The organism is Devosia rhodophyticola (assembly GCF_028816475.1).
Lineage (GTDB): Bacteria > Pseudomonadota > Alphaproteobacteria > Rhizobiales > Devosiaceae > Devosia > Devosia rhodophyticola.
Map to the genome: position 1 here is coordinate 2,841,818 of NZ_CP118247.1, position 225,663 is coordinate 3,067,480.

General features: G+C 56.5%; 226 protein-coding genes, 6 tRNA genes, 4 pseudogenes and 1 riboswitch (2 of these 237 only partly in view). Of the genes and pseudogenes, 136 read left to right on the plus strand and 100 right to left on the minus strand.

The window, feature by feature from the left end; genetic code table 11:
- The 5 genes from PSQ90_RS13920 to PSQ90_RS13940 all read left to right on the plus strand — a co-directional run.
- Positions 1 to 717 carry the 3' end of an acetolactate synthase 3 large subunit gene (locus PSQ90_RS13920; protein ID WP_282210887.1) on the plus strand. It extends 1,065 nt beyond the left edge of the window, so the window shows 717 of its 1,782 coding nt (coding positions 1,066-1,782); its start codon lies beyond the left edge, outside the window; it ends in the stop codon at positions 715 to 717.
- A 21-nt stretch (positions 718 to 738) separates the two neighbouring features.
- Positions 739 to 1,293: an acetolactate synthase small subunit gene (gene ilvN / locus PSQ90_RS13925; RefSeq protein ID WP_282210888.1), complete on the plus strand. Its 555-nt coding sequence runs from the start codon at positions 739 to 741 to the stop codon at positions 1,291 to 1,293.
- Positions 1,294 to 1,387: 94 nt separating this feature from the next.
- Entirely contained in the window at positions 1,388 to 2,140 is a 753-nt protein-coding gene (locus PSQ90_RS13930) for a pyridoxine 5'-phosphate synthase (RefSeq protein ID WP_282210889.1), read from the plus strand.
- 293 nt (positions 2,141 to 2,433) lie between these two features.
- Complete coding sequence (locus PSQ90_RS13935) at positions 2,434 to 3,042, plus strand: NADPH-dependent FMN reductase (RefSeq protein WP_282210890.1); 609 nt, start codon at positions 2,434 to 2,436, stop codon at positions 3,040 to 3,042.
- A gap of 172 nt (positions 3,043 to 3,214) precedes the next feature.
- Entirely contained in the window at positions 3,215 to 5,146 is a 1,932-nt protein-coding gene (locus PSQ90_RS13940; protein WP_282210891.1) for a potassium transporter Kup, read from the plus strand.
- Between the two features lie 6 nt (positions 5,147 to 5,152).
- On the opposite strand, the gene PSQ90_RS13945 is transcribed toward PSQ90_RS13940, so the two are convergent.
- Both PSQ90_RS13945 and PSQ90_RS13950 read right to left on the minus strand, forming a co-directional pair.
- A complete protein-coding gene (locus PSQ90_RS13945; protein ID WP_282210892.1) occupies positions 5,153 to 5,587 on the minus strand; it encodes a hypothetical protein in 435 nt (144 codons plus the stop codon).
- Positions 5,588 to 5,713: 126 nt separating this feature from the next.
- The gene (locus PSQ90_RS13950; RefSeq protein WP_282210893.1) at positions 5,714 to 6,859 is read right to left on the minus strand and encodes an NADH:flavin oxidoreductase/NADH oxidase; all 1,146 of its coding nucleotides are present in this window, start codon (positions 6,857 to 6,859) and stop codon (positions 5,714 to 5,716) included.
- 225 nt (positions 6,860 to 7,084) lie between these two features.
- Here PSQ90_RS13950 and PSQ90_RS13955 point away from each other — a divergent pair, with 225 nt between their 5' ends.
- From PSQ90_RS13955 to PSQ90_RS14000, 10 genes are all read left to right on the plus strand, one after another.
- The gene (locus tag PSQ90_RS13955) at positions 7,085 to 7,720 is read left to right on the plus strand and encodes a TetR/AcrR family transcriptional regulator (RefSeq protein WP_282210894.1); all 636 of its coding nucleotides are present in this window, start codon (positions 7,085 to 7,087) and stop codon (positions 7,718 to 7,720) included.
- Positions 7,721 to 7,734: 14 nt separating this feature from the next.
- A complete protein-coding gene (ilvC, locus tag PSQ90_RS13960) occupies positions 7,735 to 8,754 on the plus strand; it encodes a ketol-acid reductoisomerase (protein WP_282210895.1) in 1,020 nt (339 codons plus the stop codon).
- 93 nt (positions 8,755 to 8,847) lie between these two features.
- Positions 8,848 to 9,342, plus strand: a complete 495-nt coding sequence (locus tag PSQ90_RS13965) for a heme-degrading domain-containing protein (RefSeq protein ID WP_282210896.1) — start codon at positions 8,848 to 8,850, stop codon at positions 9,340 to 9,342.
- Positions 9,343 to 9,366: 24 nt separating this feature from the next.
- Positions 9,367 to 10,257 carry a PhzF family phenazine biosynthesis protein gene (locus PSQ90_RS13970; protein ID WP_282210897.1) on the plus strand — a complete coding sequence of 297 codons (891 nt, stop codon included), beginning with the start codon at positions 9,367 to 9,369 and terminating at the stop codon, positions 10,255 to 10,257.
- Positions 10,258 to 10,314: 57 nt separating this feature from the next.
- On the plus strand, positions 10,315 to 10,743 hold the full coding sequence (locus PSQ90_RS13975) for a hypothetical protein (RefSeq protein ID WP_282210898.1): 429 nt from the start codon (positions 10,315 to 10,317) through the stop codon (positions 10,741 to 10,743).
- A gap of 315 nt (positions 10,744 to 11,058) precedes the next feature.
- Positions 11,059 to 12,615, plus strand: coding sequence for a 2-isopropylmalate synthase (locus PSQ90_RS13980; protein WP_282210899.1), 1,557 nt, complete (start codon positions 11,059 to 11,061; stop codon positions 12,613 to 12,615).
- A 157-nt stretch (positions 12,616 to 12,772) separates the two neighbouring features.
- A tRNA-Lys gene (locus PSQ90_RS13985) sits at positions 12,773 to 12,848 on the plus strand.
- 205 nt (positions 12,849 to 13,053) lie between these two features.
- Positions 13,054 to 13,746 carry a TerC family protein gene (locus PSQ90_RS13990; protein ID WP_282210900.1) on the plus strand — a complete coding sequence of 231 codons (693 nt, stop codon included), beginning with the start codon at positions 13,054 to 13,056 and terminating at the stop codon, positions 13,744 to 13,746.
- Between the two features lie 109 nt (positions 13,747 to 13,855).
- Positions 13,856 to 15,028, plus strand: a complete 1,173-nt coding sequence (locus PSQ90_RS13995; protein ID WP_282210901.1) for a lipid II:glycine glycyltransferase FemX — start codon at positions 13,856 to 13,858, stop codon at positions 15,026 to 15,028.
- Position 15,029: 1 nt separating this feature from the next.
- Complete coding sequence (locus tag PSQ90_RS14000) at positions 15,030 to 16,358, plus strand: lipopolysaccharide biosynthesis protein (protein WP_282210902.1); 1,329 nt, start codon at positions 15,030 to 15,032, stop codon at positions 16,356 to 16,358.
- Between the two features lie 53 nt (positions 16,359 to 16,411).
- Here PSQ90_RS14000 and PSQ90_RS14005 read toward each other — a convergent pair whose 3' ends face one another.
- Positions 16,412 to 17,029: a GNAT family N-acetyltransferase gene (locus PSQ90_RS14005; RefSeq protein ID WP_282210903.1), complete on the minus strand. Its 618-nt coding sequence runs from the start codon at positions 17,027 to 17,029 to the stop codon at positions 16,412 to 16,414.
- Between the two features lie 188 nt (positions 17,030 to 17,217).
- On the opposite strand from PSQ90_RS14005, the gene acs reads away from it, so the two are divergent.
- The 5 genes from acs to PSQ90_RS14030 all read left to right on the plus strand — a co-directional run bounded on the left by acs (position 17,218) and on the right by PSQ90_RS14030 (position 22,660).
- Positions 17,218 to 19,167, plus strand: coding sequence for an acetate--CoA ligase (gene acs, locus PSQ90_RS14010; protein WP_282210904.1), 1,950 nt, complete (start codon positions 17,218 to 17,220; stop codon positions 19,165 to 19,167).
- Between the two features lie 79 nt (positions 19,168 to 19,246).
- Positions 19,247 to 20,341, plus strand: a complete 1,095-nt coding sequence (locus PSQ90_RS14015; protein ID WP_282210905.1) for a glycoside hydrolase family 3 N-terminal domain-containing protein — start codon at positions 19,247 to 19,249, stop codon at positions 20,339 to 20,341.
- A 213-nt stretch (positions 20,342 to 20,554) separates the two neighbouring features.
- Complete coding sequence (locus PSQ90_RS14020) at positions 20,555 to 21,364, plus strand: UDP-2,3-diacylglucosamine diphosphatase (RefSeq protein WP_282210906.1); 810 nt, start codon at positions 20,555 to 20,557, stop codon at positions 21,362 to 21,364.
- A gap of 115 nt (positions 21,365 to 21,479) precedes the next feature.
- Positions 21,480 to 21,836: an MFS transporter gene (locus tag PSQ90_RS14025; RefSeq protein WP_282210907.1), complete on the plus strand. Its 357-nt coding sequence runs from the start codon at positions 21,480 to 21,482 to the stop codon at positions 21,834 to 21,836.
- Between the two features lie 14 nt (positions 21,837 to 21,850).
- Positions 21,851 to 22,660 carry an MFS transporter gene (locus PSQ90_RS14030; RefSeq protein WP_282210908.1) on the plus strand — a complete coding sequence of 270 codons (810 nt, stop codon included), beginning with the start codon at positions 21,851 to 21,853 and terminating at the stop codon, positions 22,658 to 22,660.
- Positions 22,661 to 22,732: 72 nt separating this feature from the next.
- On the opposite strand, the gene PSQ90_RS14035 is transcribed toward PSQ90_RS14030, so the two are convergent.
- On the minus strand, positions 22,733 to 28,216 hold the full coding sequence (locus PSQ90_RS14035; protein ID WP_282210909.1) for an apolipoprotein A-IV repeat region-like domain-containing protein: 5,484 nt from the start codon (positions 28,214 to 28,216) through the stop codon (positions 22,733 to 22,735).
- A 332-nt stretch (positions 28,217 to 28,548) separates the two neighbouring features.
- Here PSQ90_RS14035 and PSQ90_RS14040 point away from each other — a divergent pair, with 332 nt between their 5' ends.
- The 10 genes from PSQ90_RS14040 to PSQ90_RS14085 all read left to right on the plus strand — a co-directional run bounded on the left by PSQ90_RS14040 (position 28,549) and on the right by PSQ90_RS14085 (position 38,609).
- Positions 28,549 to 28,968, plus strand: a complete 420-nt coding sequence (locus PSQ90_RS14040) for an Hpt domain-containing protein (RefSeq protein WP_282210910.1) — start codon at positions 28,549 to 28,551, stop codon at positions 28,966 to 28,968.
- A 203-nt stretch (positions 28,969 to 29,171) separates the two neighbouring features.
- Complete coding sequence (locus tag PSQ90_RS14045) at positions 29,172 to 30,773, plus strand: peptide chain release factor 3 (protein ID WP_282210911.1); 1,602 nt, start codon at positions 29,172 to 29,174, stop codon at positions 30,771 to 30,773.
- The gene (locus tag PSQ90_RS14050; protein WP_282210912.1) at positions 30,770 to 31,948 is read left to right on the plus strand and encodes a class I SAM-dependent methyltransferase; all 1,179 of its coding nucleotides are present in this window, start codon (positions 30,770 to 30,772) and stop codon (positions 31,946 to 31,948) included. Before PSQ90_RS14045 ends, PSQ90_RS14050 begins: the two co-directional genes overlap by 4 nt.
- A 63-nt stretch (positions 31,949 to 32,011) precedes the next feature.
- Positions 32,012 to 32,332: a 2Fe-2S iron-sulfur cluster-binding protein gene (locus tag PSQ90_RS14055; protein WP_282210913.1), complete on the plus strand. Its 321-nt coding sequence runs from the start codon at positions 32,012 to 32,014 to the stop codon at positions 32,330 to 32,332.
- A 204-nt stretch (positions 32,333 to 32,536) separates the two neighbouring features.
- Entirely contained in the window at positions 32,537 to 33,928 is a 1,392-nt protein-coding gene (gene cysG, locus PSQ90_RS14060; RefSeq protein WP_282210914.1) for a siroheme synthase CysG, read from the plus strand.
- Entirely contained in the window at positions 33,928 to 34,251 is a 324-nt protein-coding gene (locus PSQ90_RS14065; protein WP_282210915.1) for a DUF2849 domain-containing protein, read from the plus strand. The genes cysG and PSQ90_RS14065 overlap by 1 nt, the downstream gene beginning before the upstream one ends.
- Complete coding sequence (locus PSQ90_RS14070) at positions 34,238 to 35,896, plus strand: nitrite/sulfite reductase (protein WP_282210916.1); 1,659 nt, start codon at positions 34,238 to 34,240, stop codon at positions 35,894 to 35,896. The genes PSQ90_RS14065 and PSQ90_RS14070 overlap by 14 nt, the downstream gene beginning before the upstream one ends.
- Complete coding sequence (locus tag PSQ90_RS14075) at positions 35,883 to 37,157, plus strand: phosphoadenylyl-sulfate reductase (RefSeq protein WP_282210917.1); 1,275 nt, start codon at positions 35,883 to 35,885, stop codon at positions 37,155 to 37,157. The genes PSQ90_RS14070 and PSQ90_RS14075 overlap by 14 nt, the downstream gene beginning before the upstream one ends.
- Before the next feature lie 86 nt (positions 37,158 to 37,243).
- Complete coding sequence (locus PSQ90_RS14080; RefSeq protein WP_282210918.1) at positions 37,244 to 38,272, plus strand: NAD(P)/FAD-dependent oxidoreductase; 1,029 nt, start codon at positions 37,244 to 37,246, stop codon at positions 38,270 to 38,272.
- Positions 38,273 to 38,288: 16 nt separating this feature from the next.
- A complete protein-coding gene (locus PSQ90_RS14085; RefSeq protein ID WP_282210919.1) occupies positions 38,289 to 38,609 on the plus strand; it encodes a 2Fe-2S iron-sulfur cluster-binding protein in 321 nt (106 codons plus the stop codon).
- A 33-nt stretch (positions 38,610 to 38,642) separates the two neighbouring features.
- Here PSQ90_RS14085 and PSQ90_RS14090 read toward each other — a convergent pair whose 3' ends face one another.
- Together PSQ90_RS14090 and PSQ90_RS14095 are read right to left on the minus strand one after the other, a co-directional pair.
- Positions 38,643 to 39,071 (minus strand): SRPBCC family protein, encoded by a 429-nt coding sequence (locus PSQ90_RS14090; protein ID WP_282210920.1) that lies wholly within the window; start codon positions 39,069 to 39,071, stop codon positions 38,643 to 38,645.
- A complete protein-coding gene (locus PSQ90_RS14095) occupies positions 39,068 to 39,430 on the minus strand; it encodes an ArsR/SmtB family transcription factor (RefSeq protein WP_282210921.1) in 363 nt (120 codons plus the stop codon). The genes PSQ90_RS14090 and PSQ90_RS14095 overlap by 4 nt, the downstream gene beginning before the upstream one ends.
- 124 nt (positions 39,431 to 39,554) lie before the next feature.
- On the opposite strand from PSQ90_RS14095, the gene PSQ90_RS14100 reads away from it, so the two are divergent.
- Positions 39,555 to 39,974, plus strand: a complete 420-nt coding sequence (locus PSQ90_RS14100; RefSeq protein ID WP_282210922.1) for an SRPBCC domain-containing protein — start codon at positions 39,555 to 39,557, stop codon at positions 39,972 to 39,974.
- Here PSQ90_RS14100 and PSQ90_RS14105 read toward each other — a convergent pair.
- The 4 genes from PSQ90_RS14105 to PSQ90_RS14120 form a co-directional block, all read right to left on the minus strand.
- Positions 39,943 to 40,962 (minus strand): YcjF family protein, encoded by a 1,020-nt coding sequence (locus tag PSQ90_RS14105; RefSeq protein ID WP_282210923.1) that lies wholly within the window; start codon positions 40,960 to 40,962, stop codon positions 39,943 to 39,945. The genes PSQ90_RS14100 and PSQ90_RS14105 overlap by 32 nt on opposite strands.
- Positions 40,959 to 42,410 carry a YcjX family GTP-binding protein gene (locus tag PSQ90_RS14110; protein WP_282210924.1) on the minus strand — a complete coding sequence of 484 codons (1,452 nt, stop codon included), beginning with the start codon at positions 42,408 to 42,410 and terminating at the stop codon, positions 40,959 to 40,961. The genes PSQ90_RS14105 and PSQ90_RS14110 overlap by 4 nt, the downstream gene beginning before the upstream one ends.
- Positions 42,411 to 42,532: 122 nt before the next feature.
- Positions 42,533 to 43,444, minus strand: coding sequence for a homoserine O-succinyltransferase (locus PSQ90_RS14115; protein ID WP_282210925.1), 912 nt, complete (start codon positions 43,442 to 43,444; stop codon positions 42,533 to 42,535).
- Positions 43,445 to 43,497: 53 nt separating this feature from the next.
- On the minus strand, positions 43,498 to 44,364 hold the full coding sequence (locus tag PSQ90_RS14120) for an ATPase (protein ID WP_282210926.1): 867 nt from the start codon (positions 44,362 to 44,364) through the stop codon (positions 43,498 to 43,500).
- Between the two features lie 240 nt (positions 44,365 to 44,604).
- Here PSQ90_RS14120 and PSQ90_RS14125 point away from each other — a divergent pair, with 240 nt between their 5' ends.
- Genes PSQ90_RS14125 through PSQ90_RS14135 form a run of 3 tightly spaced genes read left to right on the plus strand, consistent with a single transcriptional unit; the run spans position 44,605 to position 49,917 of the window.
- On the plus strand, positions 44,605 to 46,359 hold the full coding sequence (locus PSQ90_RS14125; RefSeq protein ID WP_282210927.1) for a flagellar hook protein FlgE: 1,755 nt from the start codon (positions 44,605 to 44,607) through the stop codon (positions 46,357 to 46,359).
- Positions 46,360 to 46,418: 59 nt separating this feature from the next.
- A complete protein-coding gene (flgK, locus tag PSQ90_RS14130) occupies positions 46,419 to 48,281 on the plus strand; it encodes a flagellar hook-associated protein FlgK (protein WP_282210928.1) in 1,863 nt (620 codons plus the stop codon).
- Positions 48,268 to 49,917: a flagellin gene (locus PSQ90_RS14135; RefSeq protein ID WP_282210929.1), complete on the plus strand. Its 1,650-nt coding sequence runs from the start codon at positions 48,268 to 48,270 to the stop codon at positions 49,915 to 49,917. The genes flgK and PSQ90_RS14135 overlap by 14 nt, the downstream gene beginning before the upstream one ends.
- A 74-nt stretch (positions 49,918 to 49,991) precedes the next feature.
- Here the strand turns inward: PSQ90_RS14135 and flaF are convergent, their stop codons facing one another.
- The 7 genes from flaF to PSQ90_RS14170 all read right to left on the minus strand — a co-directional run bounded on the left by flaF (position 49,992) and on the right by PSQ90_RS14170 (position 54,828).
- Entirely contained in the window at positions 49,992 to 50,357 is a 366-nt protein-coding gene (gene flaF, locus PSQ90_RS14140) for a flagellar biosynthesis regulator FlaF (RefSeq protein ID WP_282210930.1), read from the minus strand.
- Positions 50,311 to 50,733 carry a flagellar biosynthesis repressor FlbT gene (flbT, locus tag PSQ90_RS14145; RefSeq protein ID WP_282210931.1) on the minus strand — a complete coding sequence of 141 codons (423 nt, stop codon included), beginning with the start codon at positions 50,731 to 50,733 and terminating at the stop codon, positions 50,311 to 50,313. The genes flaF and flbT overlap by 47 nt, the downstream gene beginning before the upstream one ends.
- A 111-nt stretch (positions 50,734 to 50,844) precedes the next feature.
- The gene (locus PSQ90_RS14150; RefSeq protein ID WP_282210932.1) at positions 50,845 to 52,308 is read right to left on the minus strand and encodes a flagellin N-terminal helical domain-containing protein; all 1,464 of its coding nucleotides are present in this window, start codon (positions 52,306 to 52,308) and stop codon (positions 50,845 to 50,847) included.
- Between the two features lie 173 nt (positions 52,309 to 52,481).
- Positions 52,482 to 52,775, minus strand: coding sequence for a hypothetical protein (locus PSQ90_RS14155; protein WP_282210933.1), 294 nt, complete (start codon positions 52,773 to 52,775; stop codon positions 52,482 to 52,484).
- A 135-nt stretch (positions 52,776 to 52,910) separates the two neighbouring features.
- A complete protein-coding gene (locus tag PSQ90_RS14160; protein WP_282210934.1) occupies positions 52,911 to 53,378 on the minus strand; it encodes a hypothetical protein in 468 nt (155 codons plus the stop codon).
- Complete coding sequence (locus tag PSQ90_RS14165) at positions 53,375 to 53,704, minus strand: rod-binding protein (RefSeq protein WP_282210935.1); 330 nt, start codon at positions 53,702 to 53,704, stop codon at positions 53,375 to 53,377. Before PSQ90_RS14165 ends, PSQ90_RS14160 begins: the two co-directional genes overlap by 4 nt.
- Positions 53,704 to 54,828 carry a flagellar basal body P-ring protein FlgI gene (locus tag PSQ90_RS14170; RefSeq protein ID WP_407648129.1) on the minus strand — a complete coding sequence of 375 codons (1,125 nt, stop codon included), beginning with the start codon at positions 54,826 to 54,828 and terminating at the stop codon, positions 53,704 to 53,706. The genes PSQ90_RS14165 and PSQ90_RS14170 overlap by 1 nt, the downstream gene beginning before the upstream one ends.
- Positions 54,829 to 55,086: 258 nt before the next feature.
- Here PSQ90_RS14170 and PSQ90_RS14175 point away from each other — a divergent pair, with 258 nt between their 5' ends.
- Together PSQ90_RS14175 and dksA are read left to right on the plus strand one after the other, a co-directional pair.
- Positions 55,087 to 55,509, plus strand: a complete 423-nt coding sequence (locus PSQ90_RS14175; protein WP_282210936.1) for a flagellar assembly protein FliX — start codon at positions 55,087 to 55,089, stop codon at positions 55,507 to 55,509.
- 153 nt (positions 55,510 to 55,662) lie between these two features.
- Positions 55,663 to 56,082 carry an RNA polymerase-binding protein DksA gene (dksA, locus tag PSQ90_RS14180; protein WP_282210937.1) on the plus strand — a complete coding sequence of 140 codons (420 nt, stop codon included), beginning with the start codon at positions 55,663 to 55,665 and terminating at the stop codon, positions 56,080 to 56,082.
- Positions 56,083 to 56,148: 66 nt separating this feature from the next.
- Here the strand turns inward: dksA and PSQ90_RS14185 are convergent, their stop codons facing one another.
- The 7 genes and pseudogenes from PSQ90_RS14185 to flgF all read right to left on the minus strand — a co-directional run bounded on the left by PSQ90_RS14185 (position 56,149) and on the right by flgF (position 63,047).
- On the minus strand, positions 56,149 to 57,735 hold the full coding sequence (locus PSQ90_RS14185; protein WP_282210938.1) for an ABC-F family ATP-binding cassette domain-containing protein: 1,587 nt from the start codon (positions 57,733 to 57,735) through the stop codon (positions 56,149 to 56,151).
- A 135-nt stretch (positions 57,736 to 57,870) separates the two neighbouring features.
- Positions 57,871 to 59,359 (minus strand): annotated as a pseudogene (locus PSQ90_RS14190) (carboxypeptidase M32).
- A gap of 63 nt (positions 59,360 to 59,422) precedes the next feature.
- Entirely contained in the window at positions 59,423 to 59,596 is a 174-nt protein-coding gene (locus PSQ90_RS14195) for a hypothetical protein (RefSeq protein ID WP_282210939.1), read from the minus strand.
- Between the two features lie 193 nt (positions 59,597 to 59,789).
- A complete protein-coding gene (gene flgH / locus PSQ90_RS14200) occupies positions 59,790 to 60,524 on the minus strand; it encodes a flagellar basal body L-ring protein FlgH (protein WP_282210940.1) in 735 nt (244 codons plus the stop codon).
- A gap of 22 nt (positions 60,525 to 60,546) precedes the next feature.
- Positions 60,547 to 61,494, minus strand: a complete 948-nt coding sequence (gene flgA / locus PSQ90_RS14205; RefSeq protein ID WP_282210941.1) for a flagellar basal body P-ring formation chaperone FlgA — start codon at positions 61,492 to 61,494, stop codon at positions 60,547 to 60,549.
- A 14-nt stretch (positions 61,495 to 61,508) separates the two neighbouring features.
- Positions 61,509 to 62,294 carry a flagellar basal-body rod protein FlgG gene (flgG, locus tag PSQ90_RS14210; RefSeq protein ID WP_282210942.1) on the minus strand — a complete coding sequence of 262 codons (786 nt, stop codon included), beginning with the start codon at positions 62,292 to 62,294 and terminating at the stop codon, positions 61,509 to 61,511.
- Between the two features lie 15 nt (positions 62,295 to 62,309).
- Entirely contained in the window at positions 62,310 to 63,047 is a 738-nt protein-coding gene (gene flgF / locus PSQ90_RS14215) for a flagellar basal-body rod protein FlgF (RefSeq protein WP_282213075.1), read from the minus strand.
- Between the two features lie 291 nt (positions 63,048 to 63,338).
- On the opposite strand from flgF, the gene PSQ90_RS14220 reads away from it, so the two are divergent.
- The 5 genes and pseudogenes from PSQ90_RS14220 (at position 63,339) to PSQ90_RS14240 (ending at position 69,981) form a co-directional block, all read left to right on the plus strand.
- The gene (locus PSQ90_RS14220; protein ID WP_282210943.1) at positions 63,339 to 63,824 is read left to right on the plus strand and encodes a flagellar basal body-associated FliL family protein; all 486 of its coding nucleotides are present in this window, start codon (positions 63,339 to 63,341) and stop codon (positions 63,822 to 63,824) included.
- A pseudogene (gene fliM / locus PSQ90_RS14225) lies at positions 63,825 to 65,007 on the plus strand (flagellar motor switch protein FliM).
- On the plus strand, positions 65,004 to 65,456 hold the full coding sequence (locus PSQ90_RS14230) for a DUF6468 domain-containing protein (RefSeq protein ID WP_282210944.1): 453 nt from the start codon (positions 65,004 to 65,006) through the stop codon (positions 65,454 to 65,456). The pseudogene fliM and the gene PSQ90_RS14230 overlap by 4 nt, the downstream one beginning before the upstream one ends.
- 88 nt (positions 65,457 to 65,544) lie before the next feature.
- On the plus strand, positions 65,545 to 66,471 hold the full coding sequence (locus tag PSQ90_RS14235; RefSeq protein ID WP_282210945.1) for a MotE family protein: 927 nt from the start codon (positions 65,545 to 65,547) through the stop codon (positions 66,469 to 66,471).
- Between the two features lie 135 nt (positions 66,472 to 66,606).
- Positions 66,607 to 69,981, plus strand: a complete 3,375-nt coding sequence (locus PSQ90_RS14240) for a tetratricopeptide repeat protein (protein WP_282210946.1) — start codon at positions 66,607 to 66,609, stop codon at positions 69,979 to 69,981.
- Here PSQ90_RS14240 and fliP read toward each other — a convergent pair.
- Both fliP and PSQ90_RS14250 read right to left on the minus strand, forming a co-directional pair.
- On the minus strand, positions 69,978 to 70,676 hold the full coding sequence (fliP, locus tag PSQ90_RS14245) for a flagellar type III secretion system pore protein FliP (protein ID WP_282213076.1): 699 nt from the start codon (positions 70,674 to 70,676) through the stop codon (positions 69,978 to 69,980). The two genes, PSQ90_RS14240 and fliP, sit on opposite strands and share 4 nt — an antisense overlap.
- A gap of 46 nt (positions 70,677 to 70,722) precedes the next feature.
- Positions 70,723 to 71,433, minus strand: coding sequence for a flagellar biosynthetic protein FliO (locus tag PSQ90_RS14250; RefSeq protein ID WP_282210947.1), 711 nt, complete (start codon positions 71,431 to 71,433; stop codon positions 70,723 to 70,725).
- Positions 71,434 to 71,608: 175 nt separating this feature from the next.
- On the opposite strand from PSQ90_RS14250, the gene flgB reads away from it, so the two are divergent.
- The 7 genes from flgB to cckA all read left to right on the plus strand — a co-directional run bounded on the left by flgB (position 71,609) and on the right by cckA (position 77,604).
- The gene (flgB, locus tag PSQ90_RS14255) at positions 71,609 to 72,013 is read left to right on the plus strand and encodes a flagellar basal body rod protein FlgB (protein WP_282210948.1); all 405 of its coding nucleotides are present in this window, start codon (positions 71,609 to 71,611) and stop codon (positions 72,011 to 72,013) included.
- Between the two features lie 18 nt (positions 72,014 to 72,031).
- The gene (gene flgC / locus PSQ90_RS14260; RefSeq protein ID WP_282210949.1) at positions 72,032 to 72,445 is read left to right on the plus strand and encodes a flagellar basal body rod protein FlgC; all 414 of its coding nucleotides are present in this window, start codon (positions 72,032 to 72,034) and stop codon (positions 72,443 to 72,445) included.
- A 19-nt stretch (positions 72,446 to 72,464) separates the two neighbouring features.
- A complete protein-coding gene (fliE, locus tag PSQ90_RS14265; RefSeq protein WP_282210950.1) occupies positions 72,465 to 72,788 on the plus strand; it encodes a flagellar hook-basal body complex protein FliE in 324 nt (107 codons plus the stop codon).
- A gap of 18 nt (positions 72,789 to 72,806) precedes the next feature.
- A complete protein-coding gene (gene fliQ, locus PSQ90_RS14270; RefSeq protein ID WP_282210951.1) occupies positions 72,807 to 73,073 on the plus strand; it encodes a flagellar biosynthesis protein FliQ in 267 nt (88 codons plus the stop codon).
- 1 nt (position 73,074) lies between these two features.
- Positions 73,075 to 73,842, plus strand: coding sequence for a flagellar biosynthetic protein FliR (fliR, locus tag PSQ90_RS14275; RefSeq protein WP_282210952.1), 768 nt, complete (start codon positions 73,075 to 73,077; stop codon positions 73,840 to 73,842).
- A 3-nt stretch (positions 73,843 to 73,845) separates the two neighbouring features.
- Positions 73,846 to 74,940, plus strand: a complete 1,095-nt coding sequence (flhB, locus tag PSQ90_RS14280; protein WP_282210953.1) for a flagellar biosynthesis protein FlhB — start codon at positions 73,846 to 73,848, stop codon at positions 74,938 to 74,940.
- 93 nt (positions 74,941 to 75,033) lie between these two features.
- Positions 75,034 to 77,604, plus strand: a complete 2,571-nt coding sequence (gene cckA, locus PSQ90_RS14285) for a cell cycle histidine kinase CckA (protein ID WP_282210954.1) — start codon at positions 75,034 to 75,036, stop codon at positions 77,602 to 77,604.
- A gap of 37 nt (positions 77,605 to 77,641) precedes the next feature.
- On the opposite strand, the gene PSQ90_RS14290 is transcribed toward cckA, so the two are convergent.
- On the minus strand, positions 77,642 to 78,661 hold the full coding sequence (locus PSQ90_RS14290) for an aldo/keto reductase (protein ID WP_282210955.1): 1,020 nt from the start codon (positions 78,659 to 78,661) through the stop codon (positions 77,642 to 77,644).
- Between the two features lie 160 nt (positions 78,662 to 78,821).
- Positions 78,822 to 79,817, minus strand: coding sequence for an AraD1 family protein (araD1, locus tag PSQ90_RS14295; RefSeq protein ID WP_282210956.1), 996 nt, complete (start codon positions 79,815 to 79,817; stop codon positions 78,822 to 78,824).
- A 160-nt stretch (positions 79,818 to 79,977) separates the two neighbouring features.
- On the opposite strand from araD1, the gene ribB reads away from it, so the two are divergent.
- The 3 genes from ribB (at position 79,978) to alaS (ending at position 85,126) form a co-directional block, all read left to right on the plus strand.
- Complete coding sequence (gene ribB / locus PSQ90_RS14300) at positions 79,978 to 81,108, plus strand: 3,4-dihydroxy-2-butanone-4-phosphate synthase (protein WP_282210957.1); 1,131 nt, start codon at positions 79,978 to 79,980, stop codon at positions 81,106 to 81,108.
- Between the two features lie 123 nt (positions 81,109 to 81,231).
- A complete protein-coding gene (gene recA / locus PSQ90_RS14305) occupies positions 81,232 to 82,302 on the plus strand; it encodes a recombinase RecA (protein ID WP_282210958.1) in 1,071 nt (356 codons plus the stop codon).
- A 181-nt stretch (positions 82,303 to 82,483) separates the two neighbouring features.
- The gene (gene alaS, locus PSQ90_RS14310) at positions 82,484 to 85,126 is read left to right on the plus strand and encodes an alanine--tRNA ligase (RefSeq protein ID WP_282210959.1); all 2,643 of its coding nucleotides are present in this window, start codon (positions 82,484 to 82,486) and stop codon (positions 85,124 to 85,126) included.
- A gap of 35 nt (positions 85,127 to 85,161) precedes the next feature.
- Here the strand turns inward: alaS and PSQ90_RS14315 are convergent, their stop codons facing one another.
- On the minus strand, positions 85,162 to 86,046 hold the full coding sequence (locus PSQ90_RS14315) for a DMT family transporter (RefSeq protein WP_282210960.1): 885 nt from the start codon (positions 86,044 to 86,046) through the stop codon (positions 85,162 to 85,164).
- 159 nt (positions 86,047 to 86,205) lie between these two features.
- Here PSQ90_RS14315 and PSQ90_RS14320 point away from each other — a divergent pair, with 159 nt between their 5' ends.
- Positions 86,206 to 86,589 (plus strand): hypothetical protein, encoded by a 384-nt coding sequence (locus PSQ90_RS14320; protein WP_282210961.1) that lies wholly within the window; start codon positions 86,206 to 86,208, stop codon positions 86,587 to 86,589.
- Positions 86,590 to 86,788: 199 nt separating this feature from the next.
- Here PSQ90_RS14320 and PSQ90_RS14325 read toward each other — a convergent pair whose 3' ends face one another.
- The 4 genes from PSQ90_RS14325 to PSQ90_RS14340 all read right to left on the minus strand — a co-directional run bounded on the left by PSQ90_RS14325 (position 86,789) and on the right by PSQ90_RS14340 (position 90,328).
- Entirely contained in the window at positions 86,789 to 87,898 is a 1,110-nt protein-coding gene (locus PSQ90_RS14325) for an outer membrane protein transport protein (RefSeq protein ID WP_282210962.1), read from the minus strand.
- Between the two features lie 276 nt (positions 87,899 to 88,174).
- Complete coding sequence (locus PSQ90_RS14330) at positions 88,175 to 89,386, minus strand: NADP-dependent isocitrate dehydrogenase (protein ID WP_282210963.1); 1,212 nt, start codon at positions 89,384 to 89,386, stop codon at positions 88,175 to 88,177.
- A gap of 166 nt (positions 89,387 to 89,552) precedes the next feature.
- Positions 89,553 to 89,885: a TfoX/Sxy family protein gene (locus PSQ90_RS14335; protein WP_282210964.1), complete on the minus strand. Its 333-nt coding sequence runs from the start codon at positions 89,883 to 89,885 to the stop codon at positions 89,553 to 89,555.
- Complete coding sequence (locus PSQ90_RS14340) at positions 89,882 to 90,328, minus strand: GFA family protein (RefSeq protein WP_282210965.1); 447 nt, start codon at positions 90,326 to 90,328, stop codon at positions 89,882 to 89,884. The genes PSQ90_RS14335 and PSQ90_RS14340 overlap by 4 nt, the downstream gene beginning before the upstream one ends.
- A gap of 90 nt (positions 90,329 to 90,418) precedes the next feature.
- On the opposite strand from PSQ90_RS14340, the gene PSQ90_RS14345 reads away from it, so the two are divergent.
- The 5 genes from PSQ90_RS14345 (at position 90,419) to rpsD (ending at position 94,687) form a co-directional block, all read left to right on the plus strand.
- Positions 90,419 to 91,012, plus strand: a complete 594-nt coding sequence (locus PSQ90_RS14345) for a GNAT family N-acetyltransferase (protein ID WP_282210966.1) — start codon at positions 90,419 to 90,421, stop codon at positions 91,010 to 91,012.
- A gap of 106 nt (positions 91,013 to 91,118) precedes the next feature.
- A complete protein-coding gene (locus tag PSQ90_RS14350) occupies positions 91,119 to 91,715 on the plus strand; it encodes a GNAT family N-acetyltransferase (protein ID WP_282210967.1) in 597 nt (198 codons plus the stop codon).
- Positions 91,716 to 91,783: 68 nt separating this feature from the next.
- Positions 91,784 to 92,578 carry an RNA methyltransferase gene (locus PSQ90_RS14355; RefSeq protein ID WP_282210968.1) on the plus strand — a complete coding sequence of 265 codons (795 nt, stop codon included), beginning with the start codon at positions 91,784 to 91,786 and terminating at the stop codon, positions 92,576 to 92,578.
- A gap of 70 nt (positions 92,579 to 92,648) precedes the next feature.
- A complete protein-coding gene (locus PSQ90_RS14360) occupies positions 92,649 to 93,890 on the plus strand; it encodes an MFS transporter (protein WP_282210969.1) in 1,242 nt (413 codons plus the stop codon).
- 179 nt (positions 93,891 to 94,069) lie between these two features.
- Positions 94,070 to 94,687, plus strand: a complete 618-nt coding sequence (gene rpsD, locus PSQ90_RS14365) for a 30S ribosomal protein S4 (protein ID WP_282210970.1) — start codon at positions 94,070 to 94,072, stop codon at positions 94,685 to 94,687.
- 88 nt (positions 94,688 to 94,775) lie between these two features.
- On the opposite strand, the gene sbmA is transcribed toward rpsD, so the two are convergent.
- The gene (sbmA, locus tag PSQ90_RS14370) at positions 94,776 to 96,065 is read right to left on the minus strand and encodes a peptide antibiotic transporter SbmA (RefSeq protein WP_282210971.1); all 1,290 of its coding nucleotides are present in this window, start codon (positions 96,063 to 96,065) and stop codon (positions 94,776 to 94,778) included.
- Between the two features lie 190 nt (positions 96,066 to 96,255).
- Between sbmA and ttcA the strand changes: the two genes are divergently transcribed.
- On the plus strand, positions 96,256 to 97,107 hold the full coding sequence (gene ttcA / locus PSQ90_RS14375; protein ID WP_407648222.1) for a tRNA 2-thiocytidine(32) synthetase TtcA: 852 nt from the start codon (positions 96,256 to 96,258) through the stop codon (positions 97,105 to 97,107).
- The gene (locus PSQ90_RS14380; protein WP_282213077.1) at positions 97,107 to 97,925 is read left to right on the plus strand and encodes an inositol monophosphatase family protein; all 819 of its coding nucleotides are present in this window, start codon (positions 97,107 to 97,109) and stop codon (positions 97,923 to 97,925) included. The genes ttcA and PSQ90_RS14380 overlap by 1 nt, the downstream gene beginning before the upstream one ends.
- A 39-nt stretch (positions 97,926 to 97,964) precedes the next feature.
- Here PSQ90_RS14380 and PSQ90_RS14385 read toward each other — a convergent pair whose 3' ends face one another.
- Together PSQ90_RS14385 and PSQ90_RS14390 are read right to left on the minus strand one after the other, a co-directional pair.
- Positions 97,965 to 99,215, minus strand: coding sequence for a multidrug effflux MFS transporter (locus PSQ90_RS14385; RefSeq protein WP_282210973.1), 1,251 nt, complete (start codon positions 99,213 to 99,215; stop codon positions 97,965 to 97,967).
- A 123-nt stretch (positions 99,216 to 99,338) separates the two neighbouring features.
- The gene (locus tag PSQ90_RS14390; RefSeq protein ID WP_282210974.1) at positions 99,339 to 100,556 is read right to left on the minus strand and encodes an MFS transporter; all 1,218 of its coding nucleotides are present in this window, start codon (positions 100,554 to 100,556) and stop codon (positions 99,339 to 99,341) included.
- Positions 100,557 to 100,694: 138 nt separating this feature from the next.
- On the opposite strand from PSQ90_RS14390, the gene PSQ90_RS14395 reads away from it, so the two are divergent.
- Entirely contained in the window at positions 100,695 to 100,982 is a 288-nt protein-coding gene (locus PSQ90_RS14395; RefSeq protein ID WP_282210975.1) for a Dabb family protein, read from the plus strand.
- Positions 100,983 to 101,033: 51 nt separating this feature from the next.
- Here PSQ90_RS14395 and grxD read toward each other — a convergent pair whose 3' ends face one another.
- The 11 genes from grxD to purC all read right to left on the minus strand — a co-directional run bounded on the left by grxD (position 101,034) and on the right by purC (position 109,535).
- The gene (grxD, locus tag PSQ90_RS14400; RefSeq protein ID WP_282210976.1) at positions 101,034 to 101,369 is read right to left on the minus strand and encodes a Grx4 family monothiol glutaredoxin; all 336 of its coding nucleotides are present in this window, start codon (positions 101,367 to 101,369) and stop codon (positions 101,034 to 101,036) included.
- A gap of 112 nt (positions 101,370 to 101,481) precedes the next feature.
- Positions 101,482 to 102,117 (minus strand): HAD family hydrolase, encoded by a 636-nt coding sequence (locus PSQ90_RS14405; RefSeq protein ID WP_282210977.1) that lies wholly within the window; start codon positions 102,115 to 102,117, stop codon positions 101,482 to 101,484.
- Entirely contained in the window at positions 102,114 to 102,440 is a 327-nt protein-coding gene (locus PSQ90_RS14410; RefSeq protein WP_282210978.1) for a DUF6665 family protein, read from the minus strand. The genes PSQ90_RS14405 and PSQ90_RS14410 overlap by 4 nt, the downstream gene beginning before the upstream one ends.
- A 2-nt stretch (positions 102,441 to 102,442) precedes the next feature.
- Complete coding sequence (locus tag PSQ90_RS14415; RefSeq protein ID WP_282210979.1) at positions 102,443 to 102,676, minus strand: BolA family protein; 234 nt, start codon at positions 102,674 to 102,676, stop codon at positions 102,443 to 102,445.
- An 84-nt stretch (positions 102,677 to 102,760) separates the two neighbouring features.
- Positions 102,761 to 103,354, minus strand: coding sequence for a hypothetical protein (locus PSQ90_RS14420; protein ID WP_282210980.1), 594 nt, complete (start codon positions 103,352 to 103,354; stop codon positions 102,761 to 102,763).
- Positions 103,355 to 103,481: 127 nt separating this feature from the next.
- Complete coding sequence (gene purL, locus PSQ90_RS14425) at positions 103,482 to 105,713, minus strand: phosphoribosylformylglycinamidine synthase subunit PurL (protein ID WP_282210981.1); 2,232 nt, start codon at positions 105,711 to 105,713, stop codon at positions 103,482 to 103,484.
- Positions 105,714 to 105,773: 60 nt separating this feature from the next.
- Positions 105,774 to 106,412 (minus strand): Pr6Pr family membrane protein, encoded by a 639-nt coding sequence (locus PSQ90_RS14430; RefSeq protein WP_282210982.1) that lies wholly within the window; start codon positions 106,410 to 106,412, stop codon positions 105,774 to 105,776.
- Position 106,413: 1 nt separating this feature from the next.
- A complete protein-coding gene (gene purQ / locus PSQ90_RS14435) occupies positions 106,414 to 107,082 on the minus strand; it encodes a phosphoribosylformylglycinamidine synthase subunit PurQ (RefSeq protein ID WP_282210983.1) in 669 nt (222 codons plus the stop codon).
- Positions 107,083 to 107,160: 78 nt separating this feature from the next.
- Entirely contained in the window at positions 107,161 to 108,246 is a 1,086-nt protein-coding gene (locus tag PSQ90_RS14440) for an acyltransferase family protein (RefSeq protein WP_282210984.1), read from the minus strand.
- A gap of 263 nt (positions 108,247 to 108,509) precedes the next feature.
- Complete coding sequence (gene purS / locus PSQ90_RS14445) at positions 108,510 to 108,752, minus strand: phosphoribosylformylglycinamidine synthase subunit PurS (protein ID WP_282210985.1); 243 nt, start codon at positions 108,750 to 108,752, stop codon at positions 108,510 to 108,512.
- Between the two features lie 18 nt (positions 108,753 to 108,770).
- Entirely contained in the window at positions 108,771 to 109,535 is a 765-nt protein-coding gene (purC, locus tag PSQ90_RS14450; RefSeq protein WP_282210986.1) for a phosphoribosylaminoimidazolesuccinocarboxamide synthase, read from the minus strand.
- A gap of 197 nt (positions 109,536 to 109,732) precedes the next feature.
- On the opposite strand from purC, the gene PSQ90_RS14455 reads away from it, so the two are divergent.
- Positions 109,733 to 110,056, plus strand: coding sequence for a DUF1476 domain-containing protein (locus tag PSQ90_RS14455; protein WP_282210987.1), 324 nt, complete (start codon positions 109,733 to 109,735; stop codon positions 110,054 to 110,056).
- Between the two features lie 65 nt (positions 110,057 to 110,121).
- Here PSQ90_RS14455 and PSQ90_RS14460 read toward each other — a convergent pair whose 3' ends face one another.
- From PSQ90_RS14460 to rpe, 6 genes are all read right to left on the minus strand, one after another.
- Complete coding sequence (locus PSQ90_RS14460) at positions 110,122 to 110,409, minus strand: DUF1344 domain-containing protein (RefSeq protein WP_282210988.1); 288 nt, start codon at positions 110,407 to 110,409, stop codon at positions 110,122 to 110,124.
- A 239-nt stretch (positions 110,410 to 110,648) separates the two neighbouring features.
- Positions 110,649 to 111,059 (minus strand): RBBP9/YdeN family alpha/beta hydrolase, encoded by a 411-nt coding sequence (locus tag PSQ90_RS14465; protein WP_282210989.1) that lies wholly within the window; start codon positions 111,057 to 111,059, stop codon positions 110,649 to 110,651.
- Positions 111,060 to 111,077: 18 nt separating this feature from the next.
- Positions 111,078 to 112,061, minus strand: a complete 984-nt coding sequence (locus tag PSQ90_RS14470; protein WP_282210990.1) for a hypothetical protein — start codon at positions 112,059 to 112,061, stop codon at positions 111,078 to 111,080.
- Positions 112,062 to 112,114: 53 nt separating this feature from the next.
- Positions 112,115 to 112,669: an RBBP9/YdeN family alpha/beta hydrolase gene (locus PSQ90_RS14475; RefSeq protein WP_282210991.1), complete on the minus strand. Its 555-nt coding sequence runs from the start codon at positions 112,667 to 112,669 to the stop codon at positions 112,115 to 112,117.
- Positions 112,666 to 114,003, minus strand: coding sequence for an adenylosuccinate lyase (gene purB / locus PSQ90_RS14480; protein ID WP_282210992.1), 1,338 nt, complete (start codon positions 114,001 to 114,003; stop codon positions 112,666 to 112,668). Before purB ends, PSQ90_RS14475 begins: the two co-directional genes overlap by 4 nt.
- 30 nt (positions 114,004 to 114,033) lie before the next feature.
- Positions 114,034 to 114,711, minus strand: a complete 678-nt coding sequence (rpe, locus tag PSQ90_RS14485) for a ribulose-phosphate 3-epimerase (protein ID WP_282210993.1) — start codon at positions 114,709 to 114,711, stop codon at positions 114,034 to 114,036.
- A 185-nt stretch (positions 114,712 to 114,896) separates the two neighbouring features.
- Here rpe and PSQ90_RS14490 point away from each other — a divergent pair, with 185 nt between their 5' ends.
- Positions 114,897 to 115,631: a cytochrome c biogenesis CcdA family protein gene (locus PSQ90_RS14490; protein WP_282210994.1), complete on the plus strand. Its 735-nt coding sequence runs from the start codon at positions 114,897 to 114,899 to the stop codon at positions 115,629 to 115,631.
- A 131-nt stretch (positions 115,632 to 115,762) separates the two neighbouring features.
- The gene (locus PSQ90_RS14495; RefSeq protein WP_282210995.1) at positions 115,763 to 116,998 is read left to right on the plus strand and encodes a GNAT family N-acetyltransferase; all 1,236 of its coding nucleotides are present in this window, start codon (positions 115,763 to 115,765) and stop codon (positions 116,996 to 116,998) included.
- Here the strand turns inward: PSQ90_RS14495 and radC are convergent.
- Together radC and map are read right to left on the minus strand one after the other, a co-directional pair.
- Complete coding sequence (radC, locus tag PSQ90_RS14500) at positions 116,995 to 117,720, minus strand: RadC family protein (protein WP_282210996.1); 726 nt, start codon at positions 117,718 to 117,720, stop codon at positions 116,995 to 116,997. The genes PSQ90_RS14495 and radC overlap by 4 nt on opposite strands.
- A 2-nt stretch (positions 117,721 to 117,722) precedes the next feature.
- Positions 117,723 to 118,553 (minus strand): type I methionyl aminopeptidase, encoded by an 831-nt coding sequence (map, locus tag PSQ90_RS14505; protein ID WP_282210997.1) that lies wholly within the window; start codon positions 118,551 to 118,553, stop codon positions 117,723 to 117,725.
- 150 nt (positions 118,554 to 118,703) lie between these two features.
- Between map and PSQ90_RS14510 the strand changes: the two genes are divergently transcribed.
- The 5 genes from PSQ90_RS14510 to PSQ90_RS14530 all read left to right on the plus strand — a co-directional run bounded on the left by PSQ90_RS14510 (position 118,704) and on the right by PSQ90_RS14530 (position 120,911).
- On the plus strand, positions 118,704 to 119,468 hold the full coding sequence (locus tag PSQ90_RS14510; protein ID WP_282210998.1) for a competence/damage-inducible protein A: 765 nt from the start codon (positions 118,704 to 118,706) through the stop codon (positions 119,466 to 119,468).
- 89 nt (positions 119,469 to 119,557) lie between these two features.
- Positions 119,558 to 120,076 (plus strand): xanthine phosphoribosyltransferase, encoded by a 519-nt coding sequence (gpt, locus tag PSQ90_RS14515; RefSeq protein ID WP_282210999.1) that lies wholly within the window; start codon positions 119,558 to 119,560, stop codon positions 120,074 to 120,076.
- Positions 120,077 to 120,145: 69 nt separating this feature from the next.
- A tRNA-Leu gene (locus PSQ90_RS14520) sits at positions 120,146 to 120,231 on the plus strand.
- A gap of 15 nt (positions 120,232 to 120,246) precedes the next feature.
- The gene (locus tag PSQ90_RS14525; RefSeq protein ID WP_282211000.1) at positions 120,247 to 120,624 is read left to right on the plus strand and encodes a RidA family protein; all 378 of its coding nucleotides are present in this window, start codon (positions 120,247 to 120,249) and stop codon (positions 120,622 to 120,624) included.
- Between the two features lie 2 nt (positions 120,625 to 120,626).
- A complete protein-coding gene (locus PSQ90_RS14530; protein ID WP_282211001.1) occupies positions 120,627 to 120,911 on the plus strand; it encodes an ASCH domain-containing protein in 285 nt (94 codons plus the stop codon).
- Positions 120,912 to 120,913: 2 nt separating this feature from the next.
- Here the strand turns inward: PSQ90_RS14530 and PSQ90_RS14535 are convergent, their stop codons facing one another.
- Positions 120,914 to 121,585 (minus strand): pseudouridine synthase, encoded by a 672-nt coding sequence (locus PSQ90_RS14535; protein ID WP_282213078.1) that lies wholly within the window; start codon positions 121,583 to 121,585, stop codon positions 120,914 to 120,916.
- Positions 121,586 to 121,699: 114 nt separating this feature from the next.
- Here PSQ90_RS14535 and PSQ90_RS14540 point away from each other — a divergent pair, with 114 nt between their 5' ends.
- Together PSQ90_RS14540 and PSQ90_RS14545 are read left to right on the plus strand one after the other, a co-directional pair.
- On the plus strand, positions 121,700 to 122,692 hold the full coding sequence (locus PSQ90_RS14540) for a hypothetical protein (protein WP_282211002.1): 993 nt from the start codon (positions 121,700 to 121,702) through the stop codon (positions 122,690 to 122,692).
- A gap of 61 nt (positions 122,693 to 122,753) precedes the next feature.
- Positions 122,754 to 122,936, plus strand: a complete 183-nt coding sequence (locus tag PSQ90_RS14545) for a CsbD family protein (RefSeq protein ID WP_282211003.1) — start codon at positions 122,754 to 122,756, stop codon at positions 122,934 to 122,936.
- Positions 122,937 to 122,991: 55 nt separating this feature from the next.
- Here the strand turns inward: PSQ90_RS14545 and PSQ90_RS14550 are convergent, their stop codons facing one another.
- The 3 genes from PSQ90_RS14550 to PSQ90_RS14560 all read right to left on the minus strand — a co-directional run bounded on the left by PSQ90_RS14550 (position 122,992) and on the right by PSQ90_RS14560 (position 124,675).
- Entirely contained in the window at positions 122,992 to 123,255 is a 264-nt protein-coding gene (locus tag PSQ90_RS14550; RefSeq protein WP_282211004.1) for a hypothetical protein, read from the minus strand.
- A gap of 108 nt (positions 123,256 to 123,363) precedes the next feature.
- Positions 123,364 to 123,936: a gluconokinase gene (locus tag PSQ90_RS14555; protein ID WP_282211005.1), complete on the minus strand. Its 573-nt coding sequence runs from the start codon at positions 123,934 to 123,936 to the stop codon at positions 123,364 to 123,366.
- Entirely contained in the window at positions 123,905 to 124,675 is a 771-nt protein-coding gene (locus PSQ90_RS14560) for a glucose 1-dehydrogenase (RefSeq protein WP_282211006.1), read from the minus strand. The genes PSQ90_RS14555 and PSQ90_RS14560 overlap by 32 nt, the downstream gene beginning before the upstream one ends.
- A gap of 193 nt (positions 124,676 to 124,868) precedes the next feature.
- Here PSQ90_RS14560 and gndA point away from each other — a divergent pair, with 193 nt between their 5' ends.
- Positions 124,869 to 126,287 carry an NADP-dependent phosphogluconate dehydrogenase gene (gndA, locus tag PSQ90_RS14565; RefSeq protein WP_282211007.1) on the plus strand — a complete coding sequence of 473 codons (1,419 nt, stop codon included), beginning with the start codon at positions 124,869 to 124,871 and terminating at the stop codon, positions 126,285 to 126,287.
- A gap of 55 nt (positions 126,288 to 126,342) precedes the next feature.
- On the opposite strand, the gene PSQ90_RS14570 is transcribed toward gndA, so the two are convergent.
- The 4 genes from PSQ90_RS14570 to PSQ90_RS14585 all read right to left on the minus strand — a co-directional run bounded on the left by PSQ90_RS14570 (position 126,343) and on the right by PSQ90_RS14585 (position 129,689).
- The gene (locus PSQ90_RS14570) at positions 126,343 to 126,825 is read right to left on the minus strand and encodes a GNAT family N-acetyltransferase (RefSeq protein WP_282211008.1); all 483 of its coding nucleotides are present in this window, start codon (positions 126,823 to 126,825) and stop codon (positions 126,343 to 126,345) included.
- Positions 126,803 to 128,128 carry a TCR/Tet family MFS transporter gene (locus tag PSQ90_RS14575; protein WP_282211009.1) on the minus strand — a complete coding sequence of 442 codons (1,326 nt, stop codon included), beginning with the start codon at positions 128,126 to 128,128 and terminating at the stop codon, positions 126,803 to 126,805. Before PSQ90_RS14575 ends, PSQ90_RS14570 begins: the two co-directional genes overlap by 23 nt.
- Positions 128,129 to 128,234: 106 nt before the next feature.
- A complete protein-coding gene (locus tag PSQ90_RS14580) occupies positions 128,235 to 129,434 on the minus strand; it encodes an FAD-dependent monooxygenase (protein ID WP_328517550.1) in 1,200 nt (399 codons plus the stop codon).
- A 9-nt stretch (positions 129,435 to 129,443) separates the two neighbouring features.
- A complete protein-coding gene (locus PSQ90_RS14585; RefSeq protein WP_282211010.1) occupies positions 129,444 to 129,689 on the minus strand; it encodes a zinc-finger domain-containing protein in 246 nt (81 codons plus the stop codon).
- A gap of 141 nt (positions 129,690 to 129,830) precedes the next feature.
- On the opposite strand from PSQ90_RS14585, the gene PSQ90_RS14590 reads away from it, so the two are divergent.
- From PSQ90_RS14590 to PSQ90_RS14600, 3 genes are all read left to right on the plus strand, one after another.
- Positions 129,831 to 130,601, plus strand: coding sequence for an alpha/beta fold hydrolase (locus PSQ90_RS14590; protein WP_282211011.1), 771 nt, complete (start codon positions 129,831 to 129,833; stop codon positions 130,599 to 130,601).
- 79 nt (positions 130,602 to 130,680) lie between these two features.
- Positions 130,681 to 131,538 carry a serine O-acetyltransferase gene (gene cysE / locus PSQ90_RS14595; RefSeq protein WP_282211012.1) on the plus strand — a complete coding sequence of 286 codons (858 nt, stop codon included), beginning with the start codon at positions 130,681 to 130,683 and terminating at the stop codon, positions 131,536 to 131,538.
- 172 nt (positions 131,539 to 131,710) lie between these two features.
- Positions 131,711 to 131,929: a DUF3126 family protein gene (locus PSQ90_RS14600; RefSeq protein ID WP_282211013.1), complete on the plus strand. Its 219-nt coding sequence runs from the start codon at positions 131,711 to 131,713 to the stop codon at positions 131,927 to 131,929.
- A gap of 22 nt (positions 131,930 to 131,951) precedes the next feature.
- Here the strand turns inward: PSQ90_RS14600 and PSQ90_RS14605 are convergent, their stop codons facing one another.
- A complete protein-coding gene (locus PSQ90_RS14605; protein WP_282211014.1) occupies positions 131,952 to 132,629 on the minus strand; it encodes a hypothetical protein in 678 nt (225 codons plus the stop codon).
- Between the two features lie 117 nt (positions 132,630 to 132,746).
- On the opposite strand from PSQ90_RS14605, the gene PSQ90_RS14610 reads away from it, so the two are divergent.
- The gene (locus PSQ90_RS14610) at positions 132,747 to 133,067 is read left to right on the plus strand and encodes a DUF6949 family protein (protein WP_282211015.1); all 321 of its coding nucleotides are present in this window, start codon (positions 132,747 to 132,749) and stop codon (positions 133,065 to 133,067) included.
- 112 nt (positions 133,068 to 133,179) lie between these two features.
- On the opposite strand, the gene PSQ90_RS14615 is transcribed toward PSQ90_RS14610, so the two are convergent.
- The 4 genes from PSQ90_RS14615 to PSQ90_RS14630 all read right to left on the minus strand — a co-directional run bounded on the left by PSQ90_RS14615 (position 133,180) and on the right by PSQ90_RS14630 (position 135,767).
- Positions 133,180 to 133,806 (minus strand): transglutaminase-like cysteine peptidase, encoded by a 627-nt coding sequence (locus tag PSQ90_RS14615; RefSeq protein ID WP_282211016.1) that lies wholly within the window; start codon positions 133,804 to 133,806, stop codon positions 133,180 to 133,182.
- Between the two features lie 127 nt (positions 133,807 to 133,933).
- Complete coding sequence (locus PSQ90_RS14620; protein WP_282211017.1) at positions 133,934 to 134,341, minus strand: VanZ family protein; 408 nt, start codon at positions 134,339 to 134,341, stop codon at positions 133,934 to 133,936.
- A gap of 9 nt (positions 134,342 to 134,350) precedes the next feature.
- Positions 134,351 to 134,983 (minus strand): PilZ domain-containing protein, encoded by a 633-nt coding sequence (locus tag PSQ90_RS14625; RefSeq protein ID WP_282211018.1) that lies wholly within the window; start codon positions 134,981 to 134,983, stop codon positions 134,351 to 134,353.
- Positions 134,984 to 135,113: 130 nt separating this feature from the next.
- Positions 135,114 to 135,767 carry a PAS domain-containing protein gene (locus tag PSQ90_RS14630; protein WP_282211019.1) on the minus strand — a complete coding sequence of 218 codons (654 nt, stop codon included), beginning with the start codon at positions 135,765 to 135,767 and terminating at the stop codon, positions 135,114 to 135,116.
- Positions 135,768 to 135,946: 179 nt separating this feature from the next.
- On the opposite strand from PSQ90_RS14630, the gene PSQ90_RS14635 reads away from it, so the two are divergent.
- Positions 135,947 to 136,693: a rhomboid family intramembrane serine protease gene (locus PSQ90_RS14635; protein ID WP_282211020.1), complete on the plus strand. Its 747-nt coding sequence runs from the start codon at positions 135,947 to 135,949 to the stop codon at positions 136,691 to 136,693.
- On the opposite strand, the gene hisI is transcribed toward PSQ90_RS14635, so the two are convergent.
- Positions 136,687 to 137,133 carry a phosphoribosyl-AMP cyclohydrolase gene (hisI, locus tag PSQ90_RS14640; RefSeq protein ID WP_282213080.1) on the minus strand — a complete coding sequence of 149 codons (447 nt, stop codon included), beginning with the start codon at positions 137,131 to 137,133 and terminating at the stop codon, positions 136,687 to 136,689. The two genes, PSQ90_RS14635 and hisI, sit on opposite strands and share 7 nt — an antisense overlap.
- Before the next feature lie 98 nt (positions 137,134 to 137,231).
- Positions 137,232 to 137,855, minus strand: a complete 624-nt coding sequence (gene folE, locus PSQ90_RS14645; protein WP_282211021.1) for a GTP cyclohydrolase I FolE — start codon at positions 137,853 to 137,855, stop codon at positions 137,232 to 137,234.
- Positions 137,856 to 138,004: 149 nt separating this feature from the next.
- Between folE and PSQ90_RS14650 the strand changes: the two genes are divergently transcribed.
- The 7 genes and pseudogenes from PSQ90_RS14650 (at position 138,005) to arfB (ending at position 141,557) form a co-directional block, all read left to right on the plus strand.
- Complete coding sequence (locus tag PSQ90_RS14650) at positions 138,005 to 138,457, plus strand: iron-sulfur cluster assembly scaffold protein (protein WP_282211022.1); 453 nt, start codon at positions 138,005 to 138,007, stop codon at positions 138,455 to 138,457.
- Positions 138,457 to 138,582 (plus strand): annotated as a pseudogene (locus PSQ90_RS17160) (hypothetical protein); the annotation flags it as partial. The gene PSQ90_RS14650 and the pseudogene PSQ90_RS17160, both read left to right, overlap by 1 nt.
- A complete protein-coding gene (locus PSQ90_RS17165) occupies positions 138,570 to 138,767 on the plus strand; it encodes a hypothetical protein (RefSeq protein WP_407648227.1) in 198 nt (65 codons plus the stop codon). The pseudogene PSQ90_RS17160 and the gene PSQ90_RS17165, both read left to right, overlap by 13 nt.
- 94 nt (positions 138,768 to 138,861) lie before the next feature.
- Positions 138,862 to 138,996: a hypothetical protein gene (locus PSQ90_RS17055; RefSeq protein ID WP_328517507.1), complete on the plus strand. Its 135-nt coding sequence runs from the start codon at positions 138,862 to 138,864 to the stop codon at positions 138,994 to 138,996.
- Complete coding sequence (gene thrS / locus PSQ90_RS14660) at positions 138,971 to 140,917, plus strand: threonine--tRNA ligase (RefSeq protein WP_328517508.1); 1,947 nt, start codon at positions 138,971 to 138,973, stop codon at positions 140,915 to 140,917. The genes PSQ90_RS17055 and thrS overlap by 26 nt, the downstream gene beginning before the upstream one ends.
- Positions 140,892 to 141,116, plus strand: a complete 225-nt coding sequence (locus PSQ90_RS14665; protein WP_282211023.1) for a hypothetical protein — start codon at positions 140,892 to 140,894, stop codon at positions 141,114 to 141,116. Before thrS ends, PSQ90_RS14665 begins: the two co-directional genes overlap by 26 nt.
- Before the next feature lie 9 nt (positions 141,117 to 141,125).
- Entirely contained in the window at positions 141,126 to 141,557 is a 432-nt protein-coding gene (gene arfB, locus PSQ90_RS14670; protein WP_282211024.1) for an alternative ribosome rescue aminoacyl-tRNA hydrolase ArfB, read from the plus strand.
- A 34-nt stretch (positions 141,558 to 141,591) separates the two neighbouring features.
- On the opposite strand, the gene PSQ90_RS14675 is transcribed toward arfB, so the two are convergent.
- Complete coding sequence (locus PSQ90_RS14675; protein ID WP_282211025.1) at positions 141,592 to 143,382, minus strand: hypothetical protein; 1,791 nt, start codon at positions 143,380 to 143,382, stop codon at positions 141,592 to 141,594.
- Between the two features lie 108 nt (positions 143,383 to 143,490).
- Positions 143,491 to 144,501 carry a hypothetical protein gene (locus PSQ90_RS14680; RefSeq protein ID WP_282211026.1) on the minus strand — a complete coding sequence of 337 codons (1,011 nt, stop codon included), beginning with the start codon at positions 144,499 to 144,501 and terminating at the stop codon, positions 143,491 to 143,493.
- 224 nt (positions 144,502 to 144,725) lie between these two features.
- Here PSQ90_RS14680 and PSQ90_RS14685 point away from each other — a divergent pair, with 224 nt between their 5' ends.
- The 5 genes from PSQ90_RS14685 to PSQ90_RS14705 all read left to right on the plus strand — a co-directional run bounded on the left by PSQ90_RS14685 (position 144,726) and on the right by PSQ90_RS14705 (position 147,499).
- Positions 144,726 to 145,304: a nitroreductase family protein gene (locus tag PSQ90_RS14685; RefSeq protein ID WP_282211027.1), complete on the plus strand. Its 579-nt coding sequence runs from the start codon at positions 144,726 to 144,728 to the stop codon at positions 145,302 to 145,304.
- Between the two features lie 64 nt (positions 145,305 to 145,368).
- Entirely contained in the window at positions 145,369 to 145,686 is a 318-nt protein-coding gene (locus PSQ90_RS14690) for a transglycosylase SLT domain-containing protein (RefSeq protein ID WP_282211028.1), read from the plus strand.
- 79 nt (positions 145,687 to 145,765) lie between these two features.
- Positions 145,766 to 146,191: a hypothetical protein gene (locus PSQ90_RS14695; protein WP_282211029.1), complete on the plus strand. Its 426-nt coding sequence runs from the start codon at positions 145,766 to 145,768 to the stop codon at positions 146,189 to 146,191.
- Positions 146,192 to 146,297: 106 nt separating this feature from the next.
- Positions 146,298 to 147,200 carry a DUF2336 domain-containing protein gene (locus PSQ90_RS14700; protein ID WP_282211030.1) on the plus strand — a complete coding sequence of 301 codons (903 nt, stop codon included), beginning with the start codon at positions 146,298 to 146,300 and terminating at the stop codon, positions 147,198 to 147,200.
- Positions 147,179 to 147,499: a hypothetical protein gene (locus PSQ90_RS14705; protein ID WP_282211031.1), complete on the plus strand. Its 321-nt coding sequence runs from the start codon at positions 147,179 to 147,181 to the stop codon at positions 147,497 to 147,499. Before PSQ90_RS14700 ends, PSQ90_RS14705 begins: the two co-directional genes overlap by 22 nt.
- Here PSQ90_RS14705 and PSQ90_RS14710 read toward each other — a convergent pair.
- From PSQ90_RS14710 to PSQ90_RS14730, 5 genes are all read right to left on the minus strand, one after another.
- On the minus strand, positions 147,496 to 148,272 hold the full coding sequence (locus PSQ90_RS14710; RefSeq protein WP_282211032.1) for an NAD kinase: 777 nt from the start codon (positions 148,270 to 148,272) through the stop codon (positions 147,496 to 147,498). The two genes, PSQ90_RS14705 and PSQ90_RS14710, sit on opposite strands and share 4 nt — an antisense overlap.
- A 155-nt stretch (positions 148,273 to 148,427) precedes the next feature.
- A tRNA-Glu gene (locus PSQ90_RS14715) sits at positions 148,428 to 148,502 on the minus strand.
- A gap of 46 nt (positions 148,503 to 148,548) precedes the next feature.
- Positions 148,549 to 148,623, minus strand: a tRNA-Glu gene (locus PSQ90_RS14720).
- A 73-nt stretch (positions 148,624 to 148,696) separates the two neighbouring features.
- Positions 148,697 to 149,161 (minus strand): YcbK family protein, encoded by a 465-nt coding sequence (locus PSQ90_RS14725; protein WP_282211033.1) that lies wholly within the window; start codon positions 149,159 to 149,161, stop codon positions 148,697 to 148,699.
- Between the two features lie 136 nt (positions 149,162 to 149,297).
- The gene (locus PSQ90_RS14730; RefSeq protein WP_282211034.1) at positions 149,298 to 149,714 is read right to left on the minus strand and encodes a VOC family protein; all 417 of its coding nucleotides are present in this window, start codon (positions 149,712 to 149,714) and stop codon (positions 149,298 to 149,300) included.
- A 207-nt stretch (positions 149,715 to 149,921) separates the two neighbouring features.
- Here PSQ90_RS14730 and PSQ90_RS14735 point away from each other — a divergent pair, with 207 nt between their 5' ends.
- Both PSQ90_RS14735 and PSQ90_RS14740 read left to right on the plus strand, forming a co-directional pair.
- Entirely contained in the window at positions 149,922 to 150,545 is a 624-nt protein-coding gene (locus PSQ90_RS14735; RefSeq protein WP_282211035.1) for a cold-shock protein, read from the plus strand.
- 143 nt (positions 150,546 to 150,688) lie between these two features.
- Positions 150,689 to 151,069, plus strand: coding sequence for a DUF192 domain-containing protein (locus PSQ90_RS14740; protein WP_282211036.1), 381 nt, complete (start codon positions 150,689 to 150,691; stop codon positions 151,067 to 151,069).
- A 9-nt stretch (positions 151,070 to 151,078) separates the two neighbouring features.
- Here the strand turns inward: PSQ90_RS14740 and trhA are convergent, their stop codons facing one another.
- The 4 genes from trhA to PSQ90_RS14760 form a co-directional block, all read right to left on the minus strand.
- Complete coding sequence (gene trhA / locus PSQ90_RS14745; protein WP_282211037.1) at positions 151,079 to 151,771, minus strand: PAQR family membrane homeostasis protein TrhA; 693 nt, start codon at positions 151,769 to 151,771, stop codon at positions 151,079 to 151,081.
- Positions 151,772 to 152,096: 325 nt separating this feature from the next.
- Positions 152,097 to 155,231 (minus strand): efflux RND transporter permease subunit, encoded by a 3,135-nt coding sequence (locus PSQ90_RS14750; protein ID WP_282211038.1) that lies wholly within the window; start codon positions 155,229 to 155,231, stop codon positions 152,097 to 152,099.
- Between the two features lie 3 nt (positions 155,232 to 155,234).
- Entirely contained in the window at positions 155,235 to 156,476 is a 1,242-nt protein-coding gene (locus tag PSQ90_RS14755; RefSeq protein WP_282211039.1) for an efflux RND transporter periplasmic adaptor subunit, read from the minus strand.
- A gap of 53 nt (positions 156,477 to 156,529) precedes the next feature.
- Positions 156,530 to 156,985: a GbsR/MarR family transcriptional regulator gene (locus tag PSQ90_RS14760; protein ID WP_282211040.1), complete on the minus strand. Its 456-nt coding sequence runs from the start codon at positions 156,983 to 156,985 to the stop codon at positions 156,530 to 156,532.
- Between the two features lie 331 nt (positions 156,986 to 157,316).
- Between PSQ90_RS14760 and PSQ90_RS14765 the strand changes: the two genes are divergently transcribed.
- On the plus strand, positions 157,317 to 157,964 hold the full coding sequence (locus tag PSQ90_RS14765; protein ID WP_328517509.1) for a pyridoxamine 5'-phosphate oxidase family protein: 648 nt from the start codon (positions 157,317 to 157,319) through the stop codon (positions 157,962 to 157,964).
- A 21-nt stretch (positions 157,965 to 157,985) separates the two neighbouring features.
- Here the strand turns inward: PSQ90_RS14765 and PSQ90_RS14770 are convergent, their stop codons facing one another.
- The 7 genes from PSQ90_RS14770 to PSQ90_RS14800 all read right to left on the minus strand — a co-directional run bounded on the left by PSQ90_RS14770 (position 157,986) and on the right by PSQ90_RS14800 (position 165,357).
- Entirely contained in the window at positions 157,986 to 158,705 is a 720-nt protein-coding gene (locus PSQ90_RS14770; RefSeq protein WP_282211041.1) for an AprI/Inh family metalloprotease inhibitor, read from the minus strand.
- Positions 158,706 to 158,775: 70 nt separating this feature from the next.
- Entirely contained in the window at positions 158,776 to 159,549 is a 774-nt protein-coding gene (locus tag PSQ90_RS14775) for a hypothetical protein (RefSeq protein WP_282211042.1), read from the minus strand.
- Between the two features lie 30 nt (positions 159,550 to 159,579).
- On the minus strand, positions 159,580 to 160,086 hold the full coding sequence (locus tag PSQ90_RS14780; protein ID WP_282211043.1) for a hypothetical protein: 507 nt from the start codon (positions 160,084 to 160,086) through the stop codon (positions 159,580 to 159,582).
- 143 nt (positions 160,087 to 160,229) lie between these two features.
- Positions 160,230 to 161,312: a CsgG/HfaB family protein gene (locus PSQ90_RS14785; protein WP_282211044.1), complete on the minus strand. Its 1,083-nt coding sequence runs from the start codon at positions 161,310 to 161,312 to the stop codon at positions 160,230 to 160,232.
- Between the two features lie 75 nt (positions 161,313 to 161,387).
- On the minus strand, positions 161,388 to 161,825 hold the full coding sequence (locus PSQ90_RS14790) for a curli assembly protein CsgF (protein WP_282213081.1): 438 nt from the start codon (positions 161,823 to 161,825) through the stop codon (positions 161,388 to 161,390).
- Positions 161,826 to 162,203: 378 nt separating this feature from the next.
- Positions 162,204 to 163,895 carry a curlin repeat-containing protein gene (locus PSQ90_RS14795; protein ID WP_282211045.1) on the minus strand — a complete coding sequence of 564 codons (1,692 nt, stop codon included), beginning with the start codon at positions 163,893 to 163,895 and terminating at the stop codon, positions 162,204 to 162,206.
- A gap of 220 nt (positions 163,896 to 164,115) precedes the next feature.
- On the minus strand, positions 164,116 to 165,357 hold the full coding sequence (locus tag PSQ90_RS14800; protein WP_282211046.1) for a hypothetical protein: 1,242 nt from the start codon (positions 165,355 to 165,357) through the stop codon (positions 164,116 to 164,118).
- A gap of 744 nt (positions 165,358 to 166,101) precedes the next feature.
- Between PSQ90_RS14800 and PSQ90_RS14805 the strand changes: the two genes are divergently transcribed.
- The 4 genes from PSQ90_RS14805 (at position 166,102) to PSQ90_RS14820 (ending at position 168,386) form a co-directional block, all read left to right on the plus strand.
- Positions 166,102 to 166,515 carry an MbcA/ParS/Xre antitoxin family protein gene (locus tag PSQ90_RS14805; RefSeq protein ID WP_282211047.1) on the plus strand — a complete coding sequence of 138 codons (414 nt, stop codon included), beginning with the start codon at positions 166,102 to 166,104 and terminating at the stop codon, positions 166,513 to 166,515.
- Complete coding sequence (locus PSQ90_RS14810; protein ID WP_282211048.1) at positions 166,509 to 167,219, plus strand: RES family NAD+ phosphorylase; 711 nt, start codon at positions 166,509 to 166,511, stop codon at positions 167,217 to 167,219. Before PSQ90_RS14805 ends, PSQ90_RS14810 begins: the two co-directional genes overlap by 7 nt.
- Before the next feature lie 352 nt (positions 167,220 to 167,571).
- Entirely contained in the window at positions 167,572 to 168,165 is a 594-nt protein-coding gene (locus PSQ90_RS14815; RefSeq protein WP_282211049.1) for a hypothetical protein, read from the plus strand.
- The gene (locus PSQ90_RS14820) at positions 168,162 to 168,386 is read left to right on the plus strand and encodes a P-loop NTPase family protein (RefSeq protein WP_282211050.1); all 225 of its coding nucleotides are present in this window, start codon (positions 168,162 to 168,164) and stop codon (positions 168,384 to 168,386) included. Before PSQ90_RS14815 ends, PSQ90_RS14820 begins: the two co-directional genes overlap by 4 nt.
- Before the next feature lie 31 nt (positions 168,387 to 168,417).
- On the opposite strand, the gene PSQ90_RS14825 is transcribed toward PSQ90_RS14820, so the two are convergent.
- A complete protein-coding gene (locus PSQ90_RS14825; protein WP_282211051.1) occupies positions 168,418 to 169,281 on the minus strand; it encodes a helix-turn-helix domain-containing protein in 864 nt (287 codons plus the stop codon).
- A 199-nt stretch (positions 169,282 to 169,480) separates the two neighbouring features.
- On the opposite strand from PSQ90_RS14825, the gene PSQ90_RS14830 reads away from it, so the two are divergent.
- The 16 genes and pseudogenes from PSQ90_RS14830 (at position 169,481) to PSQ90_RS14905 (ending at position 187,199) form a co-directional block, all read left to right on the plus strand.
- Entirely contained in the window at positions 169,481 to 170,326 is an 846-nt protein-coding gene (locus tag PSQ90_RS14830; protein ID WP_282211052.1) for a phytanoyl-CoA dioxygenase family protein, read from the plus strand.
- 108 nt (positions 170,327 to 170,434) lie between these two features.
- Positions 170,435 to 172,194, plus strand: a pseudogene (locus PSQ90_RS14835) (alpha-galactosidase); the annotation flags it as partial.
- A gap of 36 nt (positions 172,195 to 172,230) precedes the next feature.
- Positions 172,231 to 172,533: a GH36 C-terminal domain-containing protein gene (locus tag PSQ90_RS14840; protein ID WP_282213082.1), complete on the plus strand. Its 303-nt coding sequence runs from the start codon at positions 172,231 to 172,233 to the stop codon at positions 172,531 to 172,533.
- A gap of 250 nt (positions 172,534 to 172,783) precedes the next feature.
- Positions 172,784 to 174,694 (plus strand): ABC transporter substrate-binding protein, encoded by a 1,911-nt coding sequence (locus tag PSQ90_RS14845; protein WP_282211053.1) that lies wholly within the window; start codon positions 172,784 to 172,786, stop codon positions 174,692 to 174,694.
- A 126-nt stretch (positions 174,695 to 174,820) separates the two neighbouring features.
- Positions 174,821 to 175,444 carry an ABC transporter permease gene (locus PSQ90_RS14850; RefSeq protein WP_282211054.1) on the plus strand — a complete coding sequence of 208 codons (624 nt, stop codon included), beginning with the start codon at positions 174,821 to 174,823 and terminating at the stop codon, positions 175,442 to 175,444.
- Positions 175,414 to 175,803, plus strand: a complete 390-nt coding sequence (locus tag PSQ90_RS14855) for an ABC transporter permease (protein ID WP_282211055.1) — start codon at positions 175,414 to 175,416, stop codon at positions 175,801 to 175,803. The genes PSQ90_RS14850 and PSQ90_RS14855 overlap by 31 nt, the downstream gene beginning before the upstream one ends.
- A complete protein-coding gene (locus PSQ90_RS14860) occupies positions 175,796 to 176,941 on the plus strand; it encodes an ABC transporter permease (protein ID WP_282211056.1) in 1,146 nt (381 codons plus the stop codon). Before PSQ90_RS14855 ends, PSQ90_RS14860 begins: the two co-directional genes overlap by 8 nt.
- An 8-nt stretch (positions 176,942 to 176,949) precedes the next feature.
- Positions 176,950 to 177,981 carry an ABC transporter ATP-binding protein gene (locus tag PSQ90_RS14865; protein WP_282211057.1) on the plus strand — a complete coding sequence of 344 codons (1,032 nt, stop codon included), beginning with the start codon at positions 176,950 to 176,952 and terminating at the stop codon, positions 177,979 to 177,981.
- Positions 177,982 to 177,989: 8 nt separating this feature from the next.
- Entirely contained in the window at positions 177,990 to 179,039 is a 1,050-nt protein-coding gene (locus tag PSQ90_RS14870) for an ABC transporter ATP-binding protein (protein ID WP_282211058.1), read from the plus strand.
- 10 nt (positions 179,040 to 179,049) lie between these two features.
- The gene (locus PSQ90_RS14875) at positions 179,050 to 181,059 is read left to right on the plus strand and encodes an alpha-galactosidase (protein WP_282211059.1); all 2,010 of its coding nucleotides are present in this window, start codon (positions 179,050 to 179,052) and stop codon (positions 181,057 to 181,059) included.
- A 168-nt stretch (positions 181,060 to 181,227) separates the two neighbouring features.
- Positions 181,228 to 182,400: a galactonate dehydratase gene (gene dgoD, locus PSQ90_RS14880; protein ID WP_282211060.1), complete on the plus strand. Its 1,173-nt coding sequence runs from the start codon at positions 181,228 to 181,230 to the stop codon at positions 182,398 to 182,400.
- Between the two features lie 65 nt (positions 182,401 to 182,465).
- Positions 182,466 to 183,257, plus strand: coding sequence for a FadR/GntR family transcriptional regulator (locus PSQ90_RS14885; protein ID WP_282211061.1), 792 nt, complete (start codon positions 182,466 to 182,468; stop codon positions 183,255 to 183,257).
- A 117-nt stretch (positions 183,258 to 183,374) separates the two neighbouring features.
- On the plus strand, positions 183,375 to 184,238 hold the full coding sequence (locus PSQ90_RS14890) for an aldose 1-epimerase (protein WP_282211062.1): 864 nt from the start codon (positions 183,375 to 183,377) through the stop codon (positions 184,236 to 184,238).
- Between the two features lie 57 nt (positions 184,239 to 184,295).
- Entirely contained in the window at positions 184,296 to 185,063 is a 768-nt protein-coding gene (locus PSQ90_RS14895; protein WP_282211063.1) for an SDR family NAD(P)-dependent oxidoreductase, read from the plus strand.
- 431 nt (positions 185,064 to 185,494) lie between these two features.
- Positions 185,495 to 186,334 (plus strand): phytanoyl-CoA dioxygenase family protein, encoded by an 840-nt coding sequence (locus PSQ90_RS14900; RefSeq protein ID WP_282211064.1) that lies wholly within the window; start codon positions 185,495 to 185,497, stop codon positions 186,332 to 186,334.
- Positions 186,335 to 186,350: 16 nt separating this feature from the next.
- Positions 186,351 to 187,199 (plus strand): helix-turn-helix domain-containing protein, encoded by an 849-nt coding sequence (locus tag PSQ90_RS14905; RefSeq protein WP_282211065.1) that lies wholly within the window; start codon positions 186,351 to 186,353, stop codon positions 187,197 to 187,199.
- A 294-nt stretch (positions 187,200 to 187,493) separates the two neighbouring features.
- Here PSQ90_RS14905 and PSQ90_RS14910 read toward each other — a convergent pair whose 3' ends face one another.
- Positions 187,494 to 187,880: a nuclear transport factor 2 family protein gene (locus PSQ90_RS14910; RefSeq protein WP_282211066.1), complete on the minus strand. Its 387-nt coding sequence runs from the start codon at positions 187,878 to 187,880 to the stop codon at positions 187,494 to 187,496.
- Positions 187,881 to 188,200: 320 nt separating this feature from the next.
- Positions 188,201 to 188,566 (minus strand): hypothetical protein, encoded by a 366-nt coding sequence (locus PSQ90_RS14915; RefSeq protein ID WP_282211067.1) that lies wholly within the window; start codon positions 188,564 to 188,566, stop codon positions 188,201 to 188,203.
- 463 nt (positions 188,567 to 189,029) lie between these two features.
- Between PSQ90_RS14915 and PSQ90_RS14920 the strand changes: the two genes are divergently transcribed.
- The 11 genes from PSQ90_RS14920 (at position 189,030) to PSQ90_RS14970 (ending at position 197,842) form a co-directional block, all read left to right on the plus strand.
- On the plus strand, positions 189,030 to 190,301 hold the full coding sequence (locus PSQ90_RS14920; protein ID WP_282211068.1) for a tyrosine-type recombinase/integrase: 1,272 nt from the start codon (positions 189,030 to 189,032) through the stop codon (positions 190,299 to 190,301).
- The gene (locus tag PSQ90_RS14925; protein ID WP_282211069.1) at positions 190,298 to 190,918 is read left to right on the plus strand and encodes a hypothetical protein; all 621 of its coding nucleotides are present in this window, start codon (positions 190,298 to 190,300) and stop codon (positions 190,916 to 190,918) included. Before PSQ90_RS14920 ends, PSQ90_RS14925 begins: the two co-directional genes overlap by 4 nt.
- A gap of 75 nt (positions 190,919 to 190,993) precedes the next feature.
- The gene (locus PSQ90_RS14930) at positions 190,994 to 191,242 is read left to right on the plus strand and encodes a helix-turn-helix transcriptional regulator (protein WP_282211070.1); all 249 of its coding nucleotides are present in this window, start codon (positions 190,994 to 190,996) and stop codon (positions 191,240 to 191,242) included.
- Positions 191,242 to 191,862, plus strand: a complete 621-nt coding sequence (locus tag PSQ90_RS14935) for a hypothetical protein (RefSeq protein ID WP_282211071.1) — start codon at positions 191,242 to 191,244, stop codon at positions 191,860 to 191,862. Before PSQ90_RS14930 ends, PSQ90_RS14935 begins: the two co-directional genes overlap by 1 nt.
- Before the next feature lie 4 nt (positions 191,863 to 191,866).
- On the plus strand, positions 191,867 to 192,193 hold the full coding sequence (locus tag PSQ90_RS14940; RefSeq protein ID WP_282211072.1) for a hypothetical protein: 327 nt from the start codon (positions 191,867 to 191,869) through the stop codon (positions 192,191 to 192,193).
- The gene (locus tag PSQ90_RS14945; protein ID WP_282211073.1) at positions 192,186 to 192,485 is read left to right on the plus strand and encodes a phage tail assembly protein; all 300 of its coding nucleotides are present in this window, start codon (positions 192,186 to 192,188) and stop codon (positions 192,483 to 192,485) included. Before PSQ90_RS14940 ends, PSQ90_RS14945 begins: the two co-directional genes overlap by 8 nt.
- Positions 192,485 to 194,548 (plus strand): phage tail tape measure protein, encoded by a 2,064-nt coding sequence (locus PSQ90_RS14950; protein ID WP_282211074.1) that lies wholly within the window; start codon positions 192,485 to 192,487, stop codon positions 194,546 to 194,548. The genes PSQ90_RS14945 and PSQ90_RS14950 overlap by 1 nt, the downstream gene beginning before the upstream one ends.
- On the plus strand, positions 194,530 to 194,838 hold the full coding sequence (locus PSQ90_RS14955; protein ID WP_282211075.1) for a hypothetical protein: 309 nt from the start codon (positions 194,530 to 194,532) through the stop codon (positions 194,836 to 194,838). The genes PSQ90_RS14950 and PSQ90_RS14955 overlap by 19 nt, the downstream gene beginning before the upstream one ends.
- Before the next feature lie 31 nt (positions 194,839 to 194,869).
- Complete coding sequence (locus PSQ90_RS14960) at positions 194,870 to 196,180, plus strand: S49 family peptidase (protein ID WP_282211076.1); 1,311 nt, start codon at positions 194,870 to 194,872, stop codon at positions 196,178 to 196,180.
- 13 nt (positions 196,181 to 196,193) lie between these two features.
- Complete coding sequence (locus PSQ90_RS14965) at positions 196,194 to 197,132, plus strand: helix-turn-helix domain-containing protein (protein WP_282211077.1); 939 nt, start codon at positions 196,194 to 196,196, stop codon at positions 197,130 to 197,132.
- On the plus strand, positions 197,129 to 197,842 hold the full coding sequence (locus PSQ90_RS14970; protein WP_282211078.1) for a hypothetical protein: 714 nt from the start codon (positions 197,129 to 197,131) through the stop codon (positions 197,840 to 197,842). Before PSQ90_RS14965 ends, PSQ90_RS14970 begins: the two co-directional genes overlap by 4 nt.
- Positions 197,843 to 198,588: 746 nt before the next feature.
- Here PSQ90_RS14970 and PSQ90_RS14975 read toward each other — a convergent pair.
- The 4 genes from PSQ90_RS14975 to PSQ90_RS14990 all read right to left on the minus strand — a co-directional run bounded on the left by PSQ90_RS14975 (position 198,589) and on the right by PSQ90_RS14990 (position 207,738).
- Positions 198,589 to 200,520, minus strand: a complete 1,932-nt coding sequence (locus tag PSQ90_RS14975; protein WP_282211079.1) for a hypothetical protein — start codon at positions 200,518 to 200,520, stop codon at positions 198,589 to 198,591.
- Positions 200,521 to 200,629: 109 nt separating this feature from the next.
- Positions 200,630 to 205,132 carry an esterase/lipase family protein gene (locus PSQ90_RS14980; RefSeq protein ID WP_282211080.1) on the minus strand — a complete coding sequence of 1,501 codons (4,503 nt, stop codon included), beginning with the start codon at positions 205,130 to 205,132 and terminating at the stop codon, positions 200,630 to 200,632.
- Positions 205,133 to 205,757: 625 nt separating this feature from the next.
- On the minus strand, positions 205,758 to 206,660 hold the full coding sequence (locus tag PSQ90_RS14985) for a bifunctional methylenetetrahydrofolate dehydrogenase/methenyltetrahydrofolate cyclohydrolase (RefSeq protein ID WP_282211081.1): 903 nt from the start codon (positions 206,658 to 206,660) through the stop codon (positions 205,758 to 205,760).
- 16 nt (positions 206,661 to 206,676) lie between these two features.
- Positions 206,677 to 206,756: riboswitch (ZMP/ZTP riboswitch) on the minus strand.
- Between the two features lie 727 nt (positions 206,757 to 207,483).
- Positions 207,484 to 207,738, minus strand: a complete 255-nt coding sequence (locus tag PSQ90_RS14990) for a sunset domain-containing protein (protein WP_407648130.1) — start codon at positions 207,736 to 207,738, stop codon at positions 207,484 to 207,486.
- Positions 207,739 to 208,565: 827 nt separating this feature from the next.
- On the opposite strand from PSQ90_RS14990, the gene PSQ90_RS14995 reads away from it, so the two are divergent.
- The 3 genes from PSQ90_RS14995 (at position 208,566) to PSQ90_RS15005 (ending at position 210,813) form a co-directional block, all read left to right on the plus strand.
- Positions 208,566 to 209,261: a hypothetical protein gene (locus PSQ90_RS14995; RefSeq protein ID WP_282211082.1), complete on the plus strand. Its 696-nt coding sequence runs from the start codon at positions 208,566 to 208,568 to the stop codon at positions 209,259 to 209,261.
- A 38-nt stretch (positions 209,262 to 209,299) separates the two neighbouring features.
- Entirely contained in the window at positions 209,300 to 209,779 is a 480-nt protein-coding gene (locus PSQ90_RS15000; protein WP_282211083.1) for a hypothetical protein, read from the plus strand.
- An 824-nt stretch (positions 209,780 to 210,603) separates the two neighbouring features.
- Positions 210,604 to 210,813 carry a hypothetical protein gene (locus PSQ90_RS15005; RefSeq protein WP_282211084.1) on the plus strand — a complete coding sequence of 70 codons (210 nt, stop codon included), beginning with the start codon at positions 210,604 to 210,606 and terminating at the stop codon, positions 210,811 to 210,813.
- A gap of 87 nt (positions 210,814 to 210,900) precedes the next feature.
- On the opposite strand, the gene PSQ90_RS15010 is transcribed toward PSQ90_RS15005, so the two are convergent.
- Positions 210,901 to 211,785 (minus strand): DUF3800 domain-containing protein, encoded by an 885-nt coding sequence (locus tag PSQ90_RS15010; protein WP_282211085.1) that lies wholly within the window; start codon positions 211,783 to 211,785, stop codon positions 210,901 to 210,903.
- A gap of 128 nt (positions 211,786 to 211,913) precedes the next feature.
- A tRNA-Arg gene (locus PSQ90_RS15015) sits at positions 211,914 to 211,990 on the minus strand.
- Between the two features lie 462 nt (positions 211,991 to 212,452).
- Here PSQ90_RS15015 and PSQ90_RS15020 point away from each other — a divergent pair.
- The 9 genes from PSQ90_RS15020 to PSQ90_RS15060 all read left to right on the plus strand — a co-directional run bounded on the left by PSQ90_RS15020 (position 212,453) and on the right by PSQ90_RS15060 (position 221,986).
- Positions 212,453 to 213,688: an ABC transporter substrate-binding protein gene (locus tag PSQ90_RS15020; RefSeq protein WP_407648131.1), complete on the plus strand. Its 1,236-nt coding sequence runs from the start codon at positions 212,453 to 212,455 to the stop codon at positions 213,686 to 213,688.
- 89 nt (positions 213,689 to 213,777) lie between these two features.
- Positions 213,778 to 214,719, plus strand: a complete 942-nt coding sequence (locus tag PSQ90_RS15025; protein ID WP_407648132.1) for a carbohydrate ABC transporter permease — start codon at positions 213,778 to 213,780, stop codon at positions 214,717 to 214,719.
- A gap of 20 nt (positions 214,720 to 214,739) precedes the next feature.
- Positions 214,740 to 215,627, plus strand: a complete 888-nt coding sequence (locus PSQ90_RS15030; RefSeq protein ID WP_282211086.1) for a carbohydrate ABC transporter permease — start codon at positions 214,740 to 214,742, stop codon at positions 215,625 to 215,627.
- A gap of 4 nt (positions 215,628 to 215,631) precedes the next feature.
- Positions 215,632 to 216,726, plus strand: coding sequence for an ABC transporter ATP-binding protein (locus PSQ90_RS15035; RefSeq protein WP_282211087.1), 1,095 nt, complete (start codon positions 215,632 to 215,634; stop codon positions 216,724 to 216,726).
- A 177-nt stretch (positions 216,727 to 216,903) separates the two neighbouring features.
- Positions 216,904 to 217,650, plus strand: coding sequence for a sugar phosphate isomerase/epimerase family protein (locus tag PSQ90_RS15040; RefSeq protein WP_282211088.1), 747 nt, complete (start codon positions 216,904 to 216,906; stop codon positions 217,648 to 217,650).
- A 22-nt stretch (positions 217,651 to 217,672) separates the two neighbouring features.
- A complete protein-coding gene (locus PSQ90_RS15045; RefSeq protein ID WP_282211089.1) occupies positions 217,673 to 218,449 on the plus strand; it encodes a sugar phosphate isomerase/epimerase family protein in 777 nt (258 codons plus the stop codon).
- Positions 218,450 to 218,451: 2 nt separating this feature from the next.
- A complete protein-coding gene (locus tag PSQ90_RS15050) occupies positions 218,452 to 219,594 on the plus strand; it encodes a Gfo/Idh/MocA family protein (RefSeq protein ID WP_282211090.1) in 1,143 nt (380 codons plus the stop codon).
- 173 nt (positions 219,595 to 219,767) lie between these two features.
- Positions 219,768 to 220,823: a sugar phosphate isomerase/epimerase family protein gene (locus PSQ90_RS15055; protein ID WP_282211091.1), complete on the plus strand. Its 1,056-nt coding sequence runs from the start codon at positions 219,768 to 219,770 to the stop codon at positions 220,821 to 220,823.
- 11 nt (positions 220,824 to 220,834) lie between these two features.
- Complete coding sequence (locus PSQ90_RS15060; RefSeq protein ID WP_282211092.1) at positions 220,835 to 221,986, plus strand: Gfo/Idh/MocA family protein; 1,152 nt, start codon at positions 220,835 to 220,837, stop codon at positions 221,984 to 221,986.
- A 106-nt stretch (positions 221,987 to 222,092) separates the two neighbouring features.
- Here the strand turns inward: PSQ90_RS15060 and PSQ90_RS15065 are convergent, their stop codons facing one another.
- Together PSQ90_RS15065 and PSQ90_RS15070 are read right to left on the minus strand one after the other, a co-directional pair.
- Positions 222,093 to 222,398 (minus strand): ETC complex I subunit, encoded by a 306-nt coding sequence (locus tag PSQ90_RS15065; RefSeq protein WP_282211093.1) that lies wholly within the window; start codon positions 222,396 to 222,398, stop codon positions 222,093 to 222,095.
- Positions 222,399 to 222,470: 72 nt separating this feature from the next.
- Positions 222,471 to 222,547, minus strand: a tRNA-Pro gene (locus PSQ90_RS15070).
- Positions 222,548 to 222,652: 105 nt separating this feature from the next.
- On the opposite strand from PSQ90_RS15070, the gene PSQ90_RS15075 reads away from it, so the two are divergent.
- Positions 222,653 to 223,390, plus strand: coding sequence for a phosphatase PAP2 family protein (locus PSQ90_RS15075; RefSeq protein WP_282211094.1), 738 nt, complete (start codon positions 222,653 to 222,655; stop codon positions 223,388 to 223,390).
- Here PSQ90_RS15075 and metC read toward each other — a convergent pair.
- Positions 223,372 to 224,553: a cystathionine beta-lyase gene (metC, locus tag PSQ90_RS15080; RefSeq protein WP_282211095.1), complete on the minus strand. Its 1,182-nt coding sequence runs from the start codon at positions 224,551 to 224,553 to the stop codon at positions 223,372 to 223,374. The two genes, PSQ90_RS15075 and metC, sit on opposite strands and share 19 nt — an antisense overlap.
- 227 nt (positions 224,554 to 224,780) lie before the next feature.
- Here metC and PSQ90_RS15085 point away from each other — a divergent pair, with 227 nt between their 5' ends.
- Positions 224,781 to 225,663, plus strand: partial view of an amino acid ABC transporter substrate-binding protein gene (locus PSQ90_RS15085; RefSeq protein WP_282211096.1) — the 5' portion only. The gene runs 134 nt beyond the window's last position; the window shows 883 of its 1,017 coding nt (coding positions 1-883); it begins with the start codon at positions 224,781 to 224,783; its stop codon lies off the right edge, out of view.

Below are 225,663 nucleotides of genomic sequence, written 5' to 3' on the forward strand. Positions count from 1 at the left end.
ATCGCGCCATGGTGGAAGCAGATTGAAAAGTGGCGCGGCGTCAATTCGCTGGGTTTCAAGAATTCGGAAACAGTGATCAAGCCGCAGCACGCGATTGCACGGCTTTATGAAGCCACCAGAGATCGTGATGTCTATATCACGACCGAAGTGGGCCAGCACCAGATGTGGGCGGCGCAACATTTTCATTTTGAAAAACCCAATCGCTGGATGACTTCGGGTGGCTTGGGGACCATGGGTTATGGCCTGCCGGCGTCAGTCGGCGTGCAGGTCGCCCACCCCGACGCGCTGGTCATCGACATTGCCGGGGAAGCTAGCGTTCAGATGACGATGCAGGAAATGTCGACAGCGGTGCAATATGGCCTGCCAGTCAAGATTTTCATTTTGAACAATGAGCGCATGGGCATGGTGCGCCAATGGCAGGACCTGTTGCATGGTTCGCGCTACGCTCATTCATATTCGCAGTCGCTGCCCGATTTCGTCAAACTGGCCGAGGCCTACGGCGGCAAGGGCATTCGATGTTCCGATCCAGCCAAGCTGGACGCAGCCATTGCTGAAATGATCGATTACGACGGCCCGGTGTTGTTCGATTGCCTTGTTGAAAAGGATGAGAACTGCCTGCCGATGATTCCGTCTGGCAAGCCGCACAATGAGATGATTTTGCCTGACACCGCCAACATTGGCTCGATCATTGACGAAAAGGGGCGGGCGCTGGTTTAGGCCAGGCTTGAGGACACGATCATGAATGCAAATTTGATGCCGACCGGATCGGCCTATTTTCTGACCAAGGAAACCCAGGAAACCGAAAAGCACACTCTTTCGGTGCTGGTGGACAATGAACCAGGTATTCTCGCTCGCGTGGTGGGACTGTTTTCCGCACGCGGCTATAATATTGACAGTTTGACCGTCAGCGAGACCGAACACGACAAGCGACTTAGTCGCATCACTGTTGTGGTGGTGGCGACACCGAAAACGCTGGTGCAGATCAAACTGCAACTGGAACGCCTGGTGCCGGTGCACAGGGTGCATGATCTGACTGCTGAAGGCACGGCGCTGGAGCGGGAACTGGCGCTGATCAAGGTTGCTGGTACCGGCGAAAACCGGGCGGAAACTTTGCGGCTGGCGGATGCATTCCGGGCGCAAATTGTTGATGCGACGGTCGAGAGCTTTGTGTTTGAGGTTACCGGCAAGCCCTCAAAAATCGACAGCTTCATTGCCCTGATGGCGCCGTTGGGGCTGGTGGAAGTGGTGCGGACCGGGCTTGCAGCCATTTCGCGTGGCCAAGAGGGCATGTAGGTCGACTTGACGCTTTCTGGACGGGCGGGATAGCACGCGCTAGCCGTCCGTTACCTTGTTCAAGAGCGGCTTTGCTGCCGCTGGAGCTTTTGCCATGACCCTATTATCCGTCAATCTCAATGCGGTGGCTCAATTGCGCAATCGCCGCGATTTGCCCTGGCCCAGCGTTGTGGGCTTGGCGCGTATCGTGCTGGATGCGGGGGCGTCGGGGGTGACCATCCATCCACGTCCGGACGAGCGTCACATCCGGCGCCATGATGTGCATGATCTGGCAGACCTTCTGGCGCAGGAATATCCGGCGGCGGAATATAATATCGAGGGCTATCCCAGTGACGATTTTCTGTCGCTGATCGAAGAGGTTAATCCGCATCAGGTCACGCTGGTGCCCGATGATCCGAGCCAAGCAACGTCGGACCACGGTTGGGATTTTCGCGGCAAGGGAAATTTTTTGACGTCGGTGGTGCAAAAACTGAAGCAACCGGGGCGACGGATTTCGCTGTTTTGCGACCCTGATGCTGGCGCGACGGGGATCGAACTGGCCAAGGCGACCGGGGCGGATCGGGTGGAACTCTATACCGGGCCCTATGGCGGCTGTTTTGACGATGCCGCGCGGGCGGGGCAAGAACTGGCGGCGTTGGCCGATACCACAGGAGCGGCCAAGGCGGCGGGGATGGGGGTCAACGCGGGCCACGATCTGACACTGGCCAATTTGCCAGCCTTCCAGGAAGCCGTTTTGGGGGTCGACGAGGTTTCAATCGGTCACGGGATAACCGCCGATGCGCTGATCGTGGGATTCGCCGAGGCGGTCCGCCAATACCGCGCTGTGCTCGCGGACGGCGCTGACTAGGCAAGCCGACTGATCAGTGTTGTCGAACAGTTTGTTTGCGATTGCGCAAATCTGCGATTGAGCGCCAGCTCTGACAGCCAAATAGACCAAAAACACTTAATTTATAAATACTTACATTTTTGTGCCCTAGGGTCGGCGCTGTGGCCGGGCGACGGCTATGTGCCTCCTTGTGCGCGTTTAGGACGGGCACATATATAGCCCCAGTTACGATTTGTTCCTGCGTTTGGCACGGAAGATCGTGCGGGAATATCTCAAGGAGTTTTGCTCCTGAGATTGCCAATCTGGAGAGCGAAATGTCCAAGCCAAAAATAGCCATCATCATCTCATCGACCCGCGGCACGCGGTTTGCCGACAAGCCAGCGCAATGGATCCTGGAAATAGCCCAGCAACGCCCGGAACTGGACGTCGAGCTGGTTGATCTCAAAGACTTTGATCTGCCGTTCTTCAACGAAGCCGCGTCCAATTTGTGGATGCCATCGTCGGACCCACGCGCTGTTGCCTGGCAGAACAAGATCGGCGAATATGACGGCTATATCTTTGTAGTCGCTGAATATAATCGCTCGATCACCGGCGCGTTAAAGAACGCACTGGATCAGGCCTACAAGGAATGGAATCGCAAGCCAGTGGCCATTGTTGGCTACGGTGCCTTGGGTGCCGCGCGGGCGGCTGAACATTTGCGCACGATCGCCATTGAACTGCAGATGGTGCCGGTGCGCTCGGCGGTCCATATCGCGGGCGGCGATTTCATGACTGTGCACCCCATGGGCAAGAACGAGCCGATCTCCGCCATCGCCGACCATCTAGTTGGTGGCGCGCGCGACATGCTTGACCAGTTGACCTGGTGGGTCAACGCAACCAAATCGGCGCGAGAAGAAGACCAGGTCGCTGAAGCCGCCGAATAGGGCGCCGTCAGACCTTCAAAGCACTATTCGATGCCATGCAAACTGATTTGGCCGCTCCCTCGGGGGCGGTCACTTTAATTCCGGGTCGAACCAATCTCGGCCTAGGGTGTTGTATGCAGATCGTGTCGGGTGTAGAACCCGCGCGCCTTTGACCAAAAAGAGCGCAAGGTTTATGACGCAGACCAGTGCGACCGACGAACCAGTCGGCATCGACGCAAGCGAATCATCCAGCCACAAAACCGATAATTTTCCCGTGTTGCTCCTTGGCGCACTCGGCGTGGTTTTCGGCGATATCGGCACCAGCCCGCTTTACGCGTTTCGTGAGGCGCTGCACGCGACTACGGGTGGGGTGGAACACAGATTGCCGCTGGCATCGGACGTGCTGGGGTTGCTGTCGCTGATATTCTGGGCGTTGGCCATCGTGGTTTCGACCAAATATGTTGGCTTCGTGCTGCGGGCTGACAATAATGGCGAGGGGGGCACGCTGTCGCTGATGAGTCTGGCGCGACGGGCGCTAACAGGCAGTCCTGCGTGGGTGCTCTATGTGGGCGTAGTGGGCGCCGCACTATTTTTCGGCGATGCCATCATTACCCCGGCAATCTCGGTGTTGTCGGCCGTCGAAGGTCTTGAAGTTGTCGAGCCGCGCCTGACCCTTTGGGTGGTGCCTTTGACCGTTGTGATCCTGATTGTTCTGTTCATGGTGCAGCGTTTTGGTACCGGCAAGGTGGCGGCGGTTTTCGGCCCGATCACGGCGATCTGGTTTCTGGTGCTGGGCCTATCGGGCATCGTGCATATATTTGAAGCCCCGGAGGTGCTTTGGGCGCTTAATCCATGGCATGGGTTGAGCTTTATTTTTAGCCATCTCAGCATTTCGCTTCTGGTGCTTGGCGCGGTCTTTTTGGCGGTGACCGGCGCTGAGGCACTTTATGTTGATCTGGGGCATTTTGGGCGCCGCCCGATCATTTTTGCCTGGCTGGTGTTCGTGTTTCCGTGCCTGTTGCTGAATTATTTTGGGCAGGGTGCCTTTGTTTTGCGCAATTTCAGGGCGGCAGAAAACCCGTTCTTTCTGATGCAGCCGGAGTGGGCCCAGCTACCGGTGGTGATTCTGGCGACTATGGCCACGGTGATTGCCAGTCAGGCTGTGATTTCGGGCGCCTATTCGCTGGCGCGGCAGGGGATCAACCTCAATTTGTTGCCGCGTTTGCATGTACTGCACACCTCGGAAACCCAGAGCGGGCAGATCTATATGCCGCAGGTTAATTCGATGCTGCTGGTTTCGGTGCTGCTATTGGTGCTGGGGTTCCGCAGTTCGAGCGCGCTGTCGGCGGCCTATGGTATCGCGGTGACCGGTGAAATGGTCGTGACCAGCGTGTTGCTGTTTATCGTGATGTGGAAAATCTGGGGCTGGCGCGTTGGCGCCGCGCTTGCCGTGGTGACGCCGTTGATATTGATTGATGTTGGCTTTTTCGTCGCCAATTCGGCAAAATTTGCCCAAGGTGGTTGGGTGCCGGCGTTGGTCGCGTGCATGCTGATCACGGTTATGGTCACGTGGATGGGCGGTCGGCGACGGCTGGCTGAAAAGACCCGCAGGGATGAAGTGCCTTTGCAGTTTCTTGTCGATAATCTCTCGCGCAAGCAACCCACCATTGTGCCCGGAACGGCGGTATTTTTGACCAGCGACATTGAAGGGGCGCCAACCGCTCTCTTGCATAGCCTCAAGCACTATAAGGTCCTGCACGAGCAGAATGTCATTCTGACCGTTCGAACCTCGGCTTCACCGATCGTGGCGGACGACGAGAAGGTCACGATCGAGACCTATAATGAATTGTTCAGCCGGGTGATCGTGACGTTTGGCTTTGTGGAAAGCCCCAATATTCCCAAGGCGTTGGCGCTGGGGCGGAAACTGGGTTGGAAATTTGACATCATGTCGACGTCATTTTTCCTGTCGCGTCGTTCGCTCAAGCCGGGCCAGAAAAATGGCATCATTCGCTATTGGCAGGACAAGCTGTTTACCGCGCTGGCCAAGAATGCCAGTGACGCGACCGAATATTTCCATATTCCCACCGGACGCGTGGTGGAAATCGGCACGCAATTGCTGCTGTAGCGGCAGTTATTTGGGAACGTCGGGGCAGAGATAGGGAGTGCTGGCGGCGGTAAAATGCTGTTCCTGCACCTCACGGCCAAGATCGAGTTTCAGTACCAGCTCGCTGCTACTGAGGGCGGCGATGTCGGCGTTGATGGTGACCCCGTCTTCGTCCCAGCTGATGGCGGTTTTTGAGACCTGTTGCCAGATCGACAAGCGATAGGTTTCCCAGCAACTGTCACTCACCAGCGTGCCGTCGGCCAGAAATATCTGCATGGTGCCAGGCTGGCCATCGTCGGTATCGGTGCGTACCCAGACGCGGTTGAGCAACAGGTTGTCGGTGGCAGCGTCGTCAGCGATGTCCATTTTTTCGCCAGAGTCGCGGGCAACGGCGGGCACTGGCGCACAAATGCCAACACCCCAAACACTCATCAAAGCTAATACTGCGGCCTTGGTATCCATGCGCGCCTCTCCTCTTGCATCATCGATTTGGCGATGCCCTAGTGCAGTTACAAGAGTGCGCTGCACATTGCGGTGTTTTTAGGATAAAGCCGTGGCAGTTTCACGGCTTTATCGGCTTTTTCTCAACTAGAGAGTCGCAAAGCCCCGCTGGTGCAAAACCTTGTCGCGGTCACGAATGCGACCGGCAGCCTGCACCGGCCAAAGCGAATAATCCTTGTCCTCGGGCTGAAGTTCCAACTGGGCATGCACCGCCCAGTTCGGATTTTCGAGTGCGCCGCGTGCCAAAGCAACCAGATCGGCTTCGCCGCTGGCAATGACGGCTTCTGCATCCTTGGGATCGCGGATCAAGCCGACGGCGGTGGTGGCGATGTCGGCACCGTCGCGGACCGCCTTGGCAAAGGCGACCTGATAGTGTGGCTCGGGCTTGATCTTGCCTTCAGCAAAGCCGCCGCTCGAGCAATCAATCATGTCGACACCACGGGCTTTGAGTTCCCTGGCAAAAACCACACTATCCTCGACCTGCCAGCCGCCTGCGGCGTCGGCATTGTCGCTGACCGAAATGCGCACGAACAGTGGCTTGCGGGCAGGCCAGACCGCGCGGACAGATTCGACAACTTCGAGGGGCAGGCGCATGCGGTTTTCGCGGCTTCCGCCATAGTTGTCTGTTCGCTTGTTGGCCAGCGGAGACAGGAACTGATTGAGCAAATATCCATGGGCGGCATGGACTTCGACAACATCAAAACCGGCCTCGTCGGCGCGCCTTGCGGCATCGGTGAATGCTGCGATGATGTTTCTTATCCCGGCGTCATCAAGCGCCGTTGGCGTTGTGAAGCTGCTGTTTTCAGCGTGAATGAGGGCGCTCGGCGCGACCGGAGTCCAACTTTGAAATCCGTGGCTGGATTTTTCGTCTTCGGTTTCGTCGAAGCCGTGGCGCCAGCCGATTGGGGTTGAGGCCTTGCGGCCGGCGTGCGCCAACTGGATGCCAGCGGCTGCGTTCTGGGTGTGCAGAAAATCGACAATGCGCTTGAGAGGGGCGATGTGTTCGTCTTTCCAGATACCCATATCGCCATAGGAAATCCGTCCTTCAGGGGTTACGCCACTGGCTTCAACGATCACCAGACCAAAGCCGCCCATGCCGAACCGCGCCAGATTGGCAAAGTGCCAATCGTTGGCCGACCCATCGACCGAAGAATATTGACACATGGGGGCAACCACAGTGCGATTGCGCAGGGTCAGGTCACGCAGGGTTAGGGGCGAAAACAGTTTGGACATTGTGGACTCATCTTGACTGGAAGCAATTGATGCAACTTGGGTTCTTTCCGCTTCATCGGCAAGTGCCGATATAAGGAAAATTTTCTGTTCTGTGGTCATTTGGCGCATCTGGTCGCCTGATTGTCGGTCGTTGTGGCTGAGCAACAGGGTTGAAAGTTCGCTCAGTTGGCCCTTGCGCCGAACCGTACGGTACGGTACGGCTATCGGGACGTGAGGAGACCGCCCGTGGCGCTGGCCATCAAGATCGACGAAGAGAGCTTCACCCCCCGACAGCAGGCAGTGCTGACGGCGGCGCTTGATTTGTTGGTAGAAAATGGCGATGGGCTAACCATGACGGCGGTGGCGCGGCGTGCGTCGTGCTCCAAGGAAACGCTCTACAAATGGTTCGGTGATCGCGACGGGCTGTTGACCGCGACTGTGCAATGGCAGGCGGCCAAGGTTCGGATGCCGCAGGTCAACCGGACCGGGTTGAATTTGAGTTCGTTGCGCGAAAGCGTCGAGCAGTTCGCGCGGGACCTGCTTTCGGTTCTGATCGGGGAAATCTCGGTGACGCTCAATCGGACTGCTGTGACCCACGCGGCGCAGGAAAAAGACAGTCTGGGCACGATTGTGCTCGAAAATGGCCCTCTGACCATTCGGCGGCGGCTCAAGCCCATTCTGGAAGCCGGGCGCGATGCGCGTCTGTTGCGCTTTGCGAGCAGCGAGGAAGCCTATCGGACCTTTTTCGGGCTGGTGGTGCGTGATGTTCAAATTCGTTTGCTGCTTGGCGACAAAACGCTAAAGCAAACCAATATCGAGGCGGATGCCAAGCAGGCAACCGACCATTTCTTTGCCCTTTACGGGTATTCGGCAACGCAATAACAGGGAAAATTCCAATGCGCGTTTATTATGATCGTGACGCTGATCTGAACATCATCAAGTCGAAGAAAGTGGCCATCGTCGGCTACGGTTCGCAGGGCCATGCCCATGTGTTGAACCTGCGTGACTCGGGCGTTACCGATGTGGTGGTAGCGCTGCGTCCCGGTTCCCCTTCGGCCAAGAAGGCCGAGGGCGAGGGGCTCAAGGTGATGAGCGTTGCCGACGCTTCCAAGTGGGCCGACGTCATCATGATGCTGACGCCCGACGAATTGCAGGCCGATATCTACAAGGAGCATATCGAGCCCAATATCCGTGATGGCGCGGCGCTGGCATTTGCCCATGGTCTGAACGTGCATTTCAACCTTATCGAGCCAAAGGCTTCGGTCGATGTGATCATGATCGCGCCAAAGGGCCCGGGCCACACCGTGCGCGGCGAATATCAGAAGGGTGGTGGCGTCCCTTGCCTGATTGCTGTGCATCAGGACCCATCGGGCAATGCCCATGATATAGCGCTGGCTTATGCGTCGGGCGTAGGTGGCGGCCGGTCAGGCGTCATCGAAACCAATTTTCGTGAAGAGTGCGAAACCGATCTGTTCGGCGAGCAGGCTGTACTTTGCGGCGGACTGGTCGAATTGATCCGCGCGGGTTTTGAAACGCTGGTTGAAGCTGGTTATGCGCCGGAGATGGCCTATTTCGAGTGCCTGCACGAAGTGAAGCTGATCGTTGACCTGATCTATCAGGGTGGCATCGCCAACATGAACTATTCGATCTCCAACACCGCTGAGTGGGGCGAATATGTTACTGGTCCACGTATCATCACGTCCGAGACCAAGGCGGAAATGAAGCGCGTGTTGCACGACATTCAGTCGGGCAAGTTCACTGCCGAATGGATGCAGGAAATCAAGGCAGGCGGCGCCCGCTTCAAGGCGACCCGTCGTCTGGCTGACGAACATGGTATTGAAGAAGTTGGCACCAAGCTGCGCGACATGATGCCCTGGATCAAGGCCGGCGCACTGGTGGACAAGGAAAAGAACTAGTCCTTTCGCCACGCTTATTCGATTGAAAGGGGCCTCGGCCCCTTTCTTTTTGCCCGATTGGCGGTAACACAATAACAAAAGGGAAATGGTTGCATGAGCAAAGCTGACGATATCGCCGGGATCATTGCGCAGGAGCAGGCGCTGGAATTCACTAATTTTGACGAGCATGTCGCGTTCGAACTAGGCGGATTGCTGTATCGCCGGGCGGTGGATGACAACCTCAGTTTTGTCATGGATGTGCGCACTTGGGATCGGCAGATGTTTTTTGCGGCGATGCCAGGGACAAGCGCTGATAATTCGGAATGGGTACGCCGCAAGATCAACTCTGTGCGGCGCTACCACAGGGCCAGCTATCGGCTTTTTCTGGAAAGAGATGAGGTTGGGCTCTTGCCGCCAATTTCGGGTGCGGATCCAGCCGATTTCGTCGCGGCGGGTGGTGGTTTTCCAATCCGGGTCAAAGGCGCGGGTATCATTGGTAGCGTGACGATTTCGGGTTTGCCTAGCCGAGGAGACCATAATGTGGTGGTTGCGGCGCTTTGCCAATTGCTGGGCAAGGACGCTGCCGAGCATCGTCTGGCGCCGGAATAGGCCGGGCAAGCAAGGGAGGTGGCGATGGCGTTGGATTATTTGTTGCTCGATGTGTTCACCCGGGAGAGATTGCAGGGCAATCCGCTGGCCGTGGTGCTGCATGCCGATGGCCTGCGCGACAAGCAGATGCAGGCAGTCGCTCAGGAATTCAATTTGAGCGAAACGGTGTTTCTGCAAAAGCCTGCGGTTGAGCGTAACAGTGCAGCGGTCCGGATTTTTACGCCCAGTCAGGAATTGCCATTTGCCGGGCATCCCACAATTGGCGCGGCCGTTGTGCTGGGGCTGGCAAACAAGGCGAACGCGGTGCGGATCGAGGAAAAGATCGGCTTGATCACGGCACTATTTGAACGCGTCGACAAGCAGAGCGGAGAGGCGCGTTTCACCCTGCCGCGATTGCCCGAACAGGTTGCTCCAGCAGCGGACCGCTTTGCCATCGCGCTGGCGCTGGGGATCGATGCCGACGAGGTCGGGTGTGGACCGTTTAAGCCCGCGGTCTATTCGGCTGGTAACATATTTCATCTGGTGCCAGTGCGTGACGCAGGCGTTCTGGCGCGGATCGAACGCAATTACGGGGTATGGGGGCAGGCATTTCCGCATGGGCGGCAGTCGGTTTATGTGTTCACCCAGACCCCAGATGAGCCCAATACCGACCTTGCGGCGCGCATGTTTTCCCCGGGCATGGGCATGTCGGAGGATCCGGGTACTGGTTCGGCCGCCGCTGCCCTGATCGGCCTGTTGGCGGCCCACGAAACCACGGCCGATGGACAAGTCGATCTGATGCTGCGTCAGGGACAGGAAATGGGGCGGTTGTGTCGAATAGAAATCCAGATGCGCAAGAAGAATGATGTCCTTGACCATGGCGCTATCGGTGGCCATGCCATTATCGTTGGAGAAGGGCGGCTGATGCTGGATTGACGTAGTTACTCTCAGGGGCGGGTGCTATATTTGATGCACGGCGCAATGGGGGCATAAATGGACGTTCTGATTCACTTGGTAATCTGGGTGCATATTATCGCGTTTGTTGCCGGAGGTTCAAATTCGGTGGCCGGACCGATTATTGGGGCGCGTCTGCATGGCGCTTCGCCCGAACAGCGGGCGGCCTATTTTGGCGTCCTTACTCAAATGGCCAGTGTGGGCAAAATTGCGATGGTCACGCTACTGGTAACCGGCCCGCTGGCGCTTTGGTTGAAATTTGGCGGGCTTGGTGGCGTCGGCATCTGGTTCTGGGTGAAGATGGCCTTGATCGTGGTCATGCTGGTCAGCATCGGAATGGGCGATGCCAGCGAGAAAAAAGCACAGGCGGGGGATCACGCAGCCGAGTCGCGTGCTGCCATGGCGCACAAGGTAACGGCTGTGGCGTTTGCAGGGGTAATTCTGGCCGCTGTGCTGGCGTTCAACTAAATCAATAGACGAAATTGGGCAGCTTGGTCTTGCGCTTAGATCAAAAGCCGCGCATTATTGGGGGGTAACTGGATTTTCGTCATGCAGCGCAACCGCGCCATAGCCATTGCCGTTGAACAGCGCCGGGTCGCTCAGACCCGTTGGGTCGCTGCTGCAATGTTGCTGCTCCCAGCTCTATTTCTACTTCTTATCAGCCCCTGGTAACCGACAGCTCGGCAAGCGAGCGGGTGGTCAGGGGATAACGTTTTCAAGCCGTACACAGCAATGTCCGGCCTGCAGAGCTTATGTCTCGCGGCCGTTTGATAGGAAAATACCATGACGACCACCGACACCAACAAAGACCGCGTTTTCATTTTTGACACCACATTGCGCGATGGCGAACAATCGCCCGGCGCAACGATGACGCTTGAAGAAAAACTGCAGGTGGCCGAAGCGCTCGACGAAATGGGCGTCGATATCATTGAAGCCGGTTTCCCGATTGCCTCGAATGGCGACTTCGAGGCGGTGGTGGCCGTGGCTAAGCAGGTCAAGAATGCCACGGTGGCGGGACTGGCGCGCGCCATTACCGCCGATATCGACCGGGCAGGGGAAGCGGTGCGGTATGCCCAAAAGGGCCGCATCCATACATTTGTTTCGACCTCACCAATCCATCTTGCCCACCAGATGAAAAAGACCGAGGACGAGGTCATCGAGATTATCGCCCGGACGGTGGCGCAGGCGCGCAACCTGATTGATGATGTTGAATGGTCGGCAATGGACGCCACCCGCACGCCGATTGAATTTTTGATGCGATGCGTGGAAACCGCCATCAAGGCGGGCGCGACAACGATCAACCTGCCCGATACTGTGGGGTATGCTGTTCCCGAAGAGCATTTTGCGATGTTCAAGACGATCATCGAAAAGGTGCCGGGCGCCGACAAGGCGATATTCTCGGTGCATTGCCACAATGACCTTGGGTTGGCCGTTGCCAATTCTCTCGCCGGTGTTGCGGGCGGCGCGCGTCAAATTGAATGCACGATCAACGGATTGGGCGAGCGGGCCGGCAATGCAGCGCTTGAAGAAGTGGTGATGGCGCTGCGAACCCGTGGTGACGCTATGCCGTACCATACCCAGATCGAAAGCCAGCACCTGGCGCGCGCGAGCCGAATTGTTTCGGCGGCTGCGAATTTCCCGGTGCAGTACAACAAGGCGATTGTGGGCAAGAATGCTTTTGCGCATGAAAGCGGCATTCATCAGGACGGCATGCTCAAGAATGCGGAAACCTATGAGATCATGACACCGGAGAGCGTTGGCATCAAAGCCACGACCCTGGTCATGGGCAAACATTCGGGGCGAGCCGCCTTCAAGGACAAGCTCAAGGAGTTGGGCTACGAATTGGGTGACAACGCGTTCCAGGAGGCGTTTGTGCGCTTCAAGGACCTGGCTGACCGCAAAAAGCACGTTTACGACGCCGATATCGTGGCGTTGGTCGATGATGAAGTGGGATCGGTTGGAGACCGTATTCGCCTGATCGCCATGGAAGTGGTTTCAAAAACCGGCGGCGTGCATCGCTGCGATATGACCCTTTCGATTGACGGCGAGGAAAATTCGGTAACCTTTGAAGGTACCGGTTCGGTTGATGCCATTTTCAACGCCATCAAGCAGGCCGTGGGGCAAGCGCCGCATCTGGTACTCTATGCCGTTGACGGAGTTACCGGGGGCACAGATGCGCAGGCTGGCGCGCACGTTCGTCTTGAACTCAATGGCCGAATTGCCTCGGGAAATGCTGCCGAACCCGACACGCTGGTGGCCTCGGCTCGTGCCTATCTCAATGCTTACAATCGCTTGCTGATCGAGCGCGGCGCGGCGGCGCAGGGCGCCATGGCTGGCTGATTTCGAGGGGTTGCCCACGCATTGCTGATGGCGTTGAGCGGGCACCTCTGAATGAAGTTTGTCTGTTAGTTTGCGCTAATGACAGGAAAATATGAGTGGGCGCTGGACAGGGAAGAATCCCTTTGCTAGAGAGCAGCCACTTTGGAAGCTCCGGCAGGGGCGAGTAGCTCAGCTGGTAGAGCAGACGACTCTTAATCGTCGGGTCCACGGTTCGAATCCGTGCTCGCCCACCAAAGTGCCTCCCAAAAGCAATGGTGTTCAGAATTATTCGCTGGCGCGGGCGTTTTTCTGGCCGGGATTGGCAAATCGCACTTGAAGATGGCACCAATCGTCCACAAATGCTTTTTATTATCAGTGATATCGTCTGCTTGAACTTCCGCAATGGCGTTTGGGGCGATATATCGCCTTGACCACTTTTTGCAGTTTGGGAGACGCAGCATGCCGTTCGGTCTTGAGTGGAGCTTTATCACTGCGTTTTTCCAGGTGATCATGATCGATCTGGTTCTGGCAGGCGATAATGCTGTGGTTATCGGTCTGGCGGCGGCGGGTTTGCCCAAGGACATGCGGGCCAAAGCCATTCTGATAGGCATCGCGGCTGCCACCATCATGCGCATTGGCTTTGCTCTGATCGCCACTCAATTGCTGGCCATCACCGGCCTATTGCTGGCCGGTGGTTTGTTGCTGCTCTGGGTTTGCTGGAAAATGTACCAGGAACTGCAGGTTGATCACGCCGGTGAACAGGCAGCGCTTGAAGCCATGGCTGACCAGGATCTGAATGCTGATGGCACAATTGCCGGCGGATCGCGTCGGAAAACGCTGCGTCAGGCGGTAACCCAGATCATTATTGCCGATGTATCAATGTCACTCGACAATGTGCTGGCTGTGGCCGGGGCAGCGCAAAAACACCCAGAGGTGTTGGTGTTTGGCTTGCTGTTGTCGGTGGCCCTGATGGGCGCCGCATCGGCCTTCATCGCCGGGCTCCTGAACCGGTTCCGCTGGATCGCGTGGTTGGGTCTGGCGATCATCCTCTATGTGGCGCTCAGGATGATGTACGAGGGGGCAGATCAGCTATTGGGATATACTCTTCCGCACATTCCCTTAGTCTATGGGGGACCCCACGTAGCCGAATAGGCTTTGGTAACCAAATGCCCAATTTTGTTGAAATTTGCGCGTCAAAATAGGGATTTACTCATTTTGCGGCAGTAACGTTCACCAGCAACCAAGCAAGCTGGAACTGCCAATGTCTATCGCCGCTGATCTTTCAAATGTCGACATTGTCGATCCCTCAGGCCGGGCGTTGGCCGAGACGGGCTTGCGGCTGGATGTATCGACGGTTTCGGGGGCAGAGTGGGACAGGACCATCGCCACATTCGATGAGGTCTGTCAGGAGCAGCTTTATACATTTGCGGTCACGCGGTGGCCAAACGTGGCACAGGAGCCGATGCTGTTCTCGCTTGATGGCGAGGTCGTTGGGGGCAGCCTGACCATGATTCAGAAATTGCCACTCGGCATTGGCAACATCGCGGTTTCCAAGTGGGGGCCGATGCTTAAGCAAGTCGATCACCCACGAGCTAACGAAATTTACCGCGCCATGATTGCGATTTTAATGCGCGACTATGCGCAGGAGCGCGGCATGATGCTGTCGATCCTGCCACGCGCGTCGTTGACCCCGGTCAATGCCCGCTACGAATATCTGATGAAGCAGGGGTTCAAGCGCGGTTCGTCGCTGCTGTTTCCTGATCGCTATATCGTCAATCTGCGTCAGGATGACGTGGCGCTGCGCAAAAGTTTTGCGCAGAAATGGCGCTATCACCTCAACAAGGCGCAAAAGGCCAGTCTGAGCTTTGAGCATGGCGATGCCGCGCGATTCAGCGAGTTTCATGATCTTTATCAGGCGATGAGTGACCGGAAGCAATTTCCCGATCATTCCGCCTATGACACTGTTGAATCGCTGATGGCACTGGAAGAGGCGCTGCGGCCCGAGCTGTTCTTTGTCCGGCACGAGGGTGAACTGGTTGCCGGTGCGCTAATCTTCAAGTCTGGCGATCGGGCCGTTTATCTTTATGGTGCCACCAATGATCGGGCGCTACCGCTGCGCGCCGGTTATTTCCTGCACTGGGAAATCATTCGCTGGCTGCGCGATAATACGCGGGCGAGTTGGTACGATCTGGGGGGCACTGACGGCTTTCAGGGGCTGCACCAGTTCAAAAAAGGCATGGTGGGAGACGCCGGGGTTATCGAGCCGGTGCCCCCTGTTGCCAATTATGCTGCCAACAAGTGGAGTTATCTGCTGGGGACAGGGGCATTTGCGGCGCGTGACGCGGTTCATGATGCACGCCGCAGGTTTGATGCCATGCGCTCAAACAAGGCACGACCGACACAGTCGCGCACGTCTGATAGCGAAGGCAACTGAAATGGGTTTGCATAGGCGGCTGGCCTCTCAGTCCACGGTCATATTTGCTGTTCGGATCTTTGGTGCGGCACTGGTGTTTCTGGTGCAGGCCCTATTGGCGCGCTATTGGGGTGCCGAGGTTCTGGGCGAGTATTTGTTGATCGTTGCTACGGTCAATCTGGTTGCAGTTGCCATGCCGCTCGGTTTTCACACTGTGGGCACCTATTTTTCGGCCGAGTATCGTGCTCGGGGCGACCGGCGGCGTTTGAAGATATTTCTGTTCAACGCCTATGGTCACGTGTTGGGCGCCATGGCCGTCCTGCTGATATTTGGCCATTATGTTCTCGATTGGGTGGGGGCTGGTAATACGACGCTGGCGGCGCACTTTGTTCCTGCGAGTTTGTTAGCGTTCGGAACGGCGACGATTTTCGTCAATGGGGCGGCGCTTGTGGGTCTAAAACGCCCCTATGCCGGCTTTTTTGCCGATACAATGTTCCGTCCGCTCACCCTGATCGCGGCGTTCTTGATCGGCGCGACCTTTTTTGCGACGCCCGATGAGGGCTTTTCGGCAATGTTGTGGGTCGTAAGCGTCGGCTATTGCTGCGTCGCGCTGGTTCACTTCGGTTTTGTCATGTTCACGCTGCCACGGGTTGGCGATACGGCGGAGCCGGGGCCAAGCCATCGCCCGCGCTGGTGGCGCTTTGCCATGCCCTGGGTTTTGGTATCGTTGGCGACGGACTTCTTTTTCGATATTGATCTATTGCTGCTCTCGAGCCATTTGAGCCGCGAAGAGTTGGCGGTGTTTGGCGTCTGTACGCGAATATTTTCGCTGGTGTCGTTTGGCGTAGCCGCCGTTTATGCGGTTACCTTGCCCGACATCTTTGAAAGCGAGGCGAACGCTGATCGCTCCGGGTTCAATCGCAAACTGGGTGACGCCAATCTGGTCGCCTCAGGGCTGGCGGTTTTGTTGCTGGTCCTTACAGCCATCGGCGGCCCGTTGGCGCTGACTATATTTGGTCCAACTTTTGTCAACGGAAGCCTGCCATTGGTGGTCTTGTGTCTGGCGCTGGTGGTGAGGTCGGCCATGGGTCCGGCGTCGCTCGTTTTGTCCATTCACGACCGGCCCTATGCCAGCCTGCCAGCCATTGTCCTGGCTCTGGGGTCGCTATTGCTCGGCAACTACCTGTTGGTGCCGCCGTTCGGACTGATGGGCGCGGCGGTTGCGGCGCTGATTTCCATCACGCTCTGGTCGGTTGCCCTTTGGGCTGTGGCGCTCAAGACTGCGCATATCGACGTCTCGATAATGCAATGGTTCCGTCGCGGCGAAGTTGTGGCCAAGCCAGCCGAATAATCACGGTTCAGAAATCGATTCATCGTTTGGCCGCAAGTGGCTGAGTGATGAGTCTATTTTCGGGCGAGCCAGCGTTTTACCGTACGGCTCAGCGCCCGGCGTGGACCGCCCCGGACACCGTGATCATACCCGGGAACGGCCTTGGTCAACCGGTGCTCATAGAGCAGATAATCTTCGCCAAAAATGTGCTGTTCAAGTGTGGCTGTCAGGGTGAAGCCCTGCCGCTCCATGATGGCGCGGGCAGGGGCATTTCCTGCCATGGTGTAGGTCGAAACCTTGTGGAAGCATCCATTGTCCCAGTGCTCGATGAAGCGACGCACGCTTCGGATGGCAATCGAGCTTTTGCGAAACTCGGGAAAGACACAGCTCCAATAAAGCCACAGCGTGCCCAGATCCGGTCCGCTGATCATAAAACCGGCAACTTCGTCGCCGCTGAGCAGCAGCATGACATGATACGGGTCGGCCTCGATGAGCGCCGCCAGATGGTTTCTTGACATGCGCGCGGTTTCGAACGCTTTGAACTCGTCGTTATAATAGGGCATGTCGGCAATGATTTCGCCGAGACGCCTATGAACCATATCAATGTCGGTAAAACTGGCGGCGCGATAGGTCGGGGCGTCGGGCTTGGATCCAGCCTCGGTGTCAGTCGCAGGCATCGCTATGCGGTTCATGACAATCTCCGGCCTCGGTGAGGAGGCAGTCTAACAGCAGCTGGGCCCATGCCGAAGCAGACTCGGCTCAAGGGGTTAATTGCGATTGCACGCTGATATCGGGAGGTCTGCGTGGATTTTGTGGTTTTCCTTGCCCAGACCTTCCGGTCTGACTAATCTCGCGCCAAAACAATACTTCGGAGGGATTAATGAGTGACCAACTAGTTTTCGAACCCAGCGAGGCTGCCGTTGCGTGCACCTATGCGACCAAGGCGCAATATGAGGCCATGTATGCGCGCTCCGTCAATGAGCCCGACGCATTCTGGGCCGAGCAGGCCAAGCGGATCGACTGGATCAAGCCCTTCACCAAAGTGAAAAACACCAGCTTTGCCTATCCGGACGTTTCAATTAAGTGGTTCGAAGATGGCGTGCTTAATATTGCTGCCAACTGCATCGACCGGCACCTGGCGACGCGGGGTGATCAAACCGCGATCATCTGGGAGGGTGATAATCCGGGCAACCAGGAGATCATCACCTACAACCAACTTCACGAGAAGGTTTGCCGTTTTGCCAATGTGCTCAAAGCCAACGGCGTAAAGAAGGGTGATCGCGTAACCATTTATATGCCGATGATTCCGGCCGCCAGCTATGCGATGCTGGCCTGCGCGCGGATCGGGGCGGTGCATTCGGTGGTGTTTGGCGGCTTTTCGCCGGATGCATTGGGTGGGCGAATCAACGATTGCCAATCGCGTGTGGTGATTACCGCTGATGAGGGACGCCGCGGCGGCAAATGCGTGCCGCTCAAGGCTAATGTCGATCAAGCGCTGAAAAATGGTGCCCAGGCCGATACGGTACTGGTGGTCAAGAACACCGGCAATAGTGTGGAAATGGAGGCCGGACGGGACGTCTGGTACCATGATGCCGCCGCGGGCGTTGATGCTGATTGTCCGCCTGAACCGATGAATGCGGAAGATCCTCTGTTTGTTCTTTATACGTCAGGCTCGACCGGCAAGCCCAAGGGCGTGCTGCACACAACGGGCGGCTATCTGGTGTGGGCATCGTTGACCCATCAATACGCCTTCGACTATCAGGATGGCGAGGTTTACTGGTGTACGGCTGACGTTGGATGGGTCACAGGCCACACCTATATCGTTTATGGCCCGCTGGCCAATGGCGCCACAACGGTGATGTTTGAGGGCATCCCCAGCTTTCCCGATTGCGGGCGGTTCTGGGAGGTGGTCGACAAGCACAAGGTCAATATTTTCTATACTGCACCGACCGCCATTCGCGCCCTGATGGGAGCGGGATCACAGTGGGTGGACAAGGCAGACCTTTCCTCGCTGCGGCTGATCGGCTCTGTCGGCGAGCCGATCAATCCCGAGGCCTGGTTGTGGTACAACAAGCATGTTGGCCGCGAGCGCTGTACGGTGATTGATACATGGTGGCAAACGGAAACCGGTGGCATTCTGATTTCGCCGTTGCCAGGGGCCGTTGCCGCCAAGCCAGGCTCGGCCACGCTGCCGTTTTTTGGCATTCAACCGGTGGTGCTTTCGCCCGAAGGGGTGGAGCAGACCGAGACCAAGGCTGAAGGGGTTTTGGCGATCAAGGACAGTTGGCCGGGGCAGGCGCGCACCATCTGGGGCGATCATGAGCGGTTTGTTTCGACCTATTTTGAGACCTACAAGGGGCTGTATTTTACAGGTGACGGCTGTCGGCGTGATGCGGACGGTTACTACTGGATTACCGGGCGCGTTGACGACGTGCTCAATATTTCTGGCCACCGGCTGGGGACCGCCGAAATTGAAAGTGCGCTTGTGGGGCACCCGAAGGTTTCGGAGGCCGCCGTTGTCGGCTATCCGCACGACATCAAGGGGCAGGGCATTTATTGCTATGTCACGCTAATGGAAGGCGAGAGCTATGACGATACGCTCAAGACCGAGTTGCGCAACTGGGTCCGTAAGGAAATTGGCCCGATCGCCACGCCCGACCTGATCCAGTGGGCGCCGGGCCTGCCAAAGACTCGCTCGGGCAAGATCATGCGCCGCATCTTGCGCAAGGTTGCGGAAAATGAATTCGGCAGCCTTGGCGACACGTCGACATTGGCGGATCCCGCTGTTGTGGAGAATCTGATAGAAAACCGGCAGAATCGACCTGCCTGATGGCTGATCGCGGCGGAGACTTGTTTTCCGCCGCAATTGCCAAGCAGTTTCAGGGCGCTGAGTTCAACAGGATTTTGCCGTGCTACTTGCCCTGAGACCCGCCCTGGCCGCCCTGGTCGCCAGCCTGATGATGATTGCGCCCGGATTTGCCGCCTCGCTTGACGAAATGGCAGGGCAAATGATCGTGATTGGCTTTCAGGGCGATAGCGCCAATGACAAGTCGATCAAGGCGCTGACCGCCGAACTGGCTGCCGGAGACATCGGCGGGGTCATGTTTCTCAAGACCAATGTGTCGAGCCTTGCGGCGGTCAAGGCCATGAATGCCGCGTTTCGCGACGCCAGCCCAGCGCTGCCGCCTTTCATCACGCTGGATCAGGAGGGCGGTGCTGTTGAGCGGCTGACCAAGGACGTCGGCTTCACCGAAATCGCCAATGCACGCACGATCGCGCGAAAAATGTCGCCCGAACAGGCCGAAGCAGTCTACGCCAAGATGGCCAAAGCCATTGCCGATCTGGGTTTTACCGTCAATTTCGGCCCAGTGGCGGACCTTGATATCAACCCCAACAATCAAATCATTGCCAAGTTCGGTCGAGCGTTCAGCGCTGATCCGGCCGTGGTAGCCCAATATGACGCGGCCTTTATCGCAGCGCACGAACAGGCCGGTATTTTGACGGCGCTGAAGCATTTTCCGGGGCATGGATCGTCGACCGCCGATAGTCACGAAGGCTTTGTCGATATTACCAAGACGTGGTCGAAAACTGAGCTGGAACCCTATCGTGCGCTATTTTCCCAAGGCTATACGGGTATGGTGATGGTGGGGCACCTGTTTCATGCGGATTATTCAGATGCTGGCGCCAAGACGCCATCTTCGCTTTCGAGCCAGTGGATCACGGGCGTGTTGCGCGGCGATCTGGGGTTTGATGGTGTTGCGATCAGCGACGATCTGGAAATGGGCGCCATCCGCAAGCACTTCAATCTCAAGCAGACGGTGACCGGCGCGGTGCGCGCGGGACTTGATGTGCTGCTGTTCTCCAATACAGCCAACTATCACGCGGGGCTCGGCGACGAGGTGCGGGCCATTCTGGTTTCGGAGGCCAAGGCAGATCCCGAATTTGCAGCGCGGATTGAGCAAAGCTACAATCGGATCGTGGCGCTAAAGGCCCATATCCGGTGACCGATCTGGCGAATCAAAATGTTGTTTTATTGCCCAAATGCGTGATTTCTTGATTCAGTGTGCCGCGATAAAGCATTGAAATATAATAAGTTTGTGAACCATCGGTGCGCATGTGAACGCAGATTGTTTCCACTTGGCCATTGGGCGGTTAAAGTGGCACCCCTTCGCGCAGTGTATTTGCGCAGATCAGGATGAAATGAGGCGCCAGGCTCAATGAATGAACCCCGAGAGACCCGACACGTTCGAGCCTTGTTTATATCGGACGTGCATTTGGGGATGAAGCCCATTCGGGTTGGGCAGTTGATCGATTTCCTGCGCGCCCATGAGGCTGATACGATTTATCTGGTCGGCGATATTGTGGACGGCTGGCGGCTGGCAAAAACCTGGCATTGGCCCAGCGAATATAATGTGTTGGTGCAAATCCTGCTCGACAAGGCCAATGCGGGCACGCGCGTCATCTATCTGCCTGGCAATCACGATGAGTTTTTGCGCGAATATCTTGGCACCTATTTTGGCGAGATCGAGTTTGTGGATCGTACCGTCCACACAACGGCGCAGGGCAAGACTTATCTGGTCATTCACGGCGATCAGTTCGATGTGGTGGTGATGAATGCCAAGTGGCTCGCCCATGTAGGGGACTGGGCCTATAATCTGGCGCTCCGGGTCAATATCGCTATCAACTGGGTACGGCGTCGGTTGGGCCTGCAATATTGGTCGCTGTCGTCGTGGGCCAAGCAAAAGGTCAAGAATGCCGTCAGCGTGATCGGCCGTTTTGAAGAGGCGCTGGTTTATGAAGCCAAGCAGTCGGGCGTCGATGGGGTCATTTGCGGCCATATCCACTTTGCTGACATGCACGATCGGCTTGGCATCCATTACATCAACACCGGCGATTGGGTGGAAAGCTGCACCGCGATTGCCGAGACGGAAGATGGCAGTTTTGAACTGATCAAATGGACTGAAATGGCTGCGGGTGAGCCACGCAAATTTCGGTTGCGTCGTCAGGACCGGTCTGCCGCCTCCTGAGGACTGCCGGTATCAGGCAAAAACTATTTGGCTTTCGTTGCCCCTAACGACTTGATCTTGGGCTGATTGCGGGCATGGTGGCGCCGGGCGCGTCCTTGCCCGGAGTTTCAAATTCATGGCCAAGAACATAGTGCAGCGGCTGTCGCCGGAGCTGCGCGCATCGATTTTTCATTCCACCGTGTTCATGTCGATGGGCGTGGCCTCAGTCTATCTGGCGATCTGGCTGACCGAGAAGGGTCTTAATACCGATCAGATCGGCATCATCAACGCTTTTCCCGTTCTGATTTTGCTGCTGCTCAACCAGTTGATCGGTCGGTTGGCGGACCGGGCCAGCGACTGGCGGACGGTCATTGCGATTCTGGCAATATTTGGTGGCATGGTGCCCATCGGCCTGTTCTTTGTCGATGAGTTCTGGGGAATTTTGCTGTTCTGGGGATTTTGCGCCATGTCGGCGGGTTCAATCCCCCAGTAGTCGACGCCGCGACAGTGCGAATGACCCAGCGCAATGGCAGCGATTTTGGTTTTATTCGCGCCTGGGGTACTGTCGGCTTTACCGCGGCAACGATTGTCGCCGGGCTGGTGATTGCCGCTTTTGGGCCCAAGGCATTTTTGCCGTTGTTCCTGGGTATGTCGATGTTGCGGGCATTGGCAGCGTTGCAGTTGCCGCGTTTTCGCGCACCGGCACAGCAATTGACGCTTGCCGCAGTCAAGCCGGGGGCAGCCAATGTTCGCGAACTGCTGAAACCGTGGTTTCTGCTGCCTCTGATCGGTTTTGCACTGGTCAACTCCACCCATTCCATCCTTGGCGGGTTTGCCGCACTCGTCTGGCATCAAAACGGGGTGTCCGAGCAATTGCTGGGCCCCCTGATTGCCACGGCGGCGGCGGCGGAGGCTGTCATCATGTTTGTCTGGCGCCGGATTGGCGGCAACATTTCAGCGCGCCACATGATTCTGATTGCGGCGGTGGCGACGGTGGTGCGCTGGACGGCGATGGCGTTCAATCCACCGGTCGCGGTGTTATTCGGCCTGCAGATGCTGCATGCCTTCACTTTCGGTGTCGGCTATTTTGGCGTGGTGCATTTTATCGCCAACTGGACCAGCGAAGACATTGCTGCCGAAGCGCAGGGTGGGGCCGTAATGCTACAGCAGGCGGCGTCCGTGATGGCGCTGGTTGGCTTTGGCTGGCTGCTGGGTCAGGTGGGTGTGACGGCATTTCTGGCGCCTGCGGCACTGGGCGCGGTTGGTGTGCTGCTGCTGATCCTGTCGCTCAAGATGCAGCCGCCCAAGGCGCATTGAAACTGCATTGCAGGCAAACAAAAGCGGCCCCATGGCTTTCCATGGGGCCGCTTATTTATTCATCAGGATCAATCAGCTGAGGCGCCCACTTGCGTGGGCCAGGGTGGTGTAGACCTTGCCGCGATCCGAAAGCAGGTGGGCACGGGTTTCGGTTGCCCCATTCGGGCCGGCAACAGCGCGTTTCAACAACTGCTCGAATTCGCCCATGTAGGCCTGGGCGGTGCGGGCGAATTCAGGGTCGCGCTGCATTTTCTTGCGCACTTCGTCGTAGGTGCCCTGACCAGACAGCGTATAAATCCGGCGCGAGAACACGTTGGATTCGCCGGCCTGATAGCGAGCCCAGGCTTCTGAAAGGGCCGCATCGTCGATGGCGCGGGCGATTTCCTCAGTCAGGCCCGATAGGCTTGCCTGCTGGGCGCCGGCCTGTTTGGCCGTGGCGTTGCGCAATACATCACGCAGCCAACCGCCGCCTTCCTGCTGAGCAGGGGCTTCGGTGGTCGCGGTGTCGCCGTCCTGATTTTTTAGAGCGGCGCGAGAGGGTTCAACGGGCTCGCGACGCGTTGGTTCTGGAGCCGGGGTCGCGGGGCGTGGTTCGCTGGTGCGGCGGACCTCGGCACGAACGGGTTCTGGACGTGGCGCTGGTTCCGGTGGCGCAATCGGTGCAGCCGGACGAGCGGGGGTGCGACGATCATTGATGTCGCTGGTCGCTGGCTGCGAGCGTACGATGGCGTTGAGTTCAGACAGCGCTTCGATCTGCTCGGCCACAACGCGCCGCATGGCGGCTGCACTGGCCCGCGTTTCCTCAGGCAGCTCGGAAACGCCACGGGCCAGTTCGGAGCGAGTGGCTTCGAGTTCGGTGCCCACTTCGCGCGCGGTCTGGCGCATTGCCCCTGCCGTTTCGTTAAAGCGGGCAGTGGCGTCGTCGATGGCCTTCTGCATTTCGGCCAGCATGGTCTCCTGGGCGACACGAAGGGCATCATTGGCGCGGCGCCCTTCTGCATCGGCACTTTCGCGGAAGCCGCCCATGCGTGAGGTGACATCGCTGCTGGTCTGTTCCAGCGCCTTGCGAAGCGAGCCAGTGTGATCGGCAACGGCCTTTTGGACCAGATCGGTGCTTTCCTCGATGGTGCCGGCCAGAGCGCCCTTGCTTGTGTCGAGTACCTTGGACACACCGTCGGTTGTGTGCGACAGCACTTCGCTGAAGCGCTCGCTCGTGGCGGTGAGTGTCTCGTTGACCCGCTCGCCATTGGCGGTAAGGGCCTCGTTGACCTGCAAGGTGTTCTCGGCCAAGGCGTTGGCCACAACATTGCTGGTCTGGTGCATAGCGGAGGAAGCAGAATCGCTGGCCCGTAACAGGGCGTTATCGACCTGCGAACTGGTAGAGGTGAGCGCGTTGTTGACCTTTTCGGTCGTAACATAAAGCGCGTCGTTGACCTTGTCCGTCGTGCTGTTGAGCGTGTCGTTGACGCGATCTGCCGTTGTTGACAGCGATTCCCGAACACGCTCGGTTGTCGTGGTCAGCGAAACATTGACGGTTTCGGTGGTTGTGGTCAGGGCCTCGGTCATCGTGAGCGAGGTGGCGGTCAACGTTTCATCCATAGCGCGGCGGGCGTCGATCATGCGGCGCTCGGTTTCGTTGACTGTATCGGCGATGGATTGGGCGAACATGCGCATCCGGCCTTCGATATCGTCGGCACGTGAGGCAAAGCTCGTTGCCAGGAGGTCCATGGCACCGCGACGTTCCTCGAGGTTTTCCAGTGCAAAGCTGCCGGTCGTGGTCAGTGCATTGGCGGCCTCGCCAATGCTGTTGCTCTCGGCGTCGAGCTTGCCAAGGATGCCGGAGAATTCGCCGACCATGGACTGGATGGTAGCCTGCAGGGCGCCAACATGCTGGCTGACCATCTGACCCGCTTCCTCGGTCTGGCCGACGGCCTGACGGACGGTACTCGAATAGTTGGCCGTCTGCTGGGCAACGCTGGATTCGAGCTGGGAAAGGTTGGTGGTCGATGCTTCGAGCACCCGCTGCAACAAGGTGTTGCTGTCGTTGAGTTTGCTCAGGGCATTGTTGACGTCGTCAAGAATGCGCGAGGTAGAAACAGCCATGATCGCTTCGGCTTCCCTGGCATTTTCGCCAAGTGCTTCGCGGAGGACATTGCCATGGCTGAGTAGGGCAACCTGCAACTGGTCGGATTTTTCGCTGACCAGTGATGCGAAGGCGCTGGTCTGCTCGTCGACGGCTGAATTGATCTCGGACATGCGACGGGCAATGCCCTGAGCCGTGTTGACAGCCTTTACCGAAACCAGATCGTCAATATTGGTGGCAGCAAGCTGGATCTGTTCAAGAGCGCCGCGCACCGCGACATCCATGCGGTTTGCGGTTTCAGTCACATCAGCGGTGATTGTACTGGTGGCGGTAACCAGGCGGGTGGCGATGGTTTCCTCGATGCGGTCAGCACCGGATTCCAGATCGGTCATCGACTGAGTGATCGCCGTGTTGATTGTCGCGTTGAGTGCCGTCAGGCGATCTGCGGTAATGTCGGCGCGGGCGGTGATGGCCTCAGGCAGGGTGCCCAGGCGTTGATCGACCATGTCGGTAATGGCCTGGCGCGCCGAGTTGACGCCGGTTTCGATGAGGTCGGCAGCCTGACGGGTGCTTTCGCTGACAGTGGTGGACGCGGCATCAATCCTGCCTGTCAGGCCGTTTTCGGCGTCAACGATGCGCACAATGGCGTCATCAATGCCATGACCCAGCGTGTCGTTGAACTCGGTGACCTTGGAGCCGATGAGCTGGGACATGGTGTCGACGCGCTCGGCCATGGTGTCGGTAACGCCGCGCAGCGATGTCTCGATCTTGTCGCGGGCGGTATTGCCCTGATTTTCTATGGTCGTTGCCAGTTCCGCCGTGCGCTGGCCGATGGACTCGGAAATCTCGCTAGTGCGTTCGCCCAGCATTTCGGACATTTGCTGGGTACGGGTATTTAGGGCTTCGGACAGCTGTGTGGTCCGCGTCCCTACGACGCCAGCCAACTGCTGGGTGCGGGTGTCTAGCGCCTCGGACAATTCGGTTCCGCTGGTGTTGATCGCACCAGACAGTTGCGCTGTGCGCTCGGCAACGGTTTGCGCGAAGGCATCGGAATGGCTGTCCAGAGCGCCGGTGAGGCCCTGGGAACGGTCGTCAATCTGGATCGCCAGATTTTGAGCCCGATCATCGATCTGGGCTGCCATGCGCTCGGCGCGCTCGTCAAGCTTGGCAGTCATATAGTGAGTGCGCTGGTCGACGCGGTCGGTGAAGCTCTGGGTCCGCTCGTCGATCTGATCAGTCAAACGCGTGGTGCGTTCGTCCAGCTGCTCGGCAAGTTTGCCGGTGCGATCATCAAGCTGGCTGGCGAGATTGGTCGTGCGGTCATCCAGCGTTGCCGCAAGATTGTCGCTACGCTCGTCGATCTGGGTGCTCAGTTCGGTCGTGCGAGAGGCGAGGGTATCGGCCAGGCGCTGCGTGCGACCGGCAATGGCCTGATCAAAGGCCTGCGTGCCGCCAACAAGAGTTTGTCCCAGTTCCTGGGAGCGAATGCGAATGGCTTCGTTGAGATCGCGGCTGCGGCTGTCGAGTGTTTCTTCCAGTTCGCTGGCATGGTTTTGGAAGGAAGAACTGATCTCCTTGGTCCGCCCACCAAGCATGCCATCAAGCTGCTGCGTGCGGCCATCCAGTGCCTCGGCGATGATATCCGTATGCCCGGAAAGGCTATCGACTATTTCTCGGGTGCGACTGCCGATGGTTTCGGTGATCAGCTGGGTCCGTTCGCCGAGCGCCGCATTCATTTCCTCGGTGCGCTGGGCAACGGCCTCGCTAAAACGGCCAGACTGCTCATCAAGTGCCATTTCGAGCACATTGGCTCGGGCGGCAAAGTTTGAGCTGTGGCGGCTCAAAGCCTCGACCAGACGGTCACCCTTGTCACCCAATACGCCATCAAGGCTGTGCAGGCGTGAATCAAGAATGTCGGAAATTTCGTTGAGGCGGCCATCAAACAGCGACAGTGATTCAGAGCCAGCGGCCACGATGGTGCCGTGAGCGCGTTCGGAGGTGTCATCGAGCGCACCACTGATTTCGATCAGAGCTGACTGCAGGCGACTGTCCATGGCGTTGAGTTGGATCGCAACGCTCTCGTCAAGCTGATGCGTCAGGGCGTTCAGCATGGTTTCGGCTTCGCGCGAGCGGCTGGAGAGATCGTTGTTGATCTGGGCGCCGATCATGTCGAGAGCGCCCGTAACCTCGTGACCGCGCTCGCGCAATTGATCGAGCAACGACGTGCCGCCATTGGTGAGCAGATGCGAAATCTCGCTGGTGCGCTCTTCAAAAGCGCTAGTAAGCGCATTGGTACGCTGCTCAAGCGCGCCCGACAAAGCGCCGGATCGATCTTCGAGCATACCCGACAGTGCGTTGGTGCGATCTTCGAGCGTGCCCGATATGGTTGCGGCGCGGCTGTCGAGCGCTTCTGTCAGGGCCGACATGCGACTGTCTATGGTCGAGGCAATTTCGTTCTTGCGCGTTTCGAAATCGCGGGCAATTGCGCCGGTGTGATCTTCAAAGCTGCTCGACAGGCGGGCAGCGCTATTGTCGAGCGCACCAAGGAATTCGCCGGTGCGATTATCAACCAACGCGATGAAGTTCTCGCTGCGATCACCGAAAGCGGTGCTCAAGGTATTGCCTGCGGTTTCGAGCGCTTTGGTCAGATTGCCGCCGCTATCCACGATGGAGCCAGCAATGCGCTGGGAGATCATGTCCAGATCAAACACCAGGCCAGTGTGGCTCTCGGTGATGGCTTCGCGGACGCGGTCGGTATTGGTCAATACGCTTTCGCGCTGGCTGGCCAGTTCCGAAATCAGCGAGCGCATGCGCGACTCGTTGTCGGAGTAAGTCCGTTCGAGCGCCGTAACCTCGTTGTGAATCATCACTTCGAGCTCGCCGGCACGCGAAAGGGCGCGTTCCAGCCCGTCGCCCAGCGCGTTGACTTCACGGCGGACGGCCTGACCGACCGAGGCGACCTTGTCGGCAGCAGCGACTTCGGGTTCGGCGAGCCGAATGGCCGCCTGGGTGATTGAGGAGGCGGCATTGCGCAAGTCCTGCGCGCGCCGGAACAGGGTAGCAAGGCTGAAAAATCCGAGGACCGGCAGGAACATGATGGCCAAAAAGCCGATGAAATCCAACGTGCCTATGAAGCTTGAAACGTCAATGGCACCAAAACGCAAATAGCCAGCGACGCCGGTTACTACGACCCATGCCACCGAAATGCCGAAGGCAACCCAGGTTGGCCTCGCCGACGAAGTGCCGTGAAGGTTCTGCATAAGCCGCGATGCGGGAAAGCGGTCGTCGTTGGCGACCGATCCTGCCTGCGCGGCGATCTTGTCAGCGGCGCGGGAGCGTTCGGATCGGGAACTATCGCTCTTGGGTTCAGCGTCTGCCGGGGCAGTGAACACTGAGTCCTTGAGGGCATCCTCTACGGCTGAAAAAGCCAGCGCTGCGGGATCATTTGCGGATTGGGTCGGGTTCTTAGCCATACTCTATACAACTCTCGCGTCGGCTTTGTTGCGACAATGCGGCATGCGCGAGTTGTATGACACGCGCCCTGTTTCCAGGATGCCTGCCAAATGAGTACAATTGGATGCAAAATACCCCAATGCCCCATCAACCCACGCCGCCGCGCGCTGGTTAGCCCTCATTAATACATTCAATTTGATCCAAACCGAACAATTTCTTACCCAAAGGTTAATTTTTTAGTGAGGAACTCGAAGAGTCAAACCGCAAACAAAGGCGAACTTGTGACTTAATCACCTGTTCATCCCGGCAAAATAAGGTTGTTGGTGCAGATATTGCCTCGATGGAGGCGAGCATGCCCGGCAACAAGGTTTTTGGCCCCATGAAACATGGTTCGGCAGCAGTTGAGGTTTTGGTTCCGGCGCTTGACGAAGAGCGCGGTGGGCCGATTGATCGTGTGCATCTGGCCAAGCAGTGCCTAGGCGACGCAAATCTCGAGATCGAGATTTTGCGTATGTTCGATCTGACGATCCAGACCTATATGGACCGGTTACGTCAGGCCGAAGACCCCGAGGAAATAGCTAAAGTTCTGCATACGCTCAAGGGGGCCGCAGCCGGCGTTGGAGCGGTGGCAATTGCAACGCTTGCCCGCCAAGGCGAGCAGGAGATGCAGGCCGGTCGGAACGTAGAATCTGAGGCCATCGCGGATATCGGCATGGCCGTTGAAGAAGTGCGCGCCTATATCACCCAACAGGTTGGCCTCGACGACGAATAGCCAATGATCGCGCATGATGAATTGCGCCTGCCAGTAGCGTGGGGCGGTCGGCAATTGTTGATGCCAGAATGTGTCCGCAAGTTTGACGCCTGCGCGGGCTTGGGCCTATAGAGCGGCCAACGGCATTTTCAGCCCATTGATGTAAAGTTGTCAGCGTGCCCTATATAAAGTGGCTGGCAAGCGGCAAGGCGTTTCGATTTTCCATGAGCATGACTGATCTGTCTCCAGAGCAAGACCGTGTGGCGGTAGCGCCATTCCAGACACGGCGCACCTTTGCCATCATCTCGCATCCCGATGCGGGCAAGACGACGCTAACCGAACGTTTGCTGGCGGCTGCCGGAGCTATTCAGGCCGCGGGAGCAGTGCGGGGCAAGGCCGGGGCGCGGTCGACGCGTTCTGACTGGATGGAAATCGAGCAAAAGCGCGGCATTTCCATCACCTCGTCTGTGATGACTTTTGAGTTGAACGGGCTAACGCTCAATCTGCTCGACACTCCCGGCCACTCAGATTTTTCCGAAGACACCTATCGCACGCTGACGGCCGTTGATGCGGCAATCATGGTGATCGACGCGGCCAAGGGCATTGAAGCGCAGACGCTCAAATTGTTCGAGGTTTGCCGGCTGCGCGACATTCCTATCATTACCTTTATCAACAAGGTGGACCGCGAGGGGCTGGGCCCGCTTGATCTGATGGATGAAATTGCGGGCAAGCTGGCGCTCGATCTGACGCCGATACTATGGCCCATCGGGCAGGGCGTTGATTTCCACGGCTATATCGACTTGCTCGAAAAACGCGTTCTCAATCCGGCAGGCAAACCGATTGCCGAATATGAGGAGATTGAGGATCTGCTCGATAATGATGCGCTGGTGGATGACCCGGTCTTCATGACCGCGCTTGAATCGCTTGAGCTGGCGCGTTCGGCGCTACCACCATTTGATTTGGCTACCTTCCATGCCGGCCATTTGAGCCCGGTATTGTTTGGTTCGGCGCTCAAGGGCATTGGGGTGGCTGAATTGTTGCGCACGCTGGGCGAGTGGGGGCCTGAACCGCGCCCGCAACCGGCCATTCCATTGCCGATCCAGCCGGCGGATAAGAAGGTGTCGGGCTTTGTCTTCAAGGTCCAGGCCAATATGGACGCCAATCATCGTGACCGCATTGCCTTTGTGCGGCTGTGCTCGGGCACCTTTACCCGTGGCATGCGGCTCAAGAATGTACGGTCGGGCAAAGACATGGCGGTTTCCAATCCGATGTTCTTTTTCGGCAATGATCGCGAACTGGCTGAGGAAGCTGTGGCCGGAGATATTGTGGGCATTCCTAACCACGGCACGCTTAGCGTTGGTGATACGCTGACCGAGGGGGCGACGATCAATGTGACCGGCATTCCCAATTTCGCGCCCGAAATCATCCGCCGCGTCCGGCTGATGGACGCGATGAAGACCAAGCAGATGGCCAAGGCGCTCAATGATCTGGCCGAAGAAGGCGTTGCCCAGGTTTTCCGGCGGATCATGGGATCGGACTGGATCGTGGGTGTCGTTGGCCCGCTGCAGCTGGAAGTGCTCGGATCGCGCATCGCCAAGGAATATGGTGTGCCGATAGATTTTGAGAGCATGAATTATGAGGTGGCTCGCTGGGTCGAAAGCGATGATCCTGAGGAGTTGAAGCGCTTCATTGCGGCGCAGAAAAACAACATCGCCGAGGATCGTACGGGTTCGCCCGTGTTTCTGGCGCAAAATGCCTGGTGGGCGGACCGTGCCAAGCAGGATTTCCCCAAACTGCGCTTCATGGCGACCAAGGAACGGCATTGACCGCCGCCCCACAGATCGAGGCCTTTCTGAACGATGTGAAAACAGCGTTCAATGAGGGCAATTTGGTGCGTCTCAAGCTCATGGGCTATCACGGGCCGGAAGAGGCGCTGAAGTCGGTTGAGATCAAGAAGATCGTGGTCAAGCGCCTGGACAAGCTCAGTTTTACCTATCGTTACAAGACCCGTGACATCATCAAGAACCATATTCTGCCCGAGGCCATTGGTCTGCTCAGGGCCGATCTTGGCGATGCGTTTCGCACGGCACTCCTTGAGACAACAGAGTTCGATCTTAGCTTTGAACGCCAGGGCGACAAAGTGCGCACCAAACGCCACAAGGCGAGCCGCCCGGTCCCCTCAGCCAGCCATGACCGGGCCAAGAACCGGCTGATTGCACCAGAGGGCAAGAGCTATCTGCACGCACTCAAGATCACGGACGCGCAAGGTAATGTCCTGAAGGCGGCGCAGGATAAATATCGTCAAATCAATAAGATGGTTGAGATTTTTGCGCCTTTGATTCAAGCAATTCCGGCCGATCGGTTGCATAAAATTGTCGATATGGGATCGGGCAAGGGTTATCTGACCTTTGCGCTTTTTGACTATCTGACCAACACCGCCAAGGCAGATGTCGAAATCGTCGGCGTCGAGTTCCGCGATGAGCTGGTGACGCTTTGCAACGGCATTGCAGGCGATGCCGGTTTTGCCAAACTGCGGTTCGAGCAGGGTGCCATTGAGCAGTTCGATAGCAGCGATGCCTCGGTGGTCATTGCCTTGCATGCCTGCGATACAGCCACCGACGACGCCATTCACAAGGGCATTGTGGCGGGGGCCGAGTTGATTGCCGTGGCGCCTTGCTGCCACAAGCAGATTCGCCGCCAGATCGAGGCGGGGAAGGCTCGCAATGACCTCGATTTTCTGTTGTCGCATGGCGTATTCATGGAGCGTCAGGCGGAGATGGTCACCGACGGATTGCGCTCGCTGATCCTTGAAGCGGCCGGGTACAAGACCAAGGTTTTTGAGTTTATCTCAGACGCGCACACGCCCAAGAATGTTCTGATCGTTGCTCAGAAAACCCACATTGCGGCTTCGGAACGCACCGCGATCCTTAACCGAATAGAGGCGACCAAGGCCTATTTCGGCATCGGCTACCATCATCTTGAACGGCTACAAAGCCTCTAGAACTTGCAGCGTTTCGGCGCTGCGGCTATATCCCCAAAATATTCTCACCCAAGAACTGGCCCCATGACCAAAATTACCTTTATCGAAGCCGACGGCACGCGCCATGAGACCGATGCGGAGGCTGGAGCCACCGTCATGGAGACGGCGATCATGAACGCGGTGCCGGGGATCGTTGCCGAATGTGGCGGCGCCTGCACCTGCGCGACCTGCCATGTCTATGTCGACAAGGAATGGGAAGAAACCGTGGGTGGTCCCTCGGCTATGGAAGAGGACATGCTCGATTTTGCCTTTGAAGTAAAACCGTCCAGTCGCCTCAGCTGCCAGATCAAGGTCAAGGATGAACTTGACGGTCTGGTGGTGCATGTGCCGGGTCGTCAGGGCTGATTTTCGCCTTTGTCGTCAAATTGGGGCTGCGCAGAATTTTCTCCTGCTGACCATGCAGCAGATTATTTTGGCGGCATTTCCCCCATGCGTCGCGAGCTGTTCTAAGGGGAAGACGCGGCGGGAAATATAAAAGCGATTGCTGCGCAAAGCCTTGTGAAAGCAGGGGTTTCAGGCCTATTTTTGGTCTCCACAAGAGAGGCCAAAATGAGTCAACTCAACACATTTCCGTTGAGCTTCAAGGTTCAAGGACAGCGCATTGTCATCGTTGGTGGTGGCGAGGAAGCGCTGAACAAGGCGCGGCTGGTAACCAAGACCAGCGCGCAGACCGTGATTGTCTCTACCCAGATCACAGCCGATTTTTCGGGACTGGATGTCACTTTGATCGAACGCCCGTTTCGCGAGAGCGATCTGGATGGGGCTGCGCTGGTTTTTGTTGCCGACCACGGGCCGGACGGGTCGGCGGCCAAATGCGCGGCACGGGCGCGCCGGATTGCCCTCAATGTGGTCGACGTGCCGGGCGAATGCGATTTCTATACCCCCTCAATCATTGATCGAGCGCCGCTGACCGTTGCCATCTCGACTGAAGGTGATGCGCCGGTGCTGGCGCGTCTGGTGCGCGCACGGATCGAAGCAATGATGTCGCCGCGTCTGGGGGCGATTGCAGCGCTGGCAGGCCGGATGCGGCAGCGGGTGGAGGCACTGATCGGGGACGGTGGGGCGCGGCGGCGCTACTATGAAGACCTAGTGCAGTCGGCCGAGATTGATCTGGCGATTTCCACCGACAACGGCAATATCGCAGCCGAAGCCCTGTTGAGTCGGCATCTTGAAAAAGAGCGGGTCGGATCGGTGGCGCTCATCGGGGCGGGGCCGGGCTCCGAGGATCTATTGACGTTACGCGCGCAGCGCCTGCTGCAGGAAGCCGACGTCATTGTGCATGATCAGTTGGTGCCGGGTGCCGTTGTGCAGATGGGGCGGCGCGATGCCGAGCAGATTTCGGTCGGTAAGGCCAAGGGCCACCATTCATTTTCACAGGCGCAGATCAATACGCTGCTCGTTCGGTTGGCCGGGCAAGGCAAGCGGGTGGCGCGACTAAAGTCCGGTGACCCCATGGTGTTTGGGCGGGCTGGCGAGGAAATCGCGGCACTTCGGCAGGCCGGGGTCGCCTATTCCATCGTTCCCGGTGTCAGCGCAGCGCTGGCTGCGGCTGCCGATACAGCGACGCCGGTGACCCTGCGCAAGGTTTCAAGCGGGTTTGTTATGGCGACCGCGCATGGCGCTGAGGATGCGGATCTCAATCATTGGGCCGCGCTGGCAGCGGCCGGGATCACGCTGGCTCTTTATATGGGTAAATCGATTGCGGACACGGTTGCCAGCCGGTTGATCGGGCAGGGCGCATCGGCACAGTTGCCAGTGGGCATTGTGGTCAATGCAGGCCGGCCCGATCGCACATTTTATCGCGGCACGCTAGGCCAACTGGCCGGTGGTGCAGTGCCGTTTTCGGCGGGGCCGGCGATCATTCTGGTAGGCGAAGCGGTGGCTGCGGGCGATTGGGCCGACGCTGCCGATGTTGCGGCTGAACACATCAAGGTGGCATAATGGAAATTCTTGCAGGGAACGAGTTGACCTCGGGTGGCGTGGTTTATCTCGATCCAACGGGACGATGGGTGCAGGACATGCAGGCCGCCTGGCGCTTTGGCAAGGATGATGGCGTGTCCCGCGACAAAGCCATTGCCGATAGCAACGCTACAACGCGAATTGTGAGTGTGGAGGTTGTGGCAGTCAGCGATGTCGACGGCCTTCTGATCCCATTGCGGATGCGCGAGCGGATCCGAGCCAAGGGGCCGACCACCCGCAATATCCTGAACGGCGCGGTTTTCGACCGTCAGCATTTGAATGAGGACGGTCATGTATCGATATGACGAGTTTGACGCCGCATTTGTTCGGGCGCGTACCGGTCAGTTTGCCAATCAGGTTGAACGGCGGCTCAAGGGTGAAATCAGCGAGGAGCAGTTTCGCCCGCTTCGGCTGATGAACGGGCTCTATTTGCAATTGCACGCCTATATGCTGCGTATTGCGGTGCCTTATGGGACGCTGCGGTCTCAGCAGATGCGCAAGCTTGCCCATGTCGCGCGTACTCATGACCGGGGCTATGGCCATTTCACCACCCGGCAGAACATTCAGTTCAACTGGCCGCGTCTCAAGGATGTGCCGGTTATTCTGTCCGAGTTGGCCTCGGTTGAAATGCATGCCATCCAGACGTCGGGCAACTGCATTCGCAATGTAACGACGGACCAGTTTGCCGGCGCTGCCCACGACGAAATCATCGACCCGCGTCCGGTTGGCGAAATCATTCGTCAGTGGTCGAGCCTGCATCCCGAATTTTCCTATTTGCCGCGCAAATTCAAGATTGCGCTTAACGGGGCGCCGCATGATCGTGCCGCCATTCGCTTTCACGACATTGGCCTGCAAGCGACAACCAACGGTGACGGCGATATTGGCTGGGAGGTTTGGGTTGGCGGCGGGCTGGGCCGGACGCCGATGGTGGCCAAGTTGATCAATTCCTTCGTGCCTCACGAGCATTTGTTGGCCTATCTGGAGTCGATCGTTCGCGTCTACAATCGCTATGGTCGCCGGGACAACAAGTTCAAGGCGCGGATCAAGATCCTGGTGCATGAGGAGGGTCTGGAAACCATCAAGGGGCAGGTTGAAGCCGAATTTGCAGAAATGCGCGGCGGCCAACTGACCTTGCCGCAAGAAGAACTGGACCGGATCAGCGCCTATTTCGCGCCGCCTGCGTTTTCAGCGCTGCCGGATACGCCTGTCGACATTGCGCGGGAGGACATCCTCGATCCCGTCTATGCGCGCTGGCTGCGGCACAATCTTAATCGCCACGTTCAGCCCGGCTATACCTCGCTGACCATTTCGCTAAAGCCGGTTGGTGGCTCACCCGGCGATGCGACTGCTGAGCAGATGGAGGCGGTTGCGGACCTGGCTGAACGGTATTCGTTCGACGAATTGCGGGTTACCCACGAACAAAATCTGGTGCTGCCGCATGTGGCAATCAGGGATTTGCGCGCCGTTTACGATGGGCTGGTCGCGGTGAAGCTGGCTGAAGGCAATGCCGGACTGATCACCGACATCATCTGCTGCCCCGGCATGGATTTTTGCTCGCTGGCGACGGCGCGCTCAATCCCGATTGCTCAGGCGATCTCTCAAAAATTTGCCGCTCCCGAACGGCAGAAAGACATTGGCGATCTCAAGATCAAGATCTCCGGCTGCATCAATGCCTGCGGTCATCATCATGTTGGCCATATCGGGGTTTTAGGCGTCGAGAAAAAGGGCGAGGAACTTTATCAAATTACCCTCGGGGGAGATGCGACCGAGAATGCGTCCGTCGGCAAGATCCTTGGACCCGGCTTTGACGCCGATGGTGTGCCGGGGGCGATTGAAACGCTGGTGGAGACCTATCTGGCCAGGCGTGAAAACGCTCAAGAAAATTTCATCGCCGCCTATCGCCGATTGGGCGAAGCACCGTTCAAGGAGGCGCTTTATGGCAATGGCTAGCACCCTTCATTCCGACCGGCAGCCGGACAAGCTGCGTTCGCTTGGCATTGTCGCTCTCAACGGCATGTTTGACGAAATGGACGCCGTTGGCGTGATGCGCCAGGCGGTTGCCGAAATCCTGCCCGGCGATGTGGCGATTGTTTCCTCGTTTGGCGCGGATTCTGTGGTGCTGCTGCATATTGCGGCGCAGGTTGATCCAAGCCTGCCGATCTATTTTCTGGAAACCGGCAAACATTTTCCCGAGACCCTGGCCTATGTCGAACAGCTCAAAAAGCAGCTCGGCCTGATCAATGTTACTGCCATTCATCCCGCTCCCCACGATCTGGCCCGATTTGATCCCGATGGCGATCTTTGGGAAACCGACCCTGACAGCTGCTGCCATATTCGCAAGACCGAACCGCTCGAGCCGATTACCGAACAGTTCGGTGGCTGGGTCACCGGGCGCAAGCGGTTCCAGACCAAGGAACGGGGCGTTTTGCCGCATTTTGAATTGACCAGCGATGATCGCATCAAGATAAATCCACTGGCCTATTTTAATGACGCCGATGTTGCCGCCTACAAGGCCGAGCACGACCTGCCGGAACACCCGCTTTATTCGCATGGCTACAAGTCGATAGGGTGCGCGCCCTGCACGTCTGTGGTTGCTGAAGGTGAAGATCCGCGCGCTGGGCGCTGGCGGGGTCTGAACAAAAAGGAGTGCGGCATTCATTATGACTTCAGCGGCGCCATCGCCTCGCCGATGAATGCGGCAGACAAGTACAGCTTGTTCAAGGACGGTACTTTCGTTGCCGATCCCTTCCGCGTCTGGGACGAAACCATGGTTGCGGGTGAGGCGCGATATGCTCATGTGCCGCTGCCGGTTTTTCTGGAGAACCGCGAGGCGTTTCTGGCCAATCCGCATCCGCTCGGCCTTTTGGTGTCGCCGGGAGATCGGGTTGAGGACGCCGAAGCCGATCTTGGCCGATTTGTCTCGATTGCCATCAAGTTTCCGGCCTTTACCGATGGCCGGGGTTATTCAACTGCGCGGTTGCTGACTGAACGTTACCAGTATGCTAACGAATTGCGCGCGGTGGGTGACATATTGCAGGACCAGATTCCGCTAATGCGACGCTGCGGTATCAACGCGTTTGTGATAACCCACAAGCCAACACGCGAAGCTCTGATCGAAAATCGTTTGCCAGAGGTCAACATTTTCTATCAACCGGTGGGGACCAGCGAAGTGCCTGTAGGCACGCGCCCCTACTTGCGCCGGGCCAGCTGATCGCGGCAACTTACGCATTCCCGCAGACGTGGGGGTGACCCCGACGAAACGAGGGCTTTTAACCCTCCAATTGGACTTGAGACCTGATGAACGGAACTGAAATCGTCACCGATGTTGTTGTAATCGGCGCTGGCCCCTGCGGGCTGTTTGCAGCCTTTGAATTGGGACTGCTGGATCTCAAATGCCAGTTCATCGACATTCTTGATCGTCCTGGCGGGCAGTGCGCCGAGCTTTATCCAGAAAAGCCGATCTACGACATTCCCGGTTTTCCGGTCGTTACCGGGCAGGAACTCACCGAAAACCTGATGACGCAAATCTCCCCGTTTGCGCCGGAATTCCATTTCAATCGCATGGTCGATTCGATTGAAAAGCAGGAAGACGGCTCGTTCCGTCTGGTCACCGATGCCAATGAGGTATTTTTGGCCAAGGTGGTGGTGATTGCTGCGGGCGGCGGTTCGTTCCAACCCAAGCGGCCACCGGTAGCAGACATTGAAGCGTTTGAAAACAAATCAGTTTTCTATTCGGTCCGCAAGATGGACGATTTCCGTGGTCAGGACGTAGTAATCGTCGGCGGTGGTGATTCGGCGCTGGACTGGACCTTGAACCTCCAGCCAATTGCGCGCTCGCTGACGCTGGTACACCGTCGGGCCGTGTTCAAGGCAGCGCCTGCTTCGGTCAACAAGATGCAGGAGTTGGTGGGCGAGGGCAAAATTAATTTCCTCACTGGCCAGATTGCCAAGCTGGACGGCGAGAATGGCCAGCTCAACCATGTGCATCTGACTACCGACGCGGGTGATCTGTCTGTTCCTGCGACGCGTTTGCTGCCGTTTTTCGGACTGACAATGAAGCTGGGGCCGGTCGCTGACTGGGGGCTGGAGCTCAATGACAATCTGATTTCGGTCGATACTGAAAAGTTTGAAACCTCGATCCCCGGCATTTTTGCCATTGGCGATATCAATACCTATCCCGGCAAGCTCAAGCTGATCCTTTCGGGGTTCCACGAAGCCGCACTAATGGCGCAGCGCGCCAAGAAGATCGTTTCGCCTGATGAGCGCGTGATTTTCCAATACACCACCTCTTCGACCAAGCTGCAAAAGAAGCTTGGCGTCGCCTAGCGGTGGAGGACCGGCGATGAAAATCCATGTTACCGATCAGGCGGGTGCCGAGCACGAGCTTGAAGGGCTAGACGGTTGGCGGGTGATGGAAGTCATCCGCGACTGGGGCCTTAATATCAAGGCGGAGTGTGGCGGCGCCGCCGCATGCGCGACGTGTCATGTTTATGTTGATCAGCAGTGGCTGGACAAACTGGCTGACCCCAGCGATGACGAGGAAGACCTGCTTTATTCAACGCTGGACAAAAAACCGAACTCGCGGCTTTCGTGCCAGATATTGCTGAGCGATGCGCTGGACGGTCTCAAGGTCACTCTGGCGCCCAGCGCGGCGCAAAGCTGAGGGCTTGCCGCCCAACGGGTGGCAAGTGGGTCGTTATGCGGCGAGCAATGCCTCGAGCTTGTCGATGCAGCCGCCCCAACCCTCCAGATGCATGTCGCGGATTGCGGTATCAGCAAAGCGGGAATGGTTGAGGACCAGTTCGGTCCCCTCGGGATGGGGCCGGAAGTCCAAGGTTACCAGCGTTGGATCGCCCGGCACCATACTGACGCTCCAGGTGTAAACAAGTTGTTCGGGCGGCGTGATGCTTTGAAATACCCCCGAAATCCAGGTGATCGAGCCATCGGGTTGCCTGTTGGCAATGCGGTAGGCGCCACCAGGTCGCAGGTCAATTTCGGCCTCTGGACAGGTGACGGGACCGGGGCCCCACCATTTGACCAAAATCTCGGGATCGGTCCAGGCTTTAAAAACGCTTTCGCGTGGGGCGCGGATGACGCGTGTCATGGATAAGGCAGTGGGCGTCATGTTTTCTCCGGCGGCTGGGCGTTTTCGGTTTCAACAAATTGGGCGAAGTTTTCGAGCTTGTCGTCCCAGAAGGCCTTGTAGGTATCAAGCCATTGATCGGCACTGGCGAGCGCGCCGGTATTGAGCGCGCAAATATGCACGCGCCCCTGCACAGAGCGATCAACCATGCCAGCGTTTTCGAGCACCAGAAGGTGCTTTGAGATGGCTGCCAGCGACATTTCAAACGGCGCGGCAAGGTCAGTAACCTTGGCCGCCCCCTGCGCCAGACGGGCAACGAGGGCGCGGCGCGTGCGGTTGGCCAAGGCCTGAAAGATGATGTCTAACCTGTCATCGGCAAGGGGCAGGGCGGCGGCGTTCAAGGTCATTCTCCATAATTCAACCATTCGGTTGACAATAGGCAGTCCAAATGGCATACCATTCTTAATTCAACCGATTGGTTGAGTAATAACCTGCCATTCCCGGCAAGTCAAACAGGAGATCCAAATGAGCATCCACCAAGACGTCAAAATTCCCGGCCGGCCTGATGCCGTCTATGGCATTTTGACCACTTCTGCCAAATTTTCCGAGATGACCGGCGGCAGCGGTGCTGAGATCGATGCCAAGGAAGGCGGGGCATTCTCAATGTTTGGCGGCGACATACGCGGCCGCAATGTCGAATTGGTTCCAGGCAAGCGCGTCGTGCAGGCATGGCGTTCAAACGCCTGGCCGGAAGGGGTCTATTCGATCATCAGCTTCGTGCTGCAACAGGACGGTCAGGGTACAAATCTGGCATTTTCTCAGTCGGGATATCCCGATGGGGCCAAGGAAATGCTGGAAGGGGGTGGGCGCAAATGTATTGGCAGCCGATGTCGGCGATGCTCTCCGCCAAGGCCTAACCGGCCGGGTCGGCTTTTTCCGGATTGAGATTAGTGAGTTCGGGTAGAAAATCCCGGACTACCGGTTGGGACAGGGCATTGAAGGGCAAGGGGCGGACAACGCGGATGGCTGCGATGCCGACGCGGACGGTCATCAGACCATTGACGACCCCCTCGCCAAGCCGAGCAGACAGTTTGGCCGCCAGACCTTGTCCTACCAATTGTTCAACGATGCCATCGGTCAGCACCAGGCCACCCGTAACGGCCAGATGGGCCAGTATGGCCCCCGTTAGCCGCCAAAAGCCAAAGAATCCGGGCTTGGCGCCATAGAGGGCAGCGATGGCACCTGCCAGACGAATGCTCTCATAAATCACGAAGGCAATATCGACCAATGCGCGCGGTGATACCGCCGTTACAAGGGCAACGCGCCGCGCCGAGGCGGCGGTCAGTGCCCGGGCCTTACGGTCAAGTGGTGTCATCAGGCCGCGTTCGGCCAGATCAATCAGCTCGCTGCCGTCAAACAAATGTTTGGCGTGGTCATCGACACTCTTGTGGGCTGCGGCGAGATCGGCGCGGTGCGCGTAGATGCCTTCGAGACGGGATAGCACCTGGTGGGCCTGATGCTGATTGTTGTTTGCCAGCGCCAACACAGCGGTTCGTCGCAAGCCATCCAATACCCTGAGGCGGCGCAGGGCGAGAATTTCGCGCAGGATCAGGAAGAACACCGCCGTAACAAAAAGCGCCAGCGCGACCACGCCAGCCCAGCCCAGCCATTCATAGCGCGCGAAAAGGTCGCGGATCAGTCGATCTACCATCAGGCTCAAGCCCAATGACACCAAGATGGTGCCGGTCGTCCAGGCGAGGCGCCCCAGCCAACCCATTGATTTGATGGCGGGGGTTGTCGCACCGTCGTCCGGTGGCGGGTCGAAACTGGTTTGGTCGATGCTCACGTCATCGGGCAGGAAGGCGCGCGGCGCTCTGGTGGTTCGGCTCTGCGTGTCATCAGTCGCGGTTGGGCGGGCAACGGGACGTTTCATGCCAATTTGTCCCCGATGAGAAAATCCAGGGCTCGGTCAAAGCGGATATGAGGCAACACCATATCGCCACCCGCATTGCGGTCGAGTTTTTGCGGCGGCACGAAGCGCAGGAAATTCAATGAAACAGGAGTGCTATCTTCAAACAATGAGTCCGGGTGCTCGGGTAAGTCGCCGGGAAACAAGGCAATTTCGGTGTTGCCGTCATAGCTGGTGCCGTCGAGGACCTCGCCCGGCATCGGTGTGCCGACTATTGTGGGCAGAACCTCGCCGGCCTCGAGGAGGCTGCCTTCGCGGGTGGCGCGGATACCTGCCAGAGCAAGGGAGCGGGTTTCGGCCCCGGCAAAGCGGGCGCGGCGACTGGCATTGGCGACAAGGCGGTTGAGGATGGCTTCAAGTCGGTCGTGACTAGTATGGTGCACATGATCGGCCTTGGTGGCTGCAAAAAGGATGCGGTCGATGCGGCGCGATACCAGCCGGGTCAGCGAATTGCTGTCGCCTTGCCGGAAGCAGGACAGGACGGCGGTCAACGCCGTTTCGAGGTCGGCAACTGCGGCGGGTCCTGAATTGAGCGCGCGCAAGGTGTCAACCAGGACGACCTGACGGTCCAGACGGGCGAAATGATCCTTGAAGAAGGGGCGCACGACCTGGGCCTTGTAGGCCTCATACCGGCCCTCGAGCATGGCATATAGGCTCGTCGAACGAACCGGCTGGGTGGCAGGGGGAAGCGGGGCAAAGGTCAAGGCCGGCGATCCCTCGAGATCGCCGGGCAGCAAGAAACGGCCCGGCGGTAGCGTTGACATGGCATTGTCTTCCCGGCTCTGTCGCAAATAGCGGGTGAAACTTGCGGCCAGCTTTTCGGCATCAGTGTCAGTGCCCGGCTTCTGCGGATCAATTGAAGCCAGTATTTCCAGAAAGGGTGTGGCTTCGCGGCTGGACGCAGTGCGGTTGGCACGCTCCAGCGCCTCGCGGCTCCATTCGGCAAAACTCAGGCTCAATAACGGCAGATCGAGCAGCCACTCGCCCGGGTAATCGACGATATCAAGATTGAGCGTTGCCGGACCGCGCCATCCGGCGAGCCAGTTAGCCGACTGATATTTGAGCACGAGCCGCAACTGGGAAATGCGGCGTGTACTCTCGGGCCAGGTTGGGGTTTGGCCCGTCAACGCCGCCAGATGCTGCTCATAGGCAAAGCGGGGAATGGTAGCGTCGGGATATTCGGCCAGTTGGGCACCGATAAACCGTCCGTCGGCCATGGGCGAAAAGCCAGGCAGGCGGCCGCCGGTCAGCAGATTATGGATCAGGGCAGTGATAAAAATGGTTTTGCCGGCGCGGCTGAGCCCGGTAACGCCAAGACGCAGGGTCGGCGTGAAAGTGCCGGTGGCGGCATCGGCCAGATTGGCCAAGGCAATGCCAAGCTCGTCAACGATGGTGGTTGGCGCTTGTGCCAAGCTTTAAACCCTCTGTGCCTCTTTCAAACGTAGGGGACCGGCGCACTAATGCAAGGGGCGTGCGTCTGACAGATTGATTCTGATGGTGGCGGCAAGCCCCTCGCAAGACTACAGGATTTTGGCTATCGCCCGATTTCGTCAAGCTCAAACGGGGTAGTCTGGTAGATTTCGTTGATCCAGTTCTGGAACAGCAGATGGGCGTGACTGCGCCAGCGGTTTTCCGGCTCGATGTTGGTGTCGCCGTCGGGGAACAGGTTTTCGGGCGGCGGTGTTTCAAGTCCGGCCTTGATATCGCGCTGATATTCGTCGGCGAGCGAACGATTGTCATACTCAAGATGATTAAGCATATGCACCGCCCGGTGCTTTGGATCGTCGAGCATGCAAATGCCAATGTCCTCATTGTCGATGAGGACTTCGAGATCAGGGCCGAGACTTTTGCGATCAATGTCATTGAAGCGCGACACTGGAATCATCGGGCTATCGGAGAAGCCGCGCAGGAAGGGCGAGGGACCGCCGACGAGATGATGGCGAAAAACGCCAAAGGCCTTTTTGGGCATGCGATAGCGATTAACGCCATGAAAATGGTGCAAGGCCGCCTGAGCGCCCCAGCAGATGAACATGGTGTGGTTCACATGGGTCTGGGTCCAGTTCATGATATCGATCATTTCGGACCAGTATTTGACCTGATCGAACGGGATGTGTGCGATCGGGGCGCCGGTCACAATAAATCCATCGAACTTGCGCGACCGCACCTCTTCCCATGTCTGGTAGAAGCTCTTCAAATAGTCTTCGGACGTGTTTTTGGACTGGTGGTCGGAGACGCGCACCAAAGACAATTCGATCTGCAGGGGCGTGGAGGCAATCAGGCGCGCGAATTGAGTTTCGGTGCGCTCCTTGTTGGGCATCAGGTTTAGCAGGCCAATCTGGAGCGGGCGGATGTCCTGACGCGCGGCGCGCGAGGAATCCATGACATTGACGCCCTCTTTTTCAAGCGTCTTGCGGGCAGGTAGATCGTCGGGAATGCGTATGGGCATGATGATATCCCTAAGGGCAAATGGTAGCGATGCAGCGCAGGCTGGCCTTGCGGCTATCGCATTCGGGCCGCTATTGCACTCGCCATCAGGTCCTTGAACTCCCTGCCATTGCGGACCATTGCAAGGTCCGAGGCTTCCACGGCGTATCCGAACTTGTCGGCCAGCGCCTGATAGCGCGGCAGACGATCATGCAACAATGCTTCAAAACCCCAGGCGGCAAAACCGGCAGGGTCAACTGCATAATCGTCAGTGATACTATTCAGATGTTTGTATTCGGTCCATTTGCGCACCAGAAATTCAGGCGTGTAGTACATGGGCTTGGGGTTCTGCCTGAACCGTTCGATCAGTTGGGTGGCGTCCTTTTCGGTGCCACGAATGTAGAGCAGTGCGGTTGAATTGGCCAAGGTCTGGATCACCGGGTCGTCCGGGTCATTGGGATCGACCACCTCGATCAGCGATCCGCCGGTGTCGGCGATGAATTCATCATAGCCATATAGGGTTTTGGCGCGCTCGATGAAGCGCGGCACGTCTTGTAGCGCAAAAATCTCGGCTATGCGGTGCTGTTCCTGACGCCGCTGATATTCAGCCAAAGGTAGGCCGCCCTCGGCCGGATTGCCGGGCGTGCCCAGATAGGTCGACAGGGGGTCGAGATTGGCGAATGTGATGTTTGAAGAAATATAGATCGAATCCGAGCGCAGTAATTGCGCCAGAAACGGCACCTTCATGGCCTCGGCCTTGAAATTGTCGACGATGAACTCGCCCATATGCCGGGTGCCGATGCGATAATCGACCGAATAATGGAACCAGCGGCTGGTGCGCAGCATGGCACTCAGGCGAGTTTTGCCAACGCCTGCCATGCCGAAAACGGTGACCGCGCGAGACCGCGCATTGAGAAATTCATCGGCATTTTTGAACAGCATAGCGTCTCACACCCAGCCCCACGGCACGTGCTGTTGCGTTTAGAACAGTTGGCGCACCCACACAAGCGGGCGGCAAAATCTGCCGGTGGGACGGACTCTCTTGCCGGGTATTGGGCACCGCTAGTCCTCATTTGTAGATTTTCTTCAATGGATTCAAGGCGTGGAGCAGTTGGCACTGTGCTTGCATCGTTCGGCACAAGAGTGCGTCGCGGGGGCGCGATAAGGCATATGGAGTTTTAAATGGGTATCTATGGGGCTCTTTCCAGCGCGGTGACCGGTCTTCGGGCGCAGTCACACGCATTGGAGAATATTTCTGGCAATATCGCCAATTCGCAAACCACCGCCTACAAGCGGCTTGAAACCGACTTTGTCGATCTTATCCCCGATGCGCCCTTGGCGCAGCAGGTTCCCGGCGCTGTATTGGCGAAATCGCGCAGCACCAACGATGTTCAGGGTGACATTCAGACGGTTTCCACCGAGACATTTATTGCGTTGAACAATAACGGCTTTTTCGTGGTCGAGCCTTCCGTGGGCCAGTCGGATGGCAATCCGGTATTTGCCGGAACCAACTTTTATACCCGGCGCGGTGATTTTCAGATCGACAAGGATGGTCTGCTGGTCAACGGGGCCGGCTATTATCTCAAGGGGCTGCCGATCGACACCAAGACTGGTAACGTTTCGGGTTCGGTTCCAGAGGTCATCAAACTCTCTAACGCCTTCCTGCCGGCCCAGCAGACCGAGCGGATCAACTATCAGGCCAACCTGCCGCAACTGCCAAAGAACGCTGCCTATAATCCGGCGATCCCAAATAGCGAGCTGATGAAGACGAGCAGTTTCTCGGGCGCTCCGGCAACGGCAAGCGGGGCTGCCGCAACTACGGCTACGACTGCCGCCAGTCTAATGGCCGCAGGTACCTCCATCACGCTTGATGCGGGCGGTACGCCGGTCGTCTTCGATTTTTATGATAGTGCGGGCGGCCCCTATACGGGGACCAACCAAGGGATCGACATCGGGGCCGGCAAAAAGATCAATGTTGCCCTGAGCGAGATGCAATCAGCGTTCAGGGCGAATGCCGGACCGGATGCATCTACGGCAACGTTCGGGCTGAGCGGTGGCCAGGTCGCGGTTACCCTTGGGGACAACAAGACGGCAACGCTGACGGTTTCGGCCGATACCACTGGTCTGGCGCTTCCTGCCGCTTCGACGCCTGTTGCGCCGCTTCCCGCCTCAACCCGCGTCAGCTCTGTGACGGCGGACCAGGCCTCGAAATTCGAAGACAGTTCGGTTGCCGGTGGCGCCATTACGATTTACGCCGCCAATGGCTCGCCAGCCAATGTGCAAATGCGCTGGGCAAAGGTAGACAGTACCGCTGCTGGTGGGGCGGAAACCTGGAACCTCTATTACATGAGCAATAGCGGCGCCGCGGGCAGCCAGGCGATGTGGACCAATGTTGGCAAGGATTACACCTTTGGCGCCGACGGTTCGCTTCTGCCGCCGGGCATCGACTCGGTGACGCTGAATAATCTCACGGTCAACGGTGTCAATGTGGGTAATGTTGAATTGCACCATGATACCAATGGCATATCTCAGTTTGCCGACGTCAACGGCACTGCTACCGTTTCGACGCTCAATCAGAATGGCTACGCGGCGGGTGAGTTTGTTTCGGTGGCCATTGACGACAGCGGACGGGTCGTTGCGACCTATTCCAACAACCAGCGCGTTGACATGGCGCAGGTGGTAACGGCCCAGTTCAATGGCATCAATTCGCTCAAGCGCATGGATGGCGGGGTGTTTGCCACGACATCTGAATCTGGTGAAGCCATCCTTGATTTGAGCGGTAGCGGCATTATCGGCAGTTCGCTCGAGGCGTCCAATACAGATATCTCGGATGAGTTTACCAAACTCATCGTTACACAGCAGGCTTACTCGGCGGGCACCAAGATCGTGACCACCGCCAATGACATGCTGCAGGCTGCCCTGAACATGATCCGGTAGCAAGAAAGTTTGGCAGCTCGGCGGTTGCGCCGGGCCTGCCAGTTTGAGGAGTTGGAGTAATGGGTTTAACAACTTCGCTGGGCCATGCGCTTTCTGGATTGAATGTCACCCAGAGCTCGATCAGCCTGCTCAGCAAGAATGTCGCTAATGCGGGCACGCCCGGATATCATCGGCAGTCGCTCAATGTCGTTGATTACGATACGGGCGGGGCAAGCTATGTGCGCGACGCCGGTACCGTCAGGGCGTTCAACAGCAGCCTGCAGACCTATTACACGAGGCAGGTCTCGGACACCTCGACCTCGGGCGTGCAAGCGGGATATCTCGACCAACTACAAACCTATCTCGGCAAACCCGGCTCGGCCGGGTCGCTCGATACGATTTTTGGCGACCTGCAGAATGCAATGCAGTCGCTCGCGACCAGCCCTGACGACTTTACCGCCCGCGCCCAGATGCTGGACAAGGCACAGAACATGGTGGCGACACTCAACCAGCTCTCGGGCGCTGTTCAGGACATGCGGCAGCAGACCGAAGGGCAGATGGCCACAGACGTGGGCCAGCTCAACAGCATGTTGAAGTCGCTTGCCGAGGTAAATTCTCGCGTGTTGAACGCGGGCACGGCAGAAGATGCACGCGCCTCGCTGTTGGATCAGCGTGATCGGCTGGTGTCGTCCATTGCCGAAATGGTGGACGTGCAAGTCGATTACCGCAGTGATGGATCGGTCGCGTTGATGACCCGCTCCGGAGTGGGGTTGCTCGACGGGGGCGTTTCAACCTTCAATTTCGAGAGCGCTGGTAATCTGGCCGCGACCTCGCAGTATGATCGCGATGCTTCGCAATCCAAAGTTGGCGCGCTGACCCTGACGACGCCGTCGGGTTTGACCATCAATCTAGTTGGTACTGGTGTAATTCAGGGCGGCGAACTGGGTGGGTTGCTGACTTTGCGCGATCAGACGCTGGTCACGGCGCAAGATCAACTTGACGAAATCGCTTCGGGTCTGGCGCTGGCTTTTTCGACAGTTCAAACACCTGGGACAGCAGCAGCTGCTGGTGCGGCGACCGGGTTCGATCTTGATCTTACAGGCCTTCAGAAGGGCAACGATCTGGTCTTTTCCTATCATCAGGGCAGCACCGACATTCCGGTCCGACTGGTGAATTCGACCCAGCCAACGGACTATCTCGACGCGAGCGGACAGCGCGTTATCGGGGTCGATCTGAGTAATCCTGCCAATGCGGCAGCGCTTTTGAACAGCAAACTGCCGGGGCTGGCGATCAGCAGTAGTGGCCCGAACAATTTGCGCATCATGGATGACGGCGCGGCCAATACCACCGACGTCAATTATGCCGTTGTGCGACGGACATCATCGGGATTGCAGGGCGACGGCTCGGCTATCTCGCTTTTTGTCGATCAGGGCAATACGGCCTTTACAAACAATCTTGATGGCAACTCGCCGCAAAAACTTGGCTTTGCGTCAAGGATTGCCATTAATCCAGCTGTGCTGCTCGACAATACCCTGTTGGTGAAATCAACCACCGGCACCGCCTCGGGCGACGATACGCGGCCCAAGTTCCTGCTGAACCAACTCAACAATATGCAGTTTGTTTCGGGCGGCGATCCCAAACTGAATGCTGGCAAATTTCAACTTACCGGCAATTTGTCGCAGATTGTTGGGCAAGTCATTAATTACCAGGGCAGCACAATCTCAACGGCGATTGCCCAGCGGGACAATCGTCAGTTGGCGCTCGATACCGTAGTTCAGCAAATGGACAGCGAGTATGGGGTCAATCTGGACGAGGAAATGGCCCGGCTGACACAATTGCAGAACGCATACGCTGCCAATGCCCGCATCGTTTCGGTGGTGCAGGAATTGCTCGATTCTTCTGCTTCAGTCGGTCTAGGGGGTGAACTAAATGATCGTCAATAAATCCATGTACCCCCTGCAAACCGGGTTTTCTGCCATCTCCAGGATGCAGGACGCGCTGGGCACTTTGCAAAAGCAACTCGGGTCGGGCCAAAAAGCCTCGAACCTGTCCGAAATGGGACGGGATCTGCCGATGTCGCTGAGTGTGCGGGCGCGCTTGTCCAAGATCGAGGGTTATTCTGCCAACATTGATACGGTCAATCTCCGGCTGAGTTTCCTCGACAATTCGATGTCGCGCTTCGATGCCATCGAGGGCGAAGCGCGCAGCGCAGCGATGACCGGGCAATATGGCACCGACGGGATCAATCTGGCCACGGGACCAGGCCTATCGACCGCGCGGTTTGATGAAATCGTCACCATGCTCAACGAGCAGGTGGCAGGGCGATATCTGTTCGGCGGCAAGGCCACCGACAAGGCGCCGCTGCCGGACAGCACAACCTTGTTGAACGGTGCAGGCGGGAAGCTTGGCTTTACCGGCTTGCGCGACCTGCGACAGGCCGCTGACGGCGTTAATGATGCCGCTGCACCCGGTCGGCTGACAAGTACGATTGATCCGCTGACGCCGGCGGTGGTCAATCTGACAGAGGATGGCTCTCACCCATTCGGGTTCAAGCTATCGACCATCAGCACCACGGCGCCGACAACCATTAATGTCAGTGGTCCAACTCTGACTGATCCGCTTGACCCTACCAGTGCCAAGCAGATGGGCGTTGAGTTCACTGGCTTGCCGACACCGGGGCAGGTGGTCAGTATCGGACTGACCATGCCCGATGGTACCGAGACCCAGGTCAAGCTGACCGCGACGGCCGACAATCCTCCCGCTGCGGGGGCCTTTACCATTGATGCCGATCCGGCAATCATGGCGTCAAATTTTCAGGCGGCGCTGGACAAGAGTCTTGGAACGGCGGCACGAACTGATCTCAAGGCGGCGTCCACCTTTGCCGCTGCCAACGACTTTTTCAGCGAAGATGGTGTGCCACGTATACCCGCTGGCGGCCCACCCGCAACAAGCCTTGCGCCCGACGCGACCGATAGCGCGATACATTGGTATACGGGCGAAGTGGGAACGCCTGGCGACAATCCGCGGCAATCGATAACGGCTGCCACTGATGAGACCAGCAAGGTGGATTATGGCGTTCGGGCCAATGAAAGCGGCTTTTTGCGGCTGATACGCTCGCAAGCGGCGATGGCCGTTTCAGATTATCCATCCGAGGGAGATGTACGCGCCAAATATGACGGCGATAGAGTTGCCGCGATGGGGCTGCCTGAGGGCGCTGGGCGGGACAGTGCGCTGGCGGCTTACGAGGCCAAGGTTGCGGGAGAGTATCGCGAGTCGACTGGCTTCTTTGACGGTATGGCGCAGCGCCAGCTATCCGAGCTATCCGAAGGACACAACAGCGAAGCGGGTTCCATCGAAATCATCACCATGCAGATGGGTGTTGCCCATGGTGCGTTGGAAAGTGCCAGCAAGCGCCATGATGATTACAAGACGCAGCTAGAAAACCTGCTGAGCGATACCGAGGGAATTGACGAAAACGAGACGGCGATGTCGATCCTGGCGCTGCAAACCCGATTGCAGGCGAGCTACCAGGTGACCTCGATGGTCAGTCAGTTGAGCCTGGTTAATTACCTGCGCTAGAAATCGCGTTAACCGGATACGAAAAAAGGCCCCTGCAAATTGCAGGGGCCATTTAAATTAACAGGCTTGGATGGCTATTTGCCGCGTAGTCCGGCGGCGAGCTGACGATTGATATTGACCAATCCTTCGAGCCGCGCCGGGTCCTGCGGATTTTCGAGAATTTCGCGTGTTTCGTTCAGAATGAAAATACCCAAATTGGCAATGTTCTGGCGAACCGGGGCGGGCAGGCCGCCCTCCTGCTCGGTGGCCGAGCTCATAAAAATGGTCCATAACTTACGATTGTAAGTCAGGGCATCGACCAGTTCTGCAAAATCGACAGGCCAAGCGTCGCGTGTTCGCTGAATCCCCGCTGCGGCCTTGACCAACAGCGCGGCTTCGCGCTCGCGTGGTGTTTCAACGGTCTTGGTTGTCTGCTGGTACGCTAGTGCCCCGTGCTGCATTTTCGATTAGATCCTGTTCGAACTGAATGAGCTTTTTTGCTGACTTCAGAGCTTTGTACAGGTCGCCAGTTAAGATGTCGTTATTTACGGCGTCGACAATTGCCAGACTCGAGGGGGCCGCGCGTACAATCTCGTTGATCAGTTCGAAATATTGCTCGCGCAGCTTTTTCGAATCGTTGTCGATATACATGAGCTGTACCGCAAGATAGACGCGCTTGGCGGGAGTATCGGCGGTGGTTGAGGTCAGTATGTCTTTTTCGCGCAGTATTGGTGCCTGCCCTTCAATGAAGAGACGTGTGCGCTGGTCCGCATTGGTGATGATGCAATTGCCCACCAACAATTTCTCACCGGGTTTGAGTTCGACTTTAAGCGCCATTTCGGTTCTCGATCCCTGATTGGAAGGGGAGGGTCCCTATGCTGACCTGATTTAGAGCAAAAAGAAAAGGCGGGCTTGTGGCCCGCCTTTCCAAATCGGTCTGTGCGGCGATTAACGCAGCAGCTGCAGGACGCCCTGATCGGCCTGGTTGGCCATCGACAGGGTCGACTGAGCCAGAGACTGGCGAGTCTGCAGGGCCAGCATGTTGGCAGCTTCCTGGTTCATGTCAGCCAGGGTCAAGTTGCCAGCGCCGGTTTCAAGCGTGTCAATCATCGACTTGGTGAAGTCCTGACGGTTCTGAACAATCGAAAGGTTCGAACCAAAGGCAGATGCCTGCGAACGAACGGTGTTCATCGCCGACTTAACCTGGGTCAAATAGCCATCAATGCCAGTGTCGCCGTCAAGGTCTTTTGACACAAGTGTCGTTGGCAGCATCAGGTTGGTCGCATTTACAGCGGCGTTACCCTTGCTGTGAATGTCGATCGACGAGGAACCGGTTTCGTTGAAGGTGATCTTGAGATTGTCACCACGAAGCAGGTTGATACCGTTGAACGATGCGTCATCGGAGAGCTTGTCCAATTGGTCGCGCAGTTCATTGAACTGCTTGGCCAAATCCGCACGTACTGTGTTACCAGATATATCGCTAGTGGCGACGCCACCGGTGATCTTGTTGTCGGTCAGGCCCGTAACGGTCAGGTCCTGGGTCGACTGGTTTTCAATGCGCAGTTTGCCGTTGTCATTCGATGCACGGACTTTTCCGGTCAGATCGGTGTTAGCGTTTATGGACGCGACCAGTTCGTCAACAGTACTGGCGGTGCCTGTAACGCCAGCAACACCGTCGGTCGACGTTGTACCGGTTGCGATACCCATGGCAGTCGCTGTAGCCGCATTCGAGGTTGTCAACGTTACCTGAACGCCGTCAGCACGACTAACGTTCAAACCACCGGCGACGCCGGTTGCCGTGAAGCCTGATGCGCTCAAAGCCGCTTCGAGTGCTGCTTTTTGGCCGGCGGCGGCGTTGGTAAAGGTGTAGGTCGCTGTGTTGGTGCCGTCAGTAAGCGTGACGGACTGACCGTCGAGTGCGCTCAGATCGGCGTCGCCAGACAAGTCGGTACCGGCGGCGGCTGTCAAGGTCGCAGCGGTTGTCGCCACATCAGCCGTGTTCAACGCTACATCAATGCTGCCAGTAACGGCACCGCCGCTGATTGCCAAATTTTGAATGGCACTGGTATCAATTGTGCCAATGTCGAAAGACTTGGTTTGAAAGCTTTTGTCCTGGCGTGCCTGAGTCAGCGTCGACTGCATCGATTCCAGAGTTTTGGTGATCGAGGTCAGGCCGTTGTCGGCAGCTTCAATGGTCTTGATACCATTGGCCATCGAGTCCATCAGGTTGTTCAGATCGCCTGCGCGGTTGTTCAGCGAGGAGGCAGTGAAGAAGTTGGTTGGATTATCCAGCGCCGAGTTGACCTTGTTACCAGTCGAAAGACGGGTCTGGGTCTTGGACATCATCGAAGCAACGTTCTGCAGCGACGAGAGGTTGGAACGGACAGACTGGGTAAGATTGATTTCAGCCATTTTTTGATTCCTTTTCTAGGATCAGTAATTGTGACGCCTCTTCCTGAGACGCTTGGATATTCAGGCGCTGCGGTCTAAAGAATTATTAATTTCATCCCGCAGTTTCTTGTTAAATGAGAAATACACCCGGGGCAGTTAACATTACCTGAATCGAACGTTGCCAGGGTTGTTTGCTAGACCGATAGGTCCCTGAGGCGAGATGTCGCTTCGGGTGGTATCTCACTGGTCCCAATACGCAAATAGAGCTGGTCCAGTGTTTTGGGCGTTGGGGTCAGCGATCCAGCCAAGACGGCGGCGGCAAATATCGTGCCCGATTTGGCGCTGCTGCTGGCTGTCGGCGGTGGAGCGGGTTGCTGCTTGTCCTGCCTCGTTGAGGGGGAAGGCGCTACGCCGGACACACTTTGCGGAGTGAGTGTGCGTTCATGTGTCTGAGGGCGCGCAGCATTGCTGCCCGGTTGGGCAGGCATTTGGATTGGTTCCGTGGCGACTATAGAGAACATTGTTCCTATCCTCGAATGCACTAGTGGCGTCCGCAGAATAGGCAGGGAATGCTATTGATCGGGTTGCATTGAAAAGGCGCAATTTAGTAAAATTGGTTCTATTTAAAGCGCCCGATTGATGGTGATGCCGCGCGCAGAATTGCGTGGATCAGCTGCCATTGTACCGGCGGCGCCATAAACGCTGGCCCGATTTTGCTTGCCAACAGTGGCGGCGACGTCGGTCAAAAGATCCTCGGTGACGGTTTTAGCGGTTGCCAGAACACGCAGGTTTTCCGCCATCTGCGTCGCCAATTGTTCGTGACCGGTGCGCAAGCGAACAATGCTGGCGGGCGCCTCGCGTCGCAGTCTTTCATTCTGGCGCTGGACGGTGCGGGCGAAAACCACATAGTCCTGCGCCAAGCGGGCCTTGTCGGCGGTCAAGGCAGATGCCTGACGCAGATGGCCTGCCCGCAACAGCGTTGTTTCCTGATTCATGACGTTGATCAGGGAATTAAGAGCCGTTTCGGCCATGGTGCACAATTCGGCAGCGGGCATATTGTCCAGGGCGGCGAGGCGTTCTGCGGCGCTCATTTGCTATAGGCTCCGATTGGTGTATTTGACTTGTTGATGGGGTTTTGCGCGGCTTCCTGCATGGCAATCAGCCCGGGCATGAGCTGATCGGCCAGACCAATGCCACCAGCTTGGGCCATGGCATTTGAATATTGTTCTGCCTGCATGCCGCGCCAGGTTTGTTCGGCAAAGCCACCGCCAAACGAGCTTTTGTCGGTTTTGATGCTGGAGAACATTTCCTTGACCAAGGTATTGAGAAACACCCCCTCCAGCCCCTCGGCCTGCTCGCGCAGCTTGGCAATTTGGGGGGTGTTCAAGGTCTTGTTGTGTTCGATGTTGGCGATCATTACAGCACCTCGATTTCGGCCTGCAGCGCACCGTTGGCCTTGATGGCCTGCAGAATGGCGATGAGATCGCGTGGGCTGATGCCCAGAGCATTCAATCCGTCGACTAGTTCCTGCAGGGTGATTGAATCATCAATAACGGCCAAGGCGGTATCGGTCTGGTTGACGTTCAACTGGGTGCTGGGCTGGACGGCCGTTACGCCATTGCTGAGCGGGGCAGGCTGCACCACGGTCGGATTTTCGGCAATGGTCACGGTCAAGTTGGATTGGGCGACCGCGACGCTGGAGACCCGGACATCCTTGCCCATGACAATGATGCCTGAATTTTCATCTATGACGATTTTTGCGGTCTGGTCGGTCTGCACGACCAACTGTTCGATATCGGTCAGTAGATCCACGATGTTGCCGTTGAAGCCGCGCGGCAGGGTGATCCGCACGGTGGCAGGGTTTTCGGGGACAGCCGTTGGTACGCCGATAAAGTCGTTGATCGAAAGGGCAACACGCCGGGCGGTGGTTAGATCAGGGTTGCGTAAGGCCAGTCGCAACGTGTGCTGTGCGCCTAAATTGAAGTCAATTTCGCGTTCGATCAGGGCGCCAGAGGAAATCCGGCCAGTGGTCGGAACACCAGCAATGATGCTGGCTGAATCGCCGGATGCCTTAAAACCATTGATTAGCACCGAGCCCTGGGCAATGGCATAAACTTCGCCATCGGCACCCAGCAGCGGGGTAACCAACAGGGTTCCGCCCTGCAGGCTTTTTGAATCGCCGAGCGCCGCCACTGAAACGTCGAGACGAGACCCCTGGGTGCCGAATGGTGGCAGGTTTGCGGTCACCATAACGGCGGCGACATTGGCCGTGCGCACATTTTGTCCAGCGGTATTGACGCCGAGCCGTTCCAGCATGGACTGAAGGGATTGTTTGGTGAAGGGGGAATTGTTGAGGCTGTCACCGGTGCCGTTCAGGCCGACCACAAGACCATAGCCAACGAGCTGGTTTTCGCGAACACCCTCTATATCGACAATGTCCTTGATCCGCGCCGAGGCGGCTAATGCTGTTTGCACCGACATTAGGGCCAGCGTGGCGGCGATCAGGCAGGCGAGCAATTTGCGCGACAATGTGGTTTGCATGGTCGTCCCCGTAGTTCCGGCCCTCCCATCCCCATGGTTGAGCCAATTGGAGATCACATTGCGAATATCGTGCCAGCTTGGATTATATTGTGTATGGTCACCTTACTACTTTGATATACAACGGTTATTTTGTCGGTACTTCTCTGGCGAAGCCACCCGGCGATGTTGGGGTAAGCAATTCTTGCCGGGCACGTTAAGGCGACGTTAACGGTTGGCGGCAGATTTTGCCTACAGAGCAACCAACTCCTCGAGTCTAACGTGCGGATTGACGCCAATAATCAAACGAACGGTGTGAACGGACGCAATACGTCCGGTCGTGCTTCGGGCGGTGCGGCGTTTGAACCGGTCGGCGTGCCCCAGCAGTCGCGGGCTCAAAGTGCGGCACCGGTTGCGGCTGCTGCCGATATTAGTGCTTTGCTGGCGTTGCAAGCCGTGGAAGACCCATTGTCTGGTCGCAAGAAGAAAGCGCTAAAGCGCGGCAAATCGCTACTGGACAAGCTCGAAGAGATCAAAGCGGACCTTTTGGTTGGGCAGGTTAGCGAGTCGCGACTTGATTCCCTGATGTTATTGATCGGGGAGGCGCGCGAACGCAGTGTGCCTGAGTTGGACGACTTGCTCGATGGCATTGAATTGCGGGTGCGCGTCGAGCTTGCCAAATTTGGCCGTTTCCCCGGCGAATAGGCCAATTGTCATCAAACTGTTGGGCATTTTGGGCTATCGGGCTGGCGCAAAAGACCTTTCACTAATTAACGACAGGTGCTTTGCGTGCTTGCCCGCAAGGGACAGCTTGACTATACAGGCCGCCATAGGGGCGCATTGGAGTTGAGTCTGCTAATGTCTTCGGTTGAAAATTTGATTGAGTACCGGCCAAGCGATGATGAGCCGTTTATGAATTCTCGCCAGCGCGAATATTTTCGCGCCAAGCTGAATGGCTGGAGAGAGGATATTTTGCGTGAGAGCCGCGAAACCCTTGATAGTCTGCAGGAAGAAAGCACCAATCATCCAGACATGGCGGATCGGGCTTCTTCGGAAAGCGACCGCTCATTGGAATTGCGGACGCGGGATCGCCAACGCAAGTTAATTGCCAAGATCGATTCTGCGCTCAAGCGCATTGACGACAACACATATGGCTATTGCGAAGAGACTGGTGAGCCGATTGGTCTGGCCAGACTGGATGCCCGCCCGATTGCAACCCTGAGCCTTGAAGCCCAGGAAATGCACGAGCGGCATGAGAAAGTTTACCGAGACGAGTGAATCGCTTAACGCGGTTTGTTCATTGAAAATGTGAAATGGGCCGCAGCGATGTGGCCCTTTTTGTGTTTACCATCCTGTAAGCGCGATTTCCCGGTCTATGCCGATGTTTTCAAGAAAGGTCCGGTCGTGGCTGACAATCACCAGGGCACCGTCGTAGCCGCGTAGGCCTGATTCGACCGCTTCGATTGCTGTTAAATCGAGATGATTTGTCGGCTCGTCCAGGATCAACAGTTGCGGCGGCGTGCCACCGCCAATAGTGGCGGCCAGCGCTGCACGCAACAATTCGCCACCGCTTAAAGTGTCGACAATCTGCAAGGCGGCGTCGGCTCGGAAACTGAAGCGGGCCAAGGCGGCACGGCAGGCGTTTTCGTCATCCTCGGGATTGAGGGCACGGAAATTGTCGCGGATGGACTGGCGCGGGTCCAGAACGCTTGCCACTTGATCAAGCAGCGCAAATCGGCAGTGAATTGTTGCCGACCCGCTGTTTGGTGTCAGTTGACCCGTGAGCAAGCGCAGTAGCGTTGATTTTCCAACTCCATTTTGGCCGGTAATGGCAACACGTTCGGGGCCAATCAATGAGAATGAAAGTTCGTTGATGATTGGGGTGTCGGGATCGGGGCCACCGGACAGTTGCGCGCAGGTAATGACGGTCTTGCTGCCGGGGAGGTTGGTCGGCGTCAAAGTCACACTCAGAGGCGTCATGATTTCAACCTGACTGCGAGCAGCTTCCAGCTTGCTGGTAGCCTCCTGTCGTTGTTTGCCGGCGAGGCGCGCGTTTTCGGCGCTTGTATTTTCGGCGTTGTTCTTCCTTGCCCCCAAAAGGATACGTGGTGCTCCGCCTCGTTTGGCCAGGCGGGCGCCGACGCTGGATTTGCGATCGTTGCGCTCCGTCTGCACCTGTCGTTTGCGATCGATCTGGGCGAGTTCGCGGTCAGCGGTTGCCAGATCGTGTTGTCGGGCCGCTAATTCGATGGCCTTACGCTCGGCGTAATGGTGCCAATTGCCGCCATAGGTTGTGGCAGAAATGGCCGTTAGTTCGACAATGGAGTCCATCTGAGTCAGCAAGGACCGGTCATGGCTGACAATAATGGCACCGCCGCGCCAATTGGCCAGGAAACGTGAGAGGGCGGCTCGTCCGTCAGCGTCGAGGTTATTGGTCGGTTCATCGAGCAGAATGAAATCGGGGCGGGCCAATATAAGCGCCGCCATGGCGAGGCGGGTTCGCTGCCCGCCGCTCAGGCTGGAGAGGGGGCGTTGAGGGGTGATGTCGGCCAGACCGATTTGGGACGTCGCTGCCGCCATGCGGTCGGGTAGGGTCCAATCGGCGTTGGCGGCATCCTCGAGCGTTCCGGTTCCCGCTTCGAGCCGTGCAAGTCGGGCAAGATCAGGGGTTATACAAAGTAGATCCGCCACTGTTGCGTCATCGACATGGGCGGTTTGGCGCAAAATACCCAATGTGCCGGATGTGGCAATCGCACCGCTTGCTGGGGCGTGTTCACCCAATATCAGTTGGAGCAGGGTGGATTTTCCGACGCCATTGCGTCCGATGAGGCCCGTTCGCTGTCTGGTGAAGCTTAGGTCCAGTCCGTCAAACAGGCGGTGCCCGTCAGGGGTAGCGTAGGCGAGATTCTTGATTGTTATGGATGCAGGCATGGTTGGATTCCAGATGGTCGATGCGGGCGAAGCATTCGTTCATCGTGAAATCCATTGGAACCGTCCGGTCAGTGCTGCAATGGTTGGAATTTAGGTGATACCCGTTTTGAGTCAAGTAGCGCCGTCGCGCTGTCGTCAGAGATAGCGCTTTCGCAGATGGGCTTTGAAATGGGCGGCATTGAGCGGTTCGCCGGTAGCGCGGGTGATCAGGTCCGGCGTCGAATAACGGGAGGCCTGCGACCAGATGTTGTCGGCGCGCCATTGATTGATCGCCGTGAAGTCGCCCTTGGCTATGGTTGAACCGAGGTCGGGCTGCGCTCGTTCCAGCGCGGCCCATTGCTGTGCGGCGATCATGGCGCCGAGCGTATAACTGGGAAAATATCCGAAGGCGCCGCCGGGCCAGTGAACGTCCTGCATCGGGCCATCCTTAGGATCGGACAGAGTTGAAATGCCGAGGTATTCGGTCATCTTGGCATCCCATGCTTCGGGGATATGGCTGGCTTCCAGCTTGCCGTTGACCAAGTCCTGTTCCAGCTCATAGCGAAGGATGACATGGAGCGGGTAGGTGACCTCATCGGCATCGACCCGGATATAGCCCCGCTGGACAAAATTCACTCGGGCCAGAATATCGGTGATGTCCCAGCCAGCGACTGCGTCATCGCCCATATGCTTGCGAACCAGTGGCAAGGCGAATTCCCAGAACTGGGGACTTCGGGCCAGTTGCATTTCAACAAACAGCGACTGGCTCTCGTGAATGCCCATGCCACGCCCCTTGCCCAGCGGCCAATGCGACCATTCGCCGGGTAATCCCTTGTTCATAAAGAGCGTGGCCGGTTTCGTGCAGCACGCCCATCAGGGAGGACAGGAACTCATCAGTGCGGTAGCGGGTAGTCATGCGCACATCGGTCGGCACACCGCCGCAGAAGGGATGGTGCGAAACGGCCAGACTGCCATGGGTGAAGTCAAAGCCGACGGCGCGCATTGCAGCCAGGCCAAGTTCGCGCTGATGTTCGATGGGGAAGGGGCCCTGCAGCGTCTTGAGAGGGCGTTTGGCCAGTCGTTCTTCCTGAGCAGCGATCGCCTCGGGGACGAAGCCCTTGAGGAAGGTTTTGAGGTCGGCAAAGACGGTGTCTAGCTGAGCGGTGCGATTGCCCGGATCGAACTGATCCATCAGCGCATCATATGGCGCAAGATCAAGGGCGTCGGCGCGCAATTGCGCTTCTTCGCGCACCAGCGAGACGACGCCTTCAAGTGCTGGCAGAAAGCTGGTCCAGTCCCCGGTCGGGCGCAGTTGCCGCCAAAGTTGTTCGGATCGCATGGTTGCTGCGGTTTTGCGCTCAACAAACTCGGTGGGTAGGCAGGTGTCGCTGATATAGGTACGGCGAAATTCGTCGAGCGCCAGTTGCTGGTCCACGGTTTCGGCCTTGGCCGCGTCGAGCCAATCGGCTATTTCGGGCGCGGTGGACTGGGCGTGATACATGCCCGCCAAATTGGCCATGGCCTCGGCGCGCTTTTCACCGCCGCCGACTGCCATGTGCGTGGCTTCATCGGCACCCAGAATGGACAGAGCGTGTTCCAGCGCTTCGAGGCGGTGGCCGAGGGCGTCGAGTTTGGCAAAGGACATTATGGGCTCCGGAATCGGGCCCGAGATTTCTCATAACTTACGCCCCGGGGCAAGCGGGGGCGGTTACTCATTCTCCTCCGGGGTCGATCCGCTCTTGCCCGTATTGGATCTGCCGACCAGACCAATTGCGATGCCGAATGCCACGCCGATGCCAATTCCCATGGCGATATTGTCCGTTGTCACGCCAATACCGGCCCCGATTGCGATGCCAATGGCTATGCTGGTCCCAAATTTCATGTATCTGCTCCTAGCTGTTTGTGGGTAAACCGGCAGGGCGTGGCGGAGTTCCAAAAATAAAAGAGGCGCAGCCGGGGGACTGCGCCTCTGGGTGGTGTCTCTATTCTGGAGGCACCAATGGCAGTTTCCTTCTGGAGCGTGCCGAGAACCCTGATGCACCAATTGGGGGAGTGCGCAGCAGGGAAATTTTCAATCAGAATGGCAGGATGGCATCGAGGACTTGCTGGCCATAGCGCGGCTGCTGCACATCGGTGATCTGACCGCGTCCGCCGTAGGCGATGCGGGCCTCGGCAATCTTGGACGATGGGATGGTGTTGTTGGCCTGAATATCGGACGGGCGAACGATGCCGGCAACGATCAGGTCGCGCACTTCGAAATTGACCCGCACTTCCTGATGGCCTTCGATCACCAGATTGCCATTGGGCAGGACCTGGGTGACGACGGCGGCGACCGAGGTGGTCAGGCTTTCAGCCCGATTGACCGAGCCATTGCCGGCGTCCTTGGTGCCTGAATTGAGATCAATGGCAGCGGAAGGATCAATGCTGGGGGCCAGATTGCCGACCGCGGCACCGAAGATGCCGCCCATGCCCGCGGAATTTGTCGAGGTGCGGGCGCGCTGGGTGGAATTGTTGATCTTGGCGCTATCATCGATGGTGACCATGACGGTCAGGATATCGCCAATGCGGTGGGCCCGTTCGTCCTTGAAAAAGCCCTTGGCCGAGGTGCGATAAAGCGAATTGGCCTGATATGTATCCTGAATTGCCTCGGGCATGGGCATGCGCACCGGCCGATAGCCTGCCGCAGTTGTCGGATCGGAAATTGCGGTGAGCGCTGGAGCCTGGCCGACGTTGGCGAGACGATCCATTGTGCCGCAGGCCCCGAGCATGCCGGTCAATGTCAGGAGTGTTGCGATTTTCAGAGCGTTCATGGCTTAAATCTCCTGCGGCGGCTTAAAGCTGCGCCAGATTTGTTGGCGCGCTGGCGATTTCGACGGCACCGGGGGCGGTCGCGGTGGCTGATACCACCCGGTTGGACATAAGGTTGAGGACCTGTACCGGTTCGCCGGGTGCTGCACTGCCCAAAGCCTGGCCCTTGACGGTCAGGGTCATTGGACCCTTGCGGAAATAGATGGTGACGAACTGATTGCGCGCGATCAGTTGGGCGATGGCGACATCGGCGGGTTTGAGCAACATGCCTTCGCGGCTCTGGCGCTGCAGTTGCTTGCCGACCAGTTGATCCAGAGACGCGAAACCGGTGGACTCGGCATATTTGAGGGGCACGGGGCGCATGATTATGTCCTGCTTGGACAGGATTGTGCCTGCGGCGAGGTTGGCGGCCAAATGGGGAGCCGGGATCATCAGATCAATGGTGCCTGTGACATTTAGCGGAACTGCAATGCCCGAAATCAGGAACTGGGCGGTAAAGGCGCCGTTTTCCGGCAGATAGCGCAGATTTACCAGCGTTACCGGCGTCCCGACCACTTCGGCGTTGATCGGGGTAATGGGCTGGGAAAATATCGTCTGAGCCGTCATGCCGGTTGTCAGAATGCCCTTGGCCTTCAAATTGGCAGCAATCAGCTGGGTCAGTTTTTGCTCATCGACCACAGAGGCTTTGCGCATGACACGGACGTTGACGACGCCTGCAGTATCAAAGCTCTCAAGGCCAATTCGGGCTGCGGCGGCCTTGATTGCGTCAAGCGGCACCATGCCTGCAGTGCCCGGCCTGGGTGCGCGAAATAGCGGCGCTTCGGCAAGAATGCCGGCGTCGTCGAACATGTCGCCGACGGTCACGACCTGGGAAGCGACGTTGACTTCTGCCCTGAGAACCGGAGCCGCATAAGCTGCTGCGCTCATCAATGCACCCAGTGCAAGTGCGGCGATCGCTTTGTGAATGAACATGACTATGGCTCCTATCAGCGCATCTGGCTGGTCGACTGCATCATCTCATCGGCACCTGAAATGACGCGGGCGTTCATTTCGTAGGCGCGTTGAGCGGCGATCAGATCAGCAATTTCTGTGACAGAATTGACGTTACTCATTTCAAGGTAACCCTGCAGAAGGTCGCCATTATTGTTGGAATTGGGCACGCCGATCTGGGCCGGACCGCTGGCGGCGGTTTCGACAAACAGATTGTCGCCAAGGGATTCGAGGCCCGACTTGTTGACGAAATTGGCCAACTGAAGCTGTCCCAATTGGGTCGGTGTCGATTCATTGTTGAGGTAGGCTTCAACAGTGCCGTTTGCGGAGACAGACAGCGATTTTGCGCTATCGGGTACCACGATGCCTGGCTGGATGGCATAGCCGTTGGCATTGGTGATCTGGCCGTTGCCATCGCGCTTGAACGAGCCGTCCCGTGTATAGGCGGTGCGGCCGTCAGGCATATCGACCATAAAGAAACCGTCGCCACGAATGGCGATGTCGAGTTCGGCTTCGGTGGGATTAACGCTACCCTGGCTCATGACACGTGGGGTCGCTACGGTACGCACACCAGAGCCGACTTCGAGCCCGGCAGGCAGGACTGTGCCCTGATCCGATGTCTGGGAGCCGGCGCGGCGATATTGCTGGTAGAGCAGATCCTGAAATTCGGCGCGCTGGCGCTTGTAGCCGGTGGTGCGCATGTTGGCGATATTGTTGGAGATCACTTCAACATTGCGTTCCTGGGCGCTCATGCCGGTCGATGCGATGTACAGTGCTTTCATTGGGCGAACTCCTTACTAAACGGACGCGGCGCCAAGGCGCTGGATGGCGGATTGGCGCATTTCGTCCTGCCGCTGCATGATCTGTGCAATTGATTCATAGGACCGGGTGACGCGGATCATTTCAGCCATTTCGCTGACGCCGGTCACATTCGAGCGCTCGATGGCGCCCTGAACAACTGTTGTTCCGGTGTTGGGACCGGGCGTGCCGCCAGCATAAAGATTGCTGCCCTCGCGCGTCAGCGCCTGAGCATTGGGGAACTCGACGACCCGCAGTTTTCCCTTAATCCCGGCGCTGGTGGTTATGCTGCCGTTAGCTCCGATGGTAATGCCGGTTTCATCGGGGCTGAACTGGATCGGCCCGCCCTCGCCAAGCACTGGGTTGCCGCTGAGGTCGACCAGTGTGCCAGAACTGTCGATCTGAAATGCGCCGGACTTGGTCCAGCGTTCGCCGCCGGCGGTCTGGACGGCGAAAAAACCATCGCCATTGAGGGCCATATCGAGCGGGTTGCCGGTTTGGTTGATCGGGCCGCCGCTCAAATCATGCAGGGTCGCCCAATCCTGGACATAGGACAGAGGCTGATCCTGGCTGGGAAAATCACGGTCACGCGCTATGGGCATGACATATTGTTCAAACAGCACCTTTTCGGCCTTGAAGCCGGTGGTGTTGACGTTAGCCATGTTGTTGGCCACGACGTCCATCTGCCGTTGCAGAGCCATCTGCCTTGATAGGCTGATCAGTTGCGCATTTTCGATCATGCGTGGTCCCCGAAGTCTTAATTCCCCGAAACGCCCTGCCTCCCCAGGCCTGATGTCTCGTAATTTACCTTGCAGAAACCATGCCAAACCGGAAACTTTAATAAAATCAGATATATAGCTTATCGGTCTGGTTACGGTCGGCGAAACCGAACTGAATAGGCAGGCAGAAACTGCCCGGCAAAATCTGCCGCATTGGGTCAGATCGTAAGACTTCATTAACCAAGCGGCGATTAGCTGGTGGGGAGCCGGAATCGCCCGGATTTACTCTTAGGCGCAGGAATTGTTGTCATGGCTGCCGAAGCGGAAATTGATGAAGCTGCGACCGAGGTCCCAAAGAGCAAGAAGAAGCTTTTCATCATTATCGGTGCCGCAGCTGCTGTGGTGGCGATTGCCGGGGCAGGGCTGTTTGTCGTACTTTCTGGCGGAAGTGAATCCGCGCCCGACGAGGCCAGGGTCCTGGCCGCACATCAAAGCTTCATTTTCAATTTGCCGCCAATGACGGTCAACCTGAATACGGCAGGGGGCGATGAATCTTTTCTCAAGCTGACCGTTGCGCTGGAGGTGGCCAATGAAGAGGTCATGACCGAAATCCAGCCGCGCATGGCCAAGGTTGTCGATGCATTTCAGGTCTATCTGCGTGAGTTGCGTAGGAGCGATCTTGAAGGATCGGCCGGCATTTATCGCCTCAAGGAAGAATTGCTGCGTCGTGTGAACGTGGCGATTTATCCCTCGAATGTGGAGAGCATTCTGTTCAAAGAAATATTGGTCCAGTAAATGGCTGAGCCCAGCGATCAGGACAAATTGGCCGAAGACTGGAACGTTGGCGACGATGCGCCAGCGACTGCGGGCGGTGCGGCGGCTGGAGAAGCTGAAGCAGCCCCAGACGCGGCGGCTGAGTGGGCTGCAATGCTGGAAGCCGACCCCACCGGCGCGCTGGGGCCCGGCGAAGCTGACCGGGTATTAAACCAGGACGAGATCGATAGTCTCCTGGGATTTGATCCCAATGTTGGCGGCAATGTTGAGCTGACCGGGGTTCAGGCACTGATCAATTCGGCGCTGGTCAGCTACGAGCGGCTGCCTATGCTGGAAATCGTGTTTGACCGTCTGGTGCGGCTGGCGACAACGTCGCTGCGCAATTTTACCTCGGACAATGTGGAAGTTACATTGGATCTCGATTTCCTCGGTGCGGTTTGGCGATTACCTCAATTCCATACCGCTGCCCGCAATCCTGTCGGTGATCAAAGCCGAGGAATGGGAAAACTACGGCCTGCTGACTGTCGATTCCAGCCTGATTTACTCGATGATCGACGTTCTGCTGGGCGGACGACGCGTTTCAGGCAATGTTCGGGTGGAGGGGCGTCCCTATACGACTATTGAAATGGCGCTGGCGCGTCGCATGATCGAGGTAATCCTTGAGGATACCCACCGTGCATTCGAGCCGGTGACGCAGGTCAATTTCAAGCTGGAGCGCATTGAGACCAACCCTCGCTTTGCGGCGATCTCCCGGCCTGCCAACGCGGCGATCCTGATCGAAATGCGTATCGAGATGGATGATCGCGGCGGCAAGATCGAAATTCTGTTGCCCTATGCAACGATTGAGCCGATTCGGGTGCAATTGCTGCAGATGTTCATGGGCGAAAAATTTGGACGTGACCCGATATGGGAAGGGCATCTGGCAACCGAGATTTATGCTGCCGATGTCGAAGTTTCCGCCATTCTGCACGAGCAGCAATTGCCGCTATCGCGTGTTCTGGCGCTGGCACCGGGCGATACTGTTTTATTTGATCGCACCCCGAGCGAACCGATCCAGCTGCGCTGTGGCGATGTTGATCTGGCCGAGGCGATCATGGGGCATATCGGCAACAATGTTTCGGTTCGTGTGACCAGCCCTCTCAATCCGCCAAAAGTGACGATGGCGGGCTTTGAGGCACTCGATCAATCTATGGAAGGACGATGATGTTTGGATTGCCTTTGGGCCTTATCGTTGAAGGGTCGGTTGCCGTTCTTCTAATCATGACAATCGGGTACTGCACGGTCTTGAACAGCCGACTGAAGCGCCTGCATGCGGACAGGGAAGTGTTGCAGCAAATGGTCAATGACCTGGTCGGCGCGACCAATCTTGCCAATCAGGCGATCAAGGAGCTCAAGGCGACCGCTGTTGATGCGGATCTTGTGTTGGGTGCCCGGTTGGAGGAAGCCGAACGCTTCGGTATTGAACTTGCCAATCACGTGAGCGCGGGCGCAGACGTTTTGGACCGCATCGCCAAGATCACCAGTGTGGCGCGCAAAAACCCTGCCGCGCAGGCGACGGCGCCCATCGAGGAAGATATACCATCGCCCAACAAGTTGCATTCGGCGCTTGAGCAATTGGCCACCCGGGCGCGCGCACGCGGTGCTGCGGCATGAAATCTGTGCGCCTGCTCCCCGTTGTTATTTTCGCTATCGCCGCCTTGCTGGTGTTCAAGACGGTCAGTCTTGTGACCACGGGGGGTACGTGCTGGGCGTTGCAGCGGTGCGGGCCGAGGAGCATGGGGGCAACAGTAGTGGGGACGCGGCAATCGAATTGCCCTCTGAACCCATGATGCAGGACGACAGCCCGGTTCTAACGGATATGTCGCCAACCATGGCGCAAACGTTGACCAAAAAATCGGACAGTCCGGATCAATTGCAGGCCATTGCAGGCACCGAAGTGTTGAGCGGAGACGCTGCCGTACCGGAAGGAGAAGCAGCGGCTGCCATGGATCCTGCGGCGACACCAGAAGGTGCAGAGCCCGCCGCAAGCGACCTTGGGGCGAGGGATTGCCCGTCTGATGGAGGTGTCGTTGCCGAAGGGGGCGAAGAGGCATCTGCCAGCGGCGAAAATGCTGGCATGGCCAGTGCAAATTGCGACCCGCGCGCGGAAGCCGTGCCGATGAAATATGGCCCGGACGGTATGCTTATCCCACTGACCGATGTGAACGGTGGGTCGCTGACCGAGCGCGCTCTGCTGGAACGGCTCGGTGAACGCCGGGTTGAGTTGGACAAATATGCGGCTGAACTGGACTTGCGCCAGTCGCTGGTGGACGCCGCCGAGCAGAAGATCAACGAACGAGCCGAAACGCTCAAAGCGCTGGAAGAACAGATCTCAAAACTGGTTGATCAGCGCAAGGAGATGGAGAGCGGACGGTTTGCAGGCATCATCACCATGTATGAGAGCATGAAGCCAAAGGATGCTGCCGCGATTTTCGATAATCTCGATATGGATGTGCTGCTGCGGGTGGCTAAAACGATGAACCCGCGCAAGATGGCGCCTGTACTGGCGGCGATGAATTCGACACGGGCGCAGGAACTTACCGTGCGGATGGCAGCGAACGCCGATGAGCCAACCGACAAAATGGATCAAGCCGATCTTTCCTCGCTGCCACAGATTGTCGGACAATAGAGTTCGGCAACGGGTAAGGCTGCGTTAAGCACGACGCGATAGTGTCACGACGTTAGTTGTGTAATCGCGTTTTCTGTGTCCGGATTGATCTTGATCCGTTTGAGAACGCCTAATTTGCCAGGCGGGCTGCGGTCGGTGAAGACTGCGTTACAGGTAGGCTGGAAAAGGGCGCGTCTTGCCCTGATTGTCAGTGTCGTCACGATGGCGGGGGCCTTGGTGTGCGCCGCGCCTGGTTGGGCGCAGGATCGCGGCCAATTGTCGGTCAGTGCCGAAAATGGCTTTGGCCGGATGATCGTCAGCTTTCGCTCCCGCACAGATTTGCCCGCCTACAAGATCAGCAATGAAAATGGCGTGCTGTCAGTTACCTTTGATGAAGCTGCCGATGTGATCCTGCCCGATGTTGGCGGACTGCTGTCGGACTATGTCACAGCGGCGCGGGCGGATTCGGACAAGAAGGGTATCCGATTTGGTCTGCGGGCTGCGTTCGAAGTGAGCCATACCGAGGCCGACAACCAGCTCTATATTGATCTGTTGCCGTCTGACTGGCAAGGAGCGCCACCAACGTTGCCGCAGGATGTGCAGGATCGGGTGGCGTCCAACGCCAAGGCATCCGCCAAGCAGGCAGACAGAAAGCGTAAGGCCGAAGTCGTTCGCCAGAAAAATCCGCAGGTGACGGTTCGGGTCGGCACTAATCCAACGTTCATGCGGCTGCAATTCGACTGGAGCCTTGATACCAAGGCCGATTTTTCCTTCAAGCAAAAGATAGGCGTGCTTGATTTTGAATGGCCAGTAGCAGTTGATGTCGCTGAGTTGGCATCCAGCCTGCCGCCTGAAATTGTCGATGTCAAAAATAATGTGACCGAAGACGGCAGCGACGTCATGCTCAAGTTTGCTGCCGGCGTCGAGCCCCGGTTTTATGAAGAGTCGCCGCGATCCTATACGATTGATGTCGACCTGCCTCACGCTGGGTTGCCGCCGATCACTGCACAGGCGCTGGTCGACAAGTCCGCACCTGCGGACGACGCTGAAGCGCTGGCTGATATTTCGGGTGCCGGGGGGCAGGAGCGGCTAAAATCAGATCTCGGCGTTCTATATCCCGACACGGCGCCCGCCACGATCCAACCCTATGTCAGCATGGTCGGCACCACACTGCGCGTTGTGTTTCCTTTTGAGCAGGATACTGCGGCAGCGGTGTTTCGACGCGGCAACACTGTGTGGACAGTAATCGATACGGCGTCAGCCATCGAAGCGCCCAAGGACATGAAGGCACTTTCGGCCGTCGCGCGGGATTATTCCGTAATCTCGGGCGGGGACACGCAGGTGGTTCGCATCGATTTGGGGCAGGACCGTCTGGCAACGCTTGGATCAGAGGGCCGCGCGTGGGTGCTTTCATTGGGCGACATGGTGCTGACGCCGACAGAACCCATTGATCTGAAACGTCAGCGCACCGCCGAAGGCGGATATGAGATGGTGGCTGATGTCGAGCGTCCGGCGCGCGTGCACCAATTTGTCGATCCTGTCGTGGGCGATAAACTCGAGGTGGTGACGGCTTATCCACCAGCGCGCGGCATGTTGCGGGATCAGAAGTATGTCGATTTTACCGCGTTGCGGACCGTTCATGGGCTGGCGATCAAGCCCCAGCATGACGGGGTGGATATTCAGGTTGAAAACAAGCTGGCGATCATCAGCACTGAGGGCGGATTGACGCTGTCGAGTGCGGATCAGCAACGGGCGCTGCGCACCAGTTTTGATGCAACCAACCGCTTCAGTTTCATTGATCTTGATAAATTGCTGGCAAGCGATCCTGCCCAATATGAACAGCAGTATGACGATCTGACCGCGTCGGCCGCCAGCGCCAAGGGCAGCGCGCGCGATGCGGCGCGGTTGGATCTGGCCCAATATCAGTTGGCCAACGGGTTTGCCTATGAAGCATTGGGCGTTCTCAGCGTTATCGGGGACAAGCCTGAAGGCAGCGAAGACCTGGTCCAGAAGGTGCGCCTGACGACGGCCATCGCCGATACGGTCGTCAATAGATCCAGCGACGCGCTGGCAATTCTGAACAGTGCCAGGCTGGCCAATGAAGGTGATGCCTTGTTGTGGCGCACCATCGCGCGGGCTGATAGCGGCGACTATCGCGGCGCGCTCGAGGATGGGTTGGCCTCCGAGGATGTTGCGCGCAGCTATCCAGCGTGGGCCAAGAAGCGATTTACCTTTGCCGCCATTCGCGCAGCCGTTGAAACTGACGATATTGCCACCGCCCAGCGGTTGCTCGACAGCATTGATACCGCTGAACTCAACGTGGATGAAGTCAGCCAGCTGCATCTGCTGATGGGGCGCACAGACGAGCTCAAGGGCCAGGACGCCGAGGCAATCGACAATTATGGTCAGGTCATTGCCGCCGATATACGCCCAACGCGCGCCGAAGCCATCTACCGGACAATGCTATTGCTCGACAAACAGGGCAATCTCAACCTTGAAAAGGCCACCGCCACCCTATCGGCAGAGGCCATGCTCTGGCGCGGCAATGCGCTGGAAGCCTCGATGCAGCAATTGTTGGCCAAACTCTATTTCCGTCGCGACGACTATCGGTCCGGGTTCGAAACCGTCAAACAGGCGGTGTCCGTCTATCCCGAGAGTCGGGAAATCAATGCTTTGCGCGATCAGGCGCAGCAGATTTTTGTTGATCTGTTCCTGAATGGGCAGGCCGAGGCGCTGGCACCGGTCGACGCGCTGAGCCTGTTTTACGACTTCCGGGAACTGACGCCGCCGGGGGCGCGTGGTGATGAAATGATCCGCAATCTGGCACGGCGTCTGGTCAAAATTGATTTGCTGCCACAGGCCGCCCAGTTGCTCGATTACCAGTTGAGCAATCGTCTCAAGGGTGCTGCCAAAGCGCAGGTTGCCGCTGATCTTGCCATTATTTACCTCGCTGATCGCAAGCCGCAGGACGCGCTGCGGGTACTGGGATCAACGCGGATGCCTGATCTGTCCGAGGCGCTGACGCGCCAGCGCCGGGTTCTCGAAGCACGTTCGATGATCGATGGCGGGCGGGACGAACTGGCGCTGGATTTGTTGAAGTCCATGCAGGGCAGAGATGTCGATCAACTACGTGTTGATGCGCATTGGCGCGCCAAGCGCTACGGCGATGCAGCGGAATTGCTCGAAACCATGTATGCGCCCAATGATCAGCCATTGAGCCAGCCAGCCCGCATGAATGTCATCAAGGCGGCCGTTGGTTATGTGCTGGCGGGTGACCGGTTGGGGCAATCGCGCCTGCGGGCCAAATTTGCCGAAGCAATGGTGACGGCGCCCGAATGGCCGATGTTTGATTATGTGACCGGCACGATTACCACCGACAGTCTTGAGTTCAAGAAGGTGGCGAGCGCGGTTTCGGGTTTGGACGGCCTTAGCTCATTCCTTGCCGCTTACCGCGAAACCTATGGCACCGACGGGGCGATGGTGCCGCCGCAAGCTGCCCGGGCGGAAACCAAGGTGGCGGGTGCGGGTTAGCCCGTTGTAAAACTGCGCACCAGCGATCCGGCGACCAGATACCAGCCGTCGACCAGAACAAAAAAGATGAGCTTGAACGGCAGTGAAATCACCACTGGTGGCAGCATCATCATGCCCATCGACATCAATACCGATGCGACAACCATGTCGATGACCACGAACGGCAGGAACAGCAGAAAGCCGATTTCAAAGGCGCGCCGCAGTTCCGAGATCATGAATGCGGGGATCAGCAGGGTCAGCGGGACGGCATCCGGGCTTTCGGGTGGCGGTGTGTCGGTTAGTTCATAAAAGAGTGACAGATCCTTTTCGCGTACATTGGCCTGCATGAATTTGTGGATGGGCACGCTACCCGCGTCGAACGCCTCGCCAATCTCCATGTCGCCGGCAAGCAACGGCTGAATGCCCAAATTGTAGGTCTGCTCCAGCGTGGGCGTCATGATAAAAATGGTTAGAAACAGCGCCAGCGACACCATGACCGAATTGGGTGGTGCACTTTGAAGGCCAATTGCTGTGCGTAGTAGCGAGAGCACGACCACAATACGGGTAAAGCTGGTCACCATCACCAGAATTGACGGGGCCAGCGCCAGAATGGTGATCAACCCGATGAGCTGAACGGCTCGTTCAGTCAGGGTGGTGTCGCTGCCGAAATCGATCGACACGTCCTGTCCAAAGGATATGCTGGGGGCCAGTGCCATACCGACGAAAACGGCCAGCCCAGCCCAGAAGGCGAAACGACCGTGCTTAGTTGCGGTCGGCGCTGTAGCCCTTGTCGTCGATGTGGCTGCCGGAGTCGTCAACTTGCGGACGCCCATTCTGCTCAGTGGAAGTATTAACAGCTTCTTTAACTGAGTCGGCGGCCTGACCATTGGTCTTTTCTGCGGGAAGCGCCGTGGGCTCCACTTTACTAACAGGTCGCATCAGTCCGGTCTGGCGAACCGAGGTGGGGTTTTTGGCGCTCGAGGGCCGTCGCAGTTCGCGCAAGCGATCCAACGGCGACACTTTCGGGGTTGTGGCTACCGGTGCGGGGGCATGGCCCAAAGTGGACTGCTGATTGGCGGCAACGCCGGGCGATTTTGCGGTGGTCGCCGTCGGACGACCAGCAGTTTTGTTGGCCACGATATTGGGCAGAGGGCGGCGGCTGGTCACATTTTGTGGGGTTTCGGAGACCGGGATGCCGGTTTCAACGACAACGTCCTGCGGGCCACCGGTCAAAAGAAGGTGTTCAACATTGTCGCGGCGGATGATGACGAGCTGTCGCTTGGGGTCAATTGCCAGCGTATCAACAACCAGCAGGCGTCGATTTCGGCCGCGGGCGACATTGCTCGATGCCTTGAATAGCATCTTTAAAGCCCATAGCCCCAATACGATCAGCACCAGCACGATGCCAAGGGCGAAGATCGATGTCAGAACGGAATTACCCGAGCCGCCAAACAGGCTGGTTATGAATTGCAACGCGTTTACTCCACTACGATACGCCAGGTACCCGGCACTTATTGCCTATTTAGCCTCAAGAACATGCAAATTGCGAGACAAAGCTCCGCTAACGCGTTCAAGTTAATAGTTGATTAACCATACCCCGGCAAGAATTGCCTATCGGAAGGCGAGTCTGCCAAGGAGTATTCGAGCCATGGGCATCATGAACATGCCGATATTTACAGCGCTAACCGACAAGATGCGCTGGCACCAAGCGCGTCAAGGTCTATTGGCAGAAAATGTCGCAAATGCGGAAACGCCAGGTTACCAGGGGCGGGATCTGGCCCAATATAATTTTGCCGATCATTTGGGCGGCGGTTCGAGCGCAACGATTAGTGTTACAGCGACCCAACCGATGCACATTTCAGTCGGTGGCGACACAAGCGCCGCCTTTGGTGCCCAGCGAATGAACAGCTTTGAGGTTACCCCTGAAGGCAATGCGGTGTCGCTGGAAGACGAAATGATGAAGGTCACGACAAATATGAGTGACTATCAGGCGGTCACCTCAATCTATCAGAGTTCGATGAAAATCCTGCGCACCGCGATGGGGCGGTCGTGAAATGGCTAGGTCAGTTCCATGAGTGACTTCAACTCATCCCTAAAAATCGCCGCCACGGGTCTTCATGCACAGACAGCGCGCATGCGTGTCATTGCTGAAAATCTGGCCAATGTTGATTCTGCGGGCAAGACGCCGGATGAGGACCCCTATCGGCGTCGCATTCCGACGTTCAAGACGGAGTTTGATGCGCAGGCGGGCGGTAATATCGTGGAAGTGGGCAAGCTTGCCTATGACATGAGCGATTTTACCACCCGGTTTGAACCGGGCCATCCGGCGGCGGATCCGCAAGGCTATGTCAAATATCCCAACATCAATCCACTAATTGAATCGATGGATATGCGCGAAGCCCAGCGCACCTATGAAGCCAATTTGAACGTGGTGACCGTTACCCGGCAGATGCTGGGACGGACTTTGGATATCTTGCGCAGCTAGCGCCAAAAGGATCTAGATCATGGCAATTCCATTTAACGCCGCCGCGGCTGCTTACGGCAACGCATCCAAGCTGATTTCCCAGACTGCAAAGCCGGGTACCGACATCGTGGCGAAGGCCGATCAGGGCAATGATTTTGCCAATATGTTGGCTCAATCGGTGCAGGATGTGGTCGATACTGGCAACAAATCGGACAAGATGGCTATGGATATGGTCAATGGCAAAGCCAATGTCGTGGACATGGTCACGGCGCTGTCCCAAACCGAATTAGCCATCGACAGCATGGTTTCGGTTCGCGACAAGGTCATTTCGGCGTATGAAGAGATCATGCGTATGCCGATCTGATTCTCGAAAGGCCGTGCCATGAGCGGCGCTGAAGTTCTCGATATTGCGACCGACAGCATCTGGGTTTTGATCATTGTTTCGCTGCCGATGATGCTGGCAGGGTTGTTGGTCGGCGTGGTCATTGCACTGTTTCAGGCGCTGACCCAAATTCAGGAACAGACGTTGGTCTTTGTTCCAAAGATTCTGGCAATCTTTGTAACTCTATTGATTACGTTGCCTTTTTTGGGCTCCACCATGGGGGCCTATATGAACCGCATCGTCGATCTGATCATCATCGGCGGCTAGGGTGGCGCTCAGTCTAAATTGGCTGCCCGATGTTGCCTATATCTACATTCTGCTATTCATGCGGATAGGTGCCATCTTGATGCTGATGCCCGCGCTGGGCGAGCAAATGATCCCGGCCCGTATGCGGCTCAGTTTCGCATTGGCATTCACGCTGGTGCTCTATCCCTTGCTGGCCAAGGTCATGCCGCCGATGCCAACGCAGTTTCCTGCTCTGTTGGCAATCGTGTTCCACGAGATTGCAGTTGGACTGATTATCGGGGCGGTGACACGCATCACGGTGATGGCAACGCAGGTGGCTGGGGCTGTGATTGCTTTTCAGTCCGGGTTGAGTGCTGCGCAGGTCGCCGATCCCACGCAAAACGGGGTGCAGGGGGCTGTGATCGGTTCGTTCCTGTCGTTCGTTGGCGTCACCTTGATATTTGCCACCAATCTCCACCACGTGGCGCTGGCGGCTATATACGACAGTTACATGGTGTTTTTGCCGACCGAGCCGCTGATGCTGGATGATGCGGCGCAACTGGCGATCCGAACGGTTTCGCATGCTTTTACAATTGGGGTGCAGATGTCGGCGCCGTTTATCGTTTTCGGGTTGGTGTTTAACCTTGGCGCGGGGATTTTGGCGCGCCTGATGCCGGCTTTGCAGGTGTATTTTCTCTTGATGCCTGCTAACATTCTGGTCGGATTGGTGCTGTTTGCATTGCTGCTCACCATGATGATGGGATGGTATATTTCGGCGTTCGAAGACCATCTGGCGATGTTACGAGGCTGACACATGTCCGATGAAGCCCCCGAACAGTCCAGTAAAACCGAAGACCCCTCCTTTAAAAAGCTCGAGGACGCTCGCAAAAAAGGCGATGTGGTCAAAAGCCAGGAAGTGACCACTTGGTTCATGCTGGGTGGAACAACGGCGCTTTTTGGTTTCATGGCACCGGGTGCCAGCGCGGGGCTGGCAAATTCCCTTAAGGAAATTTTCGCCAACGCTGATCAATTCGAGATCGGCGGCGCAGCGCTTCAGGCTTTTTTCAACGGTTTGGCCCTGCAATTGATCTTGATTGTGTTGGGGCCGCTGCTGGTTTTGTCGCTGTGTGCGATTGCCGCCAATCTGCTCCAACACCCGCCGCTGCTTTCGGTTGAGCCGATTACCCCGAAATTGAGCAAGATCTCGCCGCTTGCTGGCGCCAAACGGCTGTTTTCCGGCGAAGCTCTGGTCAATTTCATCAAAGGCGTGCTGAAACTTTCAATCGTTGGCGCCGTGGTCGCGATAACTGTCTGGCCGGAGCAAGACCGGCTTTCGACCCTGATGACGGCTGATCCCGCCATCATCTTGGGAGAATTTCAGGAAATCGGGTTGAAAATACTGATCGCGGTGTTGGCGGTTGTAACTATCATCGCTTTCGCCGATTTTCTCTATATGCGCCAAAAATGGTGGAAACGTCAGATGATGACGGTTCAGGAAACGCGCGACGAATACAAACAGATGGAGGGTGATCCGGCGGTCAAGGGCCGAATTCGGCAGTTGCGGCAGGAGCGGGGGCGTCAACGGATGATGGCTTCGGTGCCTGATGCGACTGTCATTGTTACCAACCCGACCCACTTTGCTGTCGCCCTCAAATACGACAAGTCAATGAAAGCGCCGCTTTGCCTTGCAAAAGGTGCCGACGCGATTGCCCTGCGCATTCGAGAGATTGCCAAGGAAAACGATGTGCCCATCGTTGAAAATCCGCCCCTCGCTCGAGCCTTGTTTGCCAGCGTCGAAATTGATCAACCCATACCCAGCGAGCACTTCAAGGCGGTGGCCCAGGTCATCGGCTTTGTGATGCGTTTGCGTGATAATCGTGGATGGACGCCAGGCAATTCGGTAAACTAGCCATTAACTCTCCCAAGGCGGTAGGCCATTTGGTAGAGCTTTAGTATTGTTTGATTCGGTTATTTTGATCCGTATCCCGGAGCACACGCATTCATGGCTGCAACCCCGCTTGGCGAGGACACCTATCCAGAACCGCTGCAAACGCGCGAACGTGGTAACGCCGGATTGTGGCGCGTCGTTGCATTGAGCATCAGTCTGGTGGTTATTGCCGCCGTCTTTTCCTTTTACGGCGAGAATATTCCTGCTGACGTAACGCTGACCTTTGTCGGTCTGTTGGCTGTGGCAGGGGTTTTCTGCCTGTTCGGACTGGCGGCGGGTCTGTTCAAATTCGCCAATGGCGAGGAAAAGCGCACAGTTTCCCGAGCGCTGGTCGACAGCCTGCCTTATGGCGCAGTTGTTGCCGATCGTGATGGCAAGATCTCCTACGTCAACGCCCATTACGGCACCTTTTCCGGCGCCATGGTCAACGGCGTTCCGGTTGGCGTATCGCGGCTTTTTGCGGGGCAATCTGAAGCGAGCGAAGCGGTTTATCGCCTGTCTCGCGCGGCAAAGGATGGACGCACCGCCATTGAAGATATCCGCCTGATTGGTGGATTGGGCGGTTCGCATACCGATAGCAGCCGTCCGTTCTGGTATCGGGTTGCAATTAGGCCATTGCCGGAGGTTGACGGTGGCCGCAAGCCGCTTCTGGTCTGGTCGGTCGAAGATATCACGCGGGACCGCGAAAACAATGAGAGCGCCTTCCGCGATCTGCAGCGCGCCATTGATTATCTTGATCATGCCCCGGCGGGGTTCTTTTCCTCGGACGCGCACGGGCGCATTCAATATCTCAATTCCACCCTGAGTGATTGGCTGGGTTATGACCTGGCTGAGTTCAACTCGGGCCAATTGAGCCTTGGCGACATTGTGCGCGGCGACGGCGACAGCCTCCTCATGCGCGGTCGCGGCGATGGCGAGATCGGCACTGAAATCATCGACATTGATTTGGTGCGCAGCAATGGCACCGCGTTCCCCGTGCGCTTGTTGCATCGCGCGGCCCGCATGGCCGAAGGCGAGTTGGGCGAAACCCGGACGCTGGTTCTGGATCAAAGCAGCGCGCCCGACAGCGAAGAAGAATTGCGGGCAGCCGAGGTGCGGTTTTCGCGGTTCTTCAACGACACGCCATTTGCGATTGCGACGCTTGATACCAATGGCCGGATCGTGCGCACAAATGCCCCGTTCAGCCGCATTTTCAAATGGTCGGGTGAACAGAAGAGCCTCGAATTGCAACCGCTGGCCGATCTCATCGGGGAGGGGAGCCGCGAACGTCTGGCCAAGGCGATCGTTAACGCAGGGGCCCAGCAATCGGTCATCGAGCCGGTTGATGCTCTGTTGACCGCCGAAGGTGATCATGCGGTTCGGCTTTATATTTCCGGGTCGGAAATGAGTGCGGGGTCGCCCGAACGGGTCAATGTCTATGCGCTGGACATGACCGACCAGCGCAAGCTTGAGGCCCAGTTTGCCCAAAGCCAGAAAATGCAGGCCGTTGGCCAGTTGGCGGGTGGTGTTGCGCACGATTTCAACAATCTCTTGACGGCAATCATCGGGTTCTCCGACTTGTTGCTGCTCAAGCACAAGCCGGGTGATCCCTCGTTTTCCGAATTGATGCAGATCAAGCAGAATGCCAATCGCGCTGCCGGGTTGACCCGGCAATTGCTGGCATTTTCGCGTCGACAAACCCTGCGGCCACAGGTGCTGGAACTGTCGCTGATCGTTGATGATCTGACCGTGCTGCTAAAACGCATGATTGGTGAAAAAATCAATCTGGGCGTCGATCATGGGCGCAATATCTGGCCTGTTCGCGCCGATGTGGTGCAGTTGGAACAGGTTATCATCAATCTGGTGGTCAACGCGCGCGATGCGATGCCCGGTGGTGGCGCCATCACCATTCGCACCAGCAATGTAACGGCCGCGGAAACCGAGAAATTCGACTTTGAAGGCATGGTTGCCGCCGACTATGTGCTGATCGACGTGCAGGACACCGGCACAGGCATGTCCGCCGAAGTGCTGGACAAGATTTTTGAGCCGTTCTTCACCACCAAGGATCTCGGCAAAGGCACCGGGTTGGGGCTGTCGACTGTTTACGGGATTATCAAGCAGACCGAAGGGTTTATCTATCCGGTCTCGGTGATCGGGGTTGGTACGACCTTCAAGATTTTCTTGCCGCGCCATATTCCAGCAGTCAATGAAATTACCGCCAAGGGTCCGGCGGCAACGCCAGTTCGCGACCTAACGGGACACGAGCGTATTCTGCTGGTTGAAGACGAGGAAAGTGTCCGCAATTTCTCAGCGATGGCGCTTCGCACCACAGGCTATGAAGTTTTTGAGGCGGACGGGGGAGAAGAGGCTCTCGAAATTCTTGAGGATGAGAACTTTGAAATCGATTTGATGGTTTCGGACGTGTTGATGCCCGAAATGGACGGACCAACCCTGCTTAAGCACGTGCGCAAGAAGATGCCGACGCTTAAGGTGATTTTCGTGTCCGGCTTTGCCGAAGACAGCGTCCGCCGCGATATCGAGGACGACCAGAGTGTTGAATTCCTGTCCAAGCCCTATTCGCTCGATCAGATCAATTCCAAGGTCAAGGAAGTGCTACAGGCCGCGTTGCGTGGCAGTCAGGAATGACAGCCACGCAAATGTCCAACGCTGAACGATTTCCGGCCTAGGCCGCCCCGCCGGGTACCGGTGTGCCCGGCGCCAGGAGCTTCTGATCGGCAAGGGCCGTCCACAGCGCATCTGGAATGTCAATTTTCCACCAGTCCAATATGCCATCCAATTCGGCAGGCGAGCGAGGGCCGGGCAGGACATTGCAGACAGCCGGATGGGTCAATGGAAACTGCAACGCTGCTGCGGGCAGGGGCACGTCGAATTCGTTGCACACCGCCTCCAACCTTCGGACCTTGTCAACGACGGCTTCAGGGGCTTTGGCATAGTTGAAGGTCGTGCCACCCACCAGAATGCCGGAATTGAACGGTCCTCCGATCACAACCGAAGCCTTTCGTTTGATGCAAGTGGTCAGGAACGGATCCAGTGACGTCTGTTCAAGCAGCGTATAGCGGCCAGCCAGCAGGAATACGTCCCAGTCGCCCAGCTCAAAGGCCTCCATGAGAATTTCCCATTCATTGACGCCCAAACCGATCGCGGAAATGACCCCGGCGTCGCGTAGTTCGCGCAATGCCTTGTAACCGCCGGTCGATAATTGTTGCCAAAGTTGCTTGTTGGCATCGGATCCGTGAGTGGCAAATCCGATGTCATGGACATAGAGAATGTCTATCTTGTTGACGCCCAGGCGCTGCAAACTGTCCTCGAATGAACGCATGACGCCATCGTAGGTATAGTCGTAAACCTCATCGAAGGGCAGTGGATCAACCCAATTGTGGGGTGATTTGCGCTCTCCGTGGACCGGTTTCAGCAGTCGCCCGACCTTGGTGGAAAGAATTACCCCATCGCGCCGCTGCCGCAGCACATCGCCTGCCAAATGCTCTGCGCGGCCAAACCCATATTGAGGGGCTGCATCGACGTAATTGATGCCGCAATCGAGTGCATGTTCAACTGTTGCTCGCGCCTGATCGGCCGGAACGGCGCCGCCAATACCTGCCAGCGAGGCGCAGCCAAGGCCCAGTTCCGTCACCTGCAGGCTGGTCTGGCCGACACGACGCTGTTTCAGTGCTTGCTGACTCATGCTTGGTCCCCTCGAGTTCGCGTCACTACTGACATGTTAGTCTGGGCGGGTAAAGAGTTGCGAACCGCCATCAGCTTGGCAATTGGTCGTAAGGCAAAGGGGCGCGACCAGCACGCCCTCCTAACAATCTGATTCTGTTTATGTCGGTAAGCGACTGAACCTAATATATGTTGCCAACCGTCACGGGCGTTTCCTGGTCGATCCTGATCGGATTGCGCAGGGCGGCGCCGAACTGGCTTTCCTCGATTTCAAACACGTCACCGGGCTTGGTGGAAATACCGTCGGCAAAGCTCAGTGTGGCGGTTCCGAACATATGAACGTGCACATCGCCCGGCGTGCGGAACAGGTCGTATTTGAAATGGTGATATTCGAGATTGGCGATGGTGTGGCTCATATTGTCTTCACCCGACAGGAATGGTTTTTCCCAGATTGTTTCGCCGTTGCGCACGATTTTTGACGTACCTTCAATATGGGCAGGCAGATCACCGACACGCATTTCGGGACCAAAAGAGCAGGCGCGCAATTTTGAGTGGGCCAAATAAAGGTAATTGACGCGCTCGGTCACATGGTCGGAGAATTCGTTGGCGATAGCAAAGCCGAGGCGGCGTGGTTGGCCGTGCTGGTCAATGACGTAGATGCCTGCGATTTCCGGTTCCTCGCCAGCATCAAGTGCAAAGGCCGGCGATGGGATCGGATGACCGGGCGCAATAATGCTGTAGCCGTTGCCCTTGTAGAACCATTCCGGCTGAACGCCTTTTTCGCCATCAGCAGGCTTTCCGTTCTCCAGTCCCATGCGGAACATTTTCATGGTGTCGGTCAGCCCGGCTTCGCTGCTGCCCGTGTTGGCGGTGTGCATGGCGTCACGCGTGGAAGCAGACCCGAGATGGGTCAAGCCGGTGCCGGTCAGGTAAAGATGGGCCGGATCTGGATGATCAATAGGTGCCAGCATCCGGCCTTCTGCCAGGATCAAATCACGGTCTATGGTATCGCCCAAGCCCATTTTTTTAACCAGTGCACCCAGTCCGGTATCGGTCTGGAAGGCGCTGATGGCGAGATCGTAAACGCTTGTGGCATCGTTCAGCCGACGGGCACTGGCACCCTCGACGACGCCAACAGCGCGCTGCCCGTTGGAATCGAGAAATTGAATGAGGTTCATGGTGCTGCTCCTGCTGTGCAAATTTGGCGTCATAAAACGCAACATGTTAGTTGCGGGCAAGCGGAAAGTTCTGTTTCGGCATCATACATGTGGCGCATTGTGCAAAGGCAGATGAGGTCTTATCAAGAGTCGGCGCCAGCCCGGCGTTTTGGGGCACGACATGATCCTGGATAGCGTTGAGAGTGCGGTCACAGCAATTGCTGCAGGTGAACTGGTTGTTGTGGTTGATGATACTGATCGCGAAAATGAGGGCGATCTCATCATGGCGGCCAGTCTGGCGACGCCTGAAAAAATTGCCTTCATGATCCGCCACACGAGCGGCATCATCTGTGTACCGATGCCGGCAGCGCAGGCTGCAGCGCTCAATCTTGAGCCGATGGTGGCCAATAATATCGATCCGTTCCGAACCGCGTTCACGGTAACGGTGGACTATCGGATCGGTATGACCACTGGCATTGCCGCCACAGAACGCGCCTCGACCATCCGGGCATTGGCAGGCAGCAACGCGGTCGCCAGCGATTTTATCCGGCCCGGCCATATATTTCCGCTCGTGGCGCGCGAAGGCGGCGTGTTGGCCCGCTCGGGCCATACCGAAGCGGGGGTGGATCTGGCGCGGTTGGCAGGTCTCGAACCCGCGGGCGTTCTGGCTGAAGTTGTCAATGATGACGGCACGGTCAAGCGGTTGCCCGAATTGATCGAATTTTCACGGGAGCACGGCCTCAGGATCATCTCCATCGAGGATTTGATCGCTTATCGGCTGGACAAGGAAAAATTCCTGCAACGCGTGGCCGTTGTGCCGACTTTGGTTTCGGGCATGCAGGCTCAAGCCTACGCCTATGAGACGCCGTTTGATCCGTTGCAACAGGTGGCGTTGGTTATTGGCGATGTGGACGGGCAATCCAACGTGCCGTGCCGCATAATTCGTGAGCAGCCGTTGCGCGATGTTGTGGCCCGAGCCAGCGGGGAGCCGGATCAGATCGCCAGAGCGGTCGCCGAGATCAAGACGCGGGGGCGCTGCGGCGTGGTGCTGGTGTTGCGGGGGGCGCAGGCCGTGGACAGTGAGATTGACGGTCGAAGGGTTCCTCACGACACTGCGCTCGACGGGCAGGGTGGCGAATCACACGGCAGCGCCATCAAGCGTATGTCTGGCTGGCGCGAAGTGGGCCTGGGATCACAGATATTGCGAGACCTGGGTGTTCGCTCGATTGCGGTGATGACCACGTCGGGACGACAATACGTCGGTCTTGGTGGCTTCGGGATTGAAATCTCCGAAACGATCTTGCTCAGCTAGCGGTTGAAAAGCGCTTGACAGGATGAAAACAAAATGAGAACAAATAGAGGACATTAAAAGCACGACTTGCTGTGGTTCTGGCGCGTTGCATGGATACCCCGGGCGTGGAATAAGGAGAGAGAAATGGCTAACTCACCGCTTCGCGTTATCGACGGGGGATCAATGGACAAGGATAAGGCGCTTACGGCTGCACTCAGCCAGATCGAGCGTAGTTTCGGCAAGGGTTCGATCATGCGATTGGGGGAAGCTGCCTCAATCGAAGTCGAATCGATTTCAACTGGTTCGCTGGGGCTGGACATTGCTCTGGGTATCGGTGGCTTGCCCAAAGGGCGAATTGTCGAGATTTTTGGACCGGAAAGTTCGGGCAAGACCACTCTGGCGCTGCATGTCATTGCCGAGGCACAGCGTGGTGGCGGCATTTGTGCCTTTGTGGATGCTGAACATGCGCTTGATCCGGTATATGCGCGCAAGTTGGGCGTCAACGTTGATGATCTGCTGATTTCGCAACCGGATGCGGGTGAGCAGGCGTTGGAAATCACCGACACACTAGTGCGTTCGGGCGCCATTGATGTGCTGGTGATCGACTCGGTGGCGGCGTTAACGCCGCGGGCGGAGCTGGAAGGCGAAATGGGCGATAGTCTGCCCGGTTTGCAGGCGCGTTTGATGAGCCAGGCAATGCGCAAACTGACTGCCTCGATCGCAAAGTCGAAGTGCATGGTCATTTTCATCAACCAGATCCGCATGAAGATCGGCGTGATGTTTGGTTCACCTGAAACCACGACTGGCGGTAATGCGCTCAAGTTTTACGCCTCAGTCCGTCTTGATATTCGCCGGATCGGCGCCATCAAGGATCGTGATGAGGTCGTTGGCAACCAGACCCGGGTCAAGGTGGTCAAGAATAAGTTGGCACCGCCGTTCCGTCAGGTTGAGTTTGACATCATGTATGGCGAGGGCATTTCCAAGGTCGGTGAGTTGATCGATCTCGGGGTCAAGAGCGGCATTGTCGAGAAATCGGGTGCGTGGTTCTCCTACGATAGTCAGCGGCTCGGACAGGGACGCGATAATTCGAAGCAGTTCCTGCGAGACAATCCATCAATTTCTGCAACCATCGAGCAGGGAGTGCGTGAGAGCGCGGGCTTGTTGAGCGAGGTTTTGATCACGGAAGGCGGTACTTTGGCCGCTGACGACGATTAGATTGCACAGCGCTGCGGGAAACCGGGGTGTCAGGCAACTGACGCCCTATTTTTTTGTCTTCGCGGGCGATGGGGCGAATGGCTGTGCGCAGTGCTGGACAGACCCGAGTGCCGCACGATAGAAAGCCTGACCAATCAATAGGCGCAAACTTTGGCGCCATCCCCGCGACGAAAGCCTTGTTATGACGAGCGTTAACGATATCCGGTCGAGTTTTGTCGATTATTTTGCTCGTGCCGGACACGAGCCAGTACCGTCCAGTTCGCTGGTGCCTCGCAATGATCCGACCTTGATGTTCACCAATGCGGGCATGGTGCAGTTCAAGAACGTCTTTACCGGGCTCGAAAAGCGACCTTATTCGACCGCCGCTACGTCACAAAAATGCGTGCGGGCAGGGGGCAAACACAATGATCTGGACAATGTAGGCTTTACGGCGCGCCACCACACATTTTTCGAAATGTTGGGGAATTTTTCGTTCGGCGATTACTTCAAGGAACGCGCGATCGAGCTTGCCTGGGGCCTGCTGACCAAGGAGTGGGGCCTCGAAAAAGATCGTTTGTCGGTCACGGTCTATCATACCGATGACGATGCGCGGGCGCTTTGGAAGAAGATCGCTGGCTTGCCCGACGACAGGATCATTTCGATCGCGACCAACGACAATTTCTGGCAGATGGGTGACACTGGCCCGTGCGGTCCCAGCTCCGAGATTTTTTACGATCACGGCGATCACATCTGGGGCGGCCCTCCTGGATCCGCAGAAGAGGATGGTGACCGGTTTATCGAGATCTGGAACCTGGTCTTCATGCAGTTTGATCAGCAGGCTGGTGGGGCCCGCACCAATCTGCCGCGACCTTCGATTGATACCGGCATGGGATTGGAGCGTGTTGCTGCGGTCCTGCAGGGCGTGCATGACAATTATGATATTGATCTGTTCAAGGCACTCATTTCGGCTGCGGCGCAATATACCGGCAGCGAGGTCAATGGCGACGGCAAGACCAGCCAGCGCGTAATTGCTGATCATCTGCGTTCAATGTCATTCCTGATCGCTGAAGGCGTGTTGCCGTCCAACGAGGGGCGCGGATATGTGCTGCGCCGCATCATGCGCCGCGCGATGCGTCACGCCACGCTGCTTGGCGCCAATGAACCTGTCATTCACAAGATGGTGCCGACGCTGGTGCGCGAAATGGGGCAAGCCTACCCTGAACTGGCACGCGGCGAAGCCATGATCGCTGAAACTGTAAGGCTTGAAGAGGGGCGGTTCCTCAAGACCTTGGGGCGCGGATTGCAGATTTTGGCTGATGAAACCAGCAGCCTGGGCGAGGGCGACACGCTGGCTGGTGGAACTGCGTTCAAGCTCTATGACACCTACGGTTTTCCGCTGGACCTGACGCAGGACGCCTTGCGAACGCGCGGCATTGCCGTTGACCAGCAGGGTTTTAACGATGCGATGGCACGGCAGAAGGCCGAGGCACGCAAGAGTTGGTCTGGTTCAGGCGAAGCCAGCACCGATCAGGTCTGGTTTGGACTGTCTGACAGTTTAGGGCCAACCGAATTTTTGGGCTACGAAACCGAGGAAGCCGAAGGCGAGGTGACGGCGCTCGTTAAAGACGGCGTTCTGGTGGACGCGCTTGAGAACGGCGATGAGGGTTTTGTGGTCCTGAACCAAACGCCATTCTATGGCGAAAGCGGGGGCCAGGTGGGTGACCGTGGCCGGTTTACAGGCGAGGGGATTGCTGCCGATGTGCTGGACACCCAAAAGCATCACGGCGTTTTCGCTCACAAGGTCAAAGTCGCTGTCGGTCGGTTGACCAACGGTCAGGCGCTTGCCCTGCACGTTGATCATGAGCGGCGCGGCGCCATCCGCTCGAACCACTCAGCGACGCACTTGTTGCACGAAGCGCTTCGAATGGTTCTGGGTGATCATGTCGCTCAGAAGGGATCGATGGTGTCGCCAGACCGTTTGCGTTTCGATTTTGTGCATACCAAGGCTGTCACTGAGCAGGAGATGGCCGAGGTCGAGGACATTGCCAATGCGATTGTCTTGCAAAACGCTCCAGTCGAAACCCGCCTCATGGGGGTTGAGGAGGCCAAGGATTCGGGAGCGCGTGCCTTGTTTGGTGAAAAGTACGGTGACGAGGTCCGCGTGGTTTCGATGGGGGAGCCCACTGGAAACGGATTGGGGTGGTCGGTTGAATTGTGTGGCGGCACCCATGTTCGGCGTACGGGTGATATCGGTTCGATCAGTATTGTAGCCGAAAGCGCTGTGGGTGCCGGTGTTCGTCGAATTGAGGCGCTCACGGGTAACGCGGCGCGACATCGTGGTAACACAAACGTGGCAATTGTTAACACCGCAGCAGCACTTTTGCGCAGCGGCGGGCACGACGTTCTGGATCGGATTGCCTCGCTTCAGGAGCAATTGAAAAAGGCCGAGCGGGCGCTGACTGAGGCGCGCCAAAAAATTGCCATGGGTGGATCGGGCACCGAAAGCGGTGACGATAAGGCAATGGTCAATGGCGTGGCCTTTGTGGGTCGGGCCGTTGATGGTCTGCAGCCCAGGGATTTGCGTGGCTTGGTTGACCAGACCAAAACGCAGATTGGATCAGGCATCGTTGCCATTATTGGCCTGACAGACGACGGCAAGGCGGGCCTCGCCGTCGGTGTCACCAAGGATTTGACCGAAAAATACTCGGCCGTCGATCTGGTTCGCGCCGGGTCGACTGCGCTAGGTGGTCAAGGCGGCGGCGGTCGTCCTGACATGGCGCAAGCTGGTGGGCCTGACGCGAGCAAAGCTGATGAAGCGTTGGCGGCAATTCGCGCAATGCTTTAGCCAACTCAATTGACGCTTGGCAGGAAACAGTTCCGCTACTGTCCCAGGCGATATGAGAAAACGCGGGCCTTCCAGCGGGCCCGCGTTTTGCCGTTCACGACATTAGTCAAGCCGGTCGCAACAACGATGAGCAGGCCGATTATGGCCAGTCTGTCGGGATATTCAGCGTAGAGCACTGCGCCGAACAGGATTGCCCAGATCAGCTGGCTATATTGGATGGGCGCGACAACGCTGGCGGGCGTAATCTTAGTCGCAGCAATGATGAGTAGTTGGCCAGTGCCACCAAACAGACCGATCATGCCGATCATCAGCCATTGCTGCATTGTGGGTGCCGTAAAGTCGTGCAGCATCATGGCGCCATTAAACGTCAGCGAGTAAAGCGTCGTGATGGCGATGATACTGATGCGTTGCTCAATGGGGGCGATGTGGCGCAGGATTATCGCAGCAACGGCGCTCGATAGGGCTGCTGCCATCATGGCGATGTGGCCGAATTCGATCGTGCGGAATCCGGGTCGTATGACCAACAACACCCCGCAAAAGCCGAGCGCCAGCATAGCCCACCGTGTTGGTGTCATAATTTCTTTGAGGAAAAATACCGACAGAACAGTAATCAGTATCGGGGCGGCGAAGGCAATCGCATAGACATCGGCAAAAGGAATATGCGTGAACGCGTACATGACGCAGGCGGTGCTGAAAATGGCACTGAGTGCCCGAAGCTGGACCAAAAACGGATGGCGTACACGCAAAGCGTGACGCCAGCGTTCGCCCCGGTTCGAAATGATCGCTGGCACGATTGCAAAAGTCGTCGTGAAAAACGCCAGTTCGAACACGGATATGCCGGGTCCGATGGCTTTTATGAGCGCATCGCCTACGCAAAATATCGCATAGGCAGCAAACGCAAGAATGACGCCGACAGGCATCGCAAAATCCAGATATGATGGGAAACAGGCAGTTCAGGTGGGACCATATCGCGTGGACTGATCGGCGTCGATAGGGCGCGCGCTGATATTTCAACCTCACTCGATCCCACGTGTCATGGTGACCGGGAATTGTCCGCTGCGATAGGCGCTAACCGCCCGATGAACGGGACATTCAGAAATATTTCACGTAACAATTGTTGTGATTTCCATGTCGAGGTCAAAATGGGAATGTTACGAAAACTGATTGGTGTCGTGTTTCTGGTAATTGCGTCGGCAGTGCCTGCCATTGCCGCCGAGCGTGCGACTATTGTTTTGTACCGCCAGCGAGAGGAACGAGTTGACGCTGATGCCCGGCGGCAAGTCGAACTAAGAAACTGCGCTCTGTGGATCGCGCCTTTTTTCATCACGGGCGCGGATGTCGATGGCATCAACAGTGCCGTGATCGAATTAACCGATGGCGGTCCAGAATCCGGCGCCGTCGAAGGCCATGGTGCCGCGGCAAATTTCGGAAACGAGGAAGCCCGTCCCCCAAATAATTTGTAACGCATTGTGCGTCCGTCATGAAAAATGATTACGCAACGATGCCTGAATGGGCGGGCCAGACTTCACTAATGGTGGAGTGCCGAGCAGGAATGGTGTACCGGCCAGCCATGTCTACATCACGGAAGCGACGTTTTCAGGAAACGAAAACGGCTCCATCCTTGGCGCCGTTGGGTTGGTATAGATAAGGCGGATGTTGCAGCTAGAACGAGGCCTTCAGACCACCATTGATCGCGAAAACACCGCTGGTGCCCCATTGTTCGCCGGATGCATTGGTGCCGCCGGCAAGTGTGCTGGCCGAAACGCCCCCAGTAAACTGCACAGTCTCGGAAATATCGTAGCTGACGCCTAGCGTGATGCCATAACGATCAGTCTGACTGCCAGCCATCAACACGCCGCCAGCGCCGGGGGTCGAGGTCCCGCGGTCCCAAGTCACGAGGCCAAGGATGCTCAACTGCTCATTGATGGAGTGCCCAACACCGGCCGTTACCGTCCAGCCGTCGCGATAACCGAGATTAGACACCAGCGGCGCGCCAATGGTGTTGACCGTCAGTTTTTGCAGGGCTTCCCAGTTCATCCATTCGACAGAGCCCAACGCTAACCAGCCTGGTGCAATGCCGGTCTGCGCCTTCAGCTCGATTGATTGCGGCGTTTCGACGTTGGCGGTCGCGGCGCCGCCGTAAGCGGTGCCCGACAAATCATATTTGACAGCTGAATTATAGATGGCGCTAACGCGCAAGGCAATTTCTGGGATCTCATAAGCGACACCAGCACGCCAGCCCGCCGACCAGCCGTTGATAGACACTGGCGTGCTGGTGGTCAGGCTGGTGGGAACATCGGCGTCGTAACTGAGGTTCTGCGCGGATAGGCCGCCAATAACGCTGAAAACGCCCGGGCCTGTTTGCATGCCAACGGCACAGGTGAGACCGGTATCGGTGGAACGGATGGATTCATTGACCGCCTGTCCGGTAAGTGCTGCGTAGGCGTTGGTGCGTGCAGTGTTCGCACCAAACGGATTCTGCACGCTGACCAGGCAACTGGCCATGTCCAAAAAGTCGGCCTTGAAGCCTGCATTGTAGTAGACGATGGAGGGTGTGGTGGCGACTATGCCAGGTTGCACGCCCGCATTGGTTACATCCTTATTGATATATACGTAAGTCGCGGTGGCTTTGCTGGCGTAAGTCGCCGGATCAAACAGCGCGTCCCAGTCGTACCCGTTGGCTTCAAGCCCTCCTGCAAAAGCGCCACCAACCAATGGCAGGCTGGTAGCCAAACCAATCATTGCAGCCATAATATTGCGGTGTGCGTTCAAGTCATCCTCCGGCCACAAATTGCGTCAACTGCAATCCGGGAAAAGTCTCTGTTCAGCCTGCTTGGTTGAGCGTCGAATCATCCCGTCAAAGGCTAATTGAGATTAATTAATCTAATATCAATTTGTTGTCAGCAGTTAATAAATAGCGAGCGTTTGGTAGTTGAGCGCTGCGTTTTTCGCTGAAACGGCCCGCTGGTGCCCAGTTTGGGAACGCAAAAAGGCGCCTCGCGTGAGGCGCCTTCAATATCGCAGAGCGCTTCAACTATCCGCTTAGAATTACGCCATGGCCTTGCGCAGATTTTCGTCGATAGCGTCGAGGAAGCCCATGGTGGTAAGCCATGGCTGGTCAGGACCAACAAGAAGCGAAAGATCCTTGGTCATCTTGCCTTCCTCGATGGTATCAATGGTGACTTTTTCTAGGGTCGTTGCGAATTTCGCCAACGCTTCATTGTCATCAAGCTTGGCGCGGTGCGCGAGGCCACGGCTCCAGGCAAAGATCGAGGCGGTCGAGTTGGTCGAAGTTTCCTTGCCCTGCTGATGCTGGCGATAGTGACGCGTAACCGTGCCGTGGGCCGCTTCGGCCTCAACAATTTTGCCGTCGGGCGTTGCCAATACCGAAGTCATCAGACCGAGTGAGCCAAAACCTTGTGCCACGATGTCGGACTGGACGTCGCCGTCGTAATTCTTGCAGGCCCAGACGTAACCGCCGCTCCACTTTAGAGCCGACGCGACCATGTCGTCGATCAGGCGGTGCTCGTACCAGATCTTCTTGGCCTCGAATTTTTCCTTGAACTCAGCGTCGTAGATTTCCTGGAAAATGTCCTTGAACCGCCCGTCGTAAGCCTTGAGAATGGTGTTCTTGGTCGACAGATACACCGGTACACCGCGCGCCAGGCCATAGTTGAAGGACGAATAGGCAAAGTCGCGGATCGAGGAGTCGAGATTGTACATGGCCATAGCGATACCGGCCCCGGGTGCCTGATAGACTTCGTGTTCTATGACCTTGCCGTCATCGCCTGTGAATTTAATCGACAGCGTGCCCTTGCCGGGGAACAGGAAATCGGTGGCGCGATACTGGTCGCCGAAAGCGTGACGGCCAACGATGATGGGTTGGGTCCAGCCAGGTACAAGCCGCGGCACGTTCTGACAGATGATGGGTTCACGGAAAATCACACCGCCGATGATGTTGCGGATTGTTCCGTTGGGCGAACGCCACATTTTCTTGAGTTTGAATTCTTCAACGCGCTGTTCATCAGGTGTGATGGTGGCGCACTTGATGCCGACACCATGTTTCTGGATGGCCTTGGCAGCATCAATGGTGATCTGGTCGTCAGTCGCGTCGCGGCTTTCCACTGACAGGTCATAATATTCGATGGGCAAATCAAGGTAGGGATGGATGAGCTTATCCTTGATCGCCTGCCAGATAATCCGGGTCATTTCATCGCCGTCCAGATCCACGACCGGATTTGCGACCTTAATTTTGCTCATCGAACGCTCCCAAGATGATTTATCGTGGCCGTGGCCAAGTTCCGCGCCCCTATAGCATCACCAGATCAAAGCGCAAAGACTGCCTCGGCAAGGGGGCATGCCGGGAAGGGGTCGAGCCGCAGGGTTTATCGACCTGGATGGGACCAAGCTAACGATATTGTCGCGCTTATTTAGGTGGCAACGACGCCGTGAAAGCCATCGCCAGATCAATCCAGCCACGCAGATGATCGTCGGCCTCGACTGCATCATTGGGAACGACCAGAAAGCCGCCCATACGTTTGGCTGCAAAATCTACATGGTCAGCGCCGGGGAGGGCGCGGGCGGCGGCGTCATTATTCTTGCCAAGCCGCACCATCAAAGCGCCTTTGCTGGTGGCTCCCAGAGCCATGTTGCCGTTCAGCATGAAGCCGATGCCGCCGAACATTTTTCGCTCGGTGATGCGGGGGTCCATCGCTATGTGCTCGCGGAGGCGGGCCGCGATTTCCTGAGTCATGGTCATGGGGCCGGCCTGCGTTGTGGATAGGTTGGGTATTGTTCGACTTCGGGTGCGATGAAGTCCCAATCGTGATGGCTTCGCGCAAAGATCAACTGATTGGGCGAGAACCAATCGGCATCCTCGGTGAAAAGTCCAACGGGCAAGAGCATGATATCGGGTGAACGACTGGTTTTTCCGAACATGGGGGTGCCGCATTCGGGGCAAAAGCTACGCGCAACCGTGGCGCCAGAGTCAGCTGTGGCATCATAGGATTTGACGAAGCCCGAAATTGTGACATCGGCTTTGCTGACCATGGCGAGGCAGGCGTGACCGCTTCCCGTCGCGCGCTGACAATCCTGGCAGGAGCACACAAACATCGACAAAATTTTGCCACTGAGCGAAAGACTTGCAGCCCCGCAGGCGCAAGTCGCGTGTAGATCAAGTCTGGGGTGCTCCTGAATGTTCATGGTTTAAATTGGCATGAGTTCTGGTTAGGTGACAAGCGTCAGACTTGCAATCGCGCGCCGGGTAGGCAAAGTGCGCCGAGGCGAGGTTCCATGGTTCTTTTTCCCGATTATCCACTGACGACCCCACGGCTGCGGTTGCGCCCGTTCAAACGTGGGGACGTCGACGCAGTCTATGACTATCGGCGTCGCGATGTGGTGGCGCTTTATCTGTTTGATGTCGCTTTAAGCCGCGAGGAGTGTGCGCTAGCGGTGCAGCAACGCACTGGGCAGGTGGCGCTGACTGAGGAAGGCGACAAGATCATCCTTGCAGCCCAACATAAGGAGAGCGGCAGTGTCATTGGTGAGGTATCCCTCATCTGGCGCAAGCAGGACGCCCGTCAGGTTGAACTCGGTTGGATATTTCATCCTGACTGGCAGGGAATGGGCTATGCCAGCGAAGCGGCAGAGTGCTTGTTAAACTTGGCTTTTGAAGAGGGCGACATGCATCGGGCCATGGCGCGCTGCGGTACCCAGAATGTTACCTCATGGCGGCTTATGGAGCGGCTGGGCATGCGGCGCGAGGCGCATTTCCGCGAGCACAGTCTATTCAAGGGAAAATGGGACGAAGAGTATATTTACGCCATCCTGCGGCGGGAGTGGCGGCAAAGCCGCGGGGATGGGGTATTGGCTTCCATGAATCCATAAAAACTGCTCGTGCGTGAGCACGATTTTCTAATGTCCGGGTAGGAACCGGACGACTCCGTTGGCGTTGAGTTAGTGGGCTTGAACGTAAGGCGGAGGGAAGTAGACGATGGCATCCTTAAGATTACCGATAGCGACCGATCAGTTGGAATTGACCGCTTTCGAACGTAGCGACACGGAGGCATTGGGTAGCTATTTGTGCAATCGTGACGCGCAACGCTATATCGATGGTCTGGCGCGGGACAAGCAGGACGTTGAGGCGGTTCTGCGACAAATGCGCGAGCAGGTTAATCTGCGACGACCAGGCGATACGCTGACGCTGGCGATGCGAAAGAATACTGACAAGGAACTGGTTGGGCATGTTTGCCTGCGGTGGTCCGATGCCACAGCTGGGCAGGGTGAGTTGCGCTTTGTCCTACACCCCAGACACACGGGGAGGGGATACGCGCATGAAGCGATAGCCGCGATGCTCGATCTGGCGTTTGATCATTACAATATTCACAGGGTCTTCATGCGGTGCGATGGGCGCAATCACCATTCGGCAAAGTTGCTGGAGCAAATCGGCATGCGGCTTGAGGCTCATTATAGAGAGCATGCGTTGTTTCAGGGCGAGTGGGACGAAGAGTTGCATTTTGCCATTTTGGATCGGGAATGGCGGCCATCAAGTAAGATCAGGCACTTCCCGCCGCGCGTTCGTGTCGCCTGATATCAATGTAGATTTGCCACTTGGGTAAATCTTAGGCTATGTCCCGCTGCACCTAGGGGAAGCGCGATATGGCCGGGACAGATTCATCCAAAGACTTCATTCAGCGGCCAAGCCCGGCTGTGATCTTGTGTGAGCCTCAACTTGGGGAAAATATCGGTACGGCGGCGCGCGCCATGGCCAATTTTGGCTTGTGGGACTTGCGGCTTGTGCGACCGCGCGATGGCTGGCCCAATGAAAAGGCGGTAAATGCGGCGTCGCGTGCCGATCATGTGATTGAACGCGTTAGGGTATTTGAGACGCTGGAAGCGGCCATCGCTGATCTGACGATGGTCTATGCCACGACGGCGCGTCCGCGTGATTTGCAAAAGCCCGTGTTCGGGCCCGAAGAGGCGGGGCGACATCTGGTGGGGCATATCGAGAGCGGCGCTGGCGCGGGGCTGCTATTTGGCCGCGAGCGCTGGGGTCTGCTCAATGAAGAGGTAGCGCTGGCCGATGCGATCGTAACGCTGCCGGTTGAGGCGGCATTTGCCTCGCTGAACATCGCGCAGGCGGTACTCATTCTGGCCTATGAGTGGCGGCGGCAAACCGAGTTGGGAAGGCAACTTCCCTTTGCAGATGTGTTAGCAGATGTGGCACCGCGAGAAGAGTTGACGGGACTATTTGGTCATCTTGAAGACGCGCTTGAGCGATCCGGCTTTTTTACTTCTCCGGAAAAACGTCCAACCGTTGTCAATAATTTACGGACACTTTTGACCCGAGGACAATTTTCCAGTCAGGAAGTACGCACGCTGCGCGGTGTGATTTCTTCCCTGGACCGTAAGCATCAACGGCCCAATCCTAATCGGGAAAAACGGGGCGAATAATGTCACGTTGGACCAAACCGTAGCTTTTCGGCTTGGCGGATGAGATAACGCGTGGCAAGGATGCGTCATCATGACCCAACCCTCTGACGCGCCCGGCGTTTCCAAACTCGCCTTTAGTTACAAAGGCTTTCGATTTTTCTGGCTGACGACATTACTCGTCAGCTTTTCTGTGCAGATCATGTCGGTTTCGATTGCCTGGCAGATCTATGATGTCACGGGCAGCGCCTTTTTGCTGGGGTTGGTTGGGCTGTCGCTGTTTTTGCCGGCGCTGTTGCTGATATTGGTAACGGGCCTTGCGTCGGATCGGTTCAACCGGCGTATGATCATGGCAATCTGCCTGGGTGTCGAACTGCTCTGCGCGTTGGGCTTTCTAACGCTTGTGAATGCCGAGGCGCATGAGGTTTGGCCCATATTTATCATTCTGGTGATGCTGGGAACTGCGCGGGCATTCTGGGGCCCGGCGGCGCAATCGCTGGCGCCCAATCTGGTTCCGCCTGAAGCGTTGTCAAATGCAATTACGGTCAATGCCTCGGCCTGGCAATTTGCCGGCATTACGGGACCCGCTATCGGAGGGCTGCTGTACGGGGTGGCGCCGACCGCCGCGTTTGGTACGGCGGCGGGGTTGCTTGGGTTGGCGATGGTTGTCGTCTTGCTGATCCCCAAGCCGATGCAGCGTTCGTCGCGGCAGGCAACCAGCCTTGAAACCATGTTTGCGGGGTTCCGCTACATTTTTTCGAACAAGGTGGTCTTGGGAGCGATATCGCTGGACATGTTCGCCGTGCTGATGGGTGGCGCGGTGGCGCTTCTGCCGATCTATGCCAAAGACATCCTGCATTCTGGACCACAGGAACTGGGCTTGTTGCGCGCGGCACCCGGCGTTGGGGCGATCATCATGGCGCTTTTTCTTACCCGGTTTCCCATCCGTGACCATGCTGGCAAGGCCCTGTTTATATTCGTTGGTTTGTTCGGGCTATTTACCGTTGTGTTTGGGCTGTCTACGACGGCCTGGTTATCCATTCCAGCGCTCACATTGGTGGGGGCCGCCGATATGGTCAGCGTCACCATTCGCGAGACCATCATGCAATTATGGACGCCCGAAGCGGTGCGCGGGCGGGTCAATGCGGTCAATAGCGTGTTTATTGGTGCTTCAAACGAGTTGGGTGAGTTCAGGGCCGGTTCGGTTGCGGCATTGATCGGCCCTGTTCCGGCGGTGGTGATTGGTGGGGTTGGCGCGATGATGGTGGCGGCGGTCTGGAGTCGCGCGTTTCCTGAATTGCGGGAGCAGAAAAATCTCGACAAGAAGATGGCGTGAGCCCCCGCAGCGCTTGACTTGAGCCCCGTTGCCCCTTAATAGGCGGCCACCTACCGAGGCTTTCGAGCCAATAGGCGCACCCGGGATCTCCTCAATATTTGGGATCTGTCGGTCATCCGGTTTACCGGTTGGCAGAGGAGGGCGCGATTTTCTTTCGACGTTTCTTGAAAGGATACGCGATGTCGAAGCGCATTTCAGCTAAGCATAAAATTGATCGCCGTCTTGGCGAAAATATCTGGGGCCGTCCAAAAAGCCCGCTCAATGCCCGTGCCTATGGTCCCGGCCAGCATGGTCAGCGCCGTAAGGGGAAGCTGAGCGATTATGGTTTGCAGCTCCGCGCCAAGCAAAAGCTCAAGGGCTACTACGGCTCAATCACCGAAAAGGCGTTCAAGCGCCTCTATTTTGAAGCACAGCGCGTCAAGGGCGATACCGGTGAAAACCTGATCGGTCTGTTGGAGCGTCGTCTGGATGCGGTCGTTTACCGCGCCAAGTTCGTCCCGACCGTTTTTGCTGCTCGTCAGTTCGTTTCCCACGGCCATATTCTGGTCAATGGCAAGCGCGTCAACATTCCATCCTACCAGTTGCAGATCGGCGACAAGGTTGAGATCCGTGAGCGCTCCAAGCAGCTCGCCATCGTGATCGAAGCCACCCAGCTGGCTGAGCGCGATGTTCCTGAATATGTTGATACCGACCACAACAAGTTGACGGCAACCTTTGTACGGGTGCCAACGCTGACGGATGTTCCCTATCCAGTGCAGATGGAACCCAACCTGGTTGTTGAATTTTATTCGCGTTAAGCGCGACGCAATCCGGGTTCGCCCGGATCAAGCGACAGTACTGGAGAGGGCCGCTTCATTTGGAGCGGCCCTTTTGTTTTGGCTACGATCAGGTTGCGGGCAATGGATCGCCTGGCGCGATACCTTCGACCAAAGCCAGATAACGCGCATCATCATAGTCATTGATCAGTGGGGCGTCGGCGGGAATATTGGCTTCAAAGGCACGCAGGCGCTTGAACACTGATATCAGTGAAATGATGGTTGTCCAGGAGCTTGCAAGAAATTTGAAGGAATCTTCCACCTGACCGAATGCAGTGCTGATCTGTTGAAAAAGACCCAAGGTCAGGGCGCCAGCGACAATTGAAGGGGCCATGGCGATTAAGGGGATGAAATTGGAGCCCTGCAAATAGGCGTATCGCGCGACATTGAAATAGAGATAATGCCGATAGAGGCGAAAATAGTTGGACTGCATATTGAGAAACAGCTGTCGCACTGAGACTGGTTCTGCGCGTTCGCCGTTATCTTCGCCATAGACCAATTCCTTGCGATAAGCCGCTTCCACTCGCTGGTTGACGAATTCGAGTCCTGGCAGACGAATGCCGACTGTTGCGAGCAGCACGGTGCCAAAGGCCGAGGACACCAGAGCGACCCAGACCAGGCTGCCATTCACTGGGCCAATGAAGGGCAATTCGGTGATATTTTGGGACAGGCCCCAAAGCAATGGCAGGAAGACAACCAATGTCATGACCGAAGAGACCAACGAAACGGCCAGTGATTCAACGATGCTGGCAAAGCGTTGGGTATCTTCCTGAATGCGCTGGGACGCGCCTTCGATTTGGCGCAGGTCGCGCCAATTGCTGAGATAGAAGAACGACATGGCCCGCCGCCAGCGGAACAGAAAGTGGGCAATGAAGAAGGCATTGAGGACCAACACTGTAATGTTGGGCACCAGCACGTAGGCCACTGTCAGAATTTCACCAAGGAACTGGTCTAGTGTCACCGTGCCGGGGTTCGTCAGGGCGGACTGGATGAGATTGTAGAAAGTGCCATACCAATCGTTAAGCCAGGCGCTAATCTGGACATTGAAGTAAACGACTTCAATTATGGTGACACTGCCGACCACGGACCACCAATACCAGTGGCGATTGCCGCCGATCCAGTACCAGGGAATGCAAAACATATAGCCGGCCAAAATCACATATTGATACAGCCACACCTTGTCAGGCGAGAAGAACGGATTGGGATCGGCCTCCGTGGGCTGAATGCCAAGCCATGGGCCAAGGCTGAGAAAGCTCTCCAGGTTGGAGCCAATCACATACCAGACCAGCATGACAAATGCCGTCCAGAGAAGTGCCGCCGGAAAGAATAACCGTGGATTTGGAAAGAAAGAGCGAAACACCGTGTACTCCTGACGGTCTATGAGGCTACGTCATTTAACTGAGGCAAATCGTTCAAAGCAAGAATTCGATATTAAAGCTTGGTAATGTTGGCGTGTTTTATGGGCGGCGGTTTTCCTTTCCCTTGACGCGCTGAGGCGGTATCAGCAACGCAGTCCCAAAGGTGAGGGTTTCAGCATGACTGACATCGCAATGGCCGATAAGATTGAAGAGGGTGCCGTAAGCGAGGGTGCACACCCAATTTTTGCCAACGCGCCGCGCTCGGTGGCCTTCAACAAACTGCGCAAGCGGTTGATCCGAAATACCCGCGAGGCGCTTGAAAAATTTGCCATGGTACGGGCGGGCGAGCGCTGGCTGGTGGCGTTGTCGGGTGGCAAGGACAGCTATGGCATGCTGGCCATATTGCTCGATCTCAAGTGGCGTGGCCTGCTGCCCGTCGACTTGCTGGTGTGCAATCTGGATCAGGGGCAACCCAATTTCCCCAAACATGTACTGCCAGGTTTTTTGACGGGGCTTGGTATCGAGCATCGCATTGAATATCGCGATACCTACTCAATCGTGACCGACAAACTGCCAGCGGGCGCCACCTATTGCTCGCTGTGCTCGCGGCTTCGGCGCGGCAATCTTTATCGTATCGCGCAGGAAGAGGGTTGCTCGGCACTGGTACTCGGCCATCATCGTGAAGATAGTCTCGAGACGTTTTTCATGAATTTGTTCCATGGCGGAAAGCTGGCGGCGATGCCGCCCCGGCTGATGAATGACGAGGGCACGGTGGAAGTGTTGCGGCCCTTGATCTATTGCGCCGAGGACGATTTGCAGAAATTTTCGGACGCCCTGGCGTTTCCAATCATTCCTTGCGACTTGTGCGGCAGCCAGGATGGATTGGAACGCAACGCAACCAAGGCAATGCTCGATGGTATCGAAAGGCGCATGCCCGGGCGAAAGGATGTGATGATCCGCGCATTGGGGAACGTCAATCCCAGCCATTTGCTCGACCCCAAACTGTTTGATTTCACTGGACTAACTGACCGGAGAACCAATTGATGCCGTTCGATATTGCCAAGCTGGCCACCATTTTGCGCGACGCGTCCAAGGCCGAAATTTTGCCGCGCTTTCGGCGCCTCGACGCCGGCATGGTCAACGTCAAATCCGAAGCAATCGATCTGGTAACAGAGGCGGATGTTGCCGCCGAAAAACACATTCTTGCCGGTGTTTCGGCTCTTATGCCCGAGGCGTTGTTTGTCGGCGAGGAATCGGTGGCCGCTGATCCCGATCTGTTGGAACGTCTGGCGAGCGCTGACCTTGCAGTGGTTGTTGATCCGATTGACGGCACGGCCAATTATGCCGCCGATCTGCCCCTGTTTGCCGTGATGGCAGCGGTAGTTTCCAAAGGGGAAACGATTGCGGGCATCATTTACGATCCGATGGGCGATGATTGGGTGATGGCAGAAAAAGGATCTGGTGCGTGGCGTCGGCGGCCCAACGGGGAAGCTGTGCGCCTCAACGTGGCAGCAACACTGCCGCTGGAACAAATGGTTGGAACGGCTTCGGTCGCGTTTATTCCCTCAGACCGGCGCGCCGAAATCATGGGCAATCTGGCCAAGGTTCGGTTGGTTCCCAATTTTAGATGCGCCGGACATGAATATCGCACGCTTGTATCAGGGCATTCGCAATTCGGGATGTATAACAAGCTGATGCCATGGGACCATTTGGCGGGCGTTTTGATTGCGCAGGAGGCGGGAGCCTATGCGGCGCGTCTGGATGGGTCGTCCTATCAGTCGCACCATGTCGATGGTGGCCTGCTGGTGGCGACAAATCGCGACGCCTGGCAGACATTGCGGCGTAACGTATTTACGTTTTAGAGGCGCGGACGATCGGTAGGGTCATCCGCGCCAAAAACGCTAGTGGGCCTCGGCGACAACGGTCGTGTTCTCGTATTCCTTGCCGACACCGAAAAGCTTGCCATTTTCGGCAATCAGGATGCAGGCGAGCGCCAGAACGCCCATGGTGAAATACCCGGCGGCGACGGGCACCACCGTGCCATTGAACTGCTGGCCAATAAAACTGCCGATCAGTGCGCCACCCACGGTCTGAATGAAGCCGAAAACCGATGCGGCGGTACCGGCGACTGCTCCCAAGGGCTCCATCGAAAGCGAGTTCATGTTCGATGCAGCCCAGCCGAAGCAGAACATGACGACGGCAAGCAACATGAAGAACAGCCATAGCGGCATGAATCCCATTATCGACAGGGCAAGCCAGATGCCGCTAACTGCAGTGAAGACCAGCATGGCGCCATGCGAAAGCCGCCGCATGCCGAGGCGTCGCACGATGCGCGAATTGGTGAATGAGGATACCGCCATCAGCGCGGCCATGGCCGCAAAGGCGACCGGAAAGTAGGGGCCGAGGCCGTAAATATCGACATAGACCTGCTGGGAGGTGCTGATAAAGCCAAACAGGGCACCGAATGTGAAGGTGCCGGCTAGGCCGTACATGAAGGCCGATCGATTGCTGATAACCAGCCGGAAGCCATCGGTAACTGCTCCGAAAGTCAGAGGGCGACGATCAGCGGGGGCCAGTGTTTCGGGCAGTCGCAAAAAGCCCCAGACCCCAGAAACGGTCGCCAGGCCCGCCATGAAAATAAAGATGGTCTGCCAAGGGCCAGTCATGAGCAATATCTGGCCGACGCCAGGTGCGATCACGGGAATGGCCATGAACACCATGAAGGTCAACGACATGACCTCGGCCATTTCGCGGCCGGAATATATGTCGCGCACCATTGATGTGGCGATAACGCGGGTACCAGCAGCGCCCAGGCCCTGAATGAAACGCAAGGCCAGGAGGACGCCAAAGCTGGGCGAGAAAATCGCAGCAACAGCGGCAAGGACATAAACAAGGATGCCCACGAAGAGCGGGGCGCGACGGCCAAAGCGATCCGACAGTGGGCCAAACGCCAGTTGTGCCAAGCCGAAGCCGAGCATATAGGCGGAAATGACGAACTGGCGCTCGTTCTCGGATTCAACGCCCAGGGCCGCGCCCATATAGGGCAGAGCCGGCAGCATGACGTCGATGGCCATCGCATTGAGCGCCATCAGCGCTGCGATCAAAGCAATGAATTCCGGACGGGAAAGTACCCGCGTCAGGTGATTTGACATAAATGATTCTCGAAAATGCGCCGCAACCGAACGTGTGGCCAATTATCGGGGACATTACTCGTGTGCTAACATTTGGCAACCCCATCATCGGCATTAACCGATGAATTGGGGGCCTTGTTTGCCCTAAACCGGCTTTAGCGCAAAGCTGGATGCGCTTTTCTCGTTGATTGGCAGGTGAATGGCCGCCGAGCCCAAGCCCAACAATATGCCAAGATACCAGACAAGGCTATAGGAGCCGGTCTGGTCAAAGACATAACCGCCGAGCCAGACGCCGACAAATGAACCCAGCTGATGGGAAAAGAAGGCGACGCCGTAGAGCATGCCGAGATAGCGAGCGCCGAAGAACATGGCGACGAGGCCGGCGGTCAGTGGGACCGTTGAGAGCCAGAGAACGCCCATGACTGCCGCGAATGCAAAGGCGGTGAAGGTGCTGACAGGCACCAGCAAGAACAGGCCGATGGCAACGGCGCGGGAAAAATAGATGGTTGCGAGCAGCAGTTGTTTTGGAAAGCGACCGCCGAGATAACCTGACAGTAGCGAACCAACGATGTTGAACAGGCCAATAATGGCAATGGTCCAGCTGCCAATTTCGGGCGAGAGGCCGCATTGGACCAGATAAGCGGGCATGTGGACATTGATAAAAGCGAGATGGAAGCCGCAGACGAAAAATCCAATGACCAGCAGTCTATAGGACCCGTGGCCCCACGCCTTGGACAAGGCCTGCATGAACGGGAGGTCGGCTTGTCCGACGGCCTGTTCGGTGCGACCGCGCAGGGCATAGGACAGTGGAATGATCATGAGAATCATCACGCCGAGGTAGACAAGGGCGGTTTGCCAGCCAAATGAGTTGATGAAGCCCTGACTGATCGGGGCGAAAATGAATTGGCCAAATGATGAGGCGGCGGTGGCGATGCCGAAGACCATCGAACGTCTTTCGGGCGGCACGGAACGGCCGAAAGCGGCCATGACGACGCTGAAGGAACAAATGGCGATGCCAACGCCGGTAATCACGCCGCCTGTCAGCGTCAGGGCGCTTGCATCGGGGGATATGGTCATCAAAATGACGCCGCTGGCGTAGATCAGCGCGCCAAAGGCGAGCGTGCGGCCGGTGCCGACACGATCAGCGAAATTGCCGGCAAATGGCTGGGCGATTCCCCATGCAAGGTTCTGGATGGCCATGGCCATGCCGTAGCCTTCGCGAGTCAGACCCAGATCGGCCGACATGGGCAGGGTGAACAGACCAAAACTGGTGCGCACGCCATTGCCGATTGCGGCGATGGCGCAGCCGGCAATGATCAATAGCAATAAGGGAACGGCGGGGCGGAGAGCAGTGGCGGACATCGACGAATTCCAGTTACAAGGCGCGCAAGATAGACCTGCGACGACATCACGCAAAGTGATTTTGGTAAATGGGTGTTATCGGTTTTGGTGATGGCGGTATTCCATGCCAGCCACTATTGAGCCTGTCTGGAGCCGTAATTGATCCGCCACATTGTGTTTTTCAGCGCGAAGAAGACCGAAAATATCGACGCTATCTGTGATGGGCTGAATTTGCTCGGGACAATTCCGGGGTCATTGCACTTTGAGGTGACGCGCAACACCAAGGTGGACCAAATTTCCAACGAGGTGGACGTGGTGGTTTATGCAGAGTTTGCTGATGCGGCGGGATTGGCCGCCTACAAGGCACACCCGAGCTATGATCTGGCGACGCAGCGCGTCAGGCCACTGCGCGAACTGCGGCTGTCGTCTGACGTCGTGGCAAAATAAAACGCCGGGCGCAGACCCGGCGTTGAAACGATCAATCTGAATTCTTGTCGATCAGGCAGGCTGTTTGACTTCAATGCCCGCGGCGGTCATATGCGACTGCAATTCGCCGGCCTGGAACATTTCACGCACGATGTCGGCACCACCGACGAATTCGCCCTTAACGTAAAGCTGGGGAATTGTTGGCCAGTTGGTATAGGCCTTGATGCCATCGCGCAGCTCCGCGCTTTCGAGCACATTGGCGCTATCATAGGTGACGCCGAGATAGCTCAAAATCTGGACGACCTGACCTGAAAAACCGCACTGGGGAAAATCTGGCGATCCTTTCATGAACAGGAAAACGTCGTTGTTCTTTACCTTGTCGTCGATGAACGCGTTGATATCGGTCATTGGTGTTGCCTTTCGTAAGCCGGGTGCAAGGGCCGGGTTTGGTCTGAATGATAAATAGGCCACCACTGGGGCGGTGTCGAGATCATCAACGCAAAAGAGCGATGCGCGGCGGTTATGGTTTGCTTATTTGTGACACAACCCAGGGGTGTTCGGCAAAATCGGCCATGGTTTGATATTCTATTGCGTCCCAGCCGTAAGCGCGGGCGGCGGTGACCACTTTTGGCGTATCGTCAAAGAACAAGGGTGCGGTGGCTTGCGGTCCGATGCGGGCGGCAATGAAGTCGAAAAAGCCGTTTTCGGGCTTTCGGATGCCGACGCGGGCCGAATAAAATATGTCTTCGAAAATATCGCCAAGGCCCAGTTTATCCCACAACCAAAGGGCCCGCATGTGGTCCTGATTGGTGGCAATGAACAGGCGGATATCGGTTTTTGCCTTAAGCGCGCGAATGGCCGCGATCAGTTCATGATTGAGTTGGCTGTCATGGCTGAACCAATAATGCACCAGCGCCATGGGCGAACCGTTAAAGCCGAGGGAGGGTAGACGCTTGTCGAGCGCCTCGACCAGGGCCATCTGACCCGTGACAACTTTCTTGATAAAAATATCGAAGATGAATTCGTCTCGAAAACGGTTTGGATCAATGCCGAGATCGGCCAAAAGATTTTCATCCCAGCGGCGCTGCAATTCAGGGCGGGCATGATAGCCATGGACCAAAACCCCGTCGACGTCGAAAATGACGGCGCGGGTCACTTGGTTTTACCGGTTTGGATTGCGCCAAGTCCGGCAAGGACTTCAGGGGTGATTTTCAACTCTTGAATCACGTCGGTATGGCGCCGGAAGCCGACAAGTTCGCGTTGGACGAAATATTGCCAGACAAGACGGCGTGCTTCGGCAAGGGCGCTGTCGCGGTTGTGGCTTTCTGTGTTGCCGAGTCCTTCCAGTGCCGTCACAACATGGCGCTCAGCTGCGCCCAAGGAAGAGGCGCGTTCGGCGGCGATCTCGTTTTGCAGCGCCGCCGTGCACGCTTCGGGGCGGACGGCGCGGATCAGATCAAGAGAATCACGCAGCGACACGATTATTCAGGTGCACTGGTCTGGAGGGCAAGCGCGTGAAGCGCGCCGCCCATATCGCCCTGAAGCGCCGCATAGACGAGCTGATGTTGCTGGACCCGCGACTTGCCGCGAAATGTCTCGGAAATCACCGTGGCGGCATAGTGATCGCCATCACCGGCCAAATCGCGGATTTCGATTTCGGCATCGGGCAGGGCGGTCTTGATGCGGCGCTCGATTTCGTTTGCGTCCATGGCCATGACGTACCCCTTAATTCGTATATTCGTCGTTTTACCTTGCCCTGATATGGCATGGCAAAGGGGGCGCTTCAATACGGGCTCAAGCTATTGTGGGGTTGCAGTGTCTTCGGTTTTCATGTCGACGCAGCAATCTGCGTCTGAATGGGTCGAGAAATTGGCGATGATGAAGTTGACGATTGGCCGGGCCTGCTCGGCATATTCCGTGGCGTAGAGGCAGTCGAGAGAGTAGCCGCGTGGGCCATCGACCGTTTCGGTGTGAACGATGGTCAGTGGCATGTTCATGGGAGAATCAGTGCTGGTGCCTTCGTAGAGCAGGGCATCGCCGCTCTGAAACTGGGTCACTGTCTTGTTGGTAATTGTGAAGCCGGGGAAGCGCTCGATCCAACCTTTTATCACCTCATCTTCATCCAAGCTGTCGAGAGCCGATTGTGCTGTCCAGCCCGTGTCTTCAATCGGCACGATCTCGGAGGTGCACTGCAAGGGCGCTTCGGGATGGTTGATGGTTACCGGCTCGCCCGCGGCACCAGTGGCTACCATGAAGTCGGGATAGATGAGGGTGTAAGGTTGGTCAGCCAGAATTGAACGTGAGACCGAGACGTTGATGCTTTGCGCCGAAGCCGCAGAGGTCGCCAGAAGTGGCAGGACGGCCAGAACGGCTATGGTGCGGGTCAGGGTCATGATTACTCCAGGGGCGTGCCCCATACTTTAACTCAATATGTTTGCAAACGCCCTAACAACGGCAATCATATGGCGGGACGGATATCCGAAATGGAAAGGGGCGCCCAGCGCCCCTCGAAAGTCCGGCCTATATTTCGCCGCGCATATAATCGGGGAACCAGAATTCGTGGGCTTCCTGAAGTTTTTTGACCGGGATGGGGCGTGCCTTGCCCAAAACCAGTTCGCCTCCACCGGTTGTGCCGATCCAGGGCGCAAAAATGCCTGCGGCCTCGACTTCGCCCATCAAGGCGGTGAAGGCATCAACATCCATATCGTCACGAACCGTAACCAGATAGCGGCCCTGATCCTCACCAAACCACGTTGGAATCGGGTCAACGCCTTCGAGTTGGGCGATTTTGGCGCCGATGCCCGAAGAAATCGCCATTTCGGCCAGTCCAATGGCGAGGCCGCCATCCGAAAGATCGTGGACTGCGGTTGCCTTGCCCGAGCGGATGAGGCCACGGACAAAATCGCCGGTGCGGCGCTCATGGGCCAGATCGACGGGCGGCGGTGGGCCGTCGCGGCGGTCATGCAGATCGCGCATATAGATGGATTGGCCCAGATGGGTGCCCCAGGCAGGCGGCGCACCAAACAGCAGAATGAGATCGCCGGGCTGGGCAAAGCCAGTGCGGGCCATCTTGCCCCAGTCGGGAATGAGGCCGACGCCGCCAATGGTCGGGGTGGGCAGAATGCCCTTGCCGTTGGTTTCATTGTATAGCGAGACATTGCCGGAAACGATGGGGAAATCGAGGGCGGTGCAGGCTTCGCCGATGCCTTTGATGGCGTGGACCAACTGGCCCATGATTTCGGGGCGCTCGGGATTGCCGAAATTCAGATTATCGGTCGCGGCGAGTGGATCGGCCCCGGTGGCGGTCAGATTGCGCCAGGCTTCGGCCACCGCCTGCTTGCCGCCCTCATATGGGTCGGCTTCGCAATAACGCGGGTTAACATCGGACGTGAACGCCAGCGCCTTGGTTTTGTGGCCGTCAACGCGGATCACGCCAGCATCGCCGCCGGGGCGCTGCAGCGAATTGCCCTGGATCAGCGTGTCATACTGCTCATAGACCCAGCGGCGCGAGGCGATCTGATGCCCGCCGACCAGCGCCAGAACGGCATCGGCAACATCAGATTGTGGAATGTCGGTGGCCGCCAGGGGGACCGCAACCTTCGGCGGCGTCCAGGGGCGGTCGTATTCGGGGGCTTCGTCGCCAAGTTCCTTGATCGGCAGGTTGGCGACTTCATCGCCCTGCCAGATGACGCGGAAGCGCAGATCGTCGGTAGTCTTGCCGACGGTGGCGAAATCGAGCTCCCACTTGACGAAAACCGCGCGCGCCTCGGCTTCTTTTTCAGGATGCAGCACCATGAGCATGCGCTCCTGGCTTTCGCTGAGCATCATCTCATAGGGCGTCATGTGCTCTTCGCGCACCGGCACCTTGTCGAGGTCCAGTTCAATGCCCAGACCGCCCTTGGCGCCCATTTCCACGGCCGAGCAGGTCAGCCCCGCTGCGCCCATGTCCTGGATGGCGATCACCGCGCCGGTGGCCATCAACTCGAGGCAGGCTTCGAGCAGCCGCTTCTCGGTAAAGGGGTCGCCGACCTGTACGGTTGGGCGCTTTTCCTCGATATCGTCGCCGAATTCGGCCGAGGCCATGGTGGCGCCGCCGACGCCGTCCCGCCCGGTCTTGGCCCCCAGATAGACCACCGGCAGGCCGACGCCCTTGGCTTCGGAGAGGAAAATCTTGTCCGTGTCTGCCAGACCCGCCGCGAAAGCGTTGACCAGAATATTGCCGTCGTAGCGTGTGTCGAATTCGACTTCGCCGCCCACCGTGGGCACGCCAAAGGCATTGCCATAGCCACCGATACCGGCGACAACGCCCGACACCAGATGGCGGGTCTTTTCATGTTCTGGCGCGCCAAAGCGCAGCGCGTTCATTGCCGCGACCGGGCGGGCGCCCATGGTGAATACATCGCGCAGAATGCCCCCCATGCCGGTGCCCGCGCCCTGATAGGGCTCAATATAGGAGGGATGGTTATGGCTTTCCATCTTGAAGACCACAGCCTGGCCGTCGCCGATATCGACCACGCCGGCATTCTCCCCGGGGCCCTGGATGACGCGCGGGCCACTGGTCGGCAGGGTCTTGAGCCACTTCTTGGAGGATTTGTACGAGCAATGTTCGTTCCACATCGCCGAGAAGATACCCAGCTCGGTATAGGTCGGTGTGCGGCCGATCAGGTCGAGAATCTTCTGATATTCGTCCGGCTTGAGGCCATGATCGGCGACGAGTTGGGGAGTAATGACGATGTCGTTGGGAAGGGTCATCAAGCGGTTCCGTGGGGAGGCTCTGGAAAATTGTTCAAACTGGCAGCAACAAACGATGATTCAGTCATGGACCACCTGCCGCTGGCCAAGCCAGTTGTCGAGCAGGACTGTGAGCGCCATAAGCGAGCCAAGTCCCACGGTCATGCCAACGGCATTGAGCAGGACCTGGCCATAGCCAAGATTGATCGCGTTGAGGATGGGGTAGGGGTATTCCTCCACCCAGGCGCCGCGGGCCATGGCGTAGAAGAAATACACCAGTGTCGGCGCCAGCATCACGCCGATTTTGTCAAAGCGCAGAGCTCCGTGCCGGGCAACGACACTCCACCACACAATGTACAGAACCGGCGCGACATAGTGCAAAATGTAGTCGCAGATGAGGAAGAGGCCTTCGAGCGTGGTCAGGTGACGCAACACGAAGAACACGAACAGCATGACCAGCGCGATATTGGCCGCCATCAGGCCTCTCAGCACCGGGTGGCGGAACAGGCTCAGCCAGGTCGCGGCACTGATCTCGGACAGATAGATCAGCACCACAATGATGTTGGTGAGGATGGTATAATAGCTCAAGAACATGCCCAGCGCGCCGGGTATGTCGCGACCCGCTGCAGCATAGGCCTGCATGGAGATGACGAACTGCACGACAAGGCCTAGCGTGCCGACCAGCAAGCCCGTGAGGGTGAGCAGGCGGCGTGCGGCCATCTCAGGCGGCCTCACCGAGGAGCCCGGAGAACAGGGCGCGTCCGTCATCGCCGCCATGGGCTGCTTCGATCAGGTTTTCCGGGTGCGGCATCAGGCCGAGCACATTCTTCTGCTCGTTGAATATCCCGGCAATATCATTGATCGAACCATTGGGATTGGTGCCTTCGGCATAGCTGAAGGCCACGCGGCCTTCGCCTTCGAGCCGCGCGACGGTCTCGGCATCGGCAAAGTAGTTGCCATCGTGATGGGCGACCGGGCAGCGGAACACCTGGCCCTGGGCATAGCCGCGCGTGAACGCCGTATCGGCATTGACGACTTCGAGTTTGACGTCGCGGCAGACGAATTTGAGCGACATGTTGCGCATGAGAGCGCCGGGCAAAAGACCCGCTTCAATCAGAATCTGAAAGCCGTTGCAGACGCCAAGAATGTTGACGCCACTGGCGGCTTTGGCGCGGACTGCATCCATGATCGGGGAGCGCGCCGCGATGGCGCCGCAACGCAAATAGTCGCCATAGGAAAAGCCGCCGGGAATGACGATGAGATCAACATCAGGAATTTCGGCGTCCTGATGCCAGACCGTTGCAGGCGCTTTGCCTGAAATCTGAGTGAGTGCGGCGATCATGTCGCGGTCGCGATTCAGGCCAGGAAAGACGATGACTGCAGATTTCATCGGCTGGTCCTCGAAAAGGAGATGGGATAATCGTCCTTTTCGAGAGTCCCGACCGAAAAGGCAAGGGGTCGTGCCGTTTTATTCGGCTGGCGTCGCCGAAACCTGTTGGCGAGGCCGACGTGCGCCTGGCGTGCCGGGAATGTGGGCCCAATCGGGACGCTCGAACAAGAACTTGCCAAATCCGGTCCATTGAACCAGCCAATAGAGTACAACAGGGCTGATGACGGCGCTGGCCATGACGACAATGCTCAGGACGCTGATGTTGCTGATCAGATCGAATTTGATGAGCAGGGTACGAACGATGCCCATGGGCAGGACGAAGGCGAGATAAATCACAAGGGATTTGGAGCCGAGCCAGCGGAGCCAGTCCATAAAGGCCAGTTTGGTCAAGAGGCTGGCGATGACGCACAGGGCAGCCGTGCCGATCAGCGCCAGCAAGAGGTGCAGGACTGGGAGCGAGGCGAGGCCCATGTGGATTTCGCCGGGAAGGACGGCATAGCCGGGCGAGAACACGAGCGCTGCGTGGACCAGTGCCCAGGTTACAAGTGAGGCGAGCGCCATGCCGATATTGGCCTGTGCCCAGGCGACGAGCTTGAACAGCATTGGTGCGAAAACGTAGCCCGAATAGAAATAGACGAAATAGGCGGCGAACTGGTCGATGAGATAGCTGCCGGTATGGATCGGTGCGATCTGAAGAACAGCGCCAAGGGCGAGGACCAACCAATGGGGCAGGCGCAGGGTGAAGCAGAGCTTGGCGACGGCGCTGAACACGGCCAGCATGTAGATGAACCACAAGACGCCGTAAGGCTCAGCGATCGCCCAAGCGAGGTCGATCAAAGCCATGGCGGGATCGCCTGCAACAAGACCAACCTTGAACACCAGATGGATGATGGCCCAGACGGCATAGAAATAGAAATAGTGCAGGACGCGGCGGTCTGCGTATGGCTTCCAGTCGCGGGCAATGACCAGTGAAAGGAACAGGCCTGAGATGGCGAAGAATTCCGGCATCCGGAAGGGTGTCGCGAATGCGATGATCCAGTGCAGTACGCCGGTCTGACCGGTGTCTTCGCCCACGCTAAAGGCGGAATACATCATGACAACAAGCAGGATCGACAGGCCTTTTGCCATATCGACCCATTGCAGGCGTTGACTATCGTTGCTCATTGGATGGCCTCCAGTAAATTACTGGGGCAATATATCGGCAATGCCTCTTATTCTGGTGGACAAACTGCCAACAGACTTAAGAGGTTTGCTTAATGGCTAAAGTTTTATTGAAGGGCGTGAGCGCGCTAGATTGGCACCGACGCATAGGCAGCAAATATCAGTCCAAGTGTTGCGAAAAACAACACAGAAAGCGAAACGGTTTTGAACATAAAACAGCAATCCTACGCGGGATGAGACGCGCGGCCTAAAATAGCGGGCGGGGGTTAATCGGAGATTTCGATCGTGTAATTTTCGATCACAGTATTGGCTAGCAGCTTTTCGCACATGGTGGTGACAGAGGCGCGAGCCGCAGATTCATCGGTTTCGTTCAGCGCCAGATCAAAGACCTTGCCCTGGCGCACGCCGCTGACGCCTGAAAGGCCCAGACTTTTGAGCGAGCCTTCAATGGCCTGACCCTGTGGGTCAAGGACGCCGGCCTTTAGGGTTACGGTGACGCGCGCTTTCATTGATCTACCTTTTGGCAATTATTGGACGAGACGGGGACCGGTGGTCAGGGCATTTTCTGTTTCGACCAAAATGCCGAGGCGCTGGGCCACGTCGCGGTAGGCGTCAACCAGGCCGCCAAGGTCCTGACGGAAACGGTCCTTGTCGAGCTTGTTGCGCGTCTTGATATCCCACAGGCGGCAACTGTCGGGCGAAATCTCGTCGGCCAGAACAATGCGCATCAGGTCACCTTCGTAAAGGCGTCCGCATTCGATCTTGAAATCGACCAGTTGGATGCCGACACCCATGAACAGGCCCGACAGGAAATCGTTGACACGGATGGCAAGGCTCATGATGTCATCCAGCTCGGCGGGGGTTGCCCAGCCAAAGGCGGTGATGTGCTCTTCGCTGACCATGGGGTCGTGCAGGGCATCGTCCTTATAACAGAACTCGATGATGGAGCGCGGCAACTGCGTGCCTTCTTCCAGCCCCAACCGTTTGACCAGCGAGCCAGCGGCAATGTTGCGCACGATGATTTCGAGCGGGATGATTTCGACTTCCTTGATCAGCTGCTCACGCATGTTGATGCGGCGCAGGAAGTGAGTCGGGATGCCCAGACCGTTCAACTTGGTGAAGACGAACTCGGAAATGCGGTTGTTGAGCACGCCCTTGCCGTCCAGCACCTCATGCTTGGCGCCGTCGCCAGCGGTGGCATCGTCCTTGAAATATTGAACGAGCGTGCCGGGCTCAGGACCCTCATACAAGATCTTGGCTTTGCCTTCATATATTTTACGCCGACGGTTCATGAGGTCTCTGCCGTTTCCAATGAAGGGAAGTTCTATGAAATTTGGCCGCTTCATGCGCTAGAATCCGCCCAAAAGGCAAGTCCTTTTGCATTTCGGACGCGCATGAGGCCATTGCGCCCGTTGATTTGGGGGCGTGAACCCCTTATGTGCAAGGGGTGGCGTCAGGGGGCGCTGAAACCAATATATGCGGAGAAAAAATGTCCGGATTCGACGATCGCAAGAAGGGTCAGGAAGCCAAGTTCGCGCTGGATGCAGAACTTCGCTTCAAGGCTGAAGCGCGCCGCAACAAACTCCTGGGCATCTGGGTAGCCGAACTCCTGGGGCTGACGGGAGACGATGCAACTGCTTATGCAGCTGAGGTCGTGGCCGCTGATTTTGAAGAAGCTGGTGATGAAGATGTTTTCCGCAAGGTTTCTGCGGATATCAAGGCCAAGGGCCTGAGCATCGACGATGAGGCGATTCGCCTGAAAATGACCCAGCTAACTGGCCTTGCACAGCAGCAGGTGCTGGCTGAAGGTTAAGGGCCGACCTATCGAAATGGCACGAACCGGGCGGGGGGACTTCACCCGGTTCGCGCACTACTGGTCTAGCCCAGAGAGAGGCTATCGACCTTGTGGGCTGTCCCGTTCATTTGGTATTTCAGGGTAACCATTGAGCCGACCTTGAGGCCAGGGTCCTTGAAGCCAGCCGGCAGGGTATAGGTTGTGCCGTTGTTCAGCGTGATGGAGTGCGATGACAAGTCGAACGACTTGACCGTGTCCGAAATGGATTGCGGGGTCGTGCTTATGCCGGCGCTGGTGGTGCTGGCAGCGTAACTGACGCCGGAAATGCCCAGCGCGAGTGCAAGGGCGGCGGGAAGAATGATATTTCTCATTTCGATTACCCAATAGATCGACGACCGCAGGCGGTCGTGGATTTTGCAAGTTTACAGATCGCGTCGAGTCGCAGGTCGAAATGGCTTGCCGGCGGGTCCAAACTTGCGGGATGAAATTAGGACCCTCATTTGTCGGGTTCAACTTATCAATAATTAATGTTGGTCGGCAAAATTTTTGCCATAGTTGGAGCAAGCGCGGCGAAAAGAAGGCATCCGGCTGGCGGGTGAATTTGCCGCGCTCAGCCCTTGAGTCTTTGCATCAGCCGGGTGAACATCAACAGCCCTTCTGGCCGCGGACCGTGGCCCGACTCGATGTTGAAATGACCCGCTTCGCCCGCCTGATGGAAGTCCGACCCCCAGCATGAGGCGAATTCAGCGGCGTGGTCTACGCTGCAATAGGGGTCATTGGTCGAGGCGACAAGCATCGACGGGAAGGGCAGCGGATCGCGGGGAATGGGGCTGAAGGGAGCCGCTTCGGGCGGCGCTTCGGGGTGCAGCTCCACATCGGGAGGCGCGACCAAAAAAGCGCCGCGCACCTTGGTGTCGGCCAAACGTCTGGCCGCGTGTATCGTGGCCAAAACGCCGAGCGCATGGGCCAGAATAACCACCGGTCGCGTCGCCATCATGATGTCGCGCTCGATGGCGGTCACCCATGGCTCCTCGAAAAGTCAGAGTCCTAGATACTGTATGAATACGCTTGAAGCTACGTTTATAGCGATTGCGACTACTACTGACAGTGATGCAATTAGAAAGCTATGTCGGTTCTTTTTTCTGTGACTGTCGAGCATTCGAAAGTCACCTTTATTGATTTGCAAACAAGAGATGGGCAAGATACGATCGATATAACGCTCAAAAATTTTGCCAATTTCTTGACCTGCGACCCATAAAATCATCGCGCCCCCGAAAATCATCACTATTGCATGGAGAAACGACGAATTTGAAGAAAGTTCTGCTGTTCGATTGGAGTTAAAACTCGCCCATGTCCCAAAAAGATAAGTGCCCGACATTGCTATTTTAAATAGTGGTGCGGATAAAAAGGAATACTTTTGTAAAAAGCTAACAATTTTATTCTCTGGGCTGGCATCTAATGTCTCAAACCATCCATCGATTACGTTTTGGAAGTTACGTGCAACTGAATAATCGACAAAGGATATTTTTGTAAATCCAGTTGACGTCGTAATCATCGACCAAATCGAACTGGGTACACCGATTTCACGATGTGACCTTTCAATCAGTGCGGAACGCGAGTGGACGTTGATGTCCAAAATATAAGACTGTGGTGATTGGGTTTGAGGGAGCAAAATCATGAAATTGTAGCGAATTCTTACATTTTCAGTCGGACTTCCGTAAGATTTGTCATGTATTTTAAATCTACTAAACGAACTTATTGTTTGTTTATGTTTGTCGTTGTAAAAAACTTCTATATTCTCATTACGACTTATGATGTTGTATTGTTCGCACATTTGGGTGATTTTTTCGTGTAATTGTTCTAAATCCGAAAAATCCGCTATGTGTGAAATGTCGTATGACTTTGTTATTTGTTCAGTCCGTCCAGTTATCTTATTATATATGTCTTGGACAGTTTTCATTGATACATTTACGCCGTCACCGAAATTAACATCGGTATTTTGATTTATTGCGTTTTTTTCCAAAAGTATCATCCCCTAGGTAATACCTAATTTTTACCGAAATTCGAATAATTTGTCTAGTTGAGGCGTTGCATCAGCCGGGTGAACATCAACAGCCCTTCTGGCCACGGACCGTGGCCCGACTCGATGTTGAAATGACCAGCTTCACCAGCCTGATGGAAGTCCGAACCCCAGCAAGTGGCAAATTCGGCGGCGCGATCAACGCTGCAATAGGGGTCATTGGTTGAGGCAACGAGCATTGAAGGAAACGGCAGTGGATCGCGGGGGATCGGGCTGAAAGGAGCCGCTTCCGGCGGCGCTTCGGGATGCAGTTCCACATCGGGTGGCGCAACCAGAAATGCGCCACGAACCTTGGTATCCCCCAAACGTCTGGCAGTGTGGATCGTGGCAAGAACGCCAAGCGCGTGGGCCAGAATCACCACCGGGCGGGTCGCCATCATGATGTCGTGCTCAATTGCAGTAACCCAAGGCTCCAACTGAGGATGGTTCCAATCCACCTGCGCCACCACCTTTGCGTTGGGCAGGCGATCAGACCAGCGCCGTTGCCAATGGCCGGGCGCACTGTCCCCAATGCCGGGGACGATTACAAAATCGACCTCGGAAATTTTCATTTATCGTTTCCGAATACGCGGGCAAAAATCGTGTCGACATGTTTGAGGTGGTAGGCATCATCGAACATGGCGTCGATTTGCTCATTGCTCAGAGTCACTTCGGGGTCGTTCTTGAGGTTCTGGGCAAACTGACCGGTCCGGTCACCATCCGTCTGCCAGACTTTCATGGCGTTGCGCTGGACGGCGGCGTAGCTGTCTTCGCGCGAATAGCCGGCCTGGGTCAGCGCCAGGAGCATGCGCTGGGAATTGTGCAGGCCACCGAGCAGATCGAGATTGCGCCGCATGTTTTGTGGGTAGACCACCAGTTTGTCGATGACACCGGTCAGGCGCGCCAAGGCGAAATCGAGCGTAATGGTCGCGTCGGGGCCGATCATCCGTTCGACCGATGAGTGGGAAATATCGCGTTCGTGCCAGAGAGCAACGTTTTCTAGCGCTGGGGTGACCATGCCGCGCACCAAGCGGGCGAGCCCGGTCAGGTTTTCTGTCAACACCGGGTTGCGCTTGTGGGGCATAGCCGATGAGCCCTTTTGGCCGGGTGAGAAATATTCTTCAGCTTCGAGCACTTCGGTGCGCTGGAGATGTCGGATTTCAACGGCGACGCGTTCGACCGACGAAGCGATGACGCCAAGAGTGGCAAAGAACATGGCGTGACGGTCGCGCGGAATGACCTGGGTTGAAACCGGTTCGATGCTGAGGCCCAGCTGATCAGCGACATATTCTTCAACAGAAGGGTCTATATTGGCGAAAGTGCCGATGGCGCCGGAAATGGCGCAGGTGGCGATCTCGGCGCGCGCGGCGACCAGACGAGCGCGGTTGCGCGAAAACTCGGCGTAAGCCTCGGCGAGTTTGACGCCAAATGTCGTTGGTTCGGCGTGTATGCCGTGGCTGCGCCCGATGGTGATGGTGTTTTTGTGCTCGATAGCGCGTCGCTCAAGGGCCGCCAGAAGGGCGTCGATATCGGCTAGTAGCAGGTCGGCGGCGTGAGCCATCTGCACCGAAAGCGTGGTGTCTAGAATGTCGGAGGAGGTCATGCCCTGATGCACAAAACGGGCTTCGGGGCCGACGATTTCGCTCAGATGGGTCAGGAAGGCGATTACATCGTGCTTGGTTGTGCGTTCGATTTCATCGATACGATCAACGTCGAAATGGTAGTCGCCGTGCTCGGCCTTGCGGGCCAACATGACATCCCAGATACGCTGGGCAGCGTCTTTGGGGACAACGCCCAGTTCGGCTAGTTTGGTGGTGGCGTGTGCTTCGATTTCGAACCAGATGGCAAAGCGAGCTTCCGGTGACCAGTTGGCGACCATTTCGGGGCGGGAGTAACGCGGAATCATAGAGTTAGGCTTTCTGGTTCAGAGATTGAGTCAGGCGGTCAGGGTGGTGGCGGCGTCGCGAATTTCTGCAATTCTGGGGGCGTAATGGGCTGGATTATTGCCCGACAGGATGGCTGAGCCGGCGACCAGCACATTGGCGCCGGCGGCGGCAACCTCTCGCGCATTGTCGGCAGAGATGCCTCCGTCAACTTCAAGATCAATGTCGCGATCCCCGATCAGGTCGCGGGCCTGGCGAATCTTGACCAGACTTTGAGGAATGAAACTTTGACCGCCAAAGCCGGGATTGACGCTCATGATCAGGACGAGGTCGATATCGGCGATGACATTTTCAAGCACCGAGACGGGCGTGGCCGGATTAAGTGAGACCCCGGCACGTTTTCCCTCGGCCTTGATGGCTTGAATGGTGCGGTGCAGGTGCGGCCCGGCTTCAGCGTGGACAGTGATGATGTCGGCGCCTGCTTTGGCGAAGGCAGCAATATAGGGGTCAGCAGGCGCTATCATCAGGTGCACGTCGAAGGGGCGATTGGTTAGCGCGCGGATGGACTGCATGACCACCGGGCCAAAGCTGATGTTGGGCACGAAATGGCCATCCATGACGTCGACGTGGATATAATCGGCGCCGGCGGAATTGAGTGCGCGTACCTCATCACCCAGACGTGAAAAGTCTGCCGAGAGGATCGATGGCGCGATGCGAATGGGTTTGCTCATGCGGTGCTGCCGGGTGCTGACTGGATTGACGCTTTGCCTTAACGCCCTGCGGAGCGGGCGACAAGGGCGCGACGGCGAAATCGCGTGGCTTCGGCGCAGTTCACAAACCAGCGATGCGGCGGTCCGGCACATTGCATTGATGGCGTGAAAGACTAAACAGAGCACGCAACAGGCGGAGCGTCACCGTGGAATTTTCATTGCCAGTCGTATTTGGAGCCGGTGTGCTGAGTTTTCTCAGCCCGTGCGTACTGCCGCTGGTGCCGCCTTATTTAACCTACATGAGCGGGGCCAGCTTTGATCAGTTGCGCGATGAGGGGACAACTGCGGGCGCCCTGCAACGGCGCGTGATGGTGACGTCGCTGTTCTTCATTCTCGGCTTCTCGGTGATCTTTATCACCCTGGGGGCGACCGCCACTGCATTTGGGCAGACATTTCGGCAATTGCTGCCAATTCTGACGCCAATTGCAGGATTGATGATCATTGCGATGGGGTTGCATTTTCTGGGCGTATTCCGGATCAGCCTGCTGGATCGGCAAATGCGCCATCAGGGGCCAAGCGTTGCAAGCGGCCCGGTGGGCGGGTTTTTGTTGGGGCTGGCTTTTGCTATCGGTTGGACGCCTTGTATCGGGCCGATTCTTGCTGCGATCCTTTCGGTCGCCGCCAGCAAGAATACCGCGTTTGAGGGAGCGTCGCTCCTCGGGGTCTATTCGCTTGGGCTGGGCGTGCCGTTCTTTCTGGCTGGAGTTGCGATTGGCCCGTTCCTGACATTTTTCGACGGGTTCAAGCGCCATTTGCGACTCGTTGAAAAAGTGATGGGGGCGTTGCTGGTCCTGACCGGGGTGTTGTTTCTCACCGGGAATTTTGCCCGAATTTCATATTGGTTCCTCGAAACCTTCCCCGTCCTAAGCACCATCGGCTAGGCAATCTCTCTTTAACCCTCTCGAGCAATAGAACCAGCCAAGATCAACTTTCTGTGTGCATACTAACGACGGTTTTGCACGTGATGCCCGCAAATGGGCGTCAGAATATTTGATTTTTCTGGATGGTAATATTGACCTCCGCTTTAACTGAACAATTGCCAATAGATTTGGGCGACGCCAACAGTGGTGCAATAGTGCCGCCGACGCAGTTTTCCGATTTGTCTTTTTCTTTCAGCGTTTCTCAAAATATTGACGATGTCGAGCCGGTTTGGCGCGCGCTGGAAGCGCAGGGCATTCATTCGCCCGGACAGAGTTTTGATTTCATCAAGCTGTGGGTTGAAGCGCGCAAGATCGCATCGAACAACCAATTCTATGTCGTTGGTTATGCTGGAGGCGAGCCGATTGCGCTGTTGCCGCTGCATCGAAAAGCGGTCAAGGGCGTGCGGCTTTTTACTTGGTTTCCCGGCGCAAACGTTGGGGCGTATGCGCCGTTGGTTGATGTTGATCGGCTACGGCAAATGTCGCCAACGCAACGGCAGGCATTGTGGAAGGGCATGTCGAGAATGCTGCCATCTGCCGATTTGATCTATTTGCGTGCGGTGCCGATCGAAACGGCTAACGCGGGACGATTGTTTGACGAACTGGGCACATTGCAGCCGTTTGAAACGCTCTATCGTTCGCAATATGGCAGTTGGGAAGAATGTGACCGCCTGCAGCGCAGCAAGTCGCGGCGCAAGCATGACCGGCAGCAGGGAGAGCGCCTGGAAGCATTGGGCGAAGTCAGTTTCGAAGAAGTTCGCTCTGGCCCCGAGACGACCTCGATCATCGACACGATGTTCACGCAGCGCTCGGCCCGGTTCAAGGCGATGGGTATTCGCGATACCTTTGTTGTTGAACGGTTGACAGATTTTTATCATCAGGCAGCACAGCCGGGCACCGGCGTTGACGTGCGGTTGCATGTGTTGCGGCTTGAAAATGAAATTGTTGCGGTGCGATACAATGTCGTGTGGGGCAAAGCGATGTATTGCCTGATCTCTTCAATGAGCGCCGATCCACATATTCAAGGCGGTTCGCCCGGCAAGCAATGCCTGCTGCGGGTCATGAAAAGCGTGTTTGGTGAAGAAATCGGTGAATTTGACATGGGCGCTGGTTTTACCGACGAGAAGCGGCATTGGTGCAATGTTCAAGTGCCATTGAGCCAACATTACATGCCGTTGAGCGCGCGCGGAGCGATGGTGCTGGCGACCCATCAATGGATCCAGCGGAGCAAGGGGAAAATCAAGGCCAACAAGGCGTTGATGAAGGCATTGCGGCGCCCGATCCAGCTTTTCAATCGCGTTTTTTGCGGCCCCAGCGACGCGTCCTAGAGCAGTTTGAGGGCGCGCAAAGACGCGTGCCCGGACTTTCCGATGATGATGTGGTCATGGACGGTAATGCCGAGCGGCTTGGCGATGTCAGTGATTTCTCGCGTCATCCGGACGTCGGCCGAGGAGGGTGCTGGGTCCCCGGAGGGGTGATTGTGCACCAAAATAAGCGCGGTGGCAGATAGTTCAAGCGAGCGGCGGATGACCTCGCGGGGATAGACAGGTGTGTGATCGACGGTGCCGATTTGCTGGACTTCGTCAGCAATCAGGCGATTTTTCTTGTCGAGAAACAGGATGCGGAACTGTTCGACCTTTTCGAAGGCCATTTGTGAGCGGCAATAGTCGAGTAGTTGCGACCAGGCGCCGAGTACGGGTAATTCGGTGGCGATCTGGTCGCGCCCGTAGCGTTGGGCCACGGCCTGGGCCACCTTGAGATGGGTGATCGAGGTCTCGCCCAAACCTTTCACTTCGGCAAGACGATTGGGGGCGGCGCCCAACACTTCGGAAAATGATCCGAACTTGGTGATCAGATCCTTGGCGAGACTTTTTGTGTCGCGCTGGGGCAGGATCATGTGCAACAGCAATTCGAGCAATTCGTAGTCTTGCAGCGAATCACCGCCAACGGTTTTGAAGCGTTCGCGCGCCCGTTCGCGGTGACCAAGATAGTGTGGTGCGGCGGCGGCCTCCGAGAGCCCGTCCGACGCTGGCGGTTTTTCCCGAGGCATGATTATCGCTTTGCAGTCAGAGGATTGAACAGTCCACCGGGTGACAGCGTGAAAACTTCGCAGCCTGTTTCGGTAATGCCAATCGAATGTTCGCATTGGGCCGACAGAGTGCGGTCGCGGGTGACGGCAGTCCAGCCGTCAGACAGGATTTTGACGTGGGGGCGCCCCAGATTGATCATGGGCTCGATGGTGAAAATCATGCCGGGGCGCAGTTCGGGGCCAGAGCCGGGGGTGCCGTAATGCATGATATTGGGTTCGTCGTGAAAGAGCTTTCCGACCCCATGGCCAACGAAATCGCGAACAACGCTGGTGCGTTCGTCTTCGGCATAGGACTGGATAGCTGCGCCAATGTCGCCGGTAGTATTGCCCGGTTTGGCGGCCTTAATGCCGCGCTCCAGGCTTTGGTAGGTAACTTCAATCAGCCGCTCGGCCTTGCGTGAAATTTCGCCGACCGGGAACATGCGGCTGCTATCGCCGTGCCAGCCGTCAACGACAAGGGTCAGATCGATATTGACAATGTCGCCTTCACGCATGGGCCGATCATCGGGAATGCCGTGGCAGACAACATGGTTGATGGATGTGCACAGGGAATGGCGATAACCGCGATAAAATATCGTCGCTGGGACCGCGCCGTTGTCGCGCGCAAATTCATAGGCGATCTGGTCGAGCGCAGCGGTGGTAACGCCGGGTTCGACCTGCTCGTATAGCAAATCAAGGGCGCGCGCCGTCAATTGGCCGGCCTTGCGCATGCCCTCGAAGCCTTCGGGGCCGTGCAGTGGAATGGTTCCAGAGGTGCGGCGAGGTTTGGCGGGGGCATCGACATAGTTGATCATCTAGAACTCCAAACTCCTGATCCAAAACTAGTCATTGCCAACGCCCAAGGGAAGAGGCTGCGGAATAGACAGGCAAACTTGGGTGCCATTGCTTGACGTGGCGCGCAAGGGCAGGCATCCATTCGGGCAATAGATATGCACGGTCAAGTCATGACAACCAAACTATCAATCACTGCGGCCCTTCTTGTCATTGGCGACGAGATACTTTCTGGGCGAACCAAAGACGTCAATATTGGCGCGACCGCCGATTTTTGCACCGATCTCGGAATCGAGTTGAAAGAGGTGCGGGTCGTTTCCGATGAAACCGACGATATTGTTGCGGCACTCAATGCCGTTCGGGAGCGATATACCTATGTGTTCACGACTGGCGGCATAGGGCCAACGCACGACGATATTACAGCGGATGCGGTCGCCAGGGCCTTCAGTGTGGCTCTGCCGATCAATGCTGAAGCGCGTGCGATGCTGGAAACGCGGTGGCAGAATACCGGGACCGAGGTCAATGAGGCACGGTTGCGCATGGCGCGTATTCCTGAAGGTGCTGACCTGATCGTCAATGCGGTCAGCGCTGCTCCTGGGTTTCGGATCGGCAATGTGCATGTAATGGCGGGCGTGCCGATTATCATGCGGTCCATGCTCGAAGCGATTGCGCCGACCCTTCAAACTGGTCGCAAGGTTATGTCCGAAACGATCAAGGCCGCCGTTGGCGAGGGCACGGTTGGTGGGCCATTGGGCGCGCTGCAGGCGCAATATCCGGACGTCAAGATGGGAAGCTACCCTCAGATGGGGGCCAATAAGGTCATGACGGAACTGGTCCTGCGATCATCAGATGAGGCCCGATTACGCGAAGCCGCAGCCAAAGTGCGCGAAATGGTGGCCCGGGAGCACGCAAAAGCGGGGATTACACCGCCCGAATGAGATGGAACGATTGGCGCGGGGCCTCAGGTTTGCTAAGGGACGCCACGCTGGCCAGAAAACGGCACACCAACGGTTACCGGAGTTGATAATTGAACAATCCTAACCAGAAGTCATTTCCCGTTTCCTGGGATCAGTTTCATCGCGACAGTCGGGCCCTGGCCTGGCGCTTGACTGGCATGGGCACGTTCGATGCCGTGGTCGCAATTGCGCGCGGTGGGCTGGTGCCAGCCACGATTGTGGCGCGCGAACTCAATATTCGCGTTGTGGAAAGCGTTGCGGTCAAATCCTACGATCACCAAAATCAGGGCACGGTCACGGTGCTTAAGTCGATTTCCCAGCAAATTCTCGATATCGCCAAGAATGGCGGCAAAGTGTTGATCGTCGATGATCTTGTTGATACCGGCGCGACGGCGCGCGCGGTGCGTGACATGTTGCCTGGCGCCCATTTTGCGACGGTTTACGCCAAGCCGATGGGGCGCGAACTCGTCGACACCTTTATTACTGAAGTTAGTCAGGATACCTGGATTTTCTTTCCATGGGATCTCGACGTGGCGTATGCGGCTCCCATCTCGGGGGGACCGACTAACGAATTCGTCTCGGGCGCCTAGTTGGCGATTCAGCGGGATTTTCTGCGCTTCGGTGCAGTCTACTCTTGATGGGGTGGACGACACGCTATTGCGGGCGTGGTGGAATGGTAGACACACAGGACTTAAAATCCTGAGAGGGTATCCTCGTGCGGGTTCGAGTCCCGCCGCCCGCACCAAACAAAGGCTAGGCAATGATCAAAAAAGTTGAAACCGGCATTGCGCCGTCAACGGCGCCAGTCAGCGATGCGATCAAAGCCGGGAAGCAGGTCTGGCTGGTGGCAATTGCCGAAGATCCCGCAACGGGCGGCATTGTTGCGGGTGATATCGAGATTCAGACACGGCGTACGATTGAAAATCTCGATATCGCGATCCGGGCCGCGGGCGGAACGTTGGCGGATCTGGCGCAGGTTCAGGTTTTTCTGACGGATAGTGGGGATGCCAAAGGGATGAATGCGGTTTATGCCGAATTTTTCCACGAGCCTTATCCGGTAAGGGCAACAGTTGTGGTCAAGGAACTGTTGGCCGAGGGATTGCGCGTCGAAATGCTGGCGACAGCGATGGTGCAATAGCGATGTTGCTGAAGCGCGAACTGCTTGAAGAAATCAAGGCTGGCAAGGTTGATCTAGTATTTCGGCGCTGGAGTCGACCGAGCGTCAAGGCAGGCGGTACGCTCAAGACCAAAGTCGGCATTCTGGCGATCAAGGCGATTGATGAGATGAGCCCGCACGATGTGAGCGATGCCGATGCGCGGCGCGCCGGATTTGCGGACGCCGAGGCTTTTCATCGTTGGCTCGAAACAATGAAGGCGGGTGAATATTTTCACCGTATCGAAGTGGGCTATCTGGGCGAGGCTTGAGCTTAAAACGGGCAGGGTACCACGAAGTTGCAGGGCTCGCCGGTGATGGGATGGCTGATCCCCAACTGCTCGGCGTGAAGTTGCAGGCGGTCGGCGGCGGTGAGGGGCTCTTCCTCGGCATAAAATGCATCTCCCAGAATCACATGGCCGATGGCCTTCATGTGAACCCTGAGTTGGTGTGTGCGACCGGTCAGCGGCGTTAACTGCACGCGCGTGACACCATTTTCCCGGTCAAGTACGGTCCACTGGGTCTGCGAGGGACGACCGCCCTCGTGGTCGACACGCTGGCGCGGCTTGTTGAGCCAGTCGGTTGCCAGAGGCAAATCAACAAGACCACTGTCGTCCTGCATGTTGCCCCAAACACGGGCGATATAGCGCTTGCTGGTTTGACGTTTCTCAAACTGAATACCGATGCCTGCGTGGGCGCGCTTGTTGAGTGCCATGACGATGACGCCGGAAGTATCCTTGTCAAGGCGATGGACCATGCCGGCGGTGGGGTATTGCTTGCGGGCGCGATATTCCAGACAATCCCACAACGACGGATGGCGACCGGAAACGCTGAGCAGACCGCTAGGCTTGTCGAGCACGAGTATATCGTCATCGACGTGAACCACGTTCAGATAGGGTTCAAGTGGCGGATTGTAATCAAGCAATGTCGGCAATGGATCAAGCATGACGCCTGTTAGCAGGTCTTTGATCACAAAAACAGTTGGCGTTGTCGCCGACACCATTGCGTGAGATCGGTTCTCGCGCGAACATTCCTGAACTGAGCGCTGGAGGGACACAGCATGTGGGATTTTTCTATTAGTCGTGCGTTGGGCATGATGGGCAGGACTTTGCCCTTCATCATTTTTCGAATGGTTGTCTATTTCGGCATGGCCGTCGCCTATGTGCTGGTCACCGGGGTCGGTGCCGGGTTGGGGTGGGGCGTGGGTGGATTTGGCGACGAAGGTTTTCGCGCAAGCACCACATTCTGGGGCGGCGCGTTGGGCTTCGTGGTTACTGCAGGTGTGCTCTACTTCCTGCGCGAATATATCCTCTATATCGTCAAGGCCGGACACATCGCCGTGCTGGTCGAATTGATCGATGGACGGCCCATTCCAGGAGGGCGCTCGCAGATTGAGCATGCCAGTGTGATCGTCAAGGAGCGCTTTGCCGAAACCAGCGTGTTGTTCGGCATTGACCAACTGGTCAAGGGTGTTTTGAAAGCAATCACCGGGCTGGTGCAGGGGATCGCATCATTCTTGCCCATTCCTGGACTGCAGCAGTTCGTGGGCCTGATCCGGGCTTTTCTCAAGATTGCCGTTGGTCTGGTCGACGAGGTCATTCTCGGATACGCCATTCGCACGGGGTCGACCAATCCATGGGGATCCGCCCGCACGGCGCTCGTACTTTACGGGCAGAACTACAAGGTTATGCTGAAAAATGCCGCCTGGTTAACCATCATCACCTATGGGCTGGCGTTTTTGGTGTTCTTGTTGATGTTGGCGCCCGCCGCAGCATTGGTGTGGATTATTCCCGGCGCATGGTCCGCGGGTGGGCTGGTGTTTGCCATTATCTTTGCCTGGGCAGTCAAGGCCGCGCTGATCGAGCCATTCGCCATTGCCTGCATGATGGAGGTCTATTTCAAAACCATCGAGGGACAGGTGCCGGATGCGGAATGGGATGCGCGGTTGGCCTCCGCCTCAAAGAAATTTGGAAAATTGAAGGACAAGGCCGCTGGCTGGGTCGGTCAGGGCGGACGAACCGATCCAATTGGAACTGCGGACGGGACAGCTTAATAGAGGAACTTCGCGGAGGGCGTTGCGTTGAGGAAGGCAACAAAGCCCTCAGGAGGCCGCAATGAACAAGGATCAAGTCAAAGGTGCCGGCAAACAAGCCAAAGGCGCGGTAAAAGATGCCGTTGGTGGTTTGACTGGTAATGAGAAAATGCAGGCCGAAGGCAAGCTCGATAAAGCCGAGGGCAAGATTCAGGGCAAAGTCGGGGATGCCAAGAAAAAGCTCAGCGACAAGCTGGACGACTGACTGCGGATTTTCGTGATTTGAGACCGCTCCATTCGGGGCGGTCTTTTTGTTTTGCTTATTCGGCGGCCGTTAGTGCGTGGCGGCGTGCCTTTATGCGGTTGAGATGGTGGGCTGCATTGGCCAAAAGCGCTGAGCGAACGGTGGTGTCAGTTTCATCGTTGACGACATCCGTGCGCACTTTGAGGTCCAGATTATAGGCGCTGGTGTTTCCCATGAATTCTTCAACGATAGCCACGCGTACAACGCCGGTTATCCGGCCATTGATAATGGGGTGAGGCTGCACAGACTGCAGGACACAACTCGTGATTTCAAAGGTCATTTCAACCGTTTCCTACCACTGATTAATATCTGTGGAAGGCATTGAAATCACAGTTGACAAACAAAATCACTATAAAAATGATTCGACGTTAACGGTCGAGTAACCTCTTTATTGCCAGCGCTTGAAGGATTTGAGGTGGCTCAGGGTCTTCACGACGGTTTCGGCAATCTTTTCGATGCTATCGCTTATGGGGACGGAAATCACATTTTCTGATGTTGAATCAGGGACTTCCAAGGTTGAGAATTGGGAGTCGAGTAGGCTTTCGGGCATAAACTCGTGGTGGCGATGGGCCATTCGATCGGCAATCAGTTCGCGCGACCCGTCAAGATAGACAAAAGTGATCGGTTCGCTTGCCTTTTCGATCAGAAAATCGCGATAGGAGCGTTTTAGCGCGGAACAGGCGCCGACGGCGGCACCCTTCTTGTCAGCCGCCGCAACTAGCGCCCTGGCCAGATTTTCCAACCAGGGCCAGCGGTCCTCATCGGTAAGGGGCGTGCCAGCGCGCATTTTTTCGACGTTGGCGTCGGGGTGATAGTCGTCGCCGTCGAGGAACGGCACGTGTAGCCGACGGGCGATGGATTGGCCCACGGTGGATTTGCCCGATGAACTTACACCCATCGCGATGATGATGCGGGCGGGAGCAAGATTTTTAGACCGTTGCTGAGAAGGCGCCGTCGACATAGAGAATGTGTCCGTTTACAAATTTTGCAGCATCCGAGGCGAGGAAGATGGCGGTGCCGCCGAGTTCTTCAACTTCTCCCCAGCGCCCCATGGGGGTGCGTGTTTCGATCCAGGCATTGAATTTTTCGTCCTTGACCAACGCTTCGTTGAGTTCTGTCCTGAAATATCCGGGCGCAATGCCGTTGATATTAAGCCCATGTGGGGCCCAGTCGACTGCCATACCACGGGTTAGATTGGCGACAGCGGCCTTGCTGGTGGCGTAAGGAGCAATCGAAGGGCGCGCAACGCCAGACATCAGCGAGCAGATGTTGATGATCTTGCCAGAACCGCGCGAAATCATGTGCGACGCGACTGCTTGGGAGACGTTGAAAACCGAGGTGACGTTGGTCGTCATCAATTGATCAAATTTCTCGGGCGGAAAAGATTCGAGCGGGCTTCGGAATTGCATGCCAGCATTATTGACCAGAATATCAATCGGCCCCAACTCGTCTTCGCAATAGGCAATAGCCTCGTTGACGCTGTCGCGGTTGGTGACATCAAACGCCAGCGCGGTTGTGTCCGCGTGATTGGCGATCAGGTCGGCTGTCGCATTGCCCAAAGCTGCTGCATCGCGGCCGTTAAGTACGATCTTTGCACCAGCGCCCGCAAGAGCGGTTGCAATGGCGAGGCCAAGGCCGCGACTGGAGCCGGTGATAAGCGCGCGTTTGCCTTCAAGACTGAAACGGGAAAGGGAATCCAAGGTGTCCTCCAAATTGGGGCGAGCCTATGCCCGATTTGGGCAACGGGGCAAGTTTGACAACAAATTCAGCTATCAGAACGGTAAAAATCAAAGGTGCTACTTCCGTCCTGACGTGGTTTGTGGTCATGTTCGGCTCGCTGGTCTAGATGTAACCAGACGGTGACATATTGCGTGATCTCGGAAGGACTATGGTATGACGACGGCAGATATCGGGCTTATTGGCCTTGCGGTTATGGGATCCAATCTGGCGCTGAATATCGCCGAAAAGGGCTACACAATTGCCGTCAACAATCGCTCGCCGGCAAGGATTGACGAGTTCGTCACCATGGCCAAGGAGCAGGGGCTGGCCGGAAAAGTTATTCCTAAAGCTGATCTGGCTGAATTCGTACAGGCGGTATCGCGGCCCCGCTCGATCATCATCATGGTCAAGGCAGGGGCACCGGTCGATGCCATGATTGAACAGCTGTTGCCGCATCTGGAGCAGGGCGACGCCATAATCGAATGTGGCAATTCGCTATTCACCGATACACAAAGGCGCTTTGATTACCTTAAACCCAAGGGCATTGGCTATCTAGGCGCGGGTGTTTCGGGCGGTGAAGAAGGTGCCCGGCATGGTCCTTCCATCATGGTGGGTGGCTCAAAGGAACAGTGGCATAACGCCGAGGATGTGCTGACAGCAATTGCTGCCAAGTTCAATGGTGAAAGCTGTTGTGCTTATCTAGGCGAAGGTGGCGCTGGCCATTTCGTCAAGACTATTCACAACGGCATCGAATATGGCGACATGCAGATGATCGCCGAAGTTTATGGCGTGATGCGCGATGGATTGGGCATGGCCCCGCAGGCGTGTGCGGACGTGTTCAAAGAGTGGAACAGGGGACCACTCAATTCATATCTGATTGAAATCACTGGCCATGTTCTGGCGGCGATTGATGAGCCAACCGGCAAGCCGCTGGTTGAATTGATTTTGGACAAGGCCGGCCAAAAAGGGACTGGCGTCTGGTCGGCAATTGCGGCTCAACAAATGGGCGTTCCAGCAACGGCAATCGAAGGGGCGGTCGCCGCGCGCTCGATTTCTTCGCGCAAAGACGAACGCATTGCCGCCGAAAAAATTTATGGCAAACGCAGCGCTGGCAAGGCTGACGTGACCTTGGCGGATCTGGAGCAGGCACTGCTCGCGGGCAAGATAGTCAGCTATGCTCAGGGTTTTGCCGTGATCGCCAAGGCATCAGACGAAAATGGCTGGAAGCTGCCGCTGTCAACAATTGCTAAAATCTGGCGCGCTGGCTGTATTATCCGTTCGCGGTTTCTCGACCAGATGGCCGCAGCTTACGCAAAGGGCGACAATGCCAACCTTTTGATTGTTCCCGACTTTGTGACGTTGATGAAGGAAAACCATGGCGCGCTGCGCAAAGTGGTTGCAGCGGGCGCGGTGGGTGAATTTCCGCTGATCTGCCTTTCGGCCGCATTATCCTATTTTGACAGCTACCGGCAGGCGCAGGGAACGGCCAATCTCATTCAGGGTCAGCGCGATTTCTTTGGTGCCCATGGCTTTGAAATTGAAGGTCGTGGCAAGGACCTGCATGGGGAGTGGCCAAGCACTTTGGGCAACTAAACCCATCGAATTTAGAAAGGCCTCGCTTCGGCGGGCCTTTCTTTGTCGGGGCTGGCTAGAGCGTCTTGAACATCACGAAGCTGTCGACATAACCCAATTGGGGGTGATGAAAGGCACGGGGAAGCGTGCCTACGATATTGAAGCCCAGCTTTTGCCAAAGGGCGACGGCGCGTTCATTTGATGAAACGACGTGATTGAACTGCATGGCCCCAAAACCACGTTGAGACGCCTCGGCGAGGGAATGTTCGCACATCTGACGAGCGATGCCCTTACCCTGGGCGTCGGCTGCGGTGATATAGCCGCAATTGGCGACGTGGGCGCCGTTGCCCTGCTGATTTGCCATCAAATAATAGGTACCAAGAATCTTGCCATTTTCTTCGGCCACATAGACCGTATGGGAAGGGGCGAACCAGTAGCCGAGCACCTGAGTGTCGCTCCAGTCCTGGGGCAGCACGTAGGTGGTGCCAGCGGCTAACACGGGCGCAACAATTGACAGAATGGCGGCGTTGTCGGGTCTAGTAGCCAGTCGGATCTGCATCTGAATCTTCGTCTTCTTCGCGCGGTACAAGGATTTGTCCAGGCGGCGCCATTTCGGGCACTTTGGGTTTGTCTGCGATACTGGGGCGGCGCGTCAGGCTGAAACGGAGGGCGGCAGCGACAAACAGCACCAGCGCAATAACGACAGCAATGCTGGCTGCCAGGAACGGAGCACCGGGGAAGTAGTCCGCCGCCTGGCGGTCGTGCGTGTAATAGGAGAAAATCTGGGTGGCAGCGAGCGGGCCGATAATGGTGGCCAGCGAGTTGGCAGCATTAACGGCGCCCTGAAGTTCGCCTTGGGCATTGTCAGGCACCTGGCGCGACAGCACACCATTGATAGCGGGTGCAGCAAGGCCGCTGATCGCCCCAACCATGATGAAGAGGTAGAGATAGTAAATGTCGCTGGTGAAAGCGACACCAGCAAATGCTGTTATGGCGGCCAAAAGGCCAACGATGACGACCGGGGTTTCGCCAAGTTGTTTGACAAAGGGGCCAACGAGAAATCCCTGGCAGATGGCAAAGCCGATGCCGAAGGCACCAAGGGTGCGGCCGATCTGGCTGGAGGTGAAATAAAAGACTTCGACGGTAAAATAGCTGAAGACCGATGGCAGGGATTGTGCAGCGAGTGAGAACACAAACAGGATTGCCAGCAGCCAGAGAACAATCGGATATTGTCGCAGTGACACCAGCGCGCCAAAGGGATTGGCGCGACGGATATCAAACTTGCGACGCGAGTGGCGCGGCAGGCTTTCGGGCAGAACCAGAAGGCCGAAAATGAAATTGGTAAATGCCAAGGCCGCGGCGGCATAGAAGGGGACGCGAGGGCCGATGGAACCCAATTCACCGCCGATGACCGGCCCGATGATAAAGCCAAGCCCGAATGCGGCGCCAATCAACCCGAAACGGTGGGTACGTTTGTGCGGCGGGGTGATGTCAGCCATATAGGCCGTCGCGGTGGCCACGGCAGCACCGGCGATACCAGCGATGATACGGCCAATGAACAGGTACCAGACAAATGGGGCGATGCTCATCATGAGATAGTCGAATGTCAGCCCCAGCAATGAGGCGAGTAATACCGGGCGGCGGCCAAATCGGTCTGACAGATTGCCAAGCACGGGGGAGAAGACGAACTGCATGAAGGCGTAGGCGAAGACCAGATAGCCGCCAATAACGGCTGCGTCGGCGACGCTGCCGCCTGTCAACTGTTCAAGCAGTTCGGGAAGGACCGGAACGATGATGCCGACGCCGATCATATCGAGCAAAATCGTGACCAGAATGCAGGCCAGAGTCAGTCGAGATCGCATTGCTGATGGCATACTGGCTTCACTAATTTCCTAGATTTCGCACGCAGTTGACACAGCCAAGGTGATCAAGGCAAGGCACAATGGCGAACTGATTGGATAGGCCTAATCACATATTCTGGCCAGATTGAGCAACCTTGTGACCATAGAGCCAGTCAAGCCGCCGAAAATGGCCTGTAGGCCCTTGAGCCTTCATCGCCATATCGCGGCCAATTGTCCACGGCCAATGCATATGAAAAATTTGTCCATTGGCATGAGAGGTGCGCATGACCTGCCGAACGCGCGGCTGTCGGGCGTTCTGATATTGGGCAAAAGCGGTGGCGGCATCGGGTTGGCTGATCAGGAGAGGGGCCAGCACTGCTGCGTCTTCGATAGCCATGGCTGCGCCCTGAGCCTGAAACGGCTCCATGGCATGGGCCGCGTCGCCAATGAGCCCGATGGGCCCTTCAAACCATTTCTGGGTATCCACGGTGTAGAGCGGCCATGCGCCCCATTGGTCGGCCACAGCCGCCATTACTGCGGCGAGACGGGGATTTTGCGATGTGTTACGGCCCAAGGATGGGGTCGGGGTGGATCGCGTTTGAGGTTCGGGGGCATTGATAAAGAGTGCAAGATTAAACTGGCCGCGTTGATGCAAGGGATAGGCAATGAGATGAAAATCGGGGCCGAGCAGCATCGAGGTGCGGTCTATCGCCAAATGTGACTGCAGCGCCGCTATTGGTACAAGGGCACGCCAGGCAGTGCGGCCAGTGTAGCGGGCAGGTGGGCCCGCGAGCAGGTTGTTGCGAGTGTGGGAATGGACGCCGTCGGCGCCGATCAGGGCAAAGGCCCAGCCCTGTCGGCGTTGCGCAGCGGCCTGAACGTTGATGGAAAGCGCTGGTCCCTCTGAATTTGCCTCCCAGTGCTGAGCATCAAAAACAATATCGATATTGGCAAAGCGGCGGCAGGTCTTGTAGAGCGTCTCGACCAGATCGGCACGGTGCATCACCACATAGGGTGCGCCGTATCGCTGACGAACGGCGGCGCCGAGTTCGAGAGTCAGGAGCGGGGATTGGCGAGCGTCGGGATAGACGTCGATGCCGCTTGGCTCGAAGCTGCAATCGGCAATCGTTTGGTCCAGTCCCAGATGGTTGAGGGCGTGGCGCGCGTTGGGGCTGATCTGAAGGCCCGCGCCATATTCTGATATTGCGCTGTTACGCTCCAGCACTACAATCTGGGCACCAAATTTCGCCAGTGCCAAAGCCAGCGTCAGCCCGGCGATGCCCGCCCCGGCGATATAAAATGTCCGGCGAATGGTCGGTTGCCTAATGGTGCGAGTTTACGCCGCGTCAGCGTGAAAAACGGCAGAAAGGGGATTTGATGTTCCATCGGCCAGCTCAGCGCTGAACACATACAGTGTCGAACAATATGGGCAGACAATTTCACTGTCCTTACCCATGTCGAGAAAAACGTGTGGATGGTCGAACGGGGGCAGGGCGCCGACGCATTGGAATTCGTTGGAGCCAACTTCGATACGCGCCAGACCCTCGGTATTGTGAAAATGGGGAGTTGTGCCGTGTGCCATCGAAAAGACCTGCGCAGATGAGATGATTTGGCCAGACCTTATCCAAACCAATGCAGGAAAGAAAGGGTTTGAAGGGTCGTCAAACAGGATTTGGGCGCGCTAAAAGACGCAGACTCAATTGCAGGAATTCAGGAGTGCAGCTTGCCTAGTTTTGTATCTGAGGAACTGGCGCTGGCCTATGAAGTGCATGGGGCCGGACATCCGGTCCTGTGCATTCACGGTTTTGCGTCGAGCGGCAAGGTGAACTGGGTCGATACAGGCTGGGTCAAAACGCTGACGGATGCGGGTTATCAGGCGATTACGCTCGACAATCGCGGGCATGGGCGATCGGACAAACCGCATGATCCTGATTTTTATACACCACAGGCGATGGCGCGTGATGCAATCAATCTTTTGGATCATCTTGGACATGAAACTGCGGTTCTGCTCGGCTATTCCATGGGTGCGCGGATCGCTGCGTTCGCCGGCTTTTCACATCCCCAGCGCGTGGATTGCGCGGTCCTCGGTGGCATGGGGATGAATTTGGTCAATGGGTTGAGCGATGGCAACGACATTATTTCGGGGTTGCTTGCCCCCAGCCTTGAAGAGTTGACGCATCCGACGGCGCGTCAGTTTCGAATATTTGCTGATCACACCAAGTCTGACCGGCAGGCGCTGGCTGCCTGCATGGAAACTTCGCGTGCGCCGATGGCCCGCGCCGATGTTCGTAGGATCAACAGTCCTGTCCTCGTTGCGGTCGGGGAAGATGATGAAATGGCTGGCGCGCCGGAGCCACTGGCGGCTCTGCTTCCCGATGGAGAAGCATTTGTCATTCCGCGCCGCGACCATATGCGGGCGACGGGGGACCCCAAATTCAAGGCGGCTGCACTTGAGTTCATCGGGCGGCATTTGCGCAGCAATGCAAATTTGTGATCCAGATTTTTGATCGGGGCTTTGTCTTGAGTGAAAAAATGCCTTATATCGGTAAATCACGATACACGGAGACAGCGCGATGAGTGTCAGCGCCAAGAAGCCGAGCGGCCTTAAAGCCGTTGATCCTGTCTGGGATGCGTTGCGGGGGGATGCTCAAACCATATTGGCTGATGAGCCTTCGCTGGGAAATCTCGTTGTATCGTCTGTTCTCAATCACGACAGCTTTGAAGCGGCGCTAGTGCAGCGTCTGGCAGCGCGGCTGGATCATAGCGATGTTTCGGCGGATCTGATCCGGCAGGCCTTTTTGGAAACCCTGCAGGATAATCCAGAGATTGGCACCGATGCGCGGGTTGATCTGGCGGCTACCCTTGAGCGAGATCCGGCTTGTCATCGTGCTATCGAGCCGATGCTCTATTTCAAGGGCTATCAGGCGATCCAGACGCACCGGTTTGCCCATGCAATGCTCAAGGATGGACGACGCGATCTGGCGCTATATCTGCAGAGCCGCGCCAGCCAGGTGTTTCAGGTGGACATCAACCCCGCAGTCCGGATTGGTCATGGCATCATGCTCGACCACGGCACTGGGTTGGTGATCGGCGAGACGGCTATTGTCGGGGATAATGTTTCGCTGCTGCAGGGCGTCACGCTTGGCGGAACCGGCAAGGCGGATCAGGATCGCCATCCCAAGATTGGCAATGGCGTGTTGATCGGCGCTGGCGCCAAGGTGTTGGGCAATATCACTATTGGCGAGTGCTCCCGCGTCGGGGCCGGATCGGTTGTGCTGAAGCCAGTTCCACCACGGGTGACGGTGGCGGGCGTTCCGGCAAAGGTTATCGGGGCGGCAGGATGTTCACAACCGGCGCTGGTCATGGACCAGATGGTGCTGGCCTATGATTTGGGAACCTCCGGGCCGAGCGAAGAAAAAGAATCAATTTGACTGCATAAGTGCTTGTGAAACTAGCGATTTGTGAGGGGCGGCTAGCTGATTTCAAGTGGTGTGGCTCGGTAGAGTGTGCCGTTATCACCGATAAAAGCTATGGCTCAGGGGTTGCTCCGGCGGCTTGAGTGCTTACAGTCGCGCCGAATTCAAACCACCGCAGGACCCGCAAGTGAACCATCCCGAGATCATCAAGTTGCAAAAGTTCTTGCAGCAAAAGTTCAACAACACATCGATCGATGTCCGGCCACGTCCGAAGCTGAACGATTCAGTCGAGGTCTTTATCGGGGAGGAGTCGGTCGGTCTGATCCATGTCGACGACGAGGACGGTGACCGGTCCTATATTTTCAATATGTCGATTCTTGATATCGATCTGGACGATATTGAATAAGTAGATGATGGGCGGATCGGCGCTATAGGGCGCCTATTCGTTCCAGCCATTGGTTCATCTGGTCGTCGAAATCTCGCCAGGACGTCAAGAGACTGGTGTCGAACCGATAGATGGCTGCAATGCCGCTGGGCAAATAAACTGAGCGCAGGCATTGGCCTTGCTGGCTGCCCACCAGTGGCGATTGACATTTTGCTACGAATGGGGCGGGCGACAGCGGATCGTACCAGACGGTTTCGTCACTGTAGCCGCCGCTTGCCTTTAGGGGCTTTCCCACCAGACCCGGCACGCCCGATGCAGTACCGTTTTCAAATTGATGCAAATAGACACCGTCCAGCAGTGCGCTGCTGGGTCGGACGCGGCTGCGTGGCACAAGCGTGACGTCAACGCGCATCGGTGAATTGGATTGGGATGAATTCAGTGCAATGCGCAGGTCTATCTGGCTAGAAAATTCGGCGCGAACCGGTCCTTCAAGTCGAAACCACGATTTTGGTATCGTCAAATCCTTGCCCGAAAGCGTCAAGGATACTGTTTGGGCATCGTCCTGGCGGGGGAGGACAGGTTTGTCCGCCCTGATCACGGCTTCGAGCAGATAGGCCGCGCCGACAGCGCAAAGCAGCACCAGCACGGCGATTCCGGACAGGTTGTAGCTGACACTGGCGCCAGGTCCGGGCCGGTGGGTCGGGGCAGTTGATGTGCTCATGGCGCGCGTTAACCAGTATTGCCGGGAGGAGATGACATCTGATTGGGCACTGATTATGATTAATGAAGAGTTAACAAAGGCTGGCAGAATAGCCGTCTGTCGTTGGGGATGACAATTATGGTCAGAGAACTGCTGCTCGCCGCCTTCATCATGGGAGTCGGACTGTGCGTCGCAGGGGCGGGGACCCACTTGTATCAATGGCTGTCCAGCCAACGGGCCCTGCTGCGCTATGATGGTGAAACATTTCTGGCCTCGATGGGTAATCTGGCCATCAGTTTTGTATGTGGTCCCTATATCATGCTGCAGCTGGGCTGGTTGCAGGAAGATAGCGGCTCGACCTCGGTCGGCTCGGCGCTGATCGCCGCGATGGTTGCTTTTGGTTGGGCGTTCATCACAGGTCTACTGTTCATGGGTGCTTATGTGGCAATTCGCTACTGAGCGTTCTTTTTAGTGGAACTTCTGTTGGCACAATAAAGCCCGCTCCATTTCTGGGCGGGCTTTATTCATCAGACCCCTATCAGGGATAGTTTGAGCGGGGTCCGGAACTCGATTATTTTTCCAGGGCAGCAACGACAATTGGGCGGTTGTCGAACATGTCTACCCACTGGCCGGGGTTCGCCTGTGACTGACGCTTGATGAACTTGTAAGGCGTGTGGTTCCAGACATTGATGGTGCCATCGAGATTGTCCAGGACGAGATCGCCCCGGTCAGTGCGCGCCATAAGGACCGCATGGCCCTCGCCATTGGTCTGGCGAACAACGGCAATTAGCAGGGTGCTGGCGGGCCAACCGGCGTTGATCAGATCGCGGCGTTTTGCCAGCGCATAATCTTCGCAATCGCCATATCCGTTTGGATAAGTCCAGAATTCGGCGACCTGATACAGATCCTGATCGGTGACCGCAACGACGGACTCATTGTAGAGCGCATTGATCGCCAACAGCTGGTTCCAGCGCGCTTCGGTCAGCGCTTCGACCGCAACGACCTGAGAATTGGGTTGGCATTCGCTTGGGTGGGTGCGGCAAAATTCGGCAGCGCCTACCGGAATGCTGGTTGTTTGTGTCGCCGTCTGAACGAAGGCGATGTTGGTGGTGTCGATAGCGGCGGCTGGAAGTGTCGTGGCAAACGCCCCGAGAACCAGACCGATGATGGCCGCAGCGAACCTTGTTGGATTGAACATTTGTGATCTCCCTGATGGAGACCACGTTAGAGAGAGCGAATTTCGACGATCGGAAAACTACCGCATAGTTTTTATGCAAGTTTTATCGATGTCGTTGAGGGGTGATTAACCAAGAAAATCAGCGGCTTCAGTGCTGTGGGCGAACCATGTCACGCGTCTTGATGATCGCCCAGGCAATTGTGACGCCAACGGCGGCGCCTGCTAACTTTGCCAACAGATCAGACACGCCCCAATGGCGATCGGGTGTCAGGCGTTGTGCCGCCTCAAGAGCAAAGGCGGTGGCAGACAGGCTGATCAGAACGAGCAGGAGCTGGCGACGATAGGCAAGGGCAAAGGATGCGCCCAAAAGCGCGAAAGACGCAAATCGTTCAAGCTGGGGAGGGGCGGGGCTGTGGGGCCGGAGCTGAATTGGGGAAAGGGTTGCCAGCGCAATCAGAAGGAGCACGGCCCACGGCAGGAATTTTACAATCGTCACACGCATGATGTTTATGTAGCTGACGCCATCGAATTTGGCGACAGCAATTTTGTCAGTCAAGAGTGGCGTTTAGTTGATCCGAAGGTTTTGCTGCACCACGGTCATGATTTCCTGCGTCGAGGAAAATTCGACGCCGACGCCATCCTGAAAATGGCGAATGACGCGGGCACGCATTCGTCCCAATGTCACGGGTGTGCCCATTGCCGGCCGTACCGCCAACTCAATTGCGGCGCCGGACAGGGAGATATCAATGATCTTGCAATTATAGCGGCGGCCATCGTCCAGTACAACCGTTGAATGGCGATTGTCGGGAACGACGCGCTCGTGCCGACGATCCTCAGGCAGATTGAGAATGCTGCGATTGGCCAGCCAGGTCAGCTGCGCGGCCAGTTTATCGCGCTTGCGGGAGGAAGCGGCAATGCTCATGACAAAACCGCCATCAATGGTCGACTGGATCATGCCTTCGATGCGACCAAGGTGGTCGAGATAAACAATGACCTTTTCACCTTCAAGCCCGGCGGCGGGCGCGATCACAATTGCATCGCCAGGCGACATTTCCAGCACCTGGCAAGGAAACTCGCGACGGTCAGCCAGCATGTAACGACCAAGGATGGACACCTTAACCCGCTGAAATTTGGCGGAATCAGCCCGCGTGCGCTGTGGCGCTATATATTGCGGAGAGGGAATCTCGTCACTGAGCATGCGCCAAACCTTACGGAGACTTGTGTCGTGACAAGCACGTTAGCCGATTTTGGTTAACACATGGTAAGATGACTGCCGTTCACTTACGGCAATATTAGCAAAAAAACCCTGTTCGCCGACTCGCGTAATATTACTGACGTCCACCATCAATTACGGCAAGATGGGCGTAGCGACGGGCGGAACGGCCATAGACTGTGGCCGGTATTCCGCTTGGTGGCATTGTTTCGGCAAAACCGACTTCGTTGCCAAGATTTGCAGCGATATTGCGGGGCATGTCCTCAAGAGAGGCATCATCTGGCCAGATAAGGCGCAGGCCAGTGATTCGTTGCTCAAGTATTGGCTGTACGCCTAGCCAGTATGGGTCTTCAAGTGCGGTCATAGCGCCCAGCAGACGGGTCTGGGTTGAGCCATTGTGACGCAGCGGCATGAGTATGGTTTCAAAGCTCGCCTTGGTATTGATGGCCGTGGTTCCCTGAAAGGTAACAAGGGCCACGGCATGATCCTCGGTGACGGCGCGGATCAGAGTTGCCATGGCCTCACGGTCGCGTTCATGCCAAAGGGCGGAGAAGGAGCGCCCTTTGAGCTCGCGGGAGTAGGCGGTGCACAGGTGGGAACCAGCAAGGCGAAAGTTGAACCGGTCATCTCCCTCAAGTTCGAGTATGAATGTATTGGAAAGTGCTTCGCGAATCCGGGTCGGGTCTATGTCCTTCCGGTCCGGGGCACTACGCGAGCCGCGAATACCGTTCCAGTAGTTGTACAGGGTTTTGGTGCTCGTCTTTTTCATACTTTTCAACCTGCCGGATTTGCTGAACAGGTTCCCGTCTGGACCAACCCGCCGCAGGTCCGACAATGTCAAAATCGGGGGGCAAATGCGCCCTTAAACAATGGTTAAGGTTAACGCGGCGGCCCTTATGTGGAAAACACCGGGGAAAGAGCACCCAGCCGCTGAGTCGGAGCAATAGAATGAGTGAAAACGGCCAAAACGGCGGAAATGCGGGCGATGACCAGCGCCAGCCGATATTTTTATTGCCCGGGGTTGTGACTGCCCTGATCGGGATAATCACCGCTGTTCATATTGCGGCAACCTTAGTGCTTAACCAGGGCGGGCAGGGCGAGCTGATCTACTGGTTCGCTTTTTTGCCAGCGCAGATCATGGCGATGACCCAACAGCTGGACCTGGGTTTGCCGTTGATCTGGACGCCTTTTACCCATGCGCTGTTGCACGCCGGGTGGGAGCATCTCATCTTTAATATGGCTTGGTTGGCGATTTTTGGAACGCCGGTTGCGCGCCGCTATGGTGCCGTGCCGATGTTGGCAATTTTCTTTTTGACTTCGGCGGCTGGGGCGGCACTGTTTGCTGTGACCGATTGGAACAGTGGCACCTATCTTGTGGGGGCATCGGGCGGCATTGCAGGGCTGACCGGGGCGGGTGTCCGGTTCATGTTTCAGCCGATAATCGTTGCGCGGCATCCCGAAACGGGCGAACCAGTGGCGTTAGGCCGCAAGCTGGCATCGCTGGGCGAGGTGATGCGGGAACCGCGGGCCCGAACATTTTCGCTGTTCTGGATTATCCTCAATGCGGCGGTGCCGCTGTATCCGCTTTTTACCGGAGAGGCCGTACAGATTGCATGGCAGGCCCATCTGGGCGGATTTATTGCAGGGTTTGTTCTGGTAGGCCTTTTTGAACGCGCGGCGATTGCGGGTCAGTAGACTTTCTTGGGATCGAACAGCTTTGGCAGGCCGGTGTCGACAAGCGTGACCGCGCCGTTCTTGACAATGGCGCGGCGGAAAAAGCAGGATTTGCGGCCGGTGTGACAGGCCGCGCCGCGTCCCGTTTGTTCGACCTCAAGCACCACCGCGTCCTGATCGCAGTCGATGCGCAACTCCACCAGCCGCTGTAACTCGCCCGAACTTTCGCCCTTCTTCCAAATTTTGCCGCGCGAGCGGGACCAATAGTGAGCGAAGCCGGTTTCGAACGTCAGCGACAAAGCCTCCGCATTCATGTGGGCCAACATCAATAATTGGTTGGTGCCAGTTTCGATGGTGACAGCGGTGACCAGCCCCTTGGCGTCAAAGCGGGGTGCGAAGGCGGTGCCTTCTTCAAGTTCGTCGTGGGTGAGGGCGGATGGATCGGCAAATTTCAGGGTCATGACGCGGGTTTTAAACCGCGCCATCGGTTTTGCCAATCAGGGTTTAAGGGCAAGCCGGATTTCGACGTCCTTGCCGGGCTCACCTGACCCCGTTGGCGTTAGCGCTTGCCAACCATGGCAAAGAAACGGTCCTGTTCGGAGCGGTCTTCGGCAAAAACACCGGTGAAGCGGTGGGTAATTGTTGACACGCCCTGGGAGCGGACACCGCGCATCGACATGCACATATGTTCGGCGTCGAGCATGACGGCTGCTCCGCGTGGGCCCAGATTTTCATTGATGGCGTCAATGATCTGGGCGGTCAGGTTTTCCTGGGTTTGCAGGCGGCGCGCAAAAATGTCGACGAGGCGCGCCAGTTTGGAAAGGCCAACCACGCCATCGTGCGGCAGATAGGCAATGTGAGCCTTGCCGGTAAAGGGCACCATATGGTGCTCACAATGGGAGTGGAAAGGAATGTCGCGAACCAGAACGATGTCGTCATAGCCGCCCACTTCCTTGAAGGTTCGGGCAAGAATGGCCTTGGGGTCCTGCTCGTAGCCGGCGTAAAGCTCGCCAAAGGCCCTGACGACGCGCTGAGGCGTATCGAGCAGGCCCTCGCGCTCAGGATTATCACCAGCCCAAGCGATCAGCGTGCGCACCGCTGCTTCGGCCTCTGCCTGAGAGGGGCGGCTGTGGGAAACTGACTTTTCAAGCTCGGTCGGTAGTGGATTTACACGGGCGTCCATCAAAATTCCTTTCGGGGCAAGCACCTGTTAGACGCAGCCGGATTGGATAGGTTTCAACGCGATTGCATTTCTTAGCCCTGACAGCCCGCGTTGGGCTCACTATATAGTGGGACAGACGCGTGCCTACAAGAAACAGAATTGTGTGGTTTATGGAACTAAGCGATCTCTATTCTGAAAAAATACTGAATATTGCGGCAAATGCCCTGAACCCGCCTCGGCTGGTTCAGGCGGATGCCAGCGCGCGCAAAGTCAGTCGGATTTGCGGCTCGGTCGTCGAGGTTGATCTGGTGGTTCGCGATGGGACAATCACTGATTATGGTCACGATGTTTCAGCATGTGCGCTGGGACAGACGTCGGCGGCAATCGTCGCCAAACATATAGTGGGCACGCCAGTTGGGGCATTTCGGCACCTGCGCGACCAGATGCATGCGATGCTCAAGGAAAATGGGCCGCCGCCCGCTGGCAAGTGGGAGGAGTTGCGGTATCTGGAGCCGGTTCGGGAATATCGGGCGCGGCATGCATCAACGCTATTGGTGTTTGATGCAGTGGTTGAGGCGCTCAAGAAAATCGAGTCCGTAGAATCGGTTGGCTCGGTTTCCTGATGCAAAGAGTCCTCGACGTTTTTTGGCGGGTGGTTGATTTTCCGTTCAAACTTGCCGCCGTTTTCCTGATTAGCGTCTATCGCTATACGCTTTCGGCATTCGCAGGCCGGACGTGTCGACATTTGCCGACGTGCTCGGAATATACGCGCGACGCGATCTGGAAGTTCGGCTTTTGGCCGGGGGCTGGATGGGATTGGCGCGGTTTACGCGGTGTCGTCCCGGCGGAACGCATGGTTATGATCCAGTGCCCGATGCGCGACCTGTCGAGGCGCAATGGTATTTGCCCTGGCGATATGGAACCTGGCGCTAGGGCAGCAATGGGCTGGCATCGGGCAAAAACCATGCTAGAGAACCGAGCTTGCTGCAATCCTTGCGGCAAGACTACAGATTTTTGGAGATTGAGAATGATTAAGGTGACGTTCCCCGACGGTGCAGCGCGTGAATTCGAGCTTGGCACGACTGGGACCACCGTGGTTGAATCGATCTCCAAGTCGCTGGCAAAAAACCGTCGCCATGCGTTGGAATGGCGTGCTGAGTGATTTGAGCGATGTGCTGCCGGATGACGGCCAAATCGAATTTGTCACGCGCGACAGTGGGACAGGTGATGTGCTGGAACTTATCCGGCACGATGCCGCGCACGTGCTCGCCGAGGCCGTGCAGGAGCTTTGGCCCGGCACGCAGGTGACGATTGGCCCGGTCATTGAGAATGGTTTTTATTATGACTTCAAGCGCGATGAGCCATTCAGCGAGGAAGATTTTCCGGTAATTGAAAAGAAAATGGCCGAGATTATTGATCGCGGCGCAGCTTTTACCAAGGAAGTGTGGAGCCGGGACGAGGCAAAGGCATTTTTTTCGGCGCGGGGCGAGAACTTCAAGGTTGAGCTGGTCGATGCGATTCCCGCCGATCAATCGCTCAAGATGTATAAGCAGGGTCAGTGGATTGATCTCTGCCGTGGCCCGCATATGCGCACGGTCAAGGACGTTGGTAATGCCTTCAAGCTGACCAAGGTTGCGGGCGCCTATTGGCGTGGCGATAGCAGGAACCCTGTGCTGAGCCGGATTTATGGCACGGCGTTTGCGAACAAAGCAGAACTTGAAGCCTATCTGACCATGGTGGCGGAAGCTGAGAAGCGCGATCACCGGAAAATCGGGCAAGAGATGGATCTCTATCATTTCCAGTCCGAAGCGCAGGGCAGCGTTTTCTGGCATCCCAAGGGTTATGTGATCTTCAATCAGATGGAAGCCTATATTCGGCGTCGTCTCGACAAGTCGGGCTATGTTGAGGTCAAAACGCCACAATTGATGTCGTCCAAGTTCTGGGAGCAATCCGGGCATTGGGGCAAATATCGTGAGAACATGTTTGTGGTGCCCGACGAGGTTCCAAACGTTGAAGATGAAGGTCCGGTGTTGACTGGCGAGGGCGACCTGATGGCGCTCAAGCCGATGAACTGCCCTGCCCATGTGCAAATTTTCAACCAGGGCATCAAGAGCTATCGCGATCTGCCTTTGCGCATGGCCGAATTTGGGTGCTGTCACCGCAACGAGGCACATGGGGCGCTGCATGGACTGATGCGCGTGCGGCAGATGACCCAGGACGATGCGCATATTTTCTGCCGCGAGGACCAGATCCAGGCGGAAACCGAGCATTTTGTGCATCTGCTCTATTCGGTTTACGGCCATATGGGCTTTGATGATGTTGTCATCAAGCTGGCAACGCGGCCAGAAAAGTTCGGCGGCACTGTCGAGCGCTGGGATGCGGCAGAAAAAGCGCTGGGCGATGCGTTGCGCGCAACCGGCTATGACTTTGAGATTGCAGAAGGTGAGGGGGCATTTTATGCGCCCAAGCTGGAGTTCCATCTCAAGGATGCGATTGGTCGTTCTTGGCAGGTCGGCACCTTGCAGCTCGACTATGTGTTGCCTGAGCGTTTGGAGGCCACCTATGTGGCCGAAGATGGTTCGCGGCACTATGCGGTGATGCTGCATCGCGCCATTCTGGGCTCGCTTGAGCGCTTTATCGGCATGTTGGTCGAGAACTATGCTGGCAAAATGCCAATGTGGTTGGCGCCAACGCAGGTCGTTGTTGCGACCATTGTTTCGGAAGCTGACGAATATGCGGAAAAGCTTGTGCGTCAGTTGCAGGATGCCGGCGTGCGTGCAGAGCTTGATGCCCGCAATGAAAAGATCAACTACAAGGTGCGCGAGCATTCTGTTGGCCGCGTGCCGTTGATGTTTGTTGTTGGACGACGCGAAGCCGAGGAAGACACTGTGTCAGTTCGGCGGCTGGGCGTTGAGGGGCAAAAGGTCTTGCCGGGAGATGAAGCAATAGCCGCGCTCGTGATGGAGGGGACGCCCCCGACCTTAAGGCAGCCGCCGCAGAATAGTATTGGGCCTGCATTGCTGATGCGATGCGGGCCACCAATTTTTGAGAAATTTTATGCCGCAACGTCCCAGCAATCGTGAACTCAAGGTCCTTGGCAATCTGGGTGCGGATGGTGTTTTAGGACCTGATGATTTCAAGGATGTCGGCGAGAAGGTTTTTGGGCTGATGCTTGGAAAAGGCTGGATACAGCCTGCGGAAATGGCGGGTAAATATCGCATCACTGAAAAGGGGATCGATATTCACGACGAGCAGGCCTGGTTTGGCCGTTCCAAGCGCTAGGGTAGGCGTGTGGTTGAGCCAATTGCCATCACCCGAACGATTGCAATTGATCCCGGCGAAGTTGCGGAAAATTTTATTCGCAGTTCGGGGCCGGGCGGGCAAAACGTCAACAAGGTTTCGAGCGCTGTCCAGATCCGGTTCGATCTGCGCAATTCGCCGTCATTGCCAGAGGCGGTAAAGCGGCGGGTGGCAGCGATTGCGGGCAGCCGGTTGACCAAGGATGGTGTGCTGGTCATCACGGCCAACGGTTATCGGGACCAACCCCAGAACAGGGCGGATGCGCTGGCGCGTTTGGTAGCGTTGCTCCGCCAGGCCGCGTTTCCTCCAAAGCCCAGAGTGGCGACCAAGCCGACGCTGGGTTCAAAAACCCGGCGATTGGCAGGAAAAACCCAGCGCGGTGCGATCAAGCGTCTGCGCAGTTCAAAGATTATTGACGACTGAAGCGGCGCCCGCCGGAAGCGGACGCCGGTTGCCACTATTCGGCGCTGGCCGAAATGTTGACCTTGCCGATCAACTGGGTTGGATCATCTTCGGCGGCCATGAAATCGTCCAGAGTCAGGCCCGGTTCTTCCTTTGCCGTCAAGTTGATCGACAGGGACTTTGCCGTTCCCGCAATAAACTTGCTAACGGCTTTGCCAACATTTTGTGCTTCGGCAGCGCCAACAAGAAAACTGACGATGGTGCCTTGGGCCAGGCTCGCAAATACCGGGCGGATAGTTGCGGCGTCGGTACCTTGTTCCTTGGCGACACTTGCCAGGATCAATTCGGTCAGGCCGGTGTCCAATACATTGAGATCAAGATTTTTGACGACAATCGCGGTCCCAGCAATCAGGACTTCGGTTGGCTCAAGCGAGAACACCCGTTCGGAAACTCTTCCCAATGCGCCCGATAGTTTGACGTCGGCCAGATTTACGCCAGTGAGCGAAAGTTCGTTAAGCGCAATGGTCTGATCCTCGCGGCTCCAGGCGGTATCGAATGTGAAGCCGAGGTCGAGGTCTGTCAGACCAAGAGCGATGAGTTGCTGGAGTTGTTCATCCTTGCTGTTCTTGGGCAGTTCAAGCGTTATGTGAGCGGCCGAGGTTTTGATGTCGGTAGGGATGCCGTTGAGATATTGGGCGAGGGACAGATCGAAATTGCCAATGCCACCCTTGATCCTGTCCGTGGGATTGTCGGGACTGGGCACGTCTATCACCACATCGGAAAACGACATTCCGGCATAGTCGGGGATCAACCGGCGGCCGTTCTTTTCGAGCCATTCCTGATCGATATTAACTGGCGCCGTTTCCAGTACAGCGATGGGGCCGGTGAGATCGAAAGGCTTTGAAACGAAAGAGCCGAAATCGAAAACGCCGTCCTTGCCAAAGCTGGTTTTCAGGCCTTCGATGGCAATGCCGGGATAGATACCTGGTGAGTAGCCATCCATGGTGATCGGGCCAAGTTTCATTGCAAACTGTTCGCCATCAGCGTCGCCGGAGCAATCGATACCGGAAAAATGGGCCGGCGTTGATTTGAAGGCGGTGAACAGATCGGCGTAAATGCGCAGCAGTTTGCCAATCGCCTCGGGTGGCGGGTTACCATCCTGGGTTTCCATGTCGGAGGCCAGCGCCATAATTTCAAGGAAATTGGTCTTGAGTGGGCGTGCCTGAAATTCGTCCAGGGAAAATTTGCCGAACTCACAATCCAGCTCGGGACCTGAAATGGTGCCGCCTACTGCCGCAAAATCGGCATAGATGGTTTGAAAACTAGTGTCCTGAGGTTCGGGGACCAGGCCGAATGCACCCAACATGGCGGCGATATTCAGTTTTTTCGCCGACATCTGACCGAAGGCACCAGCTACTTTTTTGGCATCTAAGGTCGTTGAACCAATGGCAACGCTGCCAACAACGCCCGCAGAAATGTCTGAAAGGACTATATCGGCGTATTGAACGGCACCTGCAATTGGAACGCCGCCGTCACCGACGGTGGAATAGGTGAAATTGATTTGGGGAATTGTGATGCTGGTAGCCTTGAGACCCGCCAGTTCTGCGGCATGCGGAACAATGTTGCCGCTCAATATGTCGCGAAGTGTTGCCTCGTCCATATTGGCGCCAACCATATCGATAGTGGGGATATCGAGCTTGTACTCGAATGGATTTGGAGCGGTGGTTTCAACCGCTGGCTTTTCCTTGGTTTTTGCAAATGCCGGTGAGGCAGGCAAAGCCAAGGTCAGCAGGCAGGCAGCGGTTAGCGCGGACAGGCGGCCACGGGATCGAGTTGCCAGGGTCATCGTCCAATTCTCCCAAAATTTGCTGTTGGAAGCCAGCATGGTTCAATCTTGAAAGCTGGGCAATAGACAATTGGCGCATTGGCTACGGGGTATGTTGGCCAAACGGGTCTAATAGACGGTGGTCAAAACCTCGATTTCCTTGGCTGGGCCAGGCATGACCTCGAAGGCACGATTAAAGACCTTGTCGCCTTGCTTGGCCAAAACGAGATAATCGCCTTGCCCCAGAACGGTTGACGGAAAAGCGCCAAGGTCGGTGAACACCGTGTCGCCGTCCGCAGTCTTGACCGTCCATTCGACATCGGCAATGGCCTCGCCGCCGGGTTCGGAAACCAGCTTGAAAGAAATCTGGCTTGCATGATGGTAAAGCGTGGCATCGGTTAACTGGCCGGGCTCGACGCGCAGGTCAGCGCGCACGACCGCATTGACGTTACCGAAATAGGAAACGACGTGATAGGTGCCGGCATTGAGGGTGACGATGTCGTTGGCGGAAAGATTTTGGGCGACCATGGTCCGATCAGCTTCGGAACCCGTGGTAAACAGGTCGAAATGCAGCAAATCCAATGGGATGGGCACGTCGCCATCCACCGCTGCATTGAGGCGCAAGGCGCCTGCACCGAGGACAAGCGATTTGGTGTTCTCGCCTTCTTCAACAGTCAGCGTGTCGCTGGTTTGGGCGCGACCATAAGCGACATGAACGACATATTTGCCGGGTGGTAGTTCAATTTTTGCCGTGGCTGCATCTGATTTTGCAGCCAGCGCCAGTTCGCCTGTGGCATCGGTTTTGGTGTCAAAAACGCGCCAGACCAATCCGTCTGGGATTGGGGCGCCGTCGGGCGTTATGGACGCCGTCAGGGTCACCGGTTGCGGCACTGACGTCAACGCTTCAATAGCGGTCGTTGCGGCGGTGTTTGGTGGAGGCGCTGGAACGGGGGCGATCTGTTGGGACTGTTCCGCCGGTGGTGCGCTGGTGTCGCCGGGTTGGTGTTGTGGCCTCGGCCGGGGCATCGGTGGCATTTCGCTTGTGCTTTCCTGTGCCATGACCGTGGGCACGGATAAACCCGCGGCAGCAAGCGGGGCAAGGGCGAGCAACAGTATCGCCAAACATTGTTTAAGCTTCATCGAGCTCCCCTATGCAAGCCAGTCAATTCCGAACGTTTGCCGCAACGCAGACTCAAAGCTCCGATTGCCAGGGACGGAATAGGGAAAAGCTGTGTCATAGACCCGGCTTAAATGGAACCGTTGATACGAAATTGATGACAATTTTGCGCGAATGGCAAATCCTGACTGGTGACCTCGACCGCCAGATGTGAAATGACACGCGCGATATTAGACAAGGATTGAATATGCCTGCAAATGCTGCATTGCGAGATTATCTTTTAACCCGCCGCTCCGTTGGTTTGGCGTTTTTACAGGAACCCGGACCCAATCCCGAGCAACTTGAACAATTGCTGACCATTGCAACACGCGTGCCCGACCACGGCAAATTGACGCCTTGGCGGCTCGTCTTGATTGAGGGAGATGCGCGTGCAGCGGCTGGTGAACGGTTGGCCCAAATTGCCAAGGCAAAAAATCCGGCGATTGAAGAAGCGCAGATGGATCTGGAGCGCCGTCAATTTCTGCCCGCTCCCTTAACGGTCGGCGTTCTATCAAGCCCGCAGGATCACATCAAGATACCGCAGTTTGAGCAATTGCTGTCGGCCAGTAATGTGGCGTTCAATCTGGTGCATGGTGCCTATGCGCTGGGGTTTGCCGCGCAATGGGTGACCCGCTGGTACACCTATGATGACACCGCCGCCGCAATGTTGGGGGCGAAGCCGGGTGAGAAATTTGTGGGGTTTGTGCACATCGGCACACCCACAGTGGTGATTGAGGATCGCCCGCGTCCAGCGCTCGAAGGTGTCGTTAGCAACTGGCGGGGTTAACGCGAAATTAACCGGACTTAGGGTTTTGTTAACCAACCTTTGAGTCTGGAAAGTTTCGTTACTGATGGCCGTCCAACCGATAGCGGTGCCACAAAGTCTAGCCTATGTCCTGAACGCTGCTGGCGACAGGAATGGGGTGGATTTTGACTATCTGCTGCAAACGGCCATGCGCGAGAGCAGTCTTGACCCAACGGCCAGGGCACAAAGTTCGAGTGCGGTGGGGCTATTTCAGTTTTTGGCCGGCACATGGTTGCAGGTGATGAAACAGGAAGGCCCGCGTCTTGGCTATGGCCAATATGCCGATCAAATAAACTCAAACGGGCGGGGCGGTTATACTGTTTCTGATCCGCAGATGCGGGCTAGAGATCCTCAAGCTGCGTGAGGATCCGCAAATTGCGTCTGATCTGGCGGCGGCTTTTACCAAAACCAACGGGGATTATCTGGCGCAAAAATTTGGTCGGATGCCGAGTGCTGGTGAACTTTACATTGCCCATTTTCTGGGCGCGCAAGGCGCGGAGCGAATGTTCAAGGCTGGTCTTGCTGACCCTGATCAGATCGCGGCAAAGTTGTTTCCACAACAAGCAGCGGCGAACGAGAACATTTTTTATGCTGGGGGGACGCCACGGACGATACGCGAGGTTTATCGTGCGCTGGTTGCCAAGCATGACAATGACGGTGGCGCCTCTACCAATTTTTCGGCCCAGCAAATTGCACAACAACCATCCGGTCGGCCAGTGGAAGAAGTTGTGCCATCCCGATTTTCGCCGGAGAACATGTCGTTTACCGGCTTGTTCCGCACCGAACCGGAAACGGGACAGACTTCGCCAATTGAGCCATTGCCAGAACTTCCTGCAAGTGCGTTTTTTACCCAACTTTACGCCAAATAGTCTTGCTCCTAGCCACGGCTAGCTCCACCACTTGTGCGTGATTTTATAGTGAACAGTTCCTTAAACCTTGTTCGGTAGCATCAGGCCAAGTTGTGCGGAGAGCAGCATGGTCGCCTATCAAGAGTTTTTTGCCCTGTCTCAATCCAGCGATAGCGAGGAGCGAGGCGCAGCGGCCCATCTGGCAGCGCTGGCGTATCTCGGGCATAAGGGGCCTGCGGATGAGCAGGCGGGGCTCTATGCGGCGCTAATTGGCTTTCTCGATGACCCGTCTGTGAAGGTTCGTGCCGCTCTGGCATATGGCCTGTTGCACTCGACTGAAGCGCCGCGCTCGATCATGTTGTCCCTGTTGCACGATAGCTCCATCATCGCTCGGGCTGTTCTGCAATATTCTCCGGTTCTGGTCGATGCTGACATCATCGGAATGGTCCCCAATTTTGAATTGCCCATGTTACTGGCGCTTTCACAGCGAACTAAACTGAGTGCCCGATTGGCTCAGGCGATGTTGGGGCGGGATCTTCATCCAGTCACGCTACGTATTCTCCGGCGTGAGAACATTGTGCTGCCGCCCGAAACACTTTTGGAGTTGGTAGAGCGGCACGGTGGTGAGGCTGATTTGCGTGGCGCTCTATTGGCACGCAAAGACTTGCCGGCGGAGGCGCGATTAAAATTGGTGCATGCGGTGGCCAATGCGCTGGCGGCCATTCGGATCGTCAAAGGTGCGATCGCGCCTGAACGCCTTATTCGCCTGCTGCGCGATAGCAGTGACACGGCCTTGGCCGCTATTGGCGAGCGCGAGGCGGCATCGGCTAATATGAATTATGCGGCAAGTCTTGTTGCAACGGACGGGTTGACCACCCGAGTCATGCTGCATGCAGTCATTGGTGGGCATGTGCTGTTTTTTGCTGATTGTCTGGCGGAACTCGGCGAGACGCCACGCGAGAAGGTTTTAACCTGCTCGAACGCGGCAGTCGTGCAGCGCTTAATGCCTTGCTGGTCCGGTGTGGGTTAAGCGAAGGTATTCGCAATTTGCTGGTGCGGTTGGTGCTGCATGCCCGCGCTGCCGATCTTGCCGATGATATTTCGGCGCGCCATTTTGTGGTGACGGCGCTTACTGAAGAACTGATCGTCGAGCACGACGGGGTTATCCCGCATGAGCTTGAAGAAGCTTTCTCCTATTTGAGCGAGCAGAACATCAAACTTGCCCGGAAAGCCGCGCGAGGTGTCATGGCGGCCTTTGCGATGGAAGCCCAATCACCGATGCCGCTGCCGGCCATGGGCGAGCCTCGGCTGGCGCTACCAGCGGCCTAGTAGCGGAATTGTTCGATCAGAACACGCTCTTCAAGGCTGGTGCCGGGATCAAATAGTAAGGTCACACCGTGAGTGCGGTCCTCGTGCACTGTGACTTCGATAACATTTTGAAATTCAACATTGTCAGCCACAGCGCTTATTGGCCGTTTGTCGGCCTCGCGCGCAACGAATTTAACGCTTGCATGATTGCCGAGAATGGCACCGCGCCAGCGACGTGGACGAAATGGGGAGATCGGCGTCATTGCCAACAATGGCGCCTCAATAGGCAGAATAGGTCCGTGGGCCGACAGGTTATAGGCGGTTGATCCAGCGGGTGTCGAAAGCAGGATGCCGTCGCAGACCAATTCATCCAGTCTCGACTCGCCATCAACAATGATTTGAATTTTGGCCGCCTGATATGTGGATCGGAACAGCGACACTTCGTTGAGGGCAAGAGCTGCGTGGGATTTGCCGGAGCAATCGACCGCCTGCATTGAAAGTGGATAGATCTGCGTGGTCTGGGCCGCCGCGAGGCGCGACGTCAGATCGACTTGCGAGAAGGGGTTCATCATGAAGCCGACAGAGCCGAAATTCATGCCATAGACGGGAACGTTTGAGCGCATGACACGGTGCAGGGTCTGCAGCATCAAGCCGTCGCCGCCCAAGGCCACAATGACGCTGGCATCATCAAATTCAACATCGCCATAGATGCCGCGTAATGCGCTGGCCGCCGCATTTGCCTCCGGCGTTCCGCTGGATACAAAACTGATCTTGCCAGTAAAATCGTGTGTCACGGAACTCTCCGACTGCTAAGCGCGGATTGACTAACATGGGGAGGAGCGTGGCGGAAGCGCTGGCCAAATTTGAATGGGGCGATCATGAGTTAGCTGAGCGGTTTAGTCTCGACCTGAGCCGTCCAAACATTACAACAATTGCGATTGGGAGTTTCTGGTACGCCCTGGGGGAATCGAACCCCCCTCTGCACCGTGAGAGGGTGCCGTCCTGACCGATAGACGAAGGGCGCATGGCCAAAATCACAGCAGTGCCGCTTATTCATCGCCTAACGGAGATGGTACGCCCTAGGGGAATCGAACCCCTCTCTCCACCGTGAAAGGGTGGCGTCCTGACCGATAGACGAAGGGCGCCTAAGCGCTGGGTTCGTATATTGGGCTTGCCCGAATTGCGCAACCCCGTTTGTCACTTGAATGACGTGTTTTTTCAGCAGCCGTTGAATGTGACGGGACGACGATAGCCGCGCGGGCGGTCGCGAACGTCGATGTGAATAAAATTGCGGCCGGGATAGCAGCCAAGCCCACCCACAGAATCGGTCCGCATTGCGAAGGCAATCAGTTCCTGCTTGTTGACGCCGGGAATGCGAATGTCAGCGGCCATGCACTTGGTATGATAGGAATTATCGACGCCGCCGGCGGCTGAGTTGTGGCTATTGTCACGGAAGCCGGAGTTCATCACGACTTTCTTGCCGAAATGCCCTTCGATATCCCAAATTGCCAGCCGCAATTTCGGCGAGAGGCAAAGTGCGTTGACTTCCTTGCTGGCGACCACTGTGCCCCAGTCGGACTTTAAACCGCGGTAGCCGGGGCCTGAACTGCTGGCAAACATTGCCATAGGTACGCAACCCGAAATGGTCATGGCTAAAATGGCGACGGCGGCGACGGCTTTCATGGCAACTTCCAAACCCCGGTTGTTGCGCAATTGCAACGCACAATGGTGGGACGGGTGAAGTCGCTAAAATACGAGCAACTTCGCTAACCGCGCACTAAGCGACGTGGTTAGCGAAGTGTTAGTCCTGCTGGGCGGGTTACCAGCTGCCGGTATTGGGCATGGACAGCCATGGTTCCTGGGGTGGCAATTCGCCATCCTGAAGCAGCTCGATAGAGATGCCTTCGGGTGAGCGGACAAATGCCATGTGACCATCGCGTGGTGGGCGGTTGATGGTTACGCCCATATCGGAAAGATGCTGACAAAGGGCATATATGTCTTTGACGCGGTATGCGAGGTGGCCAAAATTGCGACCGCCTGTATATTCTTCGGGATCCCAGTTATATGTCAGCTCAAGTTCACCACCGGAATCGCCGGGCGCTTTGAGGAAAATATTCGTGTAGCGCCCTTTTTCGCTATCGATGCGTTTGGTTTCCTCCAATCCAAGCCCTTCGCAGTAAAACTTCAAGCTTTGTTCGACATTTGCGACGCGAACCATCGTGTGCAGGTATTGCATTGCACGTTCCTTCAGGAAAAATTTTCAGTGGTTGTATTGGTTTAGCAAGCGATATCGAGGTGCGCAATGAGGGGGCGCTGGTTTGCTATGGACGCGTTGCAAACAAAGTGACAACATATTGTTAACTTTTGGTGCTGAATCGGCCAGAGTTTAGTGAGTTGTTATGTACCTCGCCGGTGGTGAGGCGAGTGCGAAAAGGCTTTTGATATGGGGGCGAAGTATTCCGAGGATAGCGAAACCACGGAGCTGAGTGGGGACGCGGATCGTCAATCGGGGGTGTCGGATGAAACCGAAACGGTACGGGACGAAAGTCTTGATGCCGTTGAAGTTGTTGGCACGATCAAGTGGTTCGATGCAGGCAAGGGCTTCGGGTTCATTGTCCCCGACAACGGGTTGGCTGACGTTTTGTTGCACGTTACCTGTTTGCGACGCGATGGCTATCAAACCGCCTACGAAGGCGCTCGAATCGTTTGTGAGGCGCTGAACCGACCCGGTGGATTGCAGGCGTTTCGAATTGTTTCCATGGATGAATCGACAGCGCGTCATCCGGCGCAAATGCCGGCACCACGCACGCATGTCACAGTGGAGCCGACATCGAGCATGGTGCGGCTTGAAGTCAAATGGTTCAACCGGATCAAAGGTTTTGGATTTTTGTCGGCCGGTGAGGGCACGCCTGATGTGTTCGTGCACATGGAAACCCTGCGTCGGTTCGGCATTACTGAGTTGCGGCCAGGCCAATTTGTATTGGTGCGCTACGGGCAGGGGCCGAAGGGCTTGATGGTTGCGGAAATTCGTCCCGATGGCTGGGGCGAAGCGCCTTCGTCCCACTAGGGCATTTCATTAGGATCGTGGATATGGGTGTATTTGCTCGCGCTTCGGGGTCGTTGGTGGGAGCCATACGGGCTCTGGTCCTAGTCGCGACGATATTTGCTGCTTCAACCGTTGCGGGCTGTGCCAGCAGTGGTGACAATAAATTGACACTGCACACGGCGACTGGCGAGTACGTGTTTACCGTCGAAGTAGTCGATACGCCAAAATCACGCGCCGATGGGTTGATGTTCCGTCAGGAATTGGCGCCGGATGCCGGCATGCTTTTCGATTTCAAGGAAGAACGGCCGGTCTCTTTCTGGATGCGGAATACGTTCATTCCGCTCGACATGATCTTTGTTGATGCTCAAGGCATCGTCAAAACCATACATGTGAACGCCCGTCCCCAGGATCCGACTTCCATCCCTTCGGGCGTGCCGGTGCAGTTTGTGTTGGAAATTCCCGGTGGGCGATCAGTGGAGATTGGGCTGAAGCCTGGCGATACGATGGAACATGTTCGCGCTAGTACTGCTGCCAAAGAAAAATAGTAGCTTTTGTCAGGGACGGTTGAGAACCATGAAATCCAGGATTGCCAGCAAATGCAGGCTGGCGCCGATTACGACAAAGACGTGCCAAAGAGCGTTTTGAAATTTTAGTCGCTCCCATAGATGGAAGATTATGCCGAGCGAATAGACGATGCCGCCGGCCAATAGCAGCCCCATTGTTGCAGCAGGAAGCGTCGCGGATAATGACTGGAACACGAAGATGCCGCTCCAGCCGATCGCCAAATAGAGCGCGATCGCCAGCCGCCCGAACCGCTGCGGGACGAACAGCTTAAGCGCGATGCCGATCAAGGATGCACCCCAGACGAATGTTGTCATCAGCACTCCAAGTGGCGTACCGCCGAGAACGGCTAGAAACGGGGTATATGTGCCCGCTATAAACAGAAATATGGCGGCCTGATCGAGACGTGCCAGATGCATCTTGATAGGCGAGACCGGCCACAGATTGTAGGCCATGGAAACGCTGAGCACAGCGATCAGAGATGTCACGTAAAGAACAACTGCTGGAAAGTCCTGTGAGCCAGCGTTTGTCAGCACGCTAGAAATAAGAAATGTGCCAACGCCAAGGGCGAGCACCAGTCCAATAATGTGGACGATGCCATCGGCGATCAGTTCCGCCGGCGTCAGCGGGCGCTGGACGCGGCTCCACCACGAGTATTGCGGATTTTTCGCTGATTTTTCAGTCATTTGACGCTCCCAAACTACGGTCACAATCCTCCATGAAAATAACCAGAACCTTTCCGGCTCCAGGCTATCTGCCGACTTGGTGAAAAGAGCGATACAAATCGCCTAAACTTTTATCTAAACGCGCAAGTTCCATCGGCGTTGCGCTTTTCCGTGCGGCGGCCGTTCACGCTCAAGTCAGACGGTGATTTTTGAGTGCTGGGATGAGCCCGGCGATGAAGAGGTCAAACCATCGCCAGGCTCCAGATCCACCATCGTGACTACGAATTCGAGGGCGGTTCTGATGAAATGCTGGCGGCCTGGTTGAGCGCCAACATGGTTATTTGCGTCATTCTGCTGGCTGCAGATCTGTCTCGGGATCGTCGTGCGGCGCCTTGGGCAGGAGGCGGGCCGCGAAGCGGCTAAAGCCATCGAGATAGGTCAGGACCACGGGTACGACCACCAGCGTCAACAGTGTGGAGCTGATCAAGCCGCCAATCACCGCATGGGCCATTGGCGCGTTCTGGCCACTTCCCTCGTGAATGCTCAAAGCCAGTGGCAGCATGCCGAAGATCATGGCAAGCGTAGTCATGATGATTGGGCGGAACCGGGTGATACCGGCTTCGACCAACGCGTCGTAGAGATTCATACCAGCACGGTGATGCTGATTTGCGTTATCAACCAACAGAATAGCGTTCTTGACGACCAGCCCCATCAGCATGATGAAGCCGATAATGGAGAACATGTTTAGCGTACTGCCGCCAACCAACAGTCCCACCAACACGCCTACAAGCGCCAAGGGGAGCGACACCATGATGGCAATTGGCTGAATGAAACTGCCAAACTGTGATGCCAGAACCAGATAGATGAACACCACCGCCAACAACAGGGCTGACCCAGCGGCGCTGGCCGTTTCGTTGAGCTGTTCGACGTCACCACCGGTGGTTGCCCGATATCCTGTTGGCATCTGAAGACTATCAATAGCGTCGCGCAGGGCAGGGGTGACCTTGCCTAGATCTGTCCCGGACAGGTTGGCTGATACGGTCACCTGACGCGCCAGGTCGAGACGCTGAATTTCCCCGGGACTGGTCGATGGCACGATGGTTGCGACCTGGTCGAGCCGGATGATCTGGGTGCTACCGGTAGCGCCACTTTGTGTAATTGGCAGAGCGCCCAAAGCATTGGCGTCGTCGCGCTCCCATTCGGGCAGTCGTACGACTACGGAGAAATTGTCGCCCTGTGCTGTTGTCCAGTCGGTAACTTCCTGCCCGCCTAGCAATGGGCGCAGGGTCGAAGCAATCTGCTGCATGCTTACGCCAAGATCGCTGGCTGCGTCTGCATCCACCTGTACGCCCAGCACGGGTTGGGCGGAATCAAGGCTGGACTCGACGTCGATGACGCCGTCGATTTTTTCCAACTTGCGACCCAACTCGCCCGCCAGACGGTCGAGCACCTCGAAGTTGTCACCATAGACGCTGATCTGGATTGGTGCCGTCACACCGCCACCCAAACCACCGGCCGCGCCGATGTTGAAATTCGCACCCGGAATTTGCTTGAGGGCCTCGCGTACGGCAGGGACGATGGACTGAGGCGTGCTTTCACGCTGATCCGGAGGGACCATAGACACGGTAATGGATGAGCTGTTGGTTCCGGAGCCACCGGCGCCGTTGACCGTTGCGTAGGTGCCTTTGATCTCCGGGAACTGCATGAGTGTGTCATTGACCTGACGGACCTTGATTGCCGTATAGTCAAGCGACGAACCCACCGGGGTTTCCAGGGAGACCTGGAACTCGCTGTTGTCGACGGCTGGTGTGAATTCCACACCCACCAGTGGGAACAGCGCAAAACTTCCCATCAGTGCCGCAACGGCGATTCCGAGCGTTGATTTGCGATGGGAAAGGCTCCAGCGCAGCACATTGCGATAGCCTCCTGAAATCCATTCAAAGAAGCGATCAAATTGGGCAATGGCCTTGCCGATGGGGCCGCGTTTGGGGTTTTTCTCGGCGGCTGGATCGTACCAGACGCTGCTCATCATCGGGTCGAGCGTGAAGGCGACAAAAAGCGAAATCAGCACGGCAACTGAAACCGTGACGCCGAATTGAAGGAAGAAACGCCCAAGAATGCCCTCCATAAAAGCAACGGGGAGGAACACGGCGACAATGGAAAGCGTTGTGGCCAACACGGCCAGCCCGATCTCATTGGTACCATCCAGCGCTGCCTGTCGATGGCTTTTACCCATGTGGAGGTGGCGCATGATATTTTCACGAACAACGATGGCATCGTCGATCAAAAGACCTACAGCCAACGAGAGCGCCATCAGCGTCATCATGTTGAGGGTGAAGCCGAGGAAGAACAGCACAGTCATGGTGCCGATAATAGAGATGGGCAGCGTCAGGCCCGTAATGACCGTCGAGCGCCATGAATTGAGGAACAAAAACACGATGATGATGGCAAGAAGGGCGCCTTCGATCAGCATGTTCTGAACGGCATGGAATGACTGTTCGACCGGCACGGCATTATCGGTTACCACGTCCAATTTGACGCCTTCTGGCAATTCGTCGGATCGCAGCAGTTCGATGGCGTGACGGATCTGCTCGGCAACCTCGACGGTGTTTGCCCCCTGGGTCTTGACGATGTCGATGGCGATAGCGCGTTCGCCGTTTAGCACTGCAAGGCTACCGACGTCCGCCTGACCATTTTCGATGGTCGCTACATCGCCCAACCGCACGGGCTGTCCACCCTGACGAGCGATGATGATGTCCAGAAAATCCTGGGAACGCACAATGCGCCCTTCGACCTGGATGGGCTGGACGAGCAACCCTTCCTCGACTGATCCTGCGGGCAGGTTTTGGTTGTCCTGCTGCAGGGCTGCGAGTACCTGACCGACGCCGACATTGAAAGCGTTCAGCTTGTCCGGATCGACCAGAATGTTGAGCTGGCGGGGCACGCCACCCACGATAGTTGCCCGGCCGACGCCGGAAATAATCGAGAGCTGGCGCACGACGACATCTTCGGCCAACGCCGTCAAATCCCGTTGAGAAAGCGAGTCTGAGCTGATGGCCAACGACATTACAGGCAATTCGCCCGGATCAAACCGCAAGATTTGCGGGTCATTGGCGTTTTCGGGGAATGATGGCGCCACCGTGGCTATACGGTCACGGACCTCTTGAGCAGCGTCGGAAGAATTCACTTCCATGTCGAACAGGATGATTATCAGGGCCTGACCGGCTGCCGATGTGGACTGGACAGAGTCGATGCCGTTGATGGTATTGACCGCATCTTCGACCGGTTGAACAATATCGTTTTCAACCGCCTCGGGGGAGGCGCCCGGATAGCTGACGACCACGGCAACCACCGGCAGGTCGATGTCTGGCAATTGCTCGATTGGTAGGCGCAAGTATGAGTAAATGCCAAAGACCATCAGGGCGACCATGACCATGGTGGCAAAGACGGGATTATTGACGCTGATTTTGGTCAAGAACATGGCTTAGTCCTCCACGATCGCATATTGGTCGCCAGGGTTAAGCTGGGTGAGGGGGGCGGTTACGATGGTATCGCCCGCCACAATGCCCGTTACGATTTCCACCAGACGACCGTCATTCCACTGGCCGCCTGTTTCGACGGTTTGCCGAACTACAACACCGTTTTCGAGCTTGAGGATGTAGCTCCCATTGATGTCCTCGCGCACTGCTGCAACGGGTACTGCCAGCGAATCCTGTTTCTGGTCGACGACGACACGTCCGGTGCCAAACATGCCGCCACGTAGCAGCAGATCAGAATTGTCCAGCGAGACGAAAACGGGGATCACGCGAGTACCCTGCAGCGCCAACGGTGCCAGCCGCTCGACCTTGCCAACGAATGTTTGATTGCTCAATCCGTCGAAGGTGACATCAACGCGTTGGCCGGATCTGATCCGGCCGCTGGTGCTGACGGGGGCGTTGGCCTGCAACTCCACCTTGCTCAAATCAACAACGGTAAGGAGAGGGGCGCCTATTGATACGGTTTGACCGGGTTGAGCCGAGCGGGAGGCGACCACCCCGTCAAAGGGCGCAACAACAATGGCATTGTTGAGCGATATCTGTGCCGCCGAAACCTGCCCTTGTAAGGCATTGAGGTTAGCGCGGAGACCATCGACACTCGACTGGGCCTGCTCGACTGCTGCAGCCGAGGACAGGCCGCGATCAGACAGCGTAAGAGTGCGGTCGAGCTGGCGCTCTGCGAGGGAAAGTTGCACGCGCGTGGCTTCAGCCGAACTGGATTGCTGATCAAACTGAATACGCAGGCTCTCGGTGTCGATGTTCACGACGACCTGTTTGGCCGACACCCGGTCGCCTGTATCGACAGCGACATCAAGGACCGGTCCGTTGATCTGCGCATTCAGTTGGACCTGTCGAACCGGGCCGAGGGTGCCCGTAACCTTGACGGTGTCCTCAAGCAGCCGTGGTGCCACGGTCTCAATTTCTTCGGGTACCAACTGCATGATCAGTTCGGCCGACTCTGCCTCCGCTGCGGGTGTGACCGGAGCGGGGTTCAGTCGGGGCACGATGACATAAGCAGCGACGCCGCCCACAATCAGCACTGCCAAAACGATCCATGGACCTTTTCGGCGCTTTGGTTTTTCCCCGGCAGCGATGCGCGCGGAATTTGCCCGCTCAAACTTGCTTTGGGCCCAATTCGGTTTATCGCTCGTGGGGGCGACCGGCGCGTTATCCTGACGTATGGTGTCCATTGCTGGCTCCGATGTAGGCAGATTAGGGGTTCAGTTGTGTGTCGGGCCGCGCGCTAATTGGTGGGCGGCAGGCGTTTTGCCCAGTCGTCAAATAGATCAAGGGTCACTGCATAAAATTTTGAAAGATCCTTGACCCGCCGCTTGGCTTCGGGCATTTCGTCAGGAAAACTCTTTTCTGCTTCCGCCATTTTTCGGGCGGTTCGTTGAATGCTGGTGCCAAAACTCTCAATCATTGACCGATAAGGGTCGGGCACAAGCTCATAGTAATCCTGGCGCTCACCGGGGCGCGACGTCAGTCGGATAACATTTCGGTCTGCCAGAAGGCGGGCGTTGGTGCTGGCGCTGGCGCGGCTAATCTGCAGTCGCTCTGACATTTCATGCAGCGACATTTGTTCGCCCGCAACAATGAGCAATCCAAATATCCGCCCCGCGATGCGCGGTCCACCCTCGGTATGAGAGATCAATCCCATCATCTCAATGAAGTTGTCGATTTTTTGCGTTTGGTCCATTTGGTTAGATTACGTAGATTAGTATGTTCAGTCAATACTAAACGTACTGATTGATAATTTCTGCAGCGACTGCGACTTGAACTGGGAAAAATTGTCGAGAGCGGCGACTTGCATATAAATCGGAGGTTTGACGTTGGGGCCGGGGAGCCTGTACGTGCATCTTAGCCTTTCAAGTGCATCCCACATGTGTGAAGGTCCGAGAAGCGGCCGATCATCATCGGTACTGAGCCGGACTGTTAACAATGCAGACCGTTGCCTTGCTTGAATATTGGCCATTGCATCAACTTAAAAAAACTGGCGTCTGGTTGTTGAGCAATGGCATGATCAGTTTATGGCAAAGCAATTTCCCCGTCTTGAAGCTCATCACCATCGTTACATTGCGGAACAGCATGTGTTCTTCACTGCATCTGCGGCACCCACGGGACACGTCAACATATCGCCGCGCAGTACCGACATGTTTCGTGTTCTAGACGACAACGCGGTTGTGTACCTGGACCGAACCGGGAGCGGAAATGAGACAGCCGCACATCTTAAAATCGATAAACGCCTGACGATCATGTTTTGCGCTGTGGCCGGGCCGCCTCTAATTATGCGCCTCTATGGTTGCGGGCGTGTCATACATCGAGAGAGCCGCGAGTTTGCAGCCCTGGTGACGGAGCGATTCAACGGGAATGCTCCTTTGGGAGCACGTCAGATGGTTCTACTGGACTTCAATATTGTGCAAACTTCATGCGGCTATGGGGTGCCACTCTTTGAGTACCAAGAGGAGCGACCTCAGATGGACGCCTGGGCCAAAGCCAAAGGCGTTGACGGCATTGAAGAATACTGGCGAGCAAAAATCAAACCAGTTTGGACGACTTCCCAACTGGACTTTTCGAAATTCCGCCCGAGAACACACCATGATGGTTTTGAAGGGGCAGACTGGCTGCGGCTGCGAAATTGTTGGGATTACCGTACGCTCGCAGGCGGAGCCGCCTAAAATACCCGCAACGGCCGCTACTTAGCTGCAACTGTTGACAAAAGTGACGACCGGCCAACGGTTTTGACGCAAGGTCAGCTTTCGCAACCATCCGGTCGTGTCACCAAACTTTGCCCTGCACCACGGGCCGTCCGAGGCCATGACGCAGCTATCCGCAACGACGCAGCTATCTTTTTGTGCGGTGCCAACGATGTTTGCGTCATTGCGCGGTTCGGTATGTACACCCAAATTGGCCTGCAATTGTATGTGAATCCGCCCATCGGGTGTCGGGGTGGGTTCGGCCATTTCACTGCGCGGAGCACACTTCTGAGTGTAGCCAAGATAGTAGCAACCACTGGCATTATATGCTGCCTGCAGAGTTGCGGCCATTCCATCCCCGTTCGAGCGCTCAACGATCACGAATGTCTTGTCGGCGGTCTCTCCGGTGACGCGTTTTTGGTTGCCTCCCAATTTTGCAAGCGCCTTATCGTCGGCATCGTAAAACACCAGTTGGCTGCCCTCTATTGACCACGACGCTGCAGCACCTAGGGGTGCTGCGCAGTCCGCGGTCGTCATTTGTAATCTAGAACCTTGCGTCTGGGCCGCCAGTTCCAGCTTGCACACACTCGATCCGATACCCATGCGTTGCTCATAGATCTGCCACTTGCCTGAAAAGGCGCTAACAAATTCAGCCTGAGATTGAGCCCAGGCGGGCAAGGCGAATGTTCCAAACAAGAAAACAAATGCACAGGCTAGACGCATCAGTGGGGCCTCCGTCAATAATTGCGACGCCGATCGTTTGTCGAGCCGTTCGCTGTGTCTTGTGTTAAAATCAGTAACTAATCTGGATCACATCAACGGATTTGGTCGATGAGATAGCAACCGGCGTGGCGGGGGATCCATACGATCCATTGGCGCCAAACTGGGTATAGGAAGAATTTGTGCCTGCCCATGCAAGAACATCGAGTCCCAGCTCTTGGTTGAACCCGAACTGATTTACCGTATATTTGGCAGGCGCGCCAAATGGGTCCTCGGGTATAATATTCAGGCTAGCTGAATTGCCCAAACCGATTTGATTTATGGCGCCAATGGCGCCAATGGCGGAAATACTGGCCTGATTGCTCAAACCGATTTGATTTATGGTGCTTATGGAGCCGTTGGCGGAAATGCCGGCCTGATTGCCATAACCATGCTGGTTGATGCTGGCTGCTGCGTCACCCACAATACTGATTGTCGCATTGTTGCCGTCAATATCGGTGGTTAATGTACTCATGGCTGCAAGCTCAGAATTGTAACTTGAGTCTTGGACGAGATCGGCGTGACCACAATCTGTAGACGCGAGCGCACACTGACTATCAATTGTGATGTGGGCCACGTCGCCAAATCCGCTCTGCATCGCTGGCGCCAAAGTTGTTCCGATGGAGGAATTGGTTGAATTGCTTTGATCGGCCAAAAAAGACTCGCCGCCACCAAGCGCGGAAGATGAATCTTGCACAAGATAAAGTTCGTTGCCGCTACCCGCCAGGCTGACACCGGAGGTCGCCAGCGAAACACCAGCGACCGCAATTGCAATGATAACGGCAGCTCTGCCCCGTGTGCATGTCACTTTGACACCCTCCTGTTGACTATTCGCGCATCAATATGCGCGCTGTACCACTGTCAAACTATTCCCATTGCCATTCTGAGTAAACGATAAACTATTTCCTGTACCACTTTGTGATACGGAAGATTGATTATTATTTCCCACCACCATTGCGGTCAACATGTTGTTGGAACCAACTTGTGCGGCAGCAAACAAATTGCTGGCCCCGTGTAACGTTACGCTCATCGCATTGGCGTTGCCGTATTGCACAATTTGTCCGGGCTGCAGACCGATGCTAGCTAAAGCTGGCGCGAACGCGGTGTTCAGCGGGCCACCATTGAGATCGCCGATAATGTCGAGACTCAGGCTATTTACGCTACCCAAGCCGGTGAAGGTCTGGTCAATCGAAAACGCGTTACTGTCCCCCAACAAACTGACGTTGGCAATGTTCCTATTCGCCGATGAATGGTAGTCCGCCGTGATATAAAGAGCGTCGCTGGCGTGAGCCTGGCCAAAAAAGCCGGCGCCAAGTAGCACAAGTACTGCAAATGTTTTGGTCATATTGAATACTCCCTGTCGTTGGGAGTAATTTGACCGGTGCGCCTAAAAACATGCCTCGAAAATTGAGTAAAATTTTATGCAGTTGGTCTTTTTCGTCCAACATGCCACCGGCGTGACGGTATTGGTGCGGCGGACCTGTCTTTCTAGTTCAGTGTTTCACCATCCTTGCCTTGGGTTGGCGGTAGCGCCGTTTGAGTCGGTGCGGTACCGCCCGATGAAGGTGCTCCGCCGGTTGGGGCAGGGTGCGTGGTGACGCTTGCAACCGGCGTGGCTTTGGGCGGTGCGTTGAAGCGAATTGGCTGTGTCTGCACAACCGCGGCGGCATTGCGTGTTGCGGGAAGGGCGCGCGCACCAGTCGCTGGTATGGCGGTGTTCCCGTATTTTTCGGCGTCATACTGGGCGACAAGCACGTTGCCCTGCGACTTGTTCTTGAACGACCAGATATTGAGCTGTACGCCCTCCAGTATAAGAGACTTTACGGCTTTCTCGATGGCGCCCTGAACTGCGATTTGCTTGGGCTCGTTTTGAGTGTAGCCGGTTTCAGCCTGCAACAATTTGTCGAGTTGTACGTAGAGGAACATATTGCCGTCGAGCGCGACAGAGGCAATTACCTTGTTAACGGTAACACTCGCCAGTACCTCGCTAGTCTTGGTGGATACAGCGCGAAGGGTCACAGTGATCGTGTCTTGGGTCCATTTAGTATTGCCGCCGATGCCAAGGAAATTGGCCCCGGCGCCGCCGGTCTGGACATTGGTATCATATCCGGTAATGCCACCTTCAAGGATGATGGAGGCGCTATCAAGCGGCGGCAGAACGCCGGGGTTGATATTGTTCTCGCCACGGTAGACCTTGCGCATTTCCGTTATGATCTGGCGCTCTTTGAGCAGATCGTTGAGAGCTGCGCGGTCCAGTACGGTAAACCAATGGCGCTGACCCGCATCCTGCAACGCATTGATCAACATGGCCGAGCCGCCTTGACTAACGGCTTTGGACAATGACTGAAAATTGGATTGATCTTTGAATTGCCCGGTAAGGTCGGGGAAGTCGTACACCGACACAGTAATCCGTTTATCTGGTGGGGGCAGGGCCCGGAGATCTGCGTTGATCGGGGTAATTGGGGCCAAAACCGGTTTGTACCGCCCAGCAGTGAGCGCGCCTTTCTGGTCAAAAGGTGAGGCAACGCAGCCCGCGAGCGCTACGACCATTGCTGTTCCAACTACGGTCATGACTATTTTGCGGACAGTCTGAAATTTTTCCGCACTATTTACTTGCTTAGTCTTGAACACTTTGGTCAACCTCGATCAGGGCGTCACAACCAACTGCGGCACGGAAATTATCGTGACGCCCGTTGGATCGGTGATGGTTAGATTGATGGCTGAGCCCGTGTTGTCGAATACTACGGTTGTATCGCCAAAAGTAACGGTGCCATGGTTCTGGGGATTGGTGCCGAAGATGGCATCTGTAACCTGGCTGGCGAGCGCAGATAGCAAGCGCCCCTGCAACTGAGATACAAAAAGCGATGCGCCGCTATTGCTGGAACTGCTGCCGCTGCCACTTGTGCCGCTGCCACCCGTTGAGGTGACGGGGGCATCTGAGGCGGTGGCGGTCTTTTGCGCGCCAGCGATGCTCAGTAGATGCGACGAATTTCCGGGATTGCCGCCAAAAGTTGGATTGATGGGCGTATAGACCAGATCTGCAGCCATCGCCGTGCTGCAACTAATCGCTGCGACACTTACCATAGCCAACAGGCCACGCGTCAAGAAACGGTACAAATTCGCCCCCACAATTGCTCTGCGGCGCGCCAGGCGCCAAAAGTATTCGCCGTTTTCTCCAAGATGGAGGGCGCAGGCATGCGCCGAATATCAATAGTAACTTTTTGAAGCCGGACCCTGAAAAAGTCGAGGCAAAACGTCAATGATACTTAACTAGCATCGAAAATATAAGGACCATCCTGACTCCTCCCGACCCACTTCCGCAAGCGTTTCGGGGCATATCAACACTGTCGGCCTGCCAGTTTGCTTGTTTGTGAAGTAGGTGTGGCGACAATGTCACAGGATATCCGGCAGCTCTTCTGCAGATGAATTTTGCTTGTTTGTGATTTTGGAGACTGCCTTTTGCTACTGCCGGATAACCGCGATGTTGCCGCTGCCAAACTGGTTGATCGCGGCCATGTTGTCGTCGCCGATCTGGCTGACAATGAACTGATTGTTGCTGCCGTTGATGCTGGCAGTGATCAGGTTGCCATTGCCCTTTTGTTCAGCGGCGAACAGGTTATTGTCTGAACTCATCGCTGCGCCGACATCTATGTCCATTGTGTTGTTGTCGCCCAATTGAACTAGAAGGCCAGGCACGAGATTGATGGTGCCCCGAAGGGAACTCACCAGCAACGTGGCGTCGGGGGCGATGAGCACGGAGCGTTCGATGGACGGCGCCAAATTGGCTGCTGCCAGCGCGATGCCAGAAAATGACGCGGCGGCAAGTCCATTGAGGCCATTATTGCCATCGCCGTTGATGTTGACGGTCATCGAATTGCCGACGCTATTGGTAAAACCCGGATTATCCTGAATGGCCAGAACGACGTTGCTGTCGCCGACCGTGGTGATGTGGGCGTAATGGCCATTGCCATTCTGGCTGACGCCGACAAGCCCATGATCGCCTTTTAGCGATACGTCCGCCGTGTTGGCGTCTCCATTCTGGCCGATGCCGACACCGTTGTCGCTGCTTGTCCAGTTAAGAACTGCCGAGGCGCTGTTTGAATAACCGACCTGACGAATACCCAAGTCGTTGCTGTCACCAGCCACGCCGCCGGAGACAATCTGGTTGTGCTGGCCGAGTTGATAGACGGCGAAGGAATTGTCACTGCCGGTAATCTGTTCGGCGACGCTATTGTCGGTGCCGAGCTGGGTCAGACCAAACTGATTGTAGTCGCCGGTAATGGTGAGATCGATGATGTTGGCGGCGCCGCCGCTGCCGTCGCCGTCCTGAATGATCTGGCTGGAATGCGCACCGACACTGTTGGCAAGTGTGGCCAGCGGGCCAACACCGGTTTGGTTCCCCGGATCTATGCCGTTATAATTGCCAGTAACCGTCAATGTTACCTGGTTGTCGTCACCGCCCGAGGTGGTTTTCTGGGTCAGATTTGCCAGCCAGTTGCCAACCCCGTTCTGGAAAAAGCTGGCGCTATTGGCGGCGTCGCCGATGCCTTGCAGCTGCTCGATGGAGCCAATTGTATTGCTGCCACCGGTCAACTGCTTGACGGCAAGAATGTTGCCCGTTCTGGTGTGTGTGCCAAGCGTCGTTTGCACCAGTTCGCCGATGACGTTGCCGTTCGACTGTTGCAGGATCGTGGCACTATTGGCCGGGCTGCCGTCGACGGAGGCCGTGCCGTTCTGCACCAGCCCGCGGTTGGATCGTCCAATGTCGTTATTGTCACCGGATTGGGTCAGGGTGAGATCGTCATAAAATCCTTCCTGATGCACCGGCAGAACGTCGGTGCCTGCCCGGTTGCCTAAGCCGGTCTGGATGACCTGTCCACTATGGGTATTTCCGTCCTGGACAATGTTGAGGAAGTTGTCGTCGGCATACGCAAGGGTCGAGGGGAGAATAGGGAGCGCCGTAGCAGCGAGGCAAAAGGCGCGGAAGTACCTCGACAATATGGTTGTTCCCTTCAGCAAGTGAAAATGGCGACTCACCGAAGTAAAGCCGTCGTGCTCATTCTTTCCAGGGTCAGCCATCGATTCAACGTTCGTCGATCTGGCGGCCTCCTGCGGAAGGACGGGGTGATCCGATGCCGCGACCAGCAGCGTCATTTCCAATTCGGATACATGTCTAAGATGTGCGACCAAGATCTTGTCCAACCACTGTCTTTCTCGCGCCAACAATTCAGCGCGATAGATGGCAGTGATTCCCATGTTGAATATTGTCGGTTGCGGGCCGGGCCTTCCCAACTGGCGGCGACGTCGTCATTGCCCCAGTCACCCATCCTGCTTCTGGACATGAAAAGGGCGCGCGGCGCGCGCCCCAAAGGTTCTATTGATTGACTATTGCGGAATTGCTGTTGCCATTCTGGACGACATTCGCGAGGCTGCCGCTGTTTTGTTGGCTAACCGTGGCAACATTTAGGCTTCCGGACTGTACGGAGTAGATGGTGTTGGAGTTGCCGATTTGGGCGGTGTAAAGGGCGTTCTGGCTGCCGCTCTGGCTGCTATTCAGGAAGTTGTTATCACCAAGTTGGCTTCCAAATGCCCATAGGTCCGAACCCGACTGGGTACTATAGTACTCATTGCCATTTCCGATCTGGGTAATGGGCTGAAAGTCACCATTGCTCGACACAAGAGGATTGGGACTAGTGTTCGGCCAACCAGCTTCGCCGCCGATGAAGTTCCAGCCAGCGTTGACGCTGCTACTCGTCTGGGTCGAAACGAAAATGTTGTTGCTACCCACTTGGTTCACATCGGCGGCGTTAGCTGCCCCAGTCTGCGTGACAGTTATCGCGTCGTTGTTGCCGTGACCCTGGCCCAAGGCGGCATAGTTGACGCCACTCGGATTAGTGCCTCCCACTGTCTGGTGGACGGTAATTTGACTATTGGTCAGCGACGACAATGAATACCCGGTATAGGCTGGGTCGAAGGGGTTGCCATGCGTCCAGCTCCACAAATCCGGTGCGGTTGTTCCTTGCCGGATCCACAGATCATTGTGGCCCGTTTGGGTAGCCGTTATCTCGTTGTTGTACCCACCCTGGCCGATGCTGAAGAGATTGCTCTTTGTGGCGTTTACGTTATTTGTCTGCGTTAAATTGATCTTGCTGTGGTCTGATGTCTTATCTTGAAGGATCAGATTGCCAAACGATGCATTAAACCAGCCGCTACCGTTCGGACCGTTGCCCTTGCCTGATTGTTTCAGGGTGACGCTACTGTTGCTGCCCCCTTGATCGATCTCGGCACTATTCCCGGTTCCGGACTGATAACCTGCGACCGAGTTGCCTGAGCCTGCTGCGATGAAGGCACCGAGGTTCGAGAGCTCCGAGTTGGTCGCGGTGTTTTGGTTGATGACAAGTTCGTTGCCGCCGTGTCCTGCGCCGTTTTGCTGAATAAACGCCGTAACGGAATTGCCGACGGCGTTACCAGACCCGCCGGTCTGGTCAACATTTGCAGTCTGCGAGTTGCCGGTCTGGGTGAGATAGACTGACCCACCGCCGGCTGCCAGCACCACGCCCGTGCCTACCAGAAGGCTCAGGGCCGTAGCGGTTGCAAATACAAGTTTGAGTTTCATTTCCCTATTCTCCAAAATATGCGACATCGCTGCCGCTTCAATAATATGTCGGCCCGGGGCCAGATTTGGCGTCGACGTTGTTCCCAACTAAGGCGCGTCGGCATCGAGCTTTTTCATGCTGGCCAAAACGGCCACTATTTGCCGAGTGAATAAAGAACACTCTGTCGTTCCTCCGACACAATTCGGAGCAGTAGGGCAGAGATTTACACTCCCTGCAGATCCCGATTTCCCAGCCGACCGCCGCGTCCACAACAAGAGAGATTGGCCGCATAGGATAGCTCCGCCAACGAATATTGTGCGCGGGCCATGGCCAAGTCTGGCTGAGGTTTCGAGTTCTGCCTGCTGAAAAACATTATCAATAAGACCTTAAGTAAGGTAGCTAATAAATCATTAATAGTAAACGTTCGTCAAGGGCGGGCAAGTTGAATCCTGCTGATTACAAGGAATTTGTTGAGGGTTTTCCGAACCGGGAAGTCGACGGGAATGCCCGGTATTGCATCAACGGTGGGCCATTGTGATGACACTGCGCCAGTGTGAGTTGTCGATGGTGTCGCGGTAGACCGCAAGAAATCCAGAATACTGGCGCCAGAGCGGCGTGACACAGCGGCACGCGCGGAAACCGAAATCTCAAAAAGGCTCTGTTGCAGCAAAAACTCGTGCGAAGCTGACGCGAACTCGATCGGGGTTGTCTTGACATTTGTCGTATAATTGCTATTTATATGACAAATGACAGGAGCGATGAACATGGTTCACCTTCACATTCTTGACCTACCGCCACCCTCTGTGCAGCCGGATTTTTCGACTGAGGAAACCGCTGCCATGCAGCGCGCGGTTATCACGCTGTTTGATAAATGGGGGGTGACTGACACGGAGGCAGCAATTCTGTTGGGCGATATTTCCACGCGCACCTTTGCCCGCTGGAAAGAAGGGCAATATGGTCGGGTGGGACGCGATCTGGCGGCACGTCTGTCCAATCTCCTCGGTATTCACAAGGCGCTGCGACTATTGTTCAGCGATGCCAGCCGGGCTTATGCGTGGGTAAGAAAAGCCAATATCGATTTTGCCGAACGAAGTGCGCTTGAGGTGATGCTGAATGGCAATCTCACGGATTTGATGCGGGTGCGTCATTATCTCGATGCGCAGCGGGCTGCATGGTAGCGCCGCCGCGCACACGGGTGCGCTGGCCGCAATATTTTCGGCTCATCAACTCGGCCTACCCGCCGATTGATCTTTTTGAAGACATTGCCGACCCGCGCGACTGGAATCTTCTGGCAAGCGCGGAGGCCAAAACCAACCCACGCATTGCCGAGAGTATCGGCAAACTGGACCTTGTGCCGGTGGCGCGGCGCGCGGTCGGGGCAGGGGCATCTTACGTCATGGCCCCGTTCACCCATTGCAGCCCAGACAAGCCGGGGCGCTTCCATACCGGCCATTTTGGCGCGTTTTACGGTGCGGACAGCTTTGAGACGGCGGTGGCGGAAACTGTATTCCATGCGGCAAAATTCTTTTTGGCCACACAGGAGGCGCCGGGCTGGCTGTCGCAAATGCGCGAACTGGTCGGTAAGCTCGACGCCGAACTTGTCGACATTTGTGGCGGTGGGTTTGACGCAGTTTTGGACGCTGATAGCTATGTCGCTTCACAAGCCTTTGCCAGGCAGGTGATTGCGGCGGGGGGGAATGGGATTTTATTTCCAAGTGTGCGCCAACCCGGCGCACTGTGTTTTGCCGGGTTTTATCCAGATGTGCAGGGAATTCCTGTTCAGGCGCGCCATTTTTCCTATCACTTCGACGGACACCGCGTCGATATGATCAAGGAACTAACGCATGAGGGCGATGGTCCGATCTATCGGCTATCGGAATAGATATTGTGACGCAACCGCAATACCAACTTAGAAAAAGACCTCACCACATGTTTGGCCGGGCTTGGAAGTGAACCACCAGTGGTGATTCCAAAAGATGGCGAACCCGGCGGGATTCGAATCCGTCTCTAAACACCAGCAAATCCGGCATTTTCTGAAAAATAGGTTGCGCAGTTTGTTGCGCAAAATGGTGGGCGGGGCTACCAGCTCGAATGCGGCAAGTGCGGTTCGACGGAGCGCTTAAGGCGCGCCCCGGTGTCCTATTTGCTCCAAAGGCATTTACCCGTCCCGCCCATCATTCAAAGCCGCGCGCAAATCACCACCACACACAGCTCCAACACAGAAAGCACGTCCAATGCCGCGCATTGATCTGGAAGTTCACGTCCTTAAACCTGGCACCGGCATAGAGCCACCGCGCCAGATGGTGCTTGAGGATCGTCGCCTGATCTTTGCCAAGCTCGAAGAAGTCTATGTCGATGAAAGGACCGGCTATTGCGCCGATTGGAACGACGCCCGCGTCGGCATTGACATGAACGTGCCGCGCAAGTGGTCGAGGAAATCCGCAAAACCAACTTCGGGCCAGAACGCGTGGCCCATCCAAGGAGCTGCTGGAGCTGGGGTCGAACTCAACGAACCGTTGGTTGCCGCCAAGGCTCACCGCAACATGATCATGAACATCGTGAACCAGCACCAAAGGGTGGCCAAGCAGATAGAGGACGCCCGCGTCCAACTCGACAAAACGCTAAGGGACCTTGGCACTTTGAGTGGAAACATCGGCACGTTGACCGGGAGGCAAGCTCATGAGCATTTCAGCCCCTGCATTGGCCATCCAATAGACCCCGCACACCCAGAGGCTATACCAGTCCGTCCCGTTTCTCGCTGGGGAGCCGCTATGCTGAGGCTATCGCTATCGAGAACAAGTTGGCGCGGCTTGGAGCTTCCAACGTGATCATTTCGACAGATTTGCGCTTGCGCGGTGATGGCAGGCCATGTGCCCGCGCGGTGCTCCGGGATCGGCCACTGCTCACATTGGACGAGGCAACCTCGCATCTCGACAGTGAGCGCGAGGAAGGAATTTTGGATGCCATCGAAGCGATCGCGGCCAAGAAGGCGGTGCTCGTGGTGGCGCATCGCCCTCTGCCATTGAGCGTGCGGATCATATCGTCATGATCGAAGGTGGCCGAGTTACAGAGCGCGGCACCTACGCCGAACTGATCGCGGCCGCAGGCGGCTTTGCCCATGCATAACGCCAAATCGGGGCTCTAGGAGTTCGCCTAACTGCGTTTGCGTTGTTTGACCAATTGACTGTCTTGTTGGGCGTGCTACCGGCCGGCCAATTTTCTTCCAGTCGACTTCTCAATAGGAGTTGCAGTTTGTCGGAATTCTGTGGGACTTTTTGGGCCCAGGCCTTGAAGCGGAGTGAGAAATATAGGGGGTTTTCATAACCGACTGTTGCGGCGATGTGTTTGACACGGAAATTCGTCCGGCCAAGCATTTCGGCAGCGCGGCGCATCCGCAGAGATTCAAGATAATTTTGTGGTGTTCGACCGGATTCGGCCCGAAACAGGTGCGCAAGCCGCGATGTTGATAGGCCAACAGCAGCGGCAATATCATCAACGCCAATATTTTTCTGCAGATTCTGTTCCATGAAACCGATTGCGTTGCTGACCCGATCGTCTCCGTGATCACGCACGGCCCCCGGATTGTGTTGGTCACACTGCAGGAGCACGTCTTCCAACGCATTGATGGCAATTGCTTCTCGGCGGTGCAACGTGCTGTTGTGCAACTGGTGAACCTGCATAAACCGGCTTGCGACACCTCGGCCCACCGATCCGCCAATATTGAGGTGCATCAGTCCGCCGTGCACGACTGGCCAGTTTAAACAATTGAGCCACTGTGGATGAGGATCAAAATGCACCCACACCAGTTCCCAATGCGCCAATGACGATTCGACGCCGTAGTCGTGCCGGGCGCCCGGCGGTATCAACACCCAGTCGTCTTGCTGGACGATGATCTCTCCTCCCTCATGGCCAAAACGTCCCATGCCGCCGGCAGTGTAGACCATAAGCCAATCCGACGCGCCGATGTCCCGGAACGTGCTGTACCCGGATGTCTTATAGAAGTGCCCGGTCAATATCCGCGAATAGTCAGACACTCGGCCTTGTGTGCTTTTCACCATAGCAGATTATTATATTTATTCGACAGGATGTTCAATCGCCATTGCGGACCCGACCCGATAGTTTCGACATACTAGGAGGTTGCATATGCCACAAATGACTCTGTCCAGGGAACAACGCCAACTTTTTGATCAGAACGGTTTTCTGGCCGTTAGGGGGCTCTTTCGACCTGACGAGGTGATCATGATCCGTGAGACATTCATGGAGCAGGGCAAGCACGGCCCGGTTGCTGGGCTGTCGGACCTGCCAAAGATCGAGAATGCCGCTACCGCGGCGACCCCCAACCGCGACGACCCGCTGTCCTTCTATCCACGAATGATGCACCCACACAAACACGCTGATAAGCTGGTTGGTTCGCTGACACTCAAATATATGCGGGACGTCAGGCTGAAACAGGTCCTCAGTGAACTTTTTGGTGAGACGCCCTATGCGTGCCAAAGCATGTTCTATTTCAAGCCACCGGGCGCGCGCGGGCAGGATCTTCACCAGGACAATTTCTACCTTAGGGTAAAGCCGGGTACATGCATGGCGGCGTGGGTCGCGATAGATGATGTCGATGAGGCTAATGGCGGCATGATGTGTGTGCCTCAAACGGCTCAACTGGACATTGCCTGCCCCGACAAGGCCGATCCCGCGCTGTCATTCACCATTGATCGTGTGGAGCCGCCAGAGGGATTGGAGCCCGAATATGTGCGTCTGAATGCGGGCGACGTATTGTTCTTTAACGGCAGCGTAATTCACGGCAGCACACCAAATATCAGCAAGGACCGGTTTCGCCGCTCGCTCATCTTTCACTACGTACCTGCCAGCACCAGGGAGATGAGTAAATATTATGATGCCTATAGCTTTGAAGGTGAGCGCCAGGACGTTGCGGTCAATGACGATGGTGGTCCCTGCGGCACGTTGCACGACATGCCGACAGCACCGCACTGAGCCATGAGCAGGGCACGATGATCGCCAAAAGTAGAATAATATATGATAAAATAAGCAGTTAATACGATAATATATGGCCACAATTGGTGGTAATGCGTAATTGAAAGGATGCTGCGAGTGAGGTCGATTGGCGACGGCAGAGGTTGGGTGTTGGAAAGTGGCGACGCGGCCTGTGCGTTTTTTGTCGATAGCGAAGGCCGACTTCAGCAAACCTATTGGGGTCAGCGCTTGCCCGATTTGGCCGACTATCCTGTTCCCGAACCGGCGCGTCACTATGAGTTTGGACCACCCGAACAGCGCATGCCTTTTGCCATTGTTACCGGCGAACGCGGTGTCTTCAGTGAGCGCACGATTGATGTCGTTGCTAGTAGTGGCCTTAGGGATATGGCACTGCGCTTTGTCCGCGCCAAGCAGTCCGGGCCTCGGTTGGATTTCGTCCTGGAAGACGTCGCGCACGATCTCGAAATTACCATTCACGTCGAGGAGCTATCGACGCCCGGTCTGTTCGCTCGCGGCGTTAATATTCGAAATCGCGGCGCCGAGACGCTAACGATTGAGCGGGCATTTTCAGCAAGTTTTCATCTGCCGGAGCGCGGCCCCTATGCGCTGTCTCACATTGACGGCCGCTGGGGTAACGAGTTCCGGCTTCAGCGTGACCCGCTGCCGTTCGGGACACTGGTTCGGGAGAGTCGTCGCATCACTACGTCCCACGGAGGCGTTCCCTATTTCGCCATTGATAGCGACCGATTGGGCTACGTAGCAGGCGAGGAGCAGGGTGCCGTTTGGTTCGGCACGCTGCAATGGAGTGGCAACTGGAAACTCATTGCAGAGAGGACCGCGGACGAAAGATGCATGATCCATTTGGGTCTGAATGATCACGATTTCGGCTGGACACTCAAGCCCGACGAGGTGTTCGAAGCACCGAATGTCATATTCGGTTACGTCACCGGCGGGCATGGAGCCGCCAGCCGTGCGCTGCACGATTTGGTGCGCGACAAGTTGGCGCCGCGACGCGGCTACATCCCGCCAGTGGTTTATAATTCCTGGTATGCCACAATGTTCGACGTCGACGAAGCGGGGCAAATCGCACTGGCGGACAGGGCCGCCCGAATGGGCGTAGAACTGTTCGTAATGGACGATGGTTGGTTCTCCGGGCGCCAGAACGACAAGGCCGGCCTCGGCGATTGGTGGCCGGATCGAAAAAATTTCCTAATGGCATCAAGCCATTAGCCGACGCTGTGCACGCTCATGGGATGCAATTCGGCCTATGGATTGAGCCCGAAATGGTCAATCCCGACTCCGATCTCTATCGCGCCCACCCAGATTGGGTGCTGCACTTTCCTGAGCGGTCACGCACTCTTATGCGCAATCAGTCAATCCTGAACTTGGCGCGTAAAGATGTTCAGGACTATCTGATCGATATTTTCGACAGGCTGCTCGCCGACGCACCGATCGACTTCATCAAGTGGGACATGAACCGGAATGTAAGCGAGCCAGGATGGTCGGGCCACGACCGGGACCAGCGCGAGTTGTGGGTTCGTTATGTCGAAGGCGTCTATCGGGTGTGGAAACAATTACGTCATCGACACCCGTCCGTGATTTGGGAGAATTGTTCGGGCGGCGGCGGCAGGGTCGATATGGCGATGATGGCACTGGCCGAACAAAGCTGGGTTAGCGACAACACCGTTCCCGCCGCGCGGTTGGAAATTCAAGAGGGATATAGTCGCCTGTTTCCGGCATCGACCATGGCAGCCTGGGTTACGGACGAGGACAAGGAAAGCTATTCGCTCGACTTCCGCTTTCATGTGAGCATGGCAGGCGCTCTCGGTGTCGGGGGTAATTTGCTGGAATGGTCAGCGACCGATCAGGCCCGCGCGGTTGAGCACGTCGCTGCCTATAAGCAGTTGCGCCCGATAGTTTCTGAGGGAGATCTTTACCGTCTCCGCTCGCCGCGCGATTCCAAAATCAGTGCACTTGCTTATGTCTCAAAGGATAAGGGCGAGGCGGTGGTTTTTGTATATCGGTTGCGTCCTGGCCGCCCGACCGATGCGCCTGTAATTGGTGTGACCGGCCTAGATCCAGAGGCTCGCTATGAATCGCTTGACGGCGGCGTCATTCGTAGCGGACGCGGCTGGGAACAGGTTGGCATAAAAGTGTCGCTCGGTGACGACCAAAGCGCTGTGTTGCGCTTCTCGCGCCGACGCTGATGGGACTGGTGTGTCGATAGCGGTCCGCGCTTGCTCGTTGGTGTGGGCAGTAATTGATTAACCAGTCTTGACATTAACATCATATATATTTCACAATTGATATGCTTTGACGCGGGGAGGCCGCTCGAAGCCGCGCCTCGACGAGGGGCCAGTCAGTTGGGAGCTGTCAGCGCCGAAAGGCACCGTCGAGCTTCGGATGCATATGATCGTGATACTGGCGGTCGCAATGTTTCAGACGGGAGGAAATCAAATGAAGCGTAGGGATTTGTTAAAGACATCGGCAGCGCTTGCCATATTGGCCGCTGTACCCACACTGGCTCGCGGCGCCGACACAACCGGTGCGCCAAGCCTTGATGCAGATGTTACGGCGGGCAATTTGCCGGCCGCCGCAGAACGCGTAGGCGAGGAGCCACTGGTGCTCGAACCGGTGGAAAGCGTCGGCCAATATGGCGGCACTATCCGCGACATTAGCAATGAAGACCTGGGCATGGAGCGTATGGTGCAAGCGGTCGAGCCGTTTGCCAAGTTTAACCGCGATGCCAATGGGTTCCGGCCAAATGTGCTAAAGGCCTGGAACTGGAACGACGCCTACACCGAAGTTACCATGCGCTTCCGCAAAGGCATGAAATGGTCCGACGGGCAGCCGTTTGGGCCCGACGATTTCATGTTCTTCTGGAACGACATGGTTCTTGAGGAGGATGTCGGTCTCAGTTTCCCATCGGGCACAGTGGTCAACAACAAGCCGATGACCGTCGAAAAACTCGATGACCTGACGATCAAATTGACCTTCGACGGACCAAATCCGCTGTTCATCGATTTTGCCTCGCGTGGCCACTACCAGAGCGCGCAATGGCTGGTGCCAGCTCACTACATGAAGCAATTCCATCCGAAATATTCTGACGCGGCCGATACGCAGGACCTGATGGCCCGCTACAATACTGCAAGCCGTACGCAACAACTTGACATGCCAACGCTGAATGCATGGTTGGCCACCTCATACACCGCCGGTCAGCGACTGGTGACCAAGCGCAACCCATACTATTGGAAGGTCGACACCAAGGGGCAGCAATTGCCCTACGTGGACGGCTTCGACACAACTCTTGCGACCGCCGACAGCTTCAAGCAGGCAGTGCTTCTCAATACGGTCGCGGGCAAGATAGATTTCCAGGCGCGCGATTTTAACCTAGGCGATATTTCTCTATTGCTTCAGAATCAGGAGAAGGGCGAATATAAAGTCAAGATGTGGCAGCGCGGTGATTATGCGTGGCCATGGATCATATTGATGTACGACTTTAACGACGAGGGCATTGTCGACCTGTTCTACAAGCAGGAGTTCCGCAAGGCGCTCTCGTTCGCCATGGATCGCAACAAGTACAATCAGATCGGTGCCTATGGACTGGCCAAGCCCCGGCAGTTTGCACTTAGTCCCGAAAGTCCTGAATTTCAGTCGCCGGAGGGCCAGACCTTCTACGAGAAATGGTCAACCTCCTATATCGACCACGACGCCGAGGGCGCCAAAAAGTTGCTCGATGCAATTGGGGTCGTCGATAAAGATGGCGACGGCTTCCGTGAGCGGCCAGATGGCACCAGGCTTCAGCTGATCATTGATATGCCCACCGACGATCCGGAAACCAATTCCATAATGGATTTGATGAAAGAGGACTGGGACGGTATCGGCATCGAGACCATTCTCAATCCGATCGCGGGCAGTGAAATGACTGTCAGAGCCCAGAACAGGGAGATGATGATCCGATCGTGGCCAAGCGCCTCTGGCTGGGGATTGCTGTCGGCCGCAACTGTCTGGGCGCCAATTGAAGGTGTCGAGTGGTGCGTCGGTGGCATCAATCTGGGTCGGTACTACCAGAGCGGTGGCACAGAAGGCACGGCGCCGCGCCCAGGATCAATGCTCGAAAAACTACAAAAAGCCTACGGTGATGCAGTGGCAATCGTCGATCCGGCCGAGCGCGACAAGGCATTACTCGCCGCCTACGAAATTCATCTTGATGAAGGCCCGGTTTCGTTGGGGACGATCGGCGAGCATCCTTCGCCAGTGGTCGTCTCAAACCGGCTCCACAATGTCCAGGATACCGGCCTTCTGGGCGGATGGGACCTTGGATATCCAGGCACGGCTGACCCTGAGCAGTTCTACTTCAGCTCCTGACGATTGGCCTGAATAACTTCGAGGCGCGCACGAGCTGGCGCGCCTCAATCATCGCCCTGTCAGTCACAGTGACTCGGCGGCTGGTGACGCCAGATACCCTGGTTTGTGCATAATCGAGGTCTGTCCATGCTTCGCTATATTAGCAAAAGGCTGGCGCTAATGGTGCCAACGCTGCTCCTGATAATGGCGGTCGGATTCGGTATTATGCAGTTGCCAGCGACCGATTTTGTCGACCAGTATGTCCTGAAACAGGCCGCTATCGGCAATACCGGCATGATGGACCAAGCCGAAAACCTCAAGGTCCAGTTCGGACTGGACCGACCGGCACCAGAACGATTTGTACTGTGGGTCGGTAATTTCGTAAAAGGCGATTTCGGCATATCGTTCAGCGATTTGAGACCGGTCGGCGCCGTGATCATGGAGCGCCTACCGATGACGCTCGCTGTATCATTCCTGGCGTTCATCGTCTCGTGGGGCGTGGGCATACCGCTCGGCGTCTATTCTGCCACACACCAATACTCGGTCGGCGACGTTGGTCTGACGATCTTCGCTTTTGTGGGTGTCGGCATTCCTGACTTCCTACTGGCCATCGTGCTGCTGGTCCTCGCCTTCTCTGCCACCGGGAATGTATTTTTGGGCTTGAGCTCCCCGAATTTGTCAACCAGCCATGGACACTGGCCAAAATACTCGACTTCCTCTCCTACGCTTGGCTCAGTGTCTTGGCCGTCGCTTTCACCGGTACGGCACTGATTATGCGGGTTACGCGCAACAATATGCTCGAAGAACTGGGCAAGAACTATGTTGTCACGCTACGCGCCAAGGGTTTGCCGGAGCGCGTTATCATCTGGAAGCACGTATTCCGGAACGCGCTGCACCCTTTGGTTTCCATATTCGGTCAGGTACTGGCGTTTCTGATTAACGGCTTCGCTATTACCAGTATCGTGCTCAACCTGCCGACCATTCAGACAATCTATCTGCAGGCGACGCTTCGACAGGACGTGTTTCTCGCCAGCACCATACTGGTCATGATCGCCATTACCGTCGTCGTCGGTAATCTGATCTCGGACGTATTGCTGGCCTGGATTGATCCGAGAATTCGCTATGAGTGACACCCGCGCTCTGGCCGCCGACCTGGAACCAGAAATCGAAACCATGTCGGCGCGCCCCACCGCGATCCTGTCGGTACGCCAACTTATGTGGCGCAAGTTCCGACGCAATCGGCTCGCAGTATTTGGCCTCGTGGTACTGACAGTGATGTATATGCTGGCTGTGCTGGCAGGGTTCGTCGCACCCTATGGCGTGCGTGAAACACATCAGCAGTTCCCACGCACGTCTCCGACGGTAATTCGTTTCATCGACGCGGACGGGCAATTCCACCTTCAACCCTTTGTCTATGCCATCACTCGGGCGATGGACCCCGAAACCTTTTCCATGGTCAGCGTTGAAGATACCAGCGTGCGATATCCGGTCGAACTGTTTATTCGCGGCACCCCATACAACATTTTAGGCATTTTGAAATCAGATGTGCATCTGTTCGGTGTCGAAGCGCCAGGCAAACTGTTCCTGCTCGGTACCGATACTACGGGCCGCGATCTGTTCAGCCGCATTCTTTATGGATCGCAAGTGTCGCTGACGGTGGGGCTGTTCGGTGTCATTCTGGCACTGGTGATTGGTGCGAGTGTCGGCATTATCAGCGGCTACTATGGCGGCTGGTTCGACGAGATCGTACAGCGCATTATCGAGATGACGTTGGCGTTCCCGCAGATCCCCTTGTGGCTGGCGTTGGCGACGCTGGTGCCTCCGACATGGAGTTCCGTGCAGGTCTATTTCGCCATTTCAATTGTCTTGTCCATTCTCAGTTGGGGAGCACTGGCGCGACAGGTGCGCGCCATGGTGCTGTCACTGCGGACAAGTGATTTCGTGCGCGCTGCCAGCTATGCCAACGCCACGCCGCCTCGCATCATGTTCCGGCACCTGCTGCCCTCGACCATGAGCCATATTCTTGTGATCGCAACCCTGACCATCCCCTCGATGATTTTGGGCGAGACCGCACTTAGTTTTCTGGGGCTTGGTATCAAGGCGCCGATGACCAGTTGGGGTGTGTTGCTCAACGAGGCGCAGAGCGTGCAGGTGATCCTGCAACTGCCATGGCTGTTGTCTCCGGCCGCCTTCGTGGTTCTCACCATCATTTCCTTTAATTTTGTCGGCGACGGTTTGCGTGATGCTGCCGACCCGTTCTCCCGATAGGCGGTGTGATGACTGAGCCCAACGTTTCACCGCTGCTGTCCGTTGACGATCTGGTAGTCGAATTCCACACCGAAGGCGGCGTTGTGCGCGCCGTCAATGGGGTTAGTTTCGCGATTGAAAAGGGTGCAACCCTGGCATTGATCGGCGAGAGCGGGTGCGGCAAGTCAGTGACGAGCCTCGCGCTACTCAACCTGGTGCGCCCGCCGGGCAAGATCGCCAGCGGCACCATTACCTATACCGGTGACGACGCTGAAGCGCGCTTGATCACCGATTGGAAGTCCAGTTCCGAACAGATGCGTCAGTTCCGCGGGGCCGAGGTCGCGATGATCTTTCAGGAGCCCATGACTTCGTTCGATCCACTCTTTACCATTGGCGAGCAGATCGTCGAAATGGTTCTGGCGCACCGGCCAAAGACCAGTCGCTCAGCTGCCCGCGACATCGCAATTGATATGCTGGGTCTAGTGCGACTGCCCCAGCCCGAGGTTCTTATCGATCGCTATCCGCACCAACTGTCTGGCGGCATGCGGCAGCGGGTGATGATTGCCATGGCGCTATGCTGCGGGCCCAACCTGCTGATAGCCGATGAGCCTACAACCGCCCTCGATGTCACAACCGAGAGCCAGATTCTCGACCTTCTGCGGCAATTGCAGAGCGAGTTGGGAATGGCCATGCTTTTCATCACTCATGACCTGGCTGTCGCAAGTGAAGTCGCCGACGATATTGCGGTAATGTATCTTGGATATGTGGTCGAACGGGGCGCGGCAGCAGATGTGTTGTCCAGCCCGTCGCACCCTTACACGCGGGCACTTCTCGATTCCCTGCCGAAAATCGACACAGATCCGGCAAGTCGGCTCAATGCGATCAAGGGCATGGTGCCAACGCCGGACGAAATGCCGCGTGGCTGTCCATTTCACACGCGATGCCGCGAAGCCATGCCGGGATTATGCGATCAGCGACTACCCGAGCTTTACGCTTGCGGCCAAGGCCACCAGGCCCGCTGCTTTCTGGTTGATCCCCAGTTGGAGGTGCTGAGAGGATGAGCAGCACTATGAACGAACCAACGCCTCTGGCGGAGTCGTCGTCCCCGCTATTATCAGTGCGCGGGGTGAGTAAGCATTTTGTACTCAATGGCGGCGTTTTTGGCCGTGCCAAGAGCACGGTGCGGGCGCTTGACGATGTCTCGTTCGACGTGCCGCACGGAGCAAGTGTTGGCCTTGTAGGTGAATCTGGGTGCGGAAAATCCACTATGGGTCATACCATAATGGGTGGTTTGTCGGCGAATAGCGGGGAAATCCAGTTTGATGATCCCGAGCGTGGTCGCGTCGATATTGCCTACGCAGACAGCGAGCTGCGCCGACATGTTCGGCTCAATATCCAGATGGTGTTTCAGGACCCAAACGCGTCCCTCAATCCGCGTATGACGCTGGCGGATCTCGTGGCCGAGCCACTGATCATCAACAAGCTGCTGCCAAAAGCCGAAATCCCGCCACGGGTGGCTCAACTGTTAGAGCAGGTCGGCTTGTCGCCCCGTTATATGGACCGCTACCCCCATGCATTGAGTGGCGGTCAACGCCAACGCGTGGTGATCGCGCGAGCGCTGGCCATGAACCCGAAACTTGTGGTGGCCGATGAGCCGGTATCGGCCCTCGACGTATCAATTCAGGCACAGACGCTCAATTTGCTGAAAGACCTGCAGGTCGAACACAATTTGACCTATCTGTTCATCGCTCACGATCTAAGCGTCGTGAATTATTTTACCGACGAAACAGTTGTGATGTATCTCGGTAGGGTCGTTGAAACCGGCAACACCCGCACAATGTTCAAGGCACCGCTGCATCCCTATACCGCAGCGCTGCTCAACAGTGTGCCGCGCCTTGGTCACGGCAAAGCCACGGAAAAGCGCGCGCCCAAGGGCGAGGTGCCAAGCGCCGTCAATCCGCCCGCTGGCTGTCATTTCCATCCACGTTGTCCCTATGCGCAGCCGATATGTTCAACCGAGGTGCCACCCTTGCGCACCATATCCGCTGGACGCCAGGCGCGCTGTCATTTTGCTGGAGAACTGCCCCTCGTGGCGGCACCCGGCCAGTCTGCAATCTGAAGGTGTACTGATGAACGAGCAAGTTGAGCGCGACGTGATAGCCGTATCGACCTCACGGATCTCAGACTGGCACTGGCGCATAGTGTGGGCGGAAAACGCGCTCGATATCGTGCTGCGAGACCAGAGTGACAATCACGTCAACGGCGTCAATGCGCTCTATACGAGACTGGGTACAAGCAAGGACGATCCGGCAAAGGACCGGGACGCGGTGTTCGCCTTTCCCGATGCGCTGCGCCGCAACGACGCCGATTATCGGATAGGATTCGACCGGCTACCCGTGTCATGGGACAAAATGGACGTGAACGAGTTGCCGCGCGGGCTCGCTGTCACTCTTAGCAGCACCCGGTTTGATCTGCGCGCCGAATTGTTGTTCGCGATCCACCCGAGTGGCGTGCTCGTAAAAGACACGAAACTGATCCACACCGGTACGACCGCGCCCCTTTTGCTTACATCTGCACCCAGCTTTGCATTTACACTGACCGATCCGGTTGAACGCGCTGTGTTATTGTCAGGGGAGTGGGGCGAAGAAACTCAGGTCAATCGGGTTAGTTTGCAGCATGTCCCCATCAATCTCGAAAGTCGGGCCGGCAAAACGGGGTTCGAGTACAATCCCTGGATCGCCTTGGAAGCAGATCAGACCACGATTGTGGCGCAATTGTCGTGGTCGGGTAACTGGAACATGTCGGCCCGGCGCGGTCCCGGAGTAACCCATCTCGGGGGCGGTGTACACGAGATCAGCTTCTCGCACGCCCTGCATGCCAACCAGGAATTGGTGCTGCCGCGCGCAACGATCCTGCGTGTTGTCGGCGATCTGAACCGCGCTACCCAGTGCCTGCATGATTATCGTCGCGCCGAGCGCCCGAACGGGCAAAGAAATGTGCCCGTTCAGTTCAACAGTTGGTACCCTTATCCAGGCGAGCCCAACGTTGCGGACATGATGGATTTTGTGCCGATCGCCAAGAAAATGCAATGCGAGGTATTTGTTCTCGACGCTGGGTGGTACACGACCGACCAGGAAGATCCCGATGAGAGCTGGTGGACACGAACGGGCGACTGGACGGTTAATAATCGCCTGTTTCCAAACGGTCTGGAGGAGTTGAGCCAAGCATGTGAACAGGCCGGACTTCAGTTCGGAATCTGGTTCGAGCCAGAAGCTATTAGCCCGTCCGCTTACATACGTCGCAATCATCCGGAGTGGCTGCATCATGTCGATGGGCGCGCGCCGTCGCCCAACGAACGCGCTATCGTGAATTTGGGTATTGAGGACGCGCGCCAGTTTGCCCTTGAGCGTATCCTGAAAATCTTGCGTGTCACAAATGCCAAGTGGATGAAGTGGGATTTCAATACCGATATGCGCCAGGGTGGTTGGGCCGACCTCTATACCGGCGTCAAAGATGCAGATCCGGTTGTGGCTCACTACCAAGGGCTCTATCGCCTGCAGGACGAAATTCGCGCTGCCATGCCCGAGCTGACGCTCGAAATGTGCGCCGGCGGTGGCGGTCGTTTCGATGCAGCAATCATGAAGCACGCGCACACCAACTGGATGTCCGATCAGAAACAGCCTCTGCGCAATCTCGCCATTCATTTCGGCAGTCAGCTCGCCCATGCGCCGGTAGAATGTAACGACTGGCTGATCGAGTGGCCACCCAACAGCATCGCCGGGCACATGAGCCGGGGTGCCCAGCCGGACGAGCGCGGCGATATCGCATTCCGCCTACGCGTCGCCATGCTCGGCTCACTAGGTATCAGCGCGCCGGTTTCGCAATGGTCCGAGGCCGAAATTGAGACGGCTGCACGCCATGTTGACTTTTACAAGCAACACGTTCGGCCGCGCGTCAACAATGCCGATCAATATCAACTGACCGCTGCACCGCCCCTCGACGGCAACGGTGATTGGGCTGCCATCTGGTACGCGGACAAGGACGCGAGTGGCGGCGTCGGTTTTTCTTCCGACTTATTGGCTCGCCCACGCAGCGGTTTCGTCTCGCTGGGCTCAGCCCCGCACGGCTCTATAGTGTGAGTTTTCTTGACGGTCCGTCGCAGAATGTATCTGGCAAGGATTTGGCCGACGGGCTGGAAATCGTCCTCGGCGACCAATTTTCGTCGTCGGTGGTCCTTGTCGAGAGCGTGCAAGAATGACCAGTGCGGTACACCCTTCTGAATTGAGAGTTATCAAAGGATCGTTCTCGTGAAGATCGTTTCGATTACAGCGCAGGTATGCAATGCGGAAATGCGGAACTGGATTTTCGTCCGCGTCGAGACCGATCAACCCGGTTTGATCGGCTGGGGTGAGGCAACACTTGAGTTCAAGACAAACGCCGTGATCGGCGCTATCGCTGACTTCGCGCCCATGCTTGCGGGGCAGGATCCGCGCGACATTGAACACTGCGTCCAGACGATGACAAGGCACAGCTTTTGGCGCTTGGGCGTAATCGGTACCTCCGCTATCAGTGGTATTGAAATGGCGTTATGGGACATTTTGGGCATGGAGCTTGGCGTGCCCGTCTGGCGTTTGCTGGGCGGTAAGGTGCGAAACCATCTGCGCACCTATACCCATCTCGGTCTCGGTGACATGCGCGCCGTCTATGAATCGGATACCGCAGATGCAATCGTGGGGCACGCCCGGAAAGTCGTTGAAATGGGATATGACGCCCTCAAGGTCGTGTGCGTTCCCTATTCGCACTATACCGCGCCCAACGCCGAGGTAGACCGGGTTCGACGCGTTGTGGGCGAACTGCGCGACGCCGTTGGGGACGACGTCGATATCATGGTCGATTTTCACGGACGCCCCGCGTCTGCAAGCGCCGCGATGGCATTCATAGATGCGCTGTCGGACGCCCGTCTATTGTTCGTTGAAGAACCGGTGGCTCCCGAGGACATCGGCGGGCTTGCCGAGGTAAAACGGCGTTCCACTACACCAATCGCGTCCGGCGAGCGGCTCATTGGCCGGCGGGAATTTGAACCAATCCTGCGGGATCGCCTGGTACACATCGCCCAGCCAGACATCTGCCACACCGGTGGGCTGGCCGAGACCAAGAAGATCGCCGCCATGGCCGAAATCGCCGGTATTGGGATTGCGCCACACAATCCTATCGGCCCGATTGCCGGCGTAGCGGCGTTGCACTTCGGTGTCTCGACGCCAAACGTCATAATTCAGGAAGAAATGTCGGGGGCCGTGCCTTGGTACGGTGACGTGGTCAAATGGCCGATTGAGCGGCGGCCGGGCAGGTGGGATGTGCCAGAGCTTCCGGGTCTCGGAATCGAAGTTGACGAGGCAGTCATTGCCGCCCACCCGATGAAACCAGACCTATTGCATACGCGAGAGGCAGTTATGGGAGACGGAACGGTGGTCGACTGGTAGACGGTACAACGCATATACCGCTTCTCAGCCTGAAATGCGGTTAGAATGTACGACGAGGAACCCATATGACGAATACTGATGGACCAATTCTGCCACCTGACGGACGTGAGTCCGCCACTTCGGTCCGTGAGTGGATATTGTCAACGCTGGGCAAGCGCATTCTTTGTGGACATTACCCCGAGGGTGCCGCGCTGCCGATCGAGGCTGACCTTTGTACAGAATTTGACGTCAGTCGGACGGTTTTGCGCGAAGCGGTAAAAATGCTGACCGCGAAGGGACTGCTGGTCTCCCGAAAGCGCGCTGGTACCTTGGTACGATCCGCATCGAATTGGAACCGCTTGGACGCCGATGTCCTGTCCTGGATGGGTTCGCTTGACCCCGACCCCGTTTTTGTCCGGGGCCTGCTCGAGGCAAGACTTGCCATTGAACCAGCCTCGGCCAGGCTTGCCGCGATGCGTTCTACCTCTATGGATCTCGCAACGATTGAAGCGGCTTATCATGCCATGCGGACGACACCGACCGATGATCTCGCGGGTCGTATCGCTGCTGATGTTGCTTTTCATATCGGTATCCTCGAAGCCAGTCACAATCCGGTCTTTGCCGGCTTGGGTAAGTTGATCAAGCACGCACTTGAGGACTCCTTTCGACTAACAACCCGCACAACTGAAAGCTATTCACGGGCATTGCGCGCGCACGGCGACGTGTTGGAAGCAATTCGGCTGCGGCAACCCGATATTGCCAGCGAGCGCATGCGCGCGCTTGTCGATGTCGCCATGGTTGATTTGCTGCATCATCTTGCGATGGTTGGGACTGATAGTCCGGGCGAGCAGGCACTGGCTTCGGCTTCAGAGGGCTGACGGTCGAAATGCTCAGCAGCGAGCGACACGGTTTAACGGACAGGATGCAATGAACAGCGACCTCGAAATTGCCGATACACAGGTGCGAGCCATAGTGCGACCTTCGATGGGGGGAGTTTGACCCGTTTCGATTGGATCGCGAACGGGGTATGCGAGCCGCTATTCCGCCCTTCGCCTGCAAATGGAACAAAATCGGCACTCGATCTTGCTGCGTTCGTACTGCTGCCTTGGTCAAACCGCGTGTCGGACGGAGGATTTGATTTTGAGGGAAAACATCATCGCCTATACCCCAATATTGACGGCGAACCATATCCAAGCCACGGCAACGCCTTCGAACTCGACTGGCACGTCGCCGAGGTGACGCCCACTACTGTAAGTCTGGTTACGCAGTCTTCCGGGCCGGGGCCCTATCGCTATGCGGCAACGCTGGGCTATGGGGTCGATCGCGGCGTCCTGACCGTGTCCATGGTTGTTGAAAACCGGGGCGATATTGCATTGCCGTTCGGGCTTGGTTTCCATCCCTGGCTGGTGCGCGAGCCCGACACACAACTTCAGGCGCCGGCCTCGTCAGTGTGGCTGGAAGACATTCGGCATCTGCCTGTTGGCGATCAGCCTGTCCAGATCCCGCCCGATTGGAACTTTTCGTCCTCTCATATCCTGCCGTCGGGCTTCATCAACAACGCGTTCATTGGCTGGGACTGTAAGGCCCATATCGACTGGCCTATGCGTGATCTGTCGCTCGCCATCGCGACTACCGAGCCAATGTCGACCTACATTGTGTACTCCCCCTCGGCCAGCGCGGACTTCTTCTGTTTTGAACCGGTGAGCCACGCTGTGGATGCGTTTCATCTACCCGGCGGTAGTGCTCGTCACGGGATGGTACGCCTTGCGCCTGGGGAAAACCTTTCGGGCAACATCCGTTTCGCGGCTAGACATGGCCGCAAAAGTCGAACCCAGCCAAACTTGGTTGGAGATTCCTAGCTTTGCCACCAACTTGCACGCGGTGACCCTATCCATACTAAGCCTGAGGAGGATGCCTTGCCCCTACGCCTCGAAAATCATCATGTTCTGGTAACCGGCGGTAGCCGTGGCATTGGTGCTTCAATCGTGGAGAAGGTTTTGGCTGAGGGCGCGCGCGTTTCGTTCATCGATATTGAGGAAAAACTTGGTATTGAGCATCAAGCCTCCCTCAATGCGCCAGATCGAACCTTTTTCGCCCGTGGCGATATCCGCAACGCGGAAGAGATTGCCGCTTTTCATACAAGCGCGGTCGCAAAACTGGGTCCCGTTACCGGTCTAGTCAACAATGCCGGACGCAACGCCAATGCGGACCCGGTAACAATGACGGAGGCCCAATGGGACGAATTCATGAGTGTGGACCTCAAGTCCGCTTGGCTCTGCGCTCGTGTAGTTCTCCCGGGTATGATCGCAGCGCGGCGCGGCGCCATCGTAAATATTGCATCCGTCCACGCCGATCACACGTTTCGCGGGTATTTTCCCTATGCCGCCGCAAAGTCCGGCCTCGTTGGCTTGACCCGTTCACTAGCCCTCGAGGTTGGCCTGCACCAGATCAGGGTCAACGCGCTTTCTCCCGGCTGGACCGAAACTCACCTCGTCGCCGAGTATTTCAAGCAAAACGATGCTGGCATGCAAAAAACAGTGATGGACAGTCATCCCATGGGCAGGATCGGGAAACCTGCAGAAGTTGCAAATTGCGCCGCTTTCCTGCTGTCGGACGAAGCGAGCTTTGTGACAGGTGCAAACTGGCGTGTTGATGGCGGTCTCGGCGCCCGCTTTGCCGGGTGAATTTATCGCCCGCGCGCCCCTGTGGTCCGATTTCAGTGATTTGCGCACGCCGAGCGGGACTATTGTTCAGGGATTGGGTTTACCCGCATTGAATCGCCTTTGATATTGGATTGCTGGCCACCGACATATTTCTCGACGCAGCGCCACTAGTTTGCGTCGACCGTCCACCCGCTCGGCCGACAGGTCCAGGTAAATTTGCCTGTCTCTGACGCAATGAATATGGAAATACCGCAAAATGCACCAAGGTTCTATAGCGCTTGCATGAATTGAGAAATTCGCGACAATATGCTGATATTTAACGAATAAAAAAATTCTTGCGTCAGTAACGTCATTTGACGTCCAGAACAATATGAAATCTATTTGAAACACCGATGGATGGCGAACCATCAGCGAAGGGGCATAGTGTCAAACTATATCCAAGGGAGGACGCGATGAGCGAGTATGATCTGAATGACTTTCTTTTTGACCTGCGTGGCTATTTGATCCTCGAAAATGCCATCGATGCGTCCTTGCTGGCCGGTCTCAATGCCGAATTCGATAAATTTCCCGATTTGCAGTTTGGCGAATGGCACGGCAATGCCCAGCGCTTGGACAATAATGGTCATGCGGGACTCGAGTTGCAAAATATCGTCGAGGTCGGCAAGCCATTTGAGACATTGATTGATCACCCCTCCTGGATAGATCGACTGCACCGATATTGCGGCGAAGAAGGCACCTGGGTGGAAGGTCTTTATATCGATGAATGTTTCGCCTCGATCCGCCGCAATGGAGGCTATTTTCCCATGCACTCTGGCGGGCAGGATGGTGTCATACGCAATCAATATGGCTTTCACAACGGCCGTTTTCGCTGTGCGCAGGTCAATATATTGCTAGCATTGACCGACATTGGTCCCGGTGATGGTGGCACTCGTATCTTGCCGGGCAGTCACAAAAGCAACATTGCCCATCCTGTGTTCTCCAAACCCTTCGAGGAAAGGGCCAAGGCCGACGATGAGGTCGTTGAAGGCTCGATCGAGGTTAATATGAAGGCCGGAGACGCCTTGATGTTTGTCGACGCGCTCAGCCATGGTGCCACCAAACGCACAAATGCCGGCGATCGTCGCGTGGTAATTTATCGTTATGGACCGATGTGGGGCAATACGCGCTATGGCTATCAATATTCGCCAGAATTGCTGGCGCGTTTGACGCCGGCCCAGCGCAAGATACTGCAGCCCATCACCCCGCGTGTGCCCGGCAATGCGCGCGGTCTGGATCGTCACGCCGCCGAATAGGATCAGGGAGGGCGCAATGGTTCAACCGCAGACCGAAATCACACCCGCGCCGCACTCCTCCCCGATCATTTGCGGCCTGTTGCGACAGGGTGAGGATCTCAGTCGCGGTTTTCGCCCCACCGGTACCAAGGATTGGCTGTTGATTACGACGCTCGGGGGCACCGGTTATGTTCGGGCCGGGCAGGGCGAATGGATCATCGGTGTCGGCGATTTGCTGCTCATCGCCCCCGATACCGCGCAGGAATATGGTCATTTCGACGAAAACAGCAGCTGGATTAATATCTGGGCCCATTTTCGCCCGCGTTCGCACTGGCTGAACTGGCTCAACTGGCCACAGCTGGCACGCGGCGTCATGCTCCTGCGTGGTGGTAGTCGCTTGAGAGAAATCGAACCCGAACTGCGTCGGATGACTGATATTGCCGTTGGGCCGCTCCGGCTCCGATTGGATGCAGCGATGAATGCGCTGGAGCGGGTGCTCATAATTTGCGACGACATTAATCCTATCCATGATCGATCCACGCTTGATCGACGCATAAAAAAAGCGCTCGAGATCGTTGGCGAACGTTTGGCGAAGCCGCTAGCCGTCGAGGATTTGAGCAAGGCGGTCGGTCTGTCGCGCTCGCGGTTTTCGGTGTTGTTCTCTGAACAACTCAGCATGTCGCCACAATCCTATATCGAGGCTGCGCGCCTGGCTCGGGCCGCCCAAATGCTGCACTCCTCATCGTGGCCGGTGGCGCAGATCGCCGAAGAGGTTGGTTTTCCCAACGCCTACTATTTTTCCACGCGCTTCCGTCGTCATTTCGGCATGCCGCCCTCGGTCTATCGATCGCTCGTCGAACGTGGCCAAGCCAACAACATTCATTGACCTTGAGTGTCGCAAAATGGTGGCCGTAAATACTAGGCGGCAAACCAATGATCAGAACCGGATAGCCGATGCCCTCGGCAAACGCACTGGCGCTACCGTAATCGTCAAATACGCGCCCGTCATATTGACCAATAATTTGCACATCGTGGCCAGCTTCGCGCAGTCGTTCCGCTGCGTCGCGGGCTCCCTCTTACACCAAGGACCGAATGGAATAGGGCAATATTGGTCAGTATGGCCTCCGATTGCGGGCGAGGGCTTTTTTGCCTCAAATCGCGAAGCAATGGCGTCAAAACATTAAGTCAGAAAAGTCTCGCTATGAGCATGGCATTCCCATCCGTTCGAACTACGGATCCATGTTGAACTATCTGCTGCCCGCAATTCTTGGGCCTTTCCGCCGATATTGACCTTCTGGCGCACCGTGTAGACGATTATTGCGATGTCGGGGGCGGGGGTGGAGACTTCAATGTCCTCGAATTCGTAGGAATTCAGTGTCCAATCGCCATCCTCGGTCATGGCACCCATCTTGTCTTTTGAAATCTTCATTATTCCTCGCGCACCCGTAACCAGGCTTGTTTCAGCCGAAAGCTTCGCCGTTTTGCTGCCGTCCTTTTGCTTCACTGCGTCCCAGTAAGACTTTTCGAGCGCGACAATATCCGCCGTCGTTGCATGGGTATTTGGCATGACTGTCTCCTGATTGGGTGTGTTCCAAAAAAACGCGCCCAATCATATAGAGTTCCAATCCTATAACAATCTCAGCGGCGTCGCTGCGGTCTGGAACCGCCATAAATACATTGACGAGCAGCGGCGCGCGAGCGGACAAAAAACGGCGCGGAACTTATGTTTCGGTCGCTAGAGCAGCACGCCACTGCGGTCAATAGCGGCCGCGGCACCTCGTTTGAACCCGTCCTCCAGCACCAGAATGTGCTTATGGTCTCCTGTTGCGATAGTTTTCCAGACCTCAATGTGAGACCTTGCAACTGCTGTTTCCTGCCGGGTCATCCTCACCGGTTCGTTGACGTCGAAGCACGCTGCCAATCTGTCGTCAGGTGGACGTGCAGCTGATCGGCAATGCGATAATTGGGGTCAATATCGGCTGATGCCGCCACTGCTCTGGCATCGATGGCGGAAAAGCGGTTGACCATGGAAGTGAGCCGAAATCCATCTGCCATTCGAAACCGACCGAGTTCGCGCTTCACCCTGCGCAATTTCTTAGGTTGGCGATCCAGGTTCACAACAATGATAGCCCCGATTTGGTCATTGCCAGAGCCGAACGCAGCTATTCTACCACCAGGAATGAAGCTCGATGCAGCGCGCATCGTTCGAAATGCCAGTCGGTGGAGAATTCCAGAGGCCTTGAGCAGGTTCATCGCATCATCCTATAGAGGCTCAAAACCCTGATCCGTCTACGTTGCGCCAATTTCGCGCATCGCCTCGGTAAGACAGATCCCATCTTGTTTCTGTGATGTCATCCCAGTTTGATAACAAGTCGAAGTCGGGCGGACCCAGCTGTCAGCAGAGCATTGGCATGCGATGCCAGAACAATGAAATCGAAATAGCCCATAAAAACGGGAAAGTCGGTTATCGTTCAACACGCTCAAGGTGGAAATTCGTTATTGGCGATCCCGACAGGATTCGAACCTGTGACCAACAGCTTAGAAGTCTATATTTTCTACCCCACGAGGTCGCACTTTTTCTACCATCTGAAAGTGGATTAATCCTATATTGGTTAGTGGCTTAGCGGTTTTGTTTTGCAAAGTTTGGCAACGGTAGTATAGCTCCCTAACGCGGGTTTTTGTTACCCCAGCGTTACCCCGGAGGGAGGGAGCAACCGTGGCAAAGGGACTTTCAGTTAAGGCAATTGACGCGATCAAGCCGACCGAAAAACGACAAGAAATCGCTGATGCGGCATGCCGCGGATTATATTTGGTGGTTCAGCCCACGGGTGTTCGCTCATGGAGCTTTCGGTATAGATCGCCCATCGACGCTAGGCCGCGAAAATTCACAATTGGCTCCTTGGACACAATCGGTCTTCAAGCTGCACGGGATGAGGCCGACGCGCTTCGTCTAAAGTTGCGGGGAGGAATTGACCCATCGAGCGAGCGCCGCGCCGAACGGTCGAAGGCTCAGGACACTTCGCGTGACGTTGGCGCACTATTGGACACTTTCATTGCGCGGCATGTCGAAACCAAAAAGGCTTCGACGGCGAAATTGCAAAAACAGCAAATCGAGGCAGACGTCCGCCCCTATTGGGAGGGGCGTAAGGTCGAGACCATATCTAGGGCGGACATAAATGATTTGCTCGACAGGATTGTTGATCGTGGCGCTACCGTGCACGCCAACCGGGTATTTGCCTTGGTGCGAAAGTTTCTGAATTGGTGTGTGGATCGTGGTGCCATTGAAAGGTCGCCCGCTCAGGGCATGAGAAGGCCGACGGATGAAGTCACGCGAATGCGGGTCTTGTCGGAGGACGAAATTCGCTGGCTTTGGGCGGCCACTGCCGACTGTGGCAACTTTGGCCAATGCGTACGGTTGCTATTGCTCACTGGCCAACGTCGAATGGAGGTTGGTGGAATGCGTCGGTCCGAGTTGGACCTTGCTTCGCCCCAGCCATTTTGGACCATACCGGCCGCCCGCACGAAAAACGGTCGCGAGCACATGGTGCCGCTCGTGCCTACTGCGGTCGCGGAACTTGAGCGCGTTCCGCAATTTGCGGGATCTGATCTTGTATTTACTCTTGATGGTGTCACCGTCAGCTCAGGGTGGTCAAAATCGAAGTCAAGGCTTGATGTTGCAATGCTAGCTGTGGCGCAGAACGAGGCACTAGACGAGGGTAGGGCGCCCCCAGACGCCATTCCTACTTGGACCTTGCATGACCTACGTCGTACCTGCGCGAGTGGACTGGCGCGATTACGCCAGTCGCCCCACGTCATTGAAGCATTGCTCAATCACAAGAGCGGTCAGGTGTCGGGGGTGGCAGCGGTTTATAACCGGTATGAGTATCAGGACGAGAAGCTGCAGGCTCTCCAAGCCTGGGAGCGCTATTTGCTCACGCTATGTGAGGGTCAATCCGCCAACGTGATCCCAATTCAGAGGGGAGCATGATGGCTATCCCTATCGAAGGGCCAGAGTTTCATTTTGCGGACGACGATTGGAGTGTGATTGCTGAGGCGCTTTTGTATCATCATCAGACCGCGTTCACCGATGAAAAGGCTGCGCGCGTTCTCTTAGAGGAAGAAATTGAGTACTGGATTTCAGGTCAAAGCAGAACAGAACTAAGAGAACGGCGCGATGCTTATGACGCAGAAATTGCGAAGTTGAAGAAAATTGCCGAAATCGCCGCCACGGTTAACAAGGAAAAGACTTTTGATATTCCTGTTCCGCAAGTTGACGTGCAGCGAATAAATGAATGGGAAACCTTATGGAAACCATATGGCCTAAGCGACGCAAACGCGCGTGGTGATTTAGAACCAATACTTTGCCGCTGGTGGTGGATTGCGGGAAATGAAGTAGGCGCAGGAAGTGCCGATGGGGGTAGTGGGCCATTGGTCAGATTTATCATGACTGCCTGCCGAGCTGCGGGCGAAGCTTGCGACAAAATCCGTGCTAGGAACGTTGTACGAAAGGCGAAAAAAGAGATCAGCCGAGGCGAATGGGGCGAACGGGATCCCGAACGGTTTTATCTAGATATCCTCACCGACCCGTCCCAAATATTCCGATAGTCTAAGGGTGGTAAAATGGAAAATTTCTTTTTTTCATTTTACCATTTTGCCGAACGAAAAGCTGCCCGCTAATTCATGAGCCTCTATTTTTTAAGCAGAGGTATCATGATGGACAAAGTTTCGAAGATTTCGAGTGCAAAAACCTTCCTAAGCGCCAATCAAGTCCGCCAGCGCTATGGCAAAATTTCAGACATGACGCTTTGGCGCTGGCTGAATGATGAGGCACTGGGGTTTCCCAAGCCAATGGTTATTGCGCGCCGTCGCTTTTGGCTCGAGAGCGACCTAGACGCATTCGACGTCCGTACGATGAGGGAGGCTTCATAATGCGCCTCACCGTAGATCAAACTAAACCGACTCCCCGCGAACGACTAGATATCGCGATAGCGGAATTCGCAGCCTGCGTATCTCCCCAGGATATTGCGACGGTCAAAGAAAAACTAGAGTTGGTGTTAGCCGTCTCCACGGAAATCTCAAATATGCCTCGGGTCAACGACGACGGAGAGGCCGTTGCTAGAGCTAAGCGGGAACTGATCAAGTTGCAGGCGCGCGCCGTGCTTGGTGAGGTTGTCGATATTGATCTGGCGAAAAAGGCAGTCTCCGAAGCCGAAGCAAATACCATTGACTGGAAGGAACGTCTGAAAGCTCTTCTTGAAATCAAGCAGGAACGGCTTTCTTCGCTCGACACCGCAAACGTCGCAATGATGCGTAAGTTCCAAGTTGCCGAAGCGCGGATCGATGAGGCCGCGAGGGCCGTAGCCCAAGAAGCGGCCGATAACCTGAGCATCGCAGCCAGAGCATTGCAGTCGGTTGATTTCACTGGATATGCGGGAGCACTAACTTTGCCCCTATCAAGTGCCGGACGCAATTTTCAAGTCGATCCTGAAATCCTTCGTGTCGTCGACACCGCATCTCGCGCTATGCGTACGATTAACAGGGGGGTGTAAGGCAATGACACGGCTTTACCACCCCGTTTCCATTGTGGGGGGCGCCTTAACGGACATCATCATTCGCCCCCCAAATAGGTCTGTGTTCAAATTGAAGGCGTCCACTCGACTGGGCAATGGGTTCACCGATCCACATTTCATCCGTTTTGCGGCATGGCTTTCCGGGTTCTCTGAAGCGACGATAGCGTATTTGTCAAACGACGATCGCTTCAACCTCAGGCACCAATTAGAAACGGAATTCCAGAATGCCTGCCGGCGCTTTCGCACCGGTCGGGCGGTAGCCAAGCGCAAGCGCCGGCTGGGGAAAGTTCATGGTGAGCACCATGACTGAGTTTGTGAAGAAGGTGGCGCTAACGCGCCCGATCGACCGCGACGGCGTCAAGATAACAGCGGTTGGTCTGCAAAGGCCAACCAAACAGGTCATTGATGGCTGGAACGCCACATTGCGAAAACTTGAGGCCGATGCAGAACGCCCACTGACCGAAACTACCAAGTGGCTTCATGCCATTGCTCACATGACCGACCTACCGATTTCGGCAGTTCGGATGCTTTCGGTTCCCGACGCCAAGGCGCTGGCGCACCATATATGCGATCTGAAAGCTGAGCATGGGAGAGCAGGATAATGGCTCAACTCACGTCCAGTCTCATCGTCAAGCTCATTGACGGCGTTACCGCGCCAGCCGCGAGAATGTCGAAATCCCTGCTGGGGCTGAATAAGGCCTCATCGGGGAGTTTCGGAACGCGGTTGACGGGGGCGATCAATAGCAATAACGCAGCGCTAAGCAGGGCGCGTGGGCGGCTGTTTGACGCCGCCGCCGGGTTTTACGCCCTAAAGGGGGCTATCGCGGCTCCGGTCACCGAAGCCATGAATTTCGAAAGCGCCATGGCCGATGTGCGCAAGGTGGTCAACTTTGATACGCCTCAGGGCTTCACCGACTTCAAGACGCAACTGCTAGAGCTATCCCGGTCGGTTCCCCAAACGGTCAACGGCTTGGCAGAGATTGCCGCCGCTGCCGGGCAGGCCGGTATTGCCCGCGAAGATCTGATCAAGTTCACTGATGCGGCGGCCAAGATAGGCGTTGCCTTTGATATCAGCGCCGACCAGTCGGGCGATGCCTTGGCCAAGCTCATGACCGGTCTAGGGCTTACCGTCGATCAGGCGGTTTTGCTTTCTGACAGCATGAACAATCTGTCCAACTCGCAAGCATCGAGTGCGGCAGAAATTCTTGACGTGGTGCGCCGCGTCGGCGCTCAGGCCAAATTGTACGGGTTCACGGCAGAGCAAACGGCGGCGTTCGCGTCGGCAATGATTGCAGCCGGTGCTGAAAGCCAAGTGGCTGCAACGTCATTCCGCAACATGGGCATGGCCCTCACGCGCGGCGCCAGCGCCACCAAGCGCCAGCGTGAAGCCTTCAAAGATCTCGGCATGGACGCCAAGACTGTGGCGGCCGATATGCAGCGCGACGCGGTGGGCACCACGACAAAGGTTCTCGAAGCCCTGTCAAAACTTCCCAAGGAAAGCCAGGGCGCCGTCGCCAGCAACCTATTCGGCAATGAGGCGCGGGCGCTTGGTCCATTGCTGACCAATCTTGATCTGGTCAAAAAGAGTATCGGGCTGGTGAGTGACGAGGCTGACTATGCCGGATCGTCATTCAAGGAATTCCAGATCAGGTCGAACACCTTCGCGAATAGGGTGTCGCTGTTCAATAACCGCCTATCGGAAATGAAGATCACCATCGGCAACGCGCTCATTCCGGCGCTTACCGATTTGATGGCCGCGATCACGCCGGTCATTGAGGCGGTTGGAAACTTTGCGGCGGCGCACCCTGAGCTTACTCGGAATGTTCTGGTGGCCGCCGGTTCGCTGGTAGCCTTCAAGATCGCCATGGCCGGGCTGACCTTTGTCGGTCTATTGGGCAAGGGCGGGGCATTGTCCCTGCTTTCCATCGGCTTCAATACCATCGGCAAGTCTGCCATTGGCGCCAGCCGGGCGGCAAAGGCCGCCGTCGGCTTGCAAGCGGCGCTGGCTGGTATGAGCGGCGTCAAAATGGGTGGGCTGGAAACCATGGGCGTAGCCCTTAGGGGCATGGCCATGGCGGTTCCCGGCGTGTCGGCCATCGGTACGGCACTCACGGCGGTAGGCGCCGCCCTGGCGGCAGTCTCGGCGCCGGTATGGGGCACTATTGCAATCGCGGTCGCGGCGGTAGGCGCCGCCGGGTTCACGCTCTGGAAATATTGGGACCGCGTATCGTCGGTCTTCGGTGGCGTGGCCTCGCGCATTGGCGAAGAATTGCAGCCAGCGCTTAAGCTGATCGAGCCAGTAACCACACCTATTGGTGCTGCGGCTCGCTCAATTGGCGATGGCTTCCAGTTTGCCAGCGACAAGATCAAGGCCTTTAGTGGCTGGATCGCGTCGTTCTTCCAGCGCGAAACGCTGAGCGATGAGCAAAAGGCCGAGTTCTCTAAGGCCGGGTATGACGTGGCCGACGCCATGATCAATTCGATCAAGGACGCCTTCAACAACTTCATTGAGTGGATGAAGGGCATACCGCAGCGCATTGTTGAGGCCATTGGCACAATTGATCTGAGCGGGATTATCCAGTTCCCCGATGTAGGGGGTGGCTTTCCAGCTTTGGCGGCCCAGTTACGCCGAAGGCCAACCGCATTGTGCCCACATCGCCCATGAGCGCGCCCGATGCTCCTTCGGGCCACCGGGCAACGGGCGGGCCGGTATGGGCTGGCGGATCGTTCATTGTCGGCGACGGCGGCGAGGAAGAAGTGTTCACGCCTAAGTCGTCGGGCACGATCACACCGGCCAGCAAGGTTGGCGGCGGCAACATCACGATTGGGCCGTTCACAATCTCAGGCGGGGGAGATCCTATGGAGACTGCCCGGGCAGTCGCCCGCGAGGTCGAAAGCGCAATGAACCGGCTGATGCGCGGCGCCCACACAGATAGCGAGGCTTGGGACACCTGATGCAAGCGCTCAAACAATTAAGGACAAGACCATGAGTACCTATTTGCCACTATTGGCTGAGCGCCTTCTCAACAGGCCGCTCCTTATCGAACCTGCAAAGGCCCACACGATCTTAAGCGTGCTGGAAGGTCGGATTGCACCTGGCTTGATGGAGGAAACAGTTCCTCCCGACGCCAGCCGATTTATCGGCTCAGGAAAGCGACCCGACGGAGGTGGCAGTTTTGTTCGCGCATTGGGCTCAACAGCGATCATCACCATTGACGGATCACTGGTGAACCGCGGCGCTTGGCTGAACAGCAACTCTGGTCTGGTGTCCTATGAGGGCATTGCGGCCCAAGTGAAGGATGCTGCCGAAGACAAAGATATCAAGAATATCGTGCTCGATATCAACAGCTCCGGCGGCGAGGCCACCGGCATGTTCAGCGTGATCGAGACGATATGGGCCGCGCGAAAGACTAAGCGCGTCATGGCAGTCGTAAACGATGTGGCTTGTAGCGCTGCCTATGGCATCGCGAGCGCCGCTGACCGCATTTACGTGTCACCCACGTCAATAGTGGGGTCCATCGGCGTTGTAATGATGCACCTCGATCGATCCGTTGAAATGGCCACGAAAGGCATTCGCCCGACGCTGATCCATGCGGGAGAGCACAAGGTAGACGGTAACCCATTTGCGGCTTTGGACGACGATGTTCGCGAAACGCTCCAAAGTGATTGCGATACCTTTTATCACCAGTTCCTTGCATTCGTTGAGGGCGGTCGAAAAGGCCGCCTATCAGCAAAGGCGGCCATGCACACAGAGGCGCGAACGTACATTGGGGTAGCCGCGATAGCAGCCGGTCTCGCCGACGATTTTGGGTCAATTGATGAGGTCATTGCGCGGCTGGCGCGACCAGCATCAAAGTCGGCAACCCCTGTTGCAGGTTCCATAGCGGGGCATCCGGCGCCCACGGCGACGAATGCGGCTCAGAGCAGCAAGGCAGATGCACAAAAGGGTTGGGCCAAGGCGTTTAGCGCCCGCGCCCAAACTCAAAGCGACGGCAAATCAGCTAATGGCTCCAACAACGGCTGGAAAAAGGTCTTTGCCGGTGCGGACAAGCTCAACCTCAATGCGAGGCCACTGGAAGCGCCCGCGACGCCCAATGAGGGCTGGCAAAAGGCTTTCGGCGCCAAGAAGACGGATAGCGGCCAGCGGCCTGACAGCGATACCCACGGTTGGAAAAAGGCTTTTGCCGATAGGGAGAGGGGCGATTTGAATGCGCGCCCCACTTGGACGCCGGCGTCCGGTAATCACGGCTGGGCAAAGGCCTGGGGCAAAAAGCCAAGCCGAAACTCCAGGCAGTGAGGGGGGCGGGCAAATGGAACCAGTTTCGAGGTTGAAATGGCTTGAGCAGGTAGCTGAGGACGGCGATCTACCGCCGTCTTCGGTACGGGTGGCAATTGTTCTGCAGAACTATGTGAACAATAAAACGGGCGATGCGTGGCCCTCTCAGGCGCTGCTATGCGAGCGCCTGACGACCCGCCGAGGGCCAATGTCCCGCAAGGGTTTACAAGTGGCAATCGGCGCACTTGTCGATGCGGGACACCTTGCGGTGGAAATATGCAAAGGACGAGGGGCAACAAACCGCTATCGCCCTGTTCTGAAAAGCACGAGCGACCGTAAGCTGCAGGTCCGAGAAAATGCGAACGCCCGTACGCACAAAATAGATGAGAAAAAGGCGAACGCACGTTCGCACCAAACGGCGGATAAAATGCGTACGCCTGTTCGCGGGGGTGCGTACCTACGTACGCGGGGGTGCGTACGCACGTACGCAGGGGTGCGTACGCACGTTCGCACAGAACCTATAGAAGGAACCTATCTAAAGAACCTATCGAATGAACCTACCGAAAAAGACAGTGTGTCTGTCGAGGTTGTTGATGAGCTTTTGGGTGAGGACACAGACAGCCAATTCGAGACATTTTGGCAAGCTTATCCGCGCAAGGCGGCTAAGGCCGCCGCGCGTAAAGCCTATGCGACTGCAATAACCAAGATCGCGCCCGATACGCTCTTACGCGCCGCCATGGCTTATGGCGGCGCCACCGCCAACATTGAGCCCAGGTATATCAAGCATCCGGCAAATTGGTTGAACGCGGAGGGCTGGCTCGATGACAACCCGAGGTCTGATCAAGGCCAGACCCTAGACGCCGAAGGGAATGTAATTTCCGCGAACTTCCAAAATCGAGGTCGGCCAAATCGATCTGAGGAAATAGATCGCATGGTGGAAAACATCTGCGAGCAGGGAGGGAGCGTAATATGAATTTTATCAACCCGGTCTCAATTGACCCAAGTTTCATCCCCTATGAATTGCTTGCGATGGATCATCGTCAAAAGGTGGAGCTGTTCAACGATCAAAAGCGCGTCGGCCACTACACCAAAGGCGTCTATCAAGCGTGCAAGAACGCCGCAAGCATCTTTGAAGAAATCAAAAGTGATTTAGGCGATAGAACGTTCGAGGATTTTCTACATCCTGGCCCGTATTCCAATTTGAAAATTGCAGACGCTGAGCGGATAGCCCCCAACGTAATTGCGCGTCTGCCTGAAATAGCAGTCCTAGAAGCCAACAGAGATTTCGCCATAGCAGCGGCTCGGTTTTCCGCGCCTTACAGCGCGGTGGCCAACCTCATCGGCTTCTATGCAAAAGCATCGGTTTCCATAAATCTAACTGAGGAACGAATTTCGGCCACCACCGAAGCTCTTACATATTTTGAGGATAAGGATCATGACGGGAATGAATTCGGGGGGTTCGCCATTCCCGTCATACAGATTGCCCTTAGGAAGGCCATTGAGACCGAAAAATACTTCGCGCCAGCGGCGACGATAATTAATTTGTGCAAGGATGGTCGTCAGTTTTTTATTTGGGGTGAAGCCAAGCTGAATAGCTTAATTCGTCTCCATGAAGTGACAAGCGATTGTTTACCTGACCCGGCGTGGGTTGATAGTGGCAATGACGACGATATCCCATTTTAGGTGAGGGTGGGTCACAGGATGGCTGCGGGCGCGGCGCGGGGCCACCCCACACGGGCGGAAACGCGAAGGCGAGTAAGGGAGATTCATTTTGACGCTCCGCCCACCCACGCCCCCTTAAAAGCTATTTGCGGTAGAGGGGGTACCTATAGGGACCGTACAGATGGGCTGGCCGACACGGGTAATTTTGCCCCCGGTTTTTGCCCGCTTTTTTCGTTTTCAAATTTCCATTTTGTTTTGTCCTGTCCGTCGTCAGATTAATTGGCGCAGTTTGGGTTTGGGAATCCATGCGATGATATAGCGCGAGTAATCGCCGAGCACGGTGGACAGGTACTTCCAGCGCCAGCCGATGATCCTGAAGTAGGTAAAATTGGTTTTTGCAGCATCAGGTCGGCAACGCATTCCTTCAACGCACCGGCCTCACGGCGCAAAACTCGGTGAAATCAGCGTTTTTTGCGAGAAGGGTAGGGCGACCTACACCGTCGGGTTTCTTCGAGAGGAAACAATCTGAGGAGTTGCCTTGCAATGGGAGCGGTGCCTCTGTCGGGACGGAAGCTGAAGGGCAGGATGGGGGCCGATAGCAGACTGTCCGCTATTGGCGGTGCTCGGCGACAAGCAGACACCCCGACGGAATAGCCTTGGATCCGCTTGTGGCCCAAAGCGGAACCCAGTTACTTATACGAAGAGGTTTCCTGACTTCGCTTGGCGATGTGGACTCCCGTTGCCACCTTCCGCGCCTTCGGCCATCGCTACGCGGCTTGCGCAACCGCAGCCAAGGCCGCATCCGCCTTGCCAACATAGGGCCAAAGGTATGGGACAACAGCGCAAAGTTTTCGAAGGTGCTGGCGAATGCCAAAGGCATCTTCCGCGGTCATCTCCTCCTGGGCGATCTCCACAAACCATGCCCCGACCGACTCGCACCACGCTTTGAGTTCAGGGTTCGCTGCCGAAGCTATCAGGCCAACGCGTATTAGGGCGTCAACGTCGAAATGAGTTCCGGGTCGCCGCCGCAGAACGCGGGCGAGGATGCGAACATCTTCGCTAAGTTCTGGTGCACGGGTAACCGCAGCAACGGTGGCCAAGCCTATCAGTAAAGCGAATGACTCTCCGTCGCTGTTGCCCATAGCAACTTGGTGCCGCACCTTCTTCAGTGCCTCTCCCGCGAGCCGCGAGTGCTCCTCGGTAATCCGGAACACGAGAGCTGAGTTCACAAGTCCCGCGAGCGATTGAGAATTGAGCGTCTCCCTATCCTTCTCGCCTCGCAGGTCGTCAACTAGCTCGGCCGGCAGCTCCATGGCTGGGACGGTCTTTCCCTCCAATGGCCCGGGCAAGTACGACATAGGAAATTTCACCCGAGCTCGCAGCCCCTCTTCGCCGTCTCCCTTCAATAGAGCGCGAAGCTTTTCCGATCCTTCGTTGTCCTCAAGCCGATTTCCTGCGGTGACTATTCGCGAAATCGCCTCGTCTTTAAGCCGCTCTGGAGACATGAAATCCGGGAGCCATCTCGGTTCGACGCGCAAATCGGCCAGCGCCTGCACAAAGAAGTCGCCACCCCTACCCATTGTCGCCCACTGCGAGAACGATTCAATCTGGACGTGGCTCAAGACGAGTTCGCGTTCAAACATCGCGGCCTGGGCCAACGCGGCGAGCCTCCGCCAGTACGGTGGTTCGTCGAGCATCAGGTTACGTCGTGACAGCTCGCCATCGACAAGCACGAACAAGCTGGCAGTGAGGGCAAACCGACTATCATCGGCGGTGACATCCTCGTCCCTAATCTCTTCGATCATTCTGATGAGACTACCCTCTATGCCTGGGTGGGTGGCGATCGATCGTATGCCGATCTCCACCGCAGCGATCTGCGAGAACCGATCCCCTCGATCCGCAAGCCACTCATAGGCGGTCACGACATCCGCCTTTGGCTTTTCGCCAAGTTCCACTAATTCGGAAATGGTGGAGTGGCCCCCTGCGACGAGAAGCGCCAAGGCAAACCCGACTGCTGGATCCCATCGCTGCAACGCTTCAATGTGAGCTTTGCAAGGCCCGGAAACGAAGTCGCCAAGTTCGGTCTTACCGAGCGACGAGCCGACTAAGCGCTGAAAGTACACTCGGCTATGCGGGATGATTGTGGGGATCGACGCCTTCCCGAGTTTCGCATCGGCGCGTATCTTTTCCCGAATGCGAACCGGACTCTGTTCTAGTTCGCCCATCAGTTGACTCACCTCTGCGTCGGACAACGGCCCGCCCTCGAGACGTTGCCGCCACATGTTCGCGGAAGCGTCATGTACGAAGTCGCGCTCAGCGATCCGATCGAACTCAGCTAGCCGGTCCGATGCCTTCGGTGAAACCATAGTGAACCCTGGAAGCTCAAAGGTCTCTGACCCAACTTTGCAAGCGACGATCGTCCGGTCGTCGTCAACTCTCAGCGCAAGTCCACAAGAACGTCCGTCTTCGGCGACGACAGTCCTGACTTGGGACCGATCCGCGTATAGCTCGCGAAGTGCGTTGAAAAACGTCGACCGCAGGAAGGCGAGGCCTAAAGCGCCGAAGGTAAGTTCCGCCTCCGATGGGATGTCTAAGGTTTGCTTGAAGCCCGGCAGGTCAACGATATCTTCACGTAGCGCCTCGTGAAAGTTGAGTAGCGCCGCAACCGCCTTGAGACGTTTTTGTTTCGATTCGGTCACGCGTCGTCCCCGTCGTCATCGAGCTCTGGCATTTCCCGGTTTGCCGTTGCTTCCACAACTCTACGGGCGATTTGCAGGACCCGCTCATAGACCCTTGGTTCGTGCTCTTTTACGGGTTCGAGGACGACGTGTTCGAACCAGTCCTCATATCGCTGGCGCACACTCTTCTCCGATCCAGGCAGCTGCGCAACCAGAAGGACCTGAGCGGCCCGAAGTTCGTCCGCTGGTGGGCGATCGGGGGGGATCTATGAGCCCACCCCCGTTGATCCAAGAACGGCAATAGCCATTCAGAGCGAGCCCTCGACACGTCTTCAGCCACGTCTGCTCGCCACTGCCTGCGAAGCGAATTGATGACGACTTGAAGATTTCCGTCGTTCCACTGAGACTCTTTGGGAAGCTGGAGCACATCAAGCATCCGGCTTTTTAGTTGCCCTTCTCGAATGGCCTTCAGTTCCGCGTTCTCGACCAAAGCCGCATCCGCCACATTGGCACTCGTCAGAGCGGCCTCAAGTTCCGTTGGTAGGATCGGCATCAACAGGAAGCCACCTCGCCGCAGGCGCGTTAGCACCTCCCCAAACGTTCTGTCCGAGATTGTCCCCTTTACTCTTAACGCGTCTAGGATGTCCAAAGATGTGAACACTGGTCGGCGACCTGACGGAACATCGATCGATCCATGTTGATTGAAGAACCGGTCATCGATGACAAACGCATCAGCGTCAGACACTGCAAACAGCCCGATGGTGGGCTGCTCAGTTGGATCGCTCGTATCGTCGTCAGAATCAGTTGCGGCCTGGAGTCCCAGCCGGATGTGGCCCGACCGGACACCATTGAGAACGGCTGCGCGAATGTCCTCAATGACGTCGTCGAGAGCAACCGTGTAGGCACGCCGATCCAAGAGCGCATCCACCAATGAGACTTCTCTCTTTGAAATGCGAGCTTTGAACCCCGCCGTCTTGAGTTTGGAAAGAAGACCAAGAAACTGGAAATAGCTAACCGCTACATCATCAAGATACAGCTCAGCCCCTTGAGGAATTAACCCAATCTGATGAGGCCACACGCCCTCGTGCGCCGAGAGATGCTTGATTGCGCGAGCCTCCTCCGCTTCAGTCAGATGACCAAGGCGCCTGAGGGCGGCAACCACGCTACCGCACGAAAGGATTGCTGGCTCGTAGCCGCTGACGTCGGATTGCTCTTCCATGAGACTGCCCGGCTTGTGAACCGGGAAGGGACGAACCACGAAGCTTGGCGTACCCGCTGCGGTAGAAGTCGATGCTGCGACCAGCATAGACGCAAGGTCCTCACCCACTTCGGTCTCGAGCGCCACGTTCGGCCTATCGGTCGGCTCAAAGGGCACCAACCCTTCGGAGTCGACCAAGCGCCGAATTTCCTCCGCGTCGCGAATGCGACTGGGTTGATGGAAGCGAGCCGCGCGACGTTGCTCTAGCAGCCAACCCATCGTTCGGTGCGAGAGCCTGACGCGTTCGAAATGCGCAAACGCGTTCGACAACTGACCGACGAACGCGAGATCGAGAAGCGCGGTAACGTCGAACGCCACGCACTTCCCTGTCACCTCAACAATAGGTCGCGTACCGCTGTAGGCGAACACCACACCACGCTTTCGAGGATCCGGTTGGTCGACGTTCGCTAGAGCGGTCATCGTGAACATTTCCAGCGGCGACCGGTTGACCAAGAACGCTCCCGCGTACATCGGCAGATCGCCTCTGAGGAGCTGATCCCAGGCGTCGTTCTCTCGACGATCCCAATCCGGCGCCATGTCCAATATCTGGCGGAAGTCGAACCGCTGCACCGGCCCATCGGCACCCGAGTTCGCCTCGGCAGTGACGAACCAAGCGTGGATTTCCTCAGTGCTTTCCCATCCGGCGGCGATGGCAGCCGTGTAGCAACTAATGAGTATGCCAGGATCACCATCGGCCTTGCGGGCAGCCTCGGTGATCAGATCGCGGTCCCGAGTAGAGCCAATATGCTGGGCCAGACTGCCCGCACGAAGCAACTCAGCGGAAGATAGTTCGTCGCGACGATCCCATTGTGTCTCAACGAATACGTTTAGGGCGCTCCAGTCGCCTGACGCGATCGCGATGTTGCTCTCAAGCGTTCGAGTGCTTTCGTTGTCAGAGTCCGCCCGGCTCTCCTCCAGCAATCTCTTCGCCGCAACGAGGTCGCCCAGACGGAAATGGGTCCATGCCTGAATGTGTTTGATGGTAGCCAGAGCAGCAAGCGCCGGATACCGAGAGGCCACGTCGAGCACGTCGGCGTACCTACCAGACCGATAAAGCGCCTCGACGTAGACAAACCCATGCGACGCTGTTTCGGTTTGTTCGAACAGCTCCTCTCCGTACACCGCAAGCTTCGCCCAGGCCATGTGTGTCCGCAGAGTGTCGAACAGGGTTAGAAGGCCCGGAAAGCGTTTGCCCTTCTGATAAGCAGCTTCGGCGCTCTCGATCGGATCGCTTCCCGCTTCGTCCGCGACTATCCGCCGAAGGCTTTCTATGGTCGCAACCGGAACGTCCTGCTTCTCAACTTCCGAAAGGACGGCACGAGCCTTGTCGAGCTGTTTTGACCTTGCGAGCGTCTCGACTTCGATCGCCTGTATCCACGTAGGATTGAAATATTCAGTCAGTTGGTCGCGATACTTCTCGATATAGACCGCAACCTCTGCCTCATCAGATTGCGATCTCGCCATCGCAAATCTCGCAACTGCGAGTTCGGCCGACTTGCCACCGGTTCGTGTCGATTCCCGCTCCAGCTCAAGCTCGACGGCATTCTTATCCAGCTTAACGCCGAATAGGAGAGCTATCGGCAAGCGCCTCAGGCGATGCTGTGGGTCCGACATGCTCGTTTCAAGAACACGCCAAGCCGCCGCACGGCTCTCCGCGTCTCTAAGTGACAGCCACAGCGCGTAGTCCGAGCTCATATTGGCCGCTCGGAACTGTCCCAAGAGCAGAAATGCTTCTTGAGACCTCTCGTAGAATGATTTGGCTTGGGTCCGGTGCTCAAGCGCGTCCGTCGTCGAGTTCAGCGGAAACTCATCGAGACCAATCGGAAGGTGCTCAAGCACACCTCCACGTAGCTCGGGATGGATCGCGGCCGCCAGGTGCGTGATTGCGGCAGAGTGAAGAAGCAAAGGCGTCGCTTCGAAGTCTGTCTCAGTCAAAGCTGCGACATCAGTCAGAGCTTGGTCGATGTCACCCGAAGCGATCCGTCGCTGGATGACACCGAAACGGCCGTCGCTATCCAGGTCAGCAGCAGAAAGGCCAGCCTCCTGCAGCCACCTTATCGCCTCCGCCGGTTCCTTCTTGTTGGCTGCGATTAAGAAGCGAGCCGTGTTGACCTGCTGTGTGGCAATACCAGCCAGCATCGCAAGTCCAGCAGATGCGTTTTGACTGCGAAACGCTGCGATGAAAGCGCCTGCAATCACGTTCTCTTCGCCAGCGCCCAGCGCTTTTGCTTCATCCAGACATTGCTCCGCTACGTCCAAGTCGACTGCAGCCAAGATACGGGCGCACCACGCGTAGGCAATACGCCTCGAAGCACCTGACGCAGCCTCCAGATCTCCGCCGCTTGCCAACTGCTTCGCGAGGCGCCGGGCTTCGCCGGGAGCGTCATAGCCGACGACGTATCTCGATTTTCGCAGTGTAGACAGGCGTCGTTCCAACTCGGCCGTGACAACCGCGTTCTCACCGACAGATCGCGGGCGTTGAGCGCCTTCGATTGCCGCCATGATATCGATTCGGGACGCACCTATTTGGGACGATAGCTTGTCGGTGCGCCGCTCAACGACCTCGCCGACATCAGCGATTGTATCAGCGATGAGCGTGTCCACGTGCTTTCCGGTGGTGGGCCTTGCGAGAAAAGCGAGCAGGTTCTGATACACATCCGCCTCGCGATTTCGCGGGGCCACGATGCTGAAGTGGTCCGCCACGATCGGGATCACGTTCGTTGCCGGAGAGAGCCCAGGATCGGCGCTGTCGGCTTTCACAACGATCCCACCTAGTCCGGGGATTCCCGCAAAAGACACCCGCTGAGTTTCGTGCATCACGAGAGCGTCGACGCTGTTCCTGTCAGCAAAGCTCCTAAACCAAACGTTCAGATCGCGGAGATGGGGATCATTGCGAGACAATCCGGCGGTCGTTGCGCGAGGCAACAAAAGCAATCCAAGTCGGTTCACGAACGACGCCTGATCTGATCCGCCGTGGGGCGTCCCGATGAACGCAATCTTACGAACTCTCCGCAGAAACTGCGCAACATCGGCGGAATGTGGAGCTTGGGCTTCGGCGAAGCGAAGGACCTGCTTCACGACCAGTCCACCAAGACTGTGCACAACGAAGTAGATGTCTCCGGTACGCAGGCCCGGTTCATTCACCAACCTGGGCAGTATGCTCGTCGCGCGGTCCGGTAGCGCAAGCGCGGCACCCTTCCTCCACCATGTGGAGGTTGCCTCATACCCGAGGCTCCAGACAACAACGTTGGGGATGTCCTGCTCCAGCCACTCCGGCCAGAAGTCCTTCGCACTCGAACCTGATAGCCAAGTTCCGTACGGCGCGCCATCGAGACCGTGCACGAAGATGACGTGCGCGGTCAGGCTCGCAGGCATTGCCTTTGGACGTATCAGGCTAACCAGAACGCGCCCCCAAAATAGAACGGGTGTATCTCCGCTACGATTCGCGACACCCGTCGAAGGTTAGGTGGTAAACAGATCGAATAGAGGCCATTGCACCGGTTTCGTCGTCTCAATGCAACTGCTACCACGACTTCCCCACAAAGACTTGCGAAAGAACGGTACAGGTCCGAACAACACGCCCCATTGGCGTCGATGCGTTCTGCAATCAACTGTCGAAGTGTAGCTTGTCCCCGATGCGGCGCATCCAGATACCAACCGGCCAATTGGCGATTGGTTATACGTCGTTCACAGTAGGCAAAGCTTTCGAGGTCCGCTCTTAGACGCAAAGGTGGCCCGGCGCTGCGCGTCCCCTATGCCCTCTTATCGGCAGCGGTCATCCTAACGGCAACGGCCGCAATGGGGCGCGTTTCTGACTGGCGGCTCGCGACCCCACTTCAGACGTTCACCGATCTTCTGCAAGTTCCCGGAAGCTGCCGTATCTCGGCGGATAACCTCCATTATGGAACGACCGCCGCAGAGCGCGTAAAATCGATTATGGAATGGGACGTTTACCGCTGCCAGGTCACATGCCTCCACGTTCCCTGGCAGCGGTAAAGACTTAGGGCGTCAGGTCCTTCGGCGGCTCAATACCGTTAATCAGCGAGGCGGTCGTTACGGTATTGGCCAACAGGCAAACGATGGTCATCGGCCCCACCCCACCCGGTACCGGCGTTATCGCCCCCGCCACTTCAGATGCAGATTTGAAATCGACATCGCCTAGCAGCCGGGTTCTGCCTTCCCCGCGTTCCGGCGCTGGAATGCGATTGATGCCGACGTCTATCACCGTCGCGCCCGGCTTGATCCAGTCGCCCTTGATCATCTGTGGCCGCCCGACAGCCGCCACTACGATATCAGCGCCTCGAACCACCGAAGCGAGATTCCTGGTCTTGGAATGTGCCATTGTCACCGTGCAATTATCGCGCAGCAGCAGTTGTGCCAACGGCCTGCCGACGAGGTTTGAGCGTCCGACGATCACAGCGTTTAGTCCCTCTAGCTGACCCAGCGTATCGCGCAGCAGCATCAGGCAGCCCAACGGCGTACAGGACACTGGCCCTGGCAGGCCGATCTGCAGTTTGCCTACGCTCGACGGAGTGAAGCAGTCCACGTCCTTGTCAGGCGAAATGGTGGCGATCACTTTCATGGGGTCGATCTGCTTGGGAAGTGGTGACTGCACCAGAATGCCATGTATGGCCGGATCGGCGTTGAGCTTTTGTACCAATGTCAACACTTCAGCCTCCGAAGTATTTTCAGGCAGCTCGTACTTTTCCGAATGCATGCCGAGCTCGACGGTCTGCTTCGCCTTCTGGCTTACATAAATCTCGCTGCCTGGATCGTGCCCGACGATCACCACAGCAAGACCAGGTGTCACGCCGTGCTCGTGCTTTAGGCGCTCGACGTGACCGGCAATGCGTGCGCGAAGTCCGTCAGCATAGGTCTTTCCGTTGATTATTTTGGCTGGCATGGAGACATCCTCTGTTTTGGGATGCCCAGGCGAGCGGCAAAATCTACTGTGCTCCCCGGTGGTCAACCACCTTCATCGCCAGTTACACAGTCCACAAATTATAGCTTAAAACAGGAAGCCGATCAAACGGCGCATAAATCAAGATTTGGGCACCAGAAAAACCACGCTGCAATCTCAATGGTTTGCACGGTGCAAAAGACGGGTGCGTATCTGCCCCTAGACGGTCCGAAAAAGTTTGGCTAGGTGGTAACGACTGCTTCCGACCACGGATGAACTGATGGCTGCCGGTCTCCTTCCCACCCCAGACCCGCTACCGAACGCAAGGACCCGCAATGGCAGCTATTGGGATTTTTCCCAGCGCCTTGGGACGACGGGAATGGGGCGCTGAGCCGTCTAATTAATCACGTCGGGGCTCGGCGGACATGGAGCACATCAATTCCCCGCAGCACAGATCTAAGACGCTCAAGCTGTCCCTGTGTTTGACGCAGGTCGCCAAGCGTAATCTTTCTCAGGCCGGCTGCTCAAATCAATAATGGGCGAGGCTTGGGACATTCCCTTTTGTGGACTAGCCGCAATCGCTACGCCATCCCATCCTGCATTATGTTGCCATCGGGCAATGCATGTAATGGCTCAATGGCGCGCCAACGCGTGGGCGCAAAATGCTATTTAAGCGGAACCGCGCAGGTGGATTGCCCCACTTCAGGCGTCGAAAAGAAAAGACGTTGCCGTCTGAGCGCTGAGCTTGAAGCTTTGCCTAGTCTGCCATCATGCAAGGTTGGCACAACATTGCCGAGCAGGGCAGGGCCCAACCCTACCCGCCATCCTACACCCTAGACCTGCGCCAACCGGCGGCGCGGGCCTCGGCTTCCGAGCAGAACCAGCGTTCTCCGTGGGAGGCGCTGATGCGGGTCTGGTTGTAATAGCGCTGACCGGGCACGTGATAGATTCGCTCGCCTCTGGTGCTGACATTGCCCTTGATGTTGCAGGCGTCATTCTCGGCTGACGAGGTTGAGACGGTGCCCATGACCAGCAGACTGCCGGAAATCAGCGCCGCCACGGCAAATGCAAATCTGGTCATCCAGGTCCTCCAGGCGGCACAACACCACGCGATACCCGTTACGGCAAGCTCGGCGAGGGTTTGCTCGCAGCGTCCGGTGGATGCAGAAGCGCGAACCGGCTGCTTGCGGGAGATTGAATGAGGGCCGCTCAACCATCGGTACTGGAGGCAAAATTCGCGACGCCAAGGCGCGGGCGCGTCAGGCCCTGACTGTGGAGCGCGACCTCAAGACCTTGGAGGCAGCGGCGGCGGCTTACCCTGACCATGGGATCCTCTCCTCTCGACCATCAATCAGATTAGGTGTTCTTTGTCGACCGTCAGCACCCACGGCACAGATTGAGGGTTGAGCTCTAAGGAGTGTTTTGGTCTCGTCGCTATGACGAAGGAACCAAGATGACGACCAAATCCTCGAACACCAAAAGCTGCCGAGCGGGTGATGAAGGACATTCGCCGGGCAACCCGGCGGCACGAGGGCGGCGCATTTTAGCGAAAACCCGCCCAACACGGGCGGGGAGTGTAGTTTGGAGGGCAACGCGCCGAAAGCGTTTCGCCCGCTTAGCCCCCTTTAAAACTGATTTAGGGAGAGGGGGGTACATTTAGGGACCGTATAGATGCACGGCAGACCACGGGTAATTTTGCCCCCGGTTTTTGCCCGATTATTTGGTTTTCATATTTCCGTTTTGTTTCCGTTTAATACCGCTAGTTTGGCGCCAATACGCAGAACTTCGTTTAGCGCGTAGTGCCCTCAGGGCCTGCCCATTTGTGTGCATGGAAGAGGAGATTTGAACCCTGAAATTCCTGTGGACCTCCCCTCGAAAGACACGCTACGGTGTTGGCTGGGGTGAGGCATGTTCGGAAAACCAAGCATTACTATGAATAGCCGGTTGATTAAGCAGCTGGAAGAAGGCGAGCGTCGACCGGCGCAGCACGAGCGGCCGCGCTCGGTCACGGACAAGGGGTTCAACAGCTTCGCCACCCCCGGCATCCAGGCAGTATTTGAGGGTTTCGACTTCTTCGGCGCGCTCATGAACCAGCACATCGCCAAGCCATGGACGATTGAGGAGACGGGCGACACGCTGGTGAAGGACTGGAGCAGCGACAGTCCTGAGCTCGGTCGCACCTACCAGGTCTTTTACAATGGCGTGACGCTTGGCCGCCTCCAGGTAACTGAGGGCGCGAACACTGCAGGCGGCTTTCGCGAGAAAATCGAATGGCACCGCGAGAATCGCGCGGCGCACGCTCTCCTCGAGCTGAACCAACTGCGCTATGTCCCGTACGAGGACGTGCTCTCGCTGGTGTCGACGATCGAGCTTTTAGTTGGGCCGTTCGAGAATAACGATATCGCCCGGCCACGCGCTCGCGCCAACGCCGCAGCGGCGCTTACCGGCTATCTCTGGGAGGTGCAGCGCGCCGACGACCAGTATGCCCCGGATTTTGAGCACCGGGTTGACGGGCCCTACGATCTCCTAAAGCTCACCACCGATCATTGGAAGGAAGGCGGAATTGACCCATTCGAGCGTTGGAATGGGGACCGGGTACGATGATCAAATGGTGGAAGCACAGGGTCTATTACGGCGACGTCATGGCGCAGATCATGATGATGACGCTGATGGTTGGACCTGAGGGCAAGATCCTCGAAAAGCACATTGGTATACGCGACGCGATCCGCAAGAACTTTGACGAGGGCACACCGCCCGCAGTTGCTGCAACGCACGTCGCCGCCGCGCTGATGTCCTACGCGATTGAGCAGGACGATGACACCGTGCGGAAGCAGATCGTCGAGCAGCTATTGGCGCAATGGTCAGTACTAGGGCCGGCCGAGCAGCGGGAAATCAGCCGGCAGTTGACGGGTGGAACACTGAACCAAGACATGCTGCTGACACGCTGCCAGTGGCTGCTCATCCGCGGGCAGGACCTCCTGATGGAAGAAAAGATCGAATTGCACGACTTCCGTATCCTCAAGGACTCGATCTATGGACCACTTAAGGGTGAGCCATCGAACACCCGCATGTTGGATCGCGTCGACGAAGCGCTAGATGCAGCCTTCGGTCCGCGCGTCTAGAGGTCGAACCGCTTCACCGACTATGGCCTTCAACTTGGGTTTGTGGATCTATTCGCGTGCTCAAAGATCGGTGCACATCGGCAAACGTGCTTGTGTGCACATATCGGTTGGGCGATTTAGAGCGCGAGCTCGGCGTCGAGTTTTTCATCGACGATTGAGCCCAAGCGCATCGCTTCAAGGCCAATTGCGTCGACCGTCCATTTGGCACCCAAGCAATGGCTTGGCTACAGAAAAGGCGTTGGAAAGGCCGCAGAGTGAGCGTGGAGAATCAGCGTGGCAACATTGACAGCAGTTGCTCAAGAGGCCGCACTTCGGTACGCCGGTCTAAAGTAGGATCAAGATAGCAGGAAATATCCAAGCAAATGAATTGGGATCGGTCAAAAACGTATTGGATATAAACCCTTGATTTGGTACGATAATTCATCTTGTTTTGTGATCCGATATCTGAGAAGATTGAGGTCTTCCTCATTTGCCCGTTTCATTTGCGAGAGGCGTAGACCGATCTCTACGCCTCTCTTTTTTTCGCGTTTACGTCCCGGCTGATTTTTGGGCCGCAAGCTTCTTGCAGCCTCGCCTGCATATACTCGATCAGCGCTTAACGAGTGCGCGCGCTGGATTGACCGCGAGGGCCTAGTTGACCTTTCCCTTTCGCCTGGCTGTTGGATTTGTTCTACGAATATTGATGAATTCCAATAGATTTGTTGGAATAAAACCAAATAATGCAAATACATATTGGTTTTGTATATTTCCATTTGCCCATCTTATACAGACATGCTTATCGTTTGCTAGTGGATTGATTTCAATCAAATAGAAACGAGGAAGATATGATCATTCAAATGACACCCACGCCAGAGTTGAAAGTCGCATTGACGGCGTATTACGCCCTCCAAATGGCCCCCTTCTTGATGATAGGTGACGTCGATTTGGGCGACCGGGCGGCCGTCATCGCGCAGCTCAGGGTCGCCAGCTTCCCCCCGGAAATTATTGGTGATTGCCTCGATGTAACGTTGGCCCTGGCGAAAAGCTCTCAGTGAACCTGAGCGGGTTCTGCCGGACTGCCGATTGCAATTCTAGTTGATGAAAGCCGCCGGACACGTTGGTTCGCTACTGGTTGCCGCCGTTCAGAGTTTGCGTGACCATCTATATCCATAGTGTTCGAATAGCGATCGGTAGGTCTCAGGGATATTCTTATCCCATGGAAGCAGTTGTAAGCCAAATCCCCTGGTCAATCCGTTTTCGCGTGCCATTATGGGGTCAAGCGCAATTGCCGCGTCTGTCATTCTAGGGTAGCCCCCCAGCTCGTTGAGGCCATTGTAGAATGAGCTCGCAACGCAGTCTGCTATTTGGCATCCCGAAGAAGTTTTTGCGCTGACTGGGCCGATCAGTTTCCAACTGACCACCGTGGGTTCGATTACGCGCTTGCTCAGGAATGTAGCGTTGTTAAATGCCTGAAGTCGCAGAACCTCGATATAAGCTCGCGTCTGACTGTACCGTATCCCGCCAGTTCTCGCCAAAATGACTTTCATGCGTTTTGGCGATCCAAATTCTTTGAGGCTTGAGCGCAGTACCGTAACCGAGGCGCGTTCCAACAATATACGTAAGCAAAAATTGTAAAATGTATTCTCACCCGGGATCCGCTGGGCCCTTGGGTTTTTGTGGCCCCGCATATTTGATTTATGGGAGGCGACCACAAAGGCCCTCGTTTTCAGGCCCGCGATTTGTGTCGCCACCTCAATTCGCTTTCGACGGTTGAGCTTTTTATAGTGCAACTCAGGCCCTTGAGTTGCGCCTAAGGTTCGGCGAATTTCTGAAATCCATTGGGGCACCTCAGGTTCGTACTTTTTCGCAATTACGATGCCGCCGAGTACAAGCCATTCGGTAGAACCCTGGTCTCCCTCCGTCGCGGTGCGTGTCCCAATATCGCCTGCCTCATCAACATAAAGCACGTACTCATATTCAGGGAGATCGGTATCTATTTCTTCGTAGTCCGGCTCAGTTCCGCTCACGAAATCGTCGTCCTCGACTTATTCGGGCCGGGGGATTGAGGTGAAAAAATGTTACCCCAGCGTTACCCTAGCCGATAGTTTTTAAAAATTGCGCTAGATACAAATCTACCTAAGTCATTGAAAATAAATGGTGATCCCGACAGGATTCGAACCTGTGACCAACAGCTTAGAAGGCTGCTGCTCTATCCAGCTGAGCTACGGGACCGTTTGGGACTGTTTAGCCTATTTGGATGGAAAATGAAGGTCAGTTTCGAATTTTAGTTGGGTTTCGTTTTCCTCGATTTCGAGGCATTGGGGAAAGGCGGGGGTCGGAACGTAGAAATTCTGCTGCTGCGAGATTGTACCGATCAAGAATTTTGAAGTGCTGGGGAAACCTCTGTTGGGAATCCGAGAGGCTTAATGCCTGGAAATTTCGCTAACTAATGATAAAATAACAGTTTTTATTGATCATCCGCCCCCGATGGCGTTGCGCGCGCATAAGCGTGCGAATGGATCTTGACAGGTGAGGCTTAAGTATCTGACACTAATGAAATCGATTGCATAGGTCTTGCAAAGCAGCCTGAAATCGATTGCAGCCGGTTGGCGGGAAACTCCCAAAGAGGATTGTCCAGCCGCTGACTGCTTCGCCGGAGCCTCGTGCTCCAGGAGTTCGTTGGGAGGTTTACATATGAAAAAATTTACAGTGGCTGCCGCCATGGCGGCCGCATTGATGTGCGGTACATCGGCTTTTGCTACCGATCTGGAAGTCACACATTGGTGGACTTCGGGCGGTGAGGCCGCCGCCGTAGCCGAGTTTGCCAAGGCGTTCGACGCAACCGGTAATCACTGGGTTGACGGTGCCATCGCTGGTTCCAGCGACGTTGCCCGTCCGTTGATTATCAGCCGTATTCTTGGGGGCAACCCAATGGGTGCGACCCAGCTCAATACCGGCCGTGACGCCGAGGATCTGATCAAGGCCGGTCTGATGACCGATCTAACAGATTTGGCAAAGTCCGAAGGCTGGTACGACGTTATCCGTCCCAAGAAGTTGCTTGAATCCTGCGAGTTCGAAGGCAAGCTCTACTGCGTACCTGTCAATATTCACTCATGGCAGTGGCTATGGCTGAGCCGTCCGGCTTTTGAAGATAATGGCATGGAAGTGCCGACTGATTGGAATCAGTATGTTGCTGATTTCCCAAAACTGCGTGAAGCGGGCGTCATTCCATTCTCGCTGGCACAGGGTTGGCCAACCAACGGTATCTTCGGCGTTCTTCTGGCCGGTGTCGGCGGAACGGATCTGTTCCTCGCCGTAAACCGCGACAAGGACGTTTCGGCAGTCGAAGGGCCTGATTTCCGCAAGGTTGCACAGGCTTATGCCGATCTTCGTGACGCTGTTGATGTCAACGAAACAGTTGGGCAGTGGAACGAAGCCACGGCGCAGTTAATCAACAACACAGCAGCAGGCAATATCATGGGCGATTGGGCCCAGGGTGAGTTTGCCGTCGCTGGCAAGGTTGCCGGCAAGGACTATGACTGCCTGCCAGGTCTTGGATTGAACGCGGTTCTGGATACGGGCGGTGACGCATTCTACTTCCCCAAGAATGATGATCCGGCCATCACCGAAGCTCAGCTAGTGTTGGCCAAGACCATGCTGTCGCCTGAAACTCAAGTCGCGTTCAACCTCAAGAAAGGCTCGCTGCCAGTTCGCGGCGACGTCGACATGAGCGCTGCCAACGCCTGCATGCAGAAGGGTCTGAAAATTCTTGAAGATCCCAATGGCGTTTTGCCCTCCGGCGAACAGTTGCTTTCGAGCGATACCCAGCAGCAGCTACAGGATCTTGAGATCGAATTCTTCTCGGACAAGTCCATGTCGATCGACGATTTCGTGGGTCAGTTTGCTGACATCATGGGTTCGGCAGATTAAGCGGTTCGTCTAGCTGAATTAGATCGTGGCCGGTTGGGAGATATCCTGGCCGGCCATTCTTGAAATCCAAGCATGAGGAGGTTGGTTGCATGGCTGACCTGAGCCATTCACGTTCGGCAGCGATTGCTGCAGGGAGCGGACCAAGGCGACTATTCCACAATCTGTTTGTACGCAATTTCAGCGCCAAACTCGCAGCAACGCCCATGATTATGACGGTATTGATCGTCTTTGTCGGCTGCACGGCGTGGACCATATTCTACTCGTTCACCAATTCGCGCTCTTTGCCGTCAGGCGAACTGGTCGGATTTGATCAATATACGAGGTTGTTTTCAAATCGTCGCTGGAATGCGTCGGTTATAAACATCATGACCTATGGGGTGACTTCCCTGTGCTTTACCATGGTGGTTGGTTTTCTGCTGGCTGTCTTCATGGATCAAAAAATCCGCTTTGAGAGCGCGTTTCGAACGATATTCCTGTACCCATTTGCGCTCTCGTTCATCGTGACGGGGCTTGTATGGCAGTGGATCATGAACCCGGCCTTCGGCTTGCAGGAGACTGTTCAAAACTGGGGCTTTACCAGTTTTACCTTTGATTGGCTCAAGAACCGCAACATGGTCATTTATGCGCTGGTTATTGCCGGGTTATGGCAAGGGACGGGCTTTGTCATGGTGCTGCTTTTGGCGGGGTTGCGTGGCATTGACGAGGAAATATGGAAGGCGGCACGGGTCGATGGCATTTCGACGTGGCGGACCTACCTCTTCATAGTGTTGCCGATGATGCGCGGCGTAATCGTTACGACGCTTGTCATCGTCGGGTCGGGGATTGTGAGACTGTATGACCTTGTGGTCGCCATGACGCAGGGCGGGCCGGGTATATCCTCGGAAGTGCCTGCGAAGTACGTCTACAATTACATGTTTGGCGCCGGCAACCTGGGCCAGGGACTGGCCGCATCCTCGGTGATGCTGCTGACCGTGTTCATCATCCTGATACCGTGGATGCTGATCGAGTTTCGCCCAAAGCATCACAGTTAAGGTCAGGTCGGGAGCCACCAATGTCAAATATTGAGGCCAGCGGGCCCAAACCGAGAAGTTTTTTCACGACCTCACGCATCGTCACCTATTCGGTGCTGTTGATCGCAGCGATGTACTATCTGTTTCCCTTGTATGTGATGATCACGACGTCGCTGAAGGGCATGCCTGAAGTGCGGCTGGGCAATATATTTGCGCCGCCGATGGAGGTGACGTTTGCCCCCTGGGTCAAAGCCTGGGACAGTGCCTGTACCGGTCTTTACTGCGAAGGGTTGAAGCCGGGCTTCTGGAATTCGGTCAAGATTACCGTGCCCAGCACCATCATTTCGGTTCTGATCGCGGCGGTGAATGGATATGCGCTGGTAAATTGGCGCTTCAAGGGCTCGGAAATATTCTTCACCGTTCTGCTTTTCGGTTCGTTCATTCCCTATCAGGTCATGCTCTATCCGCTGGTGATCATCACCGCGCAGCTCAAGGTGTTTGGAACATTGCAGGGGGTGGTGTTGATCCACACGATCTTCGGCATGCCCATTCTGACACTTCTGTTCCGCAATTACTTCGCGTCTTTGCCGCAGGAATTGTTCAAGGCGGCGCGTGTTGATGGGGCAGGATTCTGGCGCATATTCTTTGAAATCATGGTGCCAATGTCGTTGCCGATCTTTGTGGTTGCGATCATCCTGCAGGTCACCGGTATCTGGAATGACTTCCTATTCGGTGTCGTGTTCGCCGGAACCACCAACTATCCAATGACGGTGCAGCTCAACAATATCGTCAATTCAGTGCAAGGCGTGCAGGAATACAATGTCAACATGGCGGCGACCATCCTGACTGGCGCCGTGCCGCTCATCGTCTATTTCATCTCGGGAAAATGGTTTGTACGCGGCATCGCCGCTGGCGCCGTGAAGGGTTAAGCAGATGCAACACAGTGTTTCAATCAAGGATCTTTCGCTCAATTTCGGTAATGTGAAGGTGTTGCAACATCTTGATCTGGATATCGGGCAGGGCGAATTCATCGTGTTGCTCGGCCCTTCGGGGTGCGGGAAGTCGACGCTGCTCAACTGTATTGCCGGGCTGCTAGACGTCAGCGAGGGGCAGATATTTATCGGCGGCAAGAACGTCACATGGGAAGAACCCAAGGACCGTGGCATCGGCATGGTGTTCCAGTCGTATGCTCTTTATCCGCAAATGAGCGTGGAGCGGAATTTGTCGTTTGGATTGCGCGTATCGGGTATGAAGAAAGATGAAATTGAAAAGCGGGTTAGCCGCGCCGCCGAAATTTTGCAGATCGGACCCTTGTTGCAGCGCAAACCGGCCAATCTGTCGGGTGGTCAGCGTCAGCGCGTCGCTATTGGCCGGGCGTTGGTGCGCGACGTCGACGTATTCCTGTTCGATGAGCCGCTTTCTAACCTCGATGCTAAATTGCGCTCCGACCTACGTGTCGAGATCAAGCGACTTCATCAGCGCCTAAAGAATACGATGATTTATGTGACCCATGACCAAATCGAAGCTCTGACATTGGCGGATCGCATTGCGGTCATGAAGGGCGGCGTCATCCAGCAGTTGGATACGCCCCACGTCATTTACAATCGTCCGGTCAATCTGTACGTCGCCGGGTTTATCGGTTCGCCATCAATGAATTTTTTCGAAGGGTCGTTGGCAGGCGGGGCGGAACCGGTGTTTACCGCAAATGATGGTACCAAGATTTCGGCGCGTGGCTATAAGTTTGATGTAGCTCCGAACACGGCAGTCACACCAGCGGTATTGGGTGTGCGACCCGAGCACGTCGTGATCGGGGAAGGCGCTAAATCGATGACGTTCCAAACCGAAATCGAGATCGAAATTGTTGAACCGATGGGATCTGACACGCTGGCTTGGACTAGCATTGCCGGTCAGTCGGTCACCTTCCGCTGCGACAGCGACGTGCCATTGGCAACAGGACAGAAAATGCTGGCAGGCTTTGATGTTGAACGTGGATCACTGTTCAACGCCGAGACTACCAACAGACTATAAATCACAAATTCTGGGTGCCGGTCCGGCGGATCGGCACTCTCAAAGCGACACACCATTTCAGCAATGTTACTTTCTGCGCGATCTGGCTTTCTGCGCGGCGGGACAGGGTCGGTAGATCCAGCTATCGCTTGGCCAACACCGGCGGCTAGCGCAAATCCAAACCAAAGAGGCATCTCGATGACCCAATTGTCATTTCAGCTCTATAGTGCACGTAATGTGGCTTCACTCGATGAATTCCTGGGCAAGCTGAGCGCGCTTGGTTATTCGCAGGTTGAAGGCTTTGGCGGGCTTTATTCTGACCCCGCGGCACTCGCTGCCAGCCTGAAAAAGCACGGCCTTTCAATGCCAACCGGTCATTTTGGTCTGCCTCAGCTTCAAGATACGGCTTCGGCGTTGAAAGCCGCCGAAACGCTGGGAATGAAGAAGCTATTTTGCCCCGCTATACCAAAAGAGGAGCGGACCGGCGACGACGCCAAGTGGATTGCGCTGGGAGAAACTCTGGCCGAATTGGGAGAAGTCTATTCAGCGGCCGGATACGGATTTGGCTGGCACAATCACGATTTTGAGTTCGTCAAAACAAACTCCGGACGGACCCCGATGGAGATCATCCTTACGACAGCGCCCAAGATCGAGTGGGAGGCCGACGTTGCCTGGATCGCGCGCGGAAACGCTAATCCCAACGAATGGTTCGATAAGTATGGCGACCGGATAACGGCGGTTCACGTCAAGGATATTGCTCCTGAGGGCGAGGCGTTGGACGAAGATGGTTGGGCCGATGTGGGGCAGGGCGTTTTGAACTGGGACAGCCTGATCCAGGATGTGATCGGCAAGACCAAGGCCGAATATTTTGTGGCTGAGCACGACAATCCATCGGATGCGGAACGCTTTGCGCGTCGGTCGTTTGATGCGGCCAAGGGTTGGTAACTCATTTAACTGGAGGCAAAAGATGGATCTTTCATTTCAACTGTTCAGCGCGCGCAATTTTCCGCTCGATGACGTGCTCAAGACTGTTGGTGGGCTGGGCTACAAATATGTTGAAGGGTTCGGTGGTCTGGCCGCGGGTGGGGAGGGGTTGGGCGGACTTTATGAAGATCTGTCTGGCCTAAAGGCCAAACTCGATGCCAACGGGCTTTCGATGCCCACTGCACATGTGGGGCTGGACTTGCTGGAGCAACCGGACAAGGCGCTGCGGATCGCCGAGGTGCTGGGAACAAAAGTGTTTTTGTGTCCGTGGTTAGCGCCCGAGCAGCGGCCGACGACAATTGAAGGTTGGCAGGCATTTGGCGAAAAACTTGGCCAACTTTCAAAACCTTTCAGCAGTGCTGGCATTACCTTTGGCTATCACAACCATGATTTTGAGTTCGCGAGGCTGCAGGATGGTCGCTATCCGATGGATGTCCTGCTGGCCGCTGCGCCCGATGTATGCGCTGAGGTGGATATTGCCTGGATCTATCGCGGCAACGCGGATCCATTTCCGTGGCTTGAGGCCAATGGGGATCGTATCGTTGCCGTGCATGTCAAGGACCTGGCGCCTAGTGGGGAAAATGCGGACGAGGACGGTTGGGCCGATGTAGGACATGGCCGACTGCCTTGGCGGGACCTTTTAAGCCACGTCAAAGCCAACACCAAGACACGCTATTTCGTGGCCGAGCATGACAATCCGACTGATGTCAGCCGCTTTGCCAAGCGGTCAATTGCGGCCGTCAATTCATTTGGAGTTTGAGAATGACCAAGACCTACGGCGTCGGCATCATGGGTGCTGGCAATATTTCGAGCGCGTATTTGCGTCTGGCCCCCTTGTTCAAGGGGTTGGATGTGCGCGCTGTTGCCGACATCATTCCGGAAGCCGCCAAGAAGCGGGCAGATGAGTTTGGCGTGGCAGCACAGACGCCCGACGAACTGCTTAAAAACAGTGAGTTGGATGTGATCGTTAATCTAACGATTCCGGCGACGCATTACTCGGTTTCGATGGATATCGTATCTGCGGGCAAGCACGCCTATTCAGAAAAGCCATTTGTTTTGACGCTGGAAGAAGGCGAAAAGCTCAAGGGTGCGGCGGAGTCTCGCAATCTGCGGGTCGGCAGCGCGCCCGATACTTTCCTGGGCGGGGCCCACCAGCAGGCGCGCGATATTATCGACAGCGGCAAGCTTGGTAAGATCATGAGTGGGACCACACACGTCATGAGCCGCGGCATGGAGCATTGGCATCCCAATCCCGATTTCTTCTTTCAGGTTGGCGCAGGGCCGGTGCTGGATGTCGGACCCTATTATGTGACCGATCTCATCCATCTACTGGGTCCGGTAAGGCGGGTAACCGCTTTTACCAACATGGCGCGGGCGGAACGCGAGGTTACGGCGGAAGGGCCAAACAAGGGAACTTTCGTTAAGGTCGGGACGCCAACGACCATCCACGGCGTGCTCGAATTTCACAATGGCGCAGTCATTACGCTTGGCGCGAGTTGGGATGTGGCAAGCCATGGGCACCACAATATCGAGCTCTACGGGACTGATGGGTCGATCTACGTTCCAGATCCAAACTTCTTCGGCGGTGATCTGGTGACGAGCGACATTGCTGGCACCAAGGCAAACGTGACACCTTGGTCGCATCCGTTCGGCATCGCCAATCAGGATCTCGACAAACCCAACCCGCGCGCCAACTACCGCACGGCCGGGCTTGCCGACATGATTGCCTCCATCGATGGCGGATACAAGGCAAGGTGCGGGCTTGATGTGGCTTTGCATGCGGTCGATGTCATGACGTCCTTGCTGGTTGCGGGGGAGACGGGGCAAGTGCAAACCCTGACCACGACTTGCGAGCGTCCGTTGGCGCTCGGACCCGAGGCGGCTAAGGCGCTTCTCAAGGACTAATTGATTGCAATAGGCTGACTTTGGCTCGATGGCAGATTCAAAGTCAGCTGGTGCGCTACAAACAGAAAATTTTTGAGGTACGTCCGTCACAATGTTGCCGGTGAATGATCAAGCGGTTAGAACCAATGCCATGCCGTCCCTTTGGGACAGCGCCAGACAAGGAGGAGCACGTCATGCAAACCATAAAAGGGCCCGCAATTTTTTTGGCACAGTTTGCCGGGGACACCGCGCCATTTGATACTTTTGACAATATCTGCAAGTGGGCCGCAGGGCTGGGCTACAAGGGTGTGCAGGTGCCGACCTGGGTCGGTGGGCTGATCGATCTGGAAAAAGCGGCGACCTCCAAGACTTATACAGACGAGCTGGCAGGCACAGCTGCAAAGCATGGTGTGGAAATTACCGAGCTGTCGACGCATTTGCAGGGACAGTTGGTTGCAGCGCATCCCGTTTATGACACCATGTTTGACGGGTTCGCCCCAGCGAGCGTGCATGGCAACCCAAAGGCTCGACAGGAATGGGCAGTACAGCAGCTGCATTGGGCGGCCAAAGCCTCTAAAAATCTGGGCCTGACTGAACATGCGACCTTTTCGGGCGCATTGGCATGGCCTTTCCTTTACCCATTTCCGCAGCGTCCTGCTGGATTGGTGGAAGAGGCTTTTGACGAGTTGGCGCGTCGTTGGTTGCCAATTCTTGATGCCATGGATGAGAACGGCGTTGATCTCTGCTACGAAATTCATCCCGGCGAAGATCTACATGATGGCGTGACATATGAGATGTTCCTTGAGCGGGTCAAAAACCATCCGCGCGCCAATCTGCTCTATGATCCCAGCCACTTTGTGCTGCAGCAACTCGATTATCTCGACTACATCGATATTTACCACGAGCGGATCAAGATGTTCCACGTCAAGGACGCCGAGTTCAATCCGACTGGTCGGCAGGGTGTTTATGGCGGCTACCAAAATTGGATCGATCGGGCAGGGCGCTTCCGTTCGCTGGGTGACGGGCAGGTGGATTTCGCCTCTATTTTCTCCAAGATGGCGCAGTATGACTTTGCTGGTTGGGCAGTGCTTGAATGGGAATGTGCGATCAAGCACCCAGAAGACGGGGCGCGCGAAGGTGCGGAATTCATCAAGAACCATATCATTCACGTGACAGAGAAGGCGTTTGACGATTTTGCATCGTCAGGAACCGATACGGCTGCCAATCGCAAAATCCTTGGTCTGGACTAGGAGCATCGAAGATGGCTGAAAATGGATCACGACGTATTCGTCTGGGCATGGTCGGCGGCGGCACTGGAGCCTTTATTGGCTATGTGCACCGTGTAGCGTCGCGTATCGATGGCGATTACGAACTTGTCGCGGGCGCGCTGTCGTCGCGCCCTGAGGTCGCCAAGGAATCCGGCCGGAATCTTGGGTTGGCGGACGATCGCATCTACACTTCCTTCGAAGAAATGGCCAATGCTGAAGCGGCCCGTCCTGACGGAATTGAGGCGGTTTCCATAGTAACGCCCAATCACATGCATTTTGGCCCTGCCAAAGCGTTCCTTGAAGCTGGCATTCATGTCATTTGCGACAAGCCGCTGACGGCGACATTGGAAGACGCCCGCAAACTGGCGGCCATCGAGCCTGCCAACGGGGCAAAATTCCTGCTGACCCATAATTACACGGGTTACCCGTTGGTGCGGCAGGCACGGGAATTGGTGGCATCTGGTGCCTTAGGCAAAATTCGGGTCGTACAGGCTGAATATCCCCAGGATTGGCTGACCGAAGCTGCTGACGCCGACAACAAGCAAGCCTCATGGCGAACCGACCCATCGCGCTCTGGTGCTGGTGGAGCGATTGGCGATATTGGCACTCATGCCTACAATTTGTTGCGATTTGTGACGGGTCTTAAGACGGAAGCCGTGGCTGCAGATTTATCCAGCTTTGTGCCGGGTCGTCAGTTGGACGACAATGTGCACATCATGTTGCGGTTCGATGGCGGTGCGCGCGGGATGCTGTGGGCCAGTCAGGTTGCCGTGGGCAACGAAAATGGACTGCAGTTGCGCGTCTATGGCGACAAGGGTGGCCTTGAATGGCGGCAGGATAATCCCAATCAGATGTGGTTTTCCGAGTTCGGTAAGCCAAAACAATTGTTGACGCGTGGCGGTGCCATTTCCGGCGATGCCGCTTCAAGCATGAATGTGCGTGTCCCCGCTGGCCACCCTGAAGGTTATCTGGAAGCCTTTGCAACGCTCTACAGCCAGTTTGCCGAGATCATTCGTGGCAACGGTCAGGCCTATGCCAAGCTGCTGCCGACGCTTGCAGACGGCGTGGAAGGAATGGAGTTCATCATTGCCTCGGTTGAATCGAGCAAGAATGATGGCCGCTGGACAAAGTTGAGTGACGTTTGACCTGATAGGGCACCGGTGCCGTTGGTATCGGTGACAGCCGACCCAAGAAATGACAAAGCCTCCGCGAGCAATTGCGGAGGCTTAATTCATTCTTCCAATCGGGAGATCAGTGCGTCCAGGGTATCTTTCGGTCGGCCCGAAAATTGTCGGTATAGCTAACGCGTTTGCGCGTTGTCTCGTGGGCAGGCTGGACCGTGTATGGGATGCCGTTCTTCTGGGCGTAAGCTTCTGCGCCTTCCTGGGTGTCGAAGGAAAGACGAATCTGCTGTTTCATGTCAGCGGACGCAGTGTATCCCATCAATGGTTCGATTTCGCGGGCAAGGGCCGGATCGTAAACCAGCACCCACTGTTTGGAATTGCCGGTGCCGGACTGCATGGCATTTCTTGCCGGGCGATAGATGCGTGCAGACATGCGCGTTCCCTGACAGCTTGGGCTAAGAAGCATTCCGCATTCGCGGCTCACTCCTGTCGTCAAAATCGGCGATGGTCGGAGTACAAAGATTCGAACTTTGGACCCCTGGTTCCCAAAACCAGTGCTCTACCAGGCTGAGCTACACTCCGTCATCGCAGCCACCGGATACAGGGTTCGATTGCAAAGGGCAAGTGCCGTTCAACACCTTTATGCACGCTATTGACGAAACCCGGTGGGAATCCGAAAAGACCGCTATGACAAATCTTACTTCACGTTGGCCGCTGGGGCTGAATTCGCGCAACTGGCCGCTTTTTGCGGTGGGGTTTGTTGTTCTTCTCGCGATTGTCGTCGGCTTTGACGTTTCTCTGTCGCAAGGGGCCATTCACTGGCCTGACGCCTGGCGACAGCCGTTTTTTGTCATAACAGACTATGGCCTGTCAGATTGGGTGCTGATTCCCAGTTTGATTGTCCTTCTCCTATCCCTTGCGGCCGGAACGGCTCTGCGCGGGCAGGGGCGCCTGGTGGCGCTGGAGGTCAGGCTTTATTCTGCGTTTATCCTGCTTGGGGTCGGATTGCCGGGGTTGGCGTCCAATCTGATCAAGCGAATCATTGGGCGGGGACGCCCGGTATTGTTTGATGAGATGGGGGCGTTCAATTTTCAAAATGTCTTGAATGACTGGACACATCAGAGTTTTCCCTCTGGCCATGCGACGACGGCAATGGCGCTGGCATTTGTGGTCGGGTTTCTGGCGCCGCGGTTATTTGTGCCGTTTCTGGTCATTGCAATCGCTGTTGGTATTTCTCGCGTGCCGGTTGGCGCGCATTATCCAACCGATGTTCTGGGTGGCATGGTTGTGGGCACATTGGGCGCCTATGCGGTGCGCAATTTTTTCGCTTCAAAAGAGTGGATATTTAAACGGGCGCCGGATGGCACTATTCAGCGCCAGCCGATGGAAGCTTTGCCGCGCCTGTTTCAGCGCGCTCGGCCATAGCGGATAATCGCTGCTTCAAGATCGGCCTTGAGGTCTTCGACGCCTTCAAATCCGACATGCAAACGGAACAGATTGCCGGGTCGATCCCACGGCACTACTGTACGGCTTGGCTTTATAGGCAGGCAGAGGCTCTCGTAGCCTCCCCATGAATAGCCCATGCTGAATAGTTTCATATGATCCACGAAGGCTGCGACCGATGCGCGCGGCGCTGGTTTGAGAAGAACAGAAAACAGGCTACCCGAACCGGTAAAATCACGTTGCCAAAGGGCGTGATCTGAATGGCTTGGGAGCGCGGGATGGAATACCGATTCTACTTCGGGCTGTGTTTCAAGCCAGCGGGCGATCTCCAAAGCCCGCTCCTGATGCTCCTTCATGCGGATGGCTAAAGTGCGCAGGCCTCTAGCGACCAGAAAAGCGTCATCCCCGGAGGTGAAGAAGCCGAGCGCCGCACGGGTTTTTTCTATGTGTTCCCAGCATTGTTCGTTTGCAGAAATTGTTCCCGCAAAGGCATCGGAATGGCCCACGAACATTTTGGTGCCGGCGTGCACGACGATATCGGCACCAAGCTTGAGCGGCTGGCAATAAAGCGGGCTGGCCCAGCTGTTGTCGACGATCATTTTTATTCCGGCGGGTTTAGCAACGCGCGACAAGGCGGGGATATCCTGGATTTCAAAGGTCAGCGACCCAGGGCTTTCGGCCAAAATGACCTTGGTCTTGGGCGAAATCAATTCGCCGATTCCTTCGCCGATGCGAGGATTAAAATAGCGAACACTAACGCCCATGCGGGTCAGAAAGCCGTCAGCAAACTTGCGGGATGGATCGTAGGCGCTGTCAGTCATGAGGATTTCATCACCGGCTGATACGCAACTCAAAAGCGCTACTGTTATAGCAGAAAGGCCCGATGGTACCAATCTCGTGCGATACGCGCCTTCGAGGCGGGTAATGATTTCTTCGACGCCCTGAGTGGTTGGATTGCCGGCACGACCGTAGAGAAATGGCTGGGACTGTGCCTGCAAATCTGCCAGCGTTTTGAACAATACTGTCGAGCCGCGATACACTGGCGTGTTGACGAACCCGAACTGTTCCACGGGATTGCGTCCAGTATGCGTGAGGATGGTCTCGAGCGATTCTTGGAAACACTCGTCAGAATTGTCATGGCTCATGAAAAAGTCCTGCACAAAATCAAATCATTCCCGGAAAACGGCTAAATAAAAGTCAGTAGTACTGTCGCATGTCAGCTTCTGGCCTTGACGTAACCGTCAATAGAGGTTTCGATGCATATCAGCATCCCGCATGTCGATAAAGACGGTGGGAGCCACCATGCAATTGACCGGCAAACAATGTCGGCATTTGCATTTGGTGAGAGGGACAGGAAACAAAAGGCATAAACATGCAAAAAAAGCTCGTTACTATTGCGTTGGCTGCGACACTCAGCCTTACGGCGACGGCGGCCTACGCTGATACGCTGGCCGATGTCAAAGCCAAGGGATACGTTCAGTGTGGTGTTACCGGCGGCGTCGCTGGTTTTTCTGCGCCGGATGCCGACAATAACTGGTCCGGTCTTGAAGTCGATTATTGTCGCGCCGTTGCCGCCGCCATCTTCAATGATGCTGATGCAGTCCGCTACACACCATTGACCTCGACCGAACGTTTTGCCGCTCTGTCTTCAGGCGAAATCGACATTTTGTCGCGCACGACGACATGGACGATGAGCCGCGATACCACGCTGGGTATCAACTTTGCTGGCACCATGTTCTACGATGGGCAGGGCTTTATGGTTCGTAAGGCAGATGGCATTGATTCGGCGCTCGACTTGTCCGGCGCAGCCGTTTGTATTGAATCGGGAACAACAACCGAACTCAACGCAGCCGACTTTTTCGCAGCCAACGGTTTGGAATATGATCCAATCGTGTTTGTGGATCAGGATGAAGTTGTGAAGGCTTTCGAAGACGGCCGTTGCGACGTTTACACCACTGACTCTTCGGCACTGGCATCGGAACGCACCAAGTTTGCCGTTCCCGATGACTACAAGATCCTGCCCGAAATCATTTCCAAGGAGCCGCTTGGCCCATCAGTTCGTCAAGGCGACGACACGTGGTTCAACATCGCCCGTTGGGTATATTTCGCACTGCTCAACGCTGAAGAGCTTGGTATCACCCAGGCAAACGTTGATGAGATGCTCGGTTCCGACAATCCTTCGATCAAGCGTATCCTGGGTGTCGAAGGCGACTTCGGCACGCCGCTTGGTCTGGACAAAAGCTGGGCGTACAACA

What these genes read in the sequence shown, in the direction of transcription:
- thrS (WP_328517508.1), top strand. Translation starts at nt 138,971, where the DNA reads ATGCGTTGGAATGGCGTGCTGAGTGATTTGAGCGATGTGCTGCCGGAT.
- PSQ90_RS14615 (WP_282211016.1), bottom strand. Translation starts at nt 133,806, where the DNA reads ATGTTCAATCCAACAAGGTTCGCTGCGGCCATCATCGGTCTGGTTCTC.
- PSQ90_RS14795 (WP_282211045.1), bottom strand. Translation starts at nt 163,895, where the DNA reads ATGACGCTGCTGGTCGCGGCATCGGATCACCCCGTCCTTCCGCAGGAG.
- PSQ90_RS14070 (WP_282210916.1), top strand. Translation starts at nt 34,238, where the DNA reads ATGTATCGATATGACGAGTTTGACGCCGCATTTGTTCGGGCGCGTACC.
- araD1 (WP_282210956.1), bottom strand. Translation starts at nt 79,817, where the DNA reads ATGAACCTCATTCAATTTCTCGATTCCAACGGGCAGCGCGCTGTTGGC.
- PSQ90_RS14120 (WP_282210926.1), bottom strand. Translation starts at nt 44,364, where the DNA reads ATGCTGTTCAAAAATGCCGATGAATTTCTCAATGCGCGGTCTCGCGCG.
- PSQ90_RS14780 (WP_282211043.1), bottom strand. Translation starts at nt 160,086, where the DNA reads ATGACCAAAACATTTGCAGTACTTGTGCTACTTGGCGCCGGCTTTTTT.
- PSQ90_RS15035 (WP_282211087.1), top strand. Translation starts at nt 215,632, where the DNA reads ATGCAACACAGTGTTTCAATCAAGGATCTTTCGCTCAATTTCGGTAAT.
- PSQ90_RS17055 (WP_328517507.1), top strand. Translation starts at nt 138,862, where the DNA reads ATGATTAAGGTGACGTTCCCCGACGGTGCAGCGCGTGAATTCGAGCTT.
- cckA (WP_282210954.1), top strand. Translation starts at nt 75,034, where the DNA reads ATGGCTGCAACCCCGCTTGGCGAGGACACCTATCCAGAACCGCTGCAA.
- radC (WP_282210996.1), bottom strand. Translation starts at nt 117,720, where the DNA reads ATGCCTCGGGAAAAACCGCCAGCGTCGGACGGGCTCTCGGAGGCCGCC.
- PSQ90_RS14360 (WP_282210969.1), top strand. Translation starts at nt 92,649, where the DNA reads ATGACCCAACCCTCTGACGCGCCCGGCGTTTCCAAACTCGCCTTTAGT.
- flgK (WP_282210928.1), top strand. Translation starts at nt 46,419, where the DNA reads ATGGGTTTAACAACTTCGCTGGGCCATGCGCTTTCTGGATTGAATGTC.
- PSQ90_RS13980 (WP_282210899.1), top strand. Translation starts at nt 11,059, where the DNA reads ATGACGACCACCGACACCAACAAAGACCGCGTTTTCATTTTTGACACC.
- PSQ90_RS14810 (WP_282211048.1), top strand. Translation starts at nt 166,509, where the DNA reads ATGGTAGCGCCGCCGCGCACACGGGTGCGCTGGCCGCAATATTTTCGG.
- PSQ90_RS15075 (WP_282211094.1), top strand. Translation starts at nt 222,653, where the DNA reads ATGACAAATCTTACTTCACGTTGGCCGCTGGGGCTGAATTCGCGCAAC.
- PSQ90_RS14545 (WP_282211003.1), top strand. Translation starts at nt 122,754, where the DNA reads ATGAACAAGGATCAAGTCAAAGGTGCCGGCAAACAAGCCAAAGGCGCG.
- PSQ90_RS14350 (WP_282210967.1), top strand. Translation starts at nt 91,119, where the DNA reads ATGGCATCCTTAAGATTACCGATAGCGACCGATCAGTTGGAATTGACC.
- cysE (WP_282211012.1), top strand. Translation starts at nt 130,681, where the DNA reads ATGAGTGTCAGCGCCAAGAAGCCGAGCGGCCTTAAAGCCGTTGATCCT.
- PSQ90_RS13995 (WP_282210901.1), top strand. Translation starts at nt 13,856, where the DNA reads ATGTCTATCGCCGCTGATCTTTCAAATGTCGACATTGTCGATCCCTCA.
- PSQ90_RS14700 (WP_282211030.1), top strand. Translation starts at nt 146,298, where the DNA reads ATGGTCGCCTATCAAGAGTTTTTTGCCCTGTCTCAATCCAGCGATAGC.
- PSQ90_RS13965 (WP_282210896.1), top strand. Translation starts at nt 8,848, where the DNA reads ATGAGCAAAGCTGACGATATCGCCGGGATCATTGCGCAGGAGCAGGCG.
- PSQ90_RS14165 (WP_282210935.1), bottom strand. Translation starts at nt 53,704, where the DNA reads ATGATCGCCAACATCGAACACAACAAGACCTTGAACACCCCCCAAATT.
- PSQ90_RS15030 (WP_282211086.1), top strand. Translation starts at nt 214,740, where the DNA reads ATGTCAAATATTGAGGCCAGCGGGCCCAAACCGAGAAGTTTTTTCACG.
- PSQ90_RS14610 (WP_282211015.1), top strand. Translation starts at nt 132,747, where the DNA reads ATGGTCAGAGAACTGCTGCTCGCCGCCTTCATCATGGGAGTCGGACTG.
- PSQ90_RS14790 (WP_282213081.1), bottom strand. Translation starts at nt 161,825, where the DNA reads ATGGTAAGTGTCGCAGCGATTAGTTGCAGCACGGCGATGGCTGCAGAT.
- PSQ90_RS14345 (WP_282210966.1), top strand. Translation starts at nt 90,419, where the DNA reads ATGGTTCTTTTTCCCGATTATCCACTGACGACCCCACGGCTGCGGTTG.
- PSQ90_RS14355 (WP_282210968.1), top strand. Translation starts at nt 91,784, where the DNA reads ATGGCCGGGACAGATTCATCCAAAGACTTCATTCAGCGGCCAAGCCCG.
- PSQ90_RS14535 (WP_282213078.1), bottom strand. Translation starts at nt 121,585, where the DNA reads ATGCTTGATCCATTGCCGACATTGCTTGATTACAATCCGCCACTTGAA.
- PSQ90_RS14100 (WP_282210922.1), top strand. Translation starts at nt 39,555, where the DNA reads ATGAGCATCCACCAAGACGTCAAAATTCCCGGCCGGCCTGATGCCGTC.
- ribB (WP_282210957.1), top strand. Translation starts at nt 79,978, where the DNA reads ATGATCCTGGATAGCGTTGAGAGTGCGGTCACAGCAATTGCTGCAGGT.
- PSQ90_RS14440 (WP_282210984.1), bottom strand. Translation starts at nt 108,246, where the DNA reads ATGAGCAACGATAGTCAACGCCTGCAATGGGTCGATATGGCAAAAGGC.
- rpe (WP_282210993.1), bottom strand. Translation starts at nt 114,711, where the DNA reads ATGAGCAAACCCATTCGCATCGCGCCATCGATCCTCTCGGCAGACTTT.
- PSQ90_RS13990 (WP_282210900.1), top strand. Translation starts at nt 13,054, where the DNA reads ATGCCGTTCGGTCTTGAGTGGAGCTTTATCACTGCGTTTTTCCAGGTG.
- ilvC (WP_282210895.1), top strand. Translation starts at nt 7,735, where the DNA reads ATGCGCGTTTATTATGATCGTGACGCTGATCTGAACATCATCAAGTCG.
- map (WP_282210997.1), bottom strand. Translation starts at nt 118,553, where the DNA reads ATGATCAACTATGTCGATGCCCCCGCCAAACCTCGCCGCACCTCTGGA.
- PSQ90_RS14090 (WP_282210920.1), bottom strand. Translation starts at nt 39,071, where the DNA reads ATGACGCCCACTGCCTTATCCATGACACGCGTCATCCGCGCCCCACGC.
- PSQ90_RS14760 (WP_282211040.1), bottom strand. Translation starts at nt 156,985, where the DNA reads ATGGACCAAACGCAAAAAATCGACAACTTCATTGAGATGATGGGATTG.
- ttcA (WP_407648222.1), top strand. Translation starts at nt 96,256, where the DNA reads ATGGCCGATAAGATTGAAGAGGGTGCCGTAAGCGAGGGTGCACACCCA.
- gndA (WP_282211007.1), top strand. Translation starts at nt 124,869, where the DNA reads ATGACGACGGCAGATATCGGGCTTATTGGCCTTGCGGTTATGGGATCC.
- PSQ90_RS14115 (WP_282210925.1), bottom strand. Translation starts at nt 43,444, where the DNA reads ATGCCCATACGCATTCCCGACGATCTACCTGCCCGCAAGACGCTTGAA.
- PSQ90_RS14320 (WP_282210961.1), top strand. Translation starts at nt 86,206, where the DNA reads ATGAACGGGACATTCAGAAATATTTCACGTAACAATTGTTGTGATTTC.
- PSQ90_RS14550 (WP_282211004.1), bottom strand. Translation starts at nt 123,255, where the DNA reads ATGACCTTTGAAATCACGAGTTGTGTCCTGCAGTCTGTGCAGCCTCAC.
- PSQ90_RS14230 (WP_282210944.1), top strand. Translation starts at nt 65,004, where the DNA reads ATGATGTTTGGATTGCCTTTGGGCCTTATCGTTGAAGGGTCGGTTGCC.
- PSQ90_RS14315 (WP_282210960.1), bottom strand. Translation starts at nt 86,046, where the DNA reads ATGCCTGTCGGCGTCATTCTTGCGTTTGCTGCCTATGCGATATTTTGC.
- PSQ90_RS14905 (WP_282211065.1), top strand. Translation starts at nt 186,351, where the DNA reads ATGGTTCAACCGCAGACCGAAATCACACCCGCGCCGCACTCCTCCCCG.
- PSQ90_RS14055 (WP_282210913.1), top strand. Translation starts at nt 32,012, where the DNA reads ATGACCAAAATTACCTTTATCGAAGCCGACGGCACGCGCCATGAGACC.
- PSQ90_RS15000 (WP_282211083.1), top strand. Translation starts at nt 209,300, where the DNA reads ATGGCGCAGATCATGATGATGACGCTGATGGTTGGACCTGAGGGCAAG.
- PSQ90_RS14970 (WP_282211078.1), top strand. Translation starts at nt 197,129, where the DNA reads ATGAATTTTATCAACCCGGTCTCAATTGACCCAAGTTTCATCCCCTAT.
- PSQ90_RS14195 (WP_282210939.1), bottom strand. Translation starts at nt 59,596, where the DNA reads ATGAAATTTGGGACCAGCATAGCCATTGGCATCGCAATCGGGGCCGGT.
- PSQ90_RS14510 (WP_282210998.1), top strand. Translation starts at nt 118,704, where the DNA reads ATGACAACCAAACTATCAATCACTGCGGCCCTTCTTGTCATTGGCGAC.
- PSQ90_RS14845 (WP_282211053.1), top strand. Translation starts at nt 172,784, where the DNA reads ATGAAGCGTAGGGATTTGTTAAAGACATCGGCAGCGCTTGCCATATTG.
- PSQ90_RS14945 (WP_282211073.1), top strand. Translation starts at nt 192,186, where the DNA reads ATGACTGAGTTTGTGAAGAAGGTGGCGCTAACGCGCCCGATCGACCGC.
- PSQ90_RS13970 (WP_282210897.1), top strand. Translation starts at nt 9,367, where the DNA reads ATGGCGTTGGATTATTTGTTGCTCGATGTGTTCACCCGGGAGAGATTG.
- purC (WP_282210986.1), bottom strand. Translation starts at nt 109,535, where the DNA reads ATGAACCGTCGGCGTAAAATATATGAAGGCAAAGCCAAGATCTTGTAT.
- PSQ90_RS14665 (WP_282211023.1), top strand. Translation starts at nt 140,892, where the DNA reads ATGCCGCAACGTCCCAGCAATCGTGAACTCAAGGTCCTTGGCAATCTG.
- flgC (WP_282210949.1), top strand. Translation starts at nt 72,032, where the DNA reads ATGAGTGACTTCAACTCATCCCTAAAAATCGCCGCCACGGGTCTTCAT.
- PSQ90_RS14635 (WP_282211020.1), top strand. Translation starts at nt 135,947, where the DNA reads ATGAGTGAAAACGGCCAAAACGGCGGAAATGCGGGCGATGACCAGCGC.
- PSQ90_RS13945 (WP_282210892.1), bottom strand. Translation starts at nt 5,587, where the DNA reads ATGGATACCAAGGCCGCAGTATTAGCTTTGATGAGTGTTTGGGGTGTT.
- PSQ90_RS14605 (WP_282211014.1), bottom strand. Translation starts at nt 132,629, where the DNA reads ATGAGCACATCAACTGCCCCGACCCACCGGCCCGGACCTGGCGCCAGT.
- PSQ90_RS14870 (WP_282211058.1), top strand. Translation starts at nt 177,990, where the DNA reads ATGAACGAACCAACGCCTCTGGCGGAGTCGTCGTCCCCGCTATTATCA.
- PSQ90_RS14865 (WP_282211057.1), top strand. Translation starts at nt 176,950, where the DNA reads ATGACTGAGCCCAACGTTTCACCGCTGCTGTCCGTTGACGATCTGGTA.
- PSQ90_RS14430 (WP_282210982.1), bottom strand. Translation starts at nt 106,412, where the DNA reads ATGGCCGCACGCCGCCTGCTCACCCTCACGGGCTTGCTGGTCGGCACG.
- flbT (WP_282210931.1), bottom strand. Translation starts at nt 50,733, where the DNA reads ATGGCGCTTAAAGTCGAACTCAAACCCGGTGAGAAATTGTTGGTGGGC.
- acs (WP_282210904.1), top strand. Translation starts at nt 17,218, where the DNA reads ATGAGTGACCAACTAGTTTTCGAACCCAGCGAGGCTGCCGTTGCGTGC.
- PSQ90_RS13935 (WP_282210890.1), top strand. Translation starts at nt 2,434, where the DNA reads ATGTCCAAGCCAAAAATAGCCATCATCATCTCATCGACCCGCGGCACG.
- PSQ90_RS14805 (WP_282211047.1), top strand. Translation starts at nt 166,102, where the DNA reads ATGGTTCACCTTCACATTCTTGACCTACCGCCACCCTCTGTGCAGCCG.
- PSQ90_RS14990 (WP_407648130.1), bottom strand. Translation starts at nt 207,738, where the DNA reads ATGACCAGATTTGCATTTGCCGTGGCGGCGCTGATTTCCGGCAGTCTG.
- PSQ90_RS14575 (WP_282211009.1), bottom strand. Translation starts at nt 128,128, where the DNA reads ATGCGATCTCGACTGACTCTGGCCTGCATTCTGGTCACGATTTTGCTC.
- PSQ90_RS14105 (WP_282210923.1), bottom strand. Translation starts at nt 40,962, where the DNA reads ATGAAACGTCCCGTTGCCCGCCCAACCGCGACTGATGACACGCAGAGC.
- fliP (WP_282213076.1), bottom strand. Translation starts at nt 70,676, where the DNA reads ATGGCACTGGCCCCCAGCATATCCTTTGGACAGGACGTGTCGATCGAT.
- ilvN (WP_282210888.1), top strand. Translation starts at nt 739, where the DNA reads ATGAATGCAAATTTGATGCCGACCGGATCGGCCTATTTTCTGACCAAG.
- metC (WP_282211095.1), bottom strand. Translation starts at nt 224,553, where the DNA reads ATGAGCCATGACAATTCTGACGAGTGTTTCCAAGAATCGCTCGAGACC.
- flgH (WP_282210940.1), bottom strand. Translation starts at nt 60,524, where the DNA reads ATGAACGCTCTGAAAATCGCAACACTCCTGACATTGACCGGCATGCTC.
- PSQ90_RS14155 (WP_282210933.1), bottom strand. Translation starts at nt 52,775, where the DNA reads ATGCCTGCCCAACCGGGCAGCAATGCTGCGCGCCCTCAGACACATGAA.
- PSQ90_RS14755 (WP_282211039.1), bottom strand. Translation starts at nt 156,476, where the DNA reads ATGGACACCATACGTCAGGATAACGCGCCGGTCGCCCCCACGAGCGAT.
- PSQ90_RS14080 (WP_282210918.1), top strand. Translation starts at nt 37,244, where the DNA reads ATGAACGGAACTGAAATCGTCACCGATGTTGTTGTAATCGGCGCTGGC.
- PSQ90_RS14770 (WP_282211041.1), bottom strand. Translation starts at nt 158,705, where the DNA reads ATGCGTCTAGCCTGTGCATTTGTTTTCTTGTTTGGAACATTCGCCTTG.
- PSQ90_RS15020 (WP_407648131.1), top strand. Translation starts at nt 212,453, where the DNA reads ATGAAAAAATTTACAGTGGCTGCCGCCATGGCGGCCGCATTGATGTGC.
- PSQ90_RS14690 (WP_282211028.1), top strand. Translation starts at nt 145,369, where the DNA reads ATGGCCGTCCAACCGATAGCGGTGCCACAAAGTCTAGCCTATGTCCTG.
- fliQ (WP_282210951.1), top strand. Translation starts at nt 72,807, where the DNA reads ATGAGCGGCGCTGAAGTTCTCGATATTGCGACCGACAGCATCTGGGTT.
- flgG (WP_282210942.1), bottom strand. Translation starts at nt 62,294, where the DNA reads ATGAAAGCACTGTACATCGCATCGACCGGCATGAGCGCCCAGGAACGC.
- PSQ90_RS14420 (WP_282210980.1), bottom strand. Translation starts at nt 103,354, where the DNA reads ATGACCCTGACCCGCACCATAGCCGTTCTGGCCGTCCTGCCACTTCTG.
- PSQ90_RS14000 (WP_282210902.1), top strand. Translation starts at nt 15,030, where the DNA reads ATGGGTTTGCATAGGCGGCTGGCCTCTCAGTCCACGGTCATATTTGCT.
- PSQ90_RS14150 (WP_282210932.1), bottom strand. Translation starts at nt 52,308, where the DNA reads ATGGCTGAAATCAATCTTACCCAGTCTGTCCGTTCCAACCTCTCGTCG.
- PSQ90_RS14915 (WP_282211067.1), bottom strand. Translation starts at nt 188,566, where the DNA reads ATGAACCTGCTCAAGGCCTCTGGAATTCTCCACCGACTGGCATTTCGA.
- PSQ90_RS15005 (WP_282211084.1), top strand. Translation starts at nt 210,604, where the DNA reads ATGATCATTCAAATGACACCCACGCCAGAGTTGAAAGTCGCATTGACG.
- PSQ90_RS14735 (WP_282211035.1), top strand. Translation starts at nt 149,922, where the DNA reads ATGGGGGCGAAGTATTCCGAGGATAGCGAAACCACGGAGCTGAGTGGG.
- purB (WP_282210992.1), bottom strand. Translation starts at nt 114,003, where the DNA reads ATGATTCCGCGTTACTCCCGCCCCGAAATGGTCGCCAACTGGTCACCG.
- PSQ90_RS14385 (WP_282210973.1), bottom strand. Translation starts at nt 99,215, where the DNA reads ATGTCAAATCACCTGACGCGGGTACTTTCCCGTCCGGAATTCATTGCT.
- PSQ90_RS14830 (WP_282211052.1), top strand. Translation starts at nt 169,481, where the DNA reads ATGCCACAAATGACTCTGTCCAGGGAACAACGCCAACTTTTTGATCAG.
- PSQ90_RS13930 (WP_282210889.1), top strand. Translation starts at nt 1,388, where the DNA reads ATGACCCTATTATCCGTCAATCTCAATGCGGTGGCTCAATTGCGCAAT.
- PSQ90_RS14005 (WP_282210903.1), bottom strand. Translation starts at nt 17,029, where the DNA reads ATGAACCGCATAGCGATGCCTGCGACTGACACCGAGGCTGGATCCAAG.
- PSQ90_RS14170 (WP_407648129.1), bottom strand. Translation starts at nt 54,828, where the DNA reads ATGCAAACCACATTGTCGCGCAAATTGCTCGCCTGCCTGATCGCCGCC.
- PSQ90_RS15060 (WP_282211092.1), top strand. Translation starts at nt 220,835, where the DNA reads ATGGCTGAAAATGGATCACGACGTATTCGTCTGGGCATGGTCGGCGGC.
- dksA (WP_282210937.1), top strand. Translation starts at nt 55,663, where the DNA reads ATGTCTTCGGTTGAAAATTTGATTGAGTACCGGCCAAGCGATGATGAG.
- PSQ90_RS14860 (WP_282211056.1), top strand. Translation starts at nt 175,796, where the DNA reads ATGAGTGACACCCGCGCTCTGGCCGCCGACCTGGAACCAGAAATCGAA.
- PSQ90_RS14730 (WP_282211034.1), bottom strand. Translation starts at nt 149,714, where the DNA reads ATGCAATACCTGCACACGATGGTTCGCGTCGCAAATGTCGAACAAAGC.
- PSQ90_RS14980 (WP_282211080.1), bottom strand. Translation starts at nt 205,132, where the DNA reads ATGCCTGCGAGCCTGACCGCGCACGTCATCTTCGTGCACGGTCTCGAT.
- PSQ90_RS14035 (WP_282210909.1), bottom strand. Translation starts at nt 28,216, where the DNA reads ATGGCTAAGAACCCGACCCAATCCGCAAATGATCCCGCAGCGCTGGCT.
- PSQ90_RS14380 (WP_282213077.1), top strand. Translation starts at nt 97,107, where the DNA reads ATGCCGTTCGATATTGCCAAGCTGGCCACCATTTTGCGCGACGCGTCC.
- PSQ90_RS14530 (WP_282211001.1), top strand. Translation starts at nt 120,627, where the DNA reads ATGTTGCTGAAGCGCGAACTGCTTGAAGAAATCAAGGCTGGCAAGGTT.
- PSQ90_RS14850 (WP_282211054.1), top strand. Translation starts at nt 174,821, where the DNA reads ATGCTTCGCTATATTAGCAAAAGGCTGGCGCTAATGGTGCCAACGCTG.
- PSQ90_RS14935 (WP_282211071.1), top strand. Translation starts at nt 191,242, where the DNA reads ATGCGCCTCACCGTAGATCAAACTAAACCGACTCCCCGCGAACGACTA.
- PSQ90_RS14930 (WP_282211070.1), top strand. Translation starts at nt 190,994, where the DNA reads ATGAGCCTCTATTTTTTAAGCAGAGGTATCATGATGGACAAAGTTTCG.
- PSQ90_RS14750 (WP_282211038.1), bottom strand. Translation starts at nt 155,231, where the DNA reads ATGTTCTTGACCAAAATCAGCGTCAATAATCCCGTCTTTGCCACCATG.
- PSQ90_RS14885 (WP_282211061.1), top strand. Translation starts at nt 182,466, where the DNA reads ATGACGAATACTGATGGACCAATTCTGCCACCTGACGGACGTGAGTCC.
- flgB (WP_282210948.1), top strand. Translation starts at nt 71,609, where the DNA reads ATGGGCATCATGAACATGCCGATATTTACAGCGCTAACCGACAAGATG.
- PSQ90_RS14900 (WP_282211064.1), top strand. Translation starts at nt 185,495, where the DNA reads ATGAGCGAGTATGATCTGAATGACTTTCTTTTTGACCTGCGTGGCTAT.
- PSQ90_RS15045 (WP_282211089.1), top strand. Translation starts at nt 217,673, where the DNA reads ATGGATCTTTCATTTCAACTGTTCAGCGCGCGCAATTTTCCGCTCGAT.
- recA (WP_282210958.1), top strand. Translation starts at nt 81,232, where the DNA reads ATGGCTAACTCACCGCTTCGCGTTATCGACGGGGGATCAATGGACAAG.
- cysG (WP_282210914.1), top strand. Translation starts at nt 32,537, where the DNA reads ATGAGTCAACTCAACACATTTCCGTTGAGCTTCAAGGTTCAAGGACAG.
- alaS (WP_282210959.1), top strand. Translation starts at nt 82,484, where the DNA reads ATGACGAGCGTTAACGATATCCGGTCGAGTTTTGTCGATTATTTTGCT.
- trhA (WP_282211037.1), bottom strand. Translation starts at nt 151,771, where the DNA reads ATGACTGAAAAATCAGCGAAAAATCCGCAATACTCGTGGTGGAGCCGC.
- flaF (WP_282210930.1), bottom strand. Translation starts at nt 50,357, where the DNA reads ATGCAGCACGGGGCACTAGCGTACCAGCAGACAACCAAGACCGTTGAA.
- PSQ90_RS14625 (WP_282211018.1), bottom strand. Translation starts at nt 134,983, where the DNA reads ATGCTCAGTGACGAGATTCCCTCTCCGCAATATATAGCGCCACAGCGC.
- flgA (WP_282210941.1), bottom strand. Translation starts at nt 61,494, where the DNA reads ATGTTCATTCACAAAGCGATCGCCGCACTTGCACTGGGTGCATTGATG.
- PSQ90_RS13940 (WP_282210891.1), top strand. Translation starts at nt 3,215, where the DNA reads ATGACGCAGACCAGTGCGACCGACGAACCAGTCGGCATCGACGCAAGC.
- PSQ90_RS14390 (WP_282210974.1), bottom strand. Translation starts at nt 100,556, where the DNA reads ATGTCCGCCACTGCTCTCCGCCCCGCCGTTCCCTTATTGCTATTGATC.
- PSQ90_RS14525 (WP_282211000.1), top strand. Translation starts at nt 120,247, where the DNA reads ATGATCAAAAAAGTTGAAACCGGCATTGCGCCGTCAACGGCGCCAGTC.
- PSQ90_RS14765 (WP_328517509.1), top strand. Translation starts at nt 157,317, where the DNA reads ATGGCAAAGCAATTTCCCCGTCTTGAAGCTCATCACCATCGTTACATT.
- PSQ90_RS13950 (WP_282210893.1), bottom strand. Translation starts at nt 6,859, where the DNA reads ATGTCCAAACTGTTTTCGCCCCTAACCCTGCGTGACCTGACCCTGCGC.
- PSQ90_RS15055 (WP_282211091.1), top strand. Translation starts at nt 219,768, where the DNA reads ATGCAAACCATAAAAGGGCCCGCAATTTTTTTGGCACAGTTTGCCGGG.
- purQ (WP_282210983.1), bottom strand. Translation starts at nt 107,082, where the DNA reads ATGAAATCTGCAGTCATCGTCTTTCCTGGCCTGAATCGCGACCGCGAC.
- PSQ90_RS14960 (WP_282211076.1), top strand. Translation starts at nt 194,870, where the DNA reads ATGAGTACCTATTTGCCACTATTGGCTGAGCGCCTTCTCAACAGGCCG.
- grxD (WP_282210976.1), bottom strand. Translation starts at nt 101,369, where the DNA reads ATGACCGATATCAACGCGTTCATCGACGACAAGGTAAAGAACAACGAC.
- PSQ90_RS14675 (WP_282211025.1), bottom strand. Translation starts at nt 143,382, where the DNA reads ATGACCCTGGCAACTCGATCCCGTGGCCGCCTGTCCGCGCTAACCGCT.
- PSQ90_RS14985 (WP_282211081.1), bottom strand. Translation starts at nt 206,660, where the DNA reads ATGCCAGCCAAAATAATCAACGGAAAGACCTATGCTGACGGACTTCGC.
- PSQ90_RS14585 (WP_282211010.1), bottom strand. Translation starts at nt 129,689, where the DNA reads ATGGCACACGGCACAACTCCCCATTTTCACAATACCGAGGGTCTGGCG.
- PSQ90_RS14995 (WP_282211082.1), top strand. Translation starts at nt 208,566, where the DNA reads ATGTTCGGAAAACCAAGCATTACTATGAATAGCCGGTTGATTAAGCAG.
- PSQ90_RS14340 (WP_282210965.1), bottom strand. Translation starts at nt 90,328, where the DNA reads ATGAACATTCAGGAGCACCCCAGACTTGATCTACACGCGACTTGCGCC.
- PSQ90_RS14570 (WP_282211008.1), bottom strand. Translation starts at nt 126,825, where the DNA reads ATGCAGATCCGACTGGCTACTAGACCCGACAACGCCGCCATTCTGTCA.
- PSQ90_RS14695 (WP_282211029.1), top strand. Translation starts at nt 145,766, where the DNA reads ATGCCGAGTGCTGGTGAACTTTACATTGCCCATTTTCTGGGCGCGCAA.
- PSQ90_RS14815 (WP_282211049.1), top strand. Translation starts at nt 167,572, where the DNA reads ATGCCGCGCATTGATCTGGAAGTTCACGTCCTTAAACCTGGCACCGGC.
- PSQ90_RS14330 (WP_282210963.1), bottom strand. Translation starts at nt 89,386, where the DNA reads ATGAGCAAAATTAAGGTCGCAAATCCGGTCGTGGATCTGGACGGCGAT.
- PSQ90_RS14135 (WP_282210929.1), top strand. Translation starts at nt 48,268, where the DNA reads ATGATCGTCAATAAATCCATGTACCCCCTGCAAACCGGGTTTTCTGCC.
- PSQ90_RS14025 (WP_282210907.1), top strand. Translation starts at nt 21,480, where the DNA reads ATGGCCAAGAACATAGTGCAGCGGCTGTCGCCGGAGCTGCGCGCATCG.
- PSQ90_RS14220 (WP_282210943.1), top strand. Translation starts at nt 63,339, where the DNA reads ATGGCTGCCGAAGCGGAAATTGATGAAGCTGCGACCGAGGTCCCAAAG.
- PSQ90_RS14725 (WP_282211033.1), bottom strand. Translation starts at nt 149,161, where the DNA reads ATGAAAGCCGTCGCCGCCGTCGCCATTTTAGCCATGACCATTTCGGGT.
- PSQ90_RS14680 (WP_282211026.1), bottom strand. Translation starts at nt 144,501, where the DNA reads ATGAAGCTTAAACAATGTTTGGCGATACTGTTGCTCGCCCTTGCCCCG.
- PSQ90_RS14020 (WP_282210906.1), top strand. Translation starts at nt 20,555, where the DNA reads ATGAATGAACCCCGAGAGACCCGACACGTTCGAGCCTTGTTTATATCG.
- PSQ90_RS14965 (WP_282211077.1), top strand. Translation starts at nt 196,194, where the DNA reads ATGGAACCAGTTTCGAGGTTGAAATGGCTTGAGCAGGTAGCTGAGGAC.
- PSQ90_RS14540 (WP_282211002.1), top strand. Translation starts at nt 121,700, where the DNA reads ATGTGGGATTTTTCTATTAGTCGTGCGTTGGGCATGATGGGCAGGACT.
- PSQ90_RS14125 (WP_282210927.1), top strand. Translation starts at nt 44,605, where the DNA reads ATGGGTATCTATGGGGCTCTTTCCAGCGCGGTGACCGGTCTTCGGGCG.
- PSQ90_RS14290 (WP_282210955.1), bottom strand. Translation starts at nt 78,661, where the DNA reads ATGAGTCAGCAAGCACTGAAACAGCGTCGTGTCGGCCAGACCAGCCTG.
- PSQ90_RS14185 (WP_282210938.1), bottom strand. Translation starts at nt 57,735, where the DNA reads ATGCCTGCATCCATAACAATCAAGAATCTCGCCTACGCTACCCCTGAC.
- rpsD (WP_282210970.1), top strand. Translation starts at nt 94,070, where the DNA reads ATGTCGAAGCGCATTTCAGCTAAGCATAAAATTGATCGCCGTCTTGGC.
- fliE (WP_282210950.1), top strand. Translation starts at nt 72,465, where the DNA reads ATGGCAATTCCATTTAACGCCGCCGCGGCTGCTTACGGCAACGCATCC.
- PSQ90_RS14460 (WP_282210988.1), bottom strand. Translation starts at nt 110,409, where the DNA reads ATGAGAAATATCATTCTTCCCGCCGCCCTTGCACTCGCGCTGGGCATT.
- PSQ90_RS15025 (WP_407648132.1), top strand. Translation starts at nt 213,778, where the DNA reads ATGGCTGACCTGAGCCATTCACGTTCGGCAGCGATTGCTGCAGGGAGC.
- PSQ90_RS14335 (WP_282210964.1), bottom strand. Translation starts at nt 89,885, where the DNA reads ATGACCATGACTCAGGAAATCGCGGCCCGCCTCCGCGAGCACATAGCG.
- folE (WP_282211021.1), bottom strand. Translation starts at nt 137,855, where the DNA reads ATGGACGCCCGTGTAAATCCACTACCGACCGAGCTTGAAAAGTCAGTT.
- PSQ90_RS14910 (WP_282211066.1), bottom strand. Translation starts at nt 187,880, where the DNA reads ATGCCAAATACCCATGCAACGACGGCGGATATTGTCGCGCTCGAAAAG.
- PSQ90_RS14415 (WP_282210979.1), bottom strand. Translation starts at nt 102,676, where the DNA reads ATGGCCATGGACGCAAACGAAATCGAGCGCCGCATCAAGACCGCCCTG.
- purL (WP_282210981.1), bottom strand. Translation starts at nt 105,713, where the DNA reads ATGACCCTTCCCAACGACATCGTCATTACTCCCCAACTCGTCGCCGAT.
- PSQ90_RS14650 (WP_282211022.1), top strand. Translation starts at nt 138,005, where the DNA reads ATGGAACTAAGCGATCTCTATTCTGAAAAAATACTGAATATTGCGGCA.
- PSQ90_RS14875 (WP_282211059.1), top strand. Translation starts at nt 179,050, where the DNA reads ATGAACGAGCAAGTTGAGCGCGACGTGATAGCCGTATCGACCTCACGG.
- flhB (WP_282210953.1), top strand. Translation starts at nt 73,846, where the DNA reads ATGTCCGATGAAGCCCCCGAACAGTCCAGTAAAACCGAAGACCCCTCC.
- hisI (WP_282213080.1), bottom strand. Translation starts at nt 137,133, where the DNA reads ATGACCCTGAAATTTGCCGATCCATCCGCCCTCACCCACGACGAACTT.
- PSQ90_RS14045 (WP_282210911.1), top strand. Translation starts at nt 29,172, where the DNA reads ATGAGCATGACTGATCTGTCTCCAGAGCAAGACCGTGTGGCGGTAGCG.
- PSQ90_RS15040 (WP_282211088.1), top strand. Translation starts at nt 216,904, where the DNA reads ATGACCCAATTGTCATTTCAGCTCTATAGTGCACGTAATGTGGCTTCA.
- PSQ90_RS14040 (WP_282210910.1), top strand. Translation starts at nt 28,549, where the DNA reads ATGCCCGGCAACAAGGTTTTTGGCCCCATGAAACATGGTTCGGCAGCA.
- PSQ90_RS14555 (WP_282211005.1), bottom strand. Translation starts at nt 123,936, where the DNA reads ATGTCGACGGCGCCTTCTCAGCAACGGTCTAAAAATCTTGCTCCCGCC.
- PSQ90_RS14825 (WP_282211051.1), bottom strand. Translation starts at nt 169,281, where the DNA reads ATGGTCTACACTGCCGGCGGCATGGGACGTTTTGGCCATGAGGGAGGA.
- PSQ90_RS14800 (WP_282211046.1), bottom strand. Translation starts at nt 165,357, where the DNA reads ATGAAACTCAAACTTGTATTTGCAACCGCTACGGCCCTGAGCCTTCTG.
- PSQ90_RS14950 (WP_282211074.1), top strand. Translation starts at nt 192,485, where the DNA reads ATGGCTCAACTCACGTCCAGTCTCATCGTCAAGCTCATTGACGGCGTT.
- PSQ90_RS14065 (WP_282210915.1), top strand. Translation starts at nt 33,928, where the DNA reads ATGGAAATTCTTGCAGGGAACGAGTTGACCTCGGGTGGCGTGGTTTAT.
- PSQ90_RS14630 (WP_282211019.1), bottom strand. Translation starts at nt 135,767, where the DNA reads ATGAAAAAGACGAGCACCAAAACCCTGTACAACTACTGGAACGGTATT.
- PSQ90_RS14455 (WP_282210987.1), top strand. Translation starts at nt 109,733, where the DNA reads ATGTCCGGATTCGACGATCGCAAGAAGGGTCAGGAAGCCAAGTTCGCG.
- purS (WP_282210985.1), bottom strand. Translation starts at nt 108,752, where the DNA reads ATGAAAGCGCGCGTCACCGTAACCCTAAAGGCCGGCGTCCTTGACCCA.
- PSQ90_RS14925 (WP_282211069.1), top strand. Translation starts at nt 190,298, where the DNA reads ATGATGGCTATCCCTATCGAAGGGCCAGAGTTTCATTTTGCGGACGAC.
- PSQ90_RS14785 (WP_282211044.1), bottom strand. Translation starts at nt 161,312, where the DNA reads ATGACCGTAGTTGGAACAGCAATGGTCGTAGCGCTCGCGGGCTGCGTT.
- PSQ90_RS14160 (WP_282210934.1), bottom strand. Translation starts at nt 53,378, where the DNA reads ATGAGCGCCGCAGAACGCCTCGCCGCCCTGGACAATATGCCCGCTGCC.
- PSQ90_RS15050 (WP_282211090.1), top strand. Translation starts at nt 218,452, where the DNA reads ATGACCAAGACCTACGGCGTCGGCATCATGGGTGCTGGCAATATTTCG.
- PSQ90_RS14685 (WP_282211027.1), top strand. Translation starts at nt 144,726, where the DNA reads ATGCCTGCAAATGCTGCATTGCGAGATTATCTTTTAACCCGCCGCTCC.
- PSQ90_RS15065 (WP_282211093.1), bottom strand. Translation starts at nt 222,398, where the DNA reads ATGTCTGCACGCATCTATCGCCCGGCAAGAAATGCCATGCAGTCCGGC.
- PSQ90_RS14940 (WP_282211072.1), top strand. Translation starts at nt 191,867, where the DNA reads ATGACACGGCTTTACCACCCCGTTTCCATTGTGGGGGGCGCCTTAACG.
- PSQ90_RS13975 (WP_282210898.1), top strand. Translation starts at nt 10,315, where the DNA reads ATGGACGTTCTGATTCACTTGGTAATCTGGGTGCATATTATCGCGTTT.
- PSQ90_RS14085 (WP_282210919.1), top strand. Translation starts at nt 38,289, where the DNA reads ATGAAAATCCATGTTACCGATCAGGCGGGTGCCGAGCACGAGCTTGAA.
- PSQ90_RS14475 (WP_282210991.1), bottom strand. Translation starts at nt 112,669, where the DNA reads ATGAAAATTTCCGAGGTCGATTTTGTAATCGTCCCCGGCATTGGGGAC.
- PSQ90_RS14075 (WP_282210917.1), top strand. Translation starts at nt 35,883, where the DNA reads ATGGCAATGGCTAGCACCCTTCATTCCGACCGGCAGCCGGACAAGCTG.